General features: G+C 60.9%; 222 protein-coding genes, 6 tRNA genes and 1 pseudogene (1 of these 229 only partly in view). 136 read left to right on the top strand and 93 right to left on the bottom strand.

The features are described 5' to 3' along the window. Positions 1–251, bottom strand: the 5' portion of a protein-coding gene (locus HKD27_RS06650; protein WP_194688965.1) for a DUF3574 domain-containing protein. Its footprint begins 196 nt before the window's first position; 251 of the gene's 447 nt are visible here — the first part of the coding sequence; its start codon is at positions 249–251; the stop codon falls past the left edge of the window. Beyond that, positions 248–1,090 carry an NUDIX domain-containing protein gene (locus HKD27_RS06645; RefSeq protein WP_370544246.1) on the bottom strand — a complete coding sequence of 281 codons (843 nt, stop codon included), beginning with the start codon at positions 1,088–1,090 and terminating at the stop codon, positions 248–250. The genes HKD27_RS06650 and HKD27_RS06645 overlap by 4 nt, the downstream gene beginning before the upstream one ends. Before the next feature lie 65 nt (positions 1,091–1,155). Between HKD27_RS06645 and HKD27_RS06640 the strand changes: the two genes are divergently transcribed. From HKD27_RS06640 to HKD27_RS06625, 4 genes are all read left to right on the top strand, one after another. Beyond that, positions 1,156–2,994, top strand: a complete 1,839-nt coding sequence (locus tag HKD27_RS06640; protein ID WP_194688964.1) for an ABC transporter ATP-binding protein/permease — start codon at positions 1,156–1,158, stop codon at positions 2,992–2,994. A gap of 71 nt (positions 2,995–3,065) precedes the next feature. Then, positions 3,066–3,368 carry a 50S ribosomal protein L28 gene (gene rpmB, locus HKD27_RS06635; RefSeq protein ID WP_041110511.1) on the top strand — a complete coding sequence of 101 codons (303 nt, stop codon included), beginning with the start codon at positions 3,066–3,068 and terminating at the stop codon, positions 3,366–3,368. A gap of 170 nt (positions 3,369–3,538) precedes the next feature. Beyond that, positions 3,539–5,641 (top strand): elongation factor G, encoded by a 2,103-nt coding sequence (gene fusA / locus HKD27_RS06630; RefSeq protein WP_194264558.1) that lies wholly within the window; start codon positions 3,539–3,541, stop codon positions 5,639–5,641. Positions 5,642–5,723: 82 nt separating this feature from the next. Continuing rightward, the gene (locus HKD27_RS06625) at positions 5,724–6,098 is read left to right on the top strand and encodes a glyoxalase (RefSeq protein WP_194688963.1); all 375 of its coding nucleotides are present in this window, start codon (positions 5,724–5,726) and stop codon (positions 6,096–6,098) included. Between the two features lie 58 nt (positions 6,099–6,156). Here the strand turns inward: HKD27_RS06625 and HKD27_RS06620 are convergent, their stop codons facing one another. Next, complete coding sequence (locus tag HKD27_RS06620; RefSeq protein ID WP_062498156.1) at positions 6,157–7,740, bottom strand: S10 family peptidase; 1,584 nt, start codon at positions 7,738–7,740, stop codon at positions 6,157–6,159. Between the two features lie 89 nt (positions 7,741–7,829). Next, a complete protein-coding gene (locus HKD27_RS06615; RefSeq protein WP_194264561.1) occupies positions 7,830–10,607 on the bottom strand; it encodes a phosphoenolpyruvate carboxylase in 2,778 nt (925 codons plus the stop codon). Here HKD27_RS06615 and HKD27_RS06610 point away from each other — a divergent pair. The 8 genes from HKD27_RS06610 to HKD27_RS06575 all read left to right on the top strand — a co-directional run bounded on the left by HKD27_RS06610 (position 10,569) and on the right by HKD27_RS06575 (position 18,063). Next, complete coding sequence (locus tag HKD27_RS06610; protein ID WP_228122147.1) at positions 10,569–12,026, top strand: DUF445 domain-containing protein; 1,458 nt, start codon at positions 10,569–10,571, stop codon at positions 12,024–12,026. The two genes, HKD27_RS06615 and HKD27_RS06610, sit on opposite strands and share 39 nt — an antisense overlap. A gap of 119 nt (positions 12,027–12,145) precedes the next feature. Further along, positions 12,146–12,628: an SUF system Fe-S cluster assembly regulator gene (locus HKD27_RS06605; RefSeq protein ID WP_011251698.1), complete on the top strand. Its 483-nt coding sequence runs from the start codon at positions 12,146–12,148 to the stop codon at positions 12,626–12,628. A 12-nt stretch (positions 12,629–12,640) separates the two neighbouring features. After that, the gene (gene sufB / locus HKD27_RS06600; protein ID WP_194688962.1) at positions 12,641–14,122 is read left to right on the top strand and encodes a Fe-S cluster assembly protein SufB; all 1,482 of its coding nucleotides are present in this window, start codon (positions 12,641–12,643) and stop codon (positions 14,120–14,122) included. A 1-nt stretch (position 14,123) separates the two neighbouring features. Beyond that, positions 14,124–14,894: a Fe-S cluster assembly ATPase SufC gene (gene sufC / locus HKD27_RS06595; protein WP_194688961.1), complete on the top strand. Its 771-nt coding sequence runs from the start codon at positions 14,124–14,126 to the stop codon at positions 14,892–14,894. A 14-nt stretch (positions 14,895–14,908) separates the two neighbouring features. Next, positions 14,909–16,087 (top strand): Fe-S cluster assembly protein SufD, encoded by a 1,179-nt coding sequence (gene sufD, locus HKD27_RS06590; protein ID WP_194688960.1) that lies wholly within the window; start codon positions 14,909–14,911, stop codon positions 16,085–16,087. Next, positions 16,084–17,325, top strand: a complete 1,242-nt coding sequence (locus HKD27_RS06585) for a cysteine desulfurase (protein WP_304602008.1) — start codon at positions 16,084–16,086, stop codon at positions 17,323–17,325. Before sufD ends, HKD27_RS06585 begins: the two co-directional genes overlap by 4 nt. Next, positions 17,322–17,690: an SUF system Fe-S cluster assembly protein gene (locus HKD27_RS06580; protein WP_194688959.1), complete on the top strand. Its 369-nt coding sequence runs from the start codon at positions 17,322–17,324 to the stop codon at positions 17,688–17,690. Before HKD27_RS06585 ends, HKD27_RS06580 begins: the two co-directional genes overlap by 4 nt. A 16-nt stretch (positions 17,691–17,706) precedes the next feature. Then, positions 17,707–18,063: an iron-sulfur cluster assembly accessory protein gene (locus HKD27_RS06575; RefSeq protein ID WP_194264563.1), complete on the top strand. Its 357-nt coding sequence runs from the start codon at positions 17,707–17,709 to the stop codon at positions 18,061–18,063. Here the strand turns inward: HKD27_RS06575 and HKD27_RS06570 are convergent. The 3 genes from HKD27_RS06570 to HKD27_RS06560 all read right to left on the bottom strand — a co-directional run bounded on the left by HKD27_RS06570 (position 18,008) and on the right by HKD27_RS06560 (position 22,280). Beyond that, on the bottom strand, positions 18,008–19,333 hold the full coding sequence (locus tag HKD27_RS06570; RefSeq protein ID WP_194688958.1) for a class I SAM-dependent RNA methyltransferase: 1,326 nt from the start codon (positions 19,331–19,333) through the stop codon (positions 18,008–18,010). The genes HKD27_RS06575 and HKD27_RS06570 overlap by 56 nt on opposite strands. After that, the gene (locus HKD27_RS06565; RefSeq protein WP_228518358.1) at positions 19,326–21,671 is read right to left on the bottom strand and encodes a DEAD/DEAH box helicase; all 2,346 of its coding nucleotides are present in this window, start codon (positions 21,669–21,671) and stop codon (positions 19,326–19,328) included. Before HKD27_RS06565 ends, HKD27_RS06570 begins: the two co-directional genes overlap by 8 nt. Positions 21,672–21,827: 156 nt before the next feature. Then, positions 21,828–22,280: a hypothetical protein gene (locus tag HKD27_RS06560; protein ID WP_011251690.1), complete on the bottom strand. Its 453-nt coding sequence runs from the start codon at positions 22,278–22,280 to the stop codon at positions 21,828–21,830. A 180-nt stretch (positions 22,281–22,460) separates the two neighbouring features. Between HKD27_RS06560 and HKD27_RS06555 the strand changes: the two genes are divergently transcribed. From HKD27_RS06555 to recO, 18 genes are all read left to right on the top strand, one after another. Continuing rightward, complete coding sequence (locus HKD27_RS06555) at positions 22,461–23,957, top strand: NAD(P)H-hydrate dehydratase (protein ID WP_194688956.1); 1,497 nt, start codon at positions 22,461–22,463, stop codon at positions 23,955–23,957. 68 nt (positions 23,958–24,025) lie between these two features. Beyond that, positions 24,026–24,110: transfer RNA gene (locus HKD27_RS06550), tRNA-Leu, on the top strand. Between the two features lie 60 nt (positions 24,111–24,170). After that, complete coding sequence (tig, locus tag HKD27_RS06545; RefSeq protein WP_194264567.1) at positions 24,171–25,502, top strand: trigger factor; 1,332 nt, start codon at positions 24,171–24,173, stop codon at positions 25,500–25,502. Between the two features lie 134 nt (positions 25,503–25,636). Then, a complete protein-coding gene (locus HKD27_RS06540) occupies positions 25,637–26,284 on the top strand; it encodes an ATP-dependent Clp protease proteolytic subunit (RefSeq protein WP_011251687.1) in 648 nt (215 codons plus the stop codon). A 196-nt stretch (positions 26,285–26,480) separates the two neighbouring features. Then, on the top strand, positions 26,481–27,746 hold the full coding sequence (gene clpX / locus HKD27_RS06535) for an ATP-dependent Clp protease ATP-binding subunit ClpX (RefSeq protein ID WP_041110494.1): 1,266 nt from the start codon (positions 26,481–26,483) through the stop codon (positions 27,744–27,746). A 152-nt stretch (positions 27,747–27,898) separates the two neighbouring features. After that, complete coding sequence (gene lon, locus HKD27_RS06530; RefSeq protein ID WP_194688955.1) at positions 27,899–30,463, top strand: endopeptidase La; 2,565 nt, start codon at positions 27,899–27,901, stop codon at positions 30,461–30,463. A 140-nt stretch (positions 30,464–30,603) separates the two neighbouring features. Then, positions 30,604–30,888, top strand: coding sequence for an HU family DNA-binding protein (locus tag HKD27_RS06525; RefSeq protein ID WP_011251684.1), 285 nt, complete (start codon positions 30,604–30,606; stop codon positions 30,886–30,888). Positions 30,889–30,963: 75 nt separating this feature from the next. Next, positions 30,964–31,038, top strand: a tRNA-Val gene (locus HKD27_RS06520). A 19-nt stretch (positions 31,039–31,057) separates the two neighbouring features. Next, a complete protein-coding gene (locus HKD27_RS06515) occupies positions 31,058–31,789 on the top strand; it encodes a biotin--[acetyl-CoA-carboxylase] ligase (protein WP_194688954.1) in 732 nt (243 codons plus the stop codon). 16 nt (positions 31,790–31,805) lie between these two features. Further along, positions 31,806–32,618 carry a type III pantothenate kinase gene (locus tag HKD27_RS06510; protein WP_194688953.1) on the top strand — a complete coding sequence of 271 codons (813 nt, stop codon included), beginning with the start codon at positions 31,806–31,808 and terminating at the stop codon, positions 32,616–32,618. A gap of 40 nt (positions 32,619–32,658) precedes the next feature. Beyond that, positions 32,659–34,317 (top strand): ribonuclease J, encoded by a 1,659-nt coding sequence (locus HKD27_RS06505; RefSeq protein WP_194688952.1) that lies wholly within the window; start codon positions 32,659–32,661, stop codon positions 34,315–34,317. Between the two features lie 11 nt (positions 34,318–34,328). Next, the gene (gene proS / locus HKD27_RS06500; protein ID WP_062449673.1) at positions 34,329–35,645 is read left to right on the top strand and encodes a proline--tRNA ligase; all 1,317 of its coding nucleotides are present in this window, start codon (positions 34,329–34,331) and stop codon (positions 35,643–35,645) included. Then, positions 35,645–36,895, top strand: a complete 1,251-nt coding sequence (locus tag HKD27_RS06495) for a lipoprotein-releasing ABC transporter permease subunit (RefSeq protein ID WP_194688951.1) — start codon at positions 35,645–35,647, stop codon at positions 36,893–36,895. The genes proS and HKD27_RS06495 overlap by 1 nt, the downstream gene beginning before the upstream one ends. Further along, positions 36,888–37,583 carry an ABC transporter ATP-binding protein gene (locus HKD27_RS06490; protein WP_194688950.1) on the top strand — a complete coding sequence of 232 codons (696 nt, stop codon included), beginning with the start codon at positions 36,888–36,890 and terminating at the stop codon, positions 37,581–37,583. The genes HKD27_RS06495 and HKD27_RS06490 overlap by 8 nt, the downstream gene beginning before the upstream one ends. A 68-nt stretch (positions 37,584–37,651) precedes the next feature. Next, positions 37,652–41,074 carry a DNA polymerase III subunit alpha gene (gene dnaE, locus HKD27_RS06485; protein ID WP_194688949.1) on the top strand — a complete coding sequence of 1,141 codons (3,423 nt, stop codon included), beginning with the start codon at positions 37,652–37,654 and terminating at the stop codon, positions 41,072–41,074. Positions 41,075–41,269: 195 nt separating this feature from the next. Beyond that, positions 41,270–42,067, top strand: coding sequence for a 30S ribosomal protein S2 (gene rpsB / locus HKD27_RS06480; protein WP_011251676.1), 798 nt, complete (start codon positions 41,270–41,272; stop codon positions 42,065–42,067). Positions 42,068–42,168: 101 nt separating this feature from the next. Further along, positions 42,169–43,077, top strand: coding sequence for a translation elongation factor Ts (tsf, locus tag HKD27_RS06475; protein ID WP_062498120.1), 909 nt, complete (start codon positions 42,169–42,171; stop codon positions 43,075–43,077). A 132-nt stretch (positions 43,078–43,209) separates the two neighbouring features. Next, a complete protein-coding gene (recO, locus tag HKD27_RS06470; protein ID WP_194689023.1) occupies positions 43,210–43,974 on the top strand; it encodes a DNA repair protein RecO in 765 nt (254 codons plus the stop codon). On the opposite strand, the gene HKD27_RS06465 is transcribed toward recO, so the two are convergent. Next, complete coding sequence (locus HKD27_RS06465) at positions 43,968–44,444, bottom strand: hypothetical protein (protein ID WP_194688948.1); 477 nt, start codon at positions 44,442–44,444, stop codon at positions 43,968–43,970. The genes recO and HKD27_RS06465 overlap by 7 nt on opposite strands. Here HKD27_RS06465 and parC point away from each other — a divergent pair. Then, entirely contained in the window at positions 44,421–46,628 is a 2,208-nt protein-coding gene (gene parC / locus HKD27_RS06460; RefSeq protein ID WP_194688947.1) for a DNA topoisomerase IV subunit A, read from the top strand. The two genes, HKD27_RS06465 and parC, sit on opposite strands and share 24 nt — an antisense overlap. Positions 46,629–46,646: 18 nt before the next feature. Here the strand turns inward: parC and HKD27_RS06455 are convergent, their stop codons facing one another. Then, a complete protein-coding gene (locus HKD27_RS06455; RefSeq protein ID WP_081107398.1) occupies positions 46,647–47,369 on the bottom strand; it encodes an arginyltransferase in 723 nt (240 codons plus the stop codon). 155 nt (positions 47,370–47,524) lie between these two features. Between HKD27_RS06455 and cls the strand changes: the two genes are divergently transcribed. After that, entirely contained in the window at positions 47,525–48,937 is a 1,413-nt protein-coding gene (cls, locus tag HKD27_RS06450; RefSeq protein WP_194688946.1) for a cardiolipin synthase, read from the top strand. A 5-nt stretch (positions 48,938–48,942) separates the two neighbouring features. Here the strand turns inward: cls and HKD27_RS06445 are convergent, their stop codons facing one another. Together HKD27_RS06445 and HKD27_RS06440 are read right to left on the bottom strand one after the other, a co-directional pair. Beyond that, positions 48,943–49,569: an endonuclease/exonuclease/phosphatase family protein gene (locus tag HKD27_RS06445; protein WP_011251671.1), complete on the bottom strand. Its 627-nt coding sequence runs from the start codon at positions 49,567–49,569 to the stop codon at positions 48,943–48,945. Next, positions 49,566–50,645 carry an AI-2E family transporter gene (locus HKD27_RS06440; RefSeq protein ID WP_194688945.1) on the bottom strand — a complete coding sequence of 360 codons (1,080 nt, stop codon included), beginning with the start codon at positions 50,643–50,645 and terminating at the stop codon, positions 49,566–49,568. The genes HKD27_RS06445 and HKD27_RS06440 overlap by 4 nt, the downstream gene beginning before the upstream one ends. Positions 50,646–50,774: 129 nt before the next feature. Here HKD27_RS06440 and HKD27_RS06435 point away from each other — a divergent pair, with 129 nt between their 5' ends. Together HKD27_RS06435 and metC are read left to right on the top strand one after the other, a co-directional pair. Then, complete coding sequence (locus tag HKD27_RS06435) at positions 50,775–51,611, top strand: sulfurtransferase (protein WP_194688944.1); 837 nt, start codon at positions 50,775–50,777, stop codon at positions 51,609–51,611. A 2-nt stretch (positions 51,612–51,613) separates the two neighbouring features. Then, entirely contained in the window at positions 51,614–52,825 is a 1,212-nt protein-coding gene (gene metC / locus HKD27_RS06430) for a cystathionine beta-lyase (protein ID WP_194688943.1), read from the top strand. A gap of 3 nt (positions 52,826–52,828) precedes the next feature. Here the strand turns inward: metC and HKD27_RS06425 are convergent, their stop codons facing one another. From HKD27_RS06425 to HKD27_RS06415, 3 genes are all read right to left on the bottom strand, one after another. Continuing rightward, positions 52,829–54,331, bottom strand: coding sequence for a YifB family Mg chelatase-like AAA ATPase (locus tag HKD27_RS06425; protein ID WP_194688942.1), 1,503 nt, complete (start codon positions 54,329–54,331; stop codon positions 52,829–52,831). Between the two features lie 50 nt (positions 54,332–54,381). Continuing rightward, positions 54,382–55,632 carry a phosphoglycerate dehydrogenase gene (gene serA / locus HKD27_RS06420; RefSeq protein ID WP_194688941.1) on the bottom strand — a complete coding sequence of 417 codons (1,251 nt, stop codon included), beginning with the start codon at positions 55,630–55,632 and terminating at the stop codon, positions 54,382–54,384. A gap of 140 nt (positions 55,633–55,772) precedes the next feature. Then, positions 55,773–56,561 (bottom strand): inositol monophosphatase family protein, encoded by a 789-nt coding sequence (locus HKD27_RS06415; protein ID WP_194688940.1) that lies wholly within the window; start codon positions 56,559–56,561, stop codon positions 55,773–55,775. A gap of 75 nt (positions 56,562–56,636) precedes the next feature. On the opposite strand from HKD27_RS06415, the gene HKD27_RS06410 reads away from it, so the two are divergent. The 4 genes from HKD27_RS06410 to smpB are packed head-to-tail and all read left to right on the top strand — an operon-like array spanning position 56,637 to position 59,630. Further along, entirely contained in the window at positions 56,637–57,362 is a 726-nt protein-coding gene (locus HKD27_RS06410; RefSeq protein WP_194689022.1) for a 3-deoxy-manno-octulosonate cytidylyltransferase, read from the top strand. Next, positions 57,362–58,195 carry a prephenate dehydratase gene (locus HKD27_RS06405; protein ID WP_062498100.1) on the top strand — a complete coding sequence of 278 codons (834 nt, stop codon included), beginning with the start codon at positions 57,362–57,364 and terminating at the stop codon, positions 58,193–58,195. Before HKD27_RS06410 ends, HKD27_RS06405 begins: the two co-directional genes overlap by 1 nt. A gap of 38 nt (positions 58,196–58,233) precedes the next feature. Beyond that, complete coding sequence (gene dapA, locus HKD27_RS06400) at positions 58,234–59,127, top strand: 4-hydroxy-tetrahydrodipicolinate synthase (protein ID WP_062498230.1); 894 nt, start codon at positions 58,234–58,236, stop codon at positions 59,125–59,127. A gap of 8 nt (positions 59,128–59,135) precedes the next feature. Then, positions 59,136–59,630: an SsrA-binding protein SmpB gene (smpB, locus tag HKD27_RS06395; protein WP_011251661.1), complete on the top strand. Its 495-nt coding sequence runs from the start codon at positions 59,136–59,138 to the stop codon at positions 59,628–59,630. A gap of 146 nt (positions 59,631–59,776) precedes the next feature. On the opposite strand, the gene HKD27_RS16700 is transcribed toward smpB, so the two are convergent. Then, positions 59,777–60,466, bottom strand: coding sequence for a cold-shock protein (locus HKD27_RS16700; RefSeq protein ID WP_062498098.1), 690 nt, complete (start codon positions 60,464–60,466; stop codon positions 59,777–59,779). A 277-nt stretch (positions 60,467–60,743) separates the two neighbouring features. Here HKD27_RS16700 and HKD27_RS06385 point away from each other — a divergent pair, with 277 nt between their 5' ends. Continuing rightward, a complete protein-coding gene (locus tag HKD27_RS06385) occupies positions 60,744–61,745 on the top strand; it encodes a lipid A deacylase LpxR family protein (protein ID WP_194688939.1) in 1,002 nt (333 codons plus the stop codon). A 55-nt stretch (positions 61,746–61,800) separates the two neighbouring features. Here the strand turns inward: HKD27_RS06385 and HKD27_RS06380 are convergent, their stop codons facing one another. Then, positions 61,801–63,501: a bifunctional diguanylate cyclase/phosphodiesterase gene (locus tag HKD27_RS06380; RefSeq protein ID WP_194689021.1), complete on the bottom strand. Its 1,701-nt coding sequence runs from the start codon at positions 63,499–63,501 to the stop codon at positions 61,801–61,803. Between the two features lie 78 nt (positions 63,502–63,579). Continuing rightward, on the bottom strand, positions 63,580–65,730 hold the full coding sequence (recG, locus tag HKD27_RS06375; protein ID WP_194688938.1) for an ATP-dependent DNA helicase RecG: 2,151 nt from the start codon (positions 65,728–65,730) through the stop codon (positions 63,580–63,582). Positions 65,731–65,802: 72 nt separating this feature from the next. Here recG and mfd point away from each other — a divergent pair, with 72 nt between their 5' ends. Continuing rightward, on the top strand, positions 65,803–69,324 hold the full coding sequence (gene mfd / locus HKD27_RS06370; protein ID WP_194688937.1) for a transcription-repair coupling factor: 3,522 nt from the start codon (positions 65,803–65,805) through the stop codon (positions 69,322–69,324). On the opposite strand, the gene HKD27_RS06365 is transcribed toward mfd, so the two are convergent. Continuing rightward, positions 69,313–70,176 (bottom strand): DUF2125 domain-containing protein, encoded by an 864-nt coding sequence (locus tag HKD27_RS06365; protein ID WP_194688936.1) that lies wholly within the window; start codon positions 70,174–70,176, stop codon positions 69,313–69,315. The genes mfd and HKD27_RS06365 overlap by 12 nt on opposite strands. 101 nt (positions 70,177–70,277) lie before the next feature. Here HKD27_RS06365 and HKD27_RS06360 point away from each other — a divergent pair, with 101 nt between their 5' ends. Both HKD27_RS06360 and HKD27_RS06355 read left to right on the top strand, forming a co-directional pair. Further along, complete coding sequence (locus tag HKD27_RS06360; protein WP_194264591.1) at positions 70,278–71,099, top strand: DUF1217 domain-containing protein; 822 nt, start codon at positions 70,278–70,280, stop codon at positions 71,097–71,099. A 77-nt stretch (positions 71,100–71,176) separates the two neighbouring features. Continuing rightward, positions 71,177–72,604, top strand: coding sequence for a pyridoxal-dependent decarboxylase (locus tag HKD27_RS06355; RefSeq protein ID WP_194688935.1), 1,428 nt, complete (start codon positions 71,177–71,179; stop codon positions 72,602–72,604). Here HKD27_RS06355 and HKD27_RS06350 read toward each other — a convergent pair. From HKD27_RS06350 to HKD27_RS06340, 3 genes are all read right to left on the bottom strand, one after another. Further along, positions 72,558–74,432: a cobaltochelatase CobT-related protein gene (locus HKD27_RS06350; protein ID WP_194688934.1), complete on the bottom strand. Its 1,875-nt coding sequence runs from the start codon at positions 74,430–74,432 to the stop codon at positions 72,558–72,560. The two genes, HKD27_RS06355 and HKD27_RS06350, sit on opposite strands and share 47 nt — an antisense overlap. A gap of 4 nt (positions 74,433–74,436) precedes the next feature. After that, positions 74,437–75,453, bottom strand: a complete 1,017-nt coding sequence (gene cobS, locus HKD27_RS06345) for a cobaltochelatase subunit CobS (protein ID WP_011251651.1) — start codon at positions 75,451–75,453, stop codon at positions 74,437–74,439. Between the two features lie 85 nt (positions 75,454–75,538). After that, positions 75,539–76,159 (bottom strand): DnaJ domain-containing protein, encoded by a 621-nt coding sequence (locus HKD27_RS06340; protein ID WP_062498081.1) that lies wholly within the window; start codon positions 76,157–76,159, stop codon positions 75,539–75,541. A 69-nt stretch (positions 76,160–76,228) separates the two neighbouring features. Here HKD27_RS06340 and HKD27_RS06335 point away from each other — a divergent pair, with 69 nt between their 5' ends. Both HKD27_RS06335 and HKD27_RS06330 read left to right on the top strand, forming a co-directional pair. Continuing rightward, positions 76,229–76,543, top strand: coding sequence for a BolA family transcriptional regulator (locus HKD27_RS06335; RefSeq protein WP_194688933.1), 315 nt, complete (start codon positions 76,229–76,231; stop codon positions 76,541–76,543). Beyond that, entirely contained in the window at positions 76,540–77,133 is a 594-nt protein-coding gene (locus tag HKD27_RS06330) for an outer membrane lipoprotein carrier protein LolA (RefSeq protein ID WP_194688932.1), read from the top strand. The genes HKD27_RS06335 and HKD27_RS06330 overlap by 4 nt, the downstream gene beginning before the upstream one ends. Here HKD27_RS06330 and lipB read toward each other — a convergent pair. Further along, entirely contained in the window at positions 77,114–77,815 is a 702-nt protein-coding gene (gene lipB, locus HKD27_RS06325; RefSeq protein ID WP_370544245.1) for a lipoyl(octanoyl) transferase LipB, read from the bottom strand. The genes HKD27_RS06330 and lipB overlap by 20 nt on opposite strands. A 59-nt stretch (positions 77,816–77,874) precedes the next feature. Here lipB and HKD27_RS06320 point away from each other — a divergent pair. From HKD27_RS06320 to HKD27_RS06285, 8 genes are all read left to right on the top strand, one after another. Further along, positions 77,875–77,960, top strand: a tRNA-Leu gene (locus tag HKD27_RS06320). Between the two features lie 211 nt (positions 77,961–78,171). After that, positions 78,172–79,056 (top strand): UTP--glucose-1-phosphate uridylyltransferase GalU, encoded by an 885-nt coding sequence (galU, locus tag HKD27_RS06315; protein WP_194688930.1) that lies wholly within the window; start codon positions 78,172–78,174, stop codon positions 79,054–79,056. Then, positions 79,056–80,462, top strand: coding sequence for a phosphoglucomutase/phosphomannomutase PgmG (gene pgmG / locus HKD27_RS06310; protein ID WP_194688929.1), 1,407 nt, complete (start codon positions 79,056–79,058; stop codon positions 80,460–80,462). The genes galU and pgmG overlap by 1 nt, the downstream gene beginning before the upstream one ends. Before the next feature lie 36 nt (positions 80,463–80,498). Further along, the gene (locus HKD27_RS06305; protein WP_194688928.1) at positions 80,499–80,687 is read left to right on the top strand and encodes a DUF3553 domain-containing protein; all 189 of its coding nucleotides are present in this window, start codon (positions 80,499–80,501) and stop codon (positions 80,685–80,687) included. Beyond that, complete coding sequence (locus HKD27_RS06300) at positions 80,684–81,454, top strand: double zinc ribbon domain-containing protein (RefSeq protein ID WP_370544244.1); 771 nt, start codon at positions 80,684–80,686, stop codon at positions 81,452–81,454. Before HKD27_RS06305 ends, HKD27_RS06300 begins: the two co-directional genes overlap by 4 nt. 7 nt (positions 81,455–81,461) lie before the next feature. Then, a complete protein-coding gene (gene grxC, locus HKD27_RS06295) occupies positions 81,462–81,719 on the top strand; it encodes a glutaredoxin 3 (protein WP_011251643.1) in 258 nt (85 codons plus the stop codon). After that, positions 81,720–82,208: a DUF2147 domain-containing protein gene (locus HKD27_RS06290; protein ID WP_194688927.1), complete on the top strand. Its 489-nt coding sequence runs from the start codon at positions 81,720–81,722 to the stop codon at positions 82,206–82,208. It abuts the gene before it with no gap. Positions 82,209–82,304: 96 nt separating this feature from the next. Continuing rightward, on the top strand, positions 82,305–83,576 hold the full coding sequence (locus HKD27_RS06285) for a lactonase family protein (RefSeq protein WP_194688926.1): 1,272 nt from the start codon (positions 82,305–82,307) through the stop codon (positions 83,574–83,576). A 63-nt stretch (positions 83,577–83,639) separates the two neighbouring features. Here the strand turns inward: HKD27_RS06285 and ubiG are convergent, their stop codons facing one another. Next, the gene (gene ubiG / locus HKD27_RS06280; RefSeq protein WP_194688925.1) at positions 83,640–84,395 is read right to left on the bottom strand and encodes a bifunctional 2-polyprenyl-6-hydroxyphenol methylase/3-demethylubiquinol 3-O-methyltransferase UbiG; all 756 of its coding nucleotides are present in this window, start codon (positions 84,393–84,395) and stop codon (positions 83,640–83,642) included. 174 nt (positions 84,396–84,569) lie between these two features. Between ubiG and HKD27_RS06275 the strand changes: the two genes are divergently transcribed. The 6 genes from HKD27_RS06275 (at position 84,570) to prfA (ending at position 91,789) form a co-directional block, all read left to right on the top strand. Then, positions 84,570–85,895, top strand: a complete 1,326-nt coding sequence (locus tag HKD27_RS06275; RefSeq protein WP_194688924.1) for an aspartate kinase — start codon at positions 84,570–84,572, stop codon at positions 85,893–85,895. Continuing rightward, complete coding sequence (locus HKD27_RS06270) at positions 85,892–86,959, top strand: nitronate monooxygenase (protein WP_194688923.1); 1,068 nt, start codon at positions 85,892–85,894, stop codon at positions 86,957–86,959. The genes HKD27_RS06275 and HKD27_RS06270 overlap by 4 nt, the downstream gene beginning before the upstream one ends. A 14-nt stretch (positions 86,960–86,973) precedes the next feature. Beyond that, complete coding sequence (locus HKD27_RS06265; protein WP_194688922.1) at positions 86,974–88,239, top strand: helix-turn-helix domain-containing protein; 1,266 nt, start codon at positions 86,974–86,976, stop codon at positions 88,237–88,239. Between the two features lie 91 nt (positions 88,240–88,330). Further along, a complete protein-coding gene (gene ispG, locus HKD27_RS06260; RefSeq protein WP_194688921.1) occupies positions 88,331–89,476 on the top strand; it encodes a flavodoxin-dependent (E)-4-hydroxy-3-methylbut-2-enyl-diphosphate synthase in 1,146 nt (381 codons plus the stop codon). Then, positions 89,476–90,723: a histidine--tRNA ligase gene (gene hisS, locus HKD27_RS06255; protein ID WP_194688920.1), complete on the top strand. Its 1,248-nt coding sequence runs from the start codon at positions 89,476–89,478 to the stop codon at positions 90,721–90,723. Before ispG ends, hisS begins: the two co-directional genes overlap by 1 nt. 4 nt (positions 90,724–90,727) lie before the next feature. Continuing rightward, positions 90,728–91,789 (top strand): peptide chain release factor 1, encoded by a 1,062-nt coding sequence (gene prfA, locus HKD27_RS06250; RefSeq protein ID WP_194264605.1) that lies wholly within the window; start codon positions 90,728–90,730, stop codon positions 91,787–91,789. 3 nt (positions 91,790–91,792) lie between these two features. On the opposite strand, the gene HKD27_RS06245 is transcribed toward prfA, so the two are convergent. Beyond that, positions 91,793–92,263 carry a hypothetical protein gene (locus tag HKD27_RS06245; RefSeq protein ID WP_011251633.1) on the bottom strand — a complete coding sequence of 157 codons (471 nt, stop codon included), beginning with the start codon at positions 92,261–92,263 and terminating at the stop codon, positions 91,793–91,795. Between the two features lie 30 nt (positions 92,264–92,293). Between HKD27_RS06245 and prmC the strand changes: the two genes are divergently transcribed. Both prmC and HKD27_RS06235 read left to right on the top strand, forming a co-directional pair. Then, the gene (gene prmC, locus HKD27_RS06240; protein ID WP_194689019.1) at positions 92,294–93,139 is read left to right on the top strand and encodes a peptide chain release factor N(5)-glutamine methyltransferase; all 846 of its coding nucleotides are present in this window, start codon (positions 92,294–92,296) and stop codon (positions 93,137–93,139) included. 263 nt (positions 93,140–93,402) lie between these two features. After that, positions 93,403–93,861, top strand: coding sequence for a DUF4167 domain-containing protein (locus HKD27_RS06235; RefSeq protein ID WP_228120416.1), 459 nt, complete (start codon positions 93,403–93,405; stop codon positions 93,859–93,861). 60 nt (positions 93,862–93,921) lie between these two features. Here HKD27_RS06235 and HKD27_RS06230 read toward each other — a convergent pair whose 3' ends face one another. Next, a complete protein-coding gene (locus tag HKD27_RS06230) occupies positions 93,922–94,791 on the bottom strand; it encodes a glycosyltransferase family 2 protein (RefSeq protein ID WP_194688919.1) in 870 nt (289 codons plus the stop codon). 74 nt (positions 94,792–94,865) lie between these two features. Next, a tRNA-Met gene (locus tag HKD27_RS06225) sits at positions 94,866–94,940 on the bottom strand. 203 nt (positions 94,941–95,143) lie between these two features. Between HKD27_RS06225 and HKD27_RS06220 the strand changes: the two genes are divergently transcribed. Next, positions 95,144–96,349 (top strand): mechanosensitive ion channel family protein, encoded by a 1,206-nt coding sequence (locus HKD27_RS06220; protein ID WP_041110415.1) that lies wholly within the window; start codon positions 95,144–95,146, stop codon positions 96,347–96,349. Here HKD27_RS06220 and HKD27_RS06215 read toward each other — a convergent pair. After that, positions 96,341–97,882: an amino acid permease gene (locus HKD27_RS06215; protein WP_194688918.1), complete on the bottom strand. Its 1,542-nt coding sequence runs from the start codon at positions 97,880–97,882 to the stop codon at positions 96,341–96,343. The genes HKD27_RS06220 and HKD27_RS06215 overlap by 9 nt on opposite strands. 38 nt (positions 97,883–97,920) lie before the next feature. Next, positions 97,921–98,763, bottom strand: a complete 843-nt coding sequence (locus HKD27_RS06210; RefSeq protein WP_194688917.1) for an undecaprenyl-diphosphate phosphatase — start codon at positions 98,761–98,763, stop codon at positions 97,921–97,923. A gap of 159 nt (positions 98,764–98,922) precedes the next feature. Here HKD27_RS06210 and HKD27_RS06205 point away from each other — a divergent pair, with 159 nt between their 5' ends. Next, the gene (locus HKD27_RS06205; RefSeq protein WP_062498045.1) at positions 98,923–99,387 is read left to right on the top strand and encodes an MlaD family protein; all 465 of its coding nucleotides are present in this window, start codon (positions 98,923–98,925) and stop codon (positions 99,385–99,387) included. A 21-nt stretch (positions 99,388–99,408) separates the two neighbouring features. Here HKD27_RS06205 and HKD27_RS06200 read toward each other — a convergent pair whose 3' ends face one another. Further along, on the bottom strand, positions 99,409–100,473 hold the full coding sequence (locus HKD27_RS06200) for a D-alanine--D-alanine ligase (protein ID WP_062498043.1): 1,065 nt from the start codon (positions 100,471–100,473) through the stop codon (positions 99,409–99,411). A 5-nt stretch (positions 100,474–100,478) separates the two neighbouring features. Next, on the bottom strand, positions 100,479–101,045 hold the full coding sequence (locus HKD27_RS06195; protein WP_041110405.1) for a DedA family protein: 567 nt from the start codon (positions 101,043–101,045) through the stop codon (positions 100,479–100,481). A gap of 182 nt (positions 101,046–101,227) precedes the next feature. On the opposite strand from HKD27_RS06195, the gene HKD27_RS06190 reads away from it, so the two are divergent. The 8 genes from HKD27_RS06190 to HKD27_RS06155 are packed head-to-tail and all read left to right on the top strand — an operon-like array spanning position 101,228 to position 109,040. After that, entirely contained in the window at positions 101,228–102,223 is a 996-nt protein-coding gene (locus HKD27_RS06190) for a lytic transglycosylase domain-containing protein (RefSeq protein WP_194264613.1), read from the top strand. Then, entirely contained in the window at positions 102,177–103,058 is an 882-nt protein-coding gene (locus HKD27_RS06185; protein WP_172493606.1) for an RlpA-like double-psi beta-barrel domain-containing protein, read from the top strand. The genes HKD27_RS06190 and HKD27_RS06185 overlap by 47 nt, the downstream gene beginning before the upstream one ends. Then, the gene (locus HKD27_RS06180; protein ID WP_194688916.1) at positions 103,055–104,329 is read left to right on the top strand and encodes a D-alanyl-D-alanine carboxypeptidase family protein; all 1,275 of its coding nucleotides are present in this window, start codon (positions 103,055–103,057) and stop codon (positions 104,327–104,329) included. Before HKD27_RS06185 ends, HKD27_RS06180 begins: the two co-directional genes overlap by 4 nt. Before the next feature lie 4 nt (positions 104,330–104,333). Continuing rightward, positions 104,334–104,978 carry a dTMP kinase gene (tmk, locus tag HKD27_RS06175; protein ID WP_194689018.1) on the top strand — a complete coding sequence of 215 codons (645 nt, stop codon included), beginning with the start codon at positions 104,334–104,336 and terminating at the stop codon, positions 104,976–104,978. Continuing rightward, complete coding sequence (locus HKD27_RS06170) at positions 104,975–105,898, top strand: DNA polymerase III subunit delta' (protein ID WP_194688915.1); 924 nt, start codon at positions 104,975–104,977, stop codon at positions 105,896–105,898. Before tmk ends, HKD27_RS06170 begins: the two co-directional genes overlap by 4 nt. A gap of 30 nt (positions 105,899–105,928) precedes the next feature. After that, positions 105,929–107,464, top strand: a complete 1,536-nt coding sequence (metG, locus tag HKD27_RS06165) for a methionine--tRNA ligase (RefSeq protein WP_194688914.1) — start codon at positions 105,929–105,931, stop codon at positions 107,462–107,464. Further along, positions 107,461–108,246: a TatD family hydrolase gene (locus HKD27_RS06160; protein ID WP_194688913.1), complete on the top strand. Its 786-nt coding sequence runs from the start codon at positions 107,461–107,463 to the stop codon at positions 108,244–108,246. Before metG ends, HKD27_RS06160 begins: the two co-directional genes overlap by 4 nt. Continuing rightward, positions 108,243–109,040: an MBL fold metallo-hydrolase gene (locus HKD27_RS06155; RefSeq protein WP_194688912.1), complete on the top strand. Its 798-nt coding sequence runs from the start codon at positions 108,243–108,245 to the stop codon at positions 109,038–109,040. Before HKD27_RS06160 ends, HKD27_RS06155 begins: the two co-directional genes overlap by 4 nt. Here HKD27_RS06155 and HKD27_RS06150 read toward each other — a convergent pair. Both HKD27_RS06150 and HKD27_RS06145 read right to left on the bottom strand, forming a co-directional pair. After that, a complete protein-coding gene (locus tag HKD27_RS06150; protein ID WP_194688911.1) occupies positions 109,037–109,273 on the bottom strand; it encodes a hypothetical protein in 237 nt (78 codons plus the stop codon). The two genes, HKD27_RS06155 and HKD27_RS06150, sit on opposite strands and share 4 nt — an antisense overlap. Before the next feature lie 231 nt (positions 109,274–109,504). Then, a complete protein-coding gene (locus HKD27_RS06145) occupies positions 109,505–111,130 on the bottom strand; it encodes a porin (protein ID WP_370544249.1) in 1,626 nt (541 codons plus the stop codon). Between the two features lie 586 nt (positions 111,131–111,716). Here HKD27_RS06145 and HKD27_RS06140 point away from each other — a divergent pair. Next, positions 111,717–113,144 carry a peptide MFS transporter gene (locus HKD27_RS06140; RefSeq protein WP_194688909.1) on the top strand — a complete coding sequence of 476 codons (1,428 nt, stop codon included), beginning with the start codon at positions 111,717–111,719 and terminating at the stop codon, positions 113,142–113,144. On the opposite strand, the gene HKD27_RS06135 is transcribed toward HKD27_RS06140, so the two are convergent. The 12 genes from HKD27_RS06135 to mutM form a co-directional block, all read right to left on the bottom strand. Next, positions 113,141–115,717: a cation:proton antiporter gene (locus HKD27_RS06135; protein WP_194264622.1), complete on the bottom strand. Its 2,577-nt coding sequence runs from the start codon at positions 115,715–115,717 to the stop codon at positions 113,141–113,143. The genes HKD27_RS06140 and HKD27_RS06135 overlap by 4 nt on opposite strands. Before the next feature lie 49 nt (positions 115,718–115,766). Further along, positions 115,767–116,387: a thiamine phosphate synthase gene (locus tag HKD27_RS06130; protein WP_194689017.1), complete on the bottom strand. Its 621-nt coding sequence runs from the start codon at positions 116,385–116,387 to the stop codon at positions 115,767–115,769. Between the two features lie 116 nt (positions 116,388–116,503). After that, positions 116,504–119,446 carry an FAD-binding and (Fe-S)-binding domain-containing protein gene (locus tag HKD27_RS06125; protein WP_228518357.1) on the bottom strand — a complete coding sequence of 981 codons (2,943 nt, stop codon included), beginning with the start codon at positions 119,444–119,446 and terminating at the stop codon, positions 116,504–116,506. 101 nt (positions 119,447–119,547) lie between these two features. Next, complete coding sequence (glmS, locus tag HKD27_RS06120; RefSeq protein WP_194688907.1) at positions 119,548–121,374, bottom strand: glutamine--fructose-6-phosphate transaminase (isomerizing); 1,827 nt, start codon at positions 121,372–121,374, stop codon at positions 119,548–119,550. After that, positions 121,374–122,708, bottom strand: a complete 1,335-nt coding sequence (gene glmU / locus HKD27_RS06115; RefSeq protein ID WP_194688906.1) for a bifunctional UDP-N-acetylglucosamine diphosphorylase/glucosamine-1-phosphate N-acetyltransferase GlmU — start codon at positions 122,706–122,708, stop codon at positions 121,374–121,376. The genes glmS and glmU overlap by 1 nt, the downstream gene beginning before the upstream one ends. Positions 122,709–122,812: 104 nt before the next feature. Then, the gene (locus HKD27_RS06110; protein WP_194688905.1) at positions 122,813–123,604 is read right to left on the bottom strand and encodes a DUF3108 domain-containing protein; all 792 of its coding nucleotides are present in this window, start codon (positions 123,602–123,604) and stop codon (positions 122,813–122,815) included. Further along, positions 123,594–126,038 carry a DNA topoisomerase (ATP-hydrolyzing) subunit B gene (gyrB, locus tag HKD27_RS06105; RefSeq protein ID WP_194264627.1) on the bottom strand — a complete coding sequence of 815 codons (2,445 nt, stop codon included), beginning with the start codon at positions 126,036–126,038 and terminating at the stop codon, positions 123,594–123,596. The genes HKD27_RS06110 and gyrB overlap by 11 nt, the downstream gene beginning before the upstream one ends. Before the next feature lie 85 nt (positions 126,039–126,123). Beyond that, positions 126,124–127,227 (bottom strand): DNA replication/repair protein RecF, encoded by a 1,104-nt coding sequence (gene recF / locus HKD27_RS06100; RefSeq protein ID WP_194688904.1) that lies wholly within the window; start codon positions 127,225–127,227, stop codon positions 126,124–126,126. Between the two features lie 13 nt (positions 127,228–127,240). Next, entirely contained in the window at positions 127,241–128,365 is a 1,125-nt protein-coding gene (gene dnaN / locus HKD27_RS06095; protein ID WP_194688903.1) for a DNA polymerase III subunit beta, read from the bottom strand. 90 nt (positions 128,366–128,455) lie between these two features. After that, positions 128,456–129,895 carry a chromosomal replication initiator protein DnaA gene (gene dnaA, locus HKD27_RS06090; protein ID WP_228518356.1) on the bottom strand — a complete coding sequence of 480 codons (1,440 nt, stop codon included), beginning with the start codon at positions 129,893–129,895 and terminating at the stop codon, positions 128,456–128,458. A gap of 324 nt (positions 129,896–130,219) precedes the next feature. Beyond that, complete coding sequence (gene rpsT / locus HKD27_RS06085; RefSeq protein WP_011253998.1) at positions 130,220–130,489, bottom strand: 30S ribosomal protein S20; 270 nt, start codon at positions 130,487–130,489, stop codon at positions 130,220–130,222. Positions 130,490–130,615: 126 nt separating this feature from the next. Then, positions 130,616–131,449 carry a bifunctional DNA-formamidopyrimidine glycosylase/DNA-(apurinic or apyrimidinic site) lyase gene (mutM, locus tag HKD27_RS06080; protein ID WP_194688902.1) on the bottom strand — a complete coding sequence of 278 codons (834 nt, stop codon included), beginning with the start codon at positions 131,447–131,449 and terminating at the stop codon, positions 130,616–130,618. Between the two features lie 30 nt (positions 131,450–131,479). Here mutM and HKD27_RS06075 point away from each other — a divergent pair, with 30 nt between their 5' ends. From HKD27_RS06075 to HKD27_RS06055, 5 genes are all read left to right on the top strand, one after another. After that, complete coding sequence (locus HKD27_RS06075) at positions 131,480–132,268, top strand: class I SAM-dependent methyltransferase (protein WP_153429170.1); 789 nt, start codon at positions 131,480–131,482, stop codon at positions 132,266–132,268. A gap of 4 nt (positions 132,269–132,272) precedes the next feature. Continuing rightward, a complete protein-coding gene (gene coaBC / locus HKD27_RS06070; RefSeq protein WP_194688901.1) occupies positions 132,273–133,463 on the top strand; it encodes a bifunctional phosphopantothenoylcysteine decarboxylase/phosphopantothenate--cysteine ligase CoaBC in 1,191 nt (396 codons plus the stop codon). A 29-nt stretch (positions 133,464–133,492) separates the two neighbouring features. Next, on the top strand, positions 133,493–133,948 hold the full coding sequence (dut, locus tag HKD27_RS06065) for a dUTP diphosphatase (RefSeq protein ID WP_011253994.1): 456 nt from the start codon (positions 133,493–133,495) through the stop codon (positions 133,946–133,948). A 90-nt stretch (positions 133,949–134,038) separates the two neighbouring features. After that, on the top strand, positions 134,039–135,682 hold the full coding sequence (locus HKD27_RS06060; protein ID WP_194688900.1) for an ABC transporter permease subunit: 1,644 nt from the start codon (positions 134,039–134,041) through the stop codon (positions 135,680–135,682). 25 nt (positions 135,683–135,707) lie between these two features. After that, the gene (locus HKD27_RS06055) at positions 135,708–137,021 is read left to right on the top strand and encodes an AAA-associated domain-containing protein (RefSeq protein ID WP_011253992.1); all 1,314 of its coding nucleotides are present in this window, start codon (positions 135,708–135,710) and stop codon (positions 137,019–137,021) included. Between the two features lie 9 nt (positions 137,022–137,030). On the opposite strand, the gene HKD27_RS06050 is transcribed toward HKD27_RS06055, so the two are convergent. The 3 genes from HKD27_RS06050 to HKD27_RS06040 form a co-directional block, all read right to left on the bottom strand. Beyond that, positions 137,031–138,413, bottom strand: a complete 1,383-nt coding sequence (locus HKD27_RS06050; protein WP_011253991.1) for a DUF2252 domain-containing protein — start codon at positions 138,411–138,413, stop codon at positions 137,031–137,033. A 53-nt stretch (positions 138,414–138,466) separates the two neighbouring features. Beyond that, entirely contained in the window at positions 138,467–139,012 is a 546-nt protein-coding gene (gene msrA / locus HKD27_RS06045) for a peptide-methionine (S)-S-oxide reductase MsrA (RefSeq protein ID WP_011253990.1), read from the bottom strand. Positions 139,013–139,100: 88 nt separating this feature from the next. After that, a complete protein-coding gene (locus HKD27_RS06040; protein WP_194688899.1) occupies positions 139,101–141,047 on the bottom strand; it encodes a CocE/NonD family hydrolase in 1,947 nt (648 codons plus the stop codon). A 152-nt stretch (positions 141,048–141,199) separates the two neighbouring features. Between HKD27_RS06040 and ilvD the strand changes: the two genes are divergently transcribed. Next, a complete protein-coding gene (ilvD, locus tag HKD27_RS06035; protein WP_194688898.1) occupies positions 141,200–143,056 on the top strand; it encodes a dihydroxy-acid dehydratase in 1,857 nt (618 codons plus the stop codon). On the opposite strand, the gene HKD27_RS06030 is transcribed toward ilvD, so the two are convergent. Genes HKD27_RS06030 through HKD27_RS06015 form a run of 4 tightly spaced genes read right to left on the bottom strand, consistent with a single transcriptional unit; the run spans position 143,034 to position 148,638 of the window. Beyond that, positions 143,034–143,912, bottom strand: a complete 879-nt coding sequence (locus tag HKD27_RS06030; protein ID WP_194688897.1) for a hypothetical protein — start codon at positions 143,910–143,912, stop codon at positions 143,034–143,036. The two genes, ilvD and HKD27_RS06030, sit on opposite strands and share 23 nt — an antisense overlap. Further along, positions 143,905–146,571, bottom strand: coding sequence for a valine--tRNA ligase (locus HKD27_RS06025; protein ID WP_194688896.1), 2,667 nt, complete (start codon positions 146,569–146,571; stop codon positions 143,905–143,907). Before HKD27_RS06025 ends, HKD27_RS06030 begins: the two co-directional genes overlap by 8 nt. A 55-nt stretch (positions 146,572–146,626) precedes the next feature. Beyond that, complete coding sequence (locus HKD27_RS06020) at positions 146,627–147,148, bottom strand: DUF2497 domain-containing protein (protein ID WP_194688895.1); 522 nt, start codon at positions 147,146–147,148, stop codon at positions 146,627–146,629. Between the two features lie 32 nt (positions 147,149–147,180). Then, entirely contained in the window at positions 147,181–148,638 is a 1,458-nt protein-coding gene (locus HKD27_RS06015) for a TolC family outer membrane protein (RefSeq protein ID WP_228518355.1), read from the bottom strand. Positions 148,639–148,794: 156 nt separating this feature from the next. On the opposite strand from HKD27_RS06015, the gene HKD27_RS06010 reads away from it, so the two are divergent. Continuing rightward, a tRNA-Cys gene (locus tag HKD27_RS06010) sits at positions 148,795–148,868 on the top strand. A gap of 52 nt (positions 148,869–148,920) precedes the next feature. Here HKD27_RS06010 and HKD27_RS06005 read toward each other — a convergent pair. The 18 genes from HKD27_RS06005 to HKD27_RS05920 all read right to left on the bottom strand — a co-directional run bounded on the left by HKD27_RS06005 (position 148,921) and on the right by HKD27_RS05920 (position 157,857). Beyond that, positions 148,921–149,901, bottom strand: coding sequence for a tyrosine-type recombinase/integrase (locus tag HKD27_RS06005; protein ID WP_194688894.1), 981 nt, complete (start codon positions 149,899–149,901; stop codon positions 148,921–148,923). A gap of 53 nt (positions 149,902–149,954) precedes the next feature. Next, complete coding sequence (locus HKD27_RS06000; RefSeq protein WP_194688893.1) at positions 149,955–150,194, bottom strand: hypothetical protein; 240 nt, start codon at positions 150,192–150,194, stop codon at positions 149,955–149,957. Next, the gene (locus HKD27_RS05995; protein ID WP_194688892.1) at positions 150,187–150,615 is read right to left on the bottom strand and encodes a hypothetical protein; all 429 of its coding nucleotides are present in this window, start codon (positions 150,613–150,615) and stop codon (positions 150,187–150,189) included. The genes HKD27_RS06000 and HKD27_RS05995 overlap by 8 nt, the downstream gene beginning before the upstream one ends. After that, positions 150,612–150,878, bottom strand: coding sequence for a hypothetical protein (locus tag HKD27_RS05990; protein WP_194688891.1), 267 nt, complete (start codon positions 150,876–150,878; stop codon positions 150,612–150,614). Before HKD27_RS05990 ends, HKD27_RS05995 begins: the two co-directional genes overlap by 4 nt. Next, entirely contained in the window at positions 150,875–151,063 is a 189-nt protein-coding gene (locus HKD27_RS05985) for a hypothetical protein (protein ID WP_194688890.1), read from the bottom strand. Before HKD27_RS05985 ends, HKD27_RS05990 begins: the two co-directional genes overlap by 4 nt. A 331-nt stretch (positions 151,064–151,394) precedes the next feature. Further along, positions 151,395–151,991, bottom strand: coding sequence for a hypothetical protein (locus HKD27_RS05980; RefSeq protein ID WP_194688889.1), 597 nt, complete (start codon positions 151,989–151,991; stop codon positions 151,395–151,397). Beyond that, entirely contained in the window at positions 151,988–152,485 is a 498-nt protein-coding gene (locus HKD27_RS05975; protein WP_194688888.1) for a hypothetical protein, read from the bottom strand. The genes HKD27_RS05980 and HKD27_RS05975 overlap by 4 nt, the downstream gene beginning before the upstream one ends. A gap of 187 nt (positions 152,486–152,672) precedes the next feature. Next, positions 152,673–153,512 carry a hypothetical protein gene (locus HKD27_RS05970; RefSeq protein WP_194688887.1) on the bottom strand — a complete coding sequence of 280 codons (840 nt, stop codon included), beginning with the start codon at positions 153,510–153,512 and terminating at the stop codon, positions 152,673–152,675. After that, a complete protein-coding gene (locus tag HKD27_RS05965; protein ID WP_194688886.1) occupies positions 153,512–153,697 on the bottom strand; it encodes a hypothetical protein in 186 nt (61 codons plus the stop codon). Before HKD27_RS05965 ends, HKD27_RS05970 begins: the two co-directional genes overlap by 1 nt. Further along, the gene (locus tag HKD27_RS05960; protein ID WP_194688885.1) at positions 153,694–154,287 is read right to left on the bottom strand and encodes a 3'-5' exonuclease; all 594 of its coding nucleotides are present in this window, start codon (positions 154,285–154,287) and stop codon (positions 153,694–153,696) included. The genes HKD27_RS05965 and HKD27_RS05960 overlap by 4 nt, the downstream gene beginning before the upstream one ends. Next, positions 154,284–155,147, bottom strand: coding sequence for a recombinase RecT (locus HKD27_RS05955; protein WP_194688884.1), 864 nt, complete (start codon positions 155,145–155,147; stop codon positions 154,284–154,286). The genes HKD27_RS05960 and HKD27_RS05955 overlap by 4 nt, the downstream gene beginning before the upstream one ends. Positions 155,148–155,151: 4 nt before the next feature. Beyond that, entirely contained in the window at positions 155,152–155,613 is a 462-nt protein-coding gene (locus tag HKD27_RS05950; RefSeq protein WP_194688883.1) for a siphovirus Gp157 family protein, read from the bottom strand. Further along, positions 155,610–155,900 carry a hypothetical protein gene (locus tag HKD27_RS05945; RefSeq protein WP_194688882.1) on the bottom strand — a complete coding sequence of 97 codons (291 nt, stop codon included), beginning with the start codon at positions 155,898–155,900 and terminating at the stop codon, positions 155,610–155,612. The genes HKD27_RS05950 and HKD27_RS05945 overlap by 4 nt, the downstream gene beginning before the upstream one ends. A gap of 30 nt (positions 155,901–155,930) precedes the next feature. Then, on the bottom strand, positions 155,931–156,140 hold the full coding sequence (locus HKD27_RS05940) for a hypothetical protein (RefSeq protein WP_194688881.1): 210 nt from the start codon (positions 156,138–156,140) through the stop codon (positions 155,931–155,933). Next, positions 156,140–156,367: a hypothetical protein gene (locus HKD27_RS05935; protein WP_194688880.1), complete on the bottom strand. Its 228-nt coding sequence runs from the start codon at positions 156,365–156,367 to the stop codon at positions 156,140–156,142. Before HKD27_RS05935 ends, HKD27_RS05940 begins: the two co-directional genes overlap by 1 nt. A gap of 140 nt (positions 156,368–156,507) precedes the next feature. Then, on the bottom strand, positions 156,508–156,873 hold the full coding sequence (locus HKD27_RS05930) for a hypothetical protein (protein WP_194688879.1): 366 nt from the start codon (positions 156,871–156,873) through the stop codon (positions 156,508–156,510). Then, complete coding sequence (locus tag HKD27_RS05925; RefSeq protein ID WP_194688878.1) at positions 156,873–157,100, bottom strand: hypothetical protein; 228 nt, start codon at positions 157,098–157,100, stop codon at positions 156,873–156,875. The genes HKD27_RS05930 and HKD27_RS05925 overlap by 1 nt, the downstream gene beginning before the upstream one ends. 7 nt (positions 157,101–157,107) lie before the next feature. Then, positions 157,108–157,857 (bottom strand): S24 family peptidase, encoded by a 750-nt coding sequence (locus HKD27_RS05920; RefSeq protein WP_194688877.1) that lies wholly within the window; start codon positions 157,855–157,857, stop codon positions 157,108–157,110. Positions 157,858–157,940: 83 nt separating this feature from the next. On the opposite strand from HKD27_RS05920, the gene HKD27_RS05915 reads away from it, so the two are divergent. From HKD27_RS05915 to HKD27_RS05860, 12 genes are all read left to right on the top strand, one after another. Beyond that, positions 157,941–158,171, top strand: coding sequence for a carph-isopro domain-containing protein (locus HKD27_RS05915; RefSeq protein ID WP_194688876.1), 231 nt, complete (start codon positions 157,941–157,943; stop codon positions 158,169–158,171). Continuing rightward, positions 158,164–158,370 (top strand): hypothetical protein, encoded by a 207-nt coding sequence (locus tag HKD27_RS05910; RefSeq protein ID WP_194688875.1) that lies wholly within the window; start codon positions 158,164–158,166, stop codon positions 158,368–158,370. The genes HKD27_RS05915 and HKD27_RS05910 overlap by 8 nt, the downstream gene beginning before the upstream one ends. Beyond that, on the top strand, positions 158,367–158,540 hold the full coding sequence (locus HKD27_RS05905) for a hypothetical protein (RefSeq protein ID WP_194688874.1): 174 nt from the start codon (positions 158,367–158,369) through the stop codon (positions 158,538–158,540). Before HKD27_RS05910 ends, HKD27_RS05905 begins: the two co-directional genes overlap by 4 nt. Position 158,541: 1 nt before the next feature. Then, positions 158,542–158,946: a hypothetical protein gene (locus HKD27_RS05900; RefSeq protein ID WP_194688873.1), complete on the top strand. Its 405-nt coding sequence runs from the start codon at positions 158,542–158,544 to the stop codon at positions 158,944–158,946. A gap of 75 nt (positions 158,947–159,021) precedes the next feature. After that, positions 159,022–159,528: a helix-turn-helix domain-containing protein gene (locus tag HKD27_RS05895; RefSeq protein ID WP_194688872.1), complete on the top strand. Its 507-nt coding sequence runs from the start codon at positions 159,022–159,024 to the stop codon at positions 159,526–159,528. 300 nt (positions 159,529–159,828) lie between these two features. Beyond that, entirely contained in the window at positions 159,829–160,110 is a 282-nt protein-coding gene (locus tag HKD27_RS05890; RefSeq protein ID WP_194688871.1) for a hypothetical protein, read from the top strand. Between the two features lie 160 nt (positions 160,111–160,270). Next, positions 160,271–160,501 (top strand): helix-turn-helix transcriptional regulator, encoded by a 231-nt coding sequence (locus tag HKD27_RS05885; RefSeq protein WP_194688870.1) that lies wholly within the window; start codon positions 160,271–160,273, stop codon positions 160,499–160,501. After that, on the top strand, positions 160,494–160,763 hold the full coding sequence (locus HKD27_RS05880) for a DUF2312 domain-containing protein (protein ID WP_194688869.1): 270 nt from the start codon (positions 160,494–160,496) through the stop codon (positions 160,761–160,763). Before HKD27_RS05885 ends, HKD27_RS05880 begins: the two co-directional genes overlap by 8 nt. A gap of 4 nt (positions 160,764–160,767) precedes the next feature. Further along, the gene (locus tag HKD27_RS05875) at positions 160,768–161,124 is read left to right on the top strand and encodes a VRR-NUC domain-containing protein (protein ID WP_194688868.1); all 357 of its coding nucleotides are present in this window, start codon (positions 160,768–160,770) and stop codon (positions 161,122–161,124) included. Beyond that, positions 161,121–161,423, top strand: coding sequence for a hypothetical protein (locus tag HKD27_RS05870; RefSeq protein ID WP_194688867.1), 303 nt, complete (start codon positions 161,121–161,123; stop codon positions 161,421–161,423). The genes HKD27_RS05875 and HKD27_RS05870 overlap by 4 nt, the downstream gene beginning before the upstream one ends. Further along, the gene (locus tag HKD27_RS05865; protein WP_194688866.1) at positions 161,420–162,277 is read left to right on the top strand and encodes a winged helix-turn-helix domain-containing protein; all 858 of its coding nucleotides are present in this window, start codon (positions 161,420–161,422) and stop codon (positions 162,275–162,277) included. Before HKD27_RS05870 ends, HKD27_RS05865 begins: the two co-directional genes overlap by 4 nt. A gap of 2 nt (positions 162,278–162,279) precedes the next feature. Then, entirely contained in the window at positions 162,280–162,894 is a 615-nt protein-coding gene (locus HKD27_RS05860; RefSeq protein WP_194688865.1) for a hypothetical protein, read from the top strand. Positions 162,895–163,239: 345 nt separating this feature from the next. Here the strand turns inward: HKD27_RS05860 and HKD27_RS05855 are convergent, their stop codons facing one another. Further along, positions 163,240–164,334, bottom strand: a complete 1,095-nt coding sequence (locus tag HKD27_RS05855) for a phage regulatory protein/antirepressor Ant (RefSeq protein ID WP_194688864.1) — start codon at positions 164,332–164,334, stop codon at positions 163,240–163,242. Positions 164,335–164,519: 185 nt separating this feature from the next. Between HKD27_RS05855 and HKD27_RS16745 the strand changes: the two genes are divergently transcribed. Next, positions 164,520–164,711, top strand: coding sequence for a ribbon-helix-helix domain-containing protein (locus HKD27_RS16745; RefSeq protein ID WP_194688863.1), 192 nt, complete (start codon positions 164,520–164,522; stop codon positions 164,709–164,711). Here the strand turns inward: HKD27_RS16745 and HKD27_RS05845 are convergent. After that, a complete protein-coding gene (locus HKD27_RS05845) occupies positions 164,708–164,983 on the bottom strand; it encodes a hypothetical protein (RefSeq protein WP_194688862.1) in 276 nt (91 codons plus the stop codon). The genes HKD27_RS16745 and HKD27_RS05845 overlap by 4 nt on opposite strands. A gap of 122 nt (positions 164,984–165,105) precedes the next feature. Between HKD27_RS05845 and HKD27_RS05840 the strand changes: the two genes are divergently transcribed. From HKD27_RS05840 to HKD27_RS05730, 23 genes are all read left to right on the top strand, one after another. Further along, a complete protein-coding gene (locus HKD27_RS05840) occupies positions 165,106–165,432 on the top strand; it encodes a DUF5681 domain-containing protein (protein WP_194688861.1) in 327 nt (108 codons plus the stop codon). Next, positions 165,425–166,771: a terminase large subunit domain-containing protein gene (locus tag HKD27_RS05835; protein WP_194688860.1), complete on the top strand. Its 1,347-nt coding sequence runs from the start codon at positions 165,425–165,427 to the stop codon at positions 166,769–166,771. Before HKD27_RS05840 ends, HKD27_RS05835 begins: the two co-directional genes overlap by 8 nt. A gap of 61 nt (positions 166,772–166,832) precedes the next feature. Continuing rightward, the gene (locus tag HKD27_RS05830) at positions 166,833–169,049 is read left to right on the top strand and encodes a portal protein (protein WP_194688859.1); all 2,217 of its coding nucleotides are present in this window, start codon (positions 166,833–166,835) and stop codon (positions 169,047–169,049) included. Next, the gene (locus HKD27_RS05825) at positions 169,046–169,861 is read left to right on the top strand and encodes a hypothetical protein (RefSeq protein ID WP_194688858.1); all 816 of its coding nucleotides are present in this window, start codon (positions 169,046–169,048) and stop codon (positions 169,859–169,861) included. The genes HKD27_RS05830 and HKD27_RS05825 overlap by 4 nt, the downstream gene beginning before the upstream one ends. A gap of 139 nt (positions 169,862–170,000) precedes the next feature. Continuing rightward, complete coding sequence (locus HKD27_RS05820; RefSeq protein WP_194688857.1) at positions 170,001–171,290, top strand: P22 phage major capsid protein family protein; 1,290 nt, start codon at positions 170,001–170,003, stop codon at positions 171,288–171,290. Between the two features lie 174 nt (positions 171,291–171,464). Further along, positions 171,465–172,316, top strand: a complete 852-nt coding sequence (locus tag HKD27_RS05815; protein WP_194688856.1) for a hypothetical protein — start codon at positions 171,465–171,467, stop codon at positions 172,314–172,316. Continuing rightward, complete coding sequence (locus tag HKD27_RS05810; protein WP_194688855.1) at positions 172,313–173,404, top strand: hypothetical protein; 1,092 nt, start codon at positions 172,313–172,315, stop codon at positions 173,402–173,404. Before HKD27_RS05815 ends, HKD27_RS05810 begins: the two co-directional genes overlap by 4 nt. After that, positions 173,401–175,335: a glycoside hydrolase family 66 protein gene (locus HKD27_RS05805; RefSeq protein WP_194688854.1), complete on the top strand. Its 1,935-nt coding sequence runs from the start codon at positions 173,401–173,403 to the stop codon at positions 175,333–175,335. Before HKD27_RS05810 ends, HKD27_RS05805 begins: the two co-directional genes overlap by 4 nt. Then, on the top strand, positions 175,335–176,780 hold the full coding sequence (locus HKD27_RS05800; RefSeq protein ID WP_194688853.1) for a packaged DNA stabilization protein: 1,446 nt from the start codon (positions 175,335–175,337) through the stop codon (positions 176,778–176,780). Before HKD27_RS05805 ends, HKD27_RS05800 begins: the two co-directional genes overlap by 1 nt. Then, on the top strand, positions 176,777–177,274 hold the full coding sequence (locus tag HKD27_RS05795; RefSeq protein ID WP_194688852.1) for a hypothetical protein: 498 nt from the start codon (positions 176,777–176,779) through the stop codon (positions 177,272–177,274). The genes HKD27_RS05800 and HKD27_RS05795 overlap by 4 nt, the downstream gene beginning before the upstream one ends. After that, positions 177,232–177,549: a hypothetical protein gene (locus HKD27_RS05790; RefSeq protein WP_194688851.1), complete on the top strand. Its 318-nt coding sequence runs from the start codon at positions 177,232–177,234 to the stop codon at positions 177,547–177,549. The genes HKD27_RS05795 and HKD27_RS05790 overlap by 43 nt, the downstream gene beginning before the upstream one ends. After that, the gene (locus HKD27_RS05785) at positions 177,546–177,977 is read left to right on the top strand and encodes a hypothetical protein (RefSeq protein ID WP_194688850.1); all 432 of its coding nucleotides are present in this window, start codon (positions 177,546–177,548) and stop codon (positions 177,975–177,977) included. Before HKD27_RS05790 ends, HKD27_RS05785 begins: the two co-directional genes overlap by 4 nt. After that, positions 177,974–178,768, top strand: a complete 795-nt coding sequence (locus tag HKD27_RS05780) for a hypothetical protein (RefSeq protein WP_194688849.1) — start codon at positions 177,974–177,976, stop codon at positions 178,766–178,768. The genes HKD27_RS05785 and HKD27_RS05780 overlap by 4 nt, the downstream gene beginning before the upstream one ends. Beyond that, on the top strand, positions 178,768–180,276 hold the full coding sequence (locus HKD27_RS05775; protein ID WP_194688848.1) for a hypothetical protein: 1,509 nt from the start codon (positions 178,768–178,770) through the stop codon (positions 180,274–180,276). The genes HKD27_RS05780 and HKD27_RS05775 overlap by 1 nt, the downstream gene beginning before the upstream one ends. Continuing rightward, positions 180,263–182,689: a lytic transglycosylase domain-containing protein gene (locus tag HKD27_RS05770; protein WP_194688847.1), complete on the top strand. Its 2,427-nt coding sequence runs from the start codon at positions 180,263–180,265 to the stop codon at positions 182,687–182,689. Before HKD27_RS05775 ends, HKD27_RS05770 begins: the two co-directional genes overlap by 14 nt. Before the next feature lie 391 nt (positions 182,690–183,080). Next, entirely contained in the window at positions 183,081–183,395 is a 315-nt protein-coding gene (locus HKD27_RS05765; protein ID WP_194688846.1) for a hypothetical protein, read from the top strand. 242 nt (positions 183,396–183,637) lie between these two features. Continuing rightward, complete coding sequence (locus HKD27_RS05760; RefSeq protein WP_194688845.1) at positions 183,638–185,167, top strand: hypothetical protein; 1,530 nt, start codon at positions 183,638–183,640, stop codon at positions 185,165–185,167. Then, positions 185,167–185,484 (top strand): hypothetical protein, encoded by a 318-nt coding sequence (locus tag HKD27_RS05755; RefSeq protein ID WP_194688844.1) that lies wholly within the window; start codon positions 185,167–185,169, stop codon positions 185,482–185,484. Before HKD27_RS05760 ends, HKD27_RS05755 begins: the two co-directional genes overlap by 1 nt. Continuing rightward, positions 185,481–185,894: a cell wall hydrolase gene (locus tag HKD27_RS05750; protein ID WP_194688843.1), complete on the top strand. Its 414-nt coding sequence runs from the start codon at positions 185,481–185,483 to the stop codon at positions 185,892–185,894. The genes HKD27_RS05755 and HKD27_RS05750 overlap by 4 nt, the downstream gene beginning before the upstream one ends. Then, entirely contained in the window at positions 185,891–186,226 is a 336-nt protein-coding gene (locus HKD27_RS05745) for a hypothetical protein (RefSeq protein WP_370544243.1), read from the top strand. The genes HKD27_RS05750 and HKD27_RS05745 overlap by 4 nt, the downstream gene beginning before the upstream one ends. Positions 186,227–186,262: 36 nt before the next feature. Then, entirely contained in the window at positions 186,263–186,475 is a 213-nt protein-coding gene (locus HKD27_RS05740; protein ID WP_194688841.1) for a hypothetical protein, read from the top strand. Next, positions 186,472–186,705: a hypothetical protein gene (locus tag HKD27_RS05735; protein ID WP_194688840.1), complete on the top strand. Its 234-nt coding sequence runs from the start codon at positions 186,472–186,474 to the stop codon at positions 186,703–186,705. Before HKD27_RS05740 ends, HKD27_RS05735 begins: the two co-directional genes overlap by 4 nt. Then, positions 186,702–186,905 (top strand): hypothetical protein, encoded by a 204-nt coding sequence (locus HKD27_RS05730; RefSeq protein ID WP_194688839.1) that lies wholly within the window; start codon positions 186,702–186,704, stop codon positions 186,903–186,905. The genes HKD27_RS05735 and HKD27_RS05730 overlap by 4 nt, the downstream gene beginning before the upstream one ends. Before the next feature lie 487 nt (positions 186,906–187,392). On the opposite strand, the gene glk is transcribed toward HKD27_RS05730, so the two are convergent. Beyond that, a complete protein-coding gene (gene glk, locus HKD27_RS05725) occupies positions 187,393–188,361 on the bottom strand; it encodes a glucokinase (protein ID WP_194688838.1) in 969 nt (322 codons plus the stop codon). A 112-nt stretch (positions 188,362–188,473) separates the two neighbouring features. Continuing rightward, positions 188,474–189,277 (bottom strand): SDR family oxidoreductase, encoded by an 804-nt coding sequence (locus HKD27_RS05720; protein WP_194688837.1) that lies wholly within the window; start codon positions 189,275–189,277, stop codon positions 188,474–188,476. A gap of 139 nt (positions 189,278–189,416) precedes the next feature. Here HKD27_RS05720 and HKD27_RS05715 point away from each other — a divergent pair, with 139 nt between their 5' ends. After that, the gene (locus HKD27_RS05715) at positions 189,417–190,610 is read left to right on the top strand and encodes a hypothetical protein (RefSeq protein ID WP_194688836.1); all 1,194 of its coding nucleotides are present in this window, start codon (positions 189,417–189,419) and stop codon (positions 190,608–190,610) included. Between the two features lie 24 nt (positions 190,611–190,634). Here the strand turns inward: HKD27_RS05715 and thiL are convergent, their stop codons facing one another. The 3 genes from thiL to nrdR are packed head-to-tail and all read right to left on the bottom strand — an operon-like array spanning position 190,635 to position 192,595. Next, positions 190,635–191,612, bottom strand: coding sequence for a thiamine-phosphate kinase (gene thiL / locus HKD27_RS05710; RefSeq protein WP_194688835.1), 978 nt, complete (start codon positions 191,610–191,612; stop codon positions 190,635–190,637). Positions 191,613–191,615: 3 nt separating this feature from the next. Beyond that, entirely contained in the window at positions 191,616–192,098 is a 483-nt protein-coding gene (nusB, locus tag HKD27_RS05705; RefSeq protein ID WP_041112503.1) for a transcription antitermination factor NusB, read from the bottom strand. Continuing rightward, positions 192,095–192,595, bottom strand: coding sequence for a transcriptional regulator NrdR (gene nrdR / locus HKD27_RS05700; RefSeq protein ID WP_011253914.1), 501 nt, complete (start codon positions 192,593–192,595; stop codon positions 192,095–192,097). Before nrdR ends, nusB begins: the two co-directional genes overlap by 4 nt. A gap of 119 nt (positions 192,596–192,714) precedes the next feature. On the opposite strand from nrdR, the gene HKD27_RS05695 reads away from it, so the two are divergent. Further along, on the top strand, positions 192,715–193,206 hold the full coding sequence (locus tag HKD27_RS05695; RefSeq protein ID WP_062498210.1) for a copper chaperone PCu(A)C: 492 nt from the start codon (positions 192,715–192,717) through the stop codon (positions 193,204–193,206). A 6-nt stretch (positions 193,207–193,212) separates the two neighbouring features. On the opposite strand, the gene recQ is transcribed toward HKD27_RS05695, so the two are convergent. From recQ to HKD27_RS05655, 8 genes are all read right to left on the bottom strand, one after another. Next, complete coding sequence (gene recQ, locus HKD27_RS05690) at positions 193,213–195,081, bottom strand: DNA helicase RecQ (protein WP_041112502.1); 1,869 nt, start codon at positions 195,079–195,081, stop codon at positions 193,213–193,215. A gap of 13 nt (positions 195,082–195,094) precedes the next feature. Further along, on the bottom strand, positions 195,095–195,502 hold the full coding sequence (locus tag HKD27_RS05685) for an OmpA family protein (protein ID WP_041112501.1): 408 nt from the start codon (positions 195,500–195,502) through the stop codon (positions 195,095–195,097). A 54-nt stretch (positions 195,503–195,556) separates the two neighbouring features. After that, positions 195,557–197,239, bottom strand: a complete 1,683-nt coding sequence (gene cydC / locus HKD27_RS05680; RefSeq protein WP_194688834.1) for a thiol reductant ABC exporter subunit CydC — start codon at positions 197,237–197,239, stop codon at positions 195,557–195,559. Continuing rightward, on the bottom strand, positions 197,236–198,921 hold the full coding sequence (cydD, locus tag HKD27_RS05675; RefSeq protein WP_194688833.1) for a thiol reductant ABC exporter subunit CydD: 1,686 nt from the start codon (positions 198,919–198,921) through the stop codon (positions 197,236–197,238). The genes cydC and cydD overlap by 4 nt, the downstream gene beginning before the upstream one ends. 112 nt (positions 198,922–199,033) lie before the next feature. Further along, positions 199,034–200,908, bottom strand: a complete 1,875-nt coding sequence (locus HKD27_RS05670; RefSeq protein WP_370544242.1) for a sensor histidine kinase — start codon at positions 200,906–200,908, stop codon at positions 199,034–199,036. Further along, the gene (locus HKD27_RS05665; RefSeq protein WP_158413643.1) at positions 200,905–201,078 is read right to left on the bottom strand and encodes a NepR family anti-sigma factor; all 174 of its coding nucleotides are present in this window, start codon (positions 201,076–201,078) and stop codon (positions 200,905–200,907) included. The genes HKD27_RS05670 and HKD27_RS05665 overlap by 4 nt, the downstream gene beginning before the upstream one ends. 200 nt (positions 201,079–201,278) lie before the next feature. Continuing rightward, a complete protein-coding gene (locus tag HKD27_RS05660; RefSeq protein WP_011253907.1) occupies positions 201,279–201,854 on the bottom strand; it encodes a sigma-70 family RNA polymerase sigma factor in 576 nt (191 codons plus the stop codon). A gap of 131 nt (positions 201,855–201,985) precedes the next feature. Continuing rightward, positions 201,986–202,492, bottom strand: coding sequence for a sigma-70 family RNA polymerase sigma factor (locus HKD27_RS05655; RefSeq protein WP_194689014.1), 507 nt, complete (start codon positions 202,490–202,492; stop codon positions 201,986–201,988). A gap of 221 nt (positions 202,493–202,713) precedes the next feature. On the opposite strand from HKD27_RS05655, the gene HKD27_RS05650 reads away from it, so the two are divergent. Both HKD27_RS05650 and HKD27_RS05645 read left to right on the top strand, forming a co-directional pair. Beyond that, positions 202,714–203,454 carry a response regulator gene (locus HKD27_RS05650; RefSeq protein ID WP_194688832.1) on the top strand — a complete coding sequence of 247 codons (741 nt, stop codon included), beginning with the start codon at positions 202,714–202,716 and terminating at the stop codon, positions 203,452–203,454. Positions 203,455–203,515: 61 nt separating this feature from the next. Further along, positions 203,516–205,324 carry an ABC-F family ATP-binding cassette domain-containing protein gene (locus HKD27_RS05645; RefSeq protein ID WP_194688831.1) on the top strand — a complete coding sequence of 603 codons (1,809 nt, stop codon included), beginning with the start codon at positions 203,516–203,518 and terminating at the stop codon, positions 205,322–205,324. Between the two features lie 15 nt (positions 205,325–205,339). On the opposite strand, the gene HKD27_RS05640 is transcribed toward HKD27_RS05645, so the two are convergent. Then, on the bottom strand, positions 205,340–206,335 hold the full coding sequence (locus HKD27_RS05640; RefSeq protein ID WP_194688830.1) for a Gfo/Idh/MocA family protein: 996 nt from the start codon (positions 206,333–206,335) through the stop codon (positions 205,340–205,342). A 159-nt stretch (positions 206,336–206,494) separates the two neighbouring features. On the opposite strand from HKD27_RS05640, the gene secD reads away from it, so the two are divergent. Together secD and secF are read left to right on the top strand one after the other, a co-directional pair. After that, a complete protein-coding gene (gene secD, locus HKD27_RS05635; RefSeq protein WP_194689013.1) occupies positions 206,495–208,036 on the top strand; it encodes a protein translocase subunit SecD in 1,542 nt (513 codons plus the stop codon). Positions 208,037–208,041: 5 nt separating this feature from the next. Beyond that, on the top strand, positions 208,042–208,980 hold the full coding sequence (gene secF / locus HKD27_RS05630) for a protein translocase subunit SecF (protein ID WP_194688829.1): 939 nt from the start codon (positions 208,042–208,044) through the stop codon (positions 208,978–208,980). 38 nt (positions 208,981–209,018) lie between these two features. Here secF and HKD27_RS05625 read toward each other — a convergent pair whose 3' ends face one another. Both HKD27_RS05625 and mscL read right to left on the bottom strand, forming a co-directional pair. Then, positions 209,019–209,411, bottom strand: coding sequence for a hypothetical protein (locus HKD27_RS05625; RefSeq protein WP_194688828.1), 393 nt, complete (start codon positions 209,409–209,411; stop codon positions 209,019–209,021). Continuing rightward, entirely contained in the window at positions 209,411–209,869 is a 459-nt protein-coding gene (mscL, locus tag HKD27_RS05620) for a large-conductance mechanosensitive channel protein MscL (RefSeq protein WP_062498203.1), read from the bottom strand. The genes HKD27_RS05625 and mscL overlap by 1 nt, the downstream gene beginning before the upstream one ends. Positions 209,870–210,059: 190 nt before the next feature. Between mscL and rpmE the strand changes: the two genes are divergently transcribed. The 6 genes from rpmE to HKD27_RS05590 all read left to right on the top strand — a co-directional run bounded on the left by rpmE (position 210,060) and on the right by HKD27_RS05590 (position 213,695). After that, positions 210,060–210,287 (top strand): 50S ribosomal protein L31, encoded by a 228-nt coding sequence (gene rpmE / locus HKD27_RS05615; protein ID WP_041112492.1) that lies wholly within the window; start codon positions 210,060–210,062, stop codon positions 210,285–210,287. Between the two features lie 157 nt (positions 210,288–210,444). Next, on the top strand, positions 210,445–210,903 hold the full coding sequence (locus HKD27_RS05610; RefSeq protein WP_370544240.1) for an Hsp20 family protein: 459 nt from the start codon (positions 210,445–210,447) through the stop codon (positions 210,901–210,903). 212 nt (positions 210,904–211,115) lie between these two features. Continuing rightward, positions 211,116–211,700, top strand: coding sequence for a DUF1013 domain-containing protein (locus HKD27_RS05605; protein WP_194264651.1), 585 nt, complete (start codon positions 211,116–211,118; stop codon positions 211,698–211,700). 151 nt (positions 211,701–211,851) lie between these two features. Further along, positions 211,852–212,052, top strand: a complete 201-nt coding sequence (locus tag HKD27_RS05600) for a YdcH family protein (protein ID WP_011253895.1) — start codon at positions 211,852–211,854, stop codon at positions 212,050–212,052. Beyond that, positions 212,053–212,577 (top strand): 5-(carboxyamino)imidazole ribonucleotide mutase, encoded by a 525-nt coding sequence (purE, locus tag HKD27_RS05595; protein WP_194264652.1) that lies wholly within the window; start codon positions 212,053–212,055, stop codon positions 212,575–212,577. Then, positions 212,574–213,695 carry a 5-(carboxyamino)imidazole ribonucleotide synthase gene (locus HKD27_RS05590; protein ID WP_194688827.1) on the top strand — a complete coding sequence of 374 codons (1,122 nt, stop codon included), beginning with the start codon at positions 212,574–212,576 and terminating at the stop codon, positions 213,693–213,695. The genes purE and HKD27_RS05590 overlap by 4 nt, the downstream gene beginning before the upstream one ends. A gap of 4 nt (positions 213,696–213,699) precedes the next feature. Here HKD27_RS05590 and radC read toward each other — a convergent pair whose 3' ends face one another. Both radC and HKD27_RS05580 read right to left on the bottom strand, forming a co-directional pair. Further along, positions 213,700–214,350, bottom strand: a complete 651-nt coding sequence (gene radC, locus HKD27_RS05585) for a RadC family protein (protein WP_194689011.1) — start codon at positions 214,348–214,350, stop codon at positions 213,700–213,702. 106 nt (positions 214,351–214,456) lie between these two features. After that, a complete protein-coding gene (locus HKD27_RS05580; RefSeq protein ID WP_194688826.1) occupies positions 214,457–215,146 on the bottom strand; it encodes a RadC family protein in 690 nt (229 codons plus the stop codon). Between the two features lie 27 nt (positions 215,147–215,173). Between HKD27_RS05580 and HKD27_RS05575 the strand changes: the two genes are divergently transcribed. Genes HKD27_RS05575 through HKD27_RS05555 form a run of 5 tightly spaced genes read left to right on the top strand, consistent with a single transcriptional unit; the run spans position 215,174 to position 221,510 of the window. Continuing rightward, on the top strand, positions 215,174–217,396 hold the full coding sequence (locus tag HKD27_RS05575) for a UvrD-helicase domain-containing protein (protein ID WP_194688825.1): 2,223 nt from the start codon (positions 215,174–215,176) through the stop codon (positions 217,394–217,396). Then, a complete protein-coding gene (locus HKD27_RS05570) occupies positions 217,396–218,301 on the top strand; it encodes a 50S ribosomal protein L11 methyltransferase (protein WP_062497967.1) in 906 nt (301 codons plus the stop codon). Before HKD27_RS05575 ends, HKD27_RS05570 begins: the two co-directional genes overlap by 1 nt. Positions 218,302–218,324: 23 nt before the next feature. Next, positions 218,325–218,846 (top strand): N-acetyltransferase family protein, encoded by a 522-nt coding sequence (locus HKD27_RS05565; protein ID WP_370544239.1) that lies wholly within the window; start codon positions 218,325–218,327, stop codon positions 218,844–218,846. After that, positions 218,843–220,624: an aminopeptidase P family protein gene (locus HKD27_RS05560; protein WP_194688823.1), complete on the top strand. Its 1,782-nt coding sequence runs from the start codon at positions 218,843–218,845 to the stop codon at positions 220,622–220,624. Before HKD27_RS05565 ends, HKD27_RS05560 begins: the two co-directional genes overlap by 4 nt. A 49-nt stretch (positions 220,625–220,673) precedes the next feature. Next, entirely contained in the window at positions 220,674–221,510 is an 837-nt protein-coding gene (locus tag HKD27_RS05555) for a lytic transglycosylase domain-containing protein (protein ID WP_194688822.1), read from the top strand. On the opposite strand, the gene HKD27_RS05550 is transcribed toward HKD27_RS05555, so the two are convergent. Together HKD27_RS05550 and ruvX are read right to left on the bottom strand one after the other, a co-directional pair. Next, positions 221,511–221,660 carry a hypothetical protein gene (locus HKD27_RS05550; protein ID WP_194688821.1) on the bottom strand — a complete coding sequence of 50 codons (150 nt, stop codon included), beginning with the start codon at positions 221,658–221,660 and terminating at the stop codon, positions 221,511–221,513. It abuts the gene before it with no gap. A 221-nt stretch (positions 221,661–221,881) separates the two neighbouring features. After that, complete coding sequence (ruvX, locus tag HKD27_RS05545) at positions 221,882–222,364, bottom strand: Holliday junction resolvase RuvX (RefSeq protein ID WP_194688820.1); 483 nt, start codon at positions 222,362–222,364, stop codon at positions 221,882–221,884. Between the two features lie 69 nt (positions 222,365–222,433). On the opposite strand from ruvX, the gene gatC reads away from it, so the two are divergent. From gatC to HKD27_RS05520, 5 genes are all read left to right on the top strand, one after another. Beyond that, on the top strand, positions 222,434–222,721 hold the full coding sequence (gene gatC, locus HKD27_RS05540; protein WP_041112482.1) for an Asp-tRNA(Asn)/Glu-tRNA(Gln) amidotransferase subunit GatC: 288 nt from the start codon (positions 222,434–222,436) through the stop codon (positions 222,719–222,721). Then, positions 222,721–224,208, top strand: a complete 1,488-nt coding sequence (gene gatA, locus HKD27_RS05535; protein ID WP_194688819.1) for an Asp-tRNA(Asn)/Glu-tRNA(Gln) amidotransferase subunit GatA — start codon at positions 222,721–222,723, stop codon at positions 224,206–224,208. The genes gatC and gatA overlap by 1 nt, the downstream gene beginning before the upstream one ends. Continuing rightward, on the top strand, positions 224,205–225,662 hold the full coding sequence (gatB, locus tag HKD27_RS05530) for an Asp-tRNA(Asn)/Glu-tRNA(Gln) amidotransferase subunit GatB (RefSeq protein WP_194688818.1): 1,458 nt from the start codon (positions 224,205–224,207) through the stop codon (positions 225,660–225,662). The genes gatA and gatB overlap by 4 nt, the downstream gene beginning before the upstream one ends. A gap of 91 nt (positions 225,663–225,753) precedes the next feature. Next, positions 225,754–225,846, top strand: a tRNA-Ser gene (locus tag HKD27_RS05525). A gap of 119 nt (positions 225,847–225,965) precedes the next feature. Continuing rightward, positions 225,966–226,571, top strand: a complete 606-nt coding sequence (locus HKD27_RS05520) for a nucleoside 2-deoxyribosyltransferase (protein WP_194688817.1) — start codon at positions 225,966–225,968, stop codon at positions 226,569–226,571. Positions 226,572–226,580: 9 nt separating this feature from the next. Here HKD27_RS05520 and HKD27_RS05515 read toward each other — a convergent pair whose 3' ends face one another. Both HKD27_RS05515 and HKD27_RS05510 read right to left on the bottom strand, forming a co-directional pair. Next, positions 226,581–226,856 carry a hypothetical protein gene (locus HKD27_RS05515; protein ID WP_231100652.1) on the bottom strand — a complete coding sequence of 92 codons (276 nt, stop codon included), beginning with the start codon at positions 226,854–226,856 and terminating at the stop codon, positions 226,581–226,583. A 38-nt stretch (positions 226,857–226,894) separates the two neighbouring features. Then, a pseudogene (locus HKD27_RS05510) lies at positions 226,895–226,992 on the bottom strand (IS5/IS1182 family transposase); the annotation flags it as partial.

The raw sequence follows: 226,992 nt of genomic DNA, 5'->3' as shown, positions 1-226,992 counted from the left end.
CACTGTCCCTGCGCGTCGATCACGGTGAAACCTGCGGGAAAGCGCGGCGTGATTTCGCTGTCCACGAAATTCTGCCAGTCATCGCCATCGATGATGCTGCCATCGGGGCGTGTCAGGCCAAACATCAGTCTGATCTGCAGACCGTCGCGGGTCTGGATTTCGCGGCACAGATTGGGTGTGACGCTGACGGGCACGATGCATCCGCCGAGCAGCGGAGCTGTCAGGGTCAGCAGAAGCAGCGTTTTCTTCACGCAGCCCCACCTGTCAGGGCGTTTCGGAGGATCGCGGCTTCAGCAGGGGCGAACAGGCCGCGGCGAATAAACAGGTCGATCAGGACAAGATTGACGTTGAACTTGAACGCATCGGTGTCCCGGACCAGCGCGACGACTTCCTGAATGGGCAGAAGGTGAAAGCTCTCCACTTCGCCATCTTCCGCTATGGGCGTGAAATCCTGCGGAAGGAGCAGGTCATAGCAGTGCAGCACGTCGCGTCGCAGCCCTTCGGGGCGCTCAAGTGCGTATTCGATCCGGCTGACGGCGCGGGCAGTTGCTGCCAGTTCCGTCGGGATGCCGGCTTCTTCCTGCGCTTCCTTGATGACTGTTGTCTGTGGATCGAGACCTGCGCTCATGCCGCCCGCGACCAGATGGTCCAGTTTTCCCGGATCAAGACGCTTGCTCATGCTGCGACGGGCTATCCAAAGGAAAAGTCCGTCCTCACGTTCGACCAGTCCGTTCAGATGCACGCCTTCGGCAGCCAGTCCCAGAACCGGTATGGCGCCGCGATCCACCTGGCCCAGAACGATGCCACTGTCATTACGGACATCGAAGGCTTCCTCATGGGAGGCGTAGAGCCCCATGTCACATAGCGTCTGGGAGAGCGGCAGAAGCTCCGTGCCGGTGTTCACGCCGAAACCCTGGTCCTTCTGAAGGCCCAGTGATTGAAGCGTCTGTGCGGTTGTGGGGCTGACCCAGCCGATCTGTTCTGATCCGCAGAAAAACGGAAGGCGGCCACCTGGCAGGACTGCGCTGTTGCAGGCTGCAATATGCCGAAGAAAGGGTTCGAGGGCAGGGGGGAAGGATTTGTCACACACAGAGCGATATGTCGCATGCAGACAGGCATTTGCAAAGCATCGCCTGCACTTCCCATAGTCTGCCGATGCTCAAGAAAACCGATTCGACATCTGAAGCGCTCTCCCTGCGGGTGCTGTGGCCCATGATCCGGCCCGAAAAACTCTGGCCCGACGCGACACGCATCGGTTTTGCACTCGTCATTCTTCTGGTGGAAAGCGGCACGGCCGTCGCCACGCCCTGGCTCTTCAGCCGCATGGTCAGCAGTCTGTCACGTCCCGAGACCCTGCTGGCCGTCCCGGTCTGGCTGATTGCCCAGTATGCGGTCATCCGGATTATTTCGGGGCTGGCGACCCCGCTGCGGGAGCTTCTGGTCAAGCCTGTCGAAACGGATCTTCAGCGTCGTGTGGCTGTTCTTGGCCTGCGCCATCTGCATGATCTGAGCGTGCGTTTCCATCTGGACCGGCAGACCGGCTCCCTGACGCGCACGCTTGACCGGGGGGCGGATGCGGTCGGGACGCTGCTGTCCTTGGCGCTGTTCAATGTATTGCCTAATGTCATCGAACTCCTCATGACGCTGACCGTCATTCTGAAGATCTTCGACTGGCGTTACGTCGGGCTGCTTCTGCTGGCGCTCGGGCTGTATTCTTCTGTCTCTTATGTTTTTACCCGTCTGAGAATGACGGCGAGACGGGCCCGTAACCGTGCGAGCAACGAGGCCCAGCACCAGCTGGTCGACAGCATTCTGAATTTCGAGACGGTCCGCAGTTTCGCCAACGAACCGCATGAAATTGCCCGTTACGACGCGGCTCGGAAGGATCTCCGGCGGGCTGAAATCAGCCTTCAGCGTTATGTCAGCCTCTCCCAGATCAGCCGCGGCATTCTGATCGCAGTCACAACGACGACCCTGCTGGCCATGGCGGCTCATGATATCGTGGCGCACCGGCTGGCGGTTGCGCAGTTCGTCCTGATCGGCAGCTATCTGAGTGGTCTCTATTCATCCGTGGGTGCCCTGAATTACGTCAGTGCAGGCTGGCGCAATGCGCGCGTTGATCTGGAGAACTATCTCGAACTGCTTGCCGTGCGCTCCGAGATCACCCATGCCGTCCAGCCGGTTCGTCTGCCGGGAAAGCTGTCGGAAGCGGGGGCGGCGTCCGTGGCGTTCCGGCATGTTTCCTTTGGCTACAGCCCTGCGCGGCAGATCCTGCACGATGTTTCCATCAATATTCCCGCAGGTACGTCTCTGGCCATTGTCGGGCATACCGGGTCAGGCAAATCCACCTTGGGACGTCTGCTGACCCGAGCCTATGATCCGACCGAAGGCTCGGTCTGCATCGACGGTCATGACCTGCGCGATATTGCGCCGACTGACATCCAGAACATCATCGGGACGGTTCCGCAGGATACGGTGCTCTTCAATTCCAGCATTGGCGAAAACATTGCCTATGGGGATCTGTCCGCGTCGCGTGAGGAGATCGAGAAGGCGGCCCGGAGTGCGCAGATCGATACCTTCATCCGTGAACTTCCCGATGGGTATGACACTGTTGTCGGTGAGCGTGGCCTCAAGCTTTCGGGCGGGGAGAAGCAGCGTGTGGCCATTGCGCGCGTCATCCTCAAGGACCCGCGCATCCTTCTGCTGGACGAGGCCACGAGCGCGCTCGATACCCGCACGGAAGTCGCCATCCAGAAGGAACTGGCAGTGCTCTCACAGGCGCGCACGACGGTCATTGTCGCGCATCGTCTTTCCACGGTTCAGGACGCCGATCGTATCGTGGTGCTTGACGCGGGGCGCGTGGTGGAGCAGGGAAGCCACACGGAACTGCTGTCCGCAGGTGGCCATTATGCCGCAATGTGGGCTGCACAGGCCGGTGAAAACGTCGCTGGACCGCTCCCGGGGGTTGACGAAGCCCCCAAGCATACGTCATAAGCCGCGCCTGATTTACGGAACACGCCGGACCTCGCTGTCCTGCGTCATCCAGCATCGAGGAAAGTACCACCATGTCTCGCCGTTGCCAGATCACGGGCAAGGGCGTGCTGACGGGCAACAACGTCAGCCACGCCAATAACAAGTCCCGCCGTCGTTTTCTCCCGAACCTGCAGGAGACCACGCTGATCTCCGATATTCTCGGTGCTTCGGTGCGCATGCGCCTGTCCACCAACGGTATCCGCACGGTCGAGCACAACGGTGGGCTGGATTCGTTCCTGCTGGGTACGCCGAACCGCAAGCTTCCGACGGAAGCCCAGGTCATCAAGCGCCGTATCCTGCGCGTTCAGGAACGCAAGGCTGCCCAGACCGCCTGAGAAATCTTTGCCGGACTTTGTTTGGTAACAAGATTGCTCTTGAAAACCATGGCGGTCTGCGTCATTCAGCCGCCACTGGGATAAATCAGGTTCGGTCCTTTCAATAGGACCGCAGCGGAGGTGTTTCGGTTCAGGCTGAAACACCTTTCATTGTATTTTGGAGGTTCTCCGTGTCCGAAAGCGTTCAGGAAGCCAAGTCGGCTCTCTCGAAGATTCGCAACATCGGTATTACCGCGCATATCGATGCCGGTAAGACCACGACGACCGAGCGTATCCTGTATTACACGGGTGTCTCTCACAAGATCGGTGAGGTCCACGAAGGCAACACCACCACCGACTACATGGCGCAGGAACGTGAGCGTGGCATCACGATCACCTCGGCAGCCGTGACGTGTGAGTGGCACGACCACCGCATCAACATCATCGACACCCCGGGCCATATTGACTTCAACATCGAAGTCAACCGTTCGCTCCGCGTGCTCGATGGCGCGATCTTCGTGATCGAAGGCGTGGCCGGCGTGCAGCCGCAGTCCGAAACGAACTGGCGCCTTGCTGACCGTTACAACGTTCCGCGCATCATCTTCATCAACAAGCTCGACCGTACCGGTGCGGACTTCTACTACGCCTTCAGCACGCTGAAGGAGAAGCTCGACATCGTTGCAGTGCCGCTGCAGCTCCCGATCGGCGCCGAAGAAAACTTCATCGGTGTGGTCGACCTGGTCGAGATGCGTGCCATCGTGTGGGAAGGCGGCGAACTCGGCGCCAAGTTCCACTACGAAGAGATCCCTGACGATCTGAAGGAAAAGGCTGCCGAAGCCCGCCAGACGCTGCTCGACACGGCTCTCGCCATGGACGACGCTGCCATGGAAGAGTACTTCGAGAAGGGTGACGTGGACGTCGCAACCCTGAAGAAGTGCATCAAGAAGGGTGCGATCTCCGGCGAATTCCGTCCCGTCATGTGCGGTACGGCCTTCAAGAACAAGGGTGTGCAGCCCCTGCTCGACGCCGTCATCGACTACCTGCCGGCTCCTGACGAAGTCGAAGGCATCCGCATCGCTCCGCCGGAAGGCGAAGAGGTCGACGAGGACTTCCTGCCGATCGTTCCGGTTGATCCGGACGGCAAGTTCGCTGGCCTTGCGTTCAAGATCATCTCCGACAAGTACGGCACGCTGACCTTCGTCCGCGTCTATCGTGGCGTCCTGAACTCCGGTGACACCATCCTGAACACGACGAAGGGTCACAAGGAACGCGTCGGCCGCATGTTCCAGATGCACGCCGACAAGCGCCAGGAAGTGAAGTCCGTCGGTGCCGGTGACATCGCCGCATTCGTGGGCCTCAAGGACACCGTCACGGGTGACACGCTTGCCGATGCTGCCGATCCGGTGGTTCTGGAGCGTATGCAGTTCCCGGTCCCGGTCATCGACATCTCCGTCGAGCCGAAGACCAAGGATGCCGTCGAGAAGATGACGCTGGCGCTGCAGAAGCTGACGGCCGAAGATCCGTCCCTGCACCTCAAGACCGATCAGGAAACGGGTCAGACCATCCTGTCCGGCATGGGCGAGCTTCACCTGGACATCATCGTTGACCGTCTGCGTCGTGAATACGGCGTTGATGCCAACATCGGTGCACCGCAGGTGGCTTATCGTGAGACGATCACGAAGCCGCATGTCGAGACCTACACCCACAAGAAGCAGTCTGGTGGCTCGGGTCAGTTCGCTGAAGTCAAGATCGAGTTCGCTCCGTCCGACAAGCCGGACGAGATCGTGTTCGAGAACAAGGTCGTCGGCGGTACGGTTCCGAAGGAATATATCCCGGCTGTCGAAAAGGGTATCCGCATGCAGAGCACCACGGGTGTTCTCGCCGGCTTCCCGACCGTGGACTTCAAGTTCACGCTGCTCGACGGTAAGTACCATGACGTTGACTCGTCGGCTCTGGCCTTCGAAATCGCTGCCAAGGCCTGCTTCCGTGAAGGCATGAAGAACGCCGGTCCGGTGATCCTCGAGCCGATCATGGACGTGGAAATCACCACGCCGAACGATCACGTCGGTGACGTCGTGGGCGATCTCAACCGCCGCCGTGGCATCATCCAGAACCAGGAAACCGCTGGTTCGACCGTCATGATCCGTGCACAGGTGCCGCTGAAGGAAATGTTCGGCTACATCTCGCACCTGCGTTCTGCAACGAAGGGTCGTGCATCCTTCACCATGCAGTTCCATCACTACGATCCGGTGCCGCGTAACGTGGCCGACGAAATCATCGCGAAGTCCGCCTGATTTCTTCACTCCGGTGACGCATCAGACCCCGCCAGAGCAATCTGGCGGGGTTTTTTGTGTTCCTCTTTCAAGGAAAGACCCGATGTCCCAGTCTGAACCCCGGAGATCCGTCATTGCCATTCTGCCGGTGAACGATCTCGCGCAGGCAGAGCAGTTTTTTGCGGTCCTCGGCTTCTCGTCCCGCAACGGAAGTTCAGCCGAATACAGGCTTCTGGAAACGGCGGAAGGCGAGGAACTCCATCTGACGCAGGCTGTTCCCGGCTGGGTTGAGGCCGGGCGCAATCCGTTCGGTCTTTATTTTCGTCGTCCGGATGTGGATGGGCTGGCGCAGGCCTTCACGGGGCGGGTGCTTGAGAAGGAAGGGCCGTCAGTCAGGTCCTGGGGGATGTACGAGTTCGCCGTCAACGGGCCTGACTGCGTCCTTGTACGGATCGGCTGGCCTGTCCGGAAGGGCTGAGCACAAAAAAGGCGGTGAAAGGTTGCCCCTTCGCCGCCTTTTCCGGTCCCGTCAGGGATCAGTGCAGATTGTCTGTCCGGCGGATGAAGGCTGCCACGTTGTCGTGAAGCTGCTGCAGGGTCGCCGGGTCCACATAGACCATGTGGCCGGACGTGTACTGCGCATATTCGATGTTCTTCTGCAGGCTGTTCGGCATCGGCAGATGCTTCATCTCGTACACGCCTTCAAAGTAAGGCGTTGCGAGATCGTAGTAGCCGGCGTTGAGCATGACATGCAGGTTCGGGTTGGTCTTCATCGCCATGGCCAGATCTGTCATGACGTTCGGCTCGCCCTTGGGCTGGTAGCCGCGGCCGGGCTGATGGTGATGGCTGTCCCAGTGGCCCTGGCTGTTATAGAGGCGATAATCCTCGTCCGTGCCGTATTTGAGCGTGTTGCGGACGTAGTCGTTGAAGACCGTGACATAGGCCGAGCTGATAGCGCTGGACTGCGGATCGTAATCCACTTCCTGGCTCATCGGGTCGATCGTCGGGCTTGAATAGCGGGTGTCCAGACGGCCCGTCGCCATCCCGGTCTTCGCCTGAAGCTGCTGGTCGAACTCGCCGCCATTGACGCGCAGATCCGCACGCAGGATGTAGTCGACCGGCAGGCCCGTATAGTCATGCAGCTTCGCCGCAATCGCCTGACGCTGGTCTTCCGGCAGATCCGCACCCTGACGCAGGGCCAGCGTGTAGTCGGTCATCGCGAAATGCTCGACCTCATGCAGGAAGGCCTTCAGGTCCGGATGCTCGGCCGGCAGGCAATGATGATACCAGGCCGTCGCGGCGTAGGTGGGCAGGGCCAGCACATACGGATCGTCAACGCCTGCGTTGAACTGCGGGCTGTCATCGCTGTTGTCATAATTTAGGATCTGCGACAGCAGGATCACGCCGTTGAAGTCGATGTTCTCGTCCTGCTCAAGGTCGTTGATGACCACGGCCGAGCGCATTGTGCCATAGCTTTCACCGAACAGGTATTTGGGCGAATTGTAGCGGTGATACTTGGCCAGGAACTTCGAGATGAAATGTGTGAAGGCTTCACCGTCACCATCGACGCCAAGGAATTCCTTGTCAGCGTCCTTGCCGGCAATCCGCGAGAAACCCGTGCCCGGCGCATCGATAAAGACGACGTCCGAGACGTCCAGCAGGGACTGCGGGTTGTTGATGAGTGCATAGGGGGCAGCCGGCAGGTGGGTGTCACCCGGCGTGTTCACGCGGCGCGGGCCGAAGGTACCCATGTGAACCCAGACGGAGGCCGAGCCTGGACCGCCGTTATAGAGGAAGGTGATCGGGCGCTTTTCGGCGGGGACACCTTCCTTGAAATAGGCGGTGTAGAACATGGAGGCGACGGGCGCGTTCTTGCTGTCGTCATCCTTGCCGCCATCGAGCTTGGTGCCACGCTTGGCCAGGATATCGCCGGAGTCATTGTAGTCGGCGCCATGAACCAGAATGGTGCCTGCAACTGCCCGATAGGGAATGGTCGCGCCATTGACCGTTACGGTTCCGTTCGTCACGCTGTCAGCATTGGGCGCCAGTGTGGCAGGACCTGCCGCCAGAGCAGGCACAGCCATCATGGCTGCACCCAGAAGAAGGGCCTTGCGAAGCATGCAGAGGAACTTTCCGTTGGAGGTTATGACGCGAGCTTTCTAACCGCAGGCGGCTGCACTGGACAAGAGTTGCGGCCGCGGATCATTCCTTAGCCGAAAGCCCGGTTGGCGTGCATGATGGCCACGCCGACCTCACGCAGCAGCGCAAAGCAGCGTGACAGCGGCGCGAAGATTTCCTCATGTTCACGCGCGAAACCGGCAGCTTCAGCGGCATCACCCGGTTCTCCGAAGTCGAGGTTGGCAACGCTGGGAGCCGTGACAGGGAACAGATCTTCCAGCAGATGCAGCGCGCGCGGCACATCCAGGCAGAGAATCAGGTTCGTGATCGCTTCGCGTGTCAGGTTGTTGCGCGGCCCGAAATAGGGGATGCGCGTTGAAAGCGCCCACAGCCGGTCGATCAGGGCGAAGCGGATTGCATGAAGCAGCTTCTCGCGGGCTTCCATGCGGGGCGCATCCGGCCAGGCTGCACGCAGTGCGATGTGGTCCGCCTGAATGCGCCGGAACATGGCAGGGCCACTGGCCCAGAAGCGCAGCAGTTCCAGACCGTGCGAAACGCACAGCAGGCTCTGACGCTCTTCGTCGTTCTGCGCCTTTGCTGCACGATCCAGCCAGGTCCCGGGATCAAGTTGATGGATCGTCGTCCGCAGCACGTCCAGATCCGAGTGGGCCAGGGCCTGACGGGCGAAATCCATGGCTTCGCGGAACCGCGAGGATTCCGTAGCGAACTGCTCGAACGTTTCGGGATGACGCTGCGCCGCATTGCCAAGGCCATGCAGCACATTCGCCCACCAGCCGAGTTGCTGGAGAATGGCGTTGTTGGGAATGGCGCGGAGCTGTCCCGGATGTGTGATGCGCGTCACCGTGGCTGCGTCCGACTGACGCGCGGAAGGTCGCGATCCCGTCTTGTCGATCAGGGCCGGACCGAAGGCGCTCAGCAGCGCTGCATAGCCCGGATCGTCGACCAGTGCGCCCATGTCGAGCGCGATGGTGGAGAAGAAATCCGACGCGAAGTCAGGGCGCGTATAAACCGGATCTTTCGTATCCAGCGGGATATCGGCCACATGTTCGGCCAGCGTTGCGATGGTGGAGGCCGCAAGCGCCTTCGTGCCGAATAGCGTGTAGCCGTCTCCGCCCTGGAATGCGGTTTCGACCCGGCAGCCGATCCCGGCCTCGCGCATGGCAAGGCGCGTGCGGGCAGGAGAGAAATAGTCCAGACGCTGGCGCAGGCTGAACGGATGCGCGCCTCGCCCAATGCTCTCGCCATGCGTGTCGAACAGCGTCAGGGCGACGTCTTCAAGTTCGTGCTCTGCCAGCAGGGAGAGGGTCCGCATCCGCAGGCGCTCAACCAGATTGGTCGCTGCGAGCTGCCCGACGTAACGACCCGAGTCGGAATATCCGAACTGAAGCGACAGGCGGCCGTTCGCCCGCAGGTAATCCCGCCAGTGGCTGGAGCGGAAGGCTTCTTCCAGAATGGTCTCGCCGTTCTCAAGCGCACTTTCCGTCTCGAAGAGCGGCGAGATCTCGATCTGATGGTCCTTGATCCCGAACAGCCGTGCCAGCCAGAGCGTTGCGAGCAGCGTATAGCCGCTTTCGGTCTCGGCAATGAGGAAGCGGATGGGGGATCCGGAATCGATGTGTTTGAGGATCTGCGCCATCGTCATCATCAGCCGCGCGGCTGATGCGGGTTCGACCAGCAGGGATCCGAAATCCACGGCGCGGGGCTGCAGGTCTGACAGTGCCTCGTCGATCTTGGCCAGCAGAACCCGCCGCCGCGATGGCAGGGCGGGATCATCGGTCAGACCAAGCCGGGTGCGGGCTACATTGTAGATCTGCGCTGCATTCAGCCGCGTATGGATCCGTGCGATGCCGAGTCCATGGTTCATGAACCCGGCACGGATGGTCCGCAGATGCAGTCTGGCTTCGTCATCCAGCCCGACCGCCGCATCCTGGAACAGTGGCAGAAGCTCGGTAGCGTCGAGGAGTGCCTTGTCCCGGAAGGCAATCAGTGTCTGGGCAAAATCCTTGATGATTTCCGGAGCCGCATCCTTGCCGGTCGGGCACGCAGCGTGCTGCGTCTTTACGGCCTCGATCGCCCGGCGCACGCGCATGGCCAGAGCACTGTCCTGCAGGCCCAGACGTTCCAGTCCGTCCGTCAGACGATGTAGCTGGGAAAATTTCAGTTCAAGCCGGATCCGCAGCGTATCCCACCAGCCGATGTCGTTGCGCCCATCGGTATCGAACCCGACCCAGCTTGCGAGAATGACGGGGGAGGGATCGACCTGACCGGCCTCGCCGGACCAGCGCCGGGACATTTCCTGCAGCAGCGCTTCCGTCAGATCGTCAAGCGCATCGCGTCCCCGAAGGATCGCAGCCAGAGCCAGAGCCTGTTCCTGTGCCAGTGTCGGTGGGCCCGGACGGCGATGCGTCTTCAGGCAGGGGATCGGCAGTTCCGGATTTTCCGCACGCCGCGTCAGGATTTCATAGACGCCATCCGCCAGGGCAAAGGTCGGGTGGGCGGTAAAAACGGCGGCAATCTGGGGCACCGTCAGGGATACGGCATCCGGAGCCTGATCGACAAGGCGCTTGGCTACGGCTTCAAGACGGGCCTGTGGATCCGCGGCATCGAGCCCGATATAGGACCGCAGATGCGCAGCCCGTTCCACGAAATGCTCGTCACGCAGGGCGCGGACGACGTTCTCGATCTCGTCCAGCTGGGTCTTGCTCTCACTCCTGTCGTCATCGGACAGGCCTTGTCCAATCGAGGCAATCAGGTCTGCGAGGCCATCGCGCTCGTGAAGAAGCCGTGACGTCATTGCGTCAATACGGTCATGAAGGGACGGATCGAGCCGGGAGGCGCAGTCAGACATCGGGAGCAGTCTCGCTTCTGCGGAGAAAAATGGGACGAAGACGGGGCGCAATACTTTTCATGCCCTGTCATCAAGCGCAACCTTGCTCTGGACGCGACAGCACGGCAGGATGATGCTATCGGTGCGCTCATGCACGCGGACACGACCCCTCCCGTTTCCCGGAAATCCAGCCCCACAGGTTTCTCGCCCAGGTTCATGGCCGGCGGCCTGCTCGTCGGCATGGGTGTTCTCGCTGCGGGAACGACACTTGCAGCCGCCCGTCATATCGGGGACGGCAGTCTCGCCTTCGGGCTGTTGCGTGCCGGATCGCGGGCAGGTGTCGTTGGTGGTCTTGCCGACTGGTTCGCCGTTACGGCCCTGTTCCGCCATCCGCTGGGTTTGCCCATTCCCCACACGGCCATTCTGCCGCGGCAGAAAGAACGTCTCGGCCAGGCGCTGGGACGCTTCATTTCCGGTCAGTTCTTCACTGAGGACGATGTCCGCCGCGCGCTGTCGAAAATCGACCTCTCCGGCCTGATTGCCGACATGCTGAACGACCCGGCGAACCGCCAGACGCTCGTCACCAGCATGCGCTCTGCCATTCCGCTGATGTTCGACCGGATGGAAGACGGGCGCGCCAAGACCGCCATTTCGCGCGCGCTTCCGGTTCTGCTGAATGGTGAGGAAATGGCTCCCCTTGTTTCGCGTGGCATGCGGGCGATGGTGGATAGCGAGATGCATCAGGAGGTCCTGTCCTTCCTGCTGGAACGCATCAAGACGACCGTGACCTCCCGTGAGTCCGATCTGCGTCATTTCGTGGAAGAGCGGGTCCGCGAGCAGGGAGGGCGGTTCCTGGGCTGGGCCATTGGCGGTTCCGTCGCCAGCCGCGTCCTCATGGCGCTGCATGCCGAGTTCGAGCGGGTCGATCCGATGGACTCGGAACTGCGGCACGGGTTTACCACCTGGGTCCGGGGCGAAATCGACCGCATCGAAAACGATCCTGCCCGCCGCAAGGACATGGCCGATACGATCACGTCTGTCCTGACGCATACCAGTCTCAAGGGATGGAGTTCGGAGCTGTGGGATCGCCTGCGCCGCATGGTCGAGGAAGACAGCGGGCGCGAGGACGGCTGGAGCGCCACCGTCATCGACGCGGCCATCGTTCAGCTCGCCAGTGCCCTGCGTTCCAATGAATCCCTGCGGTTGAAGGTTAATCAGGCGGTCGAGAGCACCGTCCAGCGGATCCTGCCCGGCCTGCGTGAAAAACTCTCGGGGTTCATTGCGGCCGTCATGGCAGGCTGGGACGGAGACGATCTGGCCGCCCGGCTGGAGTCGCGGGTGGGGCGCGATCTGGCCTATATCCGCATAAATGGCACCGTCGTCGGTTTTCTTGCCGGAGCGGCGCTCGACGGCGTTTCCCGACTGTTTTTTGGTGTGTAACATTCCATGTCCGGAGACGGGGGATACAGAAGTCTTGACCTTTGCCCGGGATTGGGTCATTTGGAACAAATCAGGACTTAGCAAGTCTTGAATTAGAACAAGATGTGAGTGTGCAAGCGATGCTGAGGCTGTCGAAACTGGCCGATTACGCCACTGTCCTTCTGGTCCATCTCGGTCGTCACGAAGGACTGGCAACAGCAGCAGCCCTTGCGGTGGAAACCGGCGTCCCTGAACCGACCGTCGCCAAGCTTCTCAAAGGCCTGGCCTCCAGTGGCCTGGTCCTGTCCCATCGTGGCGCCCGTGGCGGATACCGTCTTTCCAGCGAACTTGAAACCGTGACGGTCGCAACCGTTATTGCTGCTGTGGATGGCCCGATCGCCATCACGGCTTGCTGTGACGGACGTGAGTGCGAGCACAGTTCGCTGTGCGGCCTGTCCGGACAGTGGGATGTCGTGAATGACGCCATCCTCAAAACGCTCAACAGCATCACACTGGCAGATATGGGCCGTCACGCGGAGCGCCTGCCAAGGCGCAGCCCCGCGTCTGCACCTGTCGCCCCCGCCGGAGCGGAGACTTCTTCCGTGACCGACGCGGTCAGTTAAGGACAACACACCATGCCAGCCGTGACGGAAACCCGCGAGACAGTCGAAAAGCTCGCGAAATCCAGCTACGAATGGGGTTTCGAGACCGATATCGAGATGGATATCGCGCCCAAGGGCCTCAACGAGGAGACGGTTCGCCTGATCTCCGAGCGCAAGGGTGAGCCGCAGTGGATGCTGGACTGGCGCCTGAAGGCCTTTCGCGCGTGGCTGGAAATGGAAGAGCCGACCTGGGCCCATATCCACCATCCGCCGATCGACTATCAGGATGCGCATTACTTCGCGCAGCCGAAGAAGAAGCCCGGCCCCAAGAGCCTCGACGAAGTTGATCCCGAGTTGCTCAAGACCTACGCCAAGCTGGGTATTCCCCTGCATGAGCAGGCTTTGCTCGCCGGTGTCGAAGGTGCAGAAGAGCGTCTGCCCGTTGCCGTGGATGCCGTTTTTGACAGCGTCTCCGTCGCGACGACCTTCCGCAAGACGCTTGCCGAAGCCGGGGTGATCTTCTGCCCGATCTCCGACGCCATTCGTGAGCATCCCGAACTGGTCCAGAAATATCTGGGCACGGTGGTGCCGGTGGCGGACAACTTCTTTGCAGCCCTGAACTCTGCCGTCTTCACCGATGGCTCGTTCGTTTACATCCCCGAGGGCGTTCGCTGCCCGATGGAGCTGTCCACCTATTTCCGCATCAATGCGCGCAATACGGGGCAGTTCGAGCGTACGCTCATCATCGCGGAAGACCGGGCAACCGTCTCCTATCTGGAAGGCTGCACGGCGCCACAGCGTGACGAAAACCAGCTTCATGCGGCCGTGGTCGAGCTTGTCGCGATGGAAGACGCCTCGATCAAGTATTCTACCGTTCAGAACTGGTATCCGGGCGATGATGAAGGTCGTGGGGGTATCTACAATTTCGTCACCAAGCGTGGCATCTGCCGTGGCGCGCGGTCCAAGATTTCCTGGACGCAGGTCGAGACCGGGTCTGCCATTACGTGGAAATATCCGTCCTGCGTGCTGGCCGGTGAGGGATCGGTTGGCGAGTTCTATTCAGTTGCGGTGACCAATAATCACCAGCAGGCCGATACGGGCACGAAGATGATCCATCTGGCGCCGAACACGCGCTCGACGATCATCGCCAAGACTATTTCCGCCGGACACTCCGACAGTACTTATCGTGGTCTGGTGCGTATGCAGCCGAAGGCGCGGAGCGCACGCAACTTCACGCAGTGCGACAGTCTTCTGATCGGCGACCAGTGCGGTGCGCACACAGTGCCTTACATCGAAAGCCGCAACATGACGGCGCGCGTGGAGCATGAAGCGACCACGTCCAAAATCTCCGAAGACCAGCTCTTCTACTGCCGTTCGCGCGGCCTGTCGGAAGAAGATGCAGTCGGTCTGATCGTCAATGGTTTCTGCCGCGAGGTGCTCAAGGAGCTCCCGATGGAATTCGCGGTCGAGGCGCAGAAGCTTCTGCAGATCAGCCTCGAAGGAAGTGTGGGTTAATATGAGCGATTTTCTGAAAATTCAGGGTCTTCAGGCCCGCATCGACGCCGACGGCACGCCCAAGGACATCCTCAAGGGGCTCGATCTCGAGGTGCCCAAGGGCGAAGTGCACGCCATCATGGGGCCAAACGGTTCGGGTAAATCCACGCTGTCCTACGTGCTCGCCGGTCGCGAGGACTATGAAGTCACGGGTGGTTCCGCCACGTTCAAGGGGCAGGACCTGCTGGCGCTTGAACCCGAAGAGCGTGCCGCGCTTGGCCTGTTCCTGGCGTTTCAGTCGCCGGTCGAACTGCCGGGTGTGAACAACGCGAACTTCCTGCGGACGGCCGTGAATGCTGTTCGCCGGGCGCGTGGTGAAGCTGAACTGGATGCCGTGGCCTTCCTCAAGGCTGTCCGTGCCGAGACCAAGCACCTGTCCATGTCCGACGACATGCTCAAGCGTGCGGTCAATGTCGGTTTCTCGGGTGGCGAGAAGAAGCGCAATGAAGTGCTCCAGATGCGTCTGCTTCAGCCGTCTTTCGCCATTCTTGACGAGACGGACAGCGGTCTGGACATCGATGCCCTGCGTATCGTAGCTGAAGGCGTGAACTCCCTGCGCAGCCCGGATTTCTCGGCTCTGGTCATCACTCATCACCAGCGCCTGCTCGATTACATCGTGCCGGACCGCGTGCATGTCATGGCGCATGGCCGCATCATCCATAGTGGCGGCCCCGATATCGCCAAGACGCTTGAAAAGCAGGGTTACACGCAGTTCCTCGAGGCGGCAGCGTGAGCGGAGCCCCAACCGTGACGCAGAACGCTGCTCCGGCTCTGGAGGCGTTTGTTGCGCGTGCCGCCGGGCAGGGTGCGGCGCTGGCCGAAACGGGGCTGCCGACGCGCCGCGTCGAAGCCTGGCGTTATACGCCGCTGCGTTCGATCGCGGATACGGCGTGGCAGAAGGCTATGCCCCTGCCGACCGAAACCGCCACTGCGCTGCTGGACCGTCTGGTTCTGCCTGAAACGGGCGCCCGCGTGGTCTATGGCAATGGCCAGCTTCTGGACGCGTTGTCGGCTCTTCCGGAAGCCGTTCGGCAGGCTTCGGAAAATGTCTCGCCCCTCAAGGGACTGTTTTCCGCGACGCTGAATACGGCGCTTGGCGAAAGAGGCCTCGACGTTCGTGTTCCCGCTGGAACGGATGCCGGTCTGCTGACGCTCGTCAGCCTGTCCGACGGGCAGGATGTTTCGACGCATCTTCAGCACCGTATCGTACTGGAAGACGACGCGTCCCTGACGCTGTATGATGTCAGCGCAGGTGAAGGGCGTTATATCGCCAATCCGCGTTTCGATATCGTCGTAGGCAAGGGGGCGACCCTGCGTCACGTCAAGGTGCAGCGCGAGAGCCTGACCGGTACGCATCTCGCTATCGTCTCGGCGGATGTGGCGGAGAAGGGCGAATATGACAGCTTTACCCTGAACCAGGGCAGCAGCCTTGCGCGTCACGAAGCTGTCGTGACATTGGGCGCACCTCACGCCATGGCGCATGTGAATGGTGTGCAGATCGTCGATGGTCAGCGTCTGAACGACCTGACGTCCATGATCCATCATGCCGCTCCCGATGGGAGCTCGCGCCAGACCGTCAAGACGGTTCTGTCCGACGCCGGGCAGGGTGTTTTCCAGGGTAAGATCCTTGTTGATCGCGTGGCCCAGAAAACCGACGGCTATCAGATGAACCAGGCGCTGCTGCTGTCTGAAAAGGCACAGATCAACAGCAAGCCCGAGCTGGAAATCTACGCCGACGACGTCAAGTGTAGCCATGGCGCGACCGTCGGTGCGCTTGATGACGAACAGCTTTTCTATCTGCGTTCCCGTGGTATTGCGGAAGCGGATGCGCGGGACATGCTCGTGCATGCTTTTCTGATTGATGCGCTGGATCTGGTCTCTGATGAAGGTCTCCGTGATCTGCTGTTGCGGAGCATGATGTCATGACCGTCGCGGACAACCGCACCGGGATGAATATGCCGGAGATTCGCGCCCATTTCCCGATCCTGAACGAAACTGTTCATGGTCGGCCTCTGGTTTTTCTCGACAGCGCGGCCTCGTCCCAGAAGCCCGATGTCGTGATCGAGGCCATGCGGGATGCGGCGTATCACCAGTATGCCAATATCCATCGCGGCCTGCACTGGATGAGTGAGCGCACGACGGAAGCCTATGAGCGTGCCCGTTATGACGTGGCCCGTCTTCTGAATGCGCCCGATCATCGGGAAATTGTCTTCACCCGTAACAGCACCGAGGCTATCAACCTCGTGGCGCACAGTTTCGGCAGTATGCTGAAGCCGGGGCAGGCAGTCCTGATTTCCGAGCTTGAGCATCACGCCAATATCGTGCCCTGGCTCATGCTGCGGGATCGTGCGGGTATCGAGCTGCGTGTCGCCCCCATCAATGACGCCGGCGATATTGATCTGGACGCTTACGAAGCGCTTCTGTCGGATGGCAAGGTGGCGCTTGTTGCCGTCACGCACATGTCCAATGTGCTGGGAACGATCACGCCGGCCAGGAAACTGACGGAAATCGCCCACGCTTATGGCGCGCGCATCCTGCTGGATGGTTCGCAGTCTGTTGTGCATCGCAAGATCGACGTGCAGGCCCTCGGAGCGGATTTCTTCACCTTCACCGGTCACAAGCTCTATGGCCCTACGGGGATCGGGGCGCTCTGGGGGAAGATGGAGCTTCTGGACATCATGCCGCCTTTCATGGGCGGTGGTGACATGATCCAGAACGTGTCCTTCGAGCGTGCTACCTGGGCGCATGTTCCGCACAAGTTCGAGGCCGGTACGCCCGCCATTCTGGAGACGATCGGTCTGGGGGCGGCTGTCCGTTTTGTGGAAGAGATCGGCTATGACGCCATCTCGCGCCATGAAGCCGAACTGACGTCCTATGCGCTGGAAAAGATGCGCGGGATCAATAGTCTGCGCATTCTGGGCGAGCCGGAAGAGCGCGGGGGTGTAATCTCCTTCGTCATGGACGGTGCGCACCCACATGATCTGGCAACGCTGCTCGATCAGCTCGGAATTGCCATCCGCGCCGGGCAGCATTGTGCCGAACCTCTGGTGCGTCGCCTCGGCGTGCATGCCACCGCGCGCGCCAGTTTTGGCATCTATACCACGACTGAAGAGATCGATGCGCTGATCGAAGGCCTTGAACGGGCCCGGATGATGCTCACATGAGTGAAGCCATGACCGATATCACCCCCAGTGAAGACACAGCCACCGCTCCTGCGACGGGAACAGCGCCCGATCAGGAAGCGGTGATTGCGGCGATCGCGACGGTGTATGACCCGGAGATCCCGGTCAACATCTATGAACTCGGCCTGATCTATGCGATCGATCTGCATGATGACGGCCGCGTGCATATCGAGATGACGCTGACGGCGCCCAACTGCCCCAGTGCGCAGGAACTGCCGGAAATGGTGCGCGACGCGGTTTCCCATGTTCCGGGCGTCAGTCAGGCGACGGTCGAAATCGTCTGGGATCCGCCATGGGATATGAGCCGCATGAGTGACGATGCCCGTCTTGCCCTTAACATGTTCTGATCCGGAAAGAACCATCATGTCCGACGTTGCAACGCGCCGCCCGCTGCCCGCTCTCATGACCCTGTCCGATCTGGCGGCCAGGCGCCTGAAAGCTCTTTACGCAGGCTCCCATCAGGGGCAACTCCTGCGCATCAGCGTGGGAACGCGCGGATGCTCGGGACTGTCTTACGAAATGAATTTCGTGACGGCCCCGGAGCCGACCGATGAGCGCGTCGAGGATCAGGGCGTGACCCTACTGGTGGATCGCAAGGCGACTTTGTTCCTGACCGGTACTGTCATGGATTACGAGGTCAAGGACCTCGAATCCGGTTTTACGTTCAGGAATCCGAACGAGAAAGGTCGTTGCGGCTGCGGCGAGAGTTTTCACGTCTGATCCGCTTCACGTCCCGTGACAGCACCACTACGGCCTCGACTTCCGTGGACCACAGGAACTGGTCCACGATCGTCAGGCCGATGACCGAAAAGCCTGCGTTCCACAGAGCCTTGCCGTCTTTTTCAAGCGCGGCCGGATTGCAGCTCACATAAACGATGTCCGGCACGGCTGACTTGGCCAGAGGCATCGTTTGTGCGCCCGCACCCGCGTAAGGCGGATCGAGAACCACGGCCCGCGTTGATTTCAGATCATGCGGCAGAAGCGGCTGGCGCCCCAGATCCCGATGAAATCCATCAACGCGGCGTCCACCGGAGGCAGCCTTCAGGCAGTTTGCGGCGGCCAGATTGCCTTCATAGGCCATGACCCGGCCTTTTTCCGACATCGGGAAGGTCAGGGTGCCACATCCGGCAAACAGTTCGACCGTTACGTCCTTCTTGTTGAGCGACGGCAACCCGTCCACCACAGCCGTGACAATGGCCTTCTCGGCATCAGCGGTCGCCTGAAGAAAGGCAGAAGGAGGCGGGGAGACGATTACGTCACCGAAATCTTCCCGGACCGGGCCGGACTGGGCCACCGTCTCGATGCCCAGATCTTTCGGGTCCTGCCAGGAAATCCGCGACAGATCATGCTCGCGGGCAAAGGCTGCCAGCTTGAGGCGGTCGGCACTCGTCAGCGGGGCAGATGTCTGAAGTGTCAGGTCAGGTCCGCTGTCGAGCAGGTTGACCATCAGGCTACCACGGCCTGTCAGGGCTCCCAGACTGCCCAGCACTTCGCGCAAAGGAGCCAGAAGTCCGAAAATGGCCGGGTGCAGAACGTGACACTCCGTCATGTCCACGGGGTCGCCATTGCGGCGATGCAGCCCGATGACGACGCCACCTGGGACACGCTGGACAGCAAAATCCATCCGGCGCCGTGTTCTGGGCGTCGTCTGGAACATCCGGGCAGGCGGCAGATCCGTGAAACCCGCTACTGTGAGGGCCTGTGTGACGCGCTGTGCCTTCCAGTCCAGCAGGGCTGGCAGGGAGAGGTGCTGCAACGCACAGCCGCCGCATTCGCCAAACAGGTCGCACGGGGGTGTTACGCGGTCGGGTGATGCGTGAACGATGTCAATGAGTTCGGGATGAGCGGGGGCAAGGCGGACCCGGACGTCTTCCCCGGGCAGAGTGCCCGGGATGAAAACGGTCTGGCCATCAAGATGCGCAACGCCGTCGCCTGCCGCACCCAGTCCTTCAATCCGGAGCTGTGCAACTCCGGCCAAGGTATCATTCATTACCGTAATGGCGCCCATCATGCTGAACAGGAGCAGCAGGATCGGTGCTACCGGAAACCGTGACTTTCCTGCGGCGCGGGACCAGCATGAAAGCGGGCGTATCACCACCAAAGCCCGTCTTTGGCCCATCGTTCTCAAAAGCGGGGGCCAGTTCAACCGAACGGTGGCTGACAGGGGCCTCGATCACGGCGACAGAAGCGACGGCCGTGGGAGCAACCTGCTGAACGGTCTCGCTCTCGTCGCGATCGCCACGATTGCGCTTGCGACCGCCACGACGGCGCTTGCGGGGACGCTGCTCTCCTTCTTCCGCCACGTCCTGCGGTGCAGGAGTCGCGGTTTCGGCCGGACGGCGTTCACCCTCTTCGGGTGCCCAGTCAACGGTCGTGATGCCTTCAAGAACGGGACGGGCAATCACCTTGCCTGTCAGTGTCTCGATGGCTTCCAGCAGTCTGCGATCGCGCGGGGTTGCCAGGCTGAAGGCATGGCCTTCGTTGCCCGCACGGCCGGTCCGTCCGATGCGATGCACATAATCTTCCGCGTTGAACGGCAGATCATAGTTGAAGACATGCGACAGGCCGCCGATATCGATGCCGCGTGCGGCGACATCCGAGCATACCAGGAACTTCAGGTCACCGGAGCGGAAACGCTCCAGCGTCGAGAAGCGCAGGGACTGGGCCAGATCTCCGTGAAGATGGCCGGCTTCGATGCCATGCTTGGTCAGGTACTGCTGGATCATGTCCACATCGCGCTTGCGATTGCAGAACACGATGGCGCTCTGGACGTTCTCACGACGCAGCAGTTTCTTGAGCGTGCGACGCTTCTCGTCCTCCGGCACGATGACCAGGGCTTCTTCGATCGTCGTGGCCACGGAGGACTGGCGCGACACCGTGATTTCCACCGGGTGCCGGAGGAAAGCATCGGCCAGACGGCGGATTTCCGGCGCCATCGTGGCGGAGAAGAACAGGGTCTGGCGATGGGCAGGCAGAAGGCCCACGATCTTTTCGATATCCGGAATGAAGCCCATGTCCAGCATGCGGTCGGCTTCGTCGATCACGAGTGTGCTGGTCTGCGTCAGAAGCAGGCCGCCACGTCCGAACAGGTCGAGCAGGCGGCCCGGAGTCGCGATCAGCACATCCACGCCACGGTTCAACACGTCGCGCTGTTCGGCCATGCTCTCGCCACCAATCAGCAGCGCATGGGTCAGACGCAGATACTTGCCATAGAGCTTGAAGTTTTCGGCAACCTGCAATGCCAGTTCACGCGTGGGCTCCAGGATCAGCGAGCGCGGCATCCGGGCGCGGGCGCGGGAGCCAGCCAGCTTCTGGAGCATCGGCAGCGTGAAAGAGGCCGTCTTGCCGGTTCCGGTCTGGGCGACACCCAGAACGTCATGGCCCTTCAGGACTTCGGGAATGGCCTGGGCCTGAATGGGAGTGGGGTGTTCATAACCCAGCTCCTCGATGGCCCGCATGATCGGCTCGCCCAGTCCCAGATCGGCAAAGCGCGGTCTGTCGGAAACGTCTTCGGCAACCACGACGGTCTCAACGACGACGGGGGCCTCAACGGTTTCTTCAACGACAGCCGGTGTTGCAGCGGCCGCTTTGGTGCGGCGGCGACGCGCAGGCTTTTCGCTCTTCGTGGACTCGGCCTGAACGGCAGGGGTTTCTTCGGCGGCGGGTTCCGGAGCTTCCACGACACGGGCGGAGGCCTTGCGACGGGACGGACGGGCCTTCTTTTCGACGGGTGCTTCTACCGGGGCCTCTGCGGCTGCGACATCCACCTTGCGGGGACGGCCACGACGGCGAGGCGCGGCAGGGGCTTCCACGGTTTCTTCGGTCACGACTTCGGCGGCGGGCTGTTCCACAACCGGCGTCTTGCGCGGACGGCCACGGCGTTTGGGGGCGGCTTCGACCTCTTCCGTCACAGTCTCGGCTGCTTTTGTGGAGCGGCGACGACGCGGGGCAAGTGCGGCTGCAGCCGCCTCGGCAGGCTCGGTCACGGCTTCCGGTTCTGTAACTGCTTTCTTCCGGCGTCCTGTCGTTTTCGGAGCAGGGGCTTCGCTTTCAGTCGCGGACTCGGCAGCAGGCGTGGCCGCCTTGCGGGTCCGGCGTGCTGGTGTCTTCACTTCCGCCGTCTTTTCCGTCGCGGGAGCCGTAGTCTTTGTGCGGCGCGTACGCGGTGCCTTGGCAGCGGGAGTTTCCGTTACCGGAGACGTTTCGCCTTCATCGGCGACAGTCGGGGAAGTTGCGGCTGCGGCAGCACGCGAAGCAGAGGGGCGTCCGCGTCTGGGCGTTGCAGTCGTACGGGGCTTGGAAGGACCGGAGGTCGTTTTCGCGCTCAAATGACTCTCGAGACTCTCTTTGACGGCGCACACCCGAATGGATGAGGGCCGGAGTTGAGGGCGGGGCAATTGCCCGCAGCTATAACTGGTGCGTTATCGATAAATGGCAGGAATGGCAAGCGATACAGCCATAAAACCGCCGTATCGCATACGATTTCAGATGCCGCGTGCCATTGCGGCGACAAGAATGGTCAGCACGCCCAGACCTGCCATCATTGCGGTACGACTGCGCAGCGTATCGAACAGCGCGGGCTGGGGACGCATGGCGCGTCGGGCCCGGCGGAAGGGACCCTGGACGGTCAGGATGAAAATGACCGCCATGGCGAGACCTAGAAGCTGCATCGCATTGACCGGCCAGGGCACGGCTGCAAATCCGCCTTCATGGAAAATCAAGCCCCAGCCGCTCAGCAGCGAGAACGGGACGACCTGATAGAGGCCGCGGAAAAAGCGCGTGTAACCCTGAAGCAGGACGGAGTTACGTGGTCCCGGATCCAGCAGTCCGACCGTGGAGCGGACAACGAGCGTCGAGTAGATCGAGCCGCCGACCCAGTAGGTCATGCACAGCAGATGGATTGCGAGCACGAGGCTCCAGATGATCGACCCTGTCATTGATCCTCGTCATGGTTGAAAATGGAAAAAAGGGGGAAGAACATTCCCGAAGCATTTCCCTGAATACCCGACGCAAGCCCTTCAGCGCCAGAGGGAAGCGGAATTGAGGGACCCCGAAAGAGGCAACGCAACAGCCGGTCATGCTTTGCTGTCACGAGTCCAGCAGGAGAACGCCCCGAGATGTCCAGCCCTGAAATATCCAGCCCTGTGTCCCGTCATCCTTTCGCATTGCTGCTGCCCGAGGAGAGCGACCGCATGGATCATGCGGCTGCTGCCATCCTTCCATCCACACGTCTGATGGAAAATGCCGGATGGGCCGTGGCGCGCGTCATTCGTAACCGTTTTTCGCCGCGCCGTGTCACGGTTGCCTGTGGGCCGGGAAACAACGGCGGGGACGGCTATGTCGTAGCCTGCAATCTTGCGCGATGGGGGTGGTCTGTCCGCGTTGCCGCGCTTGCTGCTCCCAAACCCGGGACACCTGCTGCCGAAATGGCGGCCTGCTGGATCGGCCCCATGGTGCCGTTCACGGCTGAGGAACTGGCGAAGGCCGATCTGGTCGTGGATGCGGTTTTCGGTTCGGGGCTGAAGCGCCCTGTTGCGGATGATGTTGCGGCTGTTCTTGCGGCCGCCCGGGAAGTCGTTGCCATCGATATGCCGAGCGGCGTGGCCGGAGCGTCGGGTGAAATCCTTGGCAAGGCCCGCGACTGTACGTTTACGGTCACCTTTGTCCGTCCGCGTCCCGGGCATGTTCTGCAACCCGGTTCTGATCTGTGTGGTGAGGTGATCTGCGCCGATATCGGCATGCCTGACGCGGCATGGGAGGGCATCACACCCGTTGTGCAGCATAATGAGCCTGGCCTGTGGAGCCTGCCGGTCTCGGGGGACGGGGACTATAAATACCGCCGTGGCGTCGTCAGTCTGTGTGGTGGAGCTGAAATGCCTGGTGCGACCCGCCTCTCGGCTCGCGGTGCGCGCCGTAGCGGGGCCGGTCTTGTGCGGATCTCGGCAGGCGAGGGAGCTCCTGCCTACCGACTCGGCGATCCCGGTCTGATCGTGGACGATGCGCCGCTTTCCGAATTGCTGGAGGATGCGCGACGCAAGGTCTGGATCTGCGGTCCCGGCCTGACTGAAGACGAAGTTGCTGCGACCCTTCCGCAGCTTCTCAAGGCTGACCGGATCGTGCTGGCGGATGCCGGTGCACTGGCATGGGGCGCGCAGGATCTGTCGCGGTTGAAAGGGGTCGCGGCCGTCACGCCCCATATCGGAGAGTTCCGCAAACTCTTCGGACCGGTCGAAGGCAGTCGTCTGGATGCCGCGCTGGCGGCTGCAAGGCGCATCAACGCTGTTGTCGTCATGAAGGGACCTGACACGATCATCGCTGCTCCGGATGGTCGTCTTGCCATCAATACGCATGCGTCGTCCGCCCTGGCGACGGCGGGTTCAGGGGATACCCTCACGGGTGTGATCGCAGCCCTGCTTGCGGCGGGGATGGACGTCTGGGAAGGCTGCTGCGCGGGTGTCTGGCTGCATGGCGAAGCCGGAATTGAGGCCGGGAAAGCTCATGGTGGCTGGCCTGTGGCTGAGGATCTGGATCTGCCTCTGGGGCCGGCGCGGGCGACCGCCACGCGTCTGGCGCGGGAGGCGGGAGACAAAAAGGCGACCGGCTCCCTGTTGTGAAGTCGCGTTTCATGCGCTAAAGGCCGCGCTTCCGAGGTTCGGTAACACGAGCCTGGAGGCCGAGCGCTGCGGGCGTGGTGAAATTGGTAGACACGCCAGATTTAGGTTCTGGTGGCGCAAGTCGTGGGGGTTCAAGTCCCTCCGCCCGCACCAAGCCCGGCTTCCCGAGAAAGAGATTTGACCAACCTACCGACCGAGAGGATCGCCTGGCTCATGCAGGTTACGCCCACGCTCAACGAAGGACTTAAGCGCGCCTTCACCGTCGTTGTCCCGTCTGCTGACCTGCAGGCCCGCCGCGATGCGCGACTCGCTGAAGTCGCCAAGACGATCAAGCTTCCGGGCTTCCGTCCGGGCAAGGTGCCGGCTTCCCTCGTCAAGCAGCGCTATGGCGAGTCCGTGAATGCCGAACTGCTTGAGGAAGCCGTCAACGACGCGACCGCCAAGCTGTTCGAAGAGCAGAAGATCCGTCCGGCCATGCAGCCAAAGGTCGAGGTGGTTTCCGCCATCGAAGACGGCAAGGATCTCGAATTCAAGGTTGAGACCGAAGTTCTCCCGGAAATCGAAGTTCCCGACCTGTCCGGCCTGAAGCTGACGCGTCTTGGCGCCAAGGTCAGCGAAGAGACCGTCGACAAGGCCCTGAACGACGTCGCCCGTCGCAGCCGCAAGTTCGAGACGATCGAGGAAGACCGTCCGGCCGCCAAGGGTGATGTCCTGTGCGTTGATTTCGTGGGCAAGCTGGACGGCACGCCGTTCGACGGTGGTACGGCTGACGACGTGAATGTCGAAATCGGCGGCGAAGGCTTCATCCCCGGCTTTGCCGAGCAGATGGAAGGCATGAAGGCTGGCGAAGAGCGCGTCATCAACGTGACGTTCCCGGCCGACTACCAGGCTGAAGAGCTGGCCGGCAAGGCCGTGACCTTCGACATCAAGGCGAAGTCTCTGAAGAAGGCTGTTGATCCGGCCATCGATGACGAGCTTGCCAAGACGATCGGTTTCGAGAACCTCGAGCAGATCCGCAAGATCATCACCGAGCAGGCTGAGGGTGAATACCAGCAGCTTTCGCGTCTGCGCATCAAGCGCGACCTTCTGGACGCCCTGTCCGAGAAGACGGGCTTCGAAGCTCCGTCCAGCATGGTTGACGCCGAGTTCAACCAGATCTGGGCCCGCGTCGAGGAAGACCGCAAGGCCGGTCGTCTGGACGAGGAAGATGCCGGCAAGGACGAAGAGACCCTCAAGGCTGACTACCGTCGCATTGCAGAGCGTCGCGTGAAGCTCGGTCTGCTGCTGGCTGAAATCGGCCGCAAGCAGGAAATCCAGGTGTCCCGCGAGGAGCTTCTTGGTGCGATGCAGCAGGAAGCCCAGCGTTATCCGGGTCAGGAACAGATGGTTTTCGAGTTCTTCTCCAAGAATCCGCAGGCTGTTGAAGGGCTCCGTGGCCCGATCCTGGAAAACAAGGTCGTCGATTACCTGATCGAGCTGGCCGACGTCACCGACAAGGAAGTGACGCCGGAAGAACTGGCCGAGATCCCGCCGGCCGAACTCTGATCTTTCGGCGCGGGAACCAGCGGGCACTCTTCGGGGTGCCCGTTTTTTTCTGCCTGCTCCCTTTGACGGAACGACATGTCGGGTCCATGTTAGGGAGCAGAAGAAAGCCCATCGGGCATTGAGGAACAGACAGCATGACCATTCGGGATCGTGATCCCCTCGAGGTGTTCAGCAACTCTCTGGTGCCGATGGTGGTCGAGCAGACTGCCCGCGGAGAGCGCTCTTTCGACATCTTTTCGCGCCTCCTTCAGGAGCGCATCATCTTCCTGACCGGACCCGTCTACGATCAGGTTTCGTCCCTGATCTGCGCGCAGCTCCTCTATCTGGAGAGCGTGAATCCCACCAAGGAAATCTCATTCTACATCAACAGCCCGGGCGGTGTCGTTTCCGCTGGTCTCGCGATCTATGACACCATGCAGTATATCCGCTGCCCCGTGAGCACGGTCTGCATCGGTCAGGCCGCATCCATGGGTTCCCTGCTTCTGGCAGGTGGCGAGAAGGGGCATCGCTACGCTCTTCCGAATGCCCGCGTGATGGTTCACCAGCCTTCCGGCGGTGCGCAGGGTCAGGCTTCAGACATCGAAATCCAGGCTCGCGAAATCCTCATCATCCGTCAGCGGCTGAACGAGATCTATCGCGAACATACCGGCCAGACGCTGGAGCAGATCGAGCAGAAACTCGAGCGTGACAGCTATCTCTCCGCCAATGAGGCCCGCGAATTCGGCCTGATCGACAAGGTCGTCGAACGCAATCCGCATGAGACCACACCCGACCCGAGTTGAGGCATTTCCGGACCTGAGGAGCCTGATGCTCCTTACCGGAACAGAAAAGCGGCATTCCGATATGCCGCTTTTCGTGTCTTGGGGCTTTTGGGCTCCGGGGTTGCCGAAGGCTCTGACCTCGGCCTAAAGTTAAAGTTCTTTCGCATGTCTGCTGCGTGAATGTGGTCAGGTCGTGCGCAAGGGAAAGGGAACAGCAATGAGCAACAAATCCGGCGATTCCAAGAACACCCTGTATTGCTCGTTCTGTGGGAAATCCCAGCACGAAGTCCGCAAACTGATTGCTGGTCCCACGGTCTTCATCTGCGATGAATGCGTCGAGCTCTGCATGGATATCATCCGTGAAGAGCACAAGACCCATCTCGTGAAGTCCCGCGACGGTGTTCCGACCCCCAAGGAAATCTGCAAGGTCCTTGACGATTACGTGATCGGTCAGTTCGAGGCCAAGCGTGCGCTCTCCGTGGCGGTTCATAACCACTACAAGCGCCTCGCTCATGCCGCGAAGAGCAGCGATATCGAGATTGCGAAGTCCAACATCCTGCTGATCGGTCCGACGGGTTCGGGCAAGACCCTGCTTGCCCAGACGCTGGCCCGTATCCTGGACGTTCCCTTCACGATGGCCGATGCCACGACCCTGACCGAAGCCGGCTATGTCGGCGAGGACGTGGAGAACATCATTCTCAAGCTGCTCCAGTCCGCCGACTACAATGTCGACCGGGCCCAGCGCGGCATCGTCTATATCGACGAGATCGACAAGATTTCCCGCAAGTCCGACAACCCGTCCATCACGCGTGATGTCTCGGGCGAGGGCGTGCAGCAGGCCCTGCTGAAGCTCATGGAAGGCACCGTGGCTTCCGTGCCGCCGCAGGGTGGCCGCAAGCATCCGCAGCAGGAGTTCCTGCAGGTCGACACGACCAACATGCTCTTCATCTGCGGTGGCGCCTTTGCTGGTCTGGACAAGATTATTTCGGCGCGTGGCAAGGGATCGGGCATCGGCTTTGGTGCGGATGTGCGTTCTGATGACGAGCGTCGTCTCGGCGCGATCCTGCAGAGCGTGGAGCCGGAAGATCTGCTGAAGTTCGGTCTCATCCCCGAATTCATCGGCCGTCTGCCGGTCATCGCGGCACTGAACGATCTGGATGAATCCGCACTGATCCAGATCCTTAGCAAGCCCAAGAACGCGCTGATCAAGCAGTATGGCCGCCTTTTTGAGATGGAAGGCGTCAAGCTGACCTTCACAGAAGATGCCCTGGCAGCGATCGCCAAACGCGCCATCGAGCGCAAGACCGGTGCGCGTGGCCTGCGTTCGATCCTGGAAAGCATCCTGCTTGGTACGATGTTCGACCTTCCCGGACTTGAAGGCGTGGAAGAAGTCGTCATCAACCGGGAAGTGGCGGAAAACAAGGCCCAGCCAGTCTATGTCTACGGGAAGGGCAAGTCCGAACCCGCCGAGCAGTCTGCGTAAAAATGGTTCCGGCTCTTGTGCTGGCCCCATCGGCTTTCGACATAACTGACTGAGGTTGTCCGAATTCATGCCGCTCAAGCATGAAAGAAATGCGATCCCGGCGCTGCATGGCAGGCCGGTATCGCAAGATCGTCCCTCTGGAGATCAAGTGAATGACTGACGATACCAAGCCGAAAACCCGCCGCCGCACAAAGAAGACAGACGATGTGGCCGTTCCCGAAAAAGCTGCTGCGGCTCCGAAAAAGGTAGCGCGCAAGCCACGTGCTGCAGCGCGCAAGTCGGAGCCCGAAGCTGGGGCCCCTGTGGTGCAGCAGCCCGTACGTCATGACGTGATGGCTGTTCTGCCGCTTCGGAACATTGTCGTGTTCCCGCACATGATCGTGCCGCTGTTTGTCGGGCGCGAGAAGTCGGTGAAGGCGCTGGAGACCGTAACGCGCGAGAGCAAGCAGATCCTGCTCGTGGCTCAGAAGGATGTGTCGCTGGACGATCCGTCCGTCGATGACATCTATCGCTATGGTACGGTTTCGACGATCCTTCAGCTTCTGAAACTGCCTGACGGGACCGTGAAGGTTCTGGTCGAAGGGACGCGGCGTGTGCACATCACGCGTCTGTTTGATGTAGACGGGCATTTCGAGGCTGAAATCGAGGAAATCCCCGAGGAGCCTGTTGATGCCGCTCCGGGAAGTGAGATCGAGGCGCTGAGCCGTTCGACGGTTTCGCAGTTCGAGCAGTATATCAAGCTCAACAAGAAGATCCCGCCGGAAGTCATGGTCTCGATCAACCAGATCGAGGGCATTTCCAAGCTGGCCGATACGATTGCGAGCCATCTGAACCTCAAGATTTCCGAAAAGCAGGAAATTCTGGAGACGGCCTCGGCTGCGCGTCGCTTGGAACAGGTTTTCGCTCATATCGAGACGGAAATCGGTGTTCTTCAGGTCGAAAAGCGTATCCGCAACCGCGTCAAGCGGCAGATGGAGAAGACCCAGCGTGAGTACTATCTGAACGAGCAGCTCAAGGCGATTCAGAAGGAACTTGGTGAAGGCGAAGACGGCAAGGACGAGAACTCCGAGCTTGAAGAGAAGATCAACAAGACCCGTCTGAGCCGTGAGGCCAAGGAAAAGGCCCATGCCGAGCTGAAGAAGCTGCGTGGCATGAGCCCGATGTCGGCCGAGAGCACGGTTGTGCGCAACTATCTCGACTGGCTGCTGGGGATCCCCTGGAAGAAGCGCTCCAAGATCACGCGGGAGTTCCAGCACGCCGAGGACGTTCTCGAAGCCGAGCATTACGGTCTGGAGAAGGTCAAGGAGCGGATCCTCGAGTATCTGGCGGTGCAGACGCGCTCGCAGAAGCTCAAGGGACCGATCCTGTGTCTTGTCGGGCCACCGGGTGTGGGCAAGACCTCTCTGGCGCGTTCGATCGCCAAGGCGACGGGGCGGAACTACATCCGCATGTCGCTGGGTGGCGTGCGCGATGAATCCGAGATTCGCGGCCATCGCCGGACCTATATCGGCTCCATGCCGGGCAAGATCATCCAGGGCATGAAGAAGGCGCGAACATCCAACCCGCTCTTCCTGCTCGACGAGATCGACAAGCTGGGTGCCGACTGGCGCGGCGATCCGTCTTCCGCGCTGCTCGAAGTGCTGGATCCGGAGCAGAACTCCACGTTTGCCGATCATTATCTGGAAGTGGATTATGATCTTTCGGATGTGATGTTCGTCACGACGGCCAACAGCCTCAACATGCCCCAGCCGCTGCTGGACCGCATGGAGATCATCAACCTGTCCGGCTATACGGAAGACGAGAAGGTGCAGATCGCGCGCCGTCATCTTCTGGGCAAGCAGGCCGAGGCACATAACCTGAAGCCGGATGAATGGACGGTCACGGATGATACGATCCGCGAACTGATCCGCTCCTATACCCGCGAGGCCGGCGTCCGGAACCTTGAGCGCGAACTGGCCAAGCTTGCGCGCAAGACGGTCAAGGAAATCATCACGACCGGCGTCAAGCATGTCGAGATCACGCCTGAAAACCTCGAGAAGTATGCGGGTGTCCGTCGCTACCGTCATGGCGAGACCGAGACGGAGGACATGGTCGGTGTGGTGACAGGGCTTGCCTGGACTTCGGTCGGCGGCGAGATCCTGACGATCGAGAGCGTGATGGTTCCGGGCAAGGGGCAGGTCAAGCAGACCGGTAAGCTCGGTGAAGTCATGCAGGAGAGCATCTCGGCCGCGCTGTCCTATGTCCGCTCGCGGGCGCAGGACTTCGGGATCCGGCCGCCGCTGTTCGAGAAGCGGGATATCCATATCCATCTTCCCGAAGGTGCGACGCCCAAGGATGGTCCGTCAGCCGGTATCGCGCTTGCGACGTCTCTTGTGAGCATCATGACCCAGATTCCCATCCGCAAGGATGTGGCGATGACGGGTGAGATCACGCTGCGTGGCCGCGTTCTGGAGATCGGGGGGCTCAAGGAGAAGCTGCTGGCGGCTCTGCGGGCGGGCATCAAGACGGTCCTGATCCCCAAGGATAACGAGAAGGATCTCGCGGAGGTGCCGGATAATGTCCGTCACGCGCTCAAGATCATTCCCGTGAGCCATGTGGATGAGGTGCTCAAGATCGCTCTGACTCGTATGCCGGAAGCCATCGAATGGGACGAAAATGTCGACCCGATGGGCGAAATAACGGTGGATAAGACGGCTCCGCAGGCACTTCCACACTGACACTGACACGCTTCTGCGATTCTAGCAGTTGACGCGGGCAAAATCCGCTTCATAGTGCGGCCGCAGATCGAACAAGGCGCCTGAGCCAGAAGGGACTCACCAGAGCCCGGCTCAGCGCTCTAACACCAGAAAGGCACATCATGGAGAAGCCCCTCAACAAGCAGGAACTGATCGCCGCCGTTGCAGACGCTGCCGATCTTCCGAAGGCCAAGGCCAGCGAAGTTGTCGATGCGGTGTTCAGCACGATCGAGGCGACGCTTGCCAAGAAGCAGGAAGTCCGTCTCGTCGGTTTCGGCAGCTTCGTGACTGCCACGCGCAAGGCCGCCAAGGGCCGTAACCCGCGCACGGGCGAAGAGATCGACATTCCGGCATCCACCTCTGTCCGCTTCAAGCCGGGCAAGGGTCTGAAGGACGCCGTGAGCTGAGAAAGCTCACAAAACGGTTTCGGGTGGCTTTACCGCCATCCGGAACCGTGTATATAGACCGCACACACAGTCTGAGGGCGATTAGCTCAGCGGTAGAGCGTCTCGTTTACACCGAGAGGGTCGGCGGTTCAATCCCGTCATCGCCCACCATAAAGAACATCATGCAGCCATGAGCTGGCGTTTCGAATATCATGAAACGCTCGGGTCCACTTCCGATCTGTGCAAAGCCAGAGCCGAAGCCGGTGAACCCGAACATCTTGCCGTTCAGGCTTTTTCCCAGACATCAGGGCGCGGCACGCGCGGACGGACCTGGACCGACCCGGGTGGAAATCTTGCCATTTCGCTGCTGTTTCGTCCTGCTGATCCCGCGGCTTTCATCGCGGCTCTTCCGTTTGTTGTCGCTGTGGCCCTTTTCGAGGCGGCAACGCATTTCTGCCCGGCTGTGACGGGGCCGTCCCGCTTCATGCTCAAATGGCCCAACGATCTTCTGATGGATGGCCGAAAGATGGCGGGCGTGTTGATCGAGACGGGCGGTCCACAGGGCAATCCCTGGGTCGTCGTGGGAATCGGGGCCAATCTGCGGCAGGCCCCCGAGATTCCGGGTCGTCGTCTGGCGGCGCTCTCCGAAGCGACTGATCCGCCGTCTGCTGAAGCTTTCGGAAAGGTGCTGGTGGCACAGATCGAACACTGGACCGCCCTCCGGGAGCGGGAAGGGTTCGCACCGGTTCGGGCCGCGTGGCTGGCGCGGGCGCACCCGGTTGGCACCCCGCTTGCGGTTCAGCGTTGTGAAACCTATATTACAGGTTCGTTTTCAGGGCTCGATGCGCAGGGACGCCTGCTGCTTGCCTTGCCCCACGGTGAAACCATTCCGGTTGTAACCGGCGATATCCTGCTGGACTGAAGGACCGGACCGCAACGTGCTTCTCGTCATTGATGCTGGAAACACCAACATCGTGTTTGCTGTACACGATGGAGAGTCGTGGCTGGGGCAATGGCGTATTTCGACGAATGAAGCACGAACGGCGGATGAATATGCGGCCTGGCTTCTGACACTCTTTGATCGGATGGGGGTGAACGCCAAGGCCATTACGCGGGCCATTATCGGGACGGTTGTGCCCGTAGCGCTTTACGAACTGCGCCGTTTCTGCCGTGAATGGCTGGATGTCGTGCCCCTGGTCGCCAATGCAAGGCTGGACTGGGGTATCGACGTTCTTGTCGACAATCCGAATGAACTTGGCGCGGACCGTCGCCTGAACGGTCTGGCAGGTCGCGAGCTTTTTGGCGCACCGCTGATCGTGGTCGATTTCGGGACCGCGACGACCTTTGATGTCGTCAACAGTGCGGGGCAGTTCTGTGGTGGCGCGATTGCTCCGGGTGTGAACCTGTCGATCGATGCGCTGCACCGTGCAGCCGCCCGCCTGCCGCGCATGAGCATCGGCCGTCCTACGGCGGCGATTGGCCGCAATACGAGCGTGGCGATGCGTTCGGGCCTGTTCTGGGGCTATGTCGGTCTCGTTGAGGGGCTGATCCACCGAATTTCCGATGAAATGGACGCAAAGCCGACTGTGATCGCAACAGGCGGTCTGGCTCCGCTGTTCTCTGAGGGAACGCCGCTTTTTGATGTGCTGGCGCCCGATCTGACGCTGGATGGCCTGCGCCTTCTGGCGGACCGCAATACGGGTCCGCCGCTTTCCTATTCCCCCGAACGCTCTCAGGGCATCGGGCAATGAATATCACTCTGATTATGCATCATATCTGCAAGGAACAATCATGACAGAAAAACAGGACGGTCTGTCCTTCCTGCCCTTGGGCGGGACGGGCGAGATCGGCATGAATTTCAACCTCTACTGCCTGACGAAGAACGGTCACGACACCTGGCTTGCCATTGACTGCGGCATCGGGTTCTCGGGCAACGATACGCCTGAAGCCGAAGTGCTCATGCCGGATCCGACCTTCATCGCCGATCGTGCGCGGGACCTGTGCGGTCTCGTGATCACGCATGCGCATGAAGACCATCTGGGGGCGGTGGCGCATCTGTGGCCGTATCTGCGCTGCCCGGTCTACGCCACGCCGTTTGCCGCCGCCGTGCTGCGCCGCAAGCTGCAGGAAGCCCATCTGAACAATCAGGTGAAGATCCACGTCATCCGCCCGGGTTCGCGTTTTGATGTGGGGCCGTTCGATCTGCAGTTCGTATCCGTGACGCATTCCGTCGCCGAGGCGCAGGCCGTGGCTCTGCGGACGCCGCATGGTCTGATCGTGCATACGGGCGACTGGAAGCTTGACGAGAACCCGCTGGTCGGTCCGGTGACGGATCTGGAGACGTTCGGCAAACTGGGCGACGAGGGCGTGCTCGCCATGGTCGGCGACAGCACGAACGTGCTCAAGCCGGGCAAGTCGGAGTCTGAAGCCGATGTGCGCAAGGGGCTGACGGAGCTGATCGCGGGGCTGGAAGGCCGGATTGCCGTGACGTGTTTTGCCAGTAACGTGGCGCGCGTCGAGAGCATAGCGAAGGCGGCCCAGGCCTCCGGTCGTGTGGTCATGATTGTCGGCCGCTCGCTGCGCAATCTTGAGACTGCGGCGCGTGAGTGCGGTTATTTCAAGGATCTGCCGCCCTTCCTGACCGAGCAGGATGTCCGGGATGTGGATGACGACAATCTGCTGATGATCATCACCGGCAGTCAGGGCGAGCCGCGTTCGGCTCTGTCCCGGATCGCTTCGGACACGCATCCGAACATTGCCCTCGGTGAGGGAGACACGGTGATCTACAGCTCGCGGATGATCCCGGGCAACGAGCAGGCCGTCATGGCCGTGCAGGACAACCTGTCGCGTCGTGGCGTGACGGTTCTGACGGACAAGGATGCGAAGGTCCACACCTCCGGTCATGCGACCAGCGAGGATATTCGCACGCTGTATCGGATCGTCCGTCCGAAATACAGCATCCCGACCCATGGCGAATGGCGTCATCTGACGGCGCATGCCGCTCTGGCGCACGAGATGGGTGCCGAGCCGATCCTGCTGGAAGATGGCGATATCCTGAACCTGTCTCCGGGTGAGGTGAAAGTCGTGGATACGGCGCCGACGGGCCGTCTGGCTCTGGATGGTGGTCGTCTGCTGCCGATGACGGGTGGCGTTCTCGCAGCCCGTCGCAAGATGCTGTTCAACGGTATCGTCCTGGCGAGCTTTGCCGTTGATGATGAAGGCTATGTCATCGGCGATCCGAAGATCAGCGCGCCGGGTCTGCTGGAATCTGATGATCCGGAAAGCGTGCGGATTCAGGAAGAATTCGCCGATGCCATCGACCAGATTCCCGACGAACTGCGTCAGGACGACGCGGCGTTCCGGGATGCGGCCAAGACGGCCCTGCGACGTGCTCTGGGACGCAAGCTCCAGAAGCGTCCGCTTGTTGATGTCCATTTGCTGCGCGTCTGAGAGAAATACACATGCGTTTGACGAAAGCCTTCCAGCCGACGCTGAAGGAAGTCCCGGCCGAGGCGCAGATTGCGTCTCACCGTCTGATGCTGCGGGCTGGCCTTGTGCGCCAGACCGCTTCGGGCATCTATGCCTGGCTGCCGGCCGGGCTGCGGGTTCTGCGCAATATCGAGCAGATCATCCGTGAAGAGCAGGACGCCATCGGGGCGCAGGAAGTCCTGATGCCGACGCTGCAGTCTGCCGAACTGTGGCGCCGGTCGGGCCGCTATGACGCCTATGGTCCGGAGATGCTCCGGATCCAGGACCGTCATGGCCGTGACCTGCTGTACGGGCCGACGAACGAGGAAATGATCACGGACATCTTCGGATCGTCCGTGAAGTCCTACAAGGAGCTGCCCAAGGCGCTCTATCACATCCAGTGGAAGTTCCGTGACGAGGTTCGTCCCCGTTTCGGCGTGATGCGCGGACGTGAGTTCCTGATGAAGGATGCTTACTCCTTCGACGCGTCCTATGAAGGAGCTGTTGCCAGCTATCGCCGGATGATGCTGTCCTATCTGCGCATCTTCCAGCGTCTGGGCGTGCGGGCTGTGCCGATGGTGGCCGATACCGGCCCGATCGGCGGCGATCTGAGCCACGAGTTCCTGGTGCTGGCGCCCACGGGTGAGAGCGCCGTGTTCTTTGATGCAGCGCTTGAGGAGCAGGACTGGCTGAGCCGTCCGGTGGACTGTGACGATGCCGAGAGTCTGGCCACGTTCTTTGCGACCGTGACTGACCATTATGCGGCGACGGATGAGAAGCACGACGAGGCCGAATGGGCCAAGGTTCCGGCCGAGCGCAAGCGGGAAGGGCGTGGTATCGAGGTCGGCCACATCTTCTATTTCGGGACGAAATACACCGCGTCCATGGGGATCGAAGTAAGTGGTCCGGACGGTGCGCCGTTCCATCCGCACATGGGGTCTTATGGTGTGGGTGTGTCGCGTCTGGTCGGTGCGATCATCGAAGCGTCGCATGACGATGCTGGCATCATCTGGCCGGCGTCCGTGGCCCCTTATCGCGCTGCAATCCTGAACCTGCGTCAGGGTGACGAAGCATGCGATGCGATCTGTGACCGCATCTACGGCACCGACCCTGAGAACATGCTGTATGATGACCGCTCCGAGCGGGCCGGCGTGAAGTTCAACGATGCGGATCTGATGGGACATCCCTGGCAGATCATCGTCGGACCGCGCGGTGCCAAGGAAGGCAAGGTCGAGCTCAAGCAGCGCGCCACGGGCGAGCGGTTCGAGCTGTCGGTCGAGGACGCTCTGGCGAAAATCGGAGCAGCCTGATGTTCGGCCGCTTTGAGCGCATGGTGGCGGGACGGTATCTCCGCGCCCGCCGTGGCGAACGTTTCGCCTCGATCATTGCCATCTTTTCCCTGATCGGGATTGCGCTTGGAGTGGCGACGCTCATCATCGTCATGTCGGTGATGAACGGATTCAAGGCCGATTTGATGGGGCGCATCCTCGGGCTGCACGGTGATCTGACCGTATATGGCTACGGGCGACCCATCGAGGCTTATGAAAACGATGTTGCGGCGATCCGGCAGGTTCCGGGTGTAAAATCCGTCATCCCCATGGCGCAGGGCACTGTGCTGGTGGAGGCGGGACGCTTCTCTTCGGGAGCGGAAATGCAGGGTGTGTCCCAGCAGTCACTCCGGGACTGGACAGCGCTGAGCAGCGGGATCATTGCGGGAAGTCTGAACGACTTTACCGGCGATAATGCGGTTGCGATCGGCACCACGATGGCGGACCGGGCCGGGCTGACAATCGGATCTCCGATCACGCTGCTGTCTCCGGATGGGCAGGCGACGCCGTTCGGGACGATGCCGCGGGTGAAGACCTATCATGTTGCGGTCATTTTTGACGCCAACTGGAATGATTACAATTCCAGCATTGTCCTGATGCCGCTGCCTGCAGCGCAGAAGTTCCTGATGCTGGGGTCTTCAGCGGTTTCGCTCATTCAGGTCTCGACGGCTGATCCGTCGAATGTGCAGCCGACACGCAAGGCGATTGCCGCGCGTCTGGAAGATCCGCGCCTGCGCGTGCTGGACTGGACGCAGAGCGCGAATGGCTTTCTGGATGCTGTGACGGTCGAGCAGAACGTGATGTTCCTGATCCTGACCCTGATTATCCTTGTGGCGGCATTCAACGTCATTTCCTCGCTCATCATGATGGTGAAGGACAAGACGCGGGACATCGCCGTGCTGCGGACGCTTGGTGCAAGCCGGGGCGCAATCATGCGGATTTTCCTCATGTGCGGTGCGTCTGTCGGAATTGTCGGGACTGTGGCGGGTTCGGCGCTCGGAATTGCGTTTGCGCTGAACATTGAGCGGATCCGCCAGTGGCTTCAGTCACTTACGGGGACGAACCTGTTCAATCCGGAAGTCTATTTTCTGGAGCGTCTGCCGGCGAAGCTGGTGTGGTCGCAGGTCTGGGAAGTGATCGGGATGTCACTGATCCTGTCACTGCTGGCGACGCTGTATCCGTCCTGGCGGGCGGCAAGAACCGATCCGATCGAGGCGCTGCGTCATGAGTGAAGTGTCAACAGGTGCGAGTGCCCTACGTCTTGAAGGTCTGACACGCCGTTTCCGGTCGGGCGAAGAAACGCTTGAAATCCTGAGCGGAGCGGAATTTGACCTCCGGGCCGGTGAAATCGTGGCGCTGGTGGCGCCGAGCGGAACCGGGAAATCCACGCTTCTGCATCTTGCAGGTCTGCTGGAAGCGCCGTCGGCGGGTACGGTCTTCGTGGCGGATCGTCCGGCCAGTGGGCTGAGCGATACGGTCCGAACGGTGATCCGGCGCGATCAGATCGGGTTTGTGTACCAGTTCCACCATCTGCTCGGTGAGTTCACGGCGTGCGAGAATGTCATGTTGCCGCAGTTGATCGCAGGTGTATCACCGCGCAAGGCGCGGGAGCGGGCAAGGGATCTGCTGGACCGTTTTGGACTGTCGCATCGTCTTGATTCGCTGCCGGGACGGCTGTCGGGTGGCGAGCAGCAGCGGACAGCAATTGCGCGTGCTCTGGCCAACCAGCCGAAGCTGCTTCTGGCAGACGAACCAACCGGCAATCTGGATATCGGCACGGCCGATCATGTGTTTGGCGAACTTCTGCGTGTAGTGCGAGAAGAGGGCGCGGCAGCGCTGATCGCCACGCATAACGACGAACTGGCCTCCCGTATGGACCGGACCGTGACGCTGCGGGATGGAAAGCTCGTGCCGTTCTGAAGCAGGATGTGGAGCAGAGGATATCAAAATCTCCTGTATCCGCTGCCCGTCCCTGATAGAATGGCGGCATGTCTCATGCCGATTTTGTTCATCTCAGAAATCATTCCGCGTACTCCCTGAGTCAGGGCGCAATCCGGATTCCGGAGCTTGTGAGTCTGGCAGCCAAGAATGGCATGCCGGCCGTCGCCCTGACGGATAGCGGCAATCTGTTCGGTGCGCTTGAGTTCTCGCTGTACTGTCGCAGCAACGGTGTCCAGCCGATTGTCGGCTGCCAGATTTCACTTCCCCCGCGCAGCACAAAACCCGGAGCGATGTCCGAGCCGCTGGTGGTCCTGGCGCGGAATGAGGAAGGACTGGCAAATCTCCAGATACTGTCATCCGAAGGCTTTCTGAACGGAGATCCGGCTGATCCTTCGGTTGCGGTCGACTTTCTGTGCCAGCATGCGGCGGGACTGTTTCTGCTGACGGGCGGCAATCGCGGGCCGATTAACAAGCTGATCCTTGAGGAACAGAAATCTGAGGCGCAGGCGCTGCTGACGCGGCTGGAAGAGGCATTCCGGGGGAACATTGCGGTTGAACTGAACCGGCTTGGCGAGGCCGGGGAGCGGGAGGTTGAAAGCATTCTGGTCCCGATGGCGGATCAGATGGACATTCCGCTGGTGGCGACCAATGAATGCTTCTTTCCCAAGCCTGAAATGCATGAGGCCCATGATGCGCTGCTGTGTATCGCGCAGGGCCGGACGATTGCGGAAGAAGACCGCTGGCATGTGTCTCCACAGGCCTGGTTCAAGACGCCTGCCGAAATGCGGGCTGTCTTTCATGATCTTCCGGAAGCCTGTGACAACACACTGATCATTGCGCAAAAATGTGCGGTGGCGGCGTGCACGCGCAAGCCGCTTCTGCCGATCTGCCCGAAGGTCCGTGAAGGCTCGACGGAAGAGGAAACGTTGCGGGCGATGGCCTGGGAAGGGCTGGAAAAGCGCCTTGAAGCAATCAACGCGGATGAGGAGAAGCGGAAACTTTACTCCGAGCGCCTTCAGGTGGAGCTCGATATCATCGCGCGGATGGGCTTCCCGGGCTACTTCCTGATCGTTGCCGACTTTATCCAGTGGGCAAAAGCGCATGATATTCCGGTCGGGCCGGGGCGTGGATCGGGTGCAGGTTCGCTGGTGGCGTATGCGCTGACGATTACGGATATCGATCCCATTCCGTTCGGACTGCTGTTCGAGCGCTTCCTGAATCCCGAACGTGTCTCCATGCCGGATTTCGATATCGATTTTTGTCAGGACCGCCGCGATGAAGTGATCCGGTATGTGCGCGAGGAATACGGCGGGAGCCGGGTGGCGCAGATCATCACGTTCGGAAAGCTTCAGGCCAAGGCGGCTGTCCGGGACGTTGGGCGCGTGCTTGGACTGCCTTATGGCATGGTCAACCGTGTTGCCGAACTGATCCCGAACAACCCGGCCAAGCCTGTGTCACTGTCGGACGCGATTGAGGGCGAACCCCGGCTTCAGGAAATGCGGGACAGCGATGAGTCGCTCAAGAGGCTCATGGAAATCGCATTGCAGCTCGAAGGCCTGTACCGTCATGCCTCCACGCATGCGGCGGGCGTGGTGATTGGTGATCGCGAACTGGTGGAACTGGTGCCGCTGTATCGCGATCCGAAGAGCGATATGCTCGTGACGCAGTACAACATGAAATATGTTGAACAGGCCGGTCTGGTGAAGTTCGACTTCCTCGGCCTGACAACGCTCACCATTCTCAAGCGAGGTCTGGATTTCCTTAAAGAACAGGGGATTACGGTCGATCTCTCACGTATTCCGCTGGATGACGCGAAGACGTTCGAGATGCTAGCTAAAGGCGATACGGCCGGCGTGTTCCAGTTCGAAGGCGCGGGTATGCGGGACATGCTCAAGCAGATGGCGGCCAGTCGGCTAGAAGATCTGATTGCGGGCGTGTCGCTGTATCGTCCGGGGCCGATGGCAAACATCCCGGATTACTGCCGCCGCAAGCATGGCGAGCCTTGGGAGCCACCGCACGAGGAGATCCGCGATATTCTTGAAGAGACCTATGGGATCATGGTCTATCAGGAGCAGGTCATGCAGATCGCCCAGAAGATGGCGGGCTACAGTCTGGGTGGCGCGGATCTGCTGCGGCGTGCGATGGGCAAGAAGATCGCTGCCGAAATGGAAAAGCAGCGCGCGATCTTCACTGAGGGTGCAACGGCGCGTGGCATTCCTCAGGAAAAAGCGGTCGAAGTCTTTGATCTTATGGCCCGTTTTGCGGATTACGGCTTTAACAAGTCGCATGCCGCAGCCTATGCGCTGGTGTCCTATCAGACGGCCTGGATGAAGGCGAACCATCCGGTCGCATTCCTCGCGGGCTGTATGTCTCTGGCACGGGAAAAGACGGACAAGCTGGCGGCTCTGTGTCAGGAAGCACGGCGGATGAAGATTCCCGTATTACCCGTTGATATCAATAAATCTCTGGCAGATTTTTCCATCGAAACACTGGAAGACGGGCGTCAGGGGATCCGTTATGCGTTGTCGGCCATCAAACGTGTGGGGGCTGCCGCGATGCAAAGTGTCGTGGCGTCCCGTGGCGACAGGCCGTTTCAGGATCTCACGGATTTTGCGGAGCGCTGCGATCCGAAGAGCCTGAACAAGATCCAGCTGGAAAGTCTTGCAAAAGCAGGAGCTTTCGACAGTCTTCTCAAAGAACGACATATTGTTTTTTCGAGTGCCGATATCCTGTTGCGTCGTGCTCAGGCTCGGGCGCAAGAGCAGCAGATGGGTCAGGCCGGACTGTTCGGTGGTGCGGGTCAGGAGCGTGAAATCCTGCGGCTGAATGAAGGGCGGCCCTGGCCTGATTTTGAGCGTCTGTCGCTGGAAGCGTCAGCCATCGGATTTCACATGAGCGCGCATCCTCTGGATGCGTATCGCAGCGTTCTAAGGCGGTTGGGTGTGACGCCGTCCAATGCTTTGGAAAATGCCGCAAAAACAGGGACTACACGCGTTAAGATCGCAGGCTGTGTCGTGGATCGCAAGGAGCGGCCGACACGCACAGGCAAGAAAATGGCCTGGGTTAATCTGTCGGACAGCGGTGGCGGATGTGAAGTCACGCTGTTTTCCGAGACGCTGACATCCTGCCGGGATCTGCTGGTGGCGGGACAGGCCATTCTGGTGACGGCTGAGCTCAAGGTGGATGGCGATGCGCTGCGGATCACGGCTCAGAATGTTATGGATCTGGAAGTCGCGGCTGCGGCGGAGCGTTCGGAAATCCGCGTCTGGCTGAAGGAAGATGCATCCCTGCCGGATCTGGCCTCCTTGCTGGAAGAGGTTCAGGGCGGCTTTGGGCGTGTGAAACTGCTGCCTTCCGTCGAGGAGACACAGGATGTCGAAATCTCCATCCCGGGACATTACCGTGTGACGCCACGTCTTGCAGAGCGGCTGCGGACATTACGGGGGGTTGAGAAGGCCCAGCAGGTCTGACCGGTGGGCAGTATTGTATGAAACTCTGCTGACAGGCCTTGCATCTGCGCTCCTTTTCCGCCATATCGCGACCGTTCTTCTACGGAGTTTTCTCCGGATAAGAGCAATCCGCACGCATGGCTCTAGGGTTTTCTGGTGTCCTTCCGGGGACGTTGCCATGCGGAGGTTCAACCAGACGCAAGGAATTTCCGAATCATGGCAATGCCTGATTTCACCATGCGCCAGCTCCTTGAAGCCGGCGTTCATTTCGGTCACCACACCCGTCGCTGGAACCCGGCCATGGCGCCGTACCTGTTCGGTGTGCGTAACCAGGTTCACATCATCGACCTGCAGCAGACGGTTCCGATGCTGGACCGCGCCCTGAAGGTTGTTCGTGACACGGTCGCCAACGGTGGTCGCGTCCTGTTCGTCGGCACCAAGCGCGCTGCGGCTGACCATGTTGCTGAAGCTGCACAGCGTTGCGGCCAGTACTACGTCAACCACCGCTGGCTCGGTGGCATGCTGACCAACTGGAAGACCATCACGGGTTCCATCAAGCGTCTGCGCCAGATCGACGAGATGCTGTCCGGTGACACGGCTGGCCTGACGAAGAAGGAAGTTCTCGACATCACGCGTGACCGCGAGAAGCTCGAGCGCTCCCTCGGCGGCATCAAGGAAATGGGTGGCCTGCCCGACCTGCTGTTCGTGATCGATACGAACAAGGAAAAGCTGGCGATCGAAGAAGCCACGAAGCTTGGCATTCCGGTCATCGGCGTCCTCGACAGCAACTCCAATCCTGCTGGCGTGACCTATCCGATCCCGGGCAATGATGACGCCATCCGCGCCATCACCCTGTATTGCGACCTGGTCTCCGGCGCGGTTCTCGACGGTATTTCCGCCGAGCTGGCTGCTTCGGGTCAGGACATCGGTGCTGCTGAAGAACTGCCGGCTGAGACGGCTGTTCTGGAAGCCGCCGCTGCTGAAGGCGCAGAAGCTCCCGCTTCCGCCGGCTGAACAGACTGCCGGGGTCCGGTCATGGAAAACGGCAACTGAAACATGGCATGCGGCCGGGCGAGTTCGTCCGGCCGCATGATCTTTTTTGAGGGATGAGATAAATGGCAGAAATCACAGCAGCCCTGGTCCGCGAACTGCGCGAAGCCACTGGCGCAGGCATGATGGATTGCAAGAAGGCCCTGACGGAAGCTGCTGGCGATATGGACGCCGCCATTGACTGGCTGCGCACGAAGGGTCTGTCCCAGGCTGCGAAGAAGTCCGGCCGCACAACGGCTGAAGGTCTGGTTGGCGTTGTGTCCGCCAAGAACCGCGCCGCCATGGTCGAAGTGAACGCCGAGACGGACTTCGTTGGCCGTAACGAGGCATTCCAGGCATTCGTCGAGCAGGTCGCTCACGTTGCTCTGGAAGTCGGCGACGATCTGGACGCCATCAAGGCTGGCAAGGTTCCGTCGGGCCGTACGGTCGCTGATGAACTGACGCACCTGATTGCCACGATCGGCGAGAACATGGCCATCCGTCGCGCCAAGGTCCTGTCGGTCGAGTCCGGCGTTGTCGCCAGCTACGTCCACAGCGCACTGCGTCCGGGCATTGGCAAGATCGGCGTTCTGGCCGCTCTGGAAGCGCCGTCCGAGTCCGACGCCCTGCTGACGCTGGGCCGCCAGATTGGCATGCACGTTGCCGCAACCCGTCCGGCTGCCCTGGACGTTGCCAGCGTTGATCCGGAAGCCCTGGAGCGCGAGCGCGCCGTTCTGATCGAGCAGGCCCGTGAGTCCGGCAAGCCGGAAGCCATCATCGAGAAGATGGTCGAAGGCCGTATCCGCAAGTTCTATGAGGAAGTCGTTCTTCTGGAGCAGGTGTGGGTTCTGGACGGCGAAAGCCGCGTGGCCAAGGTTGTCGAGAAGGCTGGCGCGAAGCTGGTCGGTTTCGAGCGCTTCCAGCTCGGTGAAGGCATCGAGAAAGAAGAGAGCGACTTCGCTGCTGAAGTCGCCGCTGCTGCCGGCACCAAGTAAGGTTTTCCGTTCCTGTCCTGAGCTGGGTCTGCCCGGTTCAGGTCGGGCTCGAAAGTCTGTAGAAAGGCCCCTGTGCGCTCCGGCGTGTGGGGGCCTTTTGCGTTTTGGCGTATGGATCGGGGAGGATGGATGATGGAATGGGAAGCGGCGGCGCTGGTTCTGTCAGTCCGCCCTTACGGCGAAGGAAGCGCGCTTGTCCATCTGTTCAGCGAGGAGCACGGGGTCTCGCATGGCATGGCGCGCGGAGGGGCTTCCCGGCGCCAGGCCTCCCTGTGGCAGACCGGCAATCTGGTCATGGCGCGCTGGCGGGCGCGGCTCGCGGATCAGCTTGGGACCCTGACGGCCGAGCCGGTTCAGTGCGTGGCGGGGCGCATTCTGGATGCTCCGTTACAGCTTGAAATGGTGAGCAGTGCCTGCGCGCTGGTCGATGGGGCGCTCCCACAGGGCGAGCCTCATCCGGAACTTTTCATGCGGCTGGTCCGTCTTCTGACGCTGATCAGCGTGGCACCCGAGCCTGCGCCGATGGGCGCCTATCTGCGCTGGGAAGCCCAGCTTCTGGCAGGGCTCGGTTATGGGCTGGACCTGTCGGAATGTGCAGTGACGGGCACCCGAGAAGATCTGATCTACGTGTCACCGCGGTCGGGAAGGGCGGTAAGCCGGGAAGGGGCTGGCGAATGGCGGGACAGGCTTCTTCCGTTACCCGCACTGATGACGGATGAAACACAGGACGGAACGCCTGAAGACTGGAAAGATGGTCTGGCGCTGACGGGACATTTCCTGTCACGCTGGGTCTTTGGCGTGCGGCACCAGCCGCTGCCCGCAGCGCGGGAGCGGCTGGTGGAGTATGTGCAGCGGCTTCAGCCTGCACCGGGCGCTGATGCGGAGTCCGATCAGTAAAAAACGTGGCTGGGGCCGGGACGCAGACCGTTGACGACGTCTACATCGGCCGTGCTGTCCCAGACGGACCAGTCCCATCCGGGGTGCTGGTTGATCTCGGCCGTCATGCGCTGCTCCTGCGCGACATCGATTTGATGGCTGGCCTTGTAGGCAGCATAGGCCGTCTTGTCGCCCATATAGACACAACCGCAGGCGATGGGATCAGCGTAGAGCAGGACCGGCTGTCCGTTCTGCATGCGGTAGGTCAGGGTGTTGGGGGGCAGGAGGTTCATCATCGCCCAGCGTGCGGTCGTATCGGCAGGATGCGCCTTGAAACCAGCCAGGGCGAAGGACACTTCCGCCTTCTGTACGGGCCGATAGGGTGAGCAGGCGGCCGCGCCGATGAGGAGAGCGCTGGACAGGACGGCACGCCAGTGTCTAAGTCCTGCACGAAAGAGGGGAGATGCATGGGAACGGATCTGGCTGGTCATATCGAGGATACCAAGCTCGCTGAGGCTCTGAGCGAGCGATATATTGCGTATGCGATGTCGACAATCATGTCGCGGTCCCTTCCGGACGTGCGTGATGGCCTGAAGCCGGTACACCGCCGCCTCCTTTATGCGATGCAGCAGCTCCGCCTTGATCCCACATCAGGGTTTAAAAAGTGTGCACGTGTCGTCGGTGATGTGATCGGTAAGTTCCATCCGCATGGCGATGCTTCCGTGTATGAAGCGCTGGTGCGTCTGGCGCAGGATTTTGCGGTCCGTTATCCGCTGGTCGAGGGGCAGGGCAATTTCGGCTCCATCGACGGCGATGGCGCGGCCGCCATGCGATACACCGAGAGCCGCCTGACGGAAGTGGCGCAGGCGCTGCTGGACGGCATTCAGGACGACGCTGTCGATTTTCGCGCAACCTATGACAATGAAGATCATGAACCGATCGTACTGCCCGGTACGTTCCCGAATCTGCTGGCGAATGGCGCGGCAGGTATTGCCGTGGGCATGGCGACGAGCATTCCGCCGCATAATGCCGCAGAGATCTGCCGGGCCGCCAAGCTTCTGATCGAGAAGCCGGATGTGACGATTGCCGAACTGGTGGATCTCATGCCAGGGCCGGATTTCCCGACGGGTGGCATTCTGGTTGAAGAGCGCGACTCCATCATCCGCTCCTACGAAACCGGCCGTGGCAGTTTCCGGACGCGGGCACGCTGGGAAGTCGAGCAGGGGCGGTTTGGCACCTGGGTGATTATCGTCACCGAGATCCCGTATCAGGTACAGAAATCGCGTCTGATCGAGCAGATCGCCGACCTGATGGAACAGCGCAAGCTGCCGCTTCTGGGCGATGTGCGTGACGAGAGCACGACCGATATCCGTCTGGTGCTGGAACCCAAGACCAAGGGTGTCGAGCCTGAAGTCTTGATGGAGACGCTGTTCCGCAACACGGCGCTTGAAAACCGGTTCAGCCTGAACATGAATGTTCTGGGTGGAGACCGTGTTCCGGGTGTGCTGTCGCTGAAGCAGGTTCTGCGGGCGTGGCTGGATCACGTCCATGAAGGGCTGGTACGGCGCTCGAACCACCGTCTGGCGGCAGTGCTGCGGCGGCTGGAGATTCTTGAAGGTTTCCTTGCGGTCTATCTGAACCTCGATGAGGTGATCCGGATTATCCGTGAAGAGGACGAGCCCAAGGTCAGCCTGATGGCGACGTTCAGCCTGACGGATGTTCAGGCCGAAGCTGTTCTGAACATGCGGCTGCGCTCCCTGCGGCGGCTTGAGGAAATGGAAATCCGGCGCGAGCGGGACAAGCTTGCGGATGAGCAGAAAGCCCTTGAGACGCTGCTGGGCTCAGAGCGTCGCCGCTGGACCCGGATTGGCAAGGATCTGGACGGCACGATCAAGAAGTTCGGTTCCGGTCCGCTGGGGGACCGCCGGACGCTGATTGCGGCCGCGCCTGAGCCCATCGACATTTCTGCGGCGCTGGAAATCGACCGTGAGCCGCTGACGGTTCTGCTGTCCCGCGAGGGGTGGATCCGGGCCATGAAGGGCCATGGGCTCGATCCGCAGGGGCACCGCTTCAAGGAAGGCGACGAAGGCTGGCTCTCCGTGGAGTGCCAGAGCACGGACCGGCTGTGCCTGATTTCCAGCAGCGGCAAGGCTTATACGATCAAGGCAGCGGATCTGCCGCGTGGACGTGGTTTTGGGCAGCCGTTCCGGACCGTGGTGGAGGTGCCGCAGGAAGACCGCGTGGTGACGCTGTTCCCGGTTTCGGATGAGGGACGCCGTCTGATCGCTTCGGCAGCCGGGCGTGGCATGATCGTGTCTGAAGCAGGGCTGGTGGCCGAGAAGCGGACGGGCAAGCAGGTCTTCAACGTCAAGGATGGCGACGAGGTCTTTGCCTGCATTCCGGTGGGCGGCACCCATGTACTGACCCTGGGACAGAACAAGCGGGCGCTGATCTTCCCGCTGGAGCAGGTGCCGGAAATGACGCGTGGGGCTGGTGTGGCGTTCCAGAAACTGGGCGACAGTACGCTGCGGGATATCCGGACGCTCACCCTGTCCGAAGGACTGTTGTGGCAGGAAGGCCAGCGTGTCCGCGCGACGGCGGATCTGGTCCCGCTTGAGGGGCGCCGCGGTGCCGTGGGGCGTGCGGCGCCGCAGTGGATGCTGCGCAAGAGCTGAAGCGGGATCATCCCCCATTCAGGCGGGGGATAATGCCGCCAGCAGGCTCCATTGACCGTCACGGAAGACTTCGGCGGGGCCGAAGGCGGCCTTGTAGGCCATCTTCGGGCTGCCCGGGACGTAATAGCCCAGATAGAGATGTTCCAGCCCCATGCGGGCGGTCTCTTCGATCAGCCACAGGATCGAGAACGTGCCCCATGAGGCCGTCAGGTCGTTGACGTCATAGAAGGTGTAGACGGCGGACAGCCCGTCCGACAGACGGTCGATCAGGCTGACGCAGACGAGCGTGCCATCGGGGCGGCGGAATTCGGCCAGGAACGTCTCGACCGGCGTATTGGCGATGAGTTCGGCGTAATCGCGCCAGCACATATGGGCCATGTCACCATCGGGATGGCGGACGGCCTGATACATCTCGAACAGGCGGAATTGCTCGTCGGTGGGGATCGGCGGCACGATGTTCACCACGAGGTCGGCATGGCGGCTGCGGACTTTTTTCTGTGTCCGGGTGGGTTCAAAGGTCGCAGCCGGGATGCGCATGGGTGTGCAGGCGCGGCAGCCGACGCAGACGGGAGCGTAGGCGATCGCATGGCTGCGGCGGAAGCCGGCCTGGGACAGGCGGTTGTGCAGGGCTACGGCATCAGGGCCCGCGAGTTCGGTCAGGACCTTGCGTTCGGTCCGGTCGGGCAGGTAGGGGCACGGGGCCGGAGCCGTCGTGTAGAAGAGCTGTGGGCGATGCTGCATGGGACGCTCTCCTTTTTCGAAAGACGGGGCCGATAGATAATCCTATCGCAAGGACGGGGGCTGGCGCATCCTCCATCTTTGCGAAAGGATGCCGGAAGAAGATCCGGGGGCTGATGTGCTGTTTGCAGCACAGAATGTCCGCCGCAGGGAGATTTATGACGCACTGGACCGTTTTCCACATTGTCATGCAGATTCTGCGCTGGACGCTGCCCCTGCTCGTCACGGTTCATGCGCTGGTGCACAAGCGCGATACGGCGTCCTGCACGGGCTGGATCGGCATCTGCTGGATTGCGCCCGTTCTGGGGACGGTGCTGTATCTGATGTTCGGGATCAACCGTGTCCGGCGCCGGGCGCAGAAAATGGTCAACCGGCATCTGTGGGAAGGGCGCGATCCACTGGCGCAGTACCGTCAGACCGTGGATGGCGATCTGGCGCCGCTTTCAAAGATGCTGGGCCGTCTGACGGAACGGCCCCTGATGCGGGGCAATTCGATCACCTGCCTGCATGACGGGGACAATGCCTATCCGGCTATGCTGGAGGCAATCGGGCAGGCGAAGACGTCGATCATCCTGTGCTCCTACATTTTTCGCGATGATGAGGTCGGGCAGCGTTTTGCCGGGGCCCTGGTGGCGGCAAAACGGCGCGGTGTTGAGGTGCGGGTTCTGGTGGACGGGATCGGGAGCGGATATTTCCGTTGCGGGATCGAGCGCCGGCTGCGGCGTGAGGGTGTGGCCTGCGCGCGGTTCATGCACTCGGTCTGGCCTTGGCGCATGCCGTTCATCAATCTGCGCAATCACCGCAAGATCCTCGTGGTGGACGGGACCATCGGCTTCATGGGCGGCCTGAACATCGGCGAGGAAAATATGCTCCGGCTTCGAACGAAGCTGCCGGTGGCGGACACGCATTTCCGCCTTCAGGGGCCGATCGTGCATCAGCTTGCCGTGGCATTCGCCTGGGACTGGTCGTTCACGACGGGTGAGGAACTTGAAGGCGAGCGTTATCTGCCCGAACCGTCCCCGGTGGGGGATGTGCCGATGCGGATCGTGACGTCCGGGCCGGATACGGATCTGGAAAAGATCGAATACGGGATGTTGCAGGCTTTCGCGCTGGCGCGGAGCCATATCTGGGTTATGACGCCATACTTCCTGCCGGATGACCGCTTCTCGACGGAGCTTATTCTCGCGGCCTTGCGAGGCGTGGTGATCGATATCGTGGTGCCCAGAAGCAGCAATCACGCGCTGATAGACCATGCGCGGGATGCCAATCTGCGGCCGTTTCTGGATGCGGGTTGTCGGGTGTGGATGGCCGATCCGCCGTTCAATCACTCCAAGCTGATGGTTGTGGATGATGAATGGAGTTTCGTGGGAAGTGCCAATATCGACATGCGCTCCCTGCGGCTGAACTTCGAGATCAACCTGGAAATCTATGACACTGGCGTGGCGAAGGACCTGTCCACCTTCATGCAGACGCATCGTCGCAACCGGCTGACGCATCATGATCTGGACAGCCTGCCGTTCCTGATCCGGATGCGCAATTCGGCGATCAGGCTGCTGCTGCCTTATCTGTAAGGGTCTTACGCGCCCAGCCGCAGCGTGACGGAGATGGGGCGGTGATCGGAGCCGAAGCGTGGCAGGGCGCGCGCTTCCAGACGGGAGAGGCCACGCACGAGGCAGCGGTCCAGCCTCAGCGGAACATGGTTCAGCATCCGGTGGGTCTTTTCCTTTGGGCCAACATCCAGAAAGCCCGGGAGCAGGACGGGACCGACAAGGTTGAAATCGCCCATGATGACGGCGCGGTGGCGCATGTTGGCGCTGATGCTGCGAAGCTGGCGCCGGTTGAGGATCTGGCCATGGGACAGATGCACGTTGGCAAGCGAGAAGCTGCCGAAATCGATGAGCTGTGCCGTGCGCTTGACCAGCAATCCGCGCGGCAGGCGGCAGAATGAGGGCGGGCGCGTAAACGGCAGGCGGCTCCAGCAGGCGGTGCCATGCGGTCTGCCTGGAAGCGGGATGCGGTCGTAATAGCCGCCGAGGATTTCGGGAAGTTCGTCTACCGCTGTCTGCGCTTCCTGCATGACGACGATATCGGGATCTTCCGCACGGATAACCGTCAGGACGTCTTCGAGGGACGCGCCTTCCCAGCGGTAAAGGTTCCAGCTCAGGATCTTGAAAGAGGCTCCGGACTGAAGGGACGTCGTCATTTCGGAGGCTCCGGCAGATAGAGGGGGTTGCGTTCTCGGTGATGAGGGCCGGCGGCGAACTCGCTGGTCAGGGTATAGCCGACAGCCAGCAGGACGGGGCCGAGGAAAATGCCTACACCGCCAAAGGTCACGATGCCGCCGAGAACGCCCAGGACGGTCAGCAGATAGGGCAACTGGGCACCGCGGGCGATGAAGGCCGGGCGGATGACGTGATCGGCACCCGAGATGATCAGGATGCCGTAGATGGCCAGGAACAGCCCGTGTCCGAAATGGTGGGTCATGCCCAGCCAGATTGCGGCCGGGACCCAGACGAGCGGTGCGCCGATGGGAAAGACGGCCACGAAAGCGGTAATACCGGCCAGCAGAACGGGAGAGGGTACGCCCGCCAGCATGAGGCCGATTCCCGTAAGGACGCCCTGGATCAGGGCGGTGCCGAGGATGCCGTAAACCGTGCCGCGGACTGTGCGGCCGATGATGTTGATGAGGCGGGGCGTGGTGTGGGGGCCGGCGATGCGGTCGATCAGGGCGGTGATGGTGTTGCCGAGCGGATCGCCGTTGAGCCACAGGAAGAACGCGACGAACAGCGCCATGACGAGTTCGGCGAGGCCGCCTGCCAGACGCAGCAGGACCGTCAGCGTCAGATGGGCGATCTGTCCGGCATAGGGGCGCAGCACTTCGGTCGCGAAGGCGCCGATGTCATGGCTGAAATGGTGCCAGGCTTCCACGAGATGGGGACCGGCCATCGGGATACGGTTCAGCCAGGCGGGAGGCGGGTTCGCGCTGGTGACATGCAGGATCAGGTTGTCGATTTCCGAAATTGTGCCGGGGATGTCGCTGATGCCCGCGCTGGTCAGGACGGCCAGGGGCACGACGATGAACAGCGCGCTCAGGCCCATCATGGCGAGGGCGGCCAGCACGGGACGGACATGCCGGCGCATGCGGCGGTAGATAGGCCAGGTCGTAAAGGCGAGGATCGCGGCCCACAGGATGGCCGAGAGGAAAGGCCACAGGATGATGCCGCATCCATAGGCGATTCCGGCCAGGATGAGGCCGAGGAGAATCCGCTCGGTCGTCATGCGGTGCCGTTCTCCTGACTGGAGCCGGACGGAAGCCCGGATCGGCATGACTCTGTGGGCTGCGTGTTCATGGAATGATACATTGGCACGCTCTGGCGTCCGGCGCATCCCTCGACCTATGGTGCAGGTATGACGATCTCGCCACTTGTTGATGCCGCGACCCTGATCTCCGAGGTCGGCCGGTTTATTCCCCTTGATGCCAGCGTGCTTTTGCCGGGGCAGAAAGGCGACCCCGACGCCGCCTTTGCCCAGCGCCATCTGCCCGACGCACAGCGATTCGATATTGATGTCTTTGCGGACCCGGACAGCCCGCTTCCGCATACGGTGCCGGGGGCCGCGCGCTTCGCCCGGCTGATGGGCGCCCTCGGGGTGAGCGAGGATGTACCGGTCGTGTTCTATGACGCGCGCGGAAGTGTGGGTGCCTCCCGGGGCTGGTGGCTTGCGCGGCTGTTCGGACACCGGAATGCGCGGATACTCGATGGGGGGCTGGAGGCTTGGCTGAAGGCCGGCGGCCCGGTGGAAGAGGGCGCAGCGTCCACAAAGGAGCCAGTCCTTTTCCGGCCCTGTCCCCGCTACGGGCTTCTGGCGGGTTCGGGGGATGTGCAGCTTGCGCTGGAGCAGGAGGGCAGTCTCGTTCTCGATGCCCGGAGTGCAGGACGGTTTGCGGCGACAGTTCCGGAACCACGTCCCGGGGTACGGAGCGGCCACATGCCCGGCGCAATGAGCATGGACTGGACGCGTTTTGTGAATGAAAGCGGCTGCTTTCTGCCTGCACCAGAACTGAAGCAGATTCTGGGTGCGGCGGCCGGGCGATCGGTGATCGCAACCTGCGGTTCCGGGCTGACAGCCGCGACAATCGTGGCGGCTTTGGCGATCGCGGGATATGGCGATGCGGCTTTGTATGATGGATCCTGGGCGGAATGGGGCAGTGACCCCGACGCTCCGGTTGTGACGGGAGAGGGATGAGCATGAGCGATCTGGAAAAGCAGGTCAGCGCGGGATGGAGCCGGATGGCCTCCATGCTGGTGCGCGAGGGACGTCCGCACGAGCTTCCGGAATCGGGAACATTCGTGAATGCGCCGGTGAGCCGTGGGTCGACGGTCCTGTTTCCGTCCCTGGAAGCCATGAACCGGACGGATGGTCGCAGCCATGCCCACAAGGTGGTCTACGGCGCCATGGGATCGCCGATCCAGCATCAGCTTGAGGAAATGCTCAGCCGGATCGAGGGCGGGACCCATACCCAGGTTGTTGGCTCAGGACTCGCTGCCTGCGCATTGCCGCTTCTGGCGTTTCTGGGCTGCGGAGACCATCTTCTGCTGCCCGACTCGGTGTACGGACCGACACGGCGTTTCGCCGGAACGATGCTTCAACGCATGGGCGTGACGACGACCTATTATCCGCCCACGGCATCGCGAGACGAAGTTCTGGCGCTCATGCGTCCGGAGACGAAGGTGCTGTTTGCGGAAAGTCCGGGCAGCCACACCTTTGAGGTGCAGGACGTGCCCATGCTGGCCGGGATCGCACATGAGGCCGGAGCGCTCCTGATGCTGGACAACACCTGGGGGATCGGTGTGTTCCAGCCCTTCACTCATGGTGTGGACGTATCGATCCAGGCGCTGTCGAAATATCCCGCCGGGCATTCTGACGTCATTATGGGATCGGTTACGGTCAATGATGAGGCGCACTGGAAAACGCTGCGGGATGCCGCGATCCAGCTCGGACTGTGCGCCGGGCCGGATGACTGCTGGTTGACGCTGCGGGGTCTGCGGACGATGGGGGTGCGGCTGGCGCATCAGTCACGTTCGGCACTGGAAATCGCGCAGTGGCTGAAGACACGCCCCGAAGTGGCGCGGGTTCTGCATCCCGCGCTGGAAGACTGTCCGGGGCATGAGTTCTGGAAGCGCGACTTTACCGGAGCGTGCGGCCTGTTCGGGGTGGAGCTTCAGCCGGAAATCTCCGTTGAGGCCGTCGAGCGGATGATCGACGGATTCAGTATGTTCGGGATTGGCGCATCCTGGGGCGGATATGAAAGTCTGGTCCTGCCGACCACGGGGCATATCCGGCGCGTGACGGGTGAGGGTGGTCCGACATCCGCGACATTCCGTCTGCATATCGGACTGGAAGACGTCGAGGATCTGAAGACCGATCTGGCACGTGGGCTGGACAGCCTTCAGTTCTGAACCTTAACGGCGACGGAAGGTCAGAGCTTCAGCGACGTGATGGCGCTGGATGCTCTGCGTGCCTTCCAGATCGGCGATGGTACGGGAGACGCGGATCAGGCGCGTAATACCCCGATTGGACAGGCGCAGTTTTTCAGCGGCCTGTTCGGCGAGGGAGCGGGCATCGTCGTCCATATCGAGCTGGTCCGGAGAGACCTGCGAATTGGGAACGCCCTGACGGTCGATCTGACGTTGGCGGGCAATTTCAACGCGAGCACGAACCTTGGCGCTGCTCTCTCCTTGCGGCGCGCGGCTGATGTCGATGGGAGATAACGGATCGATCTGCACGCACAGATCCATGCGATCGAGCATCGGGCCGGAAATCTTGGCCGTGTAGTCCTCACCGCAGCGCGGGGCCTTGCGACAGCTCCGTTCCAGATCACCTAAGTAGCCACAGCGGCAGGGATTCATGGCGCCGATGAACTGGAAACGTGCAGGATAGGTCGTGTGATGCGCCGCGCGGGCGATGAAAATGCTGCCGGTTTCGATGGGCTGGCGCAGGGATTCCAGACAGGCCCGTGAGAACTCCGGAAGCTCGTCGAGGAACAGAACGCCGTTATTGGCAAGGCTGACTTCGCCGGGCCGGGCTTTTGCACCCCCACCCACAATGGCGGGAAGGCTCGCGCTATGATGCGGGGCGCGATAGGGCGGTCGGACAACCAGCCTTCTGTTTTGCAGAATGCCTGAAACGCTGTGGATCCGGCTGGTCTCCAGCGCTTCTTCCCGTGTCAGGTTGGGTAGAATTCCGGGCAGGCGGCTGGCGAGCATGGATTTTCCCGCACCTGGTGGTCCGCTCATGAGCATGGAATGAGCTCCGGCAGCGGCAATTTCCAGAGCCCGTCGTCCAATCGCCATACCTTTGACGTCTGCAAGATCGGGGCCGTACTCGATGACATGCGCGGTCGGGAGCGGGGCTGGGGACAGGATCTGCTGTCCCTGAAAATGGGAAACAAGGGCCGCGAGTGTGGGAGCGCCCAGAACGTCCGTGCTGTCATTGCCCCAGCGTGCTTCCATCGCTTGGGCTGCCGGACAGATCAGCCCCAACCCTTCCGAGACTGCTCCGATTGCAGCGGAAAGAACGCCAGCAACGGGATTGATCCGACCATCCAGTGACAGTTCACCGACTGCGGCATAGGCCGAGACTGCCTCAAACGACAAAATCCCCATGGCGCAGAGCAGTCCGAGTGCGATGGGGAGATCGAAATGTGCGCCTTCCTTGAGAAGATCGGCTGGCACAAGATTGACCAGGATGCGTTTGGGTGGAAGCGCCAGCCCCATGGCTGTCAGGGCGGCACGGACACGTTCGCGGGCTTCGCCGACGGATTTATCCGCCAGTCCCACGACGAGAAACGCCGGCAGGCCGCTGGAGACCTGGACCTCGACCGTGACCGGAACGGCTTCGATACCCGAGAAGGCAAAGCTCTGGATGCGGGCGAGGGCAGGTGTATGCGGGCTGGGACTCGTCATGAGACAAATCCTAGCCCGAAATTATTTACCGTTGGTTAACGGCAAGGGTGTCAGGCGCGCTGGTACAGCAGGCGGGCACGCAATGTGCCATCGAGGGCCTTGAGACCGTCCAGCAGCTTCGTGTCCATGTCTGGGCCTTCTGACTCGGCTTCGACAACGACGTACCCGACTTCACCATCCGTCTGGAGGTACTGGGCCGTTACGTTGCAGTTCTGCGAGGCGAACAGGTCATTGATCTGGCGCATGATGCCCGGCCGGTTGGCATGGACATGCATGAAGCGCGTGCCACGGGGGCGCTCGGGGAGCTGCACACTGGGAAAGTTGACGGATCCGATCGTGGAGCCAACGTCTGAATAATCGACCAGTTTGCGGGCGACCTCGACGCCAATGCGCTCCTGCGCTTCCATCGTGGAGCCGCCGATATGCGGCGTGAGGATGACGTTTTCGAGACCCTGAAGCGGCGTCTTGAACTCTTCTCCGGCCTTCTTGGGTTCGATGGGGAACACGTCCACGCCCGCGCCCATCAGGTGGCCGTCCTTCAGAGCAGCCGCGAGGGCCTCAAGGTCCACGACGTTGCCGCGCGCGTTGTTGAGCAGGATGGAATTGGGTTTCATGGCCCGGATTTCCGTCTCTCCAATCAGAAGATCGGTTTCCGGCGTCTGCGGAACATGGAGGCTGACGATGTCGGACTGTGCGAGCAGGTCGTGCAGGGTGGAGACGGCGATGGCGTTGCCATGCGGCAGGCGCGGCATCACGTCGAAATACAGGACGCGCATGCCGAAGGCCTCGGCCAGGACCGAAAGCTGCGAGCCGATGGAGCCGTAGCCGACGATGCCGAGCGTCTTGCCGCGGACTTCCCAGGCGTTGGTGGCGGATTTGTCCCAGCCGCCCTGGTGGCAGGCTTCCGAGCGCGACGGGATACGGCGGAGGAGCATGACGATCTCGCCCATGACCAGTTCAGCCACGGAACGGGTGTTGCTGAACGGTGCATTGAAGACGGGAATGCCGAGCATGCGTGCGGCGTTGAGATCGACCTGGTTCGTGCCGATGCAGAAGCAGCCAATGGCCATGAGGCGGTCTGCGCCTTCAAGGACTTCGCGTGTCAGCTGCGTCCGGCTGCGGATGCCGACCATGTGCACACCCTGAAGGGCTTCCTTTAGCGCATCGCCTTCGAGCGCGCCCTTGACGCGCGTCACTTCGGTATAGCCCTCGGCGGCGAAATGGGCTGCGGCGCTTTCGTGAATGCCTTCCAGAAGAAGAATGCGGATCTTGTTTTTGGGGAGAGAGAACTGCGTTTCCATAAATCCGTCCCGGTCATGAACCGGAAGGCTCCGGTTTCAATTCAAACTGCTTCCATCAGGTCTGGCCGTGACCAGACCGGTCCCGGCTCATGTCTGCCGCCATGTCCGCCGGGGCCTTCTCCCTAGCCGATTGGCGGGATTCAGGAAAGGTGGCGGACGAGTTCGGGAAGCAGGGTTGCGTCTCCGCAGGCCAGGACAGTGCCATCGCTTTCAAGGGTGAGCGGTTGTCCCTGCCAGTCCGTGATACGGCCGCCTGCCCCTTCCACGACCGGAACGAGTGCCCCCCAGTCCCAGGGTTTCATGGTGCACTCGGCAATGACATCGATCTGGCCCAGGGCGAGCAGTCCGTAGGCATAGCAGTCTCCGCCCCATGACGTGCGGCGGGTATGTTTTTGCAGGTTGGCAAAACGCGGGGCGTGCTCCGCGGTCATGATTTCGGGGGCCGTGCAGGACAGTTCCGCTTCGGCCGCTTCCGGGCAGGGGCGCGTGCCGATGGTGCCGGGCAGACGCTCGGACAGGAAGGTGGTTGGTCGCCCCGTAACGCCGAGCCAGCGCTCGCCAGTCACGGGCTGGTCAATCAGCCCGAGGACGGGGCGGCTCTTGTGAAAGAGCGCAATGAGTGTGCCGAAAGTGGGGCGGCCGGTCAGGAAAGCACGGGTGCCATCAATGGGATCGAGAACCCAGAGCCAGTCGCTGCTGGCGCCGCTCATGCCGTTTTCCTCGCCAAGGATGGCGTGCTCCGGCAGACGTTCCTCAAGAATGCTGCGCATGGCCTGTTCGGCCTGACGGTCTGCAATGGTGACGGGGCTGTCGTCGGATTTGGCGTCGGCACGAAGGGACGTCCGGAAATGGGGCAGGACGGTCCTGCGGGCGATGTCGGCGCAGGCTGTGGCGGCTTCAATGGCGGTCTGCAGAACCGTTTCACTCATGATTTTCGTCTATTCCCGTCCCAGGAGCGTGGCATGAGATTGACGCCCGTTCTGGGGGGCGGCATCAGAGGGGCCATGCATCCGATCATTGTCATTCCCTCCAGACTTGCTTCGACCCGCCTGCCGCGCAAGCCCCTCGCTGATATTGGCGGCGTGCCCATGATCGTCCGCGTGGTCCGGCGTGCGCTGGCAGCAAAGGCCGGACCGGTTGTCGTTGCAGCGGGGGATCCTGAAATCCTTGATGTCATCAGGGATATTCCCGATGTGCGGGGTGTGCTCACCGACTCGGGACTGGCGAGCGGGTCCGACCGTGTGCATGCCGCCCTCGCGGAGGTGGACCCGGAGGGCAGGCACGATGTGGTGATCAACCTTCAGGGTGATCTGCCCCTGATCGAACCTTCCAGCCTGACTGCTGTCCTGAAGCCACTGGAAGATCTCACGTTCGATATCGGAACACTGGCGGCTCCCGTGACCAGCGATGCCGAGCGTGATGCTTCCCAGGTCGTGAAGATTGCCTGCGCATTCGGCGAGGCAGATGTGGCCCGTGCATTGTATTTTTCGCGGATGCCCATCCCGTGGGGTGAAGGGGCACACTGGCATCACGTCGGGATCTATGCCTGGCGCCGCGCCGCGCTGGAGCGTTTCGTGGCGTTGCCGCCCTCCGCGCTGGAACGTCGGGAGAGTCTGGAACAGCTGCGGGCGCTTGAAGCCGGCATGACGATCGGCTGCGCGAGGATTGACCACGCGCCTCAGGGCGTGGATACGCCTGCTGATCTTGAGCATGTGAGAGGATTGGTCTGATGCCGGTCATTGCATTTCAGGGCCGTCCAGGCGCCTATTCCGATCTGGCCTGCCGTCAGGCGCGGCCGGGCTGGACCACGCTGCCGTGCCCGACCTTTGCCGATGCGATCGACGCCGTGCATGACGGCCGGGCGGACGAAGCGCTTCTGGCCTGTGAGAATACGCTGGCCGGGCGTGTGCCGGATATTCATTCGCTTCTGCCGGATGCCGGGCTTCACATCGTCGGGGAATATTTCCAGCGCGTCGAGCACTGCCTTCTGGGTGTACCGGGTGCGAAGATCGAAGATGTCCGCCGGATTCACACACATCCCGTTGCACTGGGACAGGTTCGCAAGCTGATCAGCGAACTGGGCGTGGAGCCCGTGGTGCAGTTTGATACCGCCGGTGCGGCCGAGATGGTGGCGCAGTGGGGGCGTAAGGAAGATGCGGCGATTGCATCTTCCCTGGCGGCCGAGCTGAACGGGCTGATGGTGCTTCGAAGCAATGTCGAGGATGCCTCGCATAACACGACGCGCTTTTATCGTGTGGCCCGCAAGCCTTGCATTCCCTCGCCCGAGCGCACAGATGTGCTGACAACGTTGCTGATGCGGGTTGGGAACTGTCCAGGTGCGCTCTATGCGGCATTGGGTGGATTCTCCCGGCATGGTATCAACATGACGCGGATTGAAAGCTACATGCTGGACGGCTCGTTTGCGGCGACGCAGTTCCTGATGGATGTCGAGGGACATCCGGAACAGCCGCCTCTGGCGGCGGCGCTCGCGGAACTGGAGCAGGTCAGCGATGATCTGAGAATTCTGGGTGTTTACCCAAGCAGTCTCTCACGCAGGGCGTGAAAGCAGGACAGGCAGAGCCCATGACAGAAGGCGGAACAATGGCTGACACGAGCATGTATCAGGGGTCGCTGACGGCTCTGGTCACTCCGATGCATACGGATGGGCGGATCGATTTCGACGCTTCGACAAAGCTGATCGAGCGTCAGATCGAAGCGGGCACCACGGCACTGATCCCGGCGGGCACGACAGGCGAGAGCCCGACACTGTCACATGAAGAGCATGGTCGTGTGGTGGCGCATTGCGTTGAGACGGCGAATGGCCGGGTTCGGGTCATGGCAGGTGCTGGTTCAAACAGCACCTCTGAAGCCGTCATCATGGCGAAGCATGCCCATTCCGTCGGGGCGGACAGCCTGCTGGTCGTTGTGCCGTATTACAACAAGCCGTCCCAGGAAGGGCTGTACCGCCATTTCATGACGATCGCCGATGCGACGCCGCTGCCGATGTTCCTGTACTGCATCCCCGGTCGGTCAGTCGTGGACATCTCCGTGGCGACCATGGCCCGTCTGGGCGAACATCCCAATATCGTCGGTACCAAGGACGCGACCGCCAATATGTCCCGGCCGATCGCGGTGCGTCGTGCCGTGGACAAGCCGTTCAACCAGCTTTCAGGTGACGATAATACGGTCCTGTCATTTCTTGCCGCAGGGGGCGACGGATGCATTGGCGTGACGTCCAATGTCGTGCCGCATCTGTGCGCCGACATGCATCTGGCCTGGCAGGAAGGGCGGATCGAGGATGCGATCGCCATCCAGGATCATCTGACGCCGCTGCATGATGCCATGTTCATGGAAAGCAATCCCGGTCCAGTGAAGTATGCAATGTCCAGACTCGGTCTGTGCAATGCGACATTGCGCCTGCCTCTGGTGGAGCCACAGGAAGAGACGCGTCGGGTCATCGATGCGGCCCTGCGTTCGCTTGAGCTTCTGGACTGACCACAGGTATGGCCGGAAAGAAAACCAAGAGCGGCATGATTTCCCATGGCATGGCCGCACAGAACCGCAAGGGTCGGTTTGATTATACGATTCTGGAAACGACCGAAGCCGGAATCGTCCTGAAGGGGCCCGAGGTGAAAAGCCTGCGTCTCGGCCGGGCGACGATTACGGAAGCCTATGCTGCCGAGCGGGACGGCGAGATCTGGCTCTTCAACTCCTATATTCCGGAATATCAGGGAGGCGTTCTCTCCCGGTTTGAGCCGCGTGCTCCACGCAAGCTGCTGATGCACCGCAAGCAGATCGCGCATTTTCTGGGTGCTGTCAGCCGTGCAGGCGCCAGTCTGGTGCCGCTCGATATTCATTTCAATGCCCGTGGTATGGCGAAAGTAACGCTGGGTCTGGGGCAGGGACGCCGCAAGGAAGACAAGCGGCATGCCATTGCCGAGCGTGACTGGAAGCGGGACAAGGCGAGGCTGGTCCGGAGCAGCGGCAAGGACTACTGAGCCAGTTTGGTCGGGGAATGAGGATTGAAAAAAGGCCGGATTCTTCCGGCCTTTTTTATTGCCTGGGACGAAATGCCGGCATGAAAAAAGCCGCTGCAGCAGAAGCTGGCAGCGGCTTTTTTTACTCAGACCGAAGTCCGGGTGGTTCAGTCAGCGCTGATTTCAGCAGCTTCCGGACCCTTCTGGCCCTGAACAACCTTGACGTTGATCGTCTGGCCTTCGTCAAGCGTCGGCAGGCCCGAACGCTCGAGAGCGGAGGCGTGGACGAAGATGTCCTTACCGCCGGATTCCGGCGTGATGAAGCCGAAGCCCTTCGTGGCGTTGTACCACTTGACCGTGCCACGCATGTCTTCAGCGCGGGACAGGTCCGGAGCCGGACGGCCCGGACGTGCACCACCGAAGCGGGGCTGATCACCGAAAGCAGCGCGGGGACGCGGTGCTTCTGCCGTGCTCTCGTCAACGGAGAGGACTTCAGCGACCTGACGGCCCTTCGGGCCCTGGCCGATGCGGACCACAACCGTCGCGCCCGGGTTCACGTTGCTGACACCAGCATTGGTGAGGGCATTGGCGTGCAGGAAGATGTCGCCCGATCCATCGGACAGTTCAACGAAACCGAAACCCTTCTCGGTGTTGAACCACTTCACGCGGGAGCTGATTTCCGGGCCTGAAGCTGCGACGAAGCTGTTACGGCGGGGCGCGCCGTAACCGCCACCACCACCATTTCCACCACCAAAGCCTCCACGATCGCCATAGGACGGCTGGGACGAGTATGTGTCGTCAAACCCGCCGCGGCGAGGTGAGTTGAAGCTGCTGCGGTCGGTTCTGTTGTTTCTCAACGGTCTAATCCCGAGACTGGGGTGTCATGATAGGGCGGACCCTGCCGTGACGTAATTTCAAAAATTTGGAAAAAAACGACGCTGTTTCTCTCCTGCAGCAATCTCTAGCACGCTTTTTTCCTTCTCTGCCACAGGGAATATGGGGCTGAAACATAACTCGCGCTAATTTTAAGATTGGGATGAGACCCGTCGACACTTTGATTCCGGTCGTGAAAATGACATACACACGTTTTCCAGTACTTGGTGGTCCCGGATCCCGCGCGTAACAGAGGTGCCCATGCGAAGCCGACTGACTTTTTCCATTGGAGCCACTGCCGTGCTGGCGCTGTCTTCCACCGCCATGGCCACGCCATTGCAGGATCCGTATGGAACCTGGACCGTCCAGGGTGAGAATGACGCGATTTCCACGCTGAAAGGGACATCGGATCAGTATTATACGTCCGGTCTGCGCATCAACTGGACGTCCGGGACAGACAATCTTCCGCGGCCTATCGCGAAGCTGAACCATATTCTGATGGGCGATGGTGTGCAGCGTATCAGCATCGGCCTGCAGCAGATCATCGACACGCCGCGCGACACCCAGGCCGATAATCCGCCGCAGGGTGATCGGCCGTATGCCGGGCTGCTGCTGGGAACCGTGAACCTCATCAACGATACGGATCTTTCCCGTACCGTAATGGGAATCCAGTTCGGCATGCTTGGTCCGTCGGGACTCGGGCGTCAGGTCCAGAACGGCTTTCACAAGGCCATCAGCGATACGCCAAGCACCGGCTGGTCACACCAGCTCGCGAATCAGCCGATCTTTCAGGTTCAGGCCGGCCGGATCTGGCGCGTGCCTGTCCTGAATGTCTATGGCATTCATGCTGACGTGCTGCCGGCGATCTCGGGTGCGGCGGGTGATTACCGGACCTATGCGGATGTGGCGACGACGTTCCGCATCGGTCAGGGTCTGGACAGTGACTTCGGTAATGCGACGATCGGGCCGGGACTCGACGGCACGGACGCGTTCCGCGCGACCCGTCCTTTTGCTTGGTATTTCTATGGCGGTGTTGAAGGTCAGGCCGTGGGCTATGACGTGACGCTTCAGGGCAGCACGGTCCGCCCCAATGCGCCGCATGTCGAGAAAATCTGGGATGTGGGTGAGATCCATGCCGGTGTGGCTGTCATGTGGCACGGCGTGCGCCTGTCCTACAGCCAGAACTGGCAGACGGCACAGTTCGAAACCCAGAAGGCGGGTCTGTTCAACTATGGATCGCTCAAGCTTTCGGTCAAGTTCTGAGGTTTCCGGAACGGGGACTGAAAAGGCCGCTTTCCTTACGGGAAGCGGCCTTTTTTCATGCCTGGGCGAGATGCGGGACGTGGCTGTCCCGGACCGGAGCTCCCAGCAGGTAGCCCTGGACTTCCTCGCAGCCATTGGCATCGAGCAGCGCCATCTGGTGTTCGGTTTCAACACCTTTTGCGCAGCAGGTGATGTTCAGGGAGCGGGCAAGGGAGAGAATGGCGTACATGATCTCGTCGGCCCGCATGTCCTCACCCAGATACTGGACGAAGGCGCGGTCGAGCTTGATCTGGTCCAGCGGATAGATCCGCAGCCTCTCCAGTGAGGAATAGCCGGCCCCGAAATCGTCGATGGCAAGGCGCACACCCAGCGCGCGGACGCGGGAGAGTTCGCGAAAGGCGATGTCGGAGGGACCGAAGGGACGGCATTCGGACAGTTCGACCTGCAGCCGTCCGGGCGGAAGGCCGGTCTCGGCCAGCACGGTATCGACTAGTGGGGCAAGCCGTTCATTGACCAGCCAGACGGGCGAGACATTCACACACACACGCAGCGGAGTCGGCCAGCGGAGGGCAGCCAGACAGGCATTGCGCAGGCTCCAGCTGTCGAGCGCCTCGATCATGCCGACTTCCTCGGCATAGCGGATGAAGAGATTGGGAGCGACTTCGCCATGGCCGGGTCGGGTCCAGCGCAGAAGTGCTTCATGCCCGACGATCTTCTGGGATGCCGTATCGACGATGGGCATCCATTTCAGGAAGAGGGCATCGTCTTCGACCGCCTTGAGCAGATCCTTCTCAAGGTTCGACGTGATGGCATAGTCGTTCGTGAGTTCCGCATTGGCGCGACGCTCATGGCCGCCACCCGTGCGATTGGCTTCGGTCAGGGCTGCGCGGGCAGCAAGGATCAGCTGGTTCGCGTCTCCTGCATCCTGCGGATATACGCTCCATCCTGCCGAGATCGAGAACGGAATGGCGCCCATATCCAGCGACACGGGTGTGCTTGAGATCTGCAGGATCGCATTGACCAGCGAACGGGTCGTGACGGCTGTGGTGCCCGGTGGTGTCAAGACCATGAAATGGCCGCCGCCGATCGAACTCAGGAAACAGCCTTCCGGCAGAACGGTTTTAAGGCGGCGGATCATTTCCGCGAGGATCAGGTCAGCCGTGTCCCATCCATAGCGGTCGTTGATCAGCGAGAGATGATCCAGGTTGAGATGGATCAGGCTGAACACGGCACGGCGTGAGAGCTTGCCTGTCCGTTCAATGAACTGGTGCAGGACGCGAAGGCTTTCCTCGCGGTCCGGCAGGGAGGATTTTCCCGGATGTTCCGCAGTATCGTTGGCAAGTTCGTCTGCGACGTCCTGCAGGGCGCGGCCAGCCGTGGCTGAGAAACGTCCGCCCGGTGGGCAGAGGGCAACCAGAAACAGCCCGGACTTGCCGTCACTCGAACTGGTGCGGACGGGGCATCCGATAAGGGAGAAGTCATCGGGCAACGGGCAGGAAAACGGAGTGTCGCCATTCCGCTTCTGTTCCGATGAAAGAATGATCCTTCCTGTGGCTGCTTTCTGCAGCCCTGGCGGCAGGGGGCCGATGGCATGGAGAATATCCGGAGTGCCGCTTGCGGAGAGGTCCAGCAACGCGACTGCCGACCCGCCGGTCGCGGGGAGAAGCAGACGAAAAAGCAGGGATCGGCGATCCGAAGAGGTGCCAGAGTATTCGTGTAAAGTCTCTTTCTGAGCGTCTCTGGCAGGACTGCTCATCACGCGTGTACTCCATGAAATTCAGTTGAATGCATTACTGATCAAGTAGCGGCATTATATCCGCGTGAACTTTTCTGTCTAACCGGAAATTAGAAGTCTGTCCGGATCATTCCGGTCAAATATTTCCAGAAGAAGTCTGAGTGCGTGACCGCGGGGACCTTCCAGATGTGGATTGCGGGCGATTTCACGCTCGCTGTCCTGCTGCATGGCAGCCAGCAGCAGGCTGAGGCGCGCGCCCTGTGCGAGCCGGAAACCGGGCAGGCCGGACTGCCGGTCACCGGCGATGTCACCGCCGCCACGGATCCGGTAATCTTCGTCGGCGATCAGGAAACCATCATTCGTGTCGCGCAAAAGGCTCAGACGCCTGACGGCTGTTGGTGTTGCGGCGCGGTCATGAAGTAGCAAACAGAAGGACTGTTTCGAGCCACGCCCGACGCGCCCGCGAAGCTGGTGAAGCTGCGCCAGACCGAAGCGCTCGGCCTGTTCGATGACCATGACCGAAGCCGCCGGGATGTCCACGCCCACTTCAATGACGGTGGTAGCGACAAGAAGGCGCGTTTTGCCTAGGCGGAACGTGTCCAGGGCGTCCTGACGGACGGTGATGTCCTGCTTGCCGTGGGCAAGACCAACGAGCCCTTCAAACCGCTGCTCCAATGAGGCCCAGCGCTCTTCAGCCGCTGCTGCGGCCTGTGTCTCGCTGTTTTCAATGAGCGGGCAGACCCAGAAGACCTGCACGCCATCGCGCAGGGCGCGGCTGATGCCGGCGAGCACGCTGTCGAGCGAGTCCATGCTGTGCAGGGTCGTACGGATCGGCTGTCGGCCTGGAGGTTTCGAGTCCAGACGGCTGACACTCATTTCGCCCCATTCCATGAGCTGGAGCGTGCGGGGGATGGGGGTCGCGGTCATGACGAGAATGTCGGTCGCTTCTCCCTTGGCGCTCAGATTCATGCGCTGGCGGACGCCGAATCGGTGCTGCTCGTCGATGACGGCAAGGCCGAGGTCGTGGAAGGTCACGCCGTCCTGAAACAGGGCGTGGGTGCCGATGACAATCTTTGCAGTCCCATCTGCGATGGCAGCGAGAGTCTTGCGCCGTGCCGCGCCCTTGATGGTGCCGCTCAGATAGACGCATTCGGTCGGGCAGAGACGGGAGAGCGTTTCGAAATGCTGGCGGGCGAGGATTTCGGTAGGCGCCATAAGGGCAGCCTGCGCGCCGGACTCGACGGTCTGGAGCATGGCGTTCATGGCGACGAAGGTCTTGCCCGCACCGACATCGCCCTGAAGCAGGCGCATCATGGGCGTTGAAGCCGAAAGATCGGCGGCGATTTCGGCAATGGCCAGTGTCTGCGCATGGGTAGGGTTGTGGCCGAAGCGGCGGAGCATTTCGGCCTGGAGTTTGCCGGTGCCGGGAAAGCTGCGTCCATGCCGCTCACGGGCCTTGAGGCGGGCGAGGCCGAAACAGAGCTGATCGGCCAGTAGTTCATCAGCGGCGAGGCGGGACAGGGCGCGGTTGCGGACCGGCTCCCAGGCGATTTCCGGCGGGATGATCTCGGGGGACTGCATCAGGCGCAGGGCCTGCGTGAAGGACGGCCATTTCCGCTGGGTGACGAGAGTTTTGTCCAGCCATTCCGGAAGGTCGGGCAGGAGCGTCAGAGCGGCACGCATGGCTTTGCGGACCGTATAGGGAAACAGGCCCGCGGTCAGGGGCCAGACGGGTTCGAGCGAGGGGAAACTGTCGCGTTTGGCCCAGCTAACGACATGGTCGGGCTGCGGCATCGTCAGCTCGCCTTGAAACGTGCCGGTCTTGCCGGAGACGAGGAGTTCGGCGCCGATCGTGGGGCTGGGCATGTTGCGCGTCTGGAAGAAGACCAGATCGAGCTTTCCGGTGTCGTCCTCGGTGCGGATGATGGAGGGCTGTCCGGGGCGTCCGGCCTTGCGCAGGGAGAGGACGCGGACATGGGCGGTCAGGATTTCGCCAGGCGCGAGATTGTGTCCGTCTGCGACTGTGCGCAGAATGCGCCGGTCAACAACCCGTTCGGGCAGCGTGAACAGCAGGTCCAGCACGCGTCGGCCGCCCGCGATCTTCTCCAGCAGGGTAGTGTGCCGGGGGCCGATGCCGGGCAGGCTCGTCAGCGGTGCGAAGAGGGGAGCGAGACGGTCGTCCCAGGCTTCGTTGTGCTGTTCTGTGTCGGAATGGGATGGAAGAGACTGCGGGAATTGTTCGGACGGCATCGTGACAACGGGCGCTTCCCGTGCTCCTCGGGCTGACAGGCGATGGAACGGCAGGTATAGGGCATTAGCAGGATGGAACAAAACGAAACCATGACCCGTGAAATGTCCACAGCGTCCTTCGGCAGGTCTTTCGGACCGACCGTCTGGGGCGTGCCGGATGGCAGTGTGGCCTTTCTTCTCCGCCAGCGCCTTGCCGAGCATGACGGACCTCTGCTCCACGTTGCGCGCGATGACGCTGCTGTGGCCGCGCTGGCCGACATGCTGGCCTGGCTCATGCCGGAAGTGGAAGTCCTGCGCCTGCCGGCTTGGGACTGCCTGCCTTATGACCGTGTTTCACCCAATCCGGTTCTGATCGCCGAACGGGCCGGGACGCTGTGCCGTCTGCTGGAGCCCACGAAAGCGCGGCGGATCGTTCTGACGACCGTGCACAGTCTGGTGCAGCGCGTGCCCCCGCGCTCGGCATTCCGCGGGCAGTCCATCAGTGTAAAGACGGGCGAGAGCCTCGATCAGGCCATGCTGATCGAACTGCTGATCGCCAACGGCTACACCCGGACCGATACGGTCATGGAAGCGGGCGAGTTCGCGACAAGGGGCGGAATCTTTGACCTGTTCCCGGCCGGCGAGAGCGATCCGATCCGGCTGGACCTGTTCGGCGACGAGGTCGAGAACATCCGTGCGTTCGACGTTGGAACACAGCGCTCCACCGAGACCCTGAAGCGCTTCGAACTGCGCCCGGTGTCCGAATTCTCGCTGGGCCCGGACAGCATCAGCCGCTTCCGAACAGGCTGGCGCGATTCGTTCGGCCCTGCTGCGACATCCGACACGATCTACGAGAACGTCTCCGACGGGCGGCGTTATCCGGGGCTGGAGCATTACCTGCCGCTGTTCCATGACGGTGACGGGCACCAGATGGAAACGCTGCTGGATTATCTGCCGGGCGGGGCAGTCAGCTTCGATCATCATGCGCCGGAAATTCTCAAGGCCCGGCTGGACATGATCGCCGATCATTATCAGGCTCGCCGTGTGCCGACCCGCGAGGGCGAAATCCCGTATCGTCCGCTGCCGCCACACCGGCTGTATCTGGATGCTCACGGCTGGGAGTCGATGCTGGGGGATGTCCCGTCCGTCATTCTCAATGCGTTCGCCATGCCGGATACGGCTCAGGGTGTGGACGCAGGCTATCGCCCTGGACCGCTGTTCGCCCGTGCCAAGGACGGAAGCCGGGCCGGGATGTTTGAAGCTTTCGGGCAGCAGGTGAAAACCTGGGCCGAGGCAGGACGCAGAACCTATGTCACGGCCTGGAGCCGCGGATCACGGGAACGGATTTCGCATCTTCTGGCCGAGCATAGTGTCACGGCGACGTCCTATGAGGACTGGCCGGATGCAGCGGGGATGCCGAAAGGCACGACCGGCCTGCTGACACTGGGTCTGGAGCGCGGCTTCGTCTCGGACCGTCTGTGCTTCGTCTCCGAACAGGATCTTCTGGGCGAGCGGATTTCCCGGCCGCCGCGCCGTCGCAAGCGTGGCGAGCAGTTCATCTCGCAGGTCGGCGAGATCGCAGAAGGGGACCTGGTTGTTCATTCCGATTACGGGATCGGGCGCTATGTTGGACTTGAGACGGTCGTCGAAGGGCGCGTTGCACATGACTATCTGTCAATCCTCTATGACGGGGAGCAGCGGCTTCTCCTGCCGGTCGAGAATATCGAGCTTCTGAGCCGGTTCGGTTCCGAGCAGGCCGGAGTTCAGCTCGACAAGCTGGGCGGGACCGCCTGGCAGGCGCGCAAGGCCAAGATGAAGTCCCGCATCCGCGTCATGGCGGGTGAGCTGATCAAGACAGCTGCGGCCCGCGCGCTCAAGGATGCGCCGACGCTCGCACCCGCCGAAGGGCTGTGGGACGAGTTCTGCGCGCGCTTCCCGTTCGTGGAGACGGAAGACCAGTCCCGCGCAATTGCGGACGTGCTGGAAGACATGAGCGCCGGGCGGCCGATGGATCGTTTGGTCTGTGGCGACGTGGGCTTTGGGAAGACGGAAGTGGCGTTGCGGGCGGCGTTCGTGGCCGCTCTTTCGGGGATGCAGGTCGCGGTTGTGGTGCCGACGACACTTTTGGCTCGACAGCATTTCCGCAGCTTCTCGACGCGCTTTGAGGGCTTTCCGGTCAATGTGGCGCAGCTTTCACGTCTGATCACGCCCAAGGAAGCCACGAAGGTCCGCGAGGGCATGGCGGATGGCACGGTGGATATCGTGGTCGGCACCCATGCGCTGCTGGCCAAGACCGTGTCCTTCGAGCGTCTGGGCCTGCTGATCATCGACGAGGAGCAGCATTTCGGTGTGGCGCATAAGGAACGTCTGAAGGCGCTGCGTGAGGACGTTCATGTCCTGACCCTGTCAGCCACGCCGCTGCCCAGAACGCTTCAGCTTTCGTTGTCCGGCGTGCGTGAAATGAGCCTGATCGCAACGCCACCGACAGACCGTCTGGCGGTGCGCACCTTCATCACGCCGTTCGACAGCGTTATGATCCGCGAAGCGATCCAGCGTGAGCGGTTCCGTGGCGGCCAGATTTTCTGCGTCGTGCCGCGTCTGGCGGATATGGACCGGATGGCCGAGCGCCTGACGGAAATCGTCCCGGACGCCAAGACTGTGCAGGCCCATGGGCGCCTGACGCCGACCGAACTCGAACGTGTCATGACGGAGTTCGCGGACGGAAAATACGACATCCTGCTCTCCACAAACATCGTGGAAAGCGGGCTGGATATGCCGAGCGTGAATACGATCATCATTCACCGCGCGGATATGTTCGGGCTGGGGCAGCTCTATCAGCTTCGTGGACGTGTCGGGCGTGGCAAGCAGCGCGGTTACGCGTATCTGACCTGGCCGCAGACCCGTCCGCTGTCTCCGTCATCGGAAAAGCGGCTTGAGGTCATGCAGACGCTGGACTCGTTGGGCGCGGGCTTCACACTAGCTTCCCATGACCTGGACCTCCGTGGGGCAGGTAATTTGCTGGGCGATGAGCAGTCCGGGCATATCAAGGAAGTCGGAATCGAGCTGTACCAGCAGATGCTCGAAGACGCCGTGATCGATATGCGCCGTGAGCGCGGCAAGCGTCAGGACGACGAGGACAGCTGGACCCCGACTATCATTCTCGGCCTGCCAGTTCTGATCCCCGAGGCCTATGTGCCGGATCTGCCGGTGCGTCTGGGCCTGTACCGGCGGATTGCGTCACTGACGAACGAAGCCGAGGTTGAGGCCATGCGCGCCGAACTCGTAGACCGTTTCGGATCGCTTCCGCCGGAAGTGGGTAATCTGCTCGATGTGGTTCTGATCAAGCGCCTGTGCCGTGAGGCTGGTGTGGAGCGTCTGGAGACCGGGCCGAAGGGCATGGTGATCCAGTTCCGCCGCAACCGTTTCGGCAATCCGGCTGCGCTGATCGACTGGGTGACGCGCAAGAAGGAATCGGGTGTGAAAATCCGTCCCGATCACAAGCTTGCGGTCATCCGCGAAATGACGAACGCGACCCGCATTGGCTACGCCAAAAAGGTCACGACCGTCCTGTGCAAGATGATCCGCAAGCTTGAGACAGAGAAATCAGGGGACTGAGAACGGCAGCGGGATGCGGTTGACGGTCACGACACCGCCACTCAACCCGATGTCCCACAATGTCGCATCACCGCTCTGACGGCCCATCAGCCTGGCGATCGTCAGGGCGGCTACCACCTTCTTCGGGGCCGTGTCGCGGATCTGGCCAATCAGTGTGTCGACATTCGTGACGCTGACATGCAGGTCCGCGGCCGAAGTGGAAGCTGTTGCGCCGGGCTCGATGCTGCCCTTGCCGTCGATGGCGCTGCTGCCGGAGACGGCATGCAGGGCGTTGATCGTGATTTGCTGGCGTGCGGTATCGAGGCCCTGGACCGTGAGATCTGCTGAAAGCTGCGTGGGCATGAGGGGCTGTTTGGTATCATGGATGCCCGTGCCTTCGACTTTCAGTCGCAGGTCCGGCGTGGTCTGGACAGCCTGGATTGAAGCCTTGCGGATGGTCATGTTGTGGCCGGGGCGGGCCAGTGTGACGTCTGTCCAGGCGGCCTGCGGGGTTCCGCTGCGGATATCGCTGCTGTTGATCGTCAGGCTCTGGTCCTTGCAGGCCGCGCTGATCCCGCCACGGAAGGCGCTGAGTGCGGCATAGGCGGCGACGGCGTTGAAACGCTCCAGGGTGGCGCTTTCAACGTGACCGGACGGATCGGACAGGTTCACGCCGCGGATGTCGAGCGTGATGTCGGTGCCGGTCAGGGTTGCATGCAGGGTTTTAGCCGTCAGGCCATGCGTGGCAGCTTTCGTGCTGGCAAGTTCGTAGGTGAAGCAGGATTCCGGCAGACCGGACAGGGTGGAGGCGCTGGCCATAACCGGCATCAGAAGCGCGGCAGTGGCGGCGAGCAGGGGCAGGCGAAGGGACATGAGGGGGTTCCGGACTGTGGAGAAGGACAGGAGACGTTAAGACTGTATTAGGGGATGGGGAGATAGAGTGACGGACCTACTCCTTTTTCGGAGAAACGCGCGTGTCTTCCTCCATTTCCGCCATGCCCGCCATTCCGCAGTATGTCTCCATCATCAAGGATGAAGACTCTTCGGCGAACAAGTGGGAAAAAACAAGCGTCTCCGCCCAGCAGGCCGTCACGGCCTTCCAGAAGGATGCCGCCTCGATCAAGACGCCGGAGCAGCTTCTGAAAAACTACAAGGCCCTCACGGTGGTGCTCGGGGCCTATGGAATGTCTTCTGTCATTGGTCAGACGGCGGTCATCAAGGATCTCATGACGCAGGATCCGACATCGTCCAAATCCCTGGCCCAGACCAGCGGAAATTCGGCCTGGAAGGCGTTTGCGAATGCCTTTTCCGACTGGTCGACCTCGCCCCTGTCGTCTTCTGACACCGTGCAGAGCATCACGCAGAGTTACCTGACCAACAGTTACGAAGACAGCCTGCAGACAGAGACGCCCGGTCTGGGGGATGCGCTGTATTTCACCCGGACGGCCACGACGGATATGACTCTTGCCAATGTGATGGCGGATCCGAAGCTCCTGAAAGTGGCTGAGGTTGTCTCCGGTTTTGACACGACACAGTTCGGTGCCCTGGATTATGATCAGCAGGTCCGTCTGCTTGGATCGAAGCTGGATATGTCCAAACTCAGTACGAAACAGGGAATCCAGCAGTTCGCGCAGCAATATCTTGCCCTGCTGCAGATCCACCCCGTTACGAGCACGACGCCAGCAAGCATGCTGACCCTCTATGGTGGGAGCGGGTCCAGCACGAGCATTCTTTCCCTCTTTACCGGGAACTCGAGTAGCGACAGCAGTTCGTCACTCTATTCTGCGCTGTTCTGAGCGTTTTTCCTGACGTGACATCGACCGGGCGGCCCTGTATCGCAGACACCTGACGGATTTCAGGTGAAGGGATAATCATGGCCGGACTGGACCCCACCGACTGGCGCGGCATTCGTGACATCGGACACCGGATGCTGGACGAGGTCTTTGACCGCATGGAGCATGTGGGAGAGGGGCCCGTCTGGAGACCCATGCCATCTTCTGCCCGGCAGGCCCTGAAGGAAGGACTGCCGGAAAAGGGACATTCCCTCGACGATCTGTACGGGCGTTATCTTGATCTGGTCGTGCCTTATGGTGTGGGGAATACACATCCCGGTTTCATGGGATGGGTGCATGGGGCGGGAACACCGGTCGGGATGCTGGCGGAAATGCTGGCTGGTGGCCTGAATGCGAATTGTGGTGGACGCGATCACGCGCCGATCGAGGTCGAGCGCGAGGTCATCCGCTGGGCCCTGCAGATGGTCGGCATGCCGCAGGATGGCTCGGGCTGTCTGGTAACGGGCTCGTCCATGGCCAATTTCATCAGCGTGATCACGGCAAGCCGGGCGCAGGACCTGTCCATCCGGAAGGAAGGCATCGGTGGCCGCAGGCTTGTGGGTTATGCCGCGACGACCGCTCATGGATGTCTGCCGCGGGCGTTTGATCTGGCAGGGCTGGGAAGCGAGGCGCTGCGGCATGTTCCCGTTCTGGCGGATCATCGTATGGATGTCAGCGCCTTGCGGGACATGATCGCAGAGGACCGGAAGGCCGGTTTCGTGCCGTTCATGGTTGCGGGCACGGCCGGAACCGTTGACTGCGGGGCGATTGACGATCTGGTGGCGATCGAGGCGGTCGCTCGTGAGGCCGGGCTCTGGTTCCATGTAGATGCGGCATTCGGGGCACTGGCCTGCCTTTCACCGCGCTTTCAGCAGTTGCTTGCTGGAATCGGGAAAGCAGACAGTCTGGCTTTTGATTTCCATAAATGGGCGCAGGTTCCGTATGACGCGGGCTGCGTGCTGGTGCGCGACAGCCGCAAGCATGCGGCAGCTTTTGCGCAGTCTCTGGATTATCTAGTACGTGAAGAGCGCGGGCTTGCGGCCGGGGCGCCCTGGTTCTGTGACTTCGGGCCAGACCTGTCACGCGGCTTCCGGGCGCTCAAGGTCTGGATGACGCTGGGCCATTACGGATCCGAGCGCATGGGAGAAATGGTCGAAACATGCTGTGACGTGGCCGCCGATCTGGCGCGGCGCGTGGAGCGGATGGACGGACTGACTTTGCTGGCGCCGGTGACGCTGAATATCGTCTGCTTCGGGATCGACGGTCTTGAAGCTGCCGAAGTCTCGGAACTGGTGCAGGATCTGCATGAAAGCGGGATCGCCGCACCCTCCACCACGAAAATCAACGGCCGGCTGGCGGTTCGGGCGGCGATCGTTAATCACCGGACCACGACCGCCCATACCGACCGGATGCTGGATGCCGTTATCGCGCTGCGCGACGACCGTTTGAAGGCGCGAACAGGGCGCTGAGCTGGGCCATCATGGTTCCGCCGAGGTCTTCGGCGGAGCTGATGGTGACGCTGTTGCGATAATAGCGCGTGACGTCATGGCCGATGCCGATGGCCAGCAGCTCGGTCCCGCGATCCGCCTCGATCCGGGCAATTACCTGCCGCAGATGGTCTTCCAGATAGTTGTGCGGATTGGCGGAGAACGTGCTGTCATCGACCGGAGCGCCATCGGAAATCACCATCAGGATATGGCGGTGTTCCGGGCGGCGCCGCAGCCGTTTCCAGGCCCAGAGCAGAGCTTCGCCGTCGATGTTTTCCTTGAGCAGTCCATCGCGCAGCATCAGGCCCAGATTGCGCCGGGCGCGCCGCAGGGGCGTGTCCGCATCTTTGTAGATGATGTGGCGCAGATCGTTCAGGCGGCCTGGTTCAGGAGGACGACCAGCCTTGAGCCAGCGCTCACGGCTCTGGCCACCTTTCCACTGGCGGGTCGTGAACCCGAGAACTTCGACCTTCACGCCGCAGCGTTCGAGCGTGCGGGCCAGAATGTCGCCGCAGATGGCGGCCGTGCCAATCGGACGGCCGCGCATGGAGCCTGAATTGTCGATCAGGAGAGTGACGACCGTGTCGCGGAACTCCGTCTCGCATTCATGTTTGCATGATAGCGGAAGGGTCGGATTGGTCACGACGCGGGAGAGGCGTCCGGCGTCGAGAATGCCTTCTTCCTGTTCGAACTCCCAGCGGCGCTGCTGCTGTGCCATGAGGCGGCGTTGCAGCCGGTGCGCAAGGCGTGAGACCAGGCCATGGAGCTGGGACATCTGCTGGTCGAGTTTCTGGCGCAGACGGTCCAGTTCATCGGCGTCACACAGATCGGAGGCGTTCACTTCCTCGTCGAAATCGGTGGTGTATGCCTTGTAGGTATTGGGGGCTTCGGAAGGTCCGGTGTCGGCCTGCTGGTCTGAAGGTCCGGCAGCTTCTTCTGTGCCGTCTTCCGACATCTCAGCGGATTCCGTGGCTTCGCTTTCGCCGGAAAGGCCGGTTTCGCCGCTTTCGGGTTGGTAGCCGTCTTCTTCCTCTTCGGTGGCGGCAGGAGCCTGCTGGTCCTGACCTTCTGCCTCAGGCGCGTCGCTGTCCGTTGTTTCCTCTTCGTCGGACGGCAGATCAGACGGGGCCATCTGCTCTTCGTCCTCATCGGGGACGGTCGTGAGCTTGCAGGCGCCGAGGAAGCGGGTTGTGGCGCGGGCGAAGGCCGTCTGGTCGCTCTGGGTGCGGGCCATGTCCGCGAGGGCGGCTTTTGCCGCTGGCGTCAGGGACGCGCGCCATTCGTCCAGAGCCGCTCCGGCCTGAACAGGCATTGGGTGGCCGCTCATGGCCTCTCGGGCAAGGAGATCCAGCGCGACGGGAGCCGGCATGTCCTCGCGCGTTTTCATCCGGTTGCAGCCAAGCTCGGCGCAATGCTGGGCGACACGCTGTTCCAGATTGGCGCGCACGCCTGCCATGTGGCGTGAGCCGTAGACCTCGCAACGGGCCTGTTCCAGCGCATCGAACGCCTGGCGGGCTACGGGTTCAGCCGGGGCGCCTGACTCTTTCTGGGCATGATACCGCATCCGCAGGGCAGCGGAATCCGCGGCCCCCCGGATCTTGCGGATTTCCCAGTCGTGCATGTGGCGCGATACATATGGCAGTTCCACAGTGCCGGCATCTGTCGCATTCTGACGGCTTCCGTTGACGGCACCCTGAAAATCCACGCCCTGCTCCGGCGCGCCGCCCATGGCGCGCAGGGTGGCGATGGTGGCCTGACGGAAGCGTTCCTGCCGTTCTTCGTCGGTGAGGGAAGTCTTGGGAGCAGACAAGGGATCAGGCCAGCGGTGAGGCGTTGAAGCAGCGCTGGTAGTATTCAGCCACGATTCCGCGCTCGGCCTCATCGCATTTGTTGAGGAAGGTGAGGCGGAAAGAGAATGCCACGTCGTTGAAGATGCGGTTGTTCTCGGCCCAGGCGATGACGGCGCGCGGGGACATGACGGTGGAGATGTCGCCGGCCATGAAGCCGGACCGCGTGAGGTTCGCCAGCGCAACCATGCGCTCGACCAGCGTCGTGGCGTCCTTGTCTTCTGCGGGGATCTTCAGCTTGGATGTGACGATGCCGACTTCCTGTTCCAGCGGCAGGTAGTTCAGGGTGGCGACGATGTTCCAGCGGTCCATCTGCCCCTGATTGATCTGCTGAGTGCCATGATACAGGCCGGTCGTGTCGCCCAGACCCACCGTGTTAGCTGTGGCGAACAGGCGGAAAGCGGGGTTCGGGCGGATAACGCGGTTCTGGTCCAGAAGCGTTAGATGCCCTTCGGCTTCCAGCACGCGCTGGATAACGAACATCACGTCCGGGCGGCCGGCATCGTATTCGTCGAAGATCAGGGCGCAGGGATGCTGGAGGCACCAAGGCAGCAGGCCTTCGCGGAATTCCGTGATCTGCTTGCCGTCCTTGAGGACGATCGCGTCCTTGCCGATCAGGTCGATCCGCGACACATGGCTGTCGAGATTGATCCGGACGCAGGGCCAGTTCAGGCGCGCGGCGATCTGCTCGATATGGGAGGACTTGCCGGTACCGTGGAAGCCCTGGACCATGACGCGCCGGTTGAAGGCGAATCCCGCGAGAATGGCGCGGGTGGTGTCCTCGTCGAACTTGTAGGACGGGTCGATGTCGGGAACATGTTCCGTGCGTACGGAATAGGCCGGAACCTGCATGTCCGTGCGGATGCCGAAGACTTCTGCCGAGGAGACCATGAGATCGGGAGCGCCGAGAACGCTGGTCGGGACCGCGGCATTTTCAGCGGTGGTCACGGCTTCCGGGGTGTCAATCGTCGCGAAATCACTCATGGGACTCTTGGGCTTTCTCTGGGTCTTGGATCAGGACGTTCTGGAGAAGATGGAGCCTCGGCGTCCTGTGTTCCAGTCTAAAAATTCAGGAAACGAAATCATCCTGCCGGGTGAAATGGACTTTCAGAACGGCATAGGCCGAGCCGATGGCTTTGAAACGCTCTTCGGATTTCGCATCGCCGATATTGGCATCGGGATGATGCTGGCGGGCGAGGACCCGGTAGCGGGTTTTCACGTCATCGAAAGAGACGGGCCATGTCAGGTCCAGGGTCGCAAGAGGCTGGCGCAGGGGCTCGGGGATTCCGGCGGCCTGGGCGGATGCGCGCTGGCGGGCCGCATCTTTCGCCCGCTCGGCCCGGCTGTGACGGGTCGCGCCAAGAATGTCGAGCGGGTCGAGGATGTCGTCCTCGTTGAACTCCGCCTTGTTGGCCGTGCCGGTACCGAGCTTCCAGGACGGACGCTGCCATGAGACGTCAGCCCGCAGATGCGCTTCGATCTGGCCCGGCGTCATGCCGCGATAGAAGTCCCAGCGGGAATTGTATTCGCGGACATGCTCAAGGCAGAACCAGAAATACGAGCGCAGGGCGTCACGCCCGCGCGGCGCACGGTAGCCCGCAGGTTCGTTGCAGCCCGGATGGTCGCAGACCTGTTCCGGCGCGTCAGGATCGGGATCGAAGGCCCGGTGTCTGGTGGATTTGCGCTGCATGGTGTCTGATATGGGCAATCACAGCCGCACGATGCAAGCGGCCATTCCTCCAGCCGGACGATTTTCATCATGTCTGAAACAGCTTCACGCTCTTCCGCGCCGCACTCCACCCGACGGGAACGGATCGAGGCGATCCTTCGACAGGAACTGTCGCCCACGACGCTCGAGATCCAGGATGACAGTGCCCGTCATGCCCATCATGCCGGGGCGAAAGCTCTTGGGGGCGGTGGGGAGACGCATTTCAATGTCGCCATCACAAGTGCGCGGTTTGACGGACTGAACCGGGTGGCACGCCATCGGCTGGTCAATGGTCTGCTGGCCGAGGAATTCAGCTCCGGACTGCATGCGCTGTCCCTGGTCCTGCATGGAAAGAAAACCCCATGAAACGTGCTCTGCTGGCACTCCTTCTGCTGTCAGGCTGTGCGACGGGAGGCTATGGCCACCTGCCTGCGGCCGAGCAGGATGACGTGCATCGTATCGAGGCCTATCTGAACGGTGTTCAGGGACTGCAGGCCGCCTTCCTGCAACATGGGCCGGATGCCGGGGAAAGCGCGGGGCGTTTCTCTTATATTCCGGGGCATCTGAGGCTGGATTATGTGGTGCCGCATCCGATGGAACTCGTCGCGGGGGACGGGCACCTCGTGCTCGACGACCGGGCGACGGGCGCCGTCACGCATCTGTCGCTGCGGCACAATCCGCTCGGCCTGCTGTTGAAATATCCGATCCGGTTCGACGGCGACGTACAGGTTACGGATGTGCGACATGGGGACGGATCGCTGCAGATTTCAGTCGCGCAGGCGGATAATCCGTCCCAGGGGCTGCTGACGATCCAGTTTTCGGACGTTAACGGTCAGCTCGGTTTGATCGGGTTGCAGGGCGTGGATGCCCGACAGCATCATTTCGGGGTGGAGCTTTCCGCTGTGCAGCAGGGTGTGGCCATCGCCCCGTCCGCATTTACTCCGCCCGCGGGATAGAGCCGAACCGCCCTGGCCATGCGGCAGCGAGGGCGTCATCGAGATCTGCCATCGTCAGGCTGCTGTCGAATCGCTGGAGACTGGTGACGCCGAATTCGCGGATGCCGCAGGGCACGATTCCATCGAAATCGGTCAGATCGGGACTGACATTGATCGAAACGCCATGCCAGCTGACCCAGCGGCTGACGCGGATGCCCAACGCCCCGATCTTGGCTTCCAGGCCCGTGAGGGGATCGATCGTCCAGACGCCGATCCGGCCCTCGCGGGTAAAGGCTGTGATGCCGAGCCGGGCAAGGGCGTCGGTCATCCAGCCTTCCAGTCCCGCGACAAAAGCGCGCAGGTCGCGGGGCGGGACGGTGCCGTTCGGCTTCGTCAGATCCATCATGACATAACCCAGCCTCTGGCCCGGTCCATGATAGGTCCACTGTCCTCCGCGCCCGGCAGCATAGGTCGGGTAGCCATGGGGATTGTAGAGATCGGCATCCTTCGCCGATGTGCCTGCCGTAAAGACGGGGGGATGCTCGACCAGCCACACCAGTGGGGTGGCCGCACCTTCATGGATGGCGCGCGCGCGCCCTTCCATAAGGGCCAGAGCATCCGGATAGGGTGTCAGTCCCGGCGAGGACTTCCACAAAATTTCTTCACAAATCTCATTTCGGGTCATTGCCCTCGTTTTCGGCATCCGCTATAGCCCCTTCCACACCGGACGGTCATGCACGAAGCAGGGCCGTTTGTCACGGGGCGGCCGTGGCGGAATGGTAGACGCGCAAGCTTGAGGTGCTTGTGGGGGCAACCCCGTGGAAGTTCGAGTCTTCTCGGCCGCACCACTGACATTCAGATGTCGGTGTATCCCAGTAAAAATCACACATCATGAAAATAAACCCCGCAGGGGACTGATGCGTTTCCTTGCTGTTCTCCGGTCTGTACCATTTTGTTGCCAGACTGCTGAGACAGGGTTATTCCTTATTGCGTCCTTGAGAGCGTCTGGACTTCCGGTTCGGCGGTCGGGCGTCATTTTCGGCTGATGTGTGAGGTTTCGTGATCAAGCCACTGAAAAAAGCTGTCCTTCCTGTTGCCGGTTTGGGAACGCGGTTCCTGCCTGCGACCAAGGCCATGCCGAAGGAGATGCTTCCTGTCGTCGATAAGCCGCTGATCCAGTACGCGATCGATGAAGCCCGCGAAGCCGGGATCGAAGAATTCTGTCTGGTGACCGGTCGTGGCAAAGACAGCCTGATCGATTATTTCGACATTGCCTATGAACTTGAAGCAACGCTCAAGGAGCGCGGCAAGAAGAGCGCACTTGAAGCGCTTGCACCCAGCAGTGTGGAAGCGGGCTCCCTCGTGGCCGTGCGCCAGCAGGAGCCGCTGGGCCTGGGGCATGCGATCTGGTGTGCGCGCTCGTTCATCGGAGATGATCCGTTCGCTATTCTGCTGCCGGACGATATCGTCAAGGGGCGCAGCTGCATCGGTCAGCTGGTCGAGGCCTATAATCAGACCGGCGGCAATGTCGTGGCGGTCACGGAAGTTCCGCCCGAGCATACGAACCGTTATGGCATTCTCGACGTCGGCAGTGACAACGGCAAGCTGGTCGAGGTCAAGGGACTGGTCGAGAAGCCGGCTCCGGAAGATGCCCCTTCGAACCTGTCCATCATCGGGCGCTATGTTTTGACAGCAGATGTCATGAAGTATCTGGCGAAGCTGGAGCGTGGCGCGGGCAATGAAGTTCAGCTGACGGATGCGATGGCCAAGACGATTGGTGAAGTGCCGTTCCATGGTCTGCGCTATGAAGGCACGCGCTACGACTGTGGCGATAAGGCCGGATTCCTCGAAGCCCAGATCGCCTTCTCGATCGATCGCGAGGATCTTGGTGCGTCCGTGAAGGCCTTCCTCAAGAAGTACAAGCAGTATGTGGATGCGCCCTGATGCCATTCCGGCATGATTTTGATCCGACGAGCCTGCGGGAATATGATATTCGCGGGATCGTCGGAAAGACGCTGTATCCGGCCGACGCCTTCGCCATTGGTCGCACATTCGCGAGCATGGTGATCCGCGCTGGCGGGAAGCGGATTGTGGTCGGGTATGACGGCCGTCTGTCTTCGCCGTCGCTGGAAGAGGCGCTGGTCCGGGGCGCCGTCGAATCCGGTGCGGACGTGACACGGATCGGATGTGGGCCGACGCCCATGCTCTATTTCGCCTCCGTGGCGGATGAGGCTGATGGTGCCGTCATGGTCACGGGGAGCCATAATCCACCCGATTACAACGGCTTCAAGATGATGATGGGCGGCAAGCCGTTTTACGGTGACCAGATTCGCGAACTGGGCCGTCTGTCCGCATCCGGCGATGTTCTTCCTGCGACGAGTGGGACTGCGGTCAGGGTTGATATTTCCGACCGATATATTGACCGGCTTGTCCAGGATTACGATGGGATCCGGCCACTGCGGGTCGTCTGGGACAATGGTAATTCCGCAGCCGGCGCCGTGCTTAACCGTCTGGTCGAGCGTCTTCCGGGCGAGCATACGGTTTTGTTCGGAGAGATAGACGGGCATTTCCCGAACCATCATCCCGATCCGACGGTCGAGAAAAATCTTCAGGACCTGATCCGCGTTGTGGACGAAAAGCAGGCGGATCTGGGGATTGCCTTTGATGGTGACGCGGACCGGATCGGTATTGTCGACAATCGCGGCCAGATCTTCTGGGGCGACCAGATGTTGGTTCTGCTGGCGCAGGATGTTCTGAGCCGTCACCCGGGTGCCACGATCATCGCGGATGTGAAAGCCAGCCAGATTCTCTTCGACGAGATCGCAAAGGCCGGTGGGCAGCCGCTGATGTGGAAGACCGGCCATTCGCTTATCAAGACCAAGATGGCCGAAACCGGCTCTCCGCTGGCGGGCGAGATGTCCGGACATATCTTCTTTGCCGATAAATGGTACGGCTTTGACGATGCACTTTATGCTGCCGTGCGGGTTCTGGGGATTGTCTCGCGTCTGCCGGGGCCGCTTTCGGATTTCCGTGACAGCCTGCCGGTAACGGTTACGACGCCGGAGTTGCGCTTCAACTGTGATGACAAACGCAAGTTCGAGGTCATCACGGAAGTGGCCGAACGTCTGCGGAAAGAGGGCGCGGATGTGTCCGAGATTGACGGTGTCCGCGTCAATACGCCGGATGGCTGGTGGCTGCTTCGGGCTTCCAACACACAGGCCGTTCTGGTGGCCCGGGCCGAGGCGCGTGACGAAGCGGGGCTGGACCGTCTGAAGGCGGCGTTGGCTGCACAGCTTGAGGCCTCCGGTCTCGAGGCGCCTGATTTCTCCGGCGAGAATGCAGGGCACTGACATGGAACGGGTTCCGGTCTTCTGGCAGGTCTGTCAGTGACCGGGCCCTTTCAGTCCTTTCTTGAACCGGGGCAAATTGTCCAGCACCCCGATCATCCTGAATGGGGCTGGGGCCAGGTCCAGTCGGCTGTGGGAGAGCGGGTGACCGTCAATTTCCAGCATCAGGGCAAGGTCCTGATCGACGCATCCCGAATCACGTTCAAACTGGTACCGCGCACAGGGTGAAACGGCTTCTGACCCGCAGCGCGCGCGTTGTTCTGGATACGCTTCTGCCTCCGACCTGTGCGGCCTGCGGGACGGAAGTCATGACGGAAGGCGCGTTCTGCGGCACATGTTTCCAGGCTGCTCACCGGATTGTTTCTCCCAGCTGTCACCGATGCGGTGTTCCACTGGAAAACGAGGGCTTGGGCGGTATTCAGAACTGCTGTGAGGCCTGTCAGGCCCATCCGCCGGTCTGGCGTTCGGCGCGGGCGGCTTTCGTTTACGACGCATGGTCGCGGCGCCTGATCCTGCCACTGAAATATTCCGATCATACTGAAAATGCTGCCGTTCTGGGCCGCCAGATGACATCGGTCGCTGAAGACATGCTGGGGAACGTCACACTTGTCGTGCCCGTTCCGCTGTATCGTACGCGTTTGTGGAAACGGCGTTACAATCAGGCTGCCCTGATGGCTCAGGGCGTTTCACGGCTTGCGGGTCTGCCCTGTGTGGTGGATGCTCTTCAGCGTATCCGCTCCACGCGCGCGCTGGCCCGTCTGTCTGCCGGGGAGCGCGAGCGCGAGATGGAACATGTGGTTCAGGTGAGAAAAGGACGCGGGGCACGGATAGAGGGGCAGGCCGTCCTGCTCGTGGATGACGTGCTGACGACAGGGTCCACGGCATCGGCCTGCACGACGGCACTGATGAAGGCCGGTGCGGCGAGCGTGGATATTTTGGTTGCAGCGCGGACCGGGAGAGTGGATGAACAGAACCCGCGCTTTGTCCAGGAATGAGGATCCTATGTCGAAAGTCGAGATTTATACCCAGCCTGGATGTCCTTACTGCGTGCATGCCGTCAGCCTGCTGCGCTCCAAGGGGATAGAGTTTCAGGAAATCAACGCGCCTCACGGATCGGCGGAGCGTGAGGAGTCCATCCGCCGATCCGGCAGGCGCACCGTGCCGCAGACATTTGTGGACGGTAAGGGTCTGGGGGGCTGCGATGACCTGATGGCGCTTGATCGTGCGGGGCGCCTTGATGCCCTGCTGGGCAAGGTCTGAATGCGGGGAGCAGGCTTTTTCGCGGCTATCCTGCTGGCTGTGTCATCACTTTCCTGTGTTCCGGCACAGGCACAGACATCTGCTCCAACAGGAGCGGCGCCTTCGGATATTCCTGAAGAAGGGCTGTGGCTGTCCGAGGAGCATGACGGTCTGTTTTCCATTGAGCCCTGTGGCCACATGCTCTGCGGACAGCTGATTGGCATGGCTTATGACGGGGCTGTTCCAAAGGATGTCTGGGGGCGGTCGCAGTGCGGAATCCGCATGCTGACAGACTTTGTCCCAATCGAGGACCGCAAGTGGCAGGGTCATATTCTTGATCCGCGGACCGGACGGGTCTATCAGGCGCGGATATGGGTGTCTGAACCCAATGTCCTGAAACTGCGCGGATTCGTTCTGGGAATGCCCCTTCTGGGAGAGACCCAGACCTGGACCCGCTATGCCGGTCCACCCGTGGGGCCGCAATGCAAACTGCCGAAGGACGCCCACTGAACCGGTGGCCGGGAAACCGGTGTCGGGGTCGGGAATGCGTCTTTTCCTGGTAGCGGGCGTTTTCCCCTGCCATATTGAAAGGAATGCAGATCCATCATGTCCCACCCTGTTTCCCGCCGTAGTTTTGCGGTCGGACTGGTTGCCGGCGTTGCTGCGGCCGGCACCGGTGTCGCCGGGGCCGCTGACCCTGAAAAGGCAGTTCCGACGCCTCCGCCACCGCCGAAGCCGGTTGCAAAGACGATCTGTTTCGTCGGCGGATATACGAAACATGGGCCACCGGGAGGTGGAACCGGGAACGGACAGGGGATCTCCGTTTTCGATATGGATCGTGATACGGGCGTTCTGACGCCGATCACGACCTTCACGGATATCGCCAGCCCGTCTTTCCTTGCGATTTCGAAGGACCAGCGCTTCCTGTACGCGCTGAGCGAGATTGACGATTTCAACAAGGATGGGGACGGCTCCGTCACGGCATTTGCGATCGATCCCAAGACGGGTTCGCTGCGCAAGCTGAACGTTGTCAGCTCGAAAGGTGCCGTTCCGGCCCATCTGAGCATCCACCATTCGGGTCGCTACGTGCTGGTCGCCAACTATGTTGGTGGCTGCGTTGCCGTTCTGCCGATCCGCTCGGACGGATCGCTGGGTGAGGCATCGGACGTCGTGCACAATACGGGACCGCGTCAGCCGGAGCGGGCTTCGGACAACCCGCAGGGCAATTTCGCCATATCCGATCACTCGGGTTCACACCCGCACATGATCCATTCGGACCCGAGCGGCAAGTTCGTGCTGGCGGATGACGCGGGCCTGGACCGTGTCTATGTGTGGACGCTGAACATTGACACCGGCAAGCTGATCCCGGCCAAGACGCCCTATTACGATATGGAACCGGGGTCGGCGCCACGCCACTTCCAGTTCAATCATTCCGGCCGCATCCTGTACAATCTGTGCGAGCAGGATTCGAAGGTTGTTGTTTCCAATTTCGACCCGGCAACGGGCGCGATCAGCGATATCCAGACCGTCAGCACGGTCACGTCGCATTTCCGGGGTTCGACGCTTGCGGCGGAAATCCTGATCTCGGCCAGCGGCAAGTTCGTCTATGTCTCCAACCGTCTGGGTGATTCGCTGGCCGTGTTCGCGATCGGCGCGGACGGGACGCTGACCCTTCAGGATGAGGTCTGGATGCATGCGGATTACGGTCGCGCGCTGATGTTCGATCCGTCCGGCGCGTTCCTGTTCTGCGCCAATCAGCGCTCGGATGCCGTGACCTCTTTCAAGGTGGACAAGAAGACGGGCGAAATTGCCTTTACGAACAATTTCACCCCCGTCGGCAGCCCGACGACCTTTGCGTTCATGAACACGCAGGTCTGATCGAGCGCCAATCCGAAAAGGGCGGTTGCAGCGGGATAATGCTCTGCAACCGCCCTTTTTTGTTCAGTCCTTGCGGAAAATCGCGATGTAATTGATGCTGGTATCGCGGCTTTCGCGCCACTGGAACGGGACGTAGCTCATCCCCGCGATGTCCAGCATGCGCAGGCCTGCGCGACGGGCCATGGCGGCGAGTTCGTCGGGCTTGATGAACTTTTTCCAGTCATGCGTGCCCACGGGCAATATCCGCAGCAGATATTCCGCGCCAAGCTTGGCGACCGCAAAGGAACGCGGTGTCCGGTTCAGGGTGGATACAGCGACCATACCTCCCGGTTTTGTCAGCGTGGCCAGCATGATCAGAAAGTCCTGTGGATCATTGACGTGCTCAATGACTTCCAGGGCGTTGACGACATCAAAGCGCGCGCCTTCCGCAACGAGATCTTCCGCGCTGCCATTGCGATAGGACAGGGATGCTGCCTCTGGTGGCAGGGGATGGGCGGCCAGATGCGCTTCAGCCGCGCGGATGCCAGCCGCACTGGCATCGATTCCGAGTGTGTCGAAGCCGAGTTTGGCATAGGCCTCGCTGGCCAGACCCGCGCCGCAGCCGATATCGAGCAGGCTCAGAGGCCCGGAAGATGCCTTGCGCAAGGGGGCGACATGACGGCTGACCCATTCGGTGCGGAGCGGGTTCATGGCGTGCAGCGGGGCCATGGGGCCGCGCGGATTCCACCAGTCCTCGGCCAGGGCGCTGAAATGGGCGATCTCGGATTCCGATACGGATGAGCGTCTGGAATCCTGTCCCGGGGATGTTTCTGTGGGCATCAGAATTCTCCTTCTGTGTGCCTGTCTGCCGCACGTCATCTGGACGTGGCGGAGCGAGACGAGTATGTGGACCGGCAGAGTCTGTCCAGGTGCCGGGTGGTTCGCATGTCTTTGCCGTACCCGATGCCAGACCCGAGCGCGCAACGCCAGACACGTACTGGAGCCTTATCCGCGATGTCCATGCCCGATACTCCCGTCCACGACCAGCTTTCCGGTCGTGCCGATCCCCATGCCGCCATCAAGGGCGAAAGCGGGAAACGGAAGACGGTTGTCATGAAATTCGGCGGCACGTCCGTCGGGAATATCGAGCGCATCCGGAACGTTGCAAAACGCGTGAAAGCGGAACATGACCGCGGCCGCCGTGTGGCGGTCGTGGTCTCCGCGATGGCGGGCGTGACGAACCGGATGGTCGGTTACTGTGCCGAACTGGACCCGCTGGCCGATCCGAAGGAATACGATGCCGTTGTCGCAGCCGGCGAGCAGGTGACGAGCGGGCTCGTGTCCATCGCGCTTCAGGCGCTTGGCGTGAAGGCGCGGTCCTTTCAGGGCTGGCAGATCCCGCTCGTGACGGACAACGCGCATGGCAAGGCCGCTATCGAGAGTGTGGATGGTACGGCGCTGCTGGCCTGTCTGGATGACGATGTCGTACCCGTTGTGGCTGGCTTCCAGGGTATCGGGCCCGATGGCCGCATCGCGACGCTGGGACGCGGAGGATCGGATACGTCCGCCGTGGCCGTCGCGGCTGCCATCGATGCCGATCAGTGTGATATCTATACCGATGTGGACGGGATCTACACGACCGATCCGCGCATCGTAAAACGCGCCAAGAAGCTGGATCGCATCACCTATGAGGAGATGCTTGAACTGGCTTCGGTAGGCGCCAAGGTACTTCAGACCCGCAGCGTCGGTCTCGCCATGCGCGAGGGTGTCCGGGTGCGGGTGCTGTCATCGTTCGCCGAGACGGATGACGACAGCGGTTCGATTGTGGTTGATGAGGACGAGATCATGGAGAAGGAACTGGTTGCGGGGATTGCCAACTCGCATGACGAAGCGAAAATCTCCGTGCGGAACATTCCGGACCGTCCGGGCATCGCCGCTGCGATTTTCGACCCGCTGGCAGCCGCGAACATCAATGTCGACATGATTGTCCAGAGCGTTGGTGTGGACAACATGACGAACATGACTTTCACGGTCAGCAAGTCTGACGAAGCGGCTGCCCGCGCCGTGCTGGAGAAGGCACGTGAATATATCCAGTATGGCGAGCTGATCACGTCCCATAACGTGGTGAAGATCAGTGTCGTGGGTATCGGCATGCGCTCGAATGCTGGTCTGGCCGCACGGATGTTCCGCACGCTGGCTGATCGCGGCATCAACGTGCAGGTCATCTCCACGAGCGAGATCAAGATCTCCGTCCTGATCGATTCCGAATATACCGAACTGGCCATGCGCGCGCTGCACACGGCTTATGGCCTTGATGCCAAAGAGGGAGCCGACGCGTGAGCGAAACCCTGAGCGAGACTCCGAGCGAGACCCTGGGCGCCCGCGCGACGCTGGACCGGCTATGGAAGCCGGGCTGTGACTTCCTTGGGAGCGAAGTCGCGATCCTCGGCGGGGCCATGTCCTGGGTCAGCGAGCGGCATCTGGTTTCCGCGATTTCCAATGCCGGCGGATTCGGTGTCATCGCCTGTGGTGCGATGTCGCCCGAGCGTCTGGAAGAGGAAATTGTCGCCACGCAGGCGATGACGAAGCGCCCGTTCGGCGTGAACCTCATCACCATGCACCCCGAACTCGACCGGCTCGTGGATGTATGTCTGGCGCATAATGTTTCGCATATCGTGCTTGCGGGCGGCGTGCCGAACAGCGCCACGATCCGCAAGGTACGTGACGGCGGGGCGAGGGCGATCGGCTTTGCGCCCGCGCTGGCTCTGGGCAAGCGTCTGGTGCGCATGGGCATTGAAGCTCTTGTGATCGAAGGCTCGGAAGCCGGCGGCCATGTCGGCCCGGTGTCGCTGACGGTTCTGGCGCAGGAAATCCTGCCGCATATCCGTGATGTTCCCGTGTTTGTTGCCGGTGGGCTGGGCCGTGGTGACGCGATCCTGTCCTATCTGGAACAGGGCGCGGCCGGTGCGCAGCTTGGAACGCTGTTTGCAGCGTCCGAAGAGAGCATCGCGCATGAAAACTTCAAGAAGGCCTTTTTGCGCGCCAATGCCCGCGATGCGGTCACGACCGTGCAGCTCGACGAGCTGTTCCCGGTCATCCCTGTGCGGGGCCTGTCAAACGAAGGTGGCCGGAACTTCGCGCGCCTTCAGGGCGAAGCGCTCCGGAAGTTCCAGAGCGGCGAGCTGACCAAGGAAGAAGCCCAGCTCTCGATCGAGCATTACTGGGCCGGTGCCCTGCGTCGTGCCGTCATCGACGGTGACGTGGAGACGGGTTCGGTCATGGCTGGTCAGTCTGTGGGCATGGTCAAGGAAGTCCGTCCGGTCGCCGAAATCATCGCAACGCTGGTTGAGCAGGCCGTGGGTGCCATCAGGCAGCGCGAAACCCGCATCCACGCGCCAAGCTAACGGATTGTCCGGTCATGTCCCCACCGTCCTCGAACCGCCCGTTTTCGCAACCTTCCGATCAGCCAAGTGTCGGAACGGTGCTGCGTGTGCGTCGCGAGGAGCTCGGCTGGCGGCTTGAAGATGTCGCGGAATGGCTGCGAATCCGCCCGAAACTTCTGGCGGCCCTTGAGGCGGACGATCTGGCGAAACTGCCTGGCGTGGCTTACGCAGTGGGATTTCTCCGCACCTATGCCCATGCCATGCAGCTTGATGCGGATGCGCTGGTCGAGCGGTTTCGTCGTGACACGCGCGGTGCCGTGACCCGCAAGCCGGAACTGGTTTTTCCGCAGCCCGAAGGCGATCGCGGATTACCGATCGGCGTGCTGGTCGGGGCAGGGCTTGTGGTTGTGGTCGCGGCCTATGTGGGCTGGTACCGCTTTACGGAGCATGACAACCCGGCCCAGAGGCAGGTTCCGGCCGTCGCGGAACTGATGCCGGGGGCGGCGACCCCTGCGATGACCTCTCCACAGGTCGCATCTGTGATGCCCGGACGCGCTCCGACGCCGGAGCCTCAGGCTCCCGTGACGGCGTCCTCTGTTCCCCCCACGCCAGCGCCCGCTCCGACGCAGAATGCTTCGGCTCCGGATGTTCCCGCAGCGCCTTCAGTTGCGCAATCCACACCCTCGACGGTTGCACCCTCTGTGGCTCCGCAGGCTTCGGATGACGATTCAGAGACGTCTCCGGCAGGCGAGGCCGCACCTTCGCAGCAGACTGGAGCGATCGCCCAGCCTGCCACGGATCTGCCGCCGGCTGTGCCCGAGGGAGCCGTTGTGCTTCGGGCGCTGGCTCCCGTCTGGACGCAGGTCAGAGACCGGGACGGGCATGTTCTCATGTCGCGTGTGATGCAGCCGGGTGAAAGCTGGCAGGGTGATCCCGCAGGCGCTCCGTTCCGGATGTCGTTCGGCAATGCAGGCGGTATCGTTCTGACCACGGCCGGGGCAACCAGTGCGCCGCTGGGGAAAGAAGGGCAGGTCCGCCGCAATGTCGAGGTGACGGCCGATGCCATCCGTTCCGGAGCATTCGGGTCGGGGATCGCGCTTCCGGTGCAGCCCAATGCGCCGGTTCCCGTACCGGGAGCAGCCGTTGCGCCATCGGCCGTCGTGCCCGCGCCCGTGCCTCCCCGAGCACCGCCTGTTTCCGTTCCCCGGAAGGCACCGGCAGCACCTGAAGTCTCGGCCGATGACCTCAATGCCCGGCAGCTTGAACATCAGCCGCTGGAACAATCGTCGCCATCGCATTAAACCCTTATATCCGTCAGGGGGGCTCAGTGCCCCTGAATACAGCCCACTGGGTCAGAGCTCCCGGTCCTTTCCGGGCACGAAGAGGTAAATCATGAGCAGCTACCGTCCCTATCAGCACATCGAGCGTCGCAAGTCGCGCCAGATCCATGTCGGCAAGGTTGCGGTCGGTGGTGATGCCCCGATCTCCGTGCAGACCATGACCAACACCCTGACCTCCGATGCGCAGGCCACGATTGACCAGATCCGCCTGGCCGAGCTGGCTGGTGTGGATATCGTGCGCGTCTCCTGCCCGGATGAGGCCAGCACGGCTGCGCTGGCGGAGATCGTGCATGAAGTGAACGTCCCCATCGTCGCGGATATCCACTTCCACTACAAGCGCGCCATCGAAGCCGCCAAGGCCGGTGCGGCCTGCCTGCGAATCAATCCGGGCAATATCGGCAGCGCCGAGCGCGTGCGTGAAGTCGTCAACGCCGCCAAGGATTATGGCTGCTCCATCCGGATCGGCGTGAATGCCGGTTCGCTCGAAAAGCACCTGCTCGAAAAGTATGGTGAGCCCAACCCGGAAGCTCTGGTCGAGAGCGCTCTGGAACATGCGAAGATCCTTGAAGATCACGACTTCCATGAGTTCAAGATCAGCGTGAAGGCCTCTGACGTGTTCATGGCGGTTGCGGCCTATCAGCAGCTTGCGGATTGCTGTGACCACCCGCTGCATATCGGCATCACCGAAGCCGGCTCCAAGCGTGCGGGTACCGTGAAGTCCTCCATCGGTCTGGGCAACCTGCTCTGGGCTGGCGTGGGCGACACGATGCGTGTTTCGCTTTCCGCCGCTCCGGAAGAGGAAGTGCTGGTCGGCTGGGATATCCTCAAGTCCCTCGGTCTGCGTCATCGTGGCGTGAAGATCATTTCCTGCCCGTCCTGTGCGCGTCAGGGCTTCAACGTCGTCGAGACGGTGCAGACGCTGGAAGACCGCCTGCAGCACATCAAGACGCCGCTGACGCTGTCCATCATCGGCTGCGTGGTGAATGGTCCGGGTGAAGCGCTGATGACAGATATCGGTGTGACCGGCGGCGGCAATGGCCGTCATATGGTCTATGCCGCAGGCCGTCAGGATCACACGATGCCGGCTGGCGACATGATCGAGCATATCGTCGAACTGGTGGAAAAAAAGGTGTCTGACATCGAGGCCAGCAAGGAAGAAGGTGCAACGGCCAAGCTGATGGACCCGGCAGCCAACTGATGTCAGGACTTCAGCCCCCACGCGGCACTCATGACCTCATCGGCGAGACCATGCGCCGTCACCACCATGTTGTGGAGACGGCCCGCCGAGTGCTGCAGACCTATGGTTTCGAGGAATGGAGCACACCGATCTTCGAGGATACGCGCGTCTTTTCGCGTACGCTCGGCGAGACGTCCGACGTCGTGTCCAAGGAGATGTACACGTTCGAGGATCGCGGCGGTGAGAGCATCACCCTGCGTCCCGAAGGGACGGCGGCGATCTGCCGGGCGCTGGTCACGAACGGCCTGACGCAGTCCCTGCCGCAGAAGGTGTTCTATCACGGGCCGATGTTCCGCTACGAGCGTCCGCAGAAGGGGCGTTACCGTCAGTTCCATCAGATCGGCGGCGAACTGATCGGAGCGGAAAGCCCGCTGCGGGACGCCGAAACGATTGCCATGGCACAGGACATCCTGCGTGAACTGGGTCTGGGCGAGCATGTCACGCTGGAGCTTAACACGTTGGGCGATCTCGCCAGCCGTCAGGCCTGGCGGGAGGCACTGGTGGCGTATTTCCGCGATCATGCGGATGCGCTGTCGGAAGAAAGCCGCGTCCGGCTTGAAGCCAATCCACTGCGGATTCTGGACAGCAAGTCCGAGCAGGACCGCAAGCTGCTCGATGATGCTCCGGCATTTGCGGACTATCTGAACGACGACTCCCGGCAGTTCTGGGACGGATTGCGCTCCAGCCTTCAGGCGTTCGGCGTCGATTTCGTTGAAAACCCGCGCATCGTCCGGGGCCTAGATTACTACAGTCACACGGCGTTCGAGTTCGTGACCTCGAAGCTTGGCGCTCAGGGCACGGTGCTGGCCGGTGGCCGGTATGAAGGGCTCGTGGAGCAGATGGGCGGTCCGGCCATCCCGGCAATCGGCTGGGCTGGCGGGATTGAGCGTCTGGCGATGCTGCTGGATTCCGTCCCGGAACTTCCGGCAGGTATCGGGCTGGTCCCAATGGGAGACGAGGCTGTGCTCAAAGCCGCGTCTATTGCTCGCAGTCTTCGCTCTGCGGGTCTGCGCGCCGAAATCGAGACCCGTGGCAACATGAAGAAGCGTATGGAGCGTGTGGTGAAGTCCGGTGCATCCCATGCGATCGTTCTTGGCGATGAGGAAATCGCCCGGAATGTCGTGCAGCTTCGTGACCTTTCCAGCCGTGAGCAGCAGGAAGTTCCGTTTGCGGATCTGGTGCGCGTTCTGAGCACAGGACGCGCCTGAACAGATGGCATTTGACGACAGGCTTGAGCGGATTGTCGCGCGTTCGGAGGAAGTCCAGGCCCTGATGTCTTCCGGCGATCTGACGGGTGAGGATTTCACCCGTCTGTCGCAGGAATATGCCGAGCTTGAGCCTGTAGTGACGTCCATTCAGGCCTGGAAAGATGCCGAGGAGCAGAAAGCCGGGGCGCAGGCCCTGCTTGATGATCCGGAAATGCGTGAGCTGGCCCAGATGGAGCTTGCGGAGATCGAGGCGACCCTGCCTGACCTCCAGCATGCCCTGCGTCTGGCGCTGCTGCCGAAAGATGCGGCGGATGAACGCAGTGCTATCCTTGAAATCCGACCGGCAGCGGGCGGCGATGAGGCGGGTCTGTTCGCAGCGGAACTGTTTGATGCCTACCGACGCTTTTCCGAACAGAATGGCTGGCGTTTCGAGGTCATGGAATATGCTGAGAACGAGGTGGCCGGCCTCAAGGAAGGCATGGCGACCATTTCCGGCCGTTCGGTTTTCGCGCGGCTGAAATACGAGTCCGGTGTGCACCGGGTGCAGCGTGTTCCGGCGACGGAAAGTCAGGGACGGATTCATACGTCTACTGTGACCGTGGCCGTGCTTCCTGAAGCCGAAGAAGTCGATGTCACGGTCAATGACGATGATCTGCGGATTGACGTCTATCGGGCTTCGGGAGCGGGGGGGCAGCACGTCAACAAGACCGAGAGTGCGGTTCGCATCACGCATATGCCCAGTGGCATTGTCGTAGCGATGCAGGAAGAAAAAAGCCAGCACAAGAACAAGGCCAAAGCGATGAAGATCCTGCGCGCCCGGCTCTATGAGCGGGAACGCGCGCAGCTTCATGCCACCCGGGCAGCGGACCGGAAATCACAGGTCGGGACGGGCGATCGTTCAGAGCGCATCCGAACATATAATTTCCCGCAGGGGCGTGTGACGGACCACCGGATCAATCTGACGCTCTACAAGATCGACCGGATCATGGGCGGCGAGTTCGACGAGATCATCGATGCCCTGACCCGCGAGGAGCAGACAGAACTGCTGGCCGCCGAAGGGTTCTGAGCCTCAGGTATTCGGTGTTGCGCAGACGGCAGCGCGGCCATGCCGGTGCGTGGCAACTGCGGCATCGTCGTAATCGACCAGAAAGAAATCGGTGAAGTTGTTGGTCCCCACGGCGTCGAGCGAGTGCCCTTCGGGGTGATGGAGCTGGCCTTCGCTGCTGACCTGATGGGTTTCCTGATGGCCGTTATGGACAATGGTGATTTCGCCACACAGGGCATAATCGACATCGAAGCGGCCGACTGGAAGCGGAATCGTCTGCGTCTCATGCGCCTTGGACAGGCCCAGCCTGAAGGTCGCAACCAGATTGCCGTCCAGATACAGGCGTGAGACTTCCGAAATTTCTTCGGGCGCGCGCTCGTCCGTCACGGTAAAGGACGGGGGCAGTTCCGTGGACAGTTCAGACTGGGCGTGAACGGGATTGAGCGTGCAGCCAAGCAGCAGGGCGGAATAGAGGAAGGCGCGTTTGGACTTCATGACACCAACTATAACAGGTTCGCTTGAATGATGATGGCCAAAGATGATCTTTTGCGCGAGGCCTCACAGGCGCTGGAGCAGGCCGGGATCGAGGATGCGCGCCGTGAAGCCCGGCTTCTGCTGTGCTGGGCGACAGGGCGGGATCTGGGCGGTCTGCTGTCTCTGGATGGTGTAGAACCTGCTCAGGAGCTGCGATTCGCAGAGGCTTTGAAACGACGGCTGGACCGGGAGCCTCTGGCGTTCATCACGGGAGAGACTGGTTTCTGGACGCTGGATCTGGAGACGGGACGTGACACGCTGATCCCACGTGCCGACAGTGAAGCCCTGATCGAAGCCCTGCTGGATGTCTGTCCGGATCGCAACGCGCCGCTCTCCATTCTCGATCTTGGAACCGGAACAGGGTGCCTGCTGCTGGCAGCCCTGTCCGAATATCAGCAGGCGAGGGGTGTGGGCGTGGATCTGTCCCCGCAGGCCGCAGCACTGGCAAGGCGCAATGCCATCCGGGCCGGACTGGCGAAACGCAGTGCCTTTCTGGCCGGAAGCTGGGCGGATGCGCTGACGGGACGGTTCGATGTCGTCCTGTCCAACCCGCCGTATATCGAGAGCGGGGATCTGGCCGGGCTGATGCCTGAAGTCGTGCAGTATGAGCCGGCACGGGCTCTCGATGGCGGCGCTGACGGGCTGGACGCCTATCGCATCCTGTGCGCTGCGTTGCCCGGGCTTCTAGTGCCGGGGGGATACGCGATCCTGGAGATGGGGATCGGGCAGATCGATGCGGTCTCCGCGCTGGGAACGGCGAGCGGGCTGCGGGACGTGGCGCATAAGGCCGATCTGGGCGGCATCGAAAGGGCCTTGGTCCTGCAATCGGACGGGTGAGGGCGGATTGTGACGAAAAACCGTTGGCTTGACTGGCGGAACTTGGTATTGCTAAAGCCAATGCATGCGATTTGAGGGTGTTTTATCAGCACTGTCAGGCGTATCTTTGCCCATCGTTCATGTCATCATGCACTGACGATGGAAGACTGGCTGAGCCGGGTTCAGCCATAGCGGAACAGACAGACGTCTTTTTCGACAGCGGCGGTCGGACTTTCTGCAGTTGCAGAACGGTCCACGTCATCATGAAAGTGCATCACGGGTCGATGAATATGAAGCGCATAAGAGGCCGGCATCATCGTGCGGGCAGTGGGCCATCACGCAGCAGCAATGCCCAGACACCTCTGAACCGCAACCATGTGTTTGACAGTAATGGACCCGATCTGCGGGTCCGTGGTACGGCGCAGCAGCTGTTCGAGAAGTATCTCCAGCTGGGCCGCGACGCGACCGGAACTGGCGACCGCATTCTTGCAGAAGCCTATTTCCAGCACGCGGAACATTATTTCCGTATTCTCAACGCCATGAACCAGGCCGCCGAGAAGAGCCAGCAGGAGCGCACCGAGCGTCAGCAGCAGCGCCAGCGCGCGTATGAAGACCGCCGGGAGCCGCGTGGCGAGCGTTCTGAAGAGGAGCAGCCCTCGCAGGAACAGGACGCCGAATACAATGCCGAGCGTCCCTCGGAAGACGATCAGGATCATCGCACGGCTGAGGTCGAGGCAGACTGAAGCCTCGGTTCAGACAGATCAAAAAAGCCGGCTCCGCAAAGGGCCGGCTTTTTTTGTGTCTCAGACCCGTCCTACGAACCGCTCGGGAACGCGCCACAGTTCCGTGCCGCTCAGATGGAGATCAAGGCGGTAGCGGTCGTGCAGACGTGTCTGTGTGCTGTCCTCGACCTGCTGGCGCCACTGGCTCAGGCGCTCGTCACGGTTGTCGAGCGTGCAGTCCGTCCGGGGCAGTCCGGCCATGCTGCGCAGCATGTTCTCCCAGTCCGTGTTTTCCAGACGCTGGTGACGCCCGACCTCTTCGGAAATCCAGGGCTGCCTGCGCGTGCGGTCCAGCCGTTCCAGTCCCGATGCCAGATCCGCGTAGCGGAGATGGAACAGGAAAAGAGGGGCCGCAAGGCTGGGGACGGTTTCCTCGCAGCAGTGAAAACCCGGAGCCCATGTAATAGGAATGCGGGCCAGGACCGGTTTGCACATCGCGCTGGAAAAGCGGAGATGGCGGCGCTGAAGGGAGAAGGGGCGGCTGTAGTCGAACGACGCTTCCTCGTCCGGAATATGGATGACGTCAAAGCCTGTGGCGGTGACGACCGGGGAGCGGTTCAGGAGCGCGAATTCCGTCAGGGAAGGGACGAAAGCCGGGTCCGCGAGCAGGATTTCGTCCACATCCGTATAGATGACGCTGTCATACCATTCGAGCAGGCTGTCGCAGAATTTTCCGATGGCGCGGGCGCGGCGTTCATCGTCCTGTGGGGAGCGGGGGATCCGCACGACATTGACCTGTCCCAGATGCTCTGTCGAACCATCATCCGATCCGTGATCGATCACGTAGCAGGCGGCTTCTCCGACTTGGGCACTATAATGACGGCGCCAGAGCTGAAGATGTTCCGGCTCATTATAGACCATCGTCACGACGGCCAGGGGTTTCTTGATCATGCCGGGCAGAATACAGGAAACGGTTGCGCAGCAGGGCATAGCCGCAATGAATTTTCTGTTTTCGGGAAAAGGGATGGTAGCGGTGGACGGATTTGAACCGCCGACCAAGGGATTATGATTCCCCTGCTCTACCACTGAGCTACACCGCCATCCGGCCGGGGTTAACCGGCGTTGTCGCGGGGTTTTAAGGGGGATCTTTCAGGGTGTCAACACGTTAGTCCCGGGAAAATAAGATGTTTTTACGGGTCGCATTGTCCGGGGTGCCTGTGGCATTTGGGATATGCCAGTTTTCAAATCAATTCGGCCTCTTTCAGGCCCGCAATTCCTTTTGATGTAAGGAGTCCTTCGTCTGGTGACGCAACATTTCGTCAGCACCCTGTTTGCCATACGGTCCTATTTCACCTGGCTGCCTGCTTCCGTCGTTTCGGTGCTGATGCTGGTGGTCGTGGGGGTGCTGGCGTTCTATTGCGGTAATCTGGTCACGACACAGCTCCTACGGATCCCGGGCTCGCGCAAGGCGGCGCTGATCCGGCGGATTGTTTCGTCCCTGCGCAGGCCCACGCGGTTGATGGTGGCGCTTCTGGCCATGCTGTCCGCGTTGCCGGCTGCAACGGGATTTACGGCGGCGCAGGAAGATGATCTTCAGCTTTTCTTCCTGTTCCTGCTGATCCTGACTTTCGGGTTCTCGGCGATCATGGTCTTCCGGATCATGACGGAGGTCTATCTCAACCGCCTCGCGGCGCGCGAGGAGACGGATGACATCATGATCCGCTCGCACCAGACGCAGATCCGCGTCCTGCGACGATTGACGGAAATCCTGGTGGGCATCGTGACCGTGGCCTCGGCCCTGATGCTGTTTCCCTCCGTCAAGCAGTATGGACTGTCCCTGTTCGCGTCGGCAGGGGCGGCGTCCCTGATCGTCGGTCTGTCAGCGCGCGGGCTGCTGACGAACCTGATTGCGGGTGTGCAGATCGCGCTGACCCAGCCGATCCGGATGGAAGACCTGATCATCATCAATGGTGACTGGTGCTGGGTCGAGGAAATCAACGCGACCTATGTGGTGCTGCGGGTCTGGGACTGGCGGCGGCATATCGTGCCGATCTCGTATTTTCTGGAAAACCAGTTCGAGAACTGGACGCATAATTCCGCGGCCATCATCGGGGTTGTGTTCCTGTGGGTCGATTATCAGGCACCGATGGACAAGATCCGTGAGATGCTGAACGAGATCGTGCGTGGCTGCCCGCTCTGGGACGGGCGCGTGTTCGACGTTCAGGTGGCGGATTGCGATGCGCATGTCATGTCCATCCGCATCATCGCCAGTGCCCGCACAGCCCTTCAGAGCTGGGATCTGCGGTGCGATATCCGTGAGAAAATCATCGCTCGCATCCGTGATGAATGCCCCGAGGCGCTGCCTCGTTCGCGTTTCTCCATGATGCCTCCCGCAGCTGGTGCTCAGGAGCCTTGGGAGCGGATGGCGCCCCCGATCAGCCGACCGCCACCGGGAAGCTATATGGGCCCGGGTATGGGGCCCGGCAGTTCGTCGATGTCGTCAGACTGAAGGACGCTCGGGGCGCATTTTTGAATGCCGCCGCCCGTAGAAGACATAAGTTGCAATGCCCAGCGCCAGATAGGTCACCAGAAGGATCAGCGGCACCGGGTTGCCGCTGGTGACGGCATGAACCATGTCCGAGACCAGCGGAATGGTCATGACCAGGCAGAACAGGATGCCGAGGGCGGGGGTCGTGCCGATCCAGATCCCGCGGATGCGGATACCGCCCATCGGGACGCTGAAGGGACGCACGATGTCAGGCCGCGTGTTGCGCTGCCAGATGACCGTGAAGCAGACAATCCCGAACGCCGCAGCCGTCCCGATGGAAACGAGATCGCTGATGATGTCGATCGGCAGGGTCGCGGTGATGAGTGCGACCACGAGGCCGAGAACGATGGTCCCGATCCACGGCGTGCGGAATTTCGGATGGATGACGCTGAAGATCTGCGGGATCAGACCGTCGCGGCTGATGGTTAGCAGGACGCGGGACTGCGCGTACATCAGGCCCATCAGGACCGAGCACAGGCCGATCGTGGCACCGATATTGACCAGCAGGGACAGCCAGGGCGTGTGCATGATCTTCACCGCAATGGCGAGCGGATCGGGCACATCCAGCTCACGATAGGGCACGATGCCGAGCAGGACGGTCGCAACGATCATGTAGACGATGGTGCAGATCAGCAGGCTACCGATGATGCCGATCGGCACGTCGCGGGTGGGATTGCGGGCCTCGGCCGAGGCGGTGGAAACGGCCTCGAAGCCGACATAGGCAAAGAAAATGACTGAAGCCGCGCGGAAAATGCCGCGTACGCCGTAATGGAAGCCGCCTTCACTGGCGGGAAAGAACGGGTGCCAGTTCGCCGGATTGACGGCTCCAATGCCCAGCGCCACGAACACGAACAGCACTCCGACTTTAAGCGCCACGATCATGGTGTTGATGCGGGCGGATTCCTCGACGCCCCGGACCAGCAGGGCCGTCACGAGAAGCGTCGCGGTAAAGCCGATCAGATCGAACCGCCAGTCGGCGCTGATCTGTGCTCCGGCCGTGCCGGGCACGGGCTGGAGCGTTGCGTGGGTCAGTGCAGATGGCATGTGAAAGCCGGTGACGCCCAGCAGGGAGCTTGCATAACCTGACAGGCCCGCCGCGACGGCAGAGCATGAGATGCCGTATTCCAGAAGCAGGAGCCAGCCAACCATCCAGGCCGCTTTTTCGCCCATCGAGATATAGGCGTAGGAATAGGCCGAGCCCGATACGGGAAGGGTCGAGGAAAGTTCGCCGTACGAAAAGGCCGTGAACAGGCAGGCGAGGGCAGCGATGACGAAGGAAATCAGGACCGAAGGACCGGCATATTCGGCAGCGGCCGTACCCGTCATGACGTAGATACCAGCGCCGATCGTGGACCCGACCCCGAGGATGATCAGCTGCGTCGCCGTCAGGCTGCGCTTGAGGCCGTTCGTGTCGTTCTCGAAAAGGACCTGTTCAAGGGTCTTTCGGCGGCCTGGTCCGGGGAGATCGGGAGGAGATTGTATCGAAGCTGGCATGATCCGCAATGTGCCGCGAAAAACGGCGGCTGGAAAGGTCAGAGAAGAATGACGGCACCGGCGAAAAGGCCGGCCAGAACGCAGTAGGCACCAAACGGTGTCAGGGCCCAGCCATCATGGTTGCGAAAGAAGCGCAGCATCACGAGCGAGCAGATTAGCGCGGTCAGCCCGGCGACGACGGCACCGGCAACACACTGCACCATGATGTCGTGTGAGATTGTCATGTGACGCATCTGCCAGGCTTCACGGACTGTGGCCGCAAGCACGATGGGCTGGGCCATCAGGAGCGAAAACCGCGCGGCCGTTTCATGGTCCAGTCCGCGCAGAAGGCCACCATTCATGGTCGCCCCCGAACGTGACAGACCCGGCAGCAGGGCCAGGCACTGCCAGATGCCGATGATCACGGCATCCTTGGGGGCAAGCGTTGCAATGGGCTTGTGGTCGCGGTGGCCCTTCTGGCGCCGGAGCCATTCGGTGACCATCAGCAGGAAGCCATTGAGGATCAGGAACCCCGCAACGGCGAGGGGCGTGCCGAACACGGCGCGCAGGCGGTGCTCCAGCAGCCATCCGACCAGAACGGCCGGGATGGTGGCGATGACCAGCAGTCCGAAGATCCGAATCGCTTCCATCTGCCGGTAGCTGCCGTAGCGACCGAACATACCGCCCAGAATGGCCATCCAGTCCCGCCAGAACACACCGGCCAGCGCGACCAGCGTGCCGACATGCAGCATGGTCAGGAACGGCAGGAACATGGGCGCGTGTTCGTCCAGATCCCAATGCAGGAGCGCGGGCAGGAGCACGGCATGACCGAGGCTGCTGACCGGGAAGGGTTCGGTAATTCCCTGGACAATGGCGAGGATGAGGGCCTGGAGAAGCGTCATGGAGCCTGTTTCGGGTGGAAGCCTTCGTCACAAAGGCGGAAAAGCAGATCACTTGCCTGATGGTGGCAGAGGACGCAACCTTGCTCTCCACCTTGACCGGGCGGTCAAGGGAGGACTAACTCCCGTTCTGTTCAAGATTTTCCGGAAGGCGAGGCTGGCATGCAGTCAACATTGAGCGGCCGTGGGGGCGCCATCCTGGCCAGTGGTCTCGTTCTGGCGATTGCCGGAACATTCCTCGTCTACGGCAATGCCCTGCGCAAAGGGCCTGACTTTCAGGGCGAAACCCTGCACGCGGCCTTCAACTCCGCGAATGGCCTTCATGCGGGCGCGAATGTCGATCTCGCCGGTGTGCCTGTAGGTCGTGTTGTCTCCATCACGCTTGATCCGCGCACACAGATGGCCGATGTGGCCTTTACGGTGGACCAGCGCCTGCATCTTCCCGTGGATACGGCCGTGGGCATCGGTGCACCGACCATGACGGCGGACAATGCCTTGCAGATCCAGCCCGGTCATTCTCACACCACGCTGTCCAGTGAGGGCAAGATCACCGATACGCAGGATCAGCTTTCTCTGGAGCAGCAGGTCAGCAATTACATCTTTGGCGGCGGCAAGCTGGGCCAGTAAGGCCAGCCTGCCGCACTGGATTCAGTCGTTCAGCGGATAGGACGCCAGCAGCCGGCGCTGCTTGCGCCAGGAATGCAGCATCGAGAACGCGCCTGACGTTTTCCAGCCCCGCGCCCTGTTGGCGGCACCGATCAGGAACGTCTGACGGTAATGTGAGAACTGGGCGCGATAGGCTTCCCACAGCGTGGTGCGGCGGTCCCAGATATGGGTTGCTTCGGAGCCGACACCGTTGATCTCGATGATCCGGAAGTTCTCTCCCCGGCGCAGGTCCTCAATGGAAGCGGCTTTCACGTCCACGCGCCCGAAATGGAAATCCGGGATGTCCTTCATGATGGCGTCGAGGCGTGCGGTCAGCGCGTCCGTGGTGTCGGCGCGGCCGTCGCGGAAGACGGAACCCTTGCAGTGGTTGCCCGCGAAGACCAGCGGCATTTCCTCACCCTTGGCGAGGACGTTCTTCTCCCGTCCGGCCAGACGCGGCAGATAGATCTGCGGCACCAGGCTCATGCGGGGATCGCGCAGGATCAGCTCCTCAATGGTGGACACGCCATCGCCTGTCAGGACCGGCGCTTCCTTGTAGGTGATCGAGGTGATGCGGCCACGTGGCTCGTCGGGATGGCGGATGTAGAACAGCCCAGCCTCGACGGGATAGGTAATGAGTTCCTGCGCCAGCATGTCCACGTCGTCAGGGAACTGCGGCAGGACGGCTTCGAGCTGTTCGCGGGACTGGACGAGTTTCACACCCGTGCCATTGCAGCCGATATCGGGCTTGATGACGACGGGGAAGGACAGGCCCTTGCGCTCCATGGCGTCGAGTGCGCGGCGAACGGAACCCTTGCCGCTGCGGAAGACGACATAAGGGGCGATATAGGACTGTGCCGTGGAGCCACCCATGTCGAGGATGGAGGACTTGCTCTCGCCGCACAGGCCGCCGGTTTCGATACGCGGATTGGCGGCGGTCGAGATGCTGAGGTCGCGGTATTTGATCCCCATGGCGATCCAGTACAGGACGATGGGGGTGTAGAAGATGGATCCAGGCCAGAATTCGAAAAGGGAGAGCGGGTTCTGGTCGGCTTCTGACTTGGACATTGCTGTTACTGGCTCACGGTCTGGAGACGGGCGATCAGGCGCCCGACGACAACGATACACAGGACGAACCCCGCCAGCCCGGCCCAGCGCCAGCCCCCCTGATGGGCGAGCAGCCAGCCTCCGACTCTCATGGCGAGCAGGAAAAGACACGTCGTCCAGACCAGCGTAGCCAGAACTGCGGTCATGGCAAAGGGAAGGAACGGCGCGCGGAAGAAACCGCAGGCCGTATAGAGCGGCAGCCTGGCGCCGGGCACGAAGCGGGAGATGGCCACGACGCGGATGACGTTCGTGCTGAACCAGTCCTGTGTGCGTTCGCGCTTGGGAAGGGTCAGGAACCGCTTGAGATAAGGCCAGCGGGCTCCGGCAGCACCGAGGCCATACAGGCCCATGTCCCCGACTGCCACCCCGAAATAGAGGGCCCCGAGCGCCAGTGGAATGCTGACTTCTCCAGCGCGGGCGGCGATGGCGGAAAGCACCGTTGCCACGTCTTCGAGAATGAAGGTGCCCACAATGATGGTGGCTGCCTTCAGCCAGGCTGGCTGCGAGGCCATGGCGGGGCCGATGGCGATCACGAGTGGGGAGGTTCCATGAACATTGAGGCGCCGGTTTCGCACGCCAGCGCGCCAACGACAATCTTGCCGTGCCATATTTCGGTGCGAATGACCTGCGACACTCCCGGCGAGACTGGCGGTTCGTGTCGCGGATTGCTAGCGTATGTCCTATCATTTCTACCCGTAAGGGACTGGTCCTGACCGTGCTTCAAAGACGCCATCTGCTTGCCGCCCTGACTTCCGTTGCCGGTTCGGCGGCAGTCGGGATTTCATCCGCCAACGCGCAGGCCCGTGTGCAGAGTTATGGTGCTTTTCTCGAGAGTGTCCGGGCACAGGCACTGGCGCAGGGCCTTTCATCTGCGATCGTCTCGCAGGCCCTCAGCCTGACGACGCAGCCCAACGCCTCCGTGCTCAAACTGGACCGTCACCAGCCGGAGTTCACCCTGACCTGGGCGCAGTATCGCGACCGCGTTCTGCCGGAGTCGCGGTTTGTGAAAGGGCGGAGTGTTTACGCCGCTCAGCAGTCTGTGATGTCTCCCGTCAGCGCACGCTTTGGATGCGACGACCGCGCCGTCATGGGGATCTGGGGTCTCGAGTCGGGGTTTGGCGCGCATGACGGCACATATTCCGTCATCGATGCGCTGGCGACGCTGGCCTTTGACGGGCGGCGTTCCGCCTTCTTTCGCAACGAGCTCATGAAGGCCCTTCAGATCCTCAATGACGGCGATATCGCACCGGCCGCCATGATTGGCAGCTATGCGGGCGCCATGGGGCAGGCGCAGTTCATGCCCAGTGCCTATCTGCGCTACGCGGCGGATGGAGACGGGGACGGCAAGCGCAATATCTGGACGTCTGAAGCGGATGTGTTCGCCTCCATTGCCAATTACCTTGGCAAATGCGGCTGGCAGGTCAACGAACCCTGGGGGCAGGAAGTCACGCTGACTAAAGTGCTCGACAAGGCGGAAATCGGCCGGACCCGGCAGCGGACGCTGGGCGAGTGGATGGCGCTGGGCGTGCGTCGCGTGGATGGGACGGCGTTCTCGCAGTCGAACGTGCAGGGTGCTGTCGTGCAGCCCGATGGTCCGGGGACGCAGGCTTTCATGGTCTATCACAACTTCAACGTGATCCGCCGCTACAACCCTTCGGACTATTATGCGCTCGGCGTCGGGCTTCTGGGGACGGGCATTGTCTCTGCGTAATTACGGGGCCGCTCTGGCCCTTCTGCCGCTTCTTGCGGCCTGTCACCGTGAGGAACCGACGCCTGCCGCGCACCCGCATTACGAACTGGGAAGTGCCTGGCGCGGAACGCACGGCTGGTTCTATCCCAACGAGCAGTTCGACTATCATGTGACAGGTCTGGCAACACGGCAGCACGCACCGGCTGGCGGACTGATGGCGGATGGCGAGGCCTGGTCCGCGAACGGCATGACCGGCGCCCATCAGACGCTCCAGCTTCCGGCGATCGTCAGTGTCCGCAATCTGCTGAACGGGCGGATCGTCCGCATCCGGCTGACCGATCGTGGACCGGCTGATCCGGGACGCATCATCGCGCTTTCTCCGAAAGCCGCGGATCTGCTGGGCATGACGGCGGATACGCCCGTTGAGGTCACGGAAGACGAAGCGGCCAGCCGGTCCCTGGCGGAAGGATTGGGCAAGCCGCCTGCCCAGAACATTTCCGCGGCTCCCGTCGGGGAAGTCCGCGAGACATCCCTGAGTGACGGGTCTTCGCGGGTGTACGGGAACGACTCGTCTGCGGCGGCGTCCTCCGTCGCCGTGGGGCCGCTGCCTGCGACCTGGATGCAGGGCAGTCCGGGGCCATCGGGGCTGTATGTCCTGATGGGAATATTTTCCGGCCATGCGACGGCGGCAAGTGTCGCCATGCGCTGTGGCGGTACAGTTCTGCACGCCTCCGAAGGCGCGGGACTGGAATGGCGTGCTCTTGGCGGGCCCTATGCCGATATCGCACAGGCGGACGCGGCACTGGACCGCACCCGCCTGTGCGGGGTAGAGGGCGCGCGGATCATTGTGGAATGACGGCCGGTTGTGTGAAGGCCGTGGAACTGGGGACGAACGTGCGGACTAGACGCTCTCTTTTCGGTGGGGTGGCAGGCATTGCGGCCTGTGCTTCTTTTGCGGGGCCCCTGAAGGCGTTTGCGCGCCCGCACCGTCATGCAGGCCATGCTGCGAAAGCCGCTGCGGCTCCTGCGGCTGACGCACCTGTCGGCACGCCGGCGAACACTCCGATCGGACCGTTCGATACGGTGGCGCGCTGGGCCTATGTCGTGGATTACGACACGGGCGCAGTCCTGCTCGACAAGGCGTCGGACGAGCGCATGGCGCCGTCTTCGCTGACGAAGATGATGACCGCCTATATCGTGTTCGGCATGCTGGCCACGGGTCGCATCCGTCTGGAGCAGAGCCTGCCGGTCAGCGAAAAAGCCTGGCGCACGCAGGGTTCCAAGATGTTCGTGCCGCTGGGCCAGAGCGTTCTGGTATCCGACCTGATCCAGGGCATGCTGATCCAGTCCGGTAATGACGCCTGCATCGTTCTGGCGGAAGGCATTGCGGGTTCGGAAGAGCGCTTCGTTGCGATGATGAACGAAGAAGCGCCGAAGCTCGGCATGATAAACTCGCATTTCGTCAACGTGACGGGTCTGCCGGCGGACGGCCATTACATGACGGCGCGCGATGTCGCGACGATCGCATCCCATCTGATCCGCGATTTCCCCCAGTATTACCATTATTTCGGTGAGCTCGAGTTCACCTACAACCACATCCGTCAGGGCAACCGGAACGTGCTGGTCGACAAGGGGCTCGCTGACGGCCTGAAGACCGGCCATACGGATGCTGGCGGTTTTGGTCTGTGTGCAAGCTCCCAGCGCAATGGCAACCGCGTCATCGTCGTCATCAACGGTACGTCGTCGAGCAATGAGCGCGCCCATGAGGGCGAGCGTCTGATGTCTTGGGCATTTGCGAATTTCGAGAACGCCACGCTGTTCCGTCGCGGGCAGGTCGTGGATTCCGCCCCGGTCTGGATGGGCGAACACCGTCAGGTCTCGCTGGTCGCAGGGGCCGATATCGTCATGACGCTCCCGGTGGGCTGGCAGCAGCGCTCCCATATCGGGGTCGATTATGCCTCTCCGGTCATTGCGCCGGTGACGAAGGGTCAGGTCTGCGGAGCGCTGGTGATTTCCGCGCCCAACATGGCCGATATCCGTGTGCCGCTTGAGGCTGGCGAATCGGTTGCAAAGCTCGGACTGATTGCCCGCGCCATGACGCGTCTGGGCCATGGTCCCGCGCAGTAAGGGCATGGCTGGAAAAGGACTGTTCATTACGCTCGAAGGTGGCGAGGGCGCCGGGAAATCCACCCAGGCCCGCCTTCTGGCCGAGGCCCTGAGCGCGGAAGGGCACGAGGTCCTTCTGACACGGGAACCTGGCGGCACGCCGGGCGCGGAAGAAATCCGCAACCTGCTGCTGTTCGGGAAGGTTGATCTCTCCTGGCGGGCGGAAATCCTGATGCACATGGCCGCCCGGTCTGACCACCTCGACAACGCCATTCTGCCAGCGCTGGAGCGCGGCGCAATCGTAGTGTGTGATCGTTTCCATGATTCGACGCTGGCCTATCAGGGCTACGGCATCGGGCAGGGGGCGCCCGAAGTTCTGGCGTTCCTGAATGGCGCCCGCAAACTCGTGGATTTCGAGCCGGATCTGACGCTGATGCTGGAACTCCCCCGGACGCAGGCGCTCGCGCGTCTGAAAGCCCGGGGCGGCCAGACGGACCGTTACGAGGCTCAGGCGGAAGCATTCCACGAGCGCGTTCTGGCCGGGTTCAATGCGATTGCGTCGGCTGATCCGGTGCGGGTGAAGCGTGTGGATGCGGGCCAGACGCCGGAGGCCGTCAGTGCGGCGCTCCTGCATGCTGTGCATGACATCCTGACGGTTCAGGGCGTGTGAGCGATCCGCGTCACACTCTGAACCTGTATGGCCACGGCGAGGCGGAAGCGACGTTTCGGCAGGCGCTGGCCAGCGGCAGGCTGCATCATGCCTGGCTGATCTGCGGTCCGGCAGGGATCGGAAAGGCAACGCTGGCCTTCCGTCTGGCGCGGCTCCTGCTGAATGCGGAAAATCCGGACTCGTCGCAGGCGCGTCGCATTGCGGCCGGAACGCATGGGGACCTGCTGGAAATCTCGCGGGCCGTGGACGAGAAAAAAGGCCGTCTGCGAGGTGAAATTACCGCAGCAGATGTGCGTCCGGTCCAGACGTTTCTGCATCACACGGCGACCGAAGGCGGATGGCGTGTGGTGATCGTGGACGGAGCGGAATATCTGAACCGGTTCGCGGCCAACGCCCTGCTCAAGATCCTCGAAGAGCCACCCCCGCGCTGTGTCCTGCTGCTGACCACGTCCTCTCCGGGCGCGCTCCTGCCCACGATCCGCAGCCGCTGCCGGATGCTTGCCCTGTCCGCGTTGTCCGATGCCGATATGCGGGCTGCACTGCCCGGCATCTCTGCGGATGTGCTGGCGCGGGCCCATGGATCGCCTGGCCGGGCACTCTTTCTGTCGCATGACCGGGACGGGGCGATTGCCTCATTTGTGGCGGAAATCCTTGCCGGACAGGTGCGTGGATCGGAAACCATGGCCCTGAGCGAACGTATTGCGAGAGAGGCTGAAGGTTTCGCATTGCTCTGTGATTTGCTAGGCGAGGGACTGGCAGACCGTGCGCGCTCGGCAGCGCGGCGCGGGGATCTTGCAAAGGCTAATCTGGCGGCGCGTCAGTGTTCCGAACTGGACACGCTGAGGCGTCAGACCGAAGGCTTCAATCTGGACAAGGCCCAGGCCATCCGTCAGGCAGCGGAACTCGCTTCCGGTAGCTGAGATGGTCCGGGCGTTATGAAACGAGTGGACATGACGCGGCGCTTCACCATCACGACCCCGATCTTCTATGTGAACGGCGCTCCGCATATCGGGCATGCCTATACCTCCATCGCGGCCGACGTTCTGGCCCGCTTCCATCGCCTGAATGGCGAAGAGGTGCTGTTCGTCAGCGGCACCGACGAGCATGGCCAGAAGGTCGAGCAGACCGCCGTGGCCAAGGGCATGGACCCGCAGGCCTATGCTGACGAGGTTTCAGCCTCCTTCCGTCAGATGCAGAAGGACATGGCGATCTCGACCGACGAGTTCATCCGCACGACCGAAGAGCGCCACAAGGGCGCGGCCAAGGCGCTGTGGGAAAAGGTTGCGGCGAACGGGCATATCTATCTGGGCGCCTATGAGGGCTGGTACTCCACGCGCGACGAGGCGTTCATCGGCGAGGACGAACTGGTCAAGAAGCCCGACGGAACGTTCGTGGCGCCGTCCGGTGCCCCGGTCGAGCGCGTCAAGGAACCGTCCTATTTCTTCCGTCTGTCCGATTTTCAGGACCGGCTTCTGAAGCTGTACGAAGATAATCCCGACTTTATCGGCCCCGTCGGACCGCGTCGTGAGATCGAGAGCTTCGTCCGCCAGGGCCTGCGCGACCTGTCCGTCAGCCGCACGAGCTTCAAATGGGGCGTTCCGGTTCCAAACGATCCGGATCATGTCATGTATGTCTGGTTCGACGCGCTGGCGAATTACCTGACGGCCGTAGGCTATCCCGATCTCGATGACCCACGGGCAAAGTTCTGGCCGGCGGATGTCCATATTGTGGGCAAGGAAATCGCCCGCTTCCATTGCGTGTACTGGCCGGCCTTCCTGATGGCAGCTGGCATCGATCTGCCGAGGAGCGTCTTCGCTCATGGCTGGTGGACGGTCGAAGGCGAGAAGATGAGCAAGTCTCTCGGCAACGTTCTGGACCCGAAGGCGCTGGCAGATGAGTTCGGACTGGATGCGCTGCGCTTCTTCCTGATGCGCGAAGTGCCGTTCGGTGGCGATTCCAATTTCAGCCGCCGCTCCATGATCACGCGCACAAATGTCGAGCTTGCGAATGACCTCGGCAATCTGTGCCAGCGCACGCTGAGCCAGGTTGCCCGCAATCTGGGAGGCGTTCTGCCCGAGCGCGGCACCCTGACCGAAGATGATCAGGCCATGCTCGCAATGGTGACGCTGCTGCCGACGATCATGTCCGAGCAGATCGAGCGCAAGGCAATCACGGATGCGCTGGAAGAAGTCTGGAAGGTCATCCGTGCCGCCAATTCCTATATCGACCGTCAGGCCCCCTGGGCCCTGAAAAAGACCGATCCGGAGCGTATGGCGGACGTGTTGCGGGTTCTCGTGGACATGATCCGAGGCATCGCAACCATGCTTCAGCCTTACATGCCGAACACGATGGACCGGATGCTGACACAGCTTGGCGTGCAGGATGACGAGCGGACATTCGCGGCTCTCGAAACGCCGCTGCCGGCGGGTCGTACGCTTCCCAAGCCGGAAGGTCTGTTCCCGCGCTTTGTCGAGGAAGAGGCATGACAGGACTGATCGACACCCACTGTCATCTGGACAAGCTTGACGATCTCGCGCCCGCTTTCGAGCTGGCGCGGGAGTCCGGCCTGTCCGGAATGATCACGATCGGCACGCGCTTTTCGCAGGCGGATACGCAGATTGCCCTGACGCAGCATGATACGCCGGATCTGCGGATCTGGTGCGCGATCGGTATTCATCCGGATTATGCGGGCGAGGAGCGTCTGCCGTCTGTCGAGGAACTCGTCGCCAAGACCGAAGCTCCTTCCGTTGTGGCGATCGGGGAGACGGGGCTGGATTATTTCCATAGCGGGGACGAGGCCAAGCCAGCGCAGCACGCTGCCTTCCGCACCCATATCGCGGCCGCGCGTCAGACCGGACTGCCCGTCGTCATCCATACCCGCAACGCCGATGACGACATGATCGCCATCCTGCGTGACGAACATGCCAAGGGAGCGTTTCCGTTCCTGATCCACTGCTTTGCGTCCGGTCCGAAACTGGCGGAAGCGGCTCTGGAGCTGGGAGGCTATATCAGCTTTTCCGGCCTACTGACCTTCCCGAAATGCGAGGAAATCCGCGAAGTGGCGCGGATGGTGCCGGAAGACCGCATTCTGGTGGAAACGGACAGTCCGTTCCTGGCACCTGTCCCGAAACGTGGAAAACCCAACACGCCGGGTTACGTCGCCCATACGGCTGCCCGACTGGCCGAAGAGCGTGGTGTGTCGCTGGACGAGATCGCGCGGATCACCTCTGAAAACGCCCGTCGTCTGTTCACGAGGATTGCTGCGTGAAAGTGACAATCCTTGGATGTGGCGGCTCCGCTGGCGTTCCCATGATCGGGGGCGAGGAGGGACCACGGACGGGGATTTGGGGGGCCTGCGATCCAGCGGAGCCGCGTAACCGGCGCACACGCTCCTCAGTCGTGATCGAAGGCGAGGGCGGTTTCCGGCTTCTGGTGGATTCCGGGCCGGATTTTCGCAATCAGATGCTGAACTGCGGCCTGAGCCATGTGCACGCGGTTCTCTATACGCATCCACATAGCGATCATATTGGTGGCCTCGATGAATTGCGGGCCATTAACCGCGTCATCGAAACGCCGCTGCCGCTGTTGGCCACGCCGGATGTTCTGGAAGAACTTCGCCTGCGCTACGCCTATGCGTTTGCCCCCTGGAAAGGGCCAGAGTTCTACCGACCTGTTTTTGACGAGCATGTCGTGCAGTCTGGAGAAACAGTCACGTTCCCGGGTCTGACCGCTCGGATTTTCGAGCAGCGACATGGCCGGATTGCCTCTCTTGGCGTGCGTTGCGGAAGTTTCGCCTACAGTACGGATGTCGAGACGCTTTCGGATGCATCCCTGTCGCTGCTTGAAGGCGTGCAGACCTGGGTCGTGGACTGCTTCCAGTACGAGCCACATCCAGCCCATGCCTGGCTCGAACGCGTGCTGGAGTGGCGTGAGCGCCTCGATGTGGGGCACGTCATCCTGACCCATATGGGGCCGGAGATGGATTATCAGACCCTGCGCCAGACACTGCCTGCTGGCGTCGAGCCTGCCTATGACGGCATGGTACTCGATCTGCAGGATTAATGCGGGGTTCTGGTCTGTATCGGGCTGTCCGGGGCGAGAACGATCTGCTCTCCCAGCCGCTCGACCGGCTCGGCAGGCGGGACTGATGGATTGAGCAGATACAGTGCGCCATCAAACCGCATGCGGCGGGTGACAAGGGCAGGGCGTTCATCCGGCAGTTTCCCGACCCGCCAGTCACCACCGCTGTCGTGAGAATGAAGAGCATGCAGCAGCCACCGGTTGCCCCACACCATGTGTTGTCCAGGGCATAGACAAGATATTGCCGTGTCTTACCGCTCCCGTTCAGCACGATATCGGATAGTCCGAGCCTCGACCCTATGATGTCCTGCGTCGTGCTGTGAGGGCCGCCGCAGCCTGTCCATGAAGCGCGAACAGGAAGCACAGGGCAGGAACGAGAGGCCTTCTCATGAGCTTGGCTTGTTCCTTTTGAAGGACCGGGCAGGGAGGTGCCCGGTCCTTCAGGATCAGAAGGTCATCATCGCACCAGCGGACATCGTGTGGTCGCTTTCGTGGGCGCTGCTGTGGGAATCCGATTCCGTATGGGCATATTCTCCCACGATCGTGAACCAGTCCGTCAGGTTGTAATAAATCGCTCCGACTTCAGACTGGTTGCGCCGGACCATGTCCGGATTGTCCTCACCAGGCGCCTGATAGAGGTTGCTGACGCCATAGCTCCCGACAAGCTTGAGCTTGGGTAGGATCTTGTAAGCTGCCTGGACGTAGTAGCCTTCGGAATCACGCTTGCGCCCGTTGGCGGATACACCATCGAAGAAGATGCCGGTCGTGCCGAGGCCACTGCCATAGTAATAATAGGCCACACCTTCGAACGGGCCGCGAGAAACCTTTACACCAACGTCGCCGGCTTCGACTGTCGTGCCTTTCCGGCTGCTGCTGCCCAGCGTCGAACTGGTCAGATTCTGCTGGTGCTGGACGAGGAAGCTGCTCCAGAATCGGGTCGTGAAGCCGAGAATGTTGCCATCATAGGTGACTTTGCCCTGAAGCATGGGCGAGCTGTGCTGGGTCGTGGTCGCGGACAGGCCGCCACCGGCAAAGTTGTATTCATCCAGCGGTGTCATGACGCCGACGGAAGCCTGAAAACCCTTCCATTTCGGTGAGATATAGGTGATCTGCGGCAGCCAGTCCGTATAGACATAGCCCACGCCGATACGGCCGAGTGATGTGTTGGCGGGATTGGCGTTGCTGCCGGTACTGCCGACGCTGAGGAGTGTCGCATCGTTCAGGATGGCGTCAGACGCAAACAGCGCAATGTCGCGACCCAGCTTGACCGTACCAAATTCGTCCGTGCCAGCAGTCATGTAAACCTGACGGAAATCGAGGCCTGCCGTTCCAAGGCCCACCGGGCTGCCGCCCGAGTTGGCGTTGAAGGTACTGGGATTGTTGTTGTTGATGCCTGGATACATGCCGAAGACAGCGCCGAGCTTGATCCCGTCCTGAACCGTGTTCAGCTTGAGGATCAGGCCGCCCGGCAGCAGGCCATTGCGGATGGAGGAGGAATCAAAACCGCTACTGCCGGTCGAGACGCCACCCGCAACAGCGCGACCACCGGCGGGACTGTTATAGGTGTAGTAAGCGTTGACGAAGCCCGAGATGTTGATGTCGATCTGGCCGGCCTGGATCGTAACGCCTTTGCCCGCGACATAGGGCTTCACGCGTACGATGCTGTCCGGATTGTACGTGCGACGCGCTTCCAGAAGCGAATTGCGGGCATCCTGCGCACTGGCGGACGCTTCCATGGCAGCACGGCGCGCTGCGGAAACGGCGGCAATGGTCGTGACATCCGGGGGAGCCTCCAGGCTGCTGCCTTCATTCTGGGGTCCATAGCGCATGTAGCGGTTGCGATGACGGGATGGAGCGGCAGGGGCGCTGTCATCGTCGCGCTGTAGGGAAGGATGCGAGTGATGCTGGTGATGGGCCAGCAGAACATTGTATTCCGAGCGGGTCAGGCTGCCCTTGGCCCGGAGAATGTCGAGCAGCTCCGTATAATCATCTGCCCGTGCGACATTCGGAAGGACGGAGAGTGCAGCAATGCAGAATGTGCTTCCCAGGAGACTCAGGCGGCACAGGGACATAGATGGCATATAACAGCCGCTCCCGCGGATATACCGGCGACCGCAATGCGGGCGCTCGCCGGTAGAATGGACTACAATGCTTTTCCTAGCGCGAATGGAGACATTCTTCGCAACAATAGGATGTGTTCTCACAAAAACGTCAGAAATTCAGGATTTTCGGATCTATTAGTTGGCATAATATATCTTATACGACATTTATGTGAGCGCGAGCCCGGCCCTGACATGCGTCCGGTTTTTTCTCCGTCAGATTGCTCTAGAAGCAATAATATCGGCAGTTTTCAGCCATTTTCTGTGTATGGCAAAATGCCATTACCATTTTTCCCCGGATTTTCCGGCTTCCAGAAGCTGCTTTCTGATGGATGCAAGGCTTTCCCGTAACGGTAAACCTGACACCTATGACAAAATGCCAATTTTAGGAATTGGGCCATTTTGCCATAGGTTGGATGCTGGCTCGCCTTGTTGTGGCACTATGGCAAAACGCCATAAATGCACTCTATGGCATTTTGCCACTACCCTCTCTCCCCCTTTACCTCACCGGCTTTCTCCCTTTACGCAGGTTCTCCCGCCCCTGCGCGAATGAGGCCGCATGACCGAAATCCTTCCTGCTTCCCCTGTTGTCGAACCGTCTTCCGCCGGAAAACAGCGGGAACTTTGGGGGCATCCCATCGGGCTGTGGGTGCTGACGCTGACCGAAGGCTGGGTCGGGTTCTCGCTCTACGGGATGCAGGCCATTCTGGCCCTGTATCTGACGGACCATCTGCTGCAGCCGGCTCATTCAGGAGCCGTTATGGGTCTCGGGCCGCTGGAGGCTTTTGCTTCCGCCCTTTATGCGCCTGTGGGCCCCCGCGCCATGGGCGCAGCCATTACAGGTCTGTTCCTGGCACTGATTTACGCCACCCCTCTCCTCGGCGGTTTTCTGGCGGACCGCGTCCTCGGCCAGACACGGACCATCCTGTTGGGTGCCATCCTGATGACTGTGGGTCATTTCCTGATGTCATTTGACTGGAGCTTTGTACTGGCGCTGGGCTTTCTGCTGGCCGGGCTTGGTATGGCTGGCGGTCTGCGGGCACAGGTCGGCGCACTGTATGCCCTAGGTGACCGACGGCGTTCGGACGCCTATCAGATCTACATGATGGGGCTTCAGATTGCGGTCATCGTGTCCCCGGTCCTGTGCGCGAGCCTTGCGCAGATTGAATGGCACTGGGGCTTTCTGGCAGCGGGCCTGGGTATGCTGATCGGGCTTGTGGTTTATCTCGTGGGGCGGCGCTGGCTCCCCGCTCCTGCTGTTGCGGTGCTTCGGTCTGAGACCCCGGCCGCAGCCACAAAACACGCACGCCCTGCCCTGACGTCGCAGGAAAAGAAGACGACCCTGCTGCTTCTGGCGCTTGTGCCTGTCCTGGCGGTGGGCGCTGTTCCGAACTCGGAAATCTTCGACGGCTATCTGCTCTGGGGGCGCGAGCATTTCCAGCTTCATCTTCTGGGATACGAGATGCCGGTGAGCGATCTCATTTCCCTGGACGGATTTATCAGCACCCTGTGTGCCGTGCTGGTCCTGTGGTTCTGGAAGGCCTATGCGCGTCGCAGGCCCGATCTGTCGGAGATTTCCAAGGTCGCGCTGGGGACGTTGATTGCTGCTTTCGGGCCGCTGACACTGGCTTTGGGATCATGGATCAGTCCGGGTCCCCATGAGGTCAGTCTGTTCTGGGGGCTGGCCTTTCACATCATCAATGACATCGGGTTTTCGATGAATTATGCGATTGGAATGGCGCTTTTCTCACGCGCCGCCCCCGTGAGCCTGAACACCATTCTCGTCGCCTGCTTCTCGCTCCATCTGTTCCTGTCCAACCTGCTGATCGGAAAGCTGGCGACGCTGCTGGGACGGATTTCCGACGTCTCGTTCTGGCTGCTGCATTCAGGAGCCGCGCTTGTGGCAGCGGCAATCCTTGGCTTCTGTGCCGTGCGCTTCCGTGACCTTCTGGTGCCTGGCAAAGAGACCGCGCCGCCCGTGCCTTAAGACGGCGGCGCAACCAGACGGCGCATTTCCGGGGCCGATGCGGTTGAGACAGCATCACCATCCAGCGTACGAACCGTGACGGGCGTCAGCAGCCCGTCCGCCCTTTTCTGGCTACGCTGGATAATGAGGCGCTGAACGATGGGATACTCCTTCAGCAGCTTCTCGAACACCGGACGGGGAATGGCGAGCAGATGGCTGAACTGCAGGGAGCGGACGGTCCCGGGCATGGTCTCGTTGCGGATGACGGAGGCCGCGCCGATCAGGTCCCCGCTTCCAAACAGCAGATCCCGCTCCGCCAGATTGACCTCCGCCAGTCCCGCCACCTGCGCATAGACGACGCGTACGCGCTGCCCGCGCTTGAACAGGACTTCGCCGGGTGAGACGAAATGCATGGAGACCTTGCCTGAAAGCTTCTGAAGCACGCTGTCGGGAACGCCGTTGAAGGCCGGAAAGGCCCTGAGACGCTGCTCGATGCCGCTCTTGAGATTGAAGCGCAGGGGCGCATCCAGCCGGGCGCGCTGGCGTTCGATCTCACGATGCAGTTCGCGGTGCAGTTCCTCGGAAATCAGGTTGTCAGCTTCCAGCGCATCATATTCCTCGTCTTCGAGACGCAGGGCGATCTGACGCAGGATGCGGCTTTCCAGCGCTTCGGAATAACCGGAGTAATGCAGTCGCAGCGTCTCCAGCGCGTCATCCAGCAGCTTGCGCTGACGACCAAGAACTTCGGACACGATTTCCGTAATGCGCGGGCCAAGCGTCGGTTCCATGCGCTGGCGGATGAAGCGCTGAAGCGACAGCGAGACGAGATGCGCGATGATGAGCATCTCGAAGCGCTCCATCATGCAGTTCGTCAGCGGCTCGTCGATATGCAGGCGGCTGTGGAGCTCCTGCGCAATCCGGAAGCGCAATGAAGGCTGAAGGCGGCGCTTGAGGGCCCGGACATAACCATACCGCCCTTCGAGACGTGCGCCATCGGCCATGGACTCAGCCGTGCGCAGCAATGTCTCCATCACGCGCCGGGACAGCCCCTGAATGCGGAACAGATCCAGCAGCAGGGAGCGCTCCTGGTTGGCGATGGTGATCAGGGCGATATTGACGCGGTTGCGGTCGCTCAGGGCGGATTCAAAATTGTTGGCCGCCCTCTCCTGTTCCGCGCGACGTTCCAGGCGGCTGATGACACCGGCACGGGTCTGCTCGCTGAAGCCCAGTTCTTCGGAAAGCTCCCGCGTCCGCTCCGCGACTTCACCAAGGCCGATGCCCACGATCTGCTGGCGGATGGCCTGATCGATGGGTGAAAGCTGATCCAGCTTGAAGAACAGGACGAGCGCCCGCAGCGTGGTGCCATTGACCAGAAGCGTGATGAGCACGAAACCGGTGGCGATGATGCCGACGAAATGGGCAACCGGGCTCGAAACACTCTGGTTCTCGGTCACGGCCAGTGCCAGTGCCAGCGTGATGGCGCCACGGATGCCGCCCCAAGCCATCGTGGCCTTGAAGGGATTGGGAACGGGCGGCGAGAGCTTCGTGATGGCCAGAAGCGGCAGCATTCCGAAAATCACGGCCGAACGTGCGATCAGGCCGGCGACGCTGGCGATCAGGATCAGTACGAAATCCCATTTCGTCATGCCAATCAGCAGCCTAGGCACCAGCATGGCAGCCAGAAGGAACACGAGAGAGCCGGCCCAGAAAACGAGCTGCTCCCACATCTCGTTCAGGAAACGCCAGACCTGGGGCCGGAAGGTGGACGGCCCGTAAGCAGAGACGGTCAGCCCCGCGGCGGCCGTTGCGACCACGCCGGAAAAGCCGAGCATCTCATCGCACAGGATGTAAACAGCGTAAGGCAGCGCCAGAGTCAGCGTGACTTCCGAAGCCGCCGAGCCACCCAGTCCCGCAATCAGCAGCAATGTGAGACGCGCCAGACAGACGCCAACCACGATCGCGCCGATAAAGGCCGTCAGGAAGTCCATCAGGGCATCGGCCAGATGGATCTGATGATGCGAGGTAACGGCTGCCAGCAGGATCGAGAAGATCGAAATGGCGGCAGCGTCGTTCAGAAGCGCTTCACCTTCAACAAGGCGCGTCAGGCGCGATGCCGCACCAATTTCCCTGAAGATTCCAGCCACGGCGGACGGATCGGTCGTCGCGACGATCGATCCCAGAAGCAGGCAGACAACGAGGCTCTGCTGGGCAAACGGATAAAGCGCAAAGCCAATGGTGGCCGTCGAAACGATGACAGCGACAACCGCTAGCAGCAGCACCGTTGCCGTTTCATGGGCCAAACGCCGCACGTCGATGGCCATGGCCCCCTGAAAGACCAGGATGGGCAGGAAGATCAGCAGGAAGGCTTCACTGTTGACCGGGAAATAGATCAGCGCCTCGGCCGCCCCGTCCAGCAGATCGGTGGCAGACGAGCGCACGATAAGGGATGCGACAAGGCCCAGCCCGATCCCGGTCAATGCCAGCAGGACAGCTTCGGAAATCTCGAGACGTTTCGCGAGGGGCTGGATGATGCTGACAAGCGTGAGCAGGAACGCAAGCGCTAGGAGTACGGCTGCCAGTCCTGTCACCATCATCGTTGTCTCGGCTCCTTCATGTGGTCGTCTTCAGACGACTTGGCGTGTTTCAAGTTGGTGCTGTCTCCCGGGAGACGGCGTTGAGCCAGCGTCGGACCTGCCCTTCCGGGTCCTCATGGCCGATGAAGTCGCTCATGACGGCAACCGTATCGGCGCCTGCCTCAAGGCATTCCGCCAGCCGGGGCACGGTGATTCCACCAATGGCAACCAGCGGAACATTGCCGCACAACCCGCGCCATTCTGCCAGTTTCTCCAGGCCCCGCCCCGTCAGCGGCACGCCCCGGAGCTGCGTGGACCAGACCGGGCCGAAGGACACATAATCCGGCTTGCAGGCCAGTGCCGTCTGCAGCTCTTCATGCGTATGGGTCGAGATGCCAAACCTGATGCCAGCGGTCCGGATCGCGTCGAGATCCGCCGTCTCCAGATCTTCGGGGCCAAGATGCAGCCATTCATAGCCCAGCTCGATGGCCGTCTGCCAGTAGCGGTTCAGCGCCAGAGAAACATTGAAACGTGCGGCCAGTTCCTGTGCCAGCAGGGCCTGCGCCCTGATCTCTTCTTCCGGCAGATCACGCAGATAGAGTTCGATGAAACGCAGACCCGCCCCACCAAGCCGTTCCACCCAGCGCGGATGGTCGACGACAGCGTAAATCCTTGATGGAAGGGAAGACATCACATTCGTACTCCACAGGGCCTGCACGAAAAGCCGCGCATCATCGGACAGGTAACAGTGTTACAGCTTGGACGGGGGGCGTCCAGAGGCGCTGCATCGTTATCAACGTCCTGTTTTCAGGAGTGTTCCTGCAACGCGGAGATCAATGCTTCCGCCGGATGGGAGGGACGATGACCGGCCATGCGCTCGGTCTGGCAGCGGCAGGAAAATCCGGTCGCCAGCACCGGCTGCTTCACTTTCCCTGCCCAGTTCTGATCAAATATCTGGCGGGAGAGGCTCGCCTGTTCTTTCTGGTGCCCGAACAGTCCGGCCATGCCACAGCATCCGGCCTTTCCTGCCTGGACCGGTACTCCGAAATACCGCAGAATGAAGGCCCAGTCGCCCGCGCTTTCCGGACGGGCCGCCTGCTCCGTGCAGTGCGAGATGACCGTCAGGGATTTGGCGTCGCTACCGCTCTGCACCGGCGCGAACGCCCCCTGCTCTATCTGTCCACGCAGATAGGTTTCCAACGGAAGAACGTCCGGGACAGGTGTGTCCCCTGAGACTTCCCTGTATTCCTGCGTGAACATGAGCCCGGTAGCGGCATCCAGCGAAACGACCGGAATACCAAAAGCCGCCAGGCCTCGCAGCTTCCGCAATGTCTGACGGGCCGTAACACCAAAGCCCCTGCGAAATCCCAGAACATGACGGGCCTTGCCGTTGTTCCAGACGGGCGTGACCTTCACGTCCAGTCCCAGAGAAGTCAGGAGCTTATGGACTTTTTCGATGAGGCCCCCGTCAAAGCTGCCGGTAAAGGAATCCTGGATCAGGATTACCGCCCGCGGGTTATGGCGGTTAAGACGCAGCCAGGAGCGGCTGACCCGACTGTCGGCTCCCAGTCGGACAGGCTTCAGATGCGGAAGATCCACTAGCCCGATCCGGGACAGAAAAGCCTGTGAGACCGGATTGTGCATCAGGAGATTGGCCAGCGCCGGAGCCTGTCTCCCGACCGCTAGCAGGGACTCCAGCCAGTACACCAGATAGTCGCGAACCGGCCTGCGGTTGTCGCGGAAGTAGGTCGCCAGGAACTTCGAGCGCATGGACGGAATATCCACGCGGATCGGACATTGCGTCCCGCAGGCCTTGCAGGACAGGCAGGTGTCCAGTGATGCCTTGAGTTCCTCCGTCAGCACCGGGAGCATCCCCCGGTCAGGTGCGTTGTCCGGCAGGGAGCGCAGCCGGGCCCAGCTCCGGAGCAGCAGGGCCCGGCCTTTCGGGGACTGCGACCTGTCTTTCGTGGCCTTGTAGGACGGGCACATGGCCATGTCCGGCTCACGGTTGAAACAGGCGCCATTGCCGTTACAGCTTATGGAAAGCGCATAGGGTTCCCGGAGTGCGGGAGCAATATCCTCGTCGAAGCTGCCCTTGAACGGAATGCCGTCAATGCGGTCCACGGGGTAGCCCGCGCCACCAGGTGCCAGCTTGCCGCGGTTGAAAATATCTTTGGGATCAAAGACATCCTTGATCCGGCAGAGTTCGGCGAAGAGCGTTTCACCGAAAAACAGCGGCGAGAACTCGCCCCGAAATCCCCGCCCATGCTCGCCCCAGAGCAGACCGCCATGACGTTTCGTCAGAGCAGCCACAGCATCTGAAATGGGACGGATCAGCGCCCGGTCCTGCGGTGTGAGCATGTCCAGAAACGGGCGGACATGCAGGCAGCCGACATCGGCATGTCCGAACATGCCATAGGACAGTCCGTACCCGTCCAGAATATCACGGAATTCGCTGACATACTCAGGCAGAACTTCCGGAGGAACGGCAGTATCCTCGACAAACGGAACGCCCTGTCTGTGGCCCTCAGGACGTCCGAGAAGACCAACCGATTTTTCCCGCAGCGTCCAGAGGTTCGCAATAATGTCCGGATCAGAAACTGCTTTATGATCAATGGGTTTGTGCGGAGAGTTCGCAAGCAGGGTGACCGCATGGGCCATCTGTTCCTGCAGGACATCCAGATCGTCCCCGACAAACTCGACGAAGCTCATACCCTTGACCGGGAGCGCAGACCTGGTGCCTAGGACGCGTTCAAGCGCGTGCCACGTTACGTCCTGTTGGGCCTTGGCAAGGACGCGGTCGTCCAGCACTTCTACCGCAGACGGGTTGGCGGGCAGAAGCGTCTGAACATCACGCAGGGTGTCGTTGAAGCTCGCATAGCGAACGACGATAAGCTGCCGGTATTTCGGCAGACGTCTGACCCGCAGGACGATCTTCTTGGTCAGAGCAAGCGTGCCTTCCGATCCCGCCAGAAGCCGTGCGATATGGAAGCTTCCGTCCTCAAGCAGGACGTTCTGAAGATTGTATCCTGTCAGACCACGGTTCATGTCCGGGAAGACACGCCGGATCTCGTCGGCCTGTTCCGTGACGACCCGATGGACTTCGCGATAGGCTTGGGCGGCAAGCCCTTTCCCGCTCATTGCCTCTTCCAGCTGGGGTGCTGTCAGTCGGCCGACCTGCAGGTCGGTTCCGTCCGAGAGCACGACGTCCATCGTTTCTATGTAGTCGGAAGTCCGACCATAAATTCGCGATCCCTTGCCAGAGGCATCGGTCGCAATCATCCCCCCGATCGTAGCCCGGGTGGCGGTCGAGACCGTAGGGGGGAAGAAAAATCCGTGAGGCTTCAGGAAGGCATTAAGCCGAGCCAGAATAACGCCCGGTTCCACCGTGACCGTTCCCGCCTCGGCATCGAACTCCAAGATCCGGTCCAGATGGCGGGAGACATCGAGGACGATACCATCCGTCAGAGACTGACCGTTGGTGCCTGTCCCGCCGCCACGGATTGAAAGGGTCAGTTCACCATCTGCGGCAGCGCGGACGGCCCGGTTGAGGTCTTCCTGCATGCGTGGATGAATGACGGCAGCCGGAAGGCGCTGATAGATGCTGTTATCGGTGGAAGAGACCAGCCGCGACGAGACCTGAAGGTTGATATCGCCTTCAAATCCCTGCTCATCCAGTCGCCTGACAAAAGCTTCGCGTATGGTGATTTCAGAGGCGCTGGGAGAGAGTCCTGAATTTCCGGCCGACATTCCGGATATTGCGTCTCCACCCATATTTGCGTCTCCTTCAGGCTGCCATGTGTGATGTTACTATAATGTCTGCAAAAAATTTCCCCCGATAGGAAAATCCTTCATTCAACCGTGACTGATTTGGCAAGGTTCCGGGGCTGATCCACGTCCGTCCCTTTGAGAAGGGCCACTTCATAAGCCAGCATCTGAACGGGAATGGCATACAGGATCGGGGCCACGAAAGCGTCCACGTCCGGCATGATGACAACCTGTTCCGCCACGCCCTCAAGACGTTTCGCACCTTCTGCATCGGTGAAGGCAAGAATGCGTCCACCACGCGCCTTCGCTTCCTGCAGATTGGACAGGGTCTTGTCGAACAGGATCGTGGACGGTGCGATGGCAACGACCGGAACGGTCTGATCGATCAGGCTGATGGGACCATGCTTTAGTTCACCCGCGGCATAAGCTTCCGCGTGGATGTAACTGATTTCCTTTAATTTTAATGCACCTTCAAAGGCGATTGGCGTGCAGATCCCGCGCCCCAGATACAGGACGTCTCTGGCCTGCGCGACAACAGTCGCCATCGCCTGGATATCCTTGGTGCGGGTAAAGACTTCCGCAGCGCGGGACGGTAGATCCAGCAGGCTGGCCGTCAGGCGTTCTTCACGGGCCTGATCCATGGTGCCGCGAGCCCGCGCGAAGTCGATTGCCAGAGCCGCCAGAACGGAAAGCTGGGCCGTGAAAGCCTTGGTAGAGGCTACGGAGATTTCCGGCCCTGCATCCATACCCAGGACGAGATCGCTTTCGCGTCCCATGGTCGAGTGCTCGACGTTCAGCACGGAAACAATGCTCTGCCCGGCCTTCTTGAGGCTCCGAAGAACCCCGAGCGTATCAGCGGTTTCGCCGGACTGGGAAATCAGCAGCGCTACGCCCTTGTCCGGCTGCGGCGGCTCGCGATAGCGCATTTCGGACGCAACATCGATCTCCACCGGAATGCGCGCCAGGGATTCCAGCCAGTACCGCCCCACCATGCCGGCATAATAAGCGGAGCCGCAGGCCGTGATGGTGATGCGCGGAACCTCTGCCGGATCGAATGGCATTTCCGGCAGGGCAATGCGCTTTGATGCCGGGTCGGTGATGCGTTTCAGTGTCTGCCCGATGGCGACCGGATGTTCATGGAGTTCTTTCTCCATGTAATGCCGGTAGCCGTCCTTGCCGACCTGCCCAGCCATGAAAGTCAGGTCCTGAACGGGACGGCTGACTTCAGCGCCGGTCATGTCGAAAATAATGACATGGCCGGGAGTCAGTTCGCACCAGTCGCCGTCTTCCAGATAGGTCATCTTCCGGGCCATCGGGGCCAGCGCAATGCTGTCGGACCCGAGAAACATCTCGCCGTTGCCGTACCCGACGGCAAGTGGTGCGCCGTGACGGGCCCCGATCAGCAGACCTTCATGATCCTTGAAGATCATGGCAATGGCATAGGCGCCTTCCAGCCGCTTGATTGCGGCAAAGGCTGCCTCGCGAGGCTCTAGCCCCTGCCCCAGATAGTCATCGACCAGATGGGCGACCGTCTCTGAATCCGTCTCGGTCCGGAACACGCGTCCCTTCGCCTCAAGCTCTTTCTTGAGCTCGGCAAAGTTTTCGATGATGCCGTTATGGACGATCGCCACACGGCCGGCCTCATGAGGATGGGCATTGTTTTCCGTAGGCGCGCCGTGAGTGGCCCAACGCGTATGACCGATGCCGGTCGTGCCGGGCAGCGGGTGCTCTTTCAGGACATGTTCGAGATTGTCCAGCTTGCCAGCCGCGCGACGGCGCTCGATGTTTCCCGATGCTGTCAGCGTGGCGATGCCGGCGGAATCATATCCGCGATATTCAAGGCGACGCAGCGCCTCAAACGCAATCGGGCTGGCAGGCTGATGTCCAACAATACCGCAGATACCGCACATCAGACCTGTTCCTTCCGAGCTTTGAGAGACTGTTTGATCTGAAGGCCCTGCCCGCTTTTCAGCGTCTGCCGTGCCCGGCCCAGAGCGAGATCGCCGGGGGGGACATCACTGGTGATGACGCTGCCAGCCGCAATAAGGGCATCGTCCCCAACAGTTACAGGAGCCACAAGGATGGAATCCGAGCCCACGAACACGCGCTCGCCGATCGTGGTCCGGTGTTTGAACACGCCATCGTAGTTGCAGGTGATGGTCCCTGCTCCAACATTCGTGCCACTCCCGATCGAGGCATCGCCCAGATAGGTCAGGTGATTGGCCTTCGCGCCCTCACCCAGTTCCACATTTTTGAGCTCGACGAAATTGCCGACATGCGTCTGCGCGGCGCAAAGCGTGCCTGGGCGCAGCCGGGCATAGGGGCCGATCATTGCGCCTTCCCCGACTTCACAGCCTTCCAGATGGGAAAAGGCACGAATGAGGGCACCGGAACGGACCCTGACGCCGGGGCCAAAGAAAACGTTTGGCTCGATCGTTACATCCGCTTCGATGATGGTGTCGGTGCTGAAGAAAACAGTTTCAGGAGCAACAAGCGTGACACCCGCATCCATGGCCGCATTTCGCAGTCGGGTCTGAAGCGTCGCCTCAGCACGGGCTAGTTCCGAACGGGAATTGACCCCCGCCAGTTCGGCTTCCGGTGCTTCCACGCAAATGACCGGCCCGGTTTTCGCCGCCATTTCAACCACATCCGTGAGGTAATACTCGCCTTGGGCATTGTCGTTTCCGACATTTGCAAGCCAGGTCCGGAAATCGTCGGCTCCGGCACACATGACGCCCGCATTGCACAGCGTGATGCGGCGTTCGTCTTCCGTGGCATCCTTGAATTCGACGATCTTCACGACCCTGCCGTGGTCTTCCACAATCCGGCCATAACGCCCCGGTTCCGCAGGCCGCATTCCGAGAAGTGCCATACTGGCGCCTTCCCTGCGTGCTGCCAGCAGGCGCCGCATCGTCTCCGCCGTAATCAGCGGATTATCGGCATAGAGAATGGCCACGTCGCCATTTCCGAACAAATCCCGCGCCGTATTGGCAGCGTGGGCCGTACCAAGTCGCTCGATCTGCGTGACGGTTTTGAAGGGACGGACGGCCTTTTCAAGCTCCGGCATGTCCGGTCCGGTGACGACGACCACATCATCAAAGACCTGCCGGGCAGTTGTGATGAGATGGTTGATCATCGGCTGGTTGCCCAGACGATGCAGCGCCTTGGGCAGACGGGATTTCATGCGCGTGCCGAGGCCCGCGGCAAGGATGATGGCAGTGGTGCGATGGGTGCTGTCGGTCATGTCCCGCCCGGGGTATCCAAACCGCGGGTCCGCGTCAAACGGAGCCCGCAGACTGTGTCATCACTTCGAATTGCCGATTATTGCAAGACGTTCGAGTGCTCCGTTCAGGGAGCCACGGCGTGTTGCATGACGACCATGACACGCCCGAGTTTGGGGTGATTGAACTCGATCCGGACCGGGACCAGTCCCAGGCCATCGATCTTTCTGAACCAGACTGCTCCCGGCTGGGGAGAGGCCAGTTTTGCCCTGTTCGGAGAGTCTTTCACAAAGCCGGCAAGCTGACGCCCTATGAAATCACAGCGCAGGGCCTGCCCGGAATAGGCCTCGTCCTGTCCCTGCGGGATGTCTGCCATGGTCGGACCATGGACCACCATTTCACTCAGCCGGATTCCATCGAAAATGATCTGCGTCCCGTCGCATTTCCCGGTTGTGGCAAGGGCATGCAGCAGATGCGCCATACCGCTCAGGGTATCGACCGTATGTGGCAGGGAGCTATCTGGGATCGGTTCGCGGTCGGTTTCCGGGGGCTGGAGGTCCGTCACTTTTGGAATGTCGTTCGAGAACTCCAGCCGGACATGACGGTGCTTGCCGCGGGAAATGCCTCCGCTGTCAAACAGCACCGGCTGAACGTTACCGTCGGGTGTGAACTTCCCCTGCACGCGGGATGTCACGTCCATGGTCACGAACCAGCTGATCAGGCCGGCGGGCTTGATCTGGGTGCTGCCCCCATAGCCCCAGGGCTGGAGCTGATAGGATGCCTGCGCATTCAGGACATGAAAGCCCTTGAGATAAACGGCGTAGGCGGCATTGACCTGCCCCTCAGCGCGGGCCGGGCTACAGCCCAATCCAGCCATCAGGACAAGTGCCGTCCCTGCGACGAGAGCCTTAAACGTCAAGATTGGCGACTTTCAGGGCATTGCCGACAATGAAGTCCCTGCGAGGCTCCACGACATCGCCCATCAGCGTAGAGAACACCTGTCCGGCATCTTCCACATCCCCGACCCGGACCTGCAGCAGGGTGCGGGTCGAAGGATCGAGGGTGGTGTGCCACAGCTGCTCGTCGTTCATTTCGCCAAGGCCCTTGAAGCGGTTGATGGTCAGGCCGCGGCGTCCCTGAAGCAGGATGCGCTCCATGACGGCTGCGGGGCCGAACAGTTCATAAGCCGTGGGATCCAGCGTGAGCGTGACGGGCTTGGCAAAATCGCGGGCCAGACGCTCCCATTCCGACACCAGCCAACGGGCTTCCGCCGAGCGCAGGAGCGAAGGCTCGATCCGGTAGACTTCGCCCACGCCACGAACGGAGCGGGCACATTCCAGACCGGTTTCCGAAATGGAGACTTTCCAGCCGCGCTCATTGGGTAGCGAAGCTCCATCCAGACGCTGCTGGAACTCGGGCATCCGTGAGGTTGCGACAGCGATATCGCTGTCCAGAACGCCCGAGATGGCGGCCTGCTCCATGACCCAGACGGGAACCTTGGAAGCAATGCTCTGAAGGCGACGGGCGGCAGCCGAAAGGAACGCAACTTCCTCGGCCAGAGCCTCGCCTGTCAGTTCACGGCCATCCGCAAAGCGCAGGGTTGCATTCGCCAGCGCCTTGTCCAGCAGGTACTGCTCAAGAGCGGCGTCATCCTTGAGATAGCGCTCTTCCTGACCGCGCTTGGCGCGATAAAGCGGCGGCTGGGCAATGTAGAGATAGCCCTGCTCGATCAGTTCCGGCATCTGACGGAAGAAGAACGTCAGCAGCAGCGTGCGAATATGCGAACCGTCGACGTCAGCATCGGTCATGATGACGATCTTGTGGTAGCGCAGTTTTTCGGCCGAGAAACCGCCCTGATCGACTTCACCCCGACCGATGCCGGTGCCAAGAGCTGTAATCAGCGTTCCGATTTCCGCCGAGCCCAGCATCCGGTCGAACCGGGCACGCTCGACGTTCAGGATCTTTCCGCGCAGCGGCAGGATGGCCTGGAAGCGACGGTCCCGTCCCTGCTTGGCCGTGCCACCTGCGGAATCACCCTCGACGATGAAGATTTCAGCCTTGGACGCATCGCGCTCCTGACAGTCCGCGAGCTTGCCCGGAAGCGACGAGACATCCAGCACGCCCTTGCGTCGCGTCAGTTCGCGTGCACGACGCGCAGCTTCACGCGCGCTGGCAGCGTCGATGATCTTGGCGACGATGGCCTTCGCTTCCTTGGGGTGCGTCTCGAACCAATGGGAGATCGCATCGGACGCCGCAGCATGGACGACAGGCTGGACTTCGGACGAGACGAGCTTGTCCTTCGTCTGGGAAGAGAACTTGGGATCCGGCACCTTCACGGACAGGACAGCCGTCATGCCTTCGCGCATGTCCTCGCCCGTCAGCGATCCCGCCTCACGCTTGGCCACACCTTCAGCATACTTGCCAACAACGCGCGTCAGGGCCTGACGGAAACCGGCCAGATGCGTACCGCCATCGCGCTGCGGGATGTTGTTGGTGAAGCACAGCATCGTCTCGTGATAGCTGTCGTTCCAGGTCAGAGCGAACTCGACACGGATGCCGCTTTCGGGATTGTCGATCTCGCCCGTAATGGGCGGCGTGACGATGGAAGTTTTTGAAGAATCAAGCCATTCCGCGAACGCGCTCAGACCACCATCATAGTGGAAGCGCAGTTCCTTCGGCTCGGCATGACGCTCGTCCCGCAGGATGATCAGCATGCCCGAATTCAGGAATGCAAGCTCGCGGACGCGGCGTTCAAGAATGGAAATATCGAAATCGACCTTCGTAAAGGTCTGCTTGCTGGGCTTGAACGTGACCAGTGTGCCCCGGTCTTCGGAGGACGGGCCGATGACATGCAGGGCCTCGTCGCGTTCGCCATGCTGGAAGCGGATCTTGTGCTCCAGTCCGTTGCGCCAGATCCGCACTTCCATCCATTCGGACAGGGCGTTCACCACGGCCGCACCCACACCGTGCAGACCACCGGAAACCTTATAGGAGTTCTGGTTGAACTTGCCGCCGGCATGAAGCTTGGTCAGCACGACTTCGGCGGCGCTGATGCCCTCTTCGGGATGCAGATCGGTCGGAATGCCACGACCGTCGTCCCGCACCGATACGGAACCGTCCCCGTTCAGGGTCAGGATGCAGTAGGTCGCATGGCCGGCCTGGGCTTCATCGACCGCGTTATCGATGATTTCGAAGACCATGTGATGCAGGCCTGAGCCGTCATCGGTATCGCCGATATACATGCCTGGACGCTTGCGGACGGCGTCCAGCCCCTTCAGGACCGAGATGGAGGAAGCGTCGTAATCTTCACCGTCTGCGCCAGGAATCTCGGGCTGGTTCTGGGTCTCTGACATGCGCGTGACGGTCTCCGTGGTACTCTGAATAACTGATGGATCAGTATAGCCCCTGCCATTCATTTAGGCCAGCGGCGGCGGCGTATCAGGAAGGGGATATGGTGCCGTTCCTGACGGAAAAAAACTGGGCGCGGCCTGCGATTGGCGCGAATGCCTCGGCATCCGTGCCCGTAATCAGGACAGGCGCCCGCAGCCCCTCAAGGCTGTCGAGGAGCGCATGTCGTCGCATCTCGTCCAGATGAAGCAGGGGTTCATCAAGCAGGATGGCCGGGGCGTATCCCCGTTCCTGTGTCATCAGCCGCGCATGGGACAGGATCGTGCCAGTCAGCATGACCTTCTGCTGACCGCTGCTCGAAAGTTCGGCAGGACGTCCCGTGGCGGTGTCCGAAAGCGTGAAATCGGCCCGATGGGCGCCGACGGATGTCGTGGAACGCTGCCGGTCTTCGGTGCGGGCCTGTCGCAGGCTGTTCCTGATCCAGTCTTCAACCTCGAGGGCCGGCTGGGTTGCCAGGCGGCTTGAGATGGCACAGTCCAGATGCAGCGTGCTGGCAGAAAATCCATCATTTTCAAAAGGATGGGCGTTCATGCTCTCGATGAGCGCCAGCCGCGCCGCAGACGCTGCGACCGCATGACGGGCGATGGAATCTTCTATGGAAGTAAGCCATTCCGCCTCGTTCGGACGTTCAGACAGAACCCTGTTTCGACTGACGACCGAGCGGTCATGCGCTGCGATCTGGCGTCCGTGATCGGGAGACAGCGCCATGACCAGCCTGTCCAGAAACCGCCGCCGGCCGCTGGAGCCTTCCTGAAAAAGCCGGTCCATCTGGGGCGTCAGCCAGACACAGGAAAACCTCTGGCCGATCAGAGCCTGGGAGCGGATGTTTTCCCCATCGAGGCGGAATGTCCGGCGCTGTTTTTCGCTCAGATCGCTCCCCGTGCCGATCCGGAATTCGTCCAAGCCGGACTGGATCGTGGCCGCAACCCCCCATCGTTCTGCGCCTTGGCGGCACAAAGCGGGAAGTGCTGCCCCCCGCAGGCCCCGACCGGGGGCCAGCAGGGAAACGGCTTCGAGCAGATTGGTCTTTCCGGACCCGTTCTCCCCCGTCAGAACCAGAATGGAGGCTTCCGGGGTCCAGACGGTATGGGTGTAGTTCCGGAAATCCGTCAGCGCGAGCCGGGTCAGTTTCAATCGTGGCTCGTGCTCAGACCCGCATGGGCATCAGGACATACAGCGCCGAAGGCGATGCCGTGTCACGGACGATGGTAGGAGCAGAGCTGTCGGAAAATGCGAATTCCACTTCCACGTCGATCTGATCGGTGATGTCCGTCAGGTAACGGGCCTGAAAGCCGATTTCGATCGGTGCCGCATCGTAGGAGACGGCGTTTTCGTCCAGCTCCTCATGCGCCACACCCTGATCGGGACTTGTGGCGGACAGGTTCAGCATGTTCTGCGTGATGGACAGCTTGACCGGGCGCGAACGCTCCTGGCTGATAGCCGCGACGCGACCAACGGCCGCTGCAAAGTCGCGCTTTCCAACGCGCAGGATGCGGTCATTGCCCTTGGGAATGACGCGCTCGTATTCCGGGAAGGTGCCGTCGATCAGCTTGGAGGTCAGAAGAACGGGACCGGCCTGGAACTGGATACGGGTGTCGGACAGCGACACTTCCAGATCGGCCGCCCCTTCGTCGAGCAGCTTGCGCAGTTCGTTGATGGTCTTGCGCGGGATGATGACGCCCGGCATGCCGCGCGCACCCTCCGGCAGATCCGTCTCGACGCGGGCGAGACGATGGCCATCCGTAGCCACCGCACGCAGCATCGGAACGGCGCCATTTTCTGCCACGTGCAGATAGATGCCGTTCAGATAATAACGGGTTTCTTCGTTGGAAATAGCGAACTTGGTACGGTCGATCAGACCACGGAGCGTTGCAGCCGGGATCGAAAAACGATGCGGCAGATCACCAGCGACCATGGCCGGGAAATCATCAACCGGCAGTACGTTCAGGCTGGTGGCATAACGGCCGGCACGCAGGGCGAGCGGAGCCTCGCTGTCCTGATGGTCGAACTCCAGAGCAACGCCATCAGGCAGCTTGCGGACGATCTCAAAGAGCACCGCAGCCGGAACGGTCGTGGAGCCGGAGCGCTCGCCGCTCGCAGGAACATCTTCCACGACGGCGATTTCCATGTCCGTTGCCGTCAGGCGCAGAACGTCATCTTCGTAGCTCATCAGGACGTTGGCCAGGATGGGAATGGTATTCCGCTTTTCCGCAACGCCATGAATATGCGCCAGAGCCCGTTGCAGCAGGGTACGGTCAACCTTGAATTTCATTCCGAGCCTCGGCGAAGATCTTGAATTAATTGAGAGAACCTAGCAGACCCCCGTCCCTCGGGAAAGAGAGGGATCGGAGGTCCGGGCGGGTCAGCCTTCCAGCATCCGGCGCAGCAGTTCCACGTCCTCGGCGAAGGATGTGTCCTGATCCATCAGCTCGGTCACGCGGTTGACGGCGTGCATGACGGTCGTGTGATCGCGGTTGCCGAATTTGCGTCCGATTTCCGGAAGAGACCGGCTCGTCAGTTGCTTGGCCAGATACATGGCCACCTGACGCGGGCGTGCCACCGCACGGGCACGGCGGGCCGAGGACATGTCTGTCAGACGGATATTCCAGTGCTCGGAGACCTTGCGCTGGATTTCCTCGATCGTCACGCGGCGATCGTGCGCCTTCAGCATGTCCTTGAGAACATCTTGCGTCGTATCGAGCGTCACAGGACGTCCAACCAGATCAGCATGGGCGATCAGGCGATTGAGCGCGCCTTCAAGCTCACGGACATTGGTCGTGATCTTGTGGGCGAGATATTCCAGAACCTTGGACGGAACATGCGTGCCCGAAGCCTTGGCCTTGGCTTCCAGAATGGAAATGCGCAGCTCGAAGGTCGTGGCATGGATGTCTGCGACCATGCCACAGCCCAGACGGGTCCGCAGACGGTCTTCAAGGCCTGACAGGTCAGACGGGCTTTTGTCGGCACTGACGATGATCTGGCGACCGGCATCGACGAGGGCATTGAATGTATGGAAGAATTCTTCCTGGGTATTGTCCTTGCCGATCAGGAACTGGAGATCATCGATCATCAGCACGTCAACAGAACGGAGCTGTTCCTTGAACTCCATCGTGGACTGCGAACGGATCGCCGCAATGAAGCGGTACATGAACTTTTCCGCGGACATGTAAGCCACGGAGACCTTGCCAGTCCGGGTCAGCTCCGTTCCGATGGCGTGCATCAGATGGGTCTTGCCAAGGCCGACTCCGCCATACAGGAACAGCGGATTGAAGCCTGGGCTCGACGGTTTTTCCGCCACACGGCGGGCGCAGGCATAGGCAAATTCGTTGGGCTTGCCGACGATGAAGGTATCAAACGTGAAACGCGGATCGAGCGGAACGGCCAGATCGCTGCGATTTTCGGGAGCAGCAGCCTGCGGCGCGAGTTCATGCCCCTCGACCGGACCATCTTCCCCGTCCTCTGCGTCGCCCATGGAGACTTCAGGCAGCCCACGCTTGACCTGAAGCTCCACCCCCTTGATGTCCTCGCGCTCGGTACGCCAGAGCGTCTGAAGGCGCTCCTCATACTGGCTGCGGACCCAGTCGCGCAGGAAGCGCGTGGGCAGGTAGAGGGTCAGTTCATCTTCTTCGAGTGGTCCCAGAACGATCTGCCGGAGCCATGTCCGGTATTCGACCTCGCCAACCTCACTCTTCAGTTTCTCACGAACGCGGATCCAGGCGGTTTCCAGCGGTGTCGTCGAACCGGGGGCGGAGGCGCTGGCGTCCAGATACTGAGCGTTTTCCACCATTGTACCCCCTTTCATATCCATTCCCGCACGGGGCGGGTATCAGTTGTGGTTCCCTGCGCGCAGGGCGATTATGCTCTCGACAGAAATCTGCAGCAGAAAAGCTGGCGAATTTCCGGAGAAGCCAGAGCATCCGATACCTTTTTGTCGAACCCCCAGAATAGGCGTCTGCTCAGCCCGAAGCAAGCTGGAACACGAAGGGTTCAGCGGGATGTCATGAGGGTGTTCCCCATCGGCAACCCGGGGTCAGATGCTTGGGAAAAAGATGTCAGGAACTGCAGTCAAAAAAGAACGCGCTCCTGGAGGGGAGCGCGTTCTTCAGTTCCGACCCGAAGGTGAAGCTCAGGCGGTTGCCAGAGCCTTCACGCGGGCGGACAGACGGGACAGCTTGCGGCTGATCGTGTTCTTGGCAATCACGCCCTTGCCTGCTGCGCGCTGCATTTCCGGCTGTGCAACCTTGAAGGCCTCGGCAGCAGCGGACTTGTCACCGGCCTGGATGGCGAGTTCAACCTTCTTGATGAACGTACGCATGCGGGACATGCGGGCAACGTTGCGCTCACGGCGACGTTCGTTCTGACGGATACGCTTGCGGGCAGAAGCTGTGTTTGCCATGGATCTTTCGGTTCAGTTTGCGTTTTGGTCGCGTAAATGGTTGGCGCCGTCTACTCTGTCCGGACGGGTCCCGTCAAGCGTTTTGCACATTTTACACAGGATGGGGGCATCTTCCTGTCACGCTGCCTATTTCTGGCAGGTCGGGCAGAAGAACGTCGAACGGCCTGACTGCGTCATGCGCTGGATCGGACTCCCCGCGCCGCAGTTGGGGCATGGAGCGCCTTCGCGTCCATAGACGAGATGCAGGTCCTGAAAGCCGCCTTTCGTGCCGTCAGCCTGCACATAGTCGCGTAGAGACGATCCTCCGGACGCGATGGCCTGCTCCAGGATCTGTGGAATGGCCTCTGCAAGAGCGGCGGTCTCTTTTCCCGTCAGGGTACAGGCCTGCCGCTCGGGATGAATGCCGCAGCGAAACAGCGCCTCGCACACATAGATATTGCCTAGACCTGCGATCAGTTTCTGATCCAGCAGCGCAGATTTGATAGGCGAGCGCCTGCCCCGGAACAGGTCCGCCAGTGCCGGACTGGTCATGGCGTCCGAAAGAGGCTCCATTCCCAGATGGGCCAGAAGGCGGTGACTGTCTTCTTCAGCTGTCCGCACAAGATCGACCATGCCGAAGCGCCGGGGATCAACCAGCCCTGCCCTCGCGCCGCTGTCCGTTTCAAGGACCAGATGCTCGTGTGCTGGCGGAGTCGCGTTTGTCCCCGCCCGGCCAATCGTGAGTCGGCCCGACATGCCCAGATGCAGCAGCATGCTCCACCCGCCTTCAAGACGCATGAGAATATACTTCGCGCGCCTGCGGAATGAGAGAACGTGATGGCCTTCCAGTTTTTCCCGCAGATCAGCGGGAAACGGCCAACGAAGGTCGGGACGATTGACGGAAACATGGCTGATTCGGTGCCCTTCAAAGGCATCACGAAATCCGCGCATGACGGTTTCGACTTCTGGAAGCTCTGGCATGGCTGGCCTCAACGATATATCGATTGCCCCATGACCGATAGTGCAGAACACAACGCCTCGCCCTTCCAGTCCTCCGCACACGCCGAGGACACCACCGATTTCGGCTACCGGAGTGTTCCGCGCGGCCAGAAGAAGACGATGGTCCGGGAGGTGTTCGAGAGCGTCGCCGGGAAATACGACATCATGAATGACGTGATGTCGCTGGGTATTCACCGCGTCTGGAAGCGCATTTTCGTGGGCATGCTCAATCCGCGCCCGAACATGAAGCTGCTGGATCTGGCTGGTGGTACGGGTGACATCACCTTTGGCTGGCTCCGTGCCGGCGGTGGCCCTGCCATCCTATCCGACATCAATGCCGCCATGCTTTCCGTGGGACGTGACCGCGCCATCAAGGCCGGGCTGATCGGCAAGATCGAGGTCTGCGTCGTGGACGCGGAAGCCATCCCCCTGCCCGACTGCTCTGTTGACCGCGTGACGATTGCCTTTGGTCTGCGCAACTGCACGGACAAGTCGGCCGTGCTGCGTGAGGCGCGTCGTGTCCTCAAGCCGGGTGGACGCTTCTTCTGCCTGGAGTTCTCACAGGTCGAGATCGCAGCGCTCGCGCCGATCTATGATATGTGGTCCTTCCAGGTTCTGCCCAAGATGGGCCAGATCATCGCCAAGGATTCCGAGAGCTACCAGTATCTCGCCGAGAGCATCCGCATGTTCCCCGATCAGGAAACGCTGGCACAGATGATGCGCGATGCCGGGCTTGAGCAGGTCCAGTACCGTAATCTCTCGGGTGGCATTGCCGCCATCCATTCCGGCTGGCGTCTGTAAGACCATGCGCCGCGTCCTGCTGATCGTCTCGGGCGGCATTGCGGCGTTCCGGGCGCTTGAGCTGGTGCGGCTGCTGCGGGCTGAGGGCATTGCCGTCACGCCCGTCATGACCAAGGCCGCCAAGGCTTTCGTCACCCCGCTCAGCCTTGAGACACTGGCGGGCGAGCGCGTGCATGACGTGCTGTTCGAGCCGACGCAGGAAAGCGAGATCGGGCACATCGCCCTCGCCCGGAGCGCGGATCTTGTGGTCGTCTGTCCCGCCACCGCTAACATCATGGCGCGCATGGCCCATGGTCTTGCGGATGATCTGGCGACCACCCTTCTGCTCGCGACCACATCCCCCATCCTTCTGGCCCCGGCCATGAATGTGCGGATGTGGGAACATCCCGCGACGCAGGCCAATCTGAAAGTTCTCGAAGCACGCGGCGTTTCCATCGTCGGACCAGACGTGGGAGCCATGGCCTGCGGAGAAGTCGGCGCGGGCCGTCTGAGTGAGCCGTCCGCGATCCGCGACGCCATCCTGCATATCCTGATGCCGGACCGCTCTTTGGCCGGACGCCGCATTCTCGTGACGGCTGGCCCGACTGTCGAACCGCTCGACCCCGTGCGGTTCCTGTCCAACCATTCTTCCGGCCGACAGGGCTATGCCATTGCGGCGGCTCTGGCGGCACGGGGCGCGAACGTCACACTTGTGAGTGGACCGGTTTCGATCCCCGTGCCTGACGGCGTCCATCGCATCTCCGTTCAGACCGCCCGCGAGATGCTGGCAGCCTGTGAAGCAGCTCTGCCGGTCGATGCTGCCGTCTGCACCGCCGCCGTCAGCGACTGGCGCGCAAAGGAACTGGCCCCGGGCAAGATCAAGAAGACGGGTGATGGACCACCCAGACTCGAACTGGTGGAAAACCCGGATATTCTGGCAACGCTCTGCCGCGCTCCACAACGCCCGCGTCTTGTCGTAGGTTTTGCCGCCGAGACGGATGACGTTCTGGACAACGCCCAGGCCAAGCGTCTTCGCAAGGGGTGCGACTGGCTGGTGGCCAATGATGTGCGTCAGGGCGTGTTCGGCGCCATGCGCAATACCGTCAGCCTGATCGACGACAATGGCGTTCAGAGCTGGCCGGAAATGGACAAAACGGATGTCGCGGAACAGATCGCGCAGAGGATTGCCGCGTTCTTCGCTGACCCATCTTCATAGGGATCGCAATCCGGGATAAGACAGAGGCCATGACGACAGACCTGATTGATGTGCGCATCACGCGCCTGCCTCATTCCGAAGGCCTTCCCCTTCCCGCCTATGCGACCGCCGGTGCCGCAGGATTCGATTTCCTGGCCGCAGTGGACGCCCCCATGACGATCGCTCCGGGTGAGCGCGTTCTGGTGCCGACCGGGCTGTGCATTGCCCTGCCGCCCGCCTACGAGCTTCAGGTACGCCCGCGCTCGGGTCTGGCTCTCAAGCATGGCATCACACTGCCCAATTCGCCTGGCACCATCGACGAAGACTATCGCGGCGAGCTTCGCATCATCGTCATGAATGCGGGCACCGAACCCTTCACTGTCGAGCGTGGCACCCGGATCGCGCAGGGCGTGCTGGCCCCCGTCTCCCGCCTGCGCTGGACGGAAGTCGAGACGCTGGATGAGACGGCGCGTGGCGAGGGCGGCTTTGGCAGCACCGGCCACTGATCCGGCCGGTGACATGCAGAAAACACTTGAGCCTTCCAGACGTCTCTTTCTAACCTCTGGTTTCCATCAAGAGGAAGGATCGCGCGCATCATGACGGGCAGCCCGATGGCCATGCCCATGCGGATCATGCATCGCTGGCGCCAGCGCATGAGCGGCATCGAACTTTCGATCCTGTTCTGCGCGACCGCTTTTGCACTTCTGGTGCTGCCCCGCGCTTCTGTCGCGCCTGTCCTGTCCGCCATGCCACCGGCTGCGCCCCTGCCGTTGTGGGACATGGCGGGGCTGACCGTCCTGCATGTGATCCTGTCTCTGCTGATTGTGGTGGCAGCATCGTTGCTTCTCTCAGGTGCGGCGTGCCAGTGGCCCCGTTTCAGGGCATTTCTCATCCCCGCCCTCTCTGTCGCCCGTGCCGTGCCGGGCCTCGGCCTGATCGGAATCCTGGCTGCGCTCTTTCCCCCGACCCTGACCATCATGCTGGTTGCCGCGTCCAGCATGATCTGGCGGATCGTGACGGCCGTGCTCGACGCGGAAGACACGCTTCCCCCCGCGCTTGATGAAGTCGCAACCGGCCTGCGCATGACGGGCTGGCAGCGTTTCTGGCGCCTTCAGATGCCAGTCGCCGTACCCCTGACGACCTTCAGAGCCATGCAGGCCATGCCGGCTTTCTGGGTCCGGCTGCTGTCCGCCGAAGGTCTGATGATGCTGATGAGCCATCAGGCAACGGGCGGATGTGGTGCAGACGCCCTGCAGGCCATGCTGGACCATCATCCGCTCCGGATCGTCGAAGTTTCCGGGATCATTCTTCTGCTGATCCTCGTGATCGATCAGGCTCTCATGCGTCCCATGGTGGGCTGGGCGCAGCGTTATCGGCCCGAAGGCCCGTTCGAGGAACGCGCACGCCCGCAATCCTGGTTACTGACGATCTGGCGGCGCACAAAGCTCATGCTCTGGCTCAGCGGAGGCGTGAGTGATGCCCTCGTCTGGATCGGGAACTGGCGCCTGGGTCGTCCGCGCAGCATCCTGCCCGAGCGCCACAGGACAGTCCGGGAGCTTCCAGAGGCGCTCCTGCCTGTCGTTTCCCTGTTTCTTCTGGTTTATGCGGTCTATCACGCCGGCCTTCTGGGGCAGGTTCCCGCGGATCTGGCCGAGAGCGTGCTCACGCTTTCGCATGTCTGTGGGACGCTGCTGCTGTGTGTACTGGTCTGGGTTCCCTTGGGTCTTGTGATCAGCGAGCACGGATCCTCCCTGCGCAATGTCTGCCGGATGGCTGTGATGGCCTGCGGTCTTTTTCCGGCCGTGCTCCTCTATCCGCTCTGTCGGGAGCTGGGGCTCGATTCACCGGTCATCCTGCTTTTTCTGGGCGCGCACTGGCTGGTCGGGATCGTCGTGCTCGACGCGGCGAAAGCCATTCCCTCAGGTCTGAGACAGGTTGCGGCGGGTCTGCGGCTGCGGGGTGTCCTGCTGTGGCGGCGCCTTCTGCTTCCTGCCATCGCGCCGGAACTGTGCGGCGGCCTGCTGACGGCGGTGGTACCGGTCTGGAATGCGGTGATGGTGGCGGAGGCTTTCGTGCCGTCCGATAGCGGCCTTGGGGCCGCCCTGCTTTCCGAGGCCCTGAGCGGGGCCGTGGCGGCGCAGATCCTCGCGCTGATGCTGCTGACGCTTCTTTCCATGCTGCTGGATCGACTGGTCCTGCAACCTCTCGCCGTGAATGCGGCCCAGAAATATACGATTTGAACCTCAGGCTGAAATCCACAGACCCATGAAATCTCTCCTGTCCCTTCGCGAATGTCGCCAGACCTATCTCAAGGAGAGCAGCACGGATCTGGTCGTACTCGATCATGTCAGCTTCGATGTGCGGACGGGTGAAATACTGGGTCTGTTGGGGCGTTCCGGCTCCGGGAAATCCTCCCTGCTGCGGATCATGGCCGGCCTGACCCCGCCAATGTCAGGACAGGTGTTCTGGCAGGGTGCGCCCGTAACAGGCCCCTTGGATGGTGTGGCGACGGTCTTTCAGTCCGGCGCGCTCTTTCCCTGGCTCACTCTGCGGCAGAATGTGGCGCTGGGTCTGGAAATGCGCCGCCTGCCCCGTGCCGAGCGCGAAGCCATGACCGACGCCGCCATCGAGGTTATGGGGCTTGAAGGCTACGAGAATGCCTATCCGAAGGAACTGTCCGAAGCCCTCAGCCAGCGCGTCTCCTTTGCGCGCGCGCTCGCGCTTCAGCCGTCCCTGCTCCTGCTGGACGAGCCGTTCTCGGCGCTGGATGTCCTGAGTGCCGAAAACCTGCGGACCGATCTGATCGAACTGTGGGACGAGAAGCGCCTGCCCCTCAAAGCCATGCTTCTGGCGACGCACGGGATCGAAGAAGCGGTTCTGATGTGCGACCGCATCCTCATTTTCTCCTCCAGCCCCGGTCGCGTAACACACGAGATCGCAGTTCCTTTCCCGCATCCGCGCAACCGCGACGACGAGGATTTCCGCCGCTTCGTGGACCAGATCTACGCACTCATGACACGCCGCGCGCCCATCGTTTCCGAGGCGGACCCCGTCCAGCCACCCGTTGCCTCGGCCACAGCGCTTCCGCCCTTCTCCATCGTGCTGCCGGATCTGGCGGTCGAGGTTCTGGTCGGACTGATGGAAGTGCTGGAAAGTGAGCCGCTCTCAGGACGGGCCGATCTGCCCGAACTGGCACAGCGCCTCCAGATGACGCTGGATGACCTCCTGCCGCTGGGTGAGTCACTTCAGCTTCTGGATCTGGCGGAGCTTGAGGATGGCGACATTCTGCTGACGCCCGATGGTCAGGCCTTTGTCGAAGGCGATTCCGACACCCGCAAGGATCTGATGCGCAAAGCGCTCCTGCATCACCTGCCCCTGCTGCGTTCCATCCGCAGTACGCTGGACGAGCGTTCGAGCCACACCGTGGACGCCGCCCGCTTCCGCAAGGCCATGGAAGAGAGCATGTCACCCGATTATGCGCGGCAGACCCTCACCACGGCCATCGGCTGGGCCCGCTATGCCGAGCTGTTCGACTATGACGAGGAATCCGACCGCTTCCATCTGGAGAACGAGGAATAAGCTCGCGCCTCAGGCGCAGCAGACGCGCTTGTCCGCGATGGCCTGCGTGAAGGCTTTCCAGTCCTTCTCGCTCTGATCCGCATAGAGCACTGCAAAATCGGCAATAGCGCGTGCAAAGGAATGTCCCTTCCCCAGATAGCCGGCCAGCAGGGGCAGATCGGCGGAGCGGCCATGTGAACGGCCCAGGGTCCTCCCACAGAGTGCGGCATATTCCGGTAAAAGCGCGTCCTCGATCTTCTCGCCGATCATGGCCAGACGGACATCCTTGGTCTGGCGCACATAGAAGTCCCGGCCCCCACCGGCCTTGCGTCCGGTCTGGTCGGTCGTGCGCTTTCCGGTGGTGTGCGTCCAGCCCAGGAACGTATCCGAACTGGCCTGCATGATGCGCTGGCCAGTGACGACCCGCTCCCCGTGGTTGGGCAGGTCCACAGCGCCCTGGAAAGGTTCGAGAACGGAGGTCTGGGCTTCCTTGATCTGAAGGATCAGGGGTTCATTATCGGCGGTCGTGAACAGTCCGAGCGCACAGAACGTCCCGACACTGCCGATGCCGACGACCTTGAACAGCACGTCCTGCAGGGCATAGCGCTCCAGAACGATCCTGCGTTCGGGCGGCAGGTCGCTGACATAGCGTGCGAAGGCGCCACGGACGATGTCATTGTGCTGTGGCAGGCGTGTGACGAAAGGCGGATGTTCTTTCAGGCGTCCTGCGGATTTGGGATCGATCATGCCGAAATGACCGGAAATGGCCCCGAGTTCGGACTGGATCTTCTCCATCATGCCCGTGCGGATCCTGTCGTCCACGATCCCGTCAATGACCGCCCGCACATCGATCCGTTCGTTCCAGGCCTGAAGCGGCGGAAGCTTCGACAGACGGGCAATTTCATCGACGTAATGCTGAACAGCCGAGACCGCCAGACGACGGCAGTGCTTTTCAGACAGCGAGGCCTCGCGCCCCGCCAGAACAAGGCTCGTCGCCAGACGCTTGAGGTCCCACTCGAACGTCGCGGGAGCGGTTTCATCGAAATCGTTGATATCAAAGACCGGAAGCCCTTCCGGAGACGGATAGCATCCGAAATTGTCCAGATGGCAGTCCCCGCAGGACTGCACCCGCAACCCGGTCTTTGGTGTGAAGGACAGGTCAGACGCCATGACAGCCGCTGCCCCCCGCAGGAACGCGAAGGGCGAGGCCTTCATGCGCTGATGGCGGATCGGCAGCAGATCCGCGATCCGGCTCTTCCCCTGCTGCAGCAGGATCCCGATCGGATCAGGACGCTTTGCAGGCGGAACCCACAGGGCGTGGCTGCTGCGCTTGACGGTCTTGCGCAGGGCCACGCCGGCTTCATAGCGGGCCTGGCGGGTACGGAGCGGCGGGAAAGAAGGTGTCTTTGTCATGGTTTGTCACGGTATCCGAAAAACGCTCCGCGACAAAGCACCTATACTCCGCCTTAGTCAGGCTGCTTGAGGCGGTCGCGGTAAAGCTTGCGGGCCTTGGCGACCTTGGGAGCCACCACTGCCGCACAATACGCCGTCTGCGGGTTGCGGGCGAAATAGTCGTGGTGCTTTTCCTCAGCCGGCCAGAAATGGGCGGGCCCTTCGATGGAGGTCACGATCGGATCAGGCCAGATGCCTTCAGACTCAATTTCGGCCCGCACCCTGCGGGCTGTTTCCTGCTGGGTGGCATCCCCGAAAATGACGGAGCGGTACTGCGTGCCGACATCGTTGCCCTGCCGGTTGAGCTGGGTGGGATCATGCGTCGTGAAAAACACGCGCAGGACATCTTCCAGGCCGATTTCAGCCGGATCGAACACGACCTTTACGACTTCGGCATGGCCCGTCCGCCCGGTGCAGACGGCTTCATAGCTTGGATTGTCGACGGAGCCGCCGGCATAGCCCGGTTCGGCCGAAATGATGCCGCGCAGGCCGCTAAAGACGGCCTCGACGCACCAGAAGCAGCCTGCGCCAAGAAGGATGGAAGACTGTTGGGTCGTCATGATGATGCTCCGCTAAAAGGATCAGCCCTCCTATATGGGAAGGCTGATCCTGTCTGACGAGTTACCGGATGGCATGAAGCGCGCGGGATTACTGCGCGGGTGCGACGGTCGGGAGCCAGATGGCGCTGGCGTGATCGCCACCGCGGTGGATGGTCTGGGTCGCGACGTGATAGTCCGAAGCCTTGGCGTCGAAAATGTTCGGCACGAAGGTCTGGGGGTTGCGGTCATAGAGCGGGAACCAGCTCGACTGGATCTGGATCATGATCCGGTGCCCCTTCTGGAACACATGGTTCATGGCCGGAAGCGTAAAGCGGTATTCCTGCACCTGCCCCGCCGGAATGGCGGACGGATGCGTAAAGCTCTGCCGGTAACGTCCGCGGAAAATATCCATCGACATCGGCAGCTCATAGCCACCCATCTGCGGATTATCCGGCGTCAGACCGGGCTGGACATCGATGATCTTCACTACAAAATCCGCATCCGTTCCCGTGGTGCTGGCGAAAATATCGGCCGTCGGCACACCCGATACCGTGACCGGAGCATCAAGCACGGGCGTTTCGTAGGTCAGCACATCCGGACGGCTTTCGGCGAACCGCTGGTCGGTCACGAGCCAGGCCTTCCAGCGCGGATCCTCGCCCATCATGTACGGACGCTGGACGAAAGGCACCGGATGGGCCGGATCGGAGACATAACTGTCCGTCTCAGGCAGCGTGCGCTTGAAGGCCAGACCATGATCCGGCTGCAGATACAGGCGCTCACCCTTCTGCATGCAGGTCGTGGTGCAGTCGCTCAGCCAGTTGCGGAAGTGATCCCAGTGGTTCTCACCGGTATTGTAGATGATGGCTTCATCCAGATGCGGATCAGGCGCGTTCTTCAGATAGTGATCGAAGAACGGACGCATGACATTGGCGCGATACCACAGGGCGGTGTCACCGTTGAAATGCAGCGGGCCAAGCGTGGAGCCATCATAATTCACACCACTATGACGCCACGGCCCCATGACGAGGATGTTCGGAACCTGCGTGTGATGCGCCTTCAGATTCATCCAGGAATGGATCGCACCCCACATATCCTCCTGATCCCACAGACCCTGCTCCCAGATCGTCGGAACCCTGAGCGGCTTCTTCACGATCAGTTGGTCCAGTGCCTGATCCTGCCAGAAGGCGTCATAGGCGGGATGGGCCTTCATGCGGCGCCACCAGGGGAACTGGTCCAGCCCCGCCTTCGTCGCGAAATTGCCGGTCGAGACATCGGCGAGGAACGTCGTGTAGTCGTCCGCATCCGGGCGGGGAATGGACGGACCGGAGCCGGCTTCCGTCATCTGCGCCGTGAAATAGTCCAGTCCCGGCTGGCGGAACGCACCGTAATGGAACCAGTCATCGCCCATCCAGCCATCGACCATCGGGCTTTCCGGAGCCGCAACCTTCAGCGCCGGATGCGGATCGAGCAGCGCCATGACGACGGTCCAGCCCTCATAGGACGATCCCGTCATGCCGACCTTGCCGTTGCTCTCGGGCAGGTTCTTCACCAGCCAGTCTATCGTGTCCCAGGCGTCGGTCGTATCGTCTGTTTTGGTCGGGTTCAGCGGGCCGATCGGCGGCCGCGTCATGACATAGTCGCCCTGTGAGCCATACTTGCCACGAACGTCCTGAAAGACGCGGATATAGCCTTCATCCACAAACACGCCGTCCCCCTGCGGCAGGATGGCGCGCATGGTCGAGGCATCGGGAACGCGGTTGGCGCGTTCGCTGGCATGATAGGGCGTACGGGTCAGCAGGATCGGGGCGTTCTTGGCACCCTTGGGGATCACGATGACCGTATGCAGCTTGATGCCATCACGCATGGGGATCATCACGTCGCGCTTGATGTAATCGCGCTGGTCGATCGGCATGCTGACATGGGCGGGAATGTCGCTGCCCGTCTGGATCATGTCAGGCGTGACCGCAGGGGTGGATGTGGCGGGTTCGGCGGCCTGTGCCGCACACAGGAATGTCGCGGCCAGAGCGGTGCCGAGGCTCAGAAAATGACGTCTCACGAAAGGCTCCTGATTTTTGTTGCGAGTTTGGACCGGACGGAGTCTTTCGGGCAAGAGGAGCCAGCGCGGCTTTTCATATCTTTCCTGCACTGGCTTCCTCGCGCCTGATTCGCTATGGATCAGGGCCTTCTTCCGTCATGAAAGTATCTTCCATGCCTGCCTACCGTTCCCGCACCACCACACATGGCCGCAACATGGCTGGCGCACGTGCGCTCTGGCGGGCGACGGGTATGAAGGATGGCGATTTCGGCAAGCCCATTATCGCCATTGCCAATTCCTTCACGCAGTTCGTGCCTGGCCACGTCCATCTGAAGGATATGGGTAGCCTGGTGGCGTCCGCGATCGAGGAAGTTGGCGGAATTGCCAAGGAATTCAATACGATCGCAGTGGATGACGGCATCGCGATGGGCCATGGCGGAATGTTGTATTCCCTGCCCTCGCGCGAACTGATCGCGGATTCCGTGGAATACATGGTCAATGCGCACTGCGCGGATGCAATCGTGTGTATCAGCAACTGCGACAAGATCACGCCGGGCATGCTGATGGCCTCCATGCGCCTGAACATCCCCGTCGTGTTCGTCTCCGGTGGCCCGATGGAAGCCGGCAAGATCAATGGCCCGGGTGTGACGCGCAAGCTGGACCTGATTGATTCCATGGTCGCGGCCGCCAATCCGGACGTGTCCGACAGCGAGTCCGAACAGATCGAACGCTCCGCCTGCCCCACCTGCGGCTCCTGCTCGGGCATGTTCACGGCCAATTCCATGAACTGCCTGACCGAGGCACTGGGCCTGTCCCTGCCCGGAAACGGCTCCCTGCTCGCCACCCATAGCGATCGTCGCGAACTGTTCCTGAGTGCAGGTCGCCGGATCGTGGAACTCGCACGCCGCTGGTACGAACAGGATGACGCGTCTGTCCTGCCCCGCAATATCGCCACGCGCGCGGCCTTCGAGAACGCCATGACGCTCGATATCGCCATGGGCGGCTCCACCAACACGGTCCTGCATCTTCTGGCGGCAGCCCGCGAAGGTGAAGTCGATTTCCACATGCACGACATCGACCGCCTGTCACGTCGTGTGCCCAATCTGTGCAAGGTCGCACCGGCCAAGAATGACGTGCACATGGAAGACGTCCATCGCGCCGGCGGCATCCCCGCCATTCTGGGTGAACTGGACCGCGCTGGCCTGATCCACAAGGATGTTCCGACTGTCCACGCACCGACACTCGGGGACGCACTGAAGAAGTGGGACATCCTGAACGGCGACGAAGAGGCCGCTCATCTCTTCAAGGCCGCGCCTGGCAATGTGCGGACCGTTCATGCTTTCTCGCAGTCCAGCCGCTACCACGAACTGGATCAGGACCGCGAAGCCGGCGTCCTGCGCGACAAGGCGCATGCCTTCTCGCAGGATGGCGGTCTGGCCGTGCTGTACGGCAACCTTGCCGAAGATGGCGCCATCGTCAAAACGGCTGGCGTCGAAGCCAGCATCCTGACCTTCACGGGAACGGCGCGGGTCTTCGAGAGCCAGGACGATGCCGTAGCGGCTATCCTGGGTAACCGCATCGTGGCCGGTGACGTCGTGGTCATCCGCTACGAAGGCCCCAAGGGCGGCCCCGGCATGCAGGAAATGCTGTACCCGACGAGCTATCTGAAGTCGAAAGGTCTGGGCAAGGTCTGCGCCCTGATCACGGATGGCCGCTTCTCAGGTGGAAGCTCGGGCCTGTCCATCGGCCACATGTCCCCCGAAGCCGCGGAAGGCGGCCTGATTGGTCTGGTCGAGGACGGCGATCGCATCGAGATCGACATTCCGAACCGCACTCTGCACCTCGCCGTTTCAGATTCCGACATTGCCGACCGCCGCGAGCGCATGAATGCGCGTGGCGCCAGCGCCTGGAAGCCGAACCGTGAGCGCGTGGTCTCGAAAGCCCTTCAGGCCTATGCCGCAATGACCACGAGCGCGGCCCATGGCGCCGTTCGCGATCTGTCGCAGATCATCGTGAAGACGCGGATCTGATCGCAGTTTCCACGGCGTCCTGCAATTCGGCGGACGCCAGCATCTTCGAGGCGACATGGCCGGTCGCCGGGACGAGCGTAATCGTCCAGCCAAAGGGAACATTGAGCTTTTCAGCCTGTTCCCGGCCCTGGGCATAGGCCCACTGTCCGCGTTCAAGGCGGTTGCGGCCCTGTTCCGTCGCTGCGGGAATATGTTCTGTGGCTGAGGACGTTTCGGTGTCCTCAGCTCCCAGAATGACGGCGATATTTCGTGAAAGATAGCGCTTGAGGTCTGGAAGATTGCCGGATTCCGGCCAGTTGCGGAACCCGTAAGGGACCGCTGTCTCCGTTTCAGGCTCCACATAGGTCGCGGGGTTCATGATGACCGTCATGACCTCTTCGCCCGGAGCATAGGCTTCAACCCGTTCCAGATACTGTGCTCCGGCGGAGTGCCCCATCAGAATGATCGGCAAGCGCGGCTCGCCGGAAACCGCCCGCGCCCACTGCTCCAGCAGCTTCATGTAGGTCGCCGCAGGAGGCGTCTGCTGTAACGCCGGAAAACCACCGCGCTGATATTGCTGAACGGAGAACCGCGCCACCGGAAAGTCGGGCGCGAACACCAGACTGCATTCATGTCTGGCGAGCGGGATCGTGTCGTCGCGATATGTGGCGCTGTTGCGGTTCTTTCCTGCAAGCACGAACAGGATGGCCCGGATCTGACACGCCGCCGGCCGGAAGACCGAAACCTCGAAACGCTCCCCCGCGAGGGTCGCAGTCTCAAGGCTTCGCCCCTCCGGTAACGACCGGGCCTCAGCCACGCCTGCCATGACGGCAAGAATGGCTCCTGCAAGGCAGGCGGCCGTTTTCAACTCAGGCAAGACGCCCCAGAGCCGCCTTCAGCCGCTCCAGATCGCTCTGGAAAGTCGCCAGACGTTCGCGGTTTTCTTCCACGACTTCCGGTTTGGCGCGGGCTACGAAGTCCGCGTTGTCCAGCTTGCGCGTGACCTTGAGGATCTCGCCTTCAATCCGGGTTATTTCCTTGGCAAGTCTCGCCCGTTCAGCCTCAAGATCGATCAGACCTTCCAGCGGAATGAAAACAGTCGCCTCGTCGAGGACGATCTGGGCCGCATTGCGCGGTGCATCCTCTCCGACCACGCCGACTTCCGAAACACGAGCCATACGGCCGATGGCCTCAGCCCATGTCTTCGCACGCTCCAGATTTCTCGGAGCCGCATCGCGCAGCAGAAGTGGAGCCTTCTGCGATGGCGGAATGTTCATTTCCGAACGCACCGTCCGGACATCTCCGATCAGCCGGATCACCCAGTCCAGTTCGGCCCGGGCTTCGTCGGCCCGGGTCACCGTCATGATCTCCGGCCAGCGGATCTCCTCGAATTTGCCCGGATAGCCAAGCTCCTGCCACAGCGTCGCCGTCACAAACGGAATGACCGGCTGCATCAGACGCAGGATCAGCCCCAGAACATGCGCGCTGACAGCCCGCAACTCCGCGGTTTCCTCGTTTTCCGCCGCAAAGACGGGCTTCGAGAACTCCACGAACCAGTCACAGAACCGGCTCCAGACAAACCGGTAGCAGCAATTGGCATATTCATCGAAACGATAGACCGACAGGGCCCGTCCCGCTTCGGTGATGGCATCGTTCGCTTCCGTCAGGATCCACCGCCCAAGCGCGCTCTTGACGCTCGCCGGGTCGAAGTCTTCCGTCGGCTGGGCACCGTTCATTTCAAGGAAACGCGCGGCATTCCACAGCTTCGTGACAAAGGCGCGGTGTTCTTCAACACGCTTGCGCCCAAGCTTGATATCCCGTCCCGGCCCCGTGCCCGCACAGATTGCCAGACGCGTCGCATCCGCCCCGAACTCGGCCACAAGATCCAGCGGATCAAGACCGTTGCCCTTGGACTTGGACATCTTCTGGCCCTTCTCGTCCCGGACCAGCCCGTGAATCAGGACAGTCCGGAACGGGACATCATCCATGAAGTGCAGGCCCATCATCATCATCCGGGCAACCCAGAAGAAAATGATGTCAAAGCCCGTAACCAGCACGCTGGTCGGATAGTAACGGGCCAGCTCCTCCGTCCTGTCAGGCCAGCCAAGCGTCGTGAAGGGCCACAGGGCGGAGCTGAACCATGTGTCCAGAACGTCCTCATCCTGCGTAAGGCTTACGCCCTCGCCAGCCTGGGCCTGCGCATCCTGTTCATTTTCCGCGACATAAACCTTGCCGTCCGCCCCATACCAAGCCGGGATTCGGTGTCCCCACCAGAGCTGCCGGCTGATGCACCAGGGCTGGATATCGCGCATCCAGGCGTGGAACGTGTTTTCCCACTGCCGCGGCTCAAAAGCGATCTTTCCGCTTTCGACCGCCTCTACGGCGGGGCCGGACAGCGTCTTGGCATCGCAGTACCACTGAAGCGTCAGGCGCGGCTCAACGATTGCACCGCCACGCTCCGCATGTGGCACCTGAAGCTTGTGCGGCTCGATCTTCTCCAGCCACTCCAGACGCTCAAGCTCGGCAACAACCTGCTTGCGGCCTTCTTCGCGGCTCAGCCCATTCAGGGATTCGACGAACGCAACCGAAGCCAGTCCTTCGACGTCGCGCAGCTCAGGGCGGATTTCCTCAATCCACAGGCAGGCCGTTTCATCAAGGACAGTCGGAGCCGGCAGATTGTGACGCTTGCCGACTTCAAAGTCATTGAAGTCATGTGCCGGCGTGATCTTGACGGCGCCTGTGCCCTTTTCCGGATCGGAATGCAGATCGGCGACAACAGGAATGCGACGCCCCGTAAGCGGGAGGATTACGGTCTTGCCGATCATATCGGCATAGCGCTCATCCTCAGGATGAACAGCCACCGCAACATCGCCCAGCATGGTTTCCGGACGTGTTGTGGCCACCGTGATGGTCCGGCCGTCTTCCAGCGGATAGCGGATATACCACATGGACCCCTTGGTCTCGTGGTTTTCCACTTCCAGGTCCGAAATGGCCGAACGGAACTTCGGATCCCAGTTCACCAGCCGCCGGTCGCGATAAATCAGGCCTTCATTATAAAGGGTGACGAAAACTTTCCGGACAGCACGGGACAATCCGTCGTCCATCGTAAAGCGCTCACGCTCCCAGTCTGCCGAGGCGCCGAGCTTGCGGAGCTGCTTGACGATCGTGCCGCCGTATTCCTGCTTCCAGTCCCAGACGCGTTCGAGAAAACCTTCGCGCCCCAGAGCGGTTCTGCTGGTGCCTTCCTTGTCGAGAGCACGCTCGACGACCATCTGCGTGGCGATGCCCGCGTGGTCTGTCCCTGGCTGCCAGAGGACATTGAATCCTTCCTGACGTTTCCAGCGAATCAGCATGTCCTGAAGGACAAAATTCAGGGAATGGCCGAGATGCAGCGTGCCCGTGACGTTCGGCGGCGGGAACATGATCGAAAAAGGCTCACCCGGCTGGTCGGGGTGAGCTCGGAAAGCGCCGCTTTTCTCCCACGCGTCGTAGAGGGCATTTTCATGATCGGCGGGGACGAAGCTTTTTTCGAGCATGGTTATCCAGGACAGTCAGTACAGCAGGTGGAAGAACGTGCTTCCACCGCCCTTCTTACTCTCGTGGACGCAGACGGGCAATTTCCGCACGGACAAGAATTTCAACCAGCGACGGAAGATGGGCATCCAGCCATGTACGCACCATGCTCCGGACTTCGCCTCGCACCATGTCCTCGATCGTCAGGCCGCTGCTCCGGCTGATGACAGTGTCTGATGCAAGGGGAGTAGTTCCGCTGAATGCAGCGTGAAGCTCATCCAGAGAACGCTCCGCGGCAGCTACTGTCTGGGCATTCATGAGGTCATCCTTGGCCGGTTCGCTTTGGGCAGGCTGAGATGCCGGGGGGGCTTCGGATGCGGAAGCGGCAGCGGCCTCGGTCGGCGCCGCTGTCACGGGCGGTGCGACCATCATGGAGTTATCGAGGGTCAGTTCTTCTTCCTGGGACGGCATGCTGGGCTTCTCCGCGGTCGATTCAGGCGATTTGGGATCTTCATGAAGAGCACGCCGGATCGAACTCAGGACGTCTGTCATTGCGTCGTCGGCATGGTGGTCTTGCTGGATCGAGTCAGAAGAAGTCATGGATTGTTAATATTCCGTTTGATTGAAAAATTTTATCGACCGGGCTGGTTGATCGCATAGTCGCTCAGGCCCCACAGCCTGTTCTTGACCGCATTGTAATAGGCTTTTTCGTCATAAAGCGGGACGCCCAGTTTGAGATCGACGGCTGTGAGGCGCCCGATCGCGGCTGCGACGGCATAGGAGGAGGTCACGAGGTTTGAAAGATGCTGCACGAGGGTCCGCTGGGACTGCAGCAGGGTCTGCTGCTGCTGAAGCACCGCGAGCGTCGTGCTCGTTCCAACGAGGGCCTGCCGCTCAACGCCGTCCAGCGCGATCACATTTGCCGAAATGGCCATACGATCGCTGGAAATCGACTGCTTGAAAGAAACCATCTGCTGCCAGCTTGAAGCGGCCTTCTGAAGGGCCGTCCTGCGCTGGACATCGACTTCACGGTGAGCAGCCTGTGCATCCTGACGGGCCCCACGGATCGTGGCGTATTCTGAGCCACCCTGATAAAGGGGGATAGTGAACTCGATCTCGCCGAACTTGTTGTCCTGAAGTGAGTCGCCATAAGCCTGATTGACGGAATGCTGATAGTTCAGGCTCGCCGAAACCTTGGGCATGATCTGGGAAATCTGGACAGAAATATTGTCCTTGCTCTGGGCTTCGGTGAACAGTGCGTTAACGACCTGAGGATTGTTCTGGACAGCAATAGCCACTGCTTCCTGTTCACTGTGAACGGGAAGGTTGAGAGGCTGGGGGGGGACCAGATTGGGGGGCGCTGCGATACCGACCATCTGGAGGTAGGTCGCCTGTGCGCTCTGGAGCGTGCCTTCAGCCTGCTGCCGTTCGGCGGTAGCGCTGGCAAGGGCCGCTTGTGCCTGCGCAACGTCCGTCCGGGTGATCTCACCAACGTGAAAACGCTCCTGGGTCGCCTCGACCTGCTGCTGCAGGACGTGTTCGTTGTTTATGGCGATTTGCAGGAGTTGCTCGTCTTCAATGATGCCTACATAGGCACTTACGACATTGGTGAAGACTTCCTGTTCCGTCTCGATCAGATGGGCGCGTTCGGCCATAATCTGGTTTGTGGCGGCATGCACGTTGGCGACCGTCTTGCCTCCCTGATAGAGCGGCTGGGTGATGGCAACGCTGCCCATGTATCCGGGCGTCTGATAGCGGCGTGAGCTGCCGAGATAGCCACCTTTCGAGGCATAATTGGTACTGCCATCATAGTAAGTGAGGTTCAGTCCGGTCTGGACAGTAGGGCGCCATCCTGCAAGAGCCGTGGGAAGCTGTTCATCCGTGGCACGCAGATGAGCCCGTTCCTCGCGTAGTGTCGGATTGGTCAGGTATGCCGTCGAAAGCGCTTCCTGCAGCGTGTGCGGGATGAAATTCGGTGAACCGCTACCGTCATATTTCTGGGCAAGAGCAGTTCCGCTCAGGAGAAGCGACAGAAGACCAAGCCCGAGGGGGGCCTTCAGTTTCATCGCGCCGTTGCATCCTGAAGTCATGAGATTTCCTGCTCTTTAAGTATGCATTATATCACAGCATTATGTGAATCAGTCCTTAATAGCCTGTTGGAAGGAAGAAGAAAAATCCTTCCGCAGATCAATTATCGGTCTTGACCCTTCGGGCGCTAAGAGAGATATAGCGCCTGTCTCCGCCGAGGTCCGGTGGCAGAATGGTGATGTAGCGGACTGCAAATCCGCGTATGTGGGTTCGATTCCCGCCCGGACCTCCAGAGACAATTTTCACCCGCAGAAAACAGCCATTTTTCAGCCAGTTTTACAATCTTAGGAATTTGGTTTTACAGCCTCCAGTAGCGCCATAGCCTGCTTTGCCAGCCGTTTCTGATCCACTGACCGCGTGTAGCGCTCCACTTCCGATAGAGTCTTGTGACCGGTGATGGCTGCGATCTGGTGCGTTGTGCATCCCGCCTCCGCCAGCCTCTGTGCGGCAGTTTTCCTAAGCCCGTGAGCAGATAGGTCCGACGGCAAGCCGGCTGCCAGCGTCCAATCCTTCATCAGGTTGCCGAGCGAATCGGAGGATGGTTTTCGGCCGGGCGTAACCTCCAGATAGTAGGCCTTTACCCCTGACGTTGCGGCCAGTGCTAAGGCCAGATCCTTCAGGATGGGCACCATCAGGGCAGTCCCGGTCTTCTGTTGCGTGACGGCGATCATACCATCCTTGATGCTGGCCGGGCCGATTTTCACGACGTCGGAACGCCGTTGGCCTGTGTAGAGTAGAAGCGCAAAAGCTGTCCGCGCTCGTGATCCCAAGGGCCAATGTGCTTGAAACTGCGCAACCTCAACTTCGGTCCATGCCCGTGCGCCTTCGGCTTTTTCCTTCAGGCGCCGAACATCTCGGGCCGGATCCACCTGGGTCAGGTCCTGTTCTATGGCATGGCGGAACAGGATGCTGAAGATCCTCAGCCAGCGATTGCCGGATGCAGGCCGGTCAGAGAACCGGTTGATAATGGCGCGGATGTGTTTCGGCTCGAAGTCAGAGACATGGAATGTGGCAAAGTCCTCCTGCATCATGCGCAGAACAATATTGCGGTGTCCCACCTGGGTAGATGGCTTGAGCGAGACAAAGGCATTGCTCTTGAGCCAATCCTCACACAGGCGGGCAAACGTACCGACCCCACGAGTGGGCTTTGGCTCCTCAGCCGGGATCTGGGCAATCGCGGCGTGATAAGCGGGCCAGAAGGCTGGATCATCAACGGATGGAAGCGGCTGACGCGGAAGATGCGGATGCCTGAAATAGACACGCACCTTCCCGTCCCTGCCACGATGCCGTTGCAGGTATTTCACTCGGACAGAGACCATTAGGTGTTCAGAAGCTCATCCAACGCGGTACGCGGCTTTGCGCTGCCCACCGTTTCCTCAATGCCCGATTGACGATCAAGCCACCGGTCCAGCATCTTGCGATCCCAGAGGCGTCGGGTGCCAATGGTGAACGAGGCGATTTCAGGCGCAACGCGTTCACGAAACAGGCTCTCTTTGATCCCCAAGTATTCCGCTGCCGCTCGGATCGGCAGGCAGCGCGGGGTTACTGTCTCACTCATCACTCCCTCCCATCACCGGTGCTGCCGGCAGAGGTTGCCATCCGACAAACCAGTCATCCACCATGCCCCCCCACCCCACCGGGGCAGCGACAGTCCAACCGAGATCAAAGCCGCTCTCAAGGATACCAGCATGGGACACGACAACCCAGCGGCCATTCCAGAGCTTTAGATCCTTGCGCTCTGGCCTAATGCGCGGAAACAAATCATCGTGGATCTTGGCCAAGACTAGCGTCCTGTCCTTCGGCGCTTCTGATATCGGCCGCCACGCTGCGGCGTCTGCTGCTTTGAGGGCAAGGCGCGCATCCTCACGAAAGTCAGATTTGGTCTGTTCACTCGTTTCGTCCTGCCACAGCGCGGAGAACATCCCTTCGTAAAGTGCCCGCGCCGCCGCATTGATCCTGGGGTCTGTTGGGTTGGTCATTTCGGCGTCTCCACTTTCTTCCCGTGTGCGGCCTCAAGGCGTGCAGCCAATGGAACACGCGCAAATAGTCTGTTTGTGCTGTCGAGATTTTTCAGGGCGCTTTTCAGTCGTTCCCGCAGATCTTCGACCGTCTCAGCCAAGGCCGCGAAGGCGACAAGCGTCCCTTCGATTTCGGCCGCCGCTTCTTTGCAAAGGTCATCATCCCCTCTTGCCCTGAGCCTTTCGCACAGGATCTCGGCCTGACGGATGCTTTCAGCCTTCATCCCCGTTCCTCCGCGTCCATGGCGCGGTCGATGCTGCGGCGGATATCTGTAAGGTCAGCGGGCAATGATCTTTGATACCGCGACAAAACGACATCTTTCCAGCGCCCGTAAGAAGCATGCTCTCCGACGACAATGTCTTGCTCCCCAAGCCACTCCAGCCGCTCCGTATCTGTCCGCCCGCTCATGCCGGGTCTCCTGCGGGGAAATGCGGGACAAAGCATACTCGGCGGCTCCGTCCGGTGTAGCCACACTCGGAACAGCCGCCACCTTTACTAGTTGAGGAATAAAATTCCTCGGTATCAGCGCATCCACTGCATTCGGTGGAAAAGGATACTCGCTCGCAAAGCTCGGGTACCCCGAGATTGTCCGTATCCGGGATAAAGGCCCATGACTTACGGCGATCCAGATGGAACCCTGCACGCATGTCGGCTTCCTCCCAAGACATGGCCCGGTCATTGTGGACGATCCTGTCATCCACAACTTCGTGGCCTGTCCGCATGATGACAGATCCAGCCATCACACCCCTCCCTCGCGTGTAAGGGCGGCGCGGGCGTCATCTTCCGTCTCAAAGAAACGCGCTCGATGACCGTCCCAAAGCGCCCATTGTGTGTTTACGTGCCTATATCCATCAATTTCCAAGATCGTCCCCGGATCATGGTCATCGAAGAAACTACTTATATCGTTGCTTCCGCCTTCTTCTTCGTCGCGACCGTAGAATTGAGCGGTTTTCAATCTAGTGTTTTCCATCTCCAACTCCCGCGCCCATGCCTCCAACTCCGCAATCCGTGCTTCCATCGCGGCGACGTTGGCGGGGCGGGTGTATATAGGTTGCGTATAACTCCACGCTGCTGTCTTTCGTATTTCGATGTCCGCAGACCCTAGCCGAACAAATGGCTGCTCAATATCAGTGGGATCTACATACGCAAATGGTGTCTGCCCCTCCGCATCCTTCCAGCGCTGTTCCGCCGCGCCTCGGGCTTCGGCTTCGAGGACCATCTGAGCCGAACGCTCGTGAGCAATATCCGGCCCCATTCCTTCGGCAATCCAGTCATTCGCAATTGCCCCAATCTGCTCTTCCCGGCTCCGAACCGGCTTGTTCTGTTCGTTGGTCATTTCGCGGCGATCCTGATGGATTGGGCAGCCCGTTGATGGGCGCGGGAAATGTTCTGAAGGCCCTGCGCATCAGGGCCGCCAATCATTGCGGAGCAGAGGGCGCTATTTGAATGCGCCTCACACACCTTCGCGCACCGCTCCCGTTCCGCCGCCACAGCCTCGGCAATGGCGCGTTCGAGTATGGGGCCAACACCACACATTATCTCAAGCAAAGGCCGACTGAGTTCATCACCGCAAGAGCCATACTCTGCGAGATAGCAGTCCGTATGTCGTCCCATGACATATTCGCCGCCCTTATAGCCTTCGAACTCTTTACCGAGGGCCGACTTCGCTTCGGCAAGCATGTCAGCGATCGTAACGTTCGAGCGCGCTTCGAATGCCAAATCGGAATAATATCCTCGATAGGAGTGGGCCGAACCCTCTCCCCATCCAGATGCGATTACTTTTGACTGGTCTTGCTTTTCGAGAAAATCAATCAATTCGATCAAGGTCATCTCAAACACTCCCCGGCCGAGGACCGGCCGCCAGGTGGAACAGGATCACGAGGGCCAGCGCCTCGCAGAATTTCGGGATCAGGTCAGTCGCGGTGCTAGCTCCACCCATGCCCGTAGATGCCGCCGTGGAACCATGCGGACAGCGAGCGCAGGGCGTTATCGGCCCAAGCAAGGAACGGGTGCGGGGTCATGCCCGCACCACCTTCCCGGCGTCATCCAACCGGTACGCAACACCAGCCTCAACGCCATCCTCGCCTTCATAGAGATGCGTGAAGCGTGAGCGTTCGCCGTCATGCCAGACAAGTGAGGCGCAGCCATTTTCACCCAAGATGACCTGAGTGCACTGCCCTGCTGAAGCGACAACCGCATTCTCGCCTTCGCACTTGATCCGGGCGCAGTCCCCGCTGCTGCCGATCCGGGCGCAGTCCCCGCTGCTGCCGATCTGGGCGTAGTTCCCGCTGCTGCCGATCCGGGCGCAGTCCCCGCTGCTGCCGATCCGGGCGCAGTCCCCGCTGCTGCCGATCTGGGCGTAGTTCCCGCTGCTGCCGATCCGGGCGTAGTTCCCGCTGCTGCCGATCCGGGCGCAGTCCCCGCTGCTGCCGATCCGGGCGCAGTCCCCGCTGCTGCCGATCTGGGCGTCGTCCCCACTGCTGCCGATCTTGGCGCCGTACCCACTGCTGCCGATCTTGGCGCCGTACCCACTGCTGCCGATCCGGGCGTAGTTCCCGCTGCTGCCGATCTGGGCGTCGTTCCCACTCTCATCTTTGTCCTTCGTCACGGACTGGATGGCGTTCACTTCGCTACCCACGATGGCGGCCGTGTCCTTGATTTCTGCAAAGACCTTCGACGCGAGCCATTGGGCATCACCAAAGCGCTTGTCGTCATACAGCGCGTTCATCACGAGGCCGTAGTCTCCACCCTGCGGAAACTTTTCACGGAACCAGTCACGGCCATTGCCACACGCGCCCCATTCACGAATGCGCAGGAGGGTAATTTCAGTCGGATTGTTCGTCGTTTCAGTGCTCATCACGCGCTCCACTTCTCAGCATTCAGCAAGCCGCTCTCACGGCGGATTTCGTTGTCGTCGTGGCGGAGGTCGGCAGCCCATGGAGCGCTCGGATTTTCCGCCATAATCTGGTCGAGCATCAGCCCGATTGCCTGGCGACGGATGGCGTCGCTCAGGTCTTCGTTGATCTCGCGGGGGTGGGTCATGCCGCCTCTCCCATGCGCTTCATTTCGAAATAGATCCGTGCGCAGGCCCGGACATCGACCAGGGCGTCATGCGCGCCCTCAAGCGTTTCGCCGTAGAAATGCTGAATGCACTCTTCGAGCTTTGGCGCTTTGGGCTTGATGATCCCGGCTGCCCGCATGCGAGGCGTTGGCGGGAGGTTCACCAGAGGCGCGGCGGCTTCCATCGTGCAGAACTGCGCTTCCGGCAGCTTCCACTCAGACCGCTTGGCCCGGGCGTACATGGTCGCCACGATCTGCCGGTCAAACTGGATGTTGTGTGCGACCAGCAGGTCGGCCCGGCACGTCAGGTCATAGAACAGAACGGCCGCCACCTGCTCCCGGATGCCGTAGCGTGCCGCCTTCTCCGTCGTGATCCCGTGGACGGCAGCAGCCCTTTCCGGCACCGTCCAGCCATCCGGGCGGATGATGACGTTGACGCACGCCTCTTCCTGTCCGTGATCGTCTGTCAGGATCGCCGCAAGCTGCATGCAATGCGGCTGATCTTCATGGCCTGTCGGAAGTCCGGGCTTCGCAAAGCCCGTGGTTTCCGTATCAAAGAAGAGGATGCTCATGCCGGCATCTCCTCAGCCGGGACTTCCGCGTTGGCGTCGGCCTGCTGGCGCTCCTGCTCGTGGAGGAAGCCGTAGCGATCGGCGAACAGGTCGGTGACGTCTGCCAGAACCTCTTCGGAAATCGGACGCCCTGCATCGCGGGCTTTGGCCTGCGTCTGCTCCCACTTTTTCTCGAGAGCGAGAATGCATCCGGTGTCAGGGCAGGCCTTGAGGCGGCTGGTGAAGAACGCGACGTAATCGACCGGGCGCTCTTCCTGGATCTGTTGGCGTTGCGGCGTGACATCGACCGGCTTCTGATTGGACACGCTCTTGCGGAAGTCATCCTGCGGAATGTCGGCGGCTTCTTCGGCCGTTATCAGGCCGCGCAGCACATCCGGGAAAGCATCGCGCAATGCAAAGCCGCGGGCGCGCATCTGGAGCATACGCTTTGGGTATTGCTTCCACGGTCCCTGTTTGGTCCACAGGGCTGCATCTTTCGCATCCTGCACACTAAACCGGGCTTCAACCGGGGACTTGCCTTTGCGCTTGGCAACGCAGATGGCCGTCATCTTGTCGCCCTCGCCTTCCAGCGTCTCCACCACATCGTCGCAGACCGGAGAAGCCTTCACGAGGCCAAGCAGGGCATCACCCCAGACGCTTGGGCGGCCATTGATAACCGCGATATTCTGCATGGACTGCATCGGTGCCAGGCCAAGCTCAGAACCCATCTGCACTGCGATCAGGATGGCTGCTGGTTTGCCGGTGTAATCCTTCGGAACCATGCCGCTGCCAGCCGCGATCTCGGCAAAGCGCATCAGTTCGCTGAAGCTGTTGATCTGGATTGCAGGCGCATGTCCCTGCATCGTCGTAACCGCGTTCATCGTCTCAAGCCCTTCTGATGACGAGCGTCGGAGCGCCCGTGGAGAGTTTTGCGCCTGCAACAGGCATTCCGGCCTTGAGGCGCTTGGTCAGCGCGGCCCGGTCCAGCTTGTCCGGCGATGGAATGAAAAGTTCCGGAGCGGCGGCCCGAAGCGCCTTCTCGTCCTTGATCGTGGCCGACGTGGATCCAGCCCGAACGGCAGCGATCATCCCGCCATGCTCGAAGTCGAGGACGCCGTTCTCCTTCATCGAAGCAAACAGCGCGGCGCGGAGATTGCCTTCCGCTCCCTTGAGCTTCGCAGCCGCTGCCTCGCAGGCCAGGATCATATCCACCGTCGGGCCGTCCGGGTCATTGGCGCCACGGATCGCGGTCAGGGCTGCGATGTAGGCATCAATGGCAGGCTTGACCTCTCTGGCGTGGATCTCGTTCGCCACGTCGCGGATATCGCGGGTCAGGGTCTGGCTCATGCCACCCCCCGCGTTTCCATCATGATGAAGGCCAGACGCGCATCCACGCATCCGATCGTCCGCATCGTGGCTTTGATCTTCGGCAGCTCGTAGATCGTGTTTAAGCGAACCTTGGCGGACGTCACCACATCCCGCGCCACACGCCGGTCATTCTCCAGCGGCGCGATGATCGCCTGATTGCTGTGATAGGTGATGATGCTCTCAAGGTTCAGGATCTCCTGCCGGACTGCCGGCGGAAAGAACTCCAGTTCACCAGACACACTTCGGGCGTTTGCTGTTTCACGCATTTCAGAAATTCCTGTGGTTTACTGTTGGGTTCAGTCGATGGTTACTTGAGCCACGAAGTCATTCAGGCGCTTTTCCACACGATCGATTTCAGCGGTTCGCTCGTCTCTCAGAGCGCGTTCTGCCCTCGTCCCGTGCAGGAAATTGGCCTGCTGGCGCTGCTCTTTCAGATATTCCCAGACCGGAGCCAGGTCCTTGCAGGCCTGATCGTAAGATAGCGGGCGCGTCAGTGTTTCGGACATCACGCATCCTCCATCATCGAGATGGTGACGCGCTGATCGCGGATCTGGTCTTCAAGCGCCAGCAGTTCGGAAAGCTGATCGTCGTTCGGATCTTCCAGAACGTCGATCGCGTCATACGCATCCTGCAATCCGCGCAGGTAATCGTATTCGTCGTCCAGAGCCGTGTTGCCAACGCCGTAGCGGGCATCGAACGCGCTCTGTGAGAAATTGTCAGGCAGGTTCGCCATTGTGGTTCTCCCTCGCCGCTTCGTGCGGTGTGGGACTATATGTGCGATAACGTCACACAGACGTCAAGCGATAAAATCGCACATGTATGATTTTATCGATCGTATCGCACAAAAAGAAACCCGGCCGGAGCCGGGTGGGGTTAAGAGTGAATGAAGGAAAGTCCCTTGAATATCGCCCCCGCAATAGCGAGCAGGGCAGCGATCTGAGCAAGAGAAGGTAGTTTGGCTACGCGCCCCTTCATCTCAGCAACTTCGACGCGAACATTCGACAGTTCGTCCTTGGTTGCCGCCTTCTCTTCCATCCGCGCAAGCGTCACCTGAATGGAAACCAAGGCTTCCTGAACCTTGTCCATTTTGGTTTCTAGGGCACCGACGCGTCGTGTTAGATCGTCCATACCGCCATTATCACCACCACCACCGCCAAATTCAATGGTAGATTCCTCGGTCGCGAGGCCGGATTTTTTCTTTCTGTATTCAGATAGAATAGGAATGCGTTCGTTGCTCACTATTCTTCCCCAAGCAATTTGCCGGTCAGGTCCATCATCTCAGTTCGAATGCGTGCCGCTTCGCGTCCGAGGTGATACGGATCTGGAGAGGCCATAAGCGAATTTTGGGGGCCTAACCGCCTTCCGATCAGCTCGGAAAGTTCAGCCAAGCGAAATGCCACCTTGGCCAGATCAAGCTGAAGTTCCTCCAATGAAAACTGCGGCGGAGATTTATCGTCTTCGCTCATCCCACCCTCACTTCCAAGTCCACTTCCCAACGACGCGGCCGTTGATCTCAATCTCCGAGAGCAGAACCTCATCCGTGTCATAGGTCTTGTTCACACTGATGATGCGAACGCGCTCAGGATCACTCCGGGGTACGAGCTGAAGCTGCTTGATAACCACTCCGTGTCCGTTCCAAAGCACATACACACCGTCATGGCTCATGAGCTTATGATGCGTATCGACCAGCACCCGGTCGCCCGGCATGAAGTCTGGCTCCATCGAATTACCAATGACGCGCACCACTGCTAGGCCAGAACTGTCTGGAACGTAGTTCTCGAGGAATGCCCTAGGCAGCGTCCAAGTAGCCAGAGACGTATGCATGTCTCCGTCGCCGCCATTTTCGGCCACAAGCGCTCCGCCGCCAGCCTGGGGTGACACGTCAAACTCATTGATGACGACTTCGCCGTGTTTCGGCTTCTTGGTCCGTTCTATGCGCTCTGCTCGTTCGATGCTGGGGGCGATACCGTCCGTTCCAGGAGCGACGCCAGCAAGGCTCCAAACTTCACCTGAAGTGATCGGCGGATCGCCACGATCCAAGAGGAGCGGCAACATGCTCTTGACCAGATCCACCGGCAGGTACGGTTTTTTATATTTCCCCTCGTACGAGGCGTATGTCGAGTATCGCTCACCATACCCTAAGGCCTGAGCAAACTCGCGGACGGTATAGCCACCGCGTAAGCGCAGTGCCTTCAATCGGTCGTTGACGGGCAAATCAGTCATTTCTCCACTATGTGCGAAATGACCGCACATGTCTGTGCGAAAAAGTCATTGCTATTTGTGTGAATGTGTCGCACAAATCGCACATGACCAACGCACTCGTTATCATCGAGGAGCAAGGGGGCACACGCTCACTGGCTCGCAAGCTCGGACTTTCGCCGTCCACCGTTCAGTCGTGGAAGCGAAAGGGAAGCATCCCGGCAAGCCGGGTCCCTGCAATCGCAACCGTAACGGGAATGCCTTTGAGCGAACTGCTGAAGGCCTGCCTTCCGCCCCTCCCCACCCGTGCCAAGCGGAAGGAGGCGGCGCATGTCTAACGCCGTCATCGCGGAAATCCGCATGCCACCAAGAGCAAAAATCGCTCGCGCAGGCTTGGCTCTCGTGAAGGCCGACGGCCTGTGGTGGGTGGTTCCCGCACGTAATCCGAGCAACCGTATGGGCGATGGCTTCCATCTTAAATCTGAGGCCCAGAAAGCTGCCCTTGGTGTGATCAAAGTCATGCGGAGGGCCTCATGAATATCCCGACTGCTTGGACCACGATCGCCGTCTATTCCCAGAACGAGAACCGCTTCGTTCCCGCTCCAGGCGCCAAGATCACGCCTTCCCAAGCGGCGGCACGAGAGGGCGTGCAACAGCACACCGTGACTGTCTCCGGAAAGAAGCCCCTTCAGGTGAGGGTTAAATAAGATGGCCAAGGAAGTTCTCTGCGTAACTGCCTCAGGATTGCTGCAACTCGGCACGGTGACCCCTTTCGGCATCCAGACCTCAATTGAGAATTTCGCCTCCTTCTCCGAGGCGAAGAGCTGGGCAAAACGTAATGGCATAAGCCTGCGGTACTACAGTGATGGGCAGGCGATCCGTGAAGAGGATCTCTCGTTCTTGGCTTCGATCCAGAACAGCTCATCCATTACTGAAGCCGTAGCGGCAAGCGGGAGGTCGTCTTCCGGAATTGTCGGCACTCTTCTGCGCCTTTCATCGCTCGGCTACCTCCATCTGTCGCGTTCGAAGCGGTGGAAGGACTGGAAAATCGCCCTTACCGATCTGGCGAAATCCACACTCAGTTCTTTGGCGGGAGCGATGGCTCATGCTTGATTTCGTTTCTATTGCCTTCGCCGCCCTGTCCTTCGCCGCGCTCGTTCGTGCGCATTTTGCCGGGAGGGTTGCGTGATGGCTGGAAGTTTCAAATGGAAGCCTCACCTTCCTGAGCTGGAACGCCTGATCCGTGAAGGGAAGACGCGTCCCCAGATTGCTGAACACTTCGGTGTGGCAGAGAACGCTCTGAGTGCTGCAATCCGGCGTTACGGGCTGTATGGCCTGTCGCCAAATGACAGCTCCACCGGCGGTTCAGCTTCTCGCATCGACTGGGCGCCCTTGATGCCGACGCTTCTCGAAATGATGGAGCGGGCAGAGAGCGCCTCCGCCATTGCTGAAAGACTGGGCGTCTCAACGGTTGCACTTTCAGCAGCCATGGAACGGCAGGTCCCGAAGGATCTTCGCTCCAAGTGGAAAGCGGCACGTCAGCAGGCGGCGCACCCGAAGAAACATGTTCCCGCTCCGCCGGTAATCAGGCAGCCACTGGCGCCGTTCTCGGACGTCTCGTGGCGCGCTCTGTTCGACGGCAACCCGCCGCCTGTGCCGAACTGCGCGTTCGGTCGGGACCGCGGACTGCACTGAGCCTCACCCCCAGATGTCCGCTCCAACCAACATCGCCAGTTTGAGAGCCAGGTGGTCCTTGACCTCCTGCGGCTGCCGGCTGTGCAGGGTGCCCCAAAGCTGGGCGTCCCTGCACAGGTCTGCGGCAAGGTGCGGTCTGTCCGCGTCTATCTCGAATTGTGGTGTCTGGGGCGCGTCTCCTTCCATCGTGGTTGCTCCTTCTCTGCTCGGTGACACGGCAGAGAATGGAGCAAAAGCATGGGTAATGATCGGGCAATTACTGACCGAATTCTTCCGCAAAATGACCGAAAGTTTCCGCGAATGAGCGCCGCCGTCGTTGCGCCCGTCCGCGTCCGACTTCTCGAAGCGATCAAGCGCGAGTTCGCGCCTCTGCGCTTCGGAGCCGAAATGCTGGCCCGGGCTTCTCAGAAATCCCCCAGGTCCGCCCGTAACTGGCTGTCAGGAACCAATGCCCCGGATGCCGAGGCACTGATTGAGCTGATGGCCTCCTGCAACTCCATTGCAGACGAGGTTGAACGCCTCGTCGCAGAGCGCCGCAAGGCGCGTGAGGACACACAATGCCCTGGTTCACCCTTAAACTAGGCCGGTTTGGGTTCGGCCATCATGCGGGCCCTCCCCCGTCATACCGGTTCGCATGGCTGCGCATTCTCTGGCGCGACTGGGATGCCTGGTCAGCTTGGGCTGAGGCTGAAATGGCCCGCTACCGTCGTGCGCTTGATGCTGCGCGGGAGGAGCTTCGGAAATGAGCACCTCCAATGAGATCCGATCCGCAGATGTGTTCGGTGCAATTAACCGCGCGATTATGTCTGCGGGTTCGCAGAAGGACTTTGCTGCGAAAGCCGGAGTTTCTTCCGCCTTCGTAAGTCGCGTGATGCACGGCATCAGCGCCCCTTCTCCCAAATTACTCAAGGCCGCCGGGTTGCGCCGCGTCGTGTCCGTTCATTTCGAATTCGTGGAGAGCACTGATGCCTGATTTCCCGTCTGACCATAACTTCGCCGCTGAAGGCGGGATCGCTGCCGACCGCCTGCGCTCCATCATCGAGCGTGTCGAGCGCCTGGAAGAAGAGCGCAAGGCTCTCGCTGGCGACATCAAGGACATCTTTTCGGAAGCAAAAAGCGCCGGCTTCGACGTGAAGGTGGTCAAGCAGATCATCCGGATCCGAAAGCAGGAACCGGCCGAGGTGGAAGAGCAGGAAACGCTGCTCGATGTCTACCGCCGCGCCCTTGGGATGTAACGACATGCCCCATGATGAAGATCGCCTCCACATGCACATCTGGCGCGCCATGCAGATCCTGCTGCCTGAGGACGTGGTGGCCTGGAGCAATGAGAACCGCCGCAACGGTCAGCGTGAAGGCGCGCGACGGAAAGCACGCGGCTGTATCGCGGGCGTCCCGGATATGCAGTTCACGCACGCAGGCCGGACGCTTTACGTCGAGATCAAGACGCCTACGGGCACGGTCTCAAAAGAGCAGCGCGCCCTGCACAAGCGCCTCAAGTCCACCGGTGCGCCTGTCGCCGTGTGCCGATCGCTGGATGACGTGATCGGCTTTCTTTCCCGTGAGGGCATTTCTCTGCGTGGGGAGGTCATGGCGTGAGCAACTGGCCCAAGATCCGACACTACTTCTTCAAGATGTCGCAGCACGCTGACGGCAGAGACGAAGCGACGTTCGGTCAATTCTCGGAGCGTAGTCGCAATGGCGCGTCCTGCAAACTTGCGCGGACGCTCATGGCGGCAGGCGCTCCCGACGCTCCGGTCCGGCTGATGCGCAACGGCATCCCCGTTCTCGAATACAGCTCCCTTCACGCGCTGGCGGGAAAGACGTTCACGGAAACGGCAGGCCGCCCGCGCATGACCAAATGGGTCCCTCATCCAGGAATGGAGACACGCTCATGAGCGCACGCAGATGGGCAAAATTTTGGTGGCAGGACTGGCAACGCGATCCGGCGCTGCGCATGTGCTCCCTCGCAGCGCGTGGCGCTTGGATCGAAATGCTGTGCCTGATGGCGGACGCTGATCCGGTCGGACACCTGCTGGTCAACGGGCGATCGCCGAACATGCGACAGCTTGCGGCCGTGCTGGGCTGTTCCGAACGTGAGGCTACCAAGCTGGTGGCTGAACTCGAAGAAAACGGAGTTTTCAGCCGTTCCGACGAGGGCACCATCTACAGCCGCCGCATGGTGAGGGATAAGGCCATCAGCGATGAAGCCGCCGCCAACGGTAAGAAAGGGGGTAATCCCAACATTACCGGAAAGGCAAAGCGCAAGGTTAAGGGTGAAGCATCAGGGGGGTTAACCCCCTCCCTTAAGGCAGAAGAAACCCCGCCCCTTAAACACCAAGAAGCAGAAGCAGAAGCAGAAAGAACACTCACTTCGTTCGTGCCGCCGGCCGAGCCGTCGCCATCCGAGGTCAGTCCGGTTGATGCTGGCTCCCAGACCCTCCCTGCCCGTCCATCGCCACCCGATGCCCGGACTGCCCTGTTCCGGCTGGGGCTCCAAGCCGTCCGGGGCCTGACGGGGAAATCCGAGGCTCAGTCTCGCGGCCTGATCGGAAAATGGCTCAAGGCCTGCGGTGATGACGCCTCGATCCTGAACCGGATCCTACTCGAAGCCGCCGACCTTCGACCAGCCGAGCCTGTGGCGTGGATCGAGAAGGCCGTGGCGCAACGCAGCGGCCATTCATCGCGAGACGCCGAACGCAGCCGGAACAAGGCCGCGTGGCTCGAAGGCGAAATGCTGGAAGGATTTTGACCATGACCCAGATCGCTCACCGCAATTCCGCCGTAGCCACGAAGCGCCCCGACGCGGAATACATCCCTGCCAGCGGTGACCTCCGTGCCCTGATCGAGGCAAAGCGCGAAGGATATCTCTGGCGAAACGACCTGACGAAGGATCGGATTGCGGCCGTTCGCCACCAGCTCGCAGCAGCCGAAGCGGCTGCCCTTCCCTGCCCGTTGCTCGGCGTGAAGACCTGGCTTGGCCGTCTTGCGCAATTCGTCACCAATGCCCCCGCTCCGGAAGCGCGATCGGCTCAGGCCGCGATCTTCGCTGAGGTTTGCTCGGACATCCCAGTTGGCGCCTGGACGCCGGAAACCCGGATTGCGTGGACCCGGCAGGCAGACCGCAACGGCTATCCCGTCGGCTCACGCTGGCCTGCACCGGGCGAACTGTACGCGCATCTCCGGCCCTTCGCCGAGCAGATCCGGTCCGAGGTCACTGGCCTGCGGGAGATCCTCGCCATGGCCGAAAAGCCGAGTGAGCCGGAACGCAAGCGGCCCGATGCTTCGGAACTAGCTCGTGCTGGTGCCCTAGCCGATGCCGTGATCCGAGAACTGAAGGCGGCGGCAGGTGAAGGACTGACCCCATGACCGAACAATCAAACACCTGGCCCGACTGCATCGGTGAACACGCGGCGGGACTGGCCAAGCCGAGGAACTGGGCAGCGGCATGTGCAGCCACTCAGGCCCGCCATGGATGCGATATCGGCACTCACGGTCGCGCCTTGATCGCTAACATGCGCGGAGAGGTGTCGCCGTTAGCCGCTGAGTGCGGTGCGGAATGTCAGATGATACATGATGGGGTGGAAACGTCTGGGGGCGATGGCGATGCCTCTACGGCTTTGTTCGATAATTGTGGAACAATAAACACCGAGGGCGATCTCGGGTTGAGTGGGGAGTGAGTACAAAAAACCGCCCCGAAGGGCGGCTCCTGTCTCATTTGCAAAGCTCTTCGCCGATCCTTTCGTTTCGGCGCTCGAAGGTCTCCGAACATTTGTTGAGCCTTTCCGAGAGGTCTGGTCCCGGCCCGCTGCGCTTGATCGCGGTATAGGGGAAGAGCCCCAGAAACCGCTCTTTCCGCTTGTTGGCATAGGGCGTTTTCGGGGTGTAATCGTTGATCTCGTACCACATGTCCGCGTCTTCCTGAGACTGCGGGGCGCCTGACCATCGCATTGCCTCCCATCGGTCCATGGCCGTCATCAGGATCATGTCGGTGGTGATGAACGGAGCCTTGGTTTGCGCGCGCTCCTGCTGGCGTTCTGCCGTATCGAGCGGGACATATTCCATGACCTCGGAGCGACGCGCCATCGTGGCGCATTGGTCCATCTGCATTAGGTCCGGGTCGATCTTCGCGCCCGGCACGATCTGGGCCAGCTTTGCCAGACCTTTCGGCAGAACCTTCACCGTATCGCGGGTCTTTTCCTCACCGTTCTGATCCGTGTAGGTGCTGATCTTGTGCCAGAGATACCCGGCGTCGATCTTGCCCTGATAGGCCAGCCAGTTCTTGGCGTTGTTCCGGCGATAGATCCACTGAGACGTGGCCATGAACGCGATCAGGGCTTTGGGCTTCACTTGCAGGATCTTCGCCGCTTCCGTCAGGCCGTATGATCCGTCGGCTGTGCTGATCCGGTCGAGGGCGGCGGCTTTCGGCGCTGCTGCTTCAATCAGGGCTTTCTGGCGTTCGATTTCCTCTTGCTGGTCCAGTGCCAACATCAGGGCCTCGCGCATGTTGGTCGGTGCTTTGAAGGCCGGGGCTGCTTCCAGTTCCATCAAACGATCAATCACCTTCAGGCGTAGATCGGCCCGATAGCCGGTGATTAGGTTCATGGTCATGTTCTTGGGAAGGGCGTATTCATTTTGCTCCCGCCCGTAAGCGTCCCGATAGATGCGTCCAAACTTGGACCCATCTTCCTGTAAGTCGGCAAGCATCTTCTCAATGTCGCGACGAACGTGCTTGTGCTCTTTCCCTGTCAGTTCCGCGATCTCGCGGGACGACATGGTGACGGCAATATTTGCGAGAGACGCGCTCATGCCTCGTCTCCCTTCACCATGATCGGCGTGATCGTCACGGAAAACTTCCGGTCGAACAGAAGACGAAAAGTCGCAATTGTGGTATGAATGGCTTTAGCCATGGCCGGGTGTCCTCCGGTTAATGGTTAGGGCCGGTTGGAAGGTGGTGCTTCCCTCCGGCCTGTTTTTACGTTAGACGTAAAAGAATGAATACGTCAACAAAAAACGTAATACGTAAAAAGGGGCGCCCACCGACAGGAACCGACCCGATGTTGGCTGGCCGAGTTCCTGCCGAAATGATCAAGGCTGTGGTTGAGTGGGCGGCTGCGAAAGGCGTCAGTCGCTCTGAGGCTATTCGCCGCTTGATCCAGAAAGGGTTAGAGACAACGGAAAGCTAGAGGTTCGGCTCAGGCGGAAGTCTGAATGGCTCTTCGATTTTCCGGTCAATCTTTTCGACGCGACTTTGCAGGTCGAGGATGCTCTCATGAATGTTTTCCAGAGCGTTTCCAGTCACCTTGTCGTAGAAAATGTTACGTATATTTTTATCCATACTCGAGATTTCTACTTCAACTCCAATCAGAGCCTTTTCTATTCTGCTTCCTGCATAGTAAACGGCGTAGATTAGAACGCACAAAGCCCCGAATATCCATTCAGGTGTGATTTGAGGCATCGATTCTCTCCAAAATAGAGAGAGTTATCCATGTGCGTTATGCGGGCAAGCTACGGGATATTTGAGGTATCCCATTACCGCTTTTCCTTGTAACAAACTCGGCCTGATGATAGGCTGGGCCTATGAAAGAACCCCCTGCCAACAGCGGCAAGCAGCGGAAGAAAATGCCCGTTGGTCGCCCTTTTCAGAAAGGCCAGAGCGGCAATCCTTCGGGCCTTCCAAAAGACATTCGCGAAGTCATCGCTCTCGCCCGCTCCCACACGGTTACAGCCATCACGGCGCTCGCTGAAATCGCTGGCAGTCCGGCGTCCCCTGAAAGCGCTCGCGTCTCTGCGGCGAATGCCCTGCTCGACCGCGCATGGGGCAAGCCGAAGGACACAGTAGCACTTGAGAACGCGGAAGGCGGACAGCCCTTCCAGATCGTCATCCGCAAGCTGAGTGATGGCTGAACTCCAGATCCCGGCTTACAGCTGGCATCCGCGCGAGTATCAGATGGGGCTCTGGACCTTTCTCGAAAACGGAGGCAAGCGCGCCTACGAGGTTGCGCACCGGCGATGGGGCAAGGATGACGTTGCCCTGAACTGGGCCGCTGTGTCCGCGCTGACCAAGGTCGGCAACTACTGGCACATGCTCCCCGAAGCCAGCCAGGCGCGAAAGGCGATCTGGGATGCGGTGAACCCACACACGGGACGCCGGCGCATCGATGAGGCTTTCCCGGCAGAGATCCGCGCCACGACCAAAGAGCAGGAGATGTTCATCCGGTTCATCAACGGCTCAACATGGCAGGTCGTGGGATCGGACAACTTCAACAGCCTTGTAGGCTCGACGCCGATTGGCGTGGTGTTTTCGGAGTGGGCGTTGGCCAACCCGTCGGCTTGGGCGTTTCTCTCCCCGATCCTGCTGGAGAACGGCGGCTGGGCGATGTTCATCACCACGCCGCGCGGCCGGAACCATGCGAAGACGTTCTTCGATGCCATGCGCGACGAACCGGGTTGGTTTTGCGAGGTCTCGAGCGTCGAGAAAACGGGACGCTTCACACCCGAACAGTTGGCAGCAGAAAAGAGGCAGCTAGTGGCGCAGTATGGCGAGGATGACGGCGGCGCGAAGTACGAGCAGGAATATGACTGCTCCTTCGATGCGGCCATTCAGGGCAGCTACTACGGCAAGATCATGAAAAAGCTGGACGAGGAAGGGCGGATCGGCGACGTGCCGTACAATCCTTCCCTGCCCGTCATTACGGCTTGGGATCTGGGTATAGGTGACAGCACAGTCATTTGGTGTGCTCAGCAGATCGGGCCAGACGTTCGGGTGATCGATTGCATTGCCGGTTCTGGTCAGGGAATCGACTGGTACGTGCGTGAGCTGGGTAAGCGACCGTACACGTATCGCCAGCACATTGTTCCGCACGACGCGAACAATGGCGAGCTTGGCACGGGACAACGCCGGATCGACACTATGCGCTCGCTCGGCATGAACCCCATCCGCGTCCTGCCGCGCACACCGGTGGATGACGGAATAAGCGCGGTTCGCAACCTTCTGCCCCGCTGCCGGATCGATCGGAAGAACTGCCAGCGCGGCATTGATGCGCTCGAGCAGTACCGGAAGTCATGGGACGATGCGAACAAGGTGTTTCGGGACAAGCCGCTGCATGACTGGGCGTCCGACTATGCGGATGCGTTCCGGTATCTGGCTGTCGGGCTGCGGGATCGTGAAGACGACAAGCCGAAAGCGGCAAAGCGTCCGCGCGTCTCACTGACAGGCTCACCCTCTGGATGGATGGGTATGTAATCGGAAACGCCTTTCAATTCCACTTGTACTGACGGAATCCTATGTGGTATTTGGATACCTCATGAGCGAGAGCGTTTCCGAAACAGCCGACATCATTTCCGAGGTTCAGAAACGCTACGAAGAAGCGTCGGGCCATACAAGCCAGTGGCGCGGTCGGGCGCGCGATGATCTGCGGTTTCTCCACGCTGATGCGTACAATCATGCTCAGTGGGACGATGCGGTCTATCAGGCTCGCGCAGGGACGTTCGGCGGCTCTACCCGGCCCTGCCTGACGATCAACAAAACTGCGCAGCACGTCTTCCAGGTGGAGAACGAGGCGCGGCAGTCGCAGATGGGCGTGAAGGTCAACGCGACTGGCTTCGGCGCCATGGCTGAAGCAGCCGATGCGATCGAAGGCATTATCCGCCATATCGAGTATCAGTCGAACGCTCAGCAGAACGCCTATGCCTGCGCCATTCAGGGGCAGGTCCGCGCCGGTCTGGGCTGGTTCCACGTCGTGACGGATTATGTTCCGGGCGTGGACACGTTCGATCAGGACTTCTTCATCAAGTCCGTTCCCAATGGCCTGTCCGTCTATTTCGATCCGTCTGCCCGCGAGCCCGATCACTCTGACCAGAACTGGGCGATGATCGTGGAGGAAATGGACCGGAGCGAGTTCGACAAGCTCTATCCCGGTCATGAAGACGTGGCCCGCGATCCGCTCTCGGGTCTGCAATCAGACAGTGACTGGGTGAGCGACAACACGGTTCGCGTGGCGACGTATTACCGCCGGAGCGAGAAGAAAGACACGCTCTGGTCCGTGCCGCCAATGCCGGAGTTGAACTTCCCGGGCGGCATGATGCGCCAGTCAGTGATGCCTGAGGCGCTTGTCGCTGTGTGTCGCGAAAACAAGGCGCCTTCCCGTCCCGTTACGTCGCACATGGTGGACAAGTACGTTATCGCGGGTAATTCCGTGGTGGCTCAGGGCGAGACGGTGTTTTCGCTCATTCCTCTGATCCCTGTGGTCGGCATCGAGACCCGGGCGACGGATGGCAATGACGCTGACTATGCGGGTCTTGTCCGGGCTCTGATCGATCCGCAGCGCATGTTCAATTACACGGCCAGCGCCTATGTCGAGAGCGTTGCGCTCCAGACGAAAGCACCATGGCTTGCGGCCGCTGAGGCTATCGAGGGCTACACGAACGAGTGGTCGCAGGCCAATACGAGCAATGCCGCCGTGCTGCCGTACAATGCCGTGGACCATGAGACTGGTGCGCCGATCCCGATCCCAACGCGCATCGAGCCCCCGTCCGGCTCAACCGGCCATCTGCAAGGTATGCAGTCCGCCGATCAATGGATGCAGATGGTCACCGGCCAGTATCAGGCCGAGATGGGCGCTCCCGGCAACGAGAAGTCCGGCATTGCGATCCAGCAGCGCCAGCGCCAGTCCGATACGGCCAACTATCACTACACCGACAATCAGGGCATGGCGCTGCGGTATCTTGGGCGCCTGCTGATTGATGCTATCCCGCGCGTGTATGATACGCAGCGCGCGGTCCAGTCGCTTGGCATGGATGGCGCACAGACGGGCGTGATCGTTGATCCGGGCATGCAGACATCCGCACAGGTCGCTTTGCCGCCCGGCCCGGACGGGCAGGAACAGGCGCCGCCTCAGGGAATGCCGCTTGAAAAGCAGCGCCAGATTGAAGGGGCGATCCTTGCGATCAACCCGACCATTGGCCGATATGACGTGGAGGCGGATGTTGGACCCGCTTTCGCCACCCGCCGTCAGGATGCTTTCAATGCGTTGACGCAGGTCATTCAGGCTGCTCCGGCCCTCATGGGACAGATCGGCGACCTCGTGTTCCAGAGCGCGGACTTCCCGCTTGCGGACGAGATCGCTGACCGGCTCAAGCCCGCATCCGATGATCCGCGCCTTGGGCAGGCACAGCAGACCATCCAGCAGCTTCAGGCCCAGATCGGTCAGCTCACCCAGCAGCTCAAGGACAAGTCCGCAGAGCAGCAGCACACCGTCGTCAAAGACGCGATGGCCGCTGACACGAACCAGTACAAGGCCGAGACGGACCGCATGGCAGCCATCGGCTCAACCGATCCGGATGCGTTGCGCGTGCTGGTCCATCAACTGGTGGCCGAGGCGATGCAGGGCGGACAGCCCGCGCCGACGCCAGCGCCTGTGCAGGACGGCCCGCCCGGCCCGCTCCCGCGCCTTCCTTCTTCTAATCCACCGGGCGGCGAAATCCATGCTGCCAATCCAGTGACAGGAGCCGTTGAGGTATGAGCGAAACCATCGAAGCCCCTGCTGGCCTCCCGAGCGAAGCCCAGATCGAGGTCGGAGATAATGCTGGCGCCATCGAGACGCCGAATAACGAAGCGCCTGCCGGTGAGCAGGAGCAGCCCCCGGCCCCGCAACCCGAGAAGACACCGGCGTGGCTTCAGCGCAAGATCGACAAGATGACGTTCGAGCGCCGGGAAGCCGAACGGCAAGCACAGGCCACCAAAGACGAACTGGAACAGACGCGGCGCGCCCTGGCCGCCGCTCGTGGTGAGGAGCAGCAGGAAGCGCAACTCACGCCTGACCAGATCCGGCAGGAGGAGCGCCAGCGTTTCGAGCAGCAGCAGGCCGAACAGCAATACGTCCAGAAGTTCGCGTCGCAGACAGAGGTGATTGCCAAGTCTCTCGCGGGCGCGCATGGCGAGGACGCGGTTGGTCAGGCCACGCAGCTCCTGTCCGAACGTGCCGGTCTCGATTTCGGTAACAAGTCTCACCGTGAACTCATTGCCGACATATCGGAGTTGCCGAACAGCGGCGACGTGTATTATGCTCTCGCTCACGACCCGGATACGGCAGGGACCATTCTCGACGCTTCACCGCGTCGGCAGTATGCCCTGCTGACAGAGTTCGCGGCGAAGGTAGGCAAGCCATCTCCGGCAGCACAGGCGCAAACGCCAGCAGCCCCGGCAGTGTCAAAGGCCCCTCCTCCCGTCTCGGCTCCGTCCGGTGCGGCTGCAACGGGGAAGAAGTCGATTTACGATCCGAACGTCTCCCCCGCCGAATTTGACCGCCTCTGGAAGGCTGGCGTTCGGTCCTGACCTGTCGCGGAGCAGTCTCTCCGCAAAAGCCACGGGGGCTCTAACCCGGCTGTTTCCGGTTCTCTAACCGGCACACGTTCTGCCTTTGGCGAGAGCGGCACGATGGGCGCAGTAGCGCCGTGTATTGTGAGCCGAACCCGTGGCCAACCAACTGATTAACGACATGATCATCACGAAGCGCGCGCTGCCGCTGTTTCGTGATTCCAACGGCTTCATCCGGAACGTGGACCGTTCCTATGACAGCTACTTCGGCAAGTCCGGTGCGAAGATCGGCGCTTCCGTCAACGTGCGCCTGCCCAACGACCCGGTTGTCGGTGACGGCCCTGTCGTCAGCCCGCAGTCCATTGCAGAGCGCTCGGTTCCGCTGACCGTCGCTTATCGCAAGCACGTCTCTCTGGGCTTCGATACGCAGGAACGCACCCTGAATGTTGACGACTTCAGCGGCCGCTACATCGAGCCGTCCGTCAACAACCTGACCGGCTCTGTCGCCAACATTGCCATGACGCTGGCTCTCGGCGCCGCGAACATGGTGCGCAACACGGACGCGAACGGCAATACGATCGCACCGGATTCCGCAACCTGGCTGCGCGCCAAGGCCAAGCTGACGAAGCAGCACGCTCCGACGGCCGACCGCTTTGCCGTGCTCGACCCGGATACGGATGCCAACACCGTTTCTGGCCTGATGGGCCTGTTCAATCCGTCCGCGCAGATTGGTCAGCAGACCAAGACGGGCGCGATGGAAGCGCCTCTGCTCGGCGTCCGCGAATGGATCAACGACCAGACCTGCCTTGTCACCACGACCGGCTCCTATGACAGTGCCGCAACGGCCACGGGCACGGTCACGACGATCAACAATGCGGGCAATGCGATCCCGGGCCAGATCAGTTCCACGGCGTACCCGCAGAACTCGGTCATCGCGACATCGGCGCTCAACGGTGGCCTGAATGTCGGTGACGTCATCACCATTGCAGGCGTCAATCAGGTCAACCGGGTGACCAAGCAGTCCTATGGCACGCCGATGCAGTTCGTCGTGACACAGCCTGTTGCCTCAGGCGCCACGTCCATTGTGGTTTCTCCTGCCATTGTCGGTCCTGCTGCTGGCGGTACGCAGAACCAGTATCAGACCGTGGATGCCATGCCCGCCGCTGATGCCAAGATTAGTCTTGTCGGCAAGCAGGGCGAGACGATCCGCCGCAACCTTCTGTTCAACAAGAAGGCCATGACGCTCGTCACCGTCGATCTGATGGAAGTCAACAAGGGCGTTGTGGATTGCGGCATGGCAAACCTCGACGGCATCTCCATGCGTACCCTGACCTACTACAACGGCACGGATGACACGCTCGGCACCCGCCTTGACGTGCTGTTCGGCATCGGTGTGCTGCGCCCCGAGTGGATGTGCATCGTGCCGGATATCATCGACGCCGGCTAATGCAGGCAAAACGGTATCCGCGATGCCTGTACCACCCGAACGGCTACGAGACCGTGACCGTTCGGGACGAGGCAGAAGAAGAGCGGGTGAGAGCCCGCATGTCTGGCCGTCCTGAGCCCTCGGGCCGGGACGCGCCGCCCAAGCCTGTCATGAGGCGCAAGGGGCGCACCCCAAATGTCCGAAACCAGTAACGGCGGCACTCCGAACGCAACGACCGGCTATACCGTCTCTGGCCTCGTGGGACTGGCTCTCCGCCAGATCGGTATCGGCGCAATGGGAACACAACCCTCCCCGGACGATCTCTCCGACGGGGTAATGCATCTGAACATGATGCTGGCACAGTGGCAGCGCCGCCGCTGGCTTGTTCCCAATCTCACTGACAAGTTCTGCCTCTCAACTGGCGCGTCCGTCTATGCAGTTGGCCCCGGTGGCGACTTCGACATGCCGGTGCGGCCCGCGCAGGTCTTATCGGCCTATGCCCGTCTCCTGACAGGCGCGCAGCCTTCTCAAGGTGGCGACTTCTCAGGCGTCGATTTCAACGGCTCCGATTTTGATACAGGCAGCGACGGCCTCTCGACCGGCAACCCCGTCGATTACCCACTGACGGCAATTCCCTCATACGAGGACTATGCCTCACTAGGTCTGAAGGGCCTCAAGACGTGGCCGAACTGCTTCTTTTACAACCCGGCCTTCCCTGATGGAGAGTTCAGGCCCTGGCCGATCCCGCCCGCGCAGGTGTGGGAATTGCACATTGTCGTTGCCGAGCCTCTTCCGACGACACTCAAGGCAACCGACGCCATCAATCTGCCTCCCGAATACTGGGACGCGATCATGTGGACGCTGGCCAAGCGCATGGCGCCCTCCTACGGGCAGGAGGCCTCTGCGACAGTATCAGCCAAGGCGCGCGGCGCTCTGGCGACGATCCGCAGCGCGAATGTCCAGATCCCGACGCTCGGTATGCCCGCGATCCTGACGCCCATCAGCAACCCGTTCTACTGGCCCGGACTGGAGATCCAGAAACTATGAAACGCCTCTTTCTCATGGCAGGCGTTCTCCTGCCATCTCTCGCGCTTGCACAGTCCGTGCCAACGATGAACCCGCGCGTTACGCTGGCCGGTCCGCAGGGGCTGAATGCAGGCATGGCGACGAAGGCCGATGTGAACAAGCCAGTGGTCAGCAATCCGACGATTTCCGGCCCGACACCTTCTGTCGATAACGTGGACACAACAGCCTCTGCCGATTTGGGTCGGTGGCGCTGGACGAACAACAACGGGACGTTTGGCCTGAGCGCAGTGAATGATGCGCAGTCAGCCGTCAATTCTGTTCTGTCCTGCACACGGAATGGCGCTACTCCTACCGGCTGCACATTTACGGTCCCGATCACGACGCCGAACGGTGTATTCGGTCAGGCTCTGAACGGCGATATTCTAGGAACATGGCCGAACCTTTATCTGGCGCCGAACATCAAGATCAGCAGCGGGGCCACGATTACCAACGCGGCGGCCCCTCAGCTGACGCTCCAGTCTACGCTCACATCAAACCCGATTACCTTCTGGCAGGATACGAGCGGGAACGGTAATTTCTCGACCAATTCAACAAATTCAATGTTTGCGTTCTACACAGCAAACGGCGCTCTGGAAGTGCACGATACCGGCACTGACGGGGCAGCAAAGATCAATCTCTATGGCCAAGGCGACAGCACTCCGGCCTCTATCTGGCAGGACACTGGCGGCGGTCTCTACATGTCTCCGGGCTCCACGAACGGCAGCACGTCTATCTATGCGAATGGCACAGGCGGCATCGCGCTTTACGCCAATCATGTGCAAGTTCATGGTACCGGATCAGGGGCCACAAATGGCGCTGTACTAGACTTTTTTGGGCCGGGAAAGAGTTCTCCTGGCTCGATATGGCAGGGCTCAGACAGCAGCATGTTCATTGAATCCCAGGTCGATGGATCGAACGTGCACATCGGCGCGGCTGGCTCGGGTGTTGTCACCGTAGAGAGTACGCTCCGCAATGCTGCGATGCCTACATCGGCTCCTTCGACGGGTGCGCACTTTGTCTGTGTTGATGATGCAGGCGATATGTACCGGAGCGATACGGCATGCAAATGATCAAGAGAACACTGCTGGCTCTCACCGCTCTTGCACCAGCTCTCGCTTATGCTGAACCCCATCTGTCTGGCCCGCTGATCCAGTCAGTGAACACGGATTTCTCGCACTATAACGGTGGAGAACAGGTTCGGATGATGGTCACGCTGTCAAATGCGACAGGCGCACCATTTACTGGGACCGTAACGGGCACAGTGACCGGGCGCGGTGTGCAGGTGGGTGATCCGGTCTCCATCTCAGTTTCCGGGCTCGCGGCGGGTGCTACCACCACAACAGAGCTTCGCTTTCCATCTAGCAGCACGAACTGGCAGGGCTATTTCGTAAATCTGGTTGCTGCAGATCAGAACGGCCATCAGCTTGATCAGGAGGCAGGCGCGTTTGATATCTCGTCCGACTGGTGGACCTATCCCCGGCAGTGCTGGGTTGTCGGCACTTACACGGACTGGGGAGGATGGAAGCCCCCACTTTTCAGTACGCCGGCCAAAGACCTTCAGAGCCTGAACGCCTATAAGTGCAATAATCTCCAGTTCTACAACATGCTCTATCGCTGGCATAAGCCGTGGGTTGATAGCTCATCATGGGTCAATGGCGACGGCGAGAACATCAGCACTGATCTGATCAAGGATCATGTCGCCGCGGCAAAGTCCCTTCGCATGGGAACGCTGATGTATATGCCGCTCTATGCGGCGAATGTCGGTATTACCCCGGATTTCATGCATGACGGGTCTGGAGCGCAGCTTTCGTGGGGAGCATTCACAAGTGCCTGCGGATCGAACTGCAAGATCTCCGATCTGTGGCAGGATGGATTTTCCAATATCGGTGTGATGAACCCGAACAATACATCCTGGCAGACGTACTGGGGGCAGCAGGCCGAACTGATGCGGCGGCGGCTAGGTTTCGACGGCATGTTTGTTGATACCTATGGCACGATTAACACTCCGCTCTGGGACTGGAATGCGAACCGCATCATCATGGATACGGCCTATTCCTCATTCCTAAAAACGGTTCAGGGCTATGTGAACGGGCCGATGGTCCTGAACCCGGCCGGATCTTACAACGAGCAGGATCTGGTTCAGTCCGGGCGCGAGACGTATCACTTCGTTGAGCGCTGGAATAACCCTTCTGACATCGGCAACTTCGGCGATCTTCTGACCAAGGCACGACAGGTTTGGGGATGGGCGAACCGCAAGCCCAATAATATCGGTCTCGACTGGGACATGGGCATGAACAAGACGCTTGGCGCGTCAAAAGCATGTTCCATCAATGGCGGTTCGACAGCCTGCACGTTCAATACACCGGGCGTTTTGTATCAGGAAGCTGCCGACCTTGCGACAGGCGCACATCACGCGTGGATCGTGGACGGCCAGCAGAACGCCGGTGATGGCGCGCGCTTCATCAGCAATGATGACTTCCCGATTGGAAACATGCTCAGCCCCAAGGCGGACATGGTGCAGGGCGAGTATGACTATCAGAACTTCGGGGTGGCTTACGAGAAGCTGCTGCGGCTGAATATTTATGCGACATCCTCCGCAGCCCCCGCCATCATGTCAGGCGCCACAGGCAGCACGACGGCTACAGCCGGGAAGGTCTGGATGTTCCAGAATTACCGGCGTGGTTTCGACATCCTTCACCTGCTGAACTACCAGCAGATGAGTGCGGCGTCGTTCAGTGACGTGAACGACAATGCGGCCAATGCGGCAGCTCCCACAACAACCGGCGCGCTCCAGATCAAGATGTATGTTGGCGGCGGTACGCTCGGGAACCTCTACACAGCCAGCCCGGATGTGAGCCATGGTGCACCGGTCAAGCTGACTTATGCCACCGGTTCAGACAGCAACGGAAGCTACATCACCTTCACCCTGCCGTCCCTCAAATTCTGGGACATGGTGTGGCTCGAGGACGGCGTGGCATCCAGCGATTACGGCACGCCCTGATGGTGCGCATCAACCTCACGGGCGGGTCATATCAGGCCCGCTCGCTGGCTGTGGCGGCGCAGCGCTGTCTCAACCTGTATCCGGAACCCATTCCTCAGCAGGAACAGGAGCCGATCCAGTGCGCACATTATCCGACGCCAGGAAGCAAGATGTTCGCCGTCCCGGAAGTTGGGGCAGTCCGGTGCCTGTATCAGTCCAGCCAGGGTGACCTGATCGCAGTCGTGAACAGCGGCGTCTATGTGATCCATGCCAATGCGAACACCACGAAGATCGGCACCATTACTGCTGGGGCCGGACAGGTCCGCATGCAGGACAATGGCGTCACCCTGTTTATCGTGGATGGGACAGCAAAGGGCGGATGGTACTGCTCCCTGCCCCAGAAGCCACAACAGGGACTTTACGGCGCGCTCACCCAGATTGCAGACAGCGCCTTCTATGGCTCGCGCACGATTGCCATTCTGGACACGTTCCTGCTTTACACCAATCCGGACACGACAAACTGGTATGTCGGGCCCGCGCAGTTCACGGACGAGACGAAGACGCCGTTCGACAGCCTCTACGTGGCCAGCAAGACAAGCTATCCAGATACGATCGTTGGTGTTGAGGTCGTAGGGCAGACGATCTGGCTGTTCGGAGCGCAGGAAACAGAACTCTGGTACACATCGGGAGCCTCAGACTTCCCCTTCCAGCGCTTGCCCTCTCTGAGTATCGGATCAGGGTGCGTATCGCCCTACTCCATCGCATCCAACGGCGATGTGGTGCTGTGGCTTGGCTGCGACAATACCGGTCTGCCCCGGGTATATATGGGAGCCGGACAGCAGGCAGAGCCCGTCAGCACCTTCGCGATCGATAATGCCATTCAGAGATATGGTGATTGCTCATCTGCAATCGGCAACCTCTATCAGCAGGAAGGCCATAACTTCTACGTCCTGACCTTTCCGCAGACAGGCAAAACATGGGTCTATGATATCTCCACCAGCCTTTGGCATGAGCGTTGTTCGCTCGACGGCCAGACGCTGGTAGAGACCCGGCTTCGAGCCAACGCCTGGGCGAACGCCTACGGAAAGGTGTTCTGCGGCGATTTCGAGAACGGCACGATTTACGAAGTGACGATGGATCTCGACACTGAGGCCGGAGTTCCTATCCAGCGGCAGCGCTCCTGCCCTCATGCGGTTGGCGATGGCCGGCGCATGATCCATCGCAAGCTGATGCTGGACATGCAAAACGGAAGTGGTGCTGTGATCCGGCTCGACTGGTCGGATGATCGAGGCGCGTCTTGGAGCCATCCCTACATCCAGATGCCTCTCGGGACGGATGGAAACACATGGCCGACCGTGTGGCGCTTGGGTCTGGCACGCGACAGGGTGTACCGTCTGACATGGACGGGCGGAAACGGTGCTGCGCTCATGGGCGCTTTTCTTGATGCGGATACGGTAGCAACATGACGCAGGACAGCGCAGCCAGCTATTATATGCCCTATTACTCAGGGCCGGTGACGGACGGGAATGGCAATCCGACTGTCGGGTTCACCAGGTATCAGCTTGCGATGTTCAACCGGACAGGCAAGGAACCGGGCACGGACGCAACCTATAACGTCCAGCAGACCGAGCTTGCCTTGAGCACGGCAAACAAGGCGGAAACGGATGCACAGTCGGCGCTCAATGCTGCGGCCGCCGCGCAAGGCACAGCCTCATCTGCATTGGCTCAGGCAACCCAGGCGGAAACCGATGCAGAGGAAGCGCTTTCGGTCGCGAGCCAGGCTGAGCTTGATGCTCAATCTGCTTTGAAAGTGGCAGAGGACATGCTAATCATGACGCTGCTCACGTCGAGCGCCCAAGTGGCAAAGACGGCACAATCTCTTGATGATGCGGCATTCATGGCCGCGCAAAGTCAGATATGGCCGTCACTTCTTCTGCAATCCAGCCAGGCATCAACCTGACCGCAACGTCCCAGACAGTTGCGACAGGATCTGGATCAAGCACGACAATCACAACCGCCGTTGTGGCGAACAGTACAGCGGCAGCCATCACCCTCGCGGTAAATGTGACGCGCAAGGCCGGTGGAACATTCCCGGTGATTGTCGGCCGCTCCATCCCCGCCAATAGCAGCGCCATTCCACCGGAACTGGCGGCCTTTTCGCTCGCCGACGGTGACACGCTGGCCGCAACCGGTGACGGTCTGGCGATGATCCTGAACGGGTTTGTGGTGTCGTGATCTTCACGATCCCCGACATTCCAGGCGCACGAATCAACGACATCGATGCCATCAATGCCGTCATCACGCATCCCGCCATCTACGGAGAGAACGCCCGGATTGCTGACGTGCAGGACCGGCTTGTTGTCACGTTGCCCGGGATCGTTGTGGGGTTCCGAACGGTTCAGTGCCGCGTTCATGAGTGTCACCAGGCAGTCATTCCCGAGTTGCGCGGGGCAGCCGCAATTGCTGCCATGCGCAGGATCCGGGACTGGTGGTGGGAAACCCAACCGTCCGACCTGATGATTGCCGCGATCCCGGACAACCGGAAGGCCGCCCGCTTCACCATGCACGCCCTCGGCTTTGTCCGCTGGGGCGAAATAGACGCGCCCTGCCCTGATGGGATTGTGCGCCATCACGTCACATACAGAATGGAGCGCCCGCAATGAGGTGGCACCCCGCGTCCGCAGCGGCTCAGGATTACATGCCGGGCGTTTGTTTTGATGATGCATTTGGCGTTGGACAGGCAACACAGGCAGCCACGACAGCAGCCACAACTGCCGCGCAGATGGCGATGGAAAAGTCCGCCATGGAAAAGGCGGCGAAGACTGGTTCAGGACAGGCGCAGGCCCTTTCTGCTTCTGGCACGGCGGCTCAAGACTATCTGAACCCGTATGTTTCGGTCGGGAACAAGCTGATCGGGAGCATGTACGACAACAACGCGTACAATTCGACCGACGACAGCTATATCAACAACGCGACCAACGCCCTGAACCAGACGACGCTCGAGCAGACGCCCGGCTATGAATGGAATCTGTCACAGGGCGAGCAGGCCGCGACGAACAGCGCAGCGGCTCGTGGTCTGGCGAATAGTGGCGCGGCTCTGAAAGGCGCGGAGACATACGCCAGCGGCCTCGCTGACAGCACGTATCAGAACCAGTTCAACGATCAGCTTTCTGCGAACAATGCTGCCCAGGGCAATCTGACCAATACGTTCAACCGGCAAAACTCTCTGCTTGGAACTGGATCTAATGCGGCATCGGCCAGCGCCAGCAATGCCACGAACACGGCCAGCCTCTCGGCACAGGCTGCACTCGCGGGAGTTGGCGCTACCATGTCCGGCACCACGGCAATGGGCAATAGTTTGACGAATGGCCTCAACAGCCTCGGCAATCAGGCATCGAGCTACGGGACGAATTATCTGGCCTATCAGAAACTGCTGAACGGGAGTTCGAGCTGATGGCAGGCCTATTCGATACGGGCGCCAATGCGCTTCTCGGGATGGGACAAGGCACGGTTCAGCCCCAGACCAATCAGCTCCAGAACATTGCGGCCGCTCAGGGCGTCCAGAACCAGGCGCTGGAATATCAGAACGCACTTCTGGGACAGAAGGCCCGAAGGGCTGTCGGCAATGCATTGGCGCGGCATGTTCGCAAAGACGGAAGCATTGATTATGGATCGGCAATCGCTGACGCCGCGAGTGATCCTGACGCCACCTATGGGCTGCCGGATGCCGTCACGCAGAACAACAGCCAGCAGGCCCAGAATATCGGCAATCAGGGCGCTCAGCTTGAGCTGAACCAGCGCAAGGCCGGAATGCTGGCCGGACTGGCCGCGCCCCTCATGAGCAATCCGGATGTGACCAAGGGCGACGTGGCTCGCCAGCTTGGCGTCGGCGTAGCGCATGGACTGATCTCCATGGATCAGGCGCAAGCCGCCTACTCTGCCCTGCCAGACGACAGCGCAGGCATCCGGCAGCAGGTGCGCGGCCTTATGGATGCCTCGATCGGCCCAGCACATGCGTACAATGACGCCTATGGCTCCATGCAACTTGTGGACGATGGCGGAACTTTGCACTGGCAGAACGTCGGATCTCCAGCCAGTGGACAGGGCGGCCAGAACGTCGGCGGTGGTATCGCCAAGCAGACATCCCCCGAAACGAACTCTACCCCTATGGATGTGGTCAACCCAGACGGCTCGCACAGCATCCTGCGCCGCGATCAGGTGGTCGGCGGAGCGCAGGGACGCCCGACCGTCCCGCCCGAGGTCATGGGGTCTGGGCGGTATCCGACGGCGCAGCCTGCAAATCCGGGGTATCAGTCGGCACCGGCAGCAGGGCAGACGGCAGCCCTGACTGAAACAGCTCAAGCGGGAGCGCAAGGCGCAAATGCTCTGATGCAGGCATCTGCGAACCGGAATGACCGGATGGCCGCGCTTGGCAATATGTCGTCTGATTTGGAAGGCTTCACGTCTGGTCCCGGCAGCGAGCGCATTCGCCATTTTGCATCAGTCTTCGACAACTGGACGGGCGGCGACTGGAAGAGCAAGGAAATCGAAAGCGCGCAGTCCTTCAACAAGTGGGCCCAGAACCTCGCCAATGCTCAGTCACAGGCACTAGGGACCGGCACTGACAGCAAATTGGCGGCCGCCGTGCATGCGAGCCCGAACAGTGCGCTTCAGAATTCCACGAACCACCTGATGATCCACCAGCTTATGGGTAATGAAGACGCGATCAATGCCAAGGCACAGGCGTGGCAGAAGGCCGGATTGCAGCCCGCACAGTTCCAGCAGTGGAACCAGCAATTCAGCCAGAGCTTTGACCCGCGCGCCTATCAGCTTCTGCGGATGACGCCAGACGAGCGCAAAGCGGTGTTTGACGGCATGAAGAAGTCAGGCCAGATCGAAGAGTTCAAGAAGAACTACAACGCGATGGCTGCGGCTGGGCTGGTACCAAGTGGCGAACGTTGATCAGACCTATGAGGACGCTGGGAAATACTGGAACGTAGACCCGAACGTCCTGCGTGCCGTCCACCAGGTGGAAGATCCGAAAAACGATCCGAAGGCCCGATCTCGTGCCGGGGCGATTGGCCATATGCAGTTCATGCCGGAGACGGCCCGCAGCCTCGGCATTGATCCGACCGACCCGGTGCAGTCGATCTATGGCGCAGCGCGGCTGCTGGACGAGAACCTGAAGCGATACGGCAACCTCCCGGATGCGCTCCGGGCCTACAATGGCGGAACTGACCGCACCAAATGGGGGAACTCCGAAACCATGGCATATCCCGGCAAGGTCGCGGCCAGCTATCAGCCACCCCAGAAGCAGCAGAACACCCCGACTGACACAGACGCCTTTGCCTCAACGTTCGGGAGCAGCCTTGGGGACAGTTCCCCCGCGCCGTCCAAGCAGAGCACAGGAAACGCCTTCGATGCCATGTTCGGCCACGAGGACGGCGAGAGCACGGCTCCGAAGCCAGAAATGTCCCGCGCCGAGAAGGCATGGACGCTCGTCAACGACACGGTGAACTCGGCAGGCCGGGAGATCGACCGGACGTTCGGCGTCGGCGTCCCTCACCTCGTGAGCTGGGCCACGTCTCTCGGGCATCATATGGACAACCCGGTTTCCGAAGCCGCTCAGAAAGCGGGTGACTGGGTGGCCTCGAGGGAAGATGCAGACGAGGCATCCCGCAAGGATGACTATGGTGCGCCCTACACCGATGCGGCAGGAACAATGCTTGGCGCCGGACTGGCAACCGGTCTAGGGGGCCGGATTGTGCGTCCTGCTGCCGCTGCCCTGGATGGCACACGCGCTGGACGCATCGCAGCCAATGTCCTGACCGGCGAAGGCCCGGGCGCCATGCGGTATGCGAACAACGCACTCGCAGCAGGAACGCAGACCGGTCTGGCAGGCGGCGATGCCAAGGATGCCGCAGCACTCGCTCTTGGCCTTGGCGTGGCCGGGAAGCTCGGCGGAAAAGTCCTGTCACCAGTCACAGACCGGCTTTCGGCAGGCATGCGGCGCGCGGTCGATTACCTGGACCCGGAAGGGGTGACCGCGCACGAAGCCTCGGAAGCGGCGCCAGAGGTCCGAACGGCGGCCGCAGCAACAGAACCGGCCCCGCTCAGCACGTCTGCTCAGAAGGCCGAAGAGAAAGCCCAGATCAAGGCAATCTCCAAGGTCGGCGCGTTCAGCGACCCAGAAAAAGCGGCAGACGCGATCGTGAAGGCGTTTACGAGCAAGGACGGCACGCGCCTTTATCAGGCTCAGACGCCAGGAGTGTTCCAGAGCACAGCCGTTCGGACGCAGGATCCGAAGATGGCCGGGCTTGAGAACAACCTGCGCGATCTCTACCCAGACGCCTTCCGTACGCTCGATAGCGCGAATGACCATGCCTACACGCAACACCTGCGCGAGACGATCGGTACGCCTGAGCAGATCCATAACCTCGAAGCCGAGCGATCTGCTTTCGAAGAGGCACAGCGCACTAAAGCGTTTGAGAATGAGGAAGCAATTCCCGTTGGGGCCCTGCACGCTACGCTGGATAGTCATATCGCAGCGAACAAGGGAAACGAGCCTGTCCGTCAGGCCATCATGAAGGCCAAGAAGGCGCTTGAAGAAGTGACGTTCTCAAAGGAGAACCCGTCCCCTACTCACAGCCTCTGGAATGAGCCAGCGGACCCGGTGCGTTGGGCCAAGCCGTCTGACCTGTGGAATGTTCGAAAGGCGATCGGGTATGGCCTTCAGAAGGCAGCGGCTGGCGAGGATGCGAACATGCGCGCCGCCGCAGCGCGTCTCTCCCCCTTCATGGATGACCTCGCCAACCACATCGACCAGGGCGCTCCCGGCTTCCACGATTATCTTGAGGGCTATTCCCGCCGCTCAGGCAACATCGACAGCCTGCGCTTTCTCCAGTCGCGTGGCCTGACACAGCCGTCCACGAACGCCCCGACTGGCGAAAACGTGAATTATACAGCGCTGAAAAACCTGATCAAGCAGATCGACAAGAACGAGGTTTCAGTTGCGACCAAGGGAACGGATGCGGTCACGCCAGAGCAGGAAGCACGCCTTCGGACCGTCTACCGCGACATGATGGCAGAGCGGACGATGCGGGATGCCGCCCGCTCCAACGGCTCAAACACGTTCAAGAATGCCATGCAACAGCGTCAGAAGGAAATCCGGGGCGGCCATTTCGGCGGCGTAGCCAGCACACTCGGCGGCCTGCTTGGGGCGCAGGAAGGTGGACTGATGACGGGCGGCGTCACAGGCGCGGCGCTTCATGCAGGCAATGCGATGATCGGACATGCGCTGGCAAACCGGCGTTTGACCAAGATGGAGCAGACGGATCAGGCCGTCATCAATCACTTACTGGGTCAGTCGCGGTAATTGAACCGGACACCATTCAGAAGCCGGTCCGCTTTTTCTTCGCGGTGCCGGCGGATGACGTATGGGGTGAACGACAGACAGATTAGGGCGCCGGCCAATGTGTAATCGTACACTGGCTGTTCTGTGATTGGCCCTGGCTCGTTAAGTGACGAAAGCACCATCACTGCGAAGAAAGCAGGCACCGGTAACGCCGCCCAAAGCTTCCCCTTCACCCAGAAGAAGCACCAAGCCATAGCAACCGCGAGAGCAGGGAAGAACATTCCTTCTTCTATCATAGGTCATGCCGATCATAGCAACACCTTTCCCCTTGTACTGAAGCCCCGAGTTCAGCTATGTTCACACCACGGCATGCCTCGCGCTGGCGGCACAATTCGAACTCCGAATGCTGCCCATGCGCCGTCTACTGCTTGCCATCCCCTTGATTATCGCCACACCTGCTCTTGCACAGTCTCAGGCCGCCATGCCGGTCGAGCCTTTCACTGAAGGGCAACGCGCAGGCGTTCCTTCACGGCCGCTTGTCGTTCTGACGGTCTCGCAGGCCCTTCCGGTCGCCTCGCTTCCCGCGTCTTGCACAGATGGCCAGCTTGTTCTGGCAACTGATGGGCGCACGCCGATGCAGGCTGCTGGCAAAGGCACCGGTGTTGTAGCGCGATGCCTGAGTAAGGCATGGCTCTCGACTGTCGATGGAAAGGCGGTGCAGTCGTGAAGCGCTTCACTGTTGCTCTCCTTCTGACCTCCTGTGCCCTTGGGGGTATTGCGTCAGCTCGGCCGCCTTCCACAATAATGGACCCGGGCTTTTTCGGCGGTGGCCCTTGGCTGTCAAAGCAGGAACTGATCCAAGGCCTGAATGGTCCCAATGGCCTTGCTGGCACGAACGCAAATGGTGCTGTGACGGCTCCAGTGTCTACTGGGCCCGTTCTCGGCGGACAAAACATTCCTGCGATCAGAATGGGAACAGATCCTCAGGCAATCGATGCGGCCACAAACCAGTCCTTTCCTTTCGGTGGAAATTCGGCCGTGTACCTCGGCGCCTACCCGCAGCCGAACCTGCTTGGAAGTCCTCTCGGATACTGGTCCGGCTTTCCGGTCAATCTGATTGTTGGGGGGAACCCTTCAGGCCCGTATAACGCCGGCTGTTCGCTCTGCGTCTTCACAGATGCATCGTTCAAGAACAAGGAAATCGCGGCGCTTTCCGGCGACGACTATTCAGGTGGTTACGTTTCGGCAGGGTTCGACGTTGCAGCCTTCTTCGCATCGGCCGGAACGCAGAACGCGCGTCTGGCCCTCCCTGTCGCCTCCTACACGAAGAACACGGTTGTTCTTTCCACGCCCCTGACGCCGGAACAGCTTCTGCACGTCAAACAGGGGATGTTCATTTCTACGAACTCCCTTGTTCCAGGGCGCGGTCCCACCGTGATCGGTGACGCGCAGCTGCCCATGAAAGACTACTATGCGGGCATCGTGCAGAGTGTTTCAGCGGACGGCCTGACAATCACGGTCTATGGCTGGGCTGCCATGGGTACGCAGTCGGCTGGCGATGTTCCAAGCACCACGTCGCTTGAGAGCTACTACTGGCAGAACTACACATCGCCTTATGTGTTTATCGGCGCCCCGACCAAGATGTTCGGGCGGAATACCTACATGACCTATGACGGCTCGCGTACGGGCGACACGGGCCAGCCGGCGACGTCCTCTGTTCGTCAGTTCGAGGGCGAGGAGCTTGATTTCAACACGTCCAATGCGAGCAACACGCCGAACAACAGCGTGTCGTTCCACGGCTGGACCTTGGGGGGTTCCAATGTGAACCCCAACATCCTGACCAAAGAAAGCTACGGTCTGCTGCTGGCTGACAGCCTTCCCAACTATCTGGAAATTGCGGATGCCTGCGGGTCGAACGCGATTGACAGTGGCGGCTACCATCTGCCGGGCGGTTGTATGCTCGGCACTGCCCTGAACAACCAGGCCGAAGCGTTCGAGTACAACCTGTTTGCGAACGGCAACAACATGCATTGGGGAATGTGGCTGAACCGCGAGAAGGATGCTTCCAGCGGCTGGACCACCACATCCTTGAACCTCGGCGGCAACGTGGACGGGACTAAGGGAAGTCTCGGCAGTACCGGAAGCGCGATTGCGCGCCTTGTGTGGGGCTATCAGGGCAACACTGGCGGCCTGGATGTCATCACGAACACCGGGGCTGATGCCCTGCATGTTCAGAACGACGGTATCGTCGTACCTGGCGCGCATATCAGCGGAACGACTTATTACAATTCTGCTTCGGGCGTTCTTCAAGCGCATATCGCGGCAGACGCCGCGGGTATTCTTTACATTCAGTCAGACAACAACGGGCATACGCAGGTGCAAGGTCCCTTGACGGTCAATGGCACTGCGACCGTCGCAAATATGACGGGAACAGGAAACGCCTATGCCTGCGTGAATGCCTCCGGGCAGCTTTACCGTAGCGCGACGGCCTGCCAGTGATGGGCGAAGCACTTCTCCCCGCCCCGGCCGATACCCGTGTTGATGACCATGAACGGCGCATTACGGCACTGGAACAGGGCATGACCTCTATTCAGCTCAAGCTGGTCGAGGTCCAGACCGAGGGCCGGATGCGCGGCGAGCGCCAGGACGTGGATCTTCGCGATCTCAAGGGCATGACCCGGGACCTGCTCGGCGGCATGGCGTTCTTCAAGGCCGCCTTCACGTGGGCGGTCGGTGCGGCTGCTGGCGTTCTGATCTTCGTCGCGATCTGGGGCCCCAAGCTGCTCACCTTCTGGCGGGACTGGCATCACGTATGACCCCGCAGGAACTCGCAGCCCGCACAGCATGGGGTGAAGCCCGCGGCGAAGGTGTAGTCGGGATGCATGCCATTCTGAACGTCATCGCGCATCGCGTGGCCAGGCCGGGATGGTGGGGACGTGACGTCGAGAGCGTCTGCGCCAGCCCGTGGCAATTCTCGTGCTGGAACGAGACTGATCCGAACTGCGCCAAGGCCGAAGCCGTGACCGACGAAGATCCGCTGTTTCGGTCTGCCCTTTCGCTTGCGCAGCAGATGGCGGCCGGAACGCTGGTGGACGTAACGAATGGGGCCGACAGCTATTTCGCGCTTGGCATTCCGCTCCCGCGATGGGCCGCCGGACGCAAGCCTGTGAAAGTCATCGGCCATCACGCCTTCTATCGCCTTGGCCTGACAGGAGACGGCGAGTGAACCCGAACCTCAATACCTTCCTGAAAGCTGGTGGCGTCGGCTCCCTGCTGGTCCTGCTGCCCGATCTGATCCCCGCCGATTACCTGATCTATCCGGCGTGGCTGATCGTCGGATGTGCGGTCCTGCGTGCCGTGATCCAGCCCCCGGCCGCAACAAGCCGTTGGGCTCCCCTGTACGAATTGATGTCGGCCACAGGCGGTTGCATCGGATGGGCGATCCCTCGCCTGCGTCCGGGCATTACCGCCGTCCCTGTCGCGCGCGAAGACGCTGCGAAGGTGAAGGCCGCCATCCCTGAAATCCTCAGCAAGCCGACAGCGAAAGCTCCGGATTGACTGCGGGACACCCCGAGCAACAAAGGAAACGCTCACATGCCCGATACCGTAATTCAGGAATCCGCCGCTCTTGGTGAAGAGCTTCTGCCCGTCCTTGGTGGCTTCATCATCCAGAAGCTGGATCCGAACTGTGACACCGTTGGCGCCAAGGCGGCTCTGACAGGTCTAGCTGGCAACCTCTCCGCCCTCGTGACGGCGCTGGAAACCAAGACCACGACGGCCACGGCCGAGACGGCAGCCGCCGCTTGACCGAGTATGTCGCTCTGGGGGTGGTGGCGCTTGTCGTCATCGCCCTCGGGCTTCTCGTCTGGTTCGCCTACCGAGCTGGAAAAAGCAATGCGAGCGTGACCACTGCACAAGCTGGTACTGCGAGCGCCAACGTGGTGACGCAGAAGGCCGAGGCCATGGCCCAGGCTGAGGCAGACAAGCCCGCGACTGAAGATGATGTGCTGGCGCGGCTGAAGGACGGCACGGCATGAAATGGCTAGTCCTCGCTCTCGCCCTCACTGGCTGCACCAGCGTGCGCTATGTGCCCTGCCCCACACTCGTGACGTACTCGACCACTGACCAGCAGGCACTGGCAGGCGAAATCAGTGCGCATCCTCAGCCGCAGACCATCCGCTGGATCGGGGATTACATCGGCCTGCGCGACCAGGTGCGGGCGTGCTCAAAGAGCTGATCGCCGTTGCCATCATCGTTGTACCCCTGCTCTTGGTTGTCACGTTCATCATGATTGGCGCGGCGCAAGGCAGCAGCAGGAACTGACGGCTTGAACTCTTGGAAAATTCCCAATGGTTCAGTCATCAAGGAATCCTTGACCGCTGAACTGTCTGGAATTTCCGGATGGTTGAACCTGTAAGAAACTCTTACAGGTTCCCTGCTTGATGTTAACGAAATGCCACTTTCGTAACACTAAGCCGGTTAGTGTTAAAAACTGATCGACAAGATGACGATGGATACATCTCCGGGCGCTGGTATGAACAGAAGCCGATTCGCACATGAGAGGAAAAGAGGGAAATCGTTTTACAAAATGTGCGAAAAACGGCGGTTTCGTGTGAGGGATTTTTTGCGTTTTACACGGCTAAGTCTTTGATATTGGCCGCCGTGTCGTTCCCGCCCGGACCTCCAGAGATTTCTCCCCGGAAATCCAGATTTGTTTTTCGTTTTTACGGATGCGCTTCCGCGTATGCTGCCGCAGCGCCGAACAGGCCGGGTTGTGGGTGCGTGATGATCTTGACCGGCATTTCGGTCATCATCGCCTCGAAACGGCCCTTTGCGACGAAGCGTTCGGCGAATCCGGAATGGCCGAGGCTGTCGGCGAGCCGCAGTCCCAGACCGCCGCCAATGACGACGCCGCGTGCGCCATGTGCCAGCGCCAGATCGCCGGAAATGGCGCCCAGGCTGAGGCAGAAGCGCTCCAGTGCGGCAACGGCGACCGTGTCGGAGCCGTCGAGAGCGTTTTTCCACAAGGTACGGTTGTCACGCAGGGTGATGGGCCAGCCCTGCATTTCGGCAATGACTTCGTAAAGATTGGTCAGGCCGGGACCTGAGACGATCCGCTCTGCCGAGACGCGTCGGAAGCGCAGGCGCAGGGCGCTGAGGATCTTGTCTTCGAGCTCGTCGAGCGGCGGGTAGTCCAGATGGCCGCCTTCGGTTTCCATGACAAAATAGCGGTCGCTGCGGCGGAGCAGGCAGGCTGCGCCCAACCCCGTACCGGGGCCGACGATCGTGATGGCGCCTTCTGTCGGAAGGTCGATGTCCGGCCCGCAGAGATGCTTCATGTGCGAAGAATCGACCTGGGCTACCGCGTGAGCCACGGCTCCGAAATCGTTGACGAGCACGAAATTGTCGAGATGCAGGCGCGAAGCCAACTGACTGGGCTGGATGATCCAGGGATTGTTGGTCAGTTTGAGGATTTCGCCGTTCACCGGGCAGGCCACAGCGATGCCGGCTTCGCGCGGAAGCGCCCGGTTCAGCGACCGACCGAACGTCTCCCAGGCCAGCGCCAGACTGCCATGTTCCGCACATTTCAGCGTCGTGTCTTCACCCAGCGTGACAACCTTGCCATCCTTGATGGTCGCGATTGCAAACCGTGCGTGCGTTCCACCGATATCGACGGCTACGATTTCCCTCATGGCACCTCAAATCCTCTGGCGATGCTGGCCGGTGGCCCGCGCTTTTTCCAATGCGCAGCAGTTGCCTACCGGTTCCGCCGCGTCAAGTTCCGCATCGGTCTGACCGCGTCCTTCAGCGGACCGGACGCTGCTTTACTTCGGCCGTTCTCAGCAGCCGGTGAACGATGGCGCGTGGCACGACCATTTCAAGGAAGCGGGCGACGACGAAAGGCCAGGGAAAGAGAAGATGCGCCCTTCCCTGCCCGATCGCGCGCGTGATCATGCGGGCGGCGCGGCGCGTCGAGACGAGGAACGGCCGTGCCCCTTCGAGGCGCTGGCTCATGGGGGTGTCGACATAGCCTGGAGAAATGAGGGTTACGGAGACATGATGCGGCGTCATGGCAGCATGAAGTGCCGTGCTGAAGCGGGCCAGACCTGCTTTTGAGCCGCTATAGGCCGTGGCGACCGGAAGATCGTGAAAGGCCGCTACCGAACCTATGAGTGCGATCCGGCCTGCTTTGCGGGCTGCCATGCGCGAGGCCATTTCGGTTGCAAGGGTCGCGGGGGTCGTGAAATTGACGAGGGAAATATCGCGGACCTGTTCGGCTGTTTCGGTCAACGCGCCTTCCGGGCGGATGTCTCCCAGCCCGGCTCCCAGGATCAGGATATCGATCTGGCGCGCGTCATCCGCCTTGCGCAGTGCCGCCAGGGCGTCATCGGTCCGGCACAGATCGAGCGACAGGATCTCGGCCGAAGCGCCTCTGCGAATGACCTGTGCGGCAACATCCTCAAGGCGTGCGGCGTTGCGTCCCCACAGCGTCAGATGCGTTCCAGGGCGCGCATACTGAAGGGCCAGCGCGGCGCCAATGCCGCTTGATCCTCCGGTAATAAGGGCGTGAAATGGGGCACTCGAAGGGGAAACAGAAGCATCTGGCATGGAAAACCGCTTTATTCGTGGTCGGATCGGGGCTGGAAGGGTATAGCCCTCCCATGCAACAAGATGCGACCCCGTGCCGTACTGGCACATCACCCCGTCGGACGGGATGTTTTTTTCGATCAGAGGTACACCTGCCATTATGACACTGCCCGACAGGACTGACATCCCTGCGCCGCATGATGATCTTGTGGTTCGGCCAGTGACGACGCGGGCTGACCTCAAACTGTTCATGACGCTTCCGCGTCGCATCTATGCCGGAATGGCGGGTTTCGTCCCGGCTTTCGACATGGAACAGGATGATCTGCTCAATCCGAAGAAAGCACCGATTTTCCGCCATGCGAGCATCCGGTACTTTCTGGCCTGGCGCGGCAACGCGGCCGTAGGGCGCATCGCCGCGATCGTGGATCATCGTGCCATCGAACACTGGGGCATGAAGATCGGCTGTTTCGGTGCGCTGGATGCTGTTCCGGAAGGGAGCGTCGTCAGTGCTCTTCTGGAAACGGCACGGAGCTGGCTGCGTCTGCAGGGCATGCAGACGATGCGCGGCCCCGTCACCCTGAGTGGCAATGGCGAATCCGGTCTGATGGTCGAAGGACAGGACCAGCCTCTGATGGTTGCGATGCCCTGGCATCCACGCCTGCTGGGCAAGCTGGTCGAGGACGCGGGTTACAAGCCCGTCGAGGATCTTCTCAGCTACAAGCTCGATCTGGACGATCAGACGGAGTCGCGTTTCAAGGTTCCGGGTGATCTGAAGATCGGCGAAGGACGTCTGGGGGCCATTGCCATCAGGCGCCTGTCGAAGAAGCAGATTGCCCAGCAGGGCGAGATCCTGCGTCAGCTTTACAATGATGCCTGGAGCGACAAGTTCAACTTCGTGCCGCTCCAGGACTACGAAATGAAGGCCATGATCAAGCAGCTTGGTCCGGTCCTTCGTCCTGAACACTATGTCCAGATCGACCAGAATGGCGAGCCTGTCGCCATGGCGCTGGTTGTGCCCAATATTTACGATATTGCCGGCGATCTCGGTGGGGCACCCTCGCCTCTGGGGTGGGTGAAGCTGGTTGCACGCCTGACGACGCATCGCTTCCATTCGGCCCGTGTCATCCTTCTGGGGGTGACACAGCGCCTGCGCGGAACGGTTCTGGGCGCTCTGCTGCCTTCGCTGGCGATTGCCGAGCTGATGCGTCGGCGGAAGTCCCTGCCCTATTCCTGGGTGGAACTGGGCTGGATCCAGGCGTCCGATTCCAACATGCGCAATCTGGCCGAGAGCATCGTGCCCGAACCGTACAAGCGGTATCGGCTTTACGAACGCCCGATCGACGATCCGGCCTGAAGCCGCACCTTCACAGGGCGTCTGTCAGAAATGCTGCCAGCCGCCCTGTTCCGGGACGATTTCATGTCCCTCCCCATCCAGAAGCCGGACTCCCGAACCGGTGCGTACCGTTCCGATGCGATGGACCGGGACTTCGGCAGCCTGACAGGCGGCCTGCAGCGCTTCTGAACGTTCGGGCGCGCAGGTGAGCAGCAGTTCGTAATCGTCGCCGCCGCACAGGCGTCGCATGAGCCACTCATGCCCCAGTGAGGCCGCCGCAGACGAGACCGGGACGGCCTCTGCATTCACAACAAGCTGGACACCGGATTCCTCGGCGATATGGCCGCAGTCCTGGATCAGCCCGTCTGAAATATCCATCGCAGCGCTGACGATGCCGTGCAGATGAAGTCCTGTCCGGGGGCGTGGCAGATGATATCGTTCTGCCAGAAAGCCCGACGGATCTTGCAAGCTGCCCTGCAGGACAAGCAGGCCCAGAGCGGCATCGCCGATTGTGCCAGTGACCCAGATCTCATCCCCCGGTCTGGCTGTGCTGCGGCGGAGCGCCGTATTGTGCCGGAGTAGTCCGAATACGGTGGCGGAGAGGACCAGGGGGCCTGAAATGGACGTGGTATCGCCGCCGATCAGATGCACGCCATAGCGTTCCTGGTCTTCCGCCAGTCCGCGGGAAAATGCGGCAAACCAGTTTTCGTCGTGCCGTCCGCCGCGCGGAACGGTCACGTTCAGCGTATAGGCATGGGGCCTTGCACCCATGGCCGCCAGATCGGACAGGTTGCAGCGCAGCAGCTTACGGCCGAGGGTTTCCGGAGGGTCACTCGGAAGGAAATGGACACTTTCGACCATCGTGTCGGTCGAAATTGCGAATTCCTCGCCTTCGGGGCAGCGCATGAGAGCACAGTCATCCCGCAGGTCGAGGCTTTCCGCCCCTGCGAGAGGCCGGAAGTGACGGGCGATAAAGCCGAACTCGCCTGCCCCAGCTGCTTCGGCCCCTGACGCGCCCGTCATGGATCAGACGTTGCCGTCGTTGGCGCGGCGGCTGAGGGTATCGAGGATCCCGTTGACCATCTTGGGTTCGTCACCCGAGAAGAAGCCGTGGGCGACATCCAGATATTCGTTGATGATGATCCGGTCCGGTGTGTCGGTGCCGATCTCGAACACGGCAGCGCGCAGCAGGGCACGCAGGACCGGGTCCAGACGCGGCAGCGGCCACTGTTCGGGCAGAACGTCGCTCAGCTTCGCATCGATATCGTCCTGACGGCGTGTGACCCCAAGGACGATTTCCTGAAATAGCTTCAGGTCGGCGTCGGGAATGTGGCCATCGTCGAAGGACGCCGTGGAGCTGATGCGGCGGTGACGGATGAACTGGCTGATGACGGTTTCCGCCGTGTCGCCGGACTGTTCGCACTGGAACAGCGCCTGAACGGCTGCAACGCGGGCAATGGTCCGGCTGCGGCGCGTCGGATTTGCGGCGGGGGCGTCGGTGACGGTCATGGTGTCTCCTGGGAGTCGTCGGGGGACGGTGTGTCCGTTTCCCCGGGAATGGGTTTCATGTCGGCGAGGATTTTCGAGAACGCCTCGACCTCGCGGAAGTCGCGGTAGACGCTGGTGAAGCGGACATAGGCCACACCGTCCACTTCGCGCAATGCATCCATCGCCAGCTGGCCGATGCGATGGGAAGAAATCTCGTGTTCCCCGGAAGCCTCAAGCTGTCGGACCAGCCCGTTGACCAGACGCTCCTGACGTTCCTCGGGAACCGGACGTTTGCGCAGGGCGACGCGGATGGAGCGTGCGAGCTTGTCCCTGTCAAAAGGCACGCGACGCCCGTCCGCCTTGGTCACGGACAGTTCACGCAACTGGACCCGCTCGACGGTCGTGAAACGCTGCGTACAGGCCGAGCAGACGCGCCGGCGACGGATCGCAACGCCGTCTTCCGTGGAGCGGCTGTCCTTGACCTGGGTGTCGTCATGTCCGCAAAAAGGGCAACGCATTCGCGATCCTGAAGTGTTCGGGCCTTGTCGTGGCCGGGGAAATGGGAGCACTTTACCGGATGATGCGTTCCGGCCCAAACGGGCTTCGTGAGTTCGCGCACAACACCGGGAGACTGTCGTTGAAACGGGTATCTGTCCTGACCGCCCTCTTTGCCCTTTCCACTGCCCAGGCCATGGCCCAGCAGGCTCTTCCGGGAACAGTGGTGGCGCCGGATGCCGATCATGATGCGCAGCGGGTCGTGGTTATGGACGGGACATTCCGCCCGTCAGCCTATTTTCCCAACCGTGGGGCCGGTTATTTCACGATTCGCAACGACGACAGCGTTGACCATCTGCTGAAGGGGATCTCATCCCCGCTGTGTCAGAATGTCGTTGCGCATCACACGAACCAGCAGCAGACGGACGGGGCGAACGATCTCTTCACGCATCTGGCGCTGCCGCACGACTCCACGATGATTTTCCCGCGTTCGGGTTACCACATGATGTGCATGGGAATTCGTCAGATGCCTGCCGCTGGCAGCAAGGTGCCGTTCACGTTCGAGATCCTCAATGGCGGCAGCATTACCATCAGCTTCATCGTCACGGCGCCTGACGAACTGACGCACGACTGACGTTCTTTACTGGGCTGAGGCGGGTTCGCGGATTTCGCGCAGGACGGTCAGGACCGCGGCACCGTAGCGGTCCAGTTTTGAGGCGCCGACGCCCTTGATGCTTCCCAGTTCAGCGCGGCTGGCAGGCTGTTCGCGGGCGATGTCCCGCAGTACCGAATCGTGGAAAATGACGTAGGGCGGGATTTCCTGTTCCCGCGCTTCGGACAGGCGCCACTGGCGCAGGGCGTCGAAATACGGTTTCTCATCCGCAGACAGGCGATCGTTTTCCGTATTGCCGTCCGAGCCCGCGCTGGCGGTCAGGGCGGCCTTGGCTTCCAATCGGAGCGCCACGCGTTCCTCGCCGCGCAGGATCGGGCGCGCGATCTCGCTCTGAAGCGCGAGACTTCCGTATTCGCCATGCATCCGGATGGCCCCGCGCGCGATCAGCTGACGGATGACGGCCCGCCACCACTGTTCGCTGTGTTCCTTGCCGATCCCGAAAACCGAAAGATGCTGATAGGCATTGCGCTCGATGGTCTCGTTGAGCTTTCCACGAAGCACATTGGAAAGCTGGACTGCTCCGAGACGCTGGCCGGTGCGATAAATGGCCGAGAGGACTTTTTGGGCAGCCTGGGTGCCATCGAATGTTGAAACCGGGCTGATGCAGTTGTCGCAGTGACCGCAGGGCTGTGCGAGGTTTTCGCCGAAACATGCAAGCAGCGCCTGCGTGCGGCAGCCTGTGGTCTCCGTGAGGGCGATCATGCTTTCCAGACGGGCCTGCATGACGCGCTTTTCGTGGTCGGGGGCGCTGGACTGTTCCAGCCAGTACCGCGCCCGGGCCATGTCCTCGCCTCCATAGAGCAGAAGCGTGTCCGAGGGCTCGCCATCGCGCCCTGCCCGTCCGATCTGCTGGTAATACGCTTCCGGCGAGGACGGCATGTCCAGATGGACGACGCAGCGGACGTCCGGGCGGTCGATCCCCATGCCGAATGCAATCGTCGCGACGATCACCATTTCCTCCCCCGAGCGGAAACGCATCAGCGTGGCCCGCTTCTCGACCGAAGAGAGGCCGGCATGGAATGGCAGTGCGGTCAGGCCCTTGTCCCGCAGCATGGTGGCGACGCGTTCCGTCTTGTTGCGACTGCCGCAATAAACGATGGAGGCGCCTTCGCGATGGCTCTGAAGCGTTTCGAGGAGCTGTCGGCTTTCGCTGGCCTTGGCGCGGGCTTCCACGATCAGGTTGGGGCGATGGAAGCTCGCCATCAGGACCCGCGCATCGGGCATACCGAGCGCGTTCAGGATATCATCCCGCGTCCGGGGATCGGCCGTAGCCGTCAGGGCAATGCGCGGGACGCCCGGGAACATTTCCGGCAGGCTGGCGAGTGCCCGGTATTCAGGGCGGAATTCATGGCCCCAGGCCGAAATGCAGTGTGCTTCGTCAATCGCGATCAGCGAGATCTGGCGTTTTGACAGGAAATTCGCTGTTGCAGGCTGAAGCAGGCGCTCTGGCGAAATATAGAGAATGTCGATCCGGCCATTGCGCAGATCGCTCTGAAGTTCGTCGCGCTCATCCGGCTCCAGCCCGGAATGCAGCGCGGCCGCGCGGACGCCGAGCTGTCTCAGGCCCGCAACCTGATCGTCCATCAGGGCGATCAGGGGAGAGATGACCAGACCCATGCCGTCCCGGCAGAGTGCGGGAACCTGATAGCACAGGCTCTTGCCACCGCCGGTCGGCATAAGGACGAGCACGTCCTCCCCCCGCATGACCGTTTCGACGGCGTCCTGCTGAAGGCCGCGGAAGCCAGGAAAGCCAAAAACTTCCGCCAGCACGCCTTCAGGTGTCGGAGGCTCATTCGATCCCGGGGCGACGGGAGGGCTGTTCTGCGCCTGCGGCATCCCGGGCGCCGGATCAGTGGCCCGGAACGATGGTGATGGAAACGCGACGCAGGGCGACGTGGGAGTCTTCAAGCTCGCTCGGGACATACGGCGTCATTTCGATCCGTGCACCGTTCAGTCCGTCATTGCTGAGCTGCGTTGCTACGGTCTGGGCCCGGCTCGTCGCCAGTTCCTTCAGAACTGCAGCATCACCGTTTGCACCGGCAGAGCCCGAGACGCGGACGACGGAAGCGTGTTCAGCGCGGGCAGCCGTGGCAGCCTTGGTCACGACAGCCTGGGCGACAGGGCTGAGCGTTACGGATTCACGGTCGAAGAAAACGACGTAGCTGTCACGCGACGGCTGCTCGGCGCAGCCTGCCAGCGCAGCTGACAGAACGAAAACCGGGGCCGCGATGCGGACGAAGGAAAGGAAACGTGCCATGGCGTAGCGTCCTGTCAGGATAAAGAGGTGTGAAGCTGGATCGGCGCGGGCCGGTCAGCACGCACTGGAAATAACCTGTCCGTCCTCAAGGCGCCAGATGCGGTCAAGTTTTTCCACACCGGTCAGTCGATGGGCGATCAGAAGAACACTGCGCCCCTCGGTCGCATTGTTCAGCGTCTCAAGGAAAGCGCGCTCGGTCTCCGCGTCCAGTCCGGTTGCCGGTTCGTCGAGAACGAGGATGGGAGCATCGGACAGCAGAACGCGCGCCAGAGCGATACGCCGTCCCTGCCCGCCCGAAAGTTTCGAGCCGCCTTCCCCGATCCAGGTGTCCAGCCCGTCAGGCAGATTGCGTACGACGTCTGCAATCCTGGCCTGGTCGAGCGCAGCCCACAGCGCCGTATCCGGAATGTCCGTCCGGCCCAGAAGCAGGTTTCCACGCACGGTATCATCAAACAGATGGCTGGCCTGCGACAGCCAGGCGATCTGCGAGCGCAAGTCACTGTCGCGCAGGGTGGTGATATCGGTGCCACCCAGCAGGATCCGGCCCTGTTCGGGAGATGCGGCCTTGAGGATCAGGGCGGCCAGGCTGGATTTGCCAGCACCGGACGGTCCGATCAGAGCCGCGCGCTCTCCCTGACGGAGAGTCAGGTTCAGGTCACGGAAAATGGGAGCCCGGTCCGGTGTCCAGCAGAACGTCACGTTCTCAAGACGCAGATCGCGACCTGCCGGAAGCGGTGCGTTGCCTTCGGGTGCAGGGGGAGCCCGATCGGCAATTTCGACAATCCGCTGTGCCGCGTGGCTGACCTGCCCGCTCAACAGACCCGCACGCGCCAGACTAGTGACGCCTTCAAGCGCTGTGATGGCCACGAACAGCGCCGTAATACCGGCGATGGCGGGAGCCTGCGGGAAGAGAAGACCCGCAACGGCACACAGGATGACCGCGATTCCGGCCTTGGCGATCAGGCCTGCAAAGCCCTGCATGAGGGCCATGCGCGTCTGCTGGCGGCGCTGGGCCTTGAAAAGGGTTTCCTGACGGTCCGTGACTGCTGCGGCAAGGACGTCTTCCGCCCCAAAGGCCCGGGCCTCGCGCAGACCCGATGTGAGATCGAGTGCCGCGATCCGCAGTTCCGATTCCGCACGCAGGATATCCGGACCAAAGCGACGGGACAGGCGCGCGCCCATCAGGGGCAGAATGAACGCAAGGACGGCAAACAGAGCGCCGGTCAGCAGGCCTGCTTCCGTTCCCGCCCGCATCCAGACAAGCGTCGCGATCGGGAGTGTCAGGAGAGCGGATACCAGCGGGACAAGGATCCGCAGATACAGGTTGTCCAGTGTCTGGACGTCTGAGACCAGGCGCGTCAGCAGGTCTCCCGAACGCTGGAAACCCAGCCCCGCCGCAGCACCGCCCGCGAGCTTGCGATAGAACCAGACCCGCAGATCGGCCAGCGCGCGGAACATGGCGTCATGCGTATAAAGACGCTCGAAATAACGCAGGACGATCTGCGCCACGCCCGACAGTCGAAGAAGAAGATAGGCGGCCCCTGCTCCGACAGCAGCGCCGGCAATCCGCCCACCGGCCTGCCCCATCAGGGCCAGCCCCGCACAGACAGCCAGTTCGGCGATGACCATACCGGTTATCAGGCGCGTATATTGCGGACGCCAGACCTGAAGGATGCGGGACAGCGCTGTTTCGCTTCCCGTCTCTGCAACCGGATTTGTGGGCAGCGGGGCGCTCATGCGGCTTCTCCCGTAAAGGCAATGGCGCGACCGGCATCAAGCACGAGGTGCCGTCCCTGAAACTGGCGGGCCTGCGCGGAATGACTGCACAGGATGACGGTCCGGCCTTTGGCGAGGTCTTTCAGGCTGACAAGGATTTCAGCCTCGGTCTTTGGATCGAGATGGGATGTGGGCTCATCCAGCAGCAGAAGCGGCGCGTCCTTGAGATAGGCGCGGGCAATGGCGATACGCTGCGCCTGACCACCGGACAGGCCAAACCCGCCCTCGCCGATCCGCGTTTCCAGTCCGTCCCGGAGTGACGACAGGTACTGATCGACAGCCGCTGCGGAGACGGCACGATCCAGATCTTCAGCCGAAGCATCGGGCCGCGCGAAAAGGATGTTCTCACGGATGGTTCCGGCGAACAGGACGGGCTTCTGCCCGATCCAGCTGATCCGCGAGGAAATCTGGCGTGGAGAGAGGCTCTGCATGTCCTGTCCGTCGAACAGGATGCGTCCCTGTGAAGGAGAAACGAAGCCAAGCAGCAGTTCCAGAAGCGTGGATTTGCCAGCTCCCGATGCACCTTCGAGAATCAGTGTCGCACCAGCAGGCAGAACGAAGCTCACGTCATGAATGACCGTGCCGCGCTGTTCATCCCATGCAAACGAGACGTGTTCCGCTGTTACTGAGATGCCGCCTCTGGCCTGCACGACGTCAGGACCCGCTGCCGTCCGCTCGGTCAGCGGTGCCAGTTCATGCATGGCTTCTGCTGCCGCGGTGGCATGGGCGCGGTCCTGATAGGCCGCCGACAGGGCACGGAAGGACGCAAATGCCTCGGGCACCAGCAGGACGGCATAAAGCGCGCGTGTCAGGACGGCATCAGAAGGATGACCCATCAGGGTGTGGGCCTGTGTCACGACGATCAGCACAAGGGCTGCAACCATGGCGACATCCGTGGTCGCCGAGGCCAGAAAAGCGATCCGCAGGACCTTCATGGTACGCTGGCGCAGGTCATCGGCGCTCTGTGCCAGAGCCTGCGTCTCGCGATCGGTTCCACCGGATAGGACGATGGTCGCAATGCCCTTCACACGGTCCAAAAAGCGCGTCTGAAGGCGGTTCATGGCCAGGAACTGCTTGCGGGACGCGACGGCCGTGGCAATGCCGAAGACGGCCTGAAAGATGGGAAGCATGGCACAGCAGGCCGCAAGAATCAGACCCGCCTGATGGTTCTCCACATACAGCGCGATCACGACCAGCCACTGTGAGACCAGCCAGAGCGATGCCGCGGGCAGCCAGCGTGCGAAGTAGCCGTCCAGCGCTTCGATGCGGTCAACCAGTGTGGCTGCAATGGCGGCGCTGTGATGGCGGCGCAGGAGTGCCGGTCCCTCGCCGATGATCCGGTCCAGCACTTCGCGGCGCAGGCGGCGTCGGGCATGGATCCCGGCTGAAGCGGCGGTCATGTCCTGTATGGTGGACAGGATCACTCTGAGGACGCAGGCCAGAAGAAAGACGCCGATGGCTGGTCCGGTGCTGTCCGTATCGCGGGTCAGGACGGAAGCGAGCGTTCGAGCCAGCGCCCAGGCCTGTAGGAGCCCCAGCAGGGTTGAGAGCAACCCTAAAACTACTACGACAGAGGTCCGGGAGCGGCTTGCGCGTCCCTGTGCCTTTACCCACGCTTTTGCGATTGTCTTGTCGGCCTTCATGACCCCTGCATATAGGTCGCAAAAGCTCGACAAGACAGTGCTTCGGGCAATTCTTGCCGCTTATTTAGGTTTTTTTGTGGATTTGCTGGCGGAACCTGACGCCGCTTTGCAGTTACAGACCCGAGTCTTCTCCGTGACTGATGGCCTTGCGCGCCATCGCCAGCGCCGTCAGAGAGGGGCGTTCGGGAATGAAACGTAGGGTATACCAGGTTCCGTTTTCATTGCTGACCGTCATATCGGCATTGATCTGACGCGCGAACCCGCGGATGAGCTGCATCCCGATTCCTTCCCGACGCGTGCGGGACTCGGTGGCCTGACCGGCATTGATGCCGATTCCATCGTCACCCAGCTTGAGTTCTACCAGACCTTCCTTTTCCGGATCTGTCGGAACAACCTTGTGCAGGTTAATCACGATATGACCCGCCCTGTTCTCCGGGAACGCATATCGCAGGGCATTGCTGACGACTTCGGTCACGATCAGCGCGATCGGGACGGCCTGATCGGGAGAGATCAGGACATGCTCGATATCGAGTTGCAGCCGGATGCGGGTCTGGGCGTTCATGCCGTTCGCGGACAGCAGGATGCTGCAGAGTTCTTCCAGAAAACTCTGGACATCCAGCGCCGAGAGGCCACTTTCGGAATACAGGTAACGGTGCAGGGTCGCGAGTGCCCTCACCCGGTCCCGCACGAGACGAAATTCCTCGCGGGCCTCATGGGAGCGGATGCGGCTTGCCTGCAGGTTGAGCAGTGAGGCTACGACCTGCAGGTTGTTCTTTACCCGATGGTGAATTTCCCGGATCAGCATGTCCTGATTGCGGGCCGACTGTTCCAGATCCTGCTCATGCTTGCTGAGCCGGCGTGTCGCGCGGAGAAACGCCTTTTCCAGATGCCTGATTTCAAGCGGAATCGAATGGCTGATCCGTGGAGCAAATGCAGCCCCCTTGCGCCAGTCTGCGACCGCCAGGGCCAGTTTCTCCAATGGATCGACAAGAAACAGGCGCGCCCCCAGTGCGACGGCCATCAGTTCAAGCACCAGCAGACCCACAATCAGGCTGACCCGGATCAGGAAGATATTGAGGGCGTGGCTCTCTTCGGCCGTGCGCTCCGTTGCGACAATCAGGCTGACCGGACCATAGGCATTCTGGAAAGCGTAGGTGATGCCCTGGCTCGTAAAGACGTCATGCAGGCTGAGGGACGCAATGTCCCTCTTCAGACGCGCAAATGCCCTTCTCGGCAATTCCGCGGTTACCGGACGATCCGGGAAAAGCGAATAGAGGGTTCCGTCTGGCATCGCCAGAAAATGCCGTGAATTGTTATCCGTGCCGAGCAGGAGGCGGCCGTCCCCTTTCGGAAGATGGCTGCGCTGCCAGCCCAGGGTCCGGACGGCAATGATGTAACCGGAGACGGAGTTGTTGCTGAGAATGGGAACAACGAACTTCAGGAGCGGACCACGGTCGCCCTTCAGCACATCGACTCCGACAACCGGAGTTCTGACCGTCGGAGAGCTCATCGCAGGCGCGGTGAGTTCGGGAGACGAGCAGATTGCCGCATCCTGCGTTGAGGGGGGTGGCAGAACGACCGATGGCCTGCCGGACACGTCTGTCAGCATCAGCATACAGTAGTGATGCTGTGAGACGGTCTGGACCAGCGCAAATTCCCTCAGGGCATTTCCTGAAGAAATGTCTCCATTGGCAAGCATGTCCAGCAGCGTGTGGGTCTGGTCGAGATCCGTCGTGATTTCCGAAATGGCAAGCTGCGTGTCGCGTTCGGTGCGCATGGCGCTGTTGCCGACATTCTGCTGGTAGCTGTGCCAGGCCAGCAGAGAGGCGATGATCGCGAGGGGTAGAGTCGTCGCGACAATCAGGGTCATCACCCGCGCGCCGACGGTGTCAAACATCCGGATGCTGCGCAGGGCGTCACGTCTGTGCCACAGACGACGCCAGCGCCGCGGATTCAGGTCTGGAGAACCAGACCGGCTAACAGTCACTTGTTTCGGTCTTCCTCGATCAATCGGAGAAGTTCATCGGGGATCGGCTCGTTTGCAACATCATCAAAAAGCTGATGCAGGCCCCGGCTCAGCCAGATTCCGAAAGGCGAATCCTGATCCTCGCCAGTGGTTTCCTTGGCTGAGGACTTCCGCTTGTCTCCTGCGGTCATTGGCTGGTCCTGAACCTTCCTGTGACGTCAGAAGATGCAGATCCTGCACCCCTGATACTGACTGTGGCGCGAACTCCGGGTCTCTCCTGAGAAGCCGCTGCGGGATGAACTGCCGATCCAGTCTTACGAAAACAACACGTTTTCTGCAATCACTGCCAATCCGCAATGGATACAAATTCTTTCCATTGCGGATCCTGAGATCATGAAAGCATGAGATCGTCGGAGGACTGACCGGCACGGCGACGGGCATCCATGGCATCGCGCAGGGCCTTGACCTTGATGCGCAGCTTGTCGTTGGCCGGCAGGTCTCCGCTCATCCAGGCTTCGAGCTGACGACGGGCGCGGAAGACGCGGCTCTTGGCCGTTCCGACAGCGCAATCCGTGGCTTCAGCCAGAGCTTCGTAGCTCATGCCCTGAATCACGACCATAACGAGAGCTTCGCGCTGATCGGCCGGAAGGCGGGACAGTGCCATCGACAGATCCTTGAGAGCTAGGTTGTCCTCATGGGTTGCCGGGCTGGCGAAGGACGATGCGGGTACATCATCGATATCGGTCGTCTCGCGACGCTTGCGAAGATCGGAGATGAAGCGGTTACGCAGGATACGATGCATCCAGGCCGAAAAATTCGTTCCCGGGATGAAGCTGTTCTGGGCTGCCAGAGCGTTGCACACGGCGTCCTGTACGAGGTCTTCTGCGGCGGCGCGGTTGCGGGTCAGCGAAAGAGCCTGAACGCGCAGCTTCGGAAGAATGGCAATGACCTGATCGTGGAACGTCATGGAACTGACTCCTGATTTCGTTCTGTTTTCATGGGATCAATGAACGGTCAGGCGAAAATGTTGCATCGGGGGGCAGGAAATTTTCTAAAAAAGGAAAAGACCGCCTGTGAGGCGCGGTAAACAGCCAAAAATCAGGTGATATTTTTTTCGCAATCCGTTTCCGGAGGTTCGGTATTTTCCGTCGCAAGCTCGGCAAGCTGGGCTCTTGCACGGGAAACACGCGCCCTCATTGTTCCGGCGGGCACATCGCAGACGCGGGCGGCATCTTCGTAGGACAGTTCCTGTGCTCCCACGAGAATCAGGGCTTCCCGCAGCAGATCTGGCAGCTTCCACAGCAGTTCGCCCAGATCCTGAACGGCATCGCGGGCATTCTGGCGTGACGGTGCCGCCGTGGAAGGTTGCATGTCCTGCTCGATGTCGAGCATGATTTCCTGTTCGCGGCTGCGGCGGCGCGTCTGCTCGTAGAAGGCATTTCTCTGGATTGTGAACAGCCAGGCTTTGAGGACTGTTCCCTGCTGGAACTGCTCCTGGGAGGCCAGTGCGCGGACAATCGTGTCCTGCACAAGATCATCTGCCGCCGCAGGATCGCGAGTCAGAAAACGCGCAAAACCCCGCAGATCCGGAAGGGTCTGGAGCAGGCCGCGGTGAAAGCTGCCTTTCTGGGGAGACGGGTCGCGCTGCTGGCCCGCGGGCAATCGTGTGCTCAGAAGAAGATCCTTCACGCGACATCGCATGCGACCGGGGCGGCCACGAAGACTATACGGAGATTGGGCATCGTGTCATGACTATTCAACCTTCATAACGAGATGCATTCCGTGGGGATGCGTTGGCAGATATCTTTTCAGGAGGCCATGGACACATGACTGATCTGGCACGTCAGGAACTCGTCAAGGCGCTTCCCTATGCCCGCCGCTTTGCCCGCGCCCTGGTTGGTGACCAGAAAACGGGTGATCAGCTTGTGGCCGTGGCCCTGAAGGAGCTGATGGAAAGTCCCTCCAGGAACGATCTGTCCGCACGGCAGGCTCTCTATGGCCTGCTTGTGAGCGCTTTCATGCAGCGCCACGGCAAGGATGCCACCGTGGGCATGCCGCTGCGGCAACGCGCGCTTCTGCTGCTGACTTCCCTGGAAGAGCAGTCCCTTTCGTCCAGTGCTCAGGCGCTGGGCATTACGGATGAAGAGGCAGCGGCCGAACTGAACAAGGCGCGCGAAGGCCTTCAGGGCATTGCGCAGACAAGTGTGCTGATCATTGAAGATGAGCCGATCATCGCCATGGATATTCAGGATCTGGTCGAGCGCTGTGGCCACAGGATCGCAGGCGTTGCCCATACAGAGGCCGATGCCGTTGCGTTGGCTGCGAAAACGAAGCCCGGTCTCATTCTCGCGGACATCAATCTCGGCGGCGGCGGTGACGGGATGCAGGCCGTCGGGCGCATCCTTCGGACCCATGAAGCGCCGGTCATTTTTGTAACCGCCTATCCGGAGCGTCTGCTGACGGGTGAGACGCAGGAGCCATCCTTCGTCATCACGAAGCCCTTCGAGCCGATGACCTTGGCTGTGGCCACCTATCAGGCTGTTACAGGTGGCGTCACGCCCGTCTGAGAGTATGATTCGGTGCAGGGGTGACTTGCGGCGGCCGTCCTGCTGCGACACATAGGGAGCCATGTCGGCACCCATTCTCTCCCTGCAGAACATTACCTACACTCTCGGCGGACGTCCCCTGCTGGATGGCGCGGAACTGGGCGTTTTGCCCGGTGAGCGGATCTGTCTGGTCGGCCGCAACGGTTCTGGAAAATCCACGCTGCTGAAGATCGCCTCGGGCGATATCGTGGCGGATTCCGGAACGCGTTTCGTTCAGCCGGGAATCAAGGTCCATTATCTGGCTCAGGAGCCGGATCTTTCCCGTTACGCCACCACCTTCGATTATGCGTCCGAAGGGCTTGATGAGACCGAGACCTACCGGGCGCGCTCCATGCTGGCAGAACTCGGGATGACGGGTGAGGAAAGCTGCCAGAACCTTTCGGGTGGCGAAGTGCGCCGTTGCGCCCTCGCCCGCGCCCTTGCGGCAGAGCCTGATCTTCTGCTGCTGGATGAACCGACCAACCATCTGGATCTGCCGTCCATCACATGGCTGGAGAAAGAACTCTCCGCCTGTCGCTGTGCGATGATCGTCATCAGCCATGACCGACGCCTGCTTGAGACTTTGTCCCGAAGCGTTGTCTGGCTGGAAAATGGCATGACGCGACGGCTGGATCAGGGATTTGCGCGCTATGAGACCTGGCGTGACGAGGTGTTGGAACAGCAGGAGCGTGATGCTCACAAGCTGGATCGCCAGATTGCGCGCGAAGAAGACTGGATGATTTACGGCGTCACGGCGCGGCGTAAGCGCAACGTGCGGCGTGTGGGGGAACTGGCGGCGCTGCGGGCACAACGCAAGGAACTTGCTTCACGGGGCAAGGGTACGCTCCGCATGGCAGCCACAGACGCCGAGAGTGCGGGCAAGATCACGATCGCTGCGGAAGGTGTGAACTGGGCCTATGACGATCGCGCCATCGTCCGGGATCTCGATCTGCGGATACTCCGCGGTGACCGGCTCGGCCTGGTGGGTGCCAACGGCGCAGGGAAGACCACACTTCTGCGTCTGCTGACCGGCAAAATGGAGCCGCAGTCCGGGACCGTGAAGATGGGGCCGTCCGTAGCCATGGTCACACTGGACCAGCAGCGCGAAAGTCTTGATCCGGCCAAGACCCTTGCCGAAACCCTTGCCGGTGGAAGCGGGGATATGGTGCAGGTCGGGGACGAGAAGCGTCACGTGATCGGCTATATGAAAGACTTCCTGTTCCGTCCGGAACAGGCTCGTACGCCGGTGGGAAAACTGTCCGGCGGTGAACGGGGCCGGCTGGCGCTGGCCTGTGCTCTGGCCAAGCCATCCAGCCTCATGGTGCTGGACGAGCCGACCAACGATCTCGATCTTGAGACGCTGGATCTTCTTCAGGACATGCTGGCCGATTATGCGGGCACGGTTCTGCTGGTCAGCCATGATCGTGATTTCCTCGACCGGGTCGCAAGTTCGGTTCTGGTATCGGATGGCGGCGGAGACTGGATCGAATATGCCGGGGGTTACTCGGATATGCTGATCCAGCGTGGGGATGTTCCGGCAGGTCGTGAAACTGCATCTTCGGAAGCTGAAGAGATCGCACCAAAGTCTGCTTTAAAAACAGACAGGAAGCCGAAAAAACTCAGCTATAATGACAAGCGGGCGCTGGATCTTCTTCCGCAGAAGATGGCTGAGCTGGAAAAGAAGATCCAGAGTTATCGGGACGTTCTGGCGGATCCGGGTCTGTATGGTCGGGATGCTGTCAGGTTCGAGAAGACGACCCAGCTTCTGGAAACCGCAGAGCGGGATCTGACCCAGTCGGAAGAGCAATGGCTTGAGCTGGAAATGAAGAAGGAACTTCTTGAAAACCAGTGAGTTGAAGGAATTCTCTTAGTTCTGATCTGAGGCAGAGATCAGGCCGGAAAGTTCCATGATCTGTCGCGATTTCCGGATGCTGTCCGTCACCCGGATGGCGGCATCCAGCGCTCTGATCCCGGCCTGCGCATCGACCAGCACCGGTGCGCCGTGAAGGCACGAAGCGGCAAAGGCTTCATGTTCTACGGCCAGATTGTCGTGGTCTTTCCAGCTTATGGCCTCACGCCGGAAGCCGCCCGTGCCCGGAAGAGGCATGCCGCGTTCACGCCCAATGAAGCTCAATTTGCGCTCCATGAAATCGGCGGAAAGATATCCGTCCTGTGAGAAAAGACGCATACGTCGTTCAGTTTTCAGGGAAATCCGACTGGCGGTAATGGTGGTTACGCAACCGTTTTCGAACCGTACCCGGGCGTTGGCGATGTCTTCATGTGCGCTTGAAACAGCGGCTCCCAGGGCATCGATTTCTGCAATCGGGCTGTCCACGATCGCCAGAACGAGATCGAGATCATGGATCATGAGATCCAGAATGACCGATACGTCCGTTCCCCGCGGTTTGTAAGGCGCAATGCGGGTAGCTTCGATGTAAAGCGGTGCCTTGATTCGCTCCGTAATGGCCCGGTGTTCTGCCGAATAACGCAGCAGATGGCCGACCTGAAGGACCTTGCCGGTTTCTTGGGCAAGATCGGCAAGGGCATGCGCTTCGTCCAGCGTAGCCGCGATGGGCTTTTCGACCAGAACATGTCGCCCGGCCCTGAGGGCCTGGCTTGTCAGGGCAAAGTGATACTCTGCGGGTGCGGCGATGATGACGGCATCCACCTGCTCCAGAAGATTTTCATAACTTGTGGCAATTCCGCAACGAGCTTCCCGTGCCACGATCGCCGCACGGGCCGGATCGGGATCGTAAAGCGCGACAAGCTGTTCGGCCGGGTTTGCGGCGGACTTGAAGGCATGAAACCTTCCGAAATGGCCGGCCCCGACGATGCCGACACGAAGCTGTTGCGCTGTATTCATGCTGACAGGCTTATCAGGCGGGGTGTTTCCCGGAAAGACAGTGGGGCCTCAAACAGGCAAAAGGTTGCATCGGCATGGCGGAAACGGCATGGTCCCGGCCTGAAAATGATCTGAAAAACGATCTGTCCAAATCCGCCGAGGACGTCTCGACCTGATATGATGTATTACAGCCGGCTCAGACTGCTGGGCGTCGCGGGCATCTGCCTGATTGGCGTGCTCCTGTGTCTGCCCAATTTTCTGCGTTCTCCCTCACCGTCCCTGCCCTGGCGGCAGATCCATCTGGGGCTCGATCTGCGGGGCGGGTCCTACCTCCTTCTTCAGCTCGATCTGAAATCCCTTGAGCATGACCGCCTTCAGTCTCTTCAGGATCAGGCGCGCCAGACGCTTCTGGACCGGTCTCTGGGATATCGCGATTTTGCCCGCGACGATGCAACGGCCAGCCTGAGCTTCATGCCGCGTTCGGATGCCGAACGTGATGCCGCGTTCAAGGCTATGCAGTCCCTGCCTTCGGTGGTGCCGAACGAGTTCACGACGTCTGAAAAGGACGGACGCATCGTCCTGACGCTTCAGCATGAGGCGATGCTGGCCCGTGCGCGCGAAGCCGTGGCGCAGTCGATCGAGATCGTCCGTCGCCGTATCGACGCAACGGGTGCGATTGACCCGAGCATTGCACGTGAAGGTGACGACCGGATTGTCGTGGAGCTTCCGGGTGTCAGCGATCCGGAGCGGATCAAGAGCCTGCTGGGAACGACGGCCCGTCTGACCTTCCGTCTGCTCGCCCCGAACCCGAGCGTTGCAAGCCTAGGCTCGACGATGCTCGAGGACGAGAGCGTGCATACGCAGGTCGCGGTTCAGGATCATGTCGATGTGGATGGCACGGATCTGACCAATGCGGGTGCCGTGATCGATCAGCAGAGCGGTGGCTGGGCTGTGACGTTCCAGCTCAACAGCGCAGGTGCGACGGCATTTGCGAACGTCACGCGGGCCAATGTCGGCAAGCGCTTTGCAATCGTGCTGGACAACAAGGTCATCGAGGCTCCGAACATCATCAGCCCGATCACGGCCGGAAATGGTCAGATCACGGGTGGTTTCGATGCTCGCAGTGCGTCTGATCTTGCGCTTCTGCTACGTGCTGGCGCTCTTCCTGCCCCACTTTCAGTTGTTGAACAGCGGACAATCGGTCCGAGCCTCGGCGCGGCTTCCATCCATGCCGGTATCATTAGTCTGCTGACCGGACTGCTTCTGGTTATCGTGTTCATGGTGCTATTCTACGGCCGGTTTGGCCTGTATGCGGATATCGCCCTGTTTGCGAACCTGATCCTGATGGTGGCGATCCTCTCGCTGTTCCAGGCAACACTCACACTGCCGGGTATGGCGGGTATGCTGCTGACCCTGGGTATGGCTGTGGATGCCAACATTCTGATCAACGAGCGTATCCGCGAGGAAGTAAAGCGTGGTCGTGGTCCGCTTCAGGCCCTGCAGGCCGGTTTCGACCGTGCAACCGGCACCATCATCGACAGTAACGCCACGGCGTTCCTGGCGCATGTCATGCTGTTCGTATTCGGAACGGGTCCTGTCCGCAACTTCGCGCTGACGATCACCATCGGTATCGTCACGACACTCTTCACGACACTCCTGCTGTCACGCCTTCTGGTCGTGCGGTGGTACGCCCTCGCCCGTCCCAAAGAACTTCCGGTCTGATCGTCATGCTGTCACGTCCCCTTTTCCGTTTTGTCCGTGACGATCGGCGCATCAACTTTATGCGCGGCCGTCATATGGGGCTGATCGTTTCGGCGGTCCTCTCCATTGCTTCCGTCATCCTGTTCTTCCAGCCTGGGCTGAAGCTCGGACTGGATTTTCGCGGTGGCATCATCGTCGAAGCCCAGACCCCCGGCCCTGCCGATTTCGGCAAGCTGCGTGCGGCTCTGGATCATGCCGGCATTCATCCGGATGCTGTGCAGGCCTTCGGATCGCCGCGTGATGTGCGTATTTCGATCAATGCCCCCGAAGGTGCGGATCGTGAAGCACAGACCCAGAAGCTGGTCGATGGCGTCAAGAGTGCTATTTCGGCTGCCGAGCCTGGGACGCAGGTTCTTCGTGCTGATGCCGTAGGTGCGTCAGTCTCGTCCGAACTGTTTCGCGATGGTCTGTTGGCGCTTGGCTTCAGCCTTGCGATGATCCTGATCTATATTTGGGCTCGCTTTGAGCGTGAGTTCGCCATCAGTGCGGTGGTGACGCTCATTCTCGATCTGACCAAGACGGTCGGCTTTCTGGCCATCACACGCTTCGAGTTCGATCTGGTGATGGTTGCAGCCTTGCTCACGATCCTAGGCTATTCCACCAACGACAAGGTGGTCGTTTATGACCGGATCCGCGAAAATCTTCGCAAGTACCGCACGATGCCGCTGCGGGAGCTTCTGGATCTGTCCATTAACGAGACCCTGAACCGGACACTCGGTACGTCCATGACAGTCTTTCTGGCGGCTCTGCCCCTCGCCCTGTTCGGGGGTAGCACACTGACCGGATTTGCGACGGTCATGCTGTTCGGGATCGTGGTGGGAACGTCCTCGTCCATCTTCATCGCGGCCCCTCTTCTGCTCCTGATGGGCGAGAAGCGGCTGCGGAAGGAAGTGGCGGCAGACTGATCAGGTCTGGCCTAAGACACAAAAAAAACCGGCGTCCCTCAGGGGAGCCGGTTTTTTTGTGTCTGCTCTGATGGATTGGCGGGATTTGGTGGCGTTTTCTGGGGAAGGTCTGCCAGAAGGCTGGAAAGTGCCTGGTCAGCCTGTCGATTGGCTGAAGAGCTTTGCAGCTTCAGGGCATTTACCGTTGCCTGCTGGGCCGCCCTGTCCAGAGCCACCAGCTGTGACAGTCCTTCAGGGCCGATCTGTCCGGTCATGACCGCGCCTCGGGCCATGCCATGGGCGATCAGATAGGCATAAAGCCGCGAATTTGGAGATGGCGGCAGCCCTGTCATTGCAGGGCGTGCCGCGCATCCGGCCAGAAAGCTTCCCATCACAAACAGGGTGACGGCAGGGCGCCAGACTGCGCGACGGGAGGCTTTCGTCTCTGTCATCAGGAGTTTTTCTGCGCCAGAAGGTCGCGGATTTCCGTGAGGAGAACCTCTTCCTTGGTCGGAGCCGGCGGAGCGGCAGGTGCTTCGTCGTGCTTGCGGCTCAGCTTGCTGAGGATGCGGGTCAGCCAGAAAATAAAGAACGCAACGATCAGGAACTGGATCACGGCATTGAGGAACAGGCCGATATTCACGGTTACTGCGCCGGCCTTCTGGGCTTCGGCGAGCGTGTCTTTCACCGGACCCTTGAGGGTAATGAACAGGTTCGAGAAATCGACACCGCCCGTGATCAGACCGATGAACGGCGTCAGGATGTCCTTGACGGCGCTGCCGACGATCGCGCTGAATGCAGCACCGATCACGACACCGACCGCGAGATCGAGCACGTTGCCGCGCATGATGAACTTCTGGAAATCGCTGACCCAGCCCGGGGTGTGCAGGGTGTGTTTGGTTTCGCTCATATCAAACCTTTTCTTGGTATCCGTGCAGGCACGGTCGCAGGCCTGACAGTCGAGCCCGCACTCATTGCAAGGGATAAACGGACTCATACGATCCAGTAAAGGCCACTTTCATCCTGAAGCGCTTTCCGTTATATGCGCCTGATGATTCGCCCCGGTCGGCATCGGGGCTTTCTTTATGGAGTAGAAATTCATGAAATCCGGCATCCATCCCGACTACCACGAGATCACCGTCATCATGACCGACGGAACCGAATACAAGACCCGTTCGTGCTATGGCGAACCGGGCGCGACGCTGCGTCTTGACGTTGATCCGAAGTCCCATCCGGCCTGGACGGGTGTCCAGCGCATGATGGATACCGGAGGCCAGGTTGCAAAGTTCAACAAGCGTTTTGCTGGCATCGGTACGCGCACGAAGTAATTCGGCGCACCTCCCTGCCGTCTCCTCTTGAAGACGGTCGGGTCGGAACCTATCTGGAAAACCAGCCGCGATGCCGTTCGGGTCGTGGCTGGTTTGACCATAGCATTTTGCCATATCGGGAAATGCGCCAGATGATTCCTGCCTGAAGGAGGTTTCAGTGACCTACGATTTTACACCGCTGTTCCGCAGCGCGATCGGTTTCGACCGACTGGCCACGATGGCTGGCAATGTTGCCAACGCCCAGGCCCTTCCAAGCTATCCTCCCTACAATATCGAAAAAACCGGCGAGACGAACTACGTCCTGACGATGGCCCTCGCGGGCTTCCGGCCAGAAGACGTTGACGTTGTTCAGGAAGACAACACGCTTGTCGTGCGCGGTAGCGTCCCCGAAAACAGCCGTGACCGGGAGTGGCTGCATCGCGGTATTGCCACGCGGGCGTTCGAGCGCCGCTTCGTTCTGGCCGATCATACGGAAATCGACCGTGCGGACCTGGTAAACGGCCTGCTGTCCATCGCCATCCGTCAACTTGTCCCGGAAGCGGCTAGGCCGCGCCGTATTCCTGTCCGGACTGAAGCCATGCACGCAGCCCCGGCTGAAACCGTTCAGGCGGCCTGAGCATTTGGAGCGGGAGTGTCCTAAAAGCACTCCCGTTCCGTTTTGGTGCTTGACCATCGCGGCTTTGGTGCCGCATACCCGTTTCCATTATCGCAGAGCATCCAGCAGGTGCCGCGATCATATCCCGGGCGGGATTGGTTCCTCGCCGGATACGCCCGATCGGTGCCTGCGGAAGCTGGCTCCATCCGTGTCCCAGCAAGGAACGCACCGACATGACCCTGCCTTTGATGCCCAAGGCCACGGCCGTCTGGCTGATCGAAAAAACCGGTCTTACCTTCACCCAGATCGCAGAATTCTGTGGCATGCACCCGCTTGAGGTTCAGGCGATTGCGGATGGTGAAGTCGCGGCCGGTATCAACGGCTATGACCCGGTCAAGAACCATCAGCTTGCACAGGCTGAAATCACGCGCTGCGAAGCAGACACCAATGCCCGCCTGAAGATCATGCCGACGTCCAGCCCGGTGAAGCGCCGCGCCAAGGGTGCGCGTTACACCCCTGTCGCCAAGCGCAATGACCGCCCGGATGCCATCGCATTCGTCCTGCGTCAGTTCCCGCAGCTTTCCGAAGCGCAGATTGTCAAGCTGCTCGGCACGACCAAGGACACCATCACCAAGGTCCGTGACCGCCAGCATTGGAACAGTGCGAACATCAAGCCGCGTGATCCCGTGATTCTCGGCCTGTGCACCCAGACCGATCTGAATGCGGCCGTCACGGCTGCCAATGATCGTCTGGCCCGTGAAGGCCATGCTCTCCCGGTCGTGGAAGCCTATGTTCCCGACAGCGACAGTCATGCCTGATTGCGGTGTCCGGATCGGCCTGTAGGGGCCTGGTCCGGATGAATGCCTGACGGGCACTGGCCCGGTACCCGTCAGGCATGATACTGCAATGAAGAGAGTGGAAAGAATCAGTCTCTCCACGACGCCTGAACGTTCTCCGGGACCGGATGCCATGATGACTGACGACAATGCCATGCTGAAACGTCTGCACGAACTGCGCAGCGAGCATCGCGACCTTGATACCGTCATCGAGCGTCTCGTCCATCATCCCCTCAACCAGCTCCAGCTTCAGCGCCTCAAGAAGCGCAAGCTTCAGCTTAAAGATGAGATTTCGTGGATCGAGACCCGTCTCATCCCGGATAATATTGCCTGAATGAGCCAGATTCTCTCCGCCGACGAAACCCTTCAGGACGACATGCCGATCCGTGTCGGCGTGATCATGGGAAGCCAGTCCGACTGGGACACCATGCGCCACGCCTGCGAGATCCTCGATGATCTGGGAATTGCCCATGAGAAGCGGATCGTCTCGGCTCACCGCACGCCGGACCGTTTGGTGGAATACGCAAAGACGGCCCGTCAGCGTGGCCTTCATGTCATCATCGCTGGTGCTGGCGGAGCTGCGCATCTTCCGGGGATGTGTTCCGCCTGGACAAGCATTCCCGTCCTCGGCGTTCCCGTGCAGAGCCGTGCCCTGAACGGGCAGGACAGCCTGCTTTCCATCGTGCAGATGCCGGGTGGCGTGCCGGTCGGGACCCTGGCGATCGGCAAGGCCGGTGCGATCAATGCTGGTCTGCTCGCTGCGTCGATCCTGTCGGTTTCCGACAAACAGGTTATGGCGCGTCTGGACGCCTGGCGGGCGACGCAGACAGCGGCTGTTGCGGATGTTCCGGTCGAATGAAGGCGCAGGTTTTTGCTCCCGGCAGCACGATCGGGATCATCGGGGGTGGCCAGCTTGGCCGCATGTCAGCCGTGGCGGCCTCGAAGCTGGGCTTTCATGTCCATGTGCTGAGCACTGAGGCGCCGAGCCCGGCTACGGAAGTTGCGGCGTCTGTGACGGTCGGAGCCTATGACGATCCGGCGGCGCTTGAGGATTTTGCCTCGCGCTGTGATGTCGTGACGTTCGAGTTCGAGAATATCAGCGCCGAAGGACTGGCCCTGCTTGAAAAGCACCGGCCGGTGCGGCCTGCGGGCGAGATCCTGCGGATCAGTCAGGACCGGATTGCGGAAAAGACGCGCCTGTCCGAAATCGGCGTCAGTCTGGCCCCCTGGCGGGCCGTCAATGGCCCCGAGGATCTGGCAGGGCTTGAGACGCTCGGTTTTCCGCTTATTCTCAAGACGACGCGCTTTGGTTACGACGGCAAGGGTCAGTTCCTTGTGCCGGATGCCCAAGCGCTCGCCGCCCTGACGGACCTACCCTACCCGCTCGTTGCGGAGAAGATGATCGATTTCGAGCGTGAGCTCAGTGTGATGGTCGTCCGTGGTCTGGACGGGACCGTGCGGTGTTTCGATACGGTCGAAAACCGGCACCGCAACGGTATCCTGGACGTGACGCTGGCTCCGGCCCGCATCATGCCGGACCTTGCGCGTCAGGCGCAGGACATGGCGGCCTGCATTGCCGAGGCTCTGGGTCTGGTCGGGATCATGGGCGTGGAGATGTTCCACGCTGCTGATGGTAGCCTCATGGTGAACGAGATTGCCCCTCGCCCGCATAATTCCGGGCACTGGACCATGGATGCGTGTCTGGTGGATCAGTTCGAGATGCATGTGCGTGCGGTCGCAGGCCTGCCGTTGCCGCCTGCACGTCGGCATTCCGATGCGGTCATGCACAATCTGATTGGCCCCGAGGATATGGCGCGTGTTCCGGCCATTCTTGCAACGGACGGGGCATCGCTGCATCTGTACGGCAAGGCGGAAGCACGTCCGGGCCGGAAGATGGGGCATGTAAACACCATCTTTCCGCGCGGGGCTCTTCCGGGCGAACTGGCGCTTGAAGGGCTTCTGCCGCCGCGTGACTGAGGCCTCAGAGCAGGTTGCTGCGGCGAAAGCTGGTGTGCCGGCCATTGCCGATGATGAAGTGGTCCGCGATCGTGACACCGACCACTTCGAGCGCCGCCTGAACCTGCATGGTCATTTGAAGATCGGCTTCCGAGGGCGTAGGATCGCCGCTGGGATGATTGTGGACCAGAACGAGCGTAGTAGCTCCAATTTCCACCGCACGTCTGGCGACTTCCCGCGGATAAACAGGCGTGTGATTGACCGTGCCTCTGGCCTGCGCCTCATCGGCGATTAAACTGTTCTTTTCATTGAGAAACAGGATGCGGAACTGCTCGATATTTTCCCGTGCCAGACGGGCCGTGAGGTAGTCGAGAAGCTTCTGTTCGTTGTCGAGCACGTCCGCAGGCGGCAGGCGCGCGCGGTTGTAGCGTAGCGCTGCTTCCTGAAGCACACGGATCATGGGCAGCATGTGTGTGCCCATATCCGTGATACTTTCGAGCTCCCGATCCGTGGCGGACAGGACGGCGGCCAGAGAGCCAAAACGCGCGAAGAGATTGCGCGACAGGACGGCGCTGCCCGTTTCACGCCCGGTGAACAGGACTGTCAGGAGATGCAGCAAGGTCGCATCGTCCAGATGCCGCCCCCGTCCTGTCAGCAGGGCAAGCGGCGGCTCCATTTCGGGAAGAGCATCCGTCAGCGCAGTGATCCGTCGCAGATCGGCTGACGACAGGCCTGTCATGCCATCCGAAAATCCGGTTGTTCCGGCGTCCCTGCCGTCCATCTTACAGCAATCCTTCCTGACGCAGGCTTGACGGGCGCCCATCCCCTGCAATGAGCACGTCGTGAAGCGTGATGGACAGGGGCCGCATCGCGAAGTCCAGCTGCCGCGCTGATTGTGACAGATCCGCCGGGCGCTGCGTGGGGCTGATATGAAAACCGATCAGGGCAGTTGCATGTAGCGCGAGGGCCCGGATGGCGATAGCGCGGTTAAGTGCGGCAAGACTCTCGGCCTCGGGTGCGGCTTCGTCCGCCAGAAGGCGGTTGCGATTGTCGAGATAGAGCAGCCGGAACTGTCCCGGGATGCCGCCTTCAAGCGCCTGTTCGAGATAGGCCATGAGCTGTTCCCAGTTGCTCAGTGTCGGACGTTCACGCTGTTCCGAAGAGGCCAGACGTTCAGCCGCAACGCCGGGGAGGCGCAGCACCCTGATGGCGTCATCTTTCAAACCCGCAGCGCGCAGGGCGTGTGTAGGAGCGCGGAAAACATCCACCAGACTGCCAAAATGGGCGATCAGTCCCTTGGCGAGCGGTTTCGTGTCCTTGCGTGGCACACCTGCGAAGAGCAGCATTTCGAGGATTTCATAATCGGCGAGTGTGTGGGCGCCATTTGCCAGCACGCGTGCGCGCATTCTGGCGCGGTGTCCCTGAGGTCCTGTGCCGCGTGTCAGATCGATCCGGGGATAGGTGTTGGCCATGACGGTATCTCACTCTATATCGGGAGGGTGCCGCAAGACCTACCTTCCCCTACCCCCGAGTATCTCTCCCGCCTCAATCCGGAGCAGAGACGTGCCATCGAGACAACCGAAGGCCCGCTCCTCATTCTGGCAGGTGCGGGAACGGGCAAGACGCGCGTCCTGACGACGCGGTTTGCGCATATTCTCCTCACCGGCCGCGCCTATCCAAGCCAGATCCTTGCCGTGACTTTCACGAACAAGGCCGCGCGCGAGATGCGCGAGCGTGTCAGTGCGATTCTGGGCGAGCCGGCCGAAGGTCTGTGGCTCGGGACGTTCCACGCGATCTGTGCGCGGATGCTGCGCCGCCATGCGGAATATGTCGGATTGACGAGCAGCTTCAACATCCTCGACACGGATGACCAGATCCGGCTTCTCAAGCAGGTCATGGAACCGTGGAAGATCGACACCAAACGCTGGCCGCCGAACCAGCTCATGGGGATCATCCAACGCTGGAAAGATCGCGGGCTGACGCCTGACCGGGTGACGCCGGCGGAGGATTCCGATTTCGCGAACGGTCATGCGCTGGCGATTTACCGGGCGTATCAGGAGCGTCTGATTGCGCTCAATACGTGCGATTTCGGCGATCTGATGCTGCACATGACGGAGATTCTGCGTAACCAGCCCAATGTGCTGGCGCAGTATCACCGGATTTTCCGCTATATTCTCGTGGACGAATATCAGGACACGAATACGGTTCAGTATCTGTGGCTGCGTCTGCTGGCCAAGCGCGAGCACGGACCATCCAATATTGCCTGCGTGGGTGATGACGATCAGTCCATCTATTCTTGGCGCGGGGCGGAAGTTGAGAACATTCTGCGCTTCGAGAAGGATTTTCCTGGAGCGGAAGTCGTGCGTCTGGAGCGGAATTACCGCTCGACGGCACAGATCCTGGCCGCTGCTGCTGGGCTGATCGCGCATAATGAGGGGCGGCTTGGCAAGACGCTGCGGCCCGGACGTGATGATGCGCAGGGCGAGAAGGTTCAGATCATCGGGGTACGCGATTCGGATGAGGAAGCGCGGATTGTGGGCGGCGCCATCGAGTGTCTGCGCGGTGACGGGCATCCGCTGTCGGAAATCGCCATCCTGATGCGCGCGGGCTTCCAGACGCGGCCGTTTGAAGAGCGGCTGATGATGATCGGCATCCCGTATCGGGTTGTTGGTGGTCTACGGTTCTACGAGCGCTCTGAAATCCGGGACTGTCTGGCATATCTGCGGGTGCTGTCACAGCCTGCGGATGATCTGGCGTTTGAGCGGATCATCAATGTTCCCAAGCGTGGCGTGGGTGCCGTGGCGGTGCAGAAGCTGCATGCCCAGGCGCGCGCCCTGCCCGGCCCGCTGACAGCGGCGGTGATCTGGCAGCTTCAGGAAGGGCTGCTCAAGGGCAAGTCGAAGGACGCTCTGGACGGGCTGATGGCGGCGTTCCAGCGGGCCAAGGTGACGCTTGAGACGGAAGGTCATGTGGTGGCCGCCGAGCAGCTTCTCGAGGACAGTGGCTATCTTCAAATGTGGCGGGATGACCGTTCCGTCGAGGCGCCCGGCCGTCTGGACAATATCCGTGAGCTTTTGCGAGCGCTCGGAGAGTTCGGCACACTTCAGGGCTTTCTGGAGCATGTGGCACTCGTCATGGATACCGAGAGCGAGACGTCCGATGACAAGGTCAGTCTGATGACGCTGCATGGCGCCAAGGGACTGGAGTTCGACACCGTGTTCCTGCCGGGCTGGGAGGAAGGTGTGTTCCCGTCCCAGCGCTCGCTTGACGAAGGCGGGAACCGGGCACTCGAGGAAGAGCGGCGGCTGGCCTATGTGGGGCTGACGCGCGCGCGGCGTCGGGCGATCGTGCTGCATGCGGCGAGCCGGCGGATCTATGCCAACTGGCAGTCCTCGATGCCCAGCCGCTTTATCGAGGAAATCCCGTCCGAATATGTGCAGCTGACGGGACAGGCGTTCGAGACGCGCCGGCAGGCTGCGGCGGCGCCGTCCATGTTCGCGTCTGGTCCGCTGACGAGTACGCGCCCGTCAGGTTTCCGCGCTCCGCGTCCGAAAATCCATGATGTAAAACCGGAGCCGACCGTCGCAATCGGGGCGACGGTCTTTCATCACAGGTTCGGCGAAGGCACCGTCATCGGCGCTGACGGGCCGCAGTTGCATATCAATTTTGAAAACGGTGGCGTTAAACGCGTCATGGCAAATTTCGTGGAGATCAGATCGTGATGGCACCCCGCAGCATTGGCCGTCGCCATGCCAGTGCGCTCGAAACCCTGTCCATCACGGTGGAAGAGCCCTTTGTTCCCCTGTTTGAACAGGCCCTGATGTGCGCCTGCGAGACGGTTGGCATTTTCGAGGCCGACGACGCGCAGAAATACTGGCGCGTGGAAGGCGTGAAAGATACGGGCTTTAAGGAAGACGAGCTCGAAAACGCTCTGGCCGTGGCTCGGATGCTGACTGGTTGTGAGGCGGAACTCGAGCGGACTCCGACCGAGTCCGAGGGCTGGCTGGCTCGGACGTATGAATCCTTCCCGCAGCAGAATGTGGGCAAGCGCTTTGCTATCCGCGGCACCCATCTGCATGGCGCGCCGGATCAGTCGCGTCTGACGATCACGCTGGATGCGGGAATTGCCTTCGGCTCCGGCGAGCATGGCTCGACGCGTGGTTGTCTGCGGGCGCTGGAAATGGTCGCGTATCGCAAGCCGCAGCGTATTCTGGATATGGGGTGCGGGTCCGGTATTCTGGCGATGGCGGCGGCGAAGCTGCTGCACCGTCCGGTTCTGGCCGTTGATATCGAACCCTGGTCTGTGCGGACGGCCAAGCTCAATGCGCGGCTGAATGGTCAAGGCAATCTGCTGGACTGCCGTTTCGGCAATGGCTGGCAGACCGAGGCCGTGCGCGCCAAGGCGCCGTATGATCTGGTCTTCGCCAACATTCTCGCCCGCCCGCTGTGCCGGATGGCGCAGTCTCTGGCGCTGAACCTTGCGCCGAACGGGACGGCCATTCTCGCTGGTCTGCTTTACAGTCAAGCGCGGATGGTGCTGGCAGCGCATCAGCGTCAGGGCCTCGTGCTGGAGCGTATCCTGCGTGAAGGCGACTGGGCCACGCTGATTCTGCGCCGTCGCGGCTGATGGGTGTGCCGGGATCATTGCCATTGATCCGGGACGCCGGTCCTGACGATCTGCCGGCTATCCTGCGGATCACCAATGATGCCATCGAAAACACTGATGCGCTCTGGATTACGACGCCTTTTACGCTGGACCAGCGGCGTCAGTGGTTCGAGGACAGGCTGGCAAAGGACTACCCGGTGCTTGTCGCTGTTGATATGGCTGGTGAGGTTGCGGGGTATGGCTCCTATGGCTCTTTCCGGTCCTATGAAGGCTATGCTCGCACTGTTGAGCATTCGGTTTATGTCGCCCCTTCACACCAGCGTCGGGGCGTCGGGCGCAGCCTTCTGCATGCCCTGATCAATCATGCCCGGGACGCGGGCTTTCATGGCATGGTGGCCGGAATTACGGCGGACAACGCTGCTTCCGTCGCGATGCACCATGAGTTTGGTTTTCGGAACTGTGGCACACTGCCTCAGGTTGGACGCAAGCGTGGGCGGTGGCTCGATCTGCTGTTCATGACACTCTGCCTTGACGATATTCATACTGTGGAAAAGGACTTTTCATGACCCTGTCCTCTATCCCGCTCAACGAGCGCCCTGCCCTCGTCCGCAAAGCCTGCAAGGCGCTGGGCGTTGACGGTTTCATTATCCCGCGCGGTGATGAATATCTCGGCGAATATGTCGCTCCCTGCGCCGAGCGTCTGGCCTGGCTGACGGGCTTTACGGGAAGTGCGGGTCTGGCGGCGATCCTGCCGGAAGCAGCAGCCGTGTTCTCCGATGGGCGTTATACGGTGCAGATGGAAGAGCAGGTTCCCCATGACCTGTGGGAGCGTCGCCATGTCGCGCTGGAACCGCTTTCCGACTGGCTGGCGGAACACGCGAAGGGGCTGAAAATCGGTTATGATCCGCGTCTGGTCAGCCGCTCCATGCTGGCATCATGGCAGGCGGCTGGGGTGGAGCTTGTCCCGCTGCCGCGCAATCCCATTGATCAGGCCTGGACGGATCGTCCTGCGGCACCAGCCGGTCCGGTAGTGCCGCAGAAGCTGGAATTTTCGGGAGAAAGCAGCGCGGACAAGCGCAGGCGTCTTGGCGATGCTCTGCGCAAGGCGGGACAGGATGCGGCTGTCATTGCGGACTGCACCTCCCTGGCCTGGCTTCTGAACATTCGTGGCAGTGATGTCCCCCTCACCCCCGTCGCGCATGGCTATGCGATCCTGCACGCGGACGGGACGGCAGAATGGTTCGTCTCATCCGATCGTCTGTCGGAGGGTGTGCTGGAGGTCTGCGGCCCTGGTGTGACAGTCTGTTCGCCTACGGATCTAGCGAAGCGGTTTGAGGCCCTCAAGGGCAGGACCGTGCGGGTGGATCCAGTTACGACGGCTGTATGGTTCGACACCACGCTTGTCACTGCCGGTGCGACAGTTGTGGATGGAACCGATCCCTGTACGCTGCCCAAGGCCATCAAGAACACCACGGAACAGGACGGTGCACGGAAAGCTCATGCCCTTGATGGTGTGGCGATGGCCCGATTCCTGCATTCCCTGACGGTGTCGGGGATCGGCCAGCACGAGACGGATCTCGTCACCCGGCTGGATGGTCTGCGTGCCCGGTCCGCCGATTACCGGGAACAGAGCTTCGACGCCATTTCCGCCATCGGCCCGAACGGTGCCTTTCCGCATTACCGGGCACAGGTTGGTCATGATCGGGTTCTTGAAGCCGGAAGTGTGTATCTGATCGACAGCGGCGGCCAGTATCCGTTCGGTACGACCGACATTACCCGCACGCTCTGGGTGGGCGATCAGGAACCGCCAGCTCATATTCGTGAAGCGTTCACGCGGGTTCTGAAGGGCAATATTGCCCTCTCCCGCATCCGCTTCCCGCCCGGCACGACCGGTCATCGGCTGGATGTGCTGGCGCGTGCGGCGTTGTGGCAGATCGGCATGGACTACGATCATGGTACCGGACATGGCATCGGAAGCTATCTGTCGGTCCATGAAGGCCCGCAGAACATTTCCCCTGCCCCACGTCCCGTGGCACTCGAAGCCGGCATGATCGTATCCAACGAGCCTGGCTATTATGAACCGGGACAGTATGGAATCCGGATCGAGAACCTGATGCTGGTGCGACCCTCTTCTTTCAAGGGGAGCAAGGGCACGTTCCTGGAGTTCGAGATCCTGAGCTATACGCCCATCGATTACAGACTGATCGATGTCCCCCTTCTCAATGATGCGGAGCTGAACTGGCTGAATGCCTATCATGCCGAAGTTCAGACACGCGTCTCACCACATGTCGAGCCGGATGTAGCCGCGTGGCTGTCGGAGGTCTGCAAACCGCTCGTTCGGTAAAGTTGCAGGCATAACCGTTTTTTTACCTTTCCCGATCATATACAGGACAATGATCGGGAAAGTCCTTCTCCTTGCCGCTGCCCTGACGCTCTCTGGTGTGCCGGTTGTGCGTGCTTATGATGCGTCTTCTGTCTGTAAGGTGGCGGTGCAGGCTGCCGAGCAGCAGGCCGGGATTCCACCCCGCCTTCTGGATGCCATCAGCCGTGTGGAGAGCGGACGGCGGGATCCGAATGGTACGGCGACCGTGGCGTGGCCCTGGACCGTCAATGCGGCCGGAAAAGGCTATTTCTACGAAAGCAGGGATGAAGCCATCGCGGCGGTCCGGGATTTTCAGGCGCACGGGATCGTCTCGATCGATGTGGGCTGCATGCAGATCAATCTGCACCATCACCCCGATGCATTTTTCTCGCTCGAAGACGCTTTCGATCCCTACAGCAATGCCCGTTACGGGGCCCGTTTCCTGTCCGGACTGCACAACCAGCTTCAGGGCTGGCCAGCCGCGACGGCGGCCTATCACTCCCTCACCCCGGCTCTTGGCGCCGATTATGCCCGTCATGTTCTGGCCATCTGGAACGGGCAGCCCGACAGCTATCGGCCGCCTGATTTCCTTCCACAGGTGGTCATGACCGCGTCAGGGTTGCAGGCCATGCTTCCAAGTACCAGGTCCGCACCTTATTTCGCTCTGAACAGACAGTCCGGATTTTCCGATCGTCCTGCACCGCGTATGGAAACGATGCCATCCGTTCACATGGTGTCCTATGCGCCTCCGCCCCGTATCATTCACCATGCAGTTGGTCAGGCGGGGAGTACTTTGCCTGTAAGGGGTGGGCGGGATCTTGCGTCCTATCGCGCCATGCCGGTGCGGCTGGCCTGGCGACAGCGCTGATCAGTATCCGGACCAGCCCCCACCAGCACCCGTATAGGCACCGTGAGATGGCGGATGATGTCGGCTGAGGGTGGCGCTCCCGTCCTCAGGCTCGTGGACGCAGGCCGACAGTCCCAGAAAAAGCGTCACGATCAACACGCGAAACATCACGGTACAGTCCTCTTTACAATTTGAAATTGTCCGTCGAAAAACCCGGACTAATATGGTTCGTTTTGACTTCATGACTGGAGAAAGATCATGAAGTTCCTGTTCTGTCTGCTTATGGGCGCCATGACGGCCCGAATATGGTTCCGCGTCCTGGCCAATACATCGTCACGCTCCGCCCTGATTGGAAACAGAAGCGTCTGATTTGGGGAAATATTTCTGCTGGGTCAGAAAATTTCTGGTGTTTCCGGACGGGATGCATCGAGCCAGCCCTGCAGCATATAAGCTGCGGCCATTTTGTCCACGACCTCGGCCCTTCGTCCTCGCGTCATGTCGGCATCCTTGATCAGGAAACGGTTGACGGCGCTTGAGGACAGGCGCTCATCCCACAGTCCTGCGGGAATCCCGAGTTTTTCCGACAGGGCCTGTGTCCAGTCCGATGCGGCGCGTGCTGCCGGACCAAAAGATCCATCCAGCGATAACGGTAATCCGACGACCAGCGCTCCTACGTCTTGGGCACGGACGATTTTGGCCAGTTCCTGCGCATTTTCGCCCAGTTTCCGGCGTTTGAGGCCGATCAGGGGAGATGCGAGCATGAGTGAGACATCTGTCAGGGCGACGCCGATAGTCTTCGATCCGGGGTCGAGACCGAGGACGCGCTGACCGGACTGAAGAAGATTACGGAGATCATGTGGATTGAACAGGGGCATAGCACGGCGTTATGATCCCCCTGACGGCTGAAAAGCCACCATAAAATTTCCTCTTGTTCAGGAATATTCATGTCGCTCGACGCGAAAACGGTTACGCGCATCGCCAGACTGGCGAGGATTGGTCTTCAGCCCGAAGAGGTCGAAACTCTCGGCAAAGACATGGGCTCCATCATCGACTGGGTGGAGCAGCTCAAGGAAGTGGACGTCACGGGCGTCGACCCCATGATTGGAACGGGTCTTGCAAAGCCCCGTCTGCGCGAAGACCGCGTTACGGATGGCAACTGCCGTGACAAGGTTCTTTCCAATGCTCCCGAGCGGGAAGGCCCGTTCTATACGGTTCCGAAGGTGGTCGAATAATGTCCGGCATTCACGATTTTACGCTGGCTTCGGCCCGGGACGCGCTCAAGGCGCGCAAGATTTCCGCGGTCGAGCTGACGAACGCCCATATTGACGCGATCGAGCGTCTGGACGGCCAGCTCAACAGCTTCATTACCCGTACCCCCGATCAGGCCCGCGAGGCTGCCAAGGCTTCGGACGAGGCCCTGGCCAAGGGTGAAGGCGGAAGCCTGTGCGGTATTCCGCTGGGCATCAAGGATCTGTTCTGCACGAATGGTGTCCGCACCACAGCTGCCAGCAAGATTCTCGGCAATTTCGTGCCGCCTTACGAGAGCACGGTGACGGCCAATCTGCTCAAGGATGGCGCCGTTTTCCTTGGCAAGCTGAACCTTGACGAATTCGCCATGGGGTCTGCGAACCTGACCTCTGCGTTCGGTCCGGTGGAAAATCCATGGAAGCGCAAGGACTCTGACGCGAAGCTGGTTCCGGGCGGATCTTCAGGTGGTTCTGCCGCTGCCGTCGCGGCCGGGCTTGTTCTGGGTGCCACGGGTACGGATACGGGCGGTTCCATCCGTCAGCCGGCGGCGTTCACGGGTATTGCCGGGATCAAGCCGACTTATGGTCGCTGCTCGCGTTTTGGAACAATCGCCTTCGCAAGCTCGCTGGATCAGGCCGGTCCGATGGCGCGCAACCTTCAGGACTGCGCCATTCTGCTTGAATCGATGGCAGGGTTTGATCCGCGCGATTCAACGAGCGTTGATACGGCCGTTCCACATTACGAGGCAGCGCTCAAGCGCGGTGTGAAGGGTCTGCGTGTTGGGATTCCCAAGGAATATCACGTCGAGGGCATGCCGGCTGAGATTGAGGCACTGTGGCAGCAGGGCATGACCTGGCTGCGTGATGCCGGTGCAGAAATCGTCGAGGTTTCCCTGCCGCATACGAGGTATGGTCTGCCGACCTACTACATCGCGGCTCTGGCCGAGGCGTCGTCCAATCTTGCCCGTTATGATGGTGTCCGATTTGGTGAGCGCGTCAGTGCGCCGACACTGGATGGTCTGTATGAAGCCAGCCGTGCCGCCGGTTTCGGTGATGAGGTCAAGCGCCGCATCCTGATCGGGACGCATGTGCTGTCGTCAGGCTATTACGATGCCTATTACCTGCGCGCACAAAAGGTCCGGACGCTGATCCAGCAGGACTTCCTCAAGGCATTCGAGAACGTTGACGTGCTTCTGACGCCGACCGCTCCTTCCGGCGCTTTTGCACAGGACGAAAAGCCGAGTGATCCGGTGCAGATGTATCTCAATGACGTCTTTACGGTTCCGGCCAGCATGGCGGGTGTCCCTGCCCTGTCCGTCCCGGCTGGTCTGGATGCGCGTGGCGTGCCGCTTGGATTACAGCTTATCGGCAAGTTCTTCGATGAAGAGACGCTGATTGCGGCCGGTCATGCCATTGAGCAGGCTGCGGCATTCCATCACAGACCCACCATTCATGCAGGAGTGTCGGCATGAGCTATCGTATCACCGGCAGTGGCGGCGAATGGGAAATCGTTGTCGGTCTTGAAGTTCATGCCCAGGTCGTCAGCGAGGCCAAGCTTTTCTCCGGCGCTTCGGCGGAATATGGCGGCGAACCGAACACGCATGTCAGTCTCGTCGATGCCGGTTTTCCGGGCATGCTTCCGGTTCTGAACCGGGAATGCGTGGCGCAGGCTGTGAGGACGGGTCTGGGGCTTGAAGCCGAAATCAACCTGTTTAGCCGGTTTGACCGCAAGAACTACTTCTATGCCGATCTTCCCACCGGTTATCAGATCAGCCAGTTTGCCCATCCGATCATCGGCAAGGGCAAGGTTCTCGTCGATCTCGCCGATGGCAGTACGCGCGAGATCGGTGTGACGCGTCTGCATCTGGAGCAGGATGCAGGCAAGTCGATCCATGATCAGGACCCGACGCGCTCCTTCATCGACCTGAACCGTGCCGGTGTGGCGCTGATGGAAATCGTCAGTGAGCCGGATATCCGTTCGCCTGAAGAAGCCGGTGCCTATCTGCGCAAGCTGCGCCAGATTCTGCGTTATATCGGCACCTGCGATGGCAACATGGAAGAAGGTTCCATGCGTGCCGACGTGAACGTGTCGGTTCGCAAGCCGGGTGAGACCGAATATCGCACGCGTTGCGAGATCAAGAACGTCAACTCCATCCGTTTCGTGATGATGGCGATCGAAGTCGAGGCGCAGCGTCAGATCGAGGTCTGGGAAGCTGGTGGAACCGTCGATCAGGAAACGCGCCTGTTCGACCATGTGCGTGGCGAAACCCGCTCCCTGCGCAGCAAGGAAGATGCGCATGATTATCGCTACTTCCCGGATCCGGACCTGCTGCCGCTGGTGATCGAGCAGTCCTGGGTGGATGAACTCGAGGCGGCTCTGCCGGAACTGCCGGAAGCCAAGCGCGCTCGCCTGGAAGCAGAATACGGTGTCAGCCGTTACGAATCTTCCGTGCTCTGCGTAGAGCAGGCGATCGCGGATTTCTACGAGACCGTGGCGCGTGGTGCGGATGCCCGTCTGGCAGCCAACTGGATGCTGGGAGACTTCTTCGCAGCATTGAACCGCACGGGGCGTTCGATCGAGGACAGCCCGGTCAGTGCGGAAGGTCTGCGGGAACTGCTGGGTCTGATTTCCGACTCAACGATCAACGGAAAGATCGCCAAGGAAGTTCTCGAAGACATGGTCGAGACGGGGGATTCCGCCTCTGCCATCGTCGAGCGCAAGGGCCTGCGTCAGGTGACTGACACGGGAGCGATTGAAAGCGCCATTCGTGAAATCCTCGCCGCAAACAGCGACAAGGTCGAGGAATACAAGGGTGGCAAGGACAAGCTTTTCGGCTTCTTTGTCGGTCAGACAATGAAGGCCATGAAGGGCAAGGGCAACCCTGCCCTCGTCAACGAAACCCTGAAGAAACTTCTTTCAGAGTAAGGCGAAAAAAATGTTCTCGGGGGGTTTGACCACGACGCGGTTACCCCCTAAGAACACTCCTGCATACGCCGTGCGAACCGCGTAAAAAAGCGGAGGGGTGGCCGAGAGGCTGAAGGCGGCGGATTGCTAATCCGTTATACGATTTCAAGTCGTATCGTGGGTTCGAATCCCATCCCCTCCGCCAGCGCGATCCCAAAGAAAATATGAAATTCGGGTTCTCGGGCAGTTGTCCGTTCACCCATTGAATGGGTCTGTCTTATCAGGCTTTCTTCATGGTCGGAGACCGTGTAGAGGCTTGGATCTATGTCAGAAAATCTTGTTCCAGTTTATCTGGCGGGCGATCTGGTTTTCCGTCCGGAAGCCCTAACCCTTTTCGCACAACTTAAATCGATCTGTGCAGAGTATGGCCTGGATGGCATTGCGCCCTTTGACGGTCAGGCCGAGGCGCGCCTCCTGCCGCCTGGTCGCGAAACCATTCTCGCGTTTGTTCGTGCAGATCGTGATCTGATGGACCGCTGTGCTGCCGGTCTGTTTTGTATCGACCCGTTCCGCCGTTCCCCGGAGATGGATCCGGGAACGGCTGTAGAAATCGGCTATATGATGGGCCTGGGCAAGCCGATGGAAGCCTACACCGTGGACGGGCGTCTTTATTCCGAAAAGGTCGAGGCGTACTGGCGCGATGTCCTGAAACAGGATCTGCGCACGCGGGAGGAAAGTGATGCGCCTTCCTCAGGCAGCATGGAAGATCCTGACGGCATGCTGGTCCATTCCGAAGGTCTGCTTCAGAATGGAATGGTGGAAGGCTTTATTGGCATGGCCGGTGGCCAGGTTTCCATCCACCGGGACTTCTTTCAGGCCTTCCGGAAGGCGGCTGAGCGCCTTTCCTTGCGGTTGCACGCAAGGGTTTAGGCGGCTTTATCAGTTTTTCGTATAAATGCCCTGACGGCAGCGTGGCGCCAGACCACAGACATTGCAGACGACGGTCATGGAAGGATCGTCGTTGAATGAACAGCTTGATGGACGTTCCAGAGCGTACCCCAGTGACGGAGGTTTTGTCTGGAATGCCGTTACGACCCGCGTCATCCAGTTCTGAAGCTGCTGGGGCAGTTCCTCGTGATGGTGAGCCCACCACAGGATGTCATCGGTTGTACGCCCAATCTGCTGTGCAAGCTGGTCAGGAGACCATTGGGTCACTTGCAGAAAATCAGTCAACGTCACACTACGGCGTGTCGTCAGTTAAGCAGGATGATGATTGAGGCGAACTGAACCGCCGCGAGGAAGGTGGATTTCAGTTTGTCGTAGCGGGTTGCAATAGCGCGGAACTGCTTCA

The organism is Gluconobacter sp. R75690, assembly GCF_015244525.1.
GTDB classification, from domain to species: Bacteria; Pseudomonadota; Alphaproteobacteria; order Acetobacterales; family Acetobacteraceae; genus Gluconobacter; species Gluconobacter potus.
The sequence above is the reverse complement of the archived record's forward strand: the minus strand, read 5'-3'. Positions and strand labels throughout refer to the sequence as shown.

Coding starts and splice junctions, on each gene's coding strand:
- HKD27_RS06640 (WP_194688964.1), top strand. CDS start 1,156: ATGCTCAAGAAAACCGATTCGACATCTGAAGCGCTCTCCCTGCGGGTG.
- rpmB (WP_041110511.1), top strand. CDS start 3,066: ATGTCTCGCCGTTGCCAGATCACGGGCAAGGGCGTGCTGACGGGCAAC.
- HKD27_RS06625 (WP_194688963.1), top strand. CDS start 5,724: ATGTCCCAGTCTGAACCCCGGAGATCCGTCATTGCCATTCTGCCGGTG.
- HKD27_RS06620 (WP_062498156.1), bottom strand. CDS start 7,740: ATGCTTCGCAAGGCCCTTCTTCTGGGTGCAGCCATGATGGCTGTGCCT.
- HKD27_RS06610 (WP_228122147.1), top strand. CDS start 10,569: ATGAAGGGACGGATCGAGCCGGGAGGCGCAGTCAGACATCGGGAGCAG.
- HKD27_RS06615 (WP_194264561.1), bottom strand. CDS start 10,607: ATGTCTGACTGCGCCTCCCGGCTCGATCCGTCCCTTCATGACCGTATT.
- HKD27_RS06605 (WP_011251698.1), top strand. CDS start 12,146: ATGCTGAGGCTGTCGAAACTGGCCGATTACGCCACTGTCCTTCTGGTC.
- sufB (WP_194688962.1), top strand. CDS start 12,641: ATGCCAGCCGTGACGGAAACCCGCGAGACAGTCGAAAAGCTCGCGAAA.
- sufC (WP_194688961.1), top strand. CDS start 14,124: ATGAGCGATTTTCTGAAAATTCAGGGTCTTCAGGCCCGCATCGACGCC.
- HKD27_RS06585 (WP_304602008.1), top strand. CDS start 16,084: ATGACCGTCGCGGACAACCGCACCGGGATGAATATGCCGGAGATTCGC.
- HKD27_RS06580 (WP_194688959.1), top strand. CDS start 17,322: ATGAGTGAAGCCATGACCGATATCACCCCCAGTGAAGACACAGCCACC.
- HKD27_RS06575 (WP_194264563.1), top strand. CDS start 17,707: ATGTCCGACGTTGCAACGCGCCGCCCGCTGCCCGCTCTCATGACCCTG.
- HKD27_RS06570 (WP_194688958.1), bottom strand. CDS start 19,333: ATGAATGATACCTTGGCCGGAGTTGCACAGCTCCGGATTGAAGGACTG.
- HKD27_RS06560 (WP_011251690.1), bottom strand. CDS start 22,280: ATGACAGGGTCGATCATCTGGAGCCTCGTGCTCGCAATCCATCTGCTG.
- HKD27_RS06555 (WP_194688956.1), top strand. CDS start 22,461: ATGTCCAGCCCTGAAATATCCAGCCCTGTGTCCCGTCATCCTTTCGCA.
- tig (WP_194264567.1), top strand. CDS start 24,171: ATGCAGGTTACGCCCACGCTCAACGAAGGACTTAAGCGCGCCTTCACC.
- HKD27_RS06540 (WP_011251687.1), top strand. CDS start 25,637: ATGACCATTCGGGATCGTGATCCCCTCGAGGTGTTCAGCAACTCTCTG.
- clpX (WP_041110494.1), top strand. CDS start 26,481: ATGAGCAACAAATCCGGCGATTCCAAGAACACCCTGTATTGCTCGTTC.
- lon (WP_194688955.1), top strand. CDS start 27,899: ATGACTGACGATACCAAGCCGAAAACCCGCCGCCGCACAAAGAAGACA.
- HKD27_RS06525 (WP_011251684.1), top strand. CDS start 30,604: ATGGAGAAGCCCCTCAACAAGCAGGAACTGATCGCCGCCGTTGCAGAC.
- HKD27_RS06515 (WP_194688954.1), top strand. CDS start 31,058: ATGAGCTGGCGTTTCGAATATCATGAAACGCTCGGGTCCACTTCCGAT.
- HKD27_RS06505 (WP_194688952.1), top strand. CDS start 32,659: ATGACAGAAAAACAGGACGGTCTGTCCTTCCTGCCCTTGGGCGGGACG.
- proS (WP_062449673.1), top strand. CDS start 34,329: ATGCGTTTGACGAAAGCCTTCCAGCCGACGCTGAAGGAAGTCCCGGCC.
- HKD27_RS06495 (WP_194688951.1), top strand. CDS start 35,645: ATGTTCGGCCGCTTTGAGCGCATGGTGGCGGGACGGTATCTCCGCGCC.
- HKD27_RS06490 (WP_194688950.1), top strand. CDS start 36,888: ATGAGTGAAGTGTCAACAGGTGCGAGTGCCCTACGTCTTGAAGGTCTG.
- dnaE (WP_194688949.1), top strand. CDS start 37,652: ATGTCTCATGCCGATTTTGTTCATCTCAGAAATCATTCCGCGTACTCC.
- rpsB (WP_011251676.1), top strand. CDS start 41,270: ATGGCAATGCCTGATTTCACCATGCGCCAGCTCCTTGAAGCCGGCGTT.
- tsf (WP_062498120.1), top strand. CDS start 42,169: ATGGCAGAAATCACAGCAGCCCTGGTCCGCGAACTGCGCGAAGCCACT.
- recO (WP_194689023.1), top strand. CDS start 43,210: ATGGAATGGGAAGCGGCGGCGCTGGTTCTGTCAGTCCGCCCTTACGGC.
- parC (WP_194688947.1), top strand. CDS start 44,421: ATGGGAACGGATCTGGCTGGTCATATCGAGGATACCAAGCTCGCTGAG.
- HKD27_RS06465 (WP_194688948.1), bottom strand. CDS start 44,444: ATGACCAGCCAGATCCGTTCCCATGCATCTCCCCTCTTTCGTGCAGGA.
- HKD27_RS06455 (WP_081107398.1), bottom strand. CDS start 47,369: ATGCAGCATCGCCCACAGCTCTTCTACACGACGGCTCCGGCCCCGTGC.
- cls (WP_194688946.1), top strand. CDS start 47,525: ATGACGCACTGGACCGTTTTCCACATTGTCATGCAGATTCTGCGCTGG.
- HKD27_RS06445 (WP_011251671.1), bottom strand. CDS start 49,569: ATGACGACGTCCCTTCAGTCCGGAGCCTCTTTCAAGATCCTGAGCTGG.
- HKD27_RS06440 (WP_194688945.1), bottom strand. CDS start 50,645: ATGACGACCGAGCGGATTCTCCTCGGCCTCATCCTGGCCGGAATCGCC.
- HKD27_RS06435 (WP_194688944.1), top strand. CDS start 50,775: ATGACGATCTCGCCACTTGTTGATGCCGCGACCCTGATCTCCGAGGTC.
- metC (WP_194688943.1), top strand. CDS start 51,614: ATGAGCGATCTGGAAAAGCAGGTCAGCGCGGGATGGAGCCGGATGGCC.
- HKD27_RS06425 (WP_194688942.1), bottom strand. CDS start 54,331: ATGACGAGTCCCAGCCCGCATACACCTGCCCTCGCCCGCATCCAGAGC.
- serA (WP_194688941.1), bottom strand. CDS start 55,632: ATGGAAACGCAGTTCTCTCTCCCCAAAAACAAGATCCGCATTCTTCTT.
- HKD27_RS06415 (WP_194688940.1), bottom strand. CDS start 56,561: ATGAGTGAAACGGTTCTGCAGACCGCCATTGAAGCCGCCACAGCCTGC.
- HKD27_RS06410 (WP_194689022.1), top strand. CDS start 56,637: ATGCATCCGATCATTGTCATTCCCTCCAGACTTGCTTCGACCCGCCTG.
- HKD27_RS06405 (WP_062498100.1), top strand. CDS start 57,362: ATGCCGGTCATTGCATTTCAGGGCCGTCCAGGCGCCTATTCCGATCTG.
- dapA (WP_062498230.1), top strand. CDS start 58,234: ATGGCTGACACGAGCATGTATCAGGGGTCGCTGACGGCTCTGGTCACT.
- smpB (WP_011251661.1), top strand. CDS start 59,136: ATGGCCGGAAAGAAAACCAAGAGCGGCATGATTTCCCATGGCATGGCC.
- HKD27_RS06385 (WP_194688939.1), top strand. CDS start 60,744: ATGCGAAGCCGACTGACTTTTTCCATTGGAGCCACTGCCGTGCTGGCG.
- HKD27_RS06380 (WP_194689021.1), bottom strand. CDS start 63,501: ATGAGCAGTCCTGCCAGAGACGCTCAGAAAGAGACTTTACACGAATAC.
- recG (WP_194688938.1), bottom strand. CDS start 65,730: ATGCCGTCCGAACAATTCCCGCAGTCTCTTCCATCCCATTCCGACACA.
- mfd (WP_194688937.1), top strand. CDS start 65,803: ATGGAACAAAACGAAACCATGACCCGTGAAATGTCCACAGCGTCCTTC.
- HKD27_RS06365 (WP_194688936.1), bottom strand. CDS start 70,176: ATGTCCCTTCGCCTGCCCCTGCTCGCCGCCACTGCCGCGCTTCTGATG.
- HKD27_RS06355 (WP_194688935.1), top strand. CDS start 71,177: ATGGCCGGACTGGACCCCACCGACTGGCGCGGCATTCGTGACATCGGA.
- cobS (WP_011251651.1), bottom strand. CDS start 75,453: ATGAGTGATTTCGCGACGATTGACACCCCGGAAGCCGTGACCACCGCT.
- HKD27_RS06340 (WP_062498081.1), bottom strand. CDS start 76,159: ATGCAGCGCAAATCCACCAGACACCGGGCCTTCGATCCCGATCCTGAC.
- HKD27_RS06335 (WP_194688933.1), top strand. CDS start 76,229: ATGTCTGAAACAGCTTCACGCTCTTCCGCGCCGCACTCCACCCGACGG.
- HKD27_RS06330 (WP_194688932.1), top strand. CDS start 76,540: ATGAAACGTGCTCTGCTGGCACTCCTTCTGCTGTCAGGCTGTGCGACG.
- lipB (WP_370544245.1), bottom strand. CDS start 77,815: ATGCCGAAAACGAGGGCAATGACCCGAAATGAGATTTGTGAAGAAATT.
- pgmG (WP_194688929.1), top strand. CDS start 79,056: ATGCCATTCCGGCATGATTTTGATCCGACGAGCCTGCGGGAATATGAT.
- grxC (WP_011251643.1), top strand. CDS start 81,462: ATGTCGAAAGTCGAGATTTATACCCAGCCTGGATGTCCTTACTGCGTG.
- HKD27_RS06290 (WP_194688927.1), top strand. CDS start 81,720: ATGCGGGGAGCAGGCTTTTTCGCGGCTATCCTGCTGGCTGTGTCATCA.
- HKD27_RS06285 (WP_194688926.1), top strand. CDS start 82,305: ATGTCCCACCCTGTTTCCCGCCGTAGTTTTGCGGTCGGACTGGTTGCC.
- ubiG (WP_194688925.1), bottom strand. CDS start 84,395: ATGCCCACAGAAACATCCCCGGGACAGGATTCCAGACGCTCATCCGTA.
- HKD27_RS06275 (WP_194688924.1), top strand. CDS start 84,570: ATGTCCATGCCCGATACTCCCGTCCACGACCAGCTTTCCGGTCGTGCC.
- HKD27_RS06265 (WP_194688922.1), top strand. CDS start 86,974: ATGTCCCCACCGTCCTCGAACCGCCCGTTTTCGCAACCTTCCGATCAG.
- ispG (WP_194688921.1), top strand. CDS start 88,331: ATGAGCAGCTACCGTCCCTATCAGCACATCGAGCGTCGCAAGTCGCGC.
- hisS (WP_194688920.1), top strand. CDS start 89,476: ATGTCAGGACTTCAGCCCCCACGCGGCACTCATGACCTCATCGGCGAG.
- prfA (WP_194264605.1), top strand. CDS start 90,728: ATGGCATTTGACGACAGGCTTGAGCGGATTGTCGCGCGTTCGGAGGAA.
- HKD27_RS06245 (WP_011251633.1), bottom strand. CDS start 92,263: ATGAAGTCCAAACGCGCCTTCCTCTATTCCGCCCTGCTGCTTGGCTGC.
- prmC (WP_194689019.1), top strand. CDS start 92,294: ATGATGGCCAAAGATGATCTTTTGCGCGAGGCCTCACAGGCGCTGGAG.
- HKD27_RS06235 (WP_228120416.1), top strand. CDS start 93,403: ATGAATATGAAGCGCATAAGAGGCCGGCATCATCGTGCGGGCAGTGGG.
- HKD27_RS06230 (WP_194688919.1), bottom strand. CDS start 94,791: ATGATCAAGAAACCCCTGGCCGTCGTGACGATGGTCTATAATGAGCCG.
- HKD27_RS06215 (WP_194688918.1), bottom strand. CDS start 97,882: ATGCCAGCTTCGATACAATCTCCTCCCGATCTCCCCGGACCAGGCCGC.
- HKD27_RS06210 (WP_194688917.1), bottom strand. CDS start 98,763: ATGACGCTTCTCCAGGCCCTCATCCTCGCCATTGTCCAGGGAATTACC.
- HKD27_RS06205 (WP_062498045.1), top strand. CDS start 98,923: ATGCAGTCAACATTGAGCGGCCGTGGGGGCGCCATCCTGGCCAGTGGT.
- HKD27_RS06200 (WP_062498043.1), bottom strand. CDS start 100,473: ATGTCCAAGTCAGAAGCCGACCAGAACCCGCTCTCCCTTTTCGAATTC.
- HKD27_RS06185 (WP_172493606.1), top strand. CDS start 102,177: ATGCGCTCGGCGTCGGGCTTCTGGGGACGGGCATTGTCTCTGCGTAAT.
- HKD27_RS06180 (WP_194688916.1), top strand. CDS start 103,055: ATGACGGCCGGTTGTGTGAAGGCCGTGGAACTGGGGACGAACGTGCGG.
- tmk (WP_194689018.1), top strand. CDS start 104,334: ATGGCTGGAAAAGGACTGTTCATTACGCTCGAAGGTGGCGAGGGCGCC.
- metG (WP_194688914.1), top strand. CDS start 105,929: ATGACGCGGCGCTTCACCATCACGACCCCGATCTTCTATGTGAACGGC.
- HKD27_RS06160 (WP_194688913.1), top strand. CDS start 107,461: ATGACAGGACTGATCGACACCCACTGTCATCTGGACAAGCTTGACGAT.
- HKD27_RS06150 (WP_194688911.1), bottom strand. CDS start 109,273: ATGGTGTGGGGCAACCGGTGGCTGCTGCATGCTCTTCATTCTCACGAC.
- HKD27_RS06145 (WP_370544249.1), bottom strand. CDS start 111,130: ATGTCCCTGTGCCGCCTGAGTCTCCTGGGAAGCACATTCTGCATTGCT.
- HKD27_RS06140 (WP_194688909.1), top strand. CDS start 111,717: ATGACCGAAATCCTTCCTGCTTCCCCTGTTGTCGAACCGTCTTCCGCC.
- HKD27_RS06135 (WP_194264622.1), bottom strand. CDS start 115,717: ATGATGGTGACAGGACTGGCAGCCGTACTCCTAGCGCTTGCGTTCCTG.
- HKD27_RS06130 (WP_194689017.1), bottom strand. CDS start 116,387: ATGTCTTCCCTTCCATCAAGGATTTACGCTGTCGTCGACCATCCGCGC.
- HKD27_RS06125 (WP_228518357.1), bottom strand. CDS start 119,446: ATGTCGGCCGGAAATTCAGGACTCTCTCCCAGCGCCTCTGAAATCACC.
- glmS (WP_194688907.1), bottom strand. CDS start 121,374: ATGTGCGGTATCTGCGGTATTGTTGGACATCAGCCTGCCAGCCCGATT.
- glmU (WP_194688906.1), bottom strand. CDS start 122,708: ATGACCGACAGCACCCATCGCACCACTGCCATCATCCTTGCCGCGGGC.
- gyrB (WP_194264627.1), bottom strand. CDS start 126,038: ATGTCAGAGACCCAGAACCAGCCCGAGATTCCTGGCGCAGACGGTGAA.
- dnaN (WP_194688903.1), bottom strand. CDS start 128,365: ATGAAATTCAAGGTTGACCGTACCCTGCTGCAACGGGCTCTGGCGCAT.
- dnaA (WP_228518356.1), bottom strand. CDS start 129,895: ATGAAAGGGGGTACAATGGTGGAAAACGCTCAGTATCTGGACGCCAGC.
- rpsT (WP_011253998.1), bottom strand. CDS start 130,489: ATGGCAAACACAGCTTCTGCCCGCAAGCGTATCCGTCAGAACGAACGT.
- mutM (WP_194688902.1), bottom strand. CDS start 131,449: ATGCCAGAGCTTCCAGAAGTCGAAACCGTCATGCGCGGATTTCGTGAT.
- HKD27_RS06075 (WP_153429170.1), top strand. CDS start 131,480: ATGACCGATAGTGCAGAACACAACGCCTCGCCCTTCCAGTCCTCCGCA.
- coaBC (WP_194688901.1), top strand. CDS start 132,273: ATGCGCCGCGTCCTGCTGATCGTCTCGGGCGGCATTGCGGCGTTCCGG.
- dut (WP_011253994.1), top strand. CDS start 133,493: ATGACGACAGACCTGATTGATGTGCGCATCACGCGCCTGCCTCATTCC.
- HKD27_RS06060 (WP_194688900.1), top strand. CDS start 134,039: ATGACGGGCAGCCCGATGGCCATGCCCATGCGGATCATGCATCGCTGG.
- HKD27_RS06055 (WP_011253992.1), top strand. CDS start 135,708: ATGAAATCTCTCCTGTCCCTTCGCGAATGTCGCCAGACCTATCTCAAG.
- HKD27_RS06050 (WP_011253991.1), bottom strand. CDS start 138,413: ATGACAAAGACACCTTCTTTCCCGCCGCTCCGTACCCGCCAGGCCCGC.
- msrA (WP_011253990.1), bottom strand. CDS start 139,012: ATGACGACCCAACAGTCTTCCATCCTTCTTGGCGCAGGCTGCTTCTGG.
- ilvD (WP_194688898.1), top strand. CDS start 141,200: ATGCCTGCCTACCGTTCCCGCACCACCACACATGGCCGCAACATGGCT.
- HKD27_RS06025 (WP_194688896.1), bottom strand. CDS start 146,571: ATGCTCGAAAAAAGCTTCGTCCCCGCCGATCATGAAAATGCCCTCTAC.
- HKD27_RS06020 (WP_194688895.1), bottom strand. CDS start 147,148: ATGACTTCTTCTGACTCGATCCAGCAAGACCACCATGCCGACGACGCA.
- HKD27_RS06015 (WP_228518355.1), bottom strand. CDS start 148,638: ATGACTTCAGGATGCAACGGCGCGATGAAACTGAAGGCCCCCCTCGGG.
- HKD27_RS06000 (WP_194688893.1), bottom strand. CDS start 150,194: ATGAGTGAGACAGTAACCCCGCGCTGCCTGCCGATCCGAGCGGCAGCG.
- HKD27_RS05995 (WP_194688892.1), bottom strand. CDS start 150,615: ATGACCAACCCAACAGACCCCAGGATCAATGCGGCGGCGCGGGCACTT.
- HKD27_RS05990 (WP_194688891.1), bottom strand. CDS start 150,878: ATGAAGGCTGAAAGCATCCGTCAGGCCGAGATCCTGTGCGAAAGGCTC.
- HKD27_RS05985 (WP_194688890.1), bottom strand. CDS start 151,063: ATGAGCGGGCGGACAGATACGGAGCGGCTGGAGTGGCTTGGGGAGCAA.
- HKD27_RS05980 (WP_194688889.1), bottom strand. CDS start 151,991: ATGACCAACGAACAGAACAAGCCGGTTCGGAGCCGGGAAGAGCAGATT.
- HKD27_RS05975 (WP_194688888.1), bottom strand. CDS start 152,485: ATGACCTTGATCGAATTGATTGATTTTCTCGAAAAGCAAGACCAGTCA.
- HKD27_RS05970 (WP_194688887.1), bottom strand. CDS start 153,512: ATGAGCACTGAAACGACGAACAATCCGACTGAAATTACCCTCCTGCGC.
- HKD27_RS05965 (WP_194688886.1), bottom strand. CDS start 153,697: ATGACCCACCCCCGCGAGATCAACGAAGACCTGAGCGACGCCATCCGT.
- HKD27_RS05960 (WP_194688885.1), bottom strand. CDS start 154,287: ATGAGCATCCTCTTCTTTGATACGGAAACCACGGGCTTTGCGAAGCCC.
- HKD27_RS05955 (WP_194688884.1), bottom strand. CDS start 155,147: ATGAACGCGGTTACGACGATGCAGGGACATGCGCCTGCAATCCAGATC.
- HKD27_RS05950 (WP_194688883.1), bottom strand. CDS start 155,613: ATGAGCCAGACCCTGACCCGCGATATCCGCGACGTGGCGAACGAGATC.
- HKD27_RS05945 (WP_194688882.1), bottom strand. CDS start 155,900: ATGCGTGAAACAGCAAACGCCCGAAGTGTGTCTGGTGAACTGGAGTTC.
- HKD27_RS05940 (WP_194688881.1), bottom strand. CDS start 156,140: ATGTCCGAAACACTGACGCGCCCGCTATCTTACGATCAGGCCTGCAAG.
- HKD27_RS05935 (WP_194688880.1), bottom strand. CDS start 156,367: ATGGCGAACCTGCCTGACAATTTCTCACAGAGCGCGTTCGATGCCCGC.
- HKD27_RS05925 (WP_194688878.1), bottom strand. CDS start 157,100: ATGAGCGAAGACGATAAATCTCCGCCGCAGTTTTCATTGGAGGAACTT.
- HKD27_RS05920 (WP_194688877.1), bottom strand. CDS start 157,857: ATGACTGATTTGCCCGTCAACGACCGATTGAAGGCACTGCGCTTACGC.
- HKD27_RS05915 (WP_194688876.1), top strand. CDS start 157,941: ATGACCAACGCACTCGTTATCATCGAGGAGCAAGGGGGCACACGCTCA.
- HKD27_RS05910 (WP_194688875.1), top strand. CDS start 158,164: ATGTCTAACGCCGTCATCGCGGAAATCCGCATGCCACCAAGAGCAAAA.
- HKD27_RS05905 (WP_194688874.1), top strand. CDS start 158,367: ATGAATATCCCGACTGCTTGGACCACGATCGCCGTCTATTCCCAGAAC.
- HKD27_RS05900 (WP_194688873.1), top strand. CDS start 158,542: ATGGCCAAGGAAGTTCTCTGCGTAACTGCCTCAGGATTGCTGCAACTC.
- HKD27_RS05895 (WP_194688872.1), top strand. CDS start 159,022: ATGGCTGGAAGTTTCAAATGGAAGCCTCACCTTCCTGAGCTGGAACGC.
- HKD27_RS05890 (WP_194688871.1), top strand. CDS start 159,829: ATGAGCGCCGCCGTCGTTGCGCCCGTCCGCGTCCGACTTCTCGAAGCG.
- HKD27_RS05885 (WP_194688870.1), top strand. CDS start 160,271: ATGAGCACCTCCAATGAGATCCGATCCGCAGATGTGTTCGGTGCAATT.
- HKD27_RS05880 (WP_194688869.1), top strand. CDS start 160,494: ATGCCTGATTTCCCGTCTGACCATAACTTCGCCGCTGAAGGCGGGATC.
- HKD27_RS05875 (WP_194688868.1), top strand. CDS start 160,768: ATGCCCCATGATGAAGATCGCCTCCACATGCACATCTGGCGCGCCATG.
- HKD27_RS05865 (WP_194688866.1), top strand. CDS start 161,420: ATGAGCGCACGCAGATGGGCAAAATTTTGGTGGCAGGACTGGCAACGC.
- HKD27_RS05860 (WP_194688865.1), top strand. CDS start 162,280: ATGACCCAGATCGCTCACCGCAATTCCGCCGTAGCCACGAAGCGCCCC.
- HKD27_RS05855 (WP_194688864.1), bottom strand. CDS start 164,334: ATGAGCGCGTCTCTCGCAAATATTGCCGTCACCATGTCGTCCCGCGAG.
- HKD27_RS16745 (WP_194688863.1), top strand. CDS start 164,520: ATGAATACGTCAACAAAAAACGTAATACGTAAAAAGGGGCGCCCACCG.
- HKD27_RS05845 (WP_194688862.1), bottom strand. CDS start 164,983: ATGCCTCAAATCACACCTGAATGGATATTCGGGGCTTTGTGCGTTCTA.
- HKD27_RS05840 (WP_194688861.1), top strand. CDS start 165,106: ATGAAAGAACCCCCTGCCAACAGCGGCAAGCAGCGGAAGAAAATGCCC.
- HKD27_RS05835 (WP_194688860.1), top strand. CDS start 165,425: ATGGCTGAACTCCAGATCCCGGCTTACAGCTGGCATCCGCGCGAGTAT.
- HKD27_RS05830 (WP_194688859.1), top strand. CDS start 166,833: ATGAGCGAGAGCGTTTCCGAAACAGCCGACATCATTTCCGAGGTTCAG.
- HKD27_RS05825 (WP_194688858.1), top strand. CDS start 169,046: ATGAGCGAAACCATCGAAGCCCCTGCTGGCCTCCCGAGCGAAGCCCAG.
- HKD27_RS05815 (WP_194688856.1), top strand. CDS start 171,465: ATGTCCGAAACCAGTAACGGCGGCACTCCGAACGCAACGACCGGCTAT.
- HKD27_RS05810 (WP_194688855.1), top strand. CDS start 172,313: ATGAAACGCCTCTTTCTCATGGCAGGCGTTCTCCTGCCATCTCTCGCG.
- HKD27_RS05805 (WP_194688854.1), top strand. CDS start 173,401: ATGATCAAGAGAACACTGCTGGCTCTCACCGCTCTTGCACCAGCTCTC.
- HKD27_RS05800 (WP_194688853.1), top strand. CDS start 175,335: ATGGTGCGCATCAACCTCACGGGCGGGTCATATCAGGCCCGCTCGCTG.
- HKD27_RS05795 (WP_194688852.1), top strand. CDS start 176,777: ATGACGCAGGACAGCGCAGCCAGCTATTATATGCCCTATTACTCAGGG.
- HKD27_RS05790 (WP_194688851.1), top strand. CDS start 177,232: ATGGCCGTCACTTCTTCTGCAATCCAGCCAGGCATCAACCTGACCGCA.
- HKD27_RS05780 (WP_194688849.1), top strand. CDS start 177,974: ATGAGGTGGCACCCCGCGTCCGCAGCGGCTCAGGATTACATGCCGGGC.
- HKD27_RS05775 (WP_194688848.1), top strand. CDS start 178,768: ATGGCAGGCCTATTCGATACGGGCGCCAATGCGCTTCTCGGGATGGGA.
- HKD27_RS05765 (WP_194688846.1), top strand. CDS start 183,081: ATGCGCCGTCTACTGCTTGCCATCCCCTTGATTATCGCCACACCTGCT.
- HKD27_RS05760 (WP_194688845.1), top strand. CDS start 183,638: ATGGGAACAGATCCTCAGGCAATCGATGCGGCCACAAACCAGTCCTTT.
- HKD27_RS05755 (WP_194688844.1), top strand. CDS start 185,167: ATGGGCGAAGCACTTCTCCCCGCCCCGGCCGATACCCGTGTTGATGAC.
- HKD27_RS05750 (WP_194688843.1), top strand. CDS start 185,481: ATGACCCCGCAGGAACTCGCAGCCCGCACAGCATGGGGTGAAGCCCGC.
- HKD27_RS05740 (WP_194688841.1), top strand. CDS start 186,263: ATGCCCGATACCGTAATTCAGGAATCCGCCGCTCTTGGTGAAGAGCTT.
- HKD27_RS05730 (WP_194688839.1), top strand. CDS start 186,702: ATGAAATGGCTAGTCCTCGCTCTCGCCCTCACTGGCTGCACCAGCGTG.
- glk (WP_194688838.1), bottom strand. CDS start 188,361: ATGAGGGAAATCGTAGCCGTCGATATCGGTGGAACGCACGCACGGTTT.
- HKD27_RS05720 (WP_194688837.1), bottom strand. CDS start 189,277: ATGCCAGATGCTTCTGTTTCCCCTTCGAGTGCCCCATTTCACGCCCTT.
- HKD27_RS05715 (WP_194688836.1), top strand. CDS start 189,417: ATGACACTGCCCGACAGGACTGACATCCCTGCGCCGCATGATGATCTT.
- thiL (WP_194688835.1), bottom strand. CDS start 191,612: ATGACGGGCGCGTCAGGGGCCGAAGCAGCTGGGGCAGGCGAGTTCGGC.
- nusB (WP_041112503.1), bottom strand. CDS start 192,098: ATGACCGTCACCGACGCCCCCGCCGCAAATCCGACGCGCCGCAGCCGG.
- nrdR (WP_011253914.1), bottom strand. CDS start 192,595: ATGCGTTGCCCTTTTTGCGGACATGACGACACCCAGGTCAAGGACAGC.
- recQ (WP_041112502.1), bottom strand. CDS start 195,081: ATGCCGCAGGCGCAGAACAGCCCTCCCGTCGCCCCGGGATCGAATGAG.
- HKD27_RS05685 (WP_041112501.1), bottom strand. CDS start 195,502: ATGGCACGTTTCCTTTCCTTCGTCCGCATCGCGGCCCCGGTTTTCGTT.
- cydC (WP_194688834.1), bottom strand. CDS start 197,239: ATGAGCGCCCCGCTGCCCACAAATCCGGTTGCAGAGACGGGAAGCGAA.
- cydD (WP_194688833.1), bottom strand. CDS start 198,921: ATGAAGGCCGACAAGACAATCGCAAAAGCGTGGGTAAAGGCACAGGGA.
- HKD27_RS05665 (WP_158413643.1), bottom strand. CDS start 201,078: ATGACCGCAGGAGACAAGCGGAAGTCCTCAGCCAAGGAAACCACTGGC.
- HKD27_RS05660 (WP_011253907.1), bottom strand. CDS start 201,854: ATGACGTTCCACGATCAGGTCATTGCCATTCTTCCGAAGCTGCGCGTT.
- HKD27_RS05650 (WP_194688832.1), top strand. CDS start 202,714: ATGACTGATCTGGCACGTCAGGAACTCGTCAAGGCGCTTCCCTATGCC.
- HKD27_RS05645 (WP_194688831.1), top strand. CDS start 203,516: ATGTCGGCACCCATTCTCTCCCTGCAGAACATTACCTACACTCTCGGC.
- HKD27_RS05640 (WP_194688830.1), bottom strand. CDS start 206,335: ATGAATACAGCGCAACAGCTTCGTGTCGGCATCGTCGGGGCCGGCCAT.
- secD (WP_194689013.1), top strand. CDS start 206,495: ATGTATTACAGCCGGCTCAGACTGCTGGGCGTCGCGGGCATCTGCCTG.
- secF (WP_194688829.1), top strand. CDS start 208,042: ATGCTGTCACGTCCCCTTTTCCGTTTTGTCCGTGACGATCGGCGCATC.
- HKD27_RS05625 (WP_194688828.1), bottom strand. CDS start 209,411: ATGACAGAGACGAAAGCCTCCCGTCGCGCAGTCTGGCGCCCTGCCGTC.
- mscL (WP_062498203.1), bottom strand. CDS start 209,869: ATGAGCGAAACCAAACACACCCTGCACACCCCGGGCTGGGTCAGCGAT.
- rpmE (WP_041112492.1), top strand. CDS start 210,060: ATGAAATCCGGCATCCATCCCGACTACCACGAGATCACCGTCATCATG.
- HKD27_RS05605 (WP_194264651.1), top strand. CDS start 211,116: ATGACCCTGCCTTTGATGCCCAAGGCCACGGCCGTCTGGCTGATCGAA.
- HKD27_RS05600 (WP_011253895.1), top strand. CDS start 211,852: ATGATGACTGACGACAATGCCATGCTGAAACGTCTGCACGAACTGCGC.
- purE (WP_194264652.1), top strand. CDS start 212,053: ATGAGCCAGATTCTCTCCGCCGACGAAACCCTTCAGGACGACATGCCG.
- HKD27_RS05590 (WP_194688827.1), top strand. CDS start 212,574: ATGAAGGCGCAGGTTTTTGCTCCCGGCAGCACGATCGGGATCATCGGG.
- radC (WP_194689011.1), bottom strand. CDS start 214,350: ATGGAGCCGCCGCTTGCCCTGCTGACAGGACGGGGGCGGCATCTGGAC.
- HKD27_RS05580 (WP_194688826.1), bottom strand. CDS start 215,146: ATGGCCAACACCTATCCCCGGATCGATCTGACACGCGGCACAGGACCT.
- HKD27_RS05570 (WP_062497967.1), top strand. CDS start 217,396: ATGGCACCCCGCAGCATTGGCCGTCGCCATGCCAGTGCGCTCGAAACC.
- HKD27_RS05560 (WP_194688823.1), top strand. CDS start 218,843: ATGACCCTGTCCTCTATCCCGCTCAACGAGCGCCCTGCCCTCGTCCGC.
- HKD27_RS05555 (WP_194688822.1), top strand. CDS start 220,674: ATGATCGGGAAAGTCCTTCTCCTTGCCGCTGCCCTGACGCTCTCTGGT.
- ruvX (WP_194688820.1), bottom strand. CDS start 222,364: ATGCCCCTGTTCAATCCACATGATCTCCGTAATCTTCTTCAGTCCGGT.
- gatC (WP_041112482.1), top strand. CDS start 222,434: ATGTCGCTCGACGCGAAAACGGTTACGCGCATCGCCAGACTGGCGAGG.
- gatA (WP_194688819.1), top strand. CDS start 222,721: ATGTCCGGCATTCACGATTTTACGCTGGCTTCGGCCCGGGACGCGCTC.
- gatB (WP_194688818.1), top strand. CDS start 224,205: ATGAGCTATCGTATCACCGGCAGTGGCGGCGAATGGGAAATCGTTGTC.
- HKD27_RS05520 (WP_194688817.1), top strand. CDS start 225,966: ATGTCAGAAAATCTTGTTCCAGTTTATCTGGCGGGCGATCTGGTTTTC.